Source organism: Azoarcus sp. Soil_N_20 (genome assembly GCF_057656155.1).
Genome location: NZ_JBDGKX010000004.1, coordinates 113318 through 342812 on the forward strand (window position 1 = coordinate 113318; position 229495 = coordinate 342812).

200 protein-coding genes and 1 tRNA gene (2 of these 201 cut by a window edge) are annotated in these 229495 nt (G+C 65.1%); 100 read left to right on the top strand and 101 right to left on the bottom strand.

Annotated features, from left to right (window positions below):
• The 5 genes in view from AC3A35_RS10015 to AC3A35_RS10035 are tightly spaced (each overlapping or abutting the next) and all read right to left on the bottom strand, a layout consistent with a single transcriptional unit that may run on beyond the window.
• A protein-coding gene (locus AC3A35_RS10015) for a type I restriction endonuclease subunit R (RefSeq protein ID WP_487435907.1) crosses the window boundary here: on the bottom strand, positions 1 to 2752 show its 5' portion. 263 nt of this gene lie to the left of the window's left edge; only the first 2752 of its 3015 coding nucleotides appear in the window; its start codon is at positions 2750 to 2752; the stop codon falls past the left edge of the window.
• Positions 2745 to 3965 carry a restriction endonuclease subunit S gene (locus AC3A35_RS10020; protein ID WP_487435908.1) on the bottom strand — a complete coding sequence of 407 codons (1221 nt, stop codon included), beginning with the start codon at positions 3963 to 3965 and terminating at the stop codon, positions 2745 to 2747. The genes AC3A35_RS10015 and AC3A35_RS10020 overlap by 8 nt, the downstream gene beginning before the upstream one ends.
• Positions 3958 to 4521 carry a hypothetical protein gene (locus tag AC3A35_RS10025; protein ID WP_487435909.1) on the bottom strand — a complete coding sequence of 188 codons (564 nt, stop codon included), beginning with the start codon at positions 4519 to 4521 and terminating at the stop codon, positions 3958 to 3960. The genes AC3A35_RS10020 and AC3A35_RS10025 overlap by 8 nt, the downstream gene beginning before the upstream one ends.
• Complete coding sequence (locus AC3A35_RS10030) at positions 4514 to 5638, bottom strand: helix-turn-helix domain-containing protein (protein ID WP_487435910.1); 1125 nt, start codon at positions 5636 to 5638, stop codon at positions 4514 to 4516. Before AC3A35_RS10030 ends, AC3A35_RS10025 begins: the two co-directional genes overlap by 8 nt.
• Positions 5631 to 5960, bottom strand: coding sequence for a type II toxin-antitoxin system RelE/ParE family toxin (locus AC3A35_RS10035; protein WP_487435911.1), 330 nt, complete (start codon positions 5958 to 5960; stop codon positions 5631 to 5633). Before AC3A35_RS10035 ends, AC3A35_RS10030 begins: the two co-directional genes overlap by 8 nt.
• Positions 5961 to 6150: 190 nt before the next feature.
• Between AC3A35_RS10035 and AC3A35_RS10040 the strand changes: the two genes are divergently transcribed.
• Positions 6151 to 6324, top strand: a complete 174-nt coding sequence (locus AC3A35_RS10040; RefSeq protein ID WP_487435912.1) for a hypothetical protein — start codon at positions 6151 to 6153, stop codon at positions 6322 to 6324.
• A 28-nt stretch (positions 6325 to 6352) separates the two neighbouring features.
• On the top strand, positions 6353 to 6502 hold the full coding sequence (locus AC3A35_RS10045) for a hypothetical protein (protein ID WP_487435913.1): 150 nt from the start codon (positions 6353 to 6355) through the stop codon (positions 6500 to 6502).
• Here AC3A35_RS10045 and AC3A35_RS10050 read toward each other — a convergent pair.
• Genes AC3A35_RS10050 through AC3A35_RS10065 form a run of 4 tightly spaced genes read right to left on the bottom strand, consistent with a single transcriptional unit; the run spans position 6499 to position 10860 of the window.
• On the bottom strand, positions 6499 to 7611 hold the full coding sequence (locus tag AC3A35_RS10050; RefSeq protein WP_487435914.1) for a hypothetical protein: 1113 nt from the start codon (positions 7609 to 7611) through the stop codon (positions 6499 to 6501). The genes AC3A35_RS10045 and AC3A35_RS10050 overlap by 4 nt on opposite strands.
• A 10-nt stretch (positions 7612 to 7621) precedes the next feature.
• Positions 7622 to 9181 (bottom strand): type I restriction-modification system subunit M, encoded by a 1560-nt coding sequence (locus tag AC3A35_RS10055; protein ID WP_487435915.1) that lies wholly within the window; start codon positions 9179 to 9181, stop codon positions 7622 to 7624.
• On the bottom strand, positions 9178 to 10674 hold the full coding sequence (locus AC3A35_RS10060; RefSeq protein ID WP_487435916.1) for a type I restriction-modification system subunit M: 1497 nt from the start codon (positions 10672 to 10674) through the stop codon (positions 9178 to 9180). The genes AC3A35_RS10055 and AC3A35_RS10060 overlap by 4 nt, the downstream gene beginning before the upstream one ends.
• 15 nt (positions 10675 to 10689) lie before the next feature.
• The gene (locus tag AC3A35_RS10065) at positions 10690 to 10860 is read right to left on the bottom strand and encodes a PDDEXK nuclease domain-containing protein (protein ID WP_487435917.1); all 171 of its coding nucleotides are present in this window, start codon (positions 10858 to 10860) and stop codon (positions 10690 to 10692) included.
• On the opposite strand from AC3A35_RS10065, the gene AC3A35_RS10070 reads away from it, so the two are divergent.
• Positions 10843 to 11058 (top strand): hypothetical protein, encoded by a 216-nt coding sequence (locus tag AC3A35_RS10070; protein WP_487435918.1) that lies wholly within the window; start codon positions 10843 to 10845, stop codon positions 11056 to 11058. The two genes, AC3A35_RS10065 and AC3A35_RS10070, sit on opposite strands and share 18 nt — an antisense overlap.
• Before the next feature lie 684 nt (positions 11059 to 11742).
• Here the strand turns inward: AC3A35_RS10070 and AC3A35_RS10075 are convergent.
• A complete protein-coding gene (locus tag AC3A35_RS10075; RefSeq protein WP_487435919.1) occupies positions 11743 to 12849 on the bottom strand; it encodes a tyrosine-type recombinase/integrase in 1107 nt (368 codons plus the stop codon).
• Positions 12850 to 13439: 590 nt separating this feature from the next.
• Here AC3A35_RS10075 and AC3A35_RS10080 point away from each other — a divergent pair.
• Positions 13440 to 14945: a M48 family metalloprotease gene (locus AC3A35_RS10080; RefSeq protein WP_487435920.1), complete on the top strand. Its 1506-nt coding sequence runs from the start codon at positions 13440 to 13442 to the stop codon at positions 14943 to 14945.
• On the opposite strand, the gene AC3A35_RS10085 is transcribed toward AC3A35_RS10080, so the two are convergent.
• From AC3A35_RS10085 to AC3A35_RS10125, 9 genes are all read right to left on the bottom strand, one after another.
• Complete coding sequence (locus tag AC3A35_RS10085; RefSeq protein WP_487435921.1) at positions 14891 to 15241, bottom strand: hypothetical protein; 351 nt, start codon at positions 15239 to 15241, stop codon at positions 14891 to 14893. The genes AC3A35_RS10080 and AC3A35_RS10085 overlap by 55 nt on opposite strands.
• 168 nt (positions 15242 to 15409) lie before the next feature.
• Entirely contained in the window at positions 15410 to 15775 is a 366-nt protein-coding gene (locus AC3A35_RS10090) for a DUF302 domain-containing protein (protein WP_487435922.1), read from the bottom strand.
• 37 nt (positions 15776 to 15812) lie between these two features.
• Positions 15813 to 15941 carry a hypothetical protein gene (locus tag AC3A35_RS10095; RefSeq protein ID WP_487435923.1) on the bottom strand — a complete coding sequence of 43 codons (129 nt, stop codon included), beginning with the start codon at positions 15939 to 15941 and terminating at the stop codon, positions 15813 to 15815.
• Between the two features lie 63 nt (positions 15942 to 16004).
• Positions 16005 to 16766 (bottom strand): MauE/DoxX family redox-associated membrane protein, encoded by a 762-nt coding sequence (locus AC3A35_RS10100; RefSeq protein ID WP_487435924.1) that lies wholly within the window; start codon positions 16764 to 16766, stop codon positions 16005 to 16007.
• 494 nt (positions 16767 to 17260) lie between these two features.
• Positions 17261 to 17500: a hypothetical protein gene (locus AC3A35_RS10105; protein WP_487435925.1), complete on the bottom strand. Its 240-nt coding sequence runs from the start codon at positions 17498 to 17500 to the stop codon at positions 17261 to 17263.
• 144 nt (positions 17501 to 17644) lie between these two features.
• Positions 17645 to 19156, bottom strand: coding sequence for a ComEC/Rec2 family competence protein (locus AC3A35_RS10110; protein WP_487435926.1), 1512 nt, complete (start codon positions 19154 to 19156; stop codon positions 17645 to 17647).
• A 127-nt stretch (positions 19157 to 19283) separates the two neighbouring features.
• Complete coding sequence (gene ilvD, locus AC3A35_RS10115; protein ID WP_487435927.1) at positions 19284 to 20963, bottom strand: dihydroxy-acid dehydratase; 1680 nt, start codon at positions 20961 to 20963, stop codon at positions 19284 to 19286.
• Positions 20964 to 21141: 178 nt separating this feature from the next.
• Positions 21142 to 21564, bottom strand: a complete 423-nt coding sequence (locus AC3A35_RS10120; RefSeq protein WP_487435928.1) for a DUF4399 domain-containing protein — start codon at positions 21562 to 21564, stop codon at positions 21142 to 21144.
• Positions 21565 to 21633: 69 nt separating this feature from the next.
• Positions 21634 to 22065 carry a DUF4399 domain-containing protein gene (locus AC3A35_RS10125; protein ID WP_487435929.1) on the bottom strand — a complete coding sequence of 144 codons (432 nt, stop codon included), beginning with the start codon at positions 22063 to 22065 and terminating at the stop codon, positions 21634 to 21636.
• Between the two features lie 310 nt (positions 22066 to 22375).
• On the opposite strand from AC3A35_RS10125, the gene AC3A35_RS10130 reads away from it, so the two are divergent.
• Positions 22376 to 23482 carry a formylglycine-generating enzyme family protein gene (locus AC3A35_RS10130; RefSeq protein ID WP_487436210.1) on the top strand — a complete coding sequence of 369 codons (1107 nt, stop codon included), beginning with the start codon at positions 22376 to 22378 and terminating at the stop codon, positions 23480 to 23482.
• 12 nt (positions 23483 to 23494) lie between these two features.
• Here the strand turns inward: AC3A35_RS10130 and AC3A35_RS10135 are convergent, their stop codons facing one another.
• Entirely contained in the window at positions 23495 to 26080 is a 2586-nt protein-coding gene (locus AC3A35_RS10135; protein WP_487435930.1) for a serine/threonine protein kinase, read from the bottom strand.
• Here AC3A35_RS10135 and AC3A35_RS10140 point away from each other — a divergent pair.
• From AC3A35_RS10140 to AC3A35_RS10185, 10 genes are all read left to right on the top strand, one after another.
• On the top strand, positions 26079 to 26375 hold the full coding sequence (locus AC3A35_RS10140; RefSeq protein WP_487435931.1) for a hypothetical protein: 297 nt from the start codon (positions 26079 to 26081) through the stop codon (positions 26373 to 26375). The genes AC3A35_RS10135 and AC3A35_RS10140 overlap by 2 nt on opposite strands.
• Positions 26376 to 26452: 77 nt before the next feature.
• The gene (locus tag AC3A35_RS10145) at positions 26453 to 26740 is read left to right on the top strand and encodes a hypothetical protein (RefSeq protein ID WP_487435932.1); all 288 of its coding nucleotides are present in this window, start codon (positions 26453 to 26455) and stop codon (positions 26738 to 26740) included.
• Between the two features lie 77 nt (positions 26741 to 26817).
• Positions 26818 to 27111, top strand: coding sequence for a hypothetical protein (locus tag AC3A35_RS10150; RefSeq protein WP_487435933.1), 294 nt, complete (start codon positions 26818 to 26820; stop codon positions 27109 to 27111).
• A gap of 160 nt (positions 27112 to 27271) precedes the next feature.
• Positions 27272 to 29197, top strand: a complete 1926-nt coding sequence (locus AC3A35_RS10155; RefSeq protein WP_487435934.1) for an HD domain-containing phosphohydrolase — start codon at positions 27272 to 27274, stop codon at positions 29195 to 29197.
• 74 nt (positions 29198 to 29271) lie between these two features.
• On the top strand, positions 29272 to 30711 hold the full coding sequence (locus tag AC3A35_RS10160; RefSeq protein ID WP_487435935.1) for an efflux transporter outer membrane subunit: 1440 nt from the start codon (positions 29272 to 29274) through the stop codon (positions 30709 to 30711).
• Between the two features lie 158 nt (positions 30712 to 30869).
• Positions 30870 to 33365, top strand: coding sequence for an FHA domain-containing protein (locus AC3A35_RS10165; protein ID WP_487435936.1), 2496 nt, complete (start codon positions 30870 to 30872; stop codon positions 33363 to 33365).
• The gene (locus tag AC3A35_RS10170; protein ID WP_487435938.1) at positions 33343 to 34716 is read left to right on the top strand and encodes a beta-barrel domain-containing protein; all 1374 of its coding nucleotides are present in this window, start codon (positions 33343 to 33345) and stop codon (positions 34714 to 34716) included. The genes AC3A35_RS10165 and AC3A35_RS10170 overlap by 23 nt, the downstream gene beginning before the upstream one ends.
• Before the next feature lie 33 nt (positions 34717 to 34749).
• The gene (locus AC3A35_RS10175; protein WP_487435939.1) at positions 34750 to 35502 is read left to right on the top strand and encodes a peptidylprolyl isomerase; all 753 of its coding nucleotides are present in this window, start codon (positions 34750 to 34752) and stop codon (positions 35500 to 35502) included.
• Positions 35503 to 35524: 22 nt separating this feature from the next.
• Positions 35525 to 38584 (top strand): ABC transporter transmembrane domain-containing protein, encoded by a 3060-nt coding sequence (locus tag AC3A35_RS10180; RefSeq protein WP_487435940.1) that lies wholly within the window; start codon positions 35525 to 35527, stop codon positions 38582 to 38584.
• Entirely contained in the window at positions 38581 to 39873 is a 1293-nt protein-coding gene (locus AC3A35_RS10185; RefSeq protein ID WP_487435941.1) for a sigma-54 interaction domain-containing protein, read from the top strand. Before AC3A35_RS10180 ends, AC3A35_RS10185 begins: the two co-directional genes overlap by 4 nt.
• A gap of 40 nt (positions 39874 to 39913) precedes the next feature.
• Here the strand turns inward: AC3A35_RS10185 and AC3A35_RS10190 are convergent, their stop codons facing one another.
• The 5 genes from AC3A35_RS10190 to AC3A35_RS10210 form a co-directional block, all read right to left on the bottom strand.
• Complete coding sequence (locus AC3A35_RS10190) at positions 39914 to 40681, bottom strand: PP2C family protein-serine/threonine phosphatase (protein ID WP_487435943.1); 768 nt, start codon at positions 40679 to 40681, stop codon at positions 39914 to 39916.
• Between the two features lie 64 nt (positions 40682 to 40745).
• Complete coding sequence (locus tag AC3A35_RS10195) at positions 40746 to 41033, bottom strand: hypothetical protein (RefSeq protein WP_487435944.1); 288 nt, start codon at positions 41031 to 41033, stop codon at positions 40746 to 40748.
• A gap of 117 nt (positions 41034 to 41150) precedes the next feature.
• On the bottom strand, positions 41151 to 41354 hold the full coding sequence (locus AC3A35_RS10200) for a hypothetical protein (RefSeq protein ID WP_487435945.1): 204 nt from the start codon (positions 41352 to 41354) through the stop codon (positions 41151 to 41153).
• A 118-nt stretch (positions 41355 to 41472) separates the two neighbouring features.
• Positions 41473 to 41745, bottom strand: coding sequence for a hypothetical protein (locus AC3A35_RS10205; RefSeq protein WP_487435946.1), 273 nt, complete (start codon positions 41743 to 41745; stop codon positions 41473 to 41475).
• 66 nt (positions 41746 to 41811) lie between these two features.
• The gene (locus tag AC3A35_RS10210) at positions 41812 to 42099 is read right to left on the bottom strand and encodes a hypothetical protein (RefSeq protein ID WP_487435947.1); all 288 of its coding nucleotides are present in this window, start codon (positions 42097 to 42099) and stop codon (positions 41812 to 41814) included.
• 534 nt (positions 42100 to 42633) lie between these two features.
• Here AC3A35_RS10210 and AC3A35_RS10215 point away from each other — a divergent pair.
• The 3 genes from AC3A35_RS10215 (at position 42634) to AC3A35_RS10225 (ending at position 44403) form a co-directional block, all read left to right on the top strand.
• Positions 42634 to 43149 (top strand): quinol oxidase, encoded by a 516-nt coding sequence (locus AC3A35_RS10215; protein WP_487435948.1) that lies wholly within the window; start codon positions 42634 to 42636, stop codon positions 43147 to 43149.
• Between the two features lie 3 nt (positions 43150 to 43152).
• Positions 43153 to 43785, top strand: a complete 633-nt coding sequence (locus tag AC3A35_RS10220) for a LolA family protein (RefSeq protein ID WP_487435949.1) — start codon at positions 43153 to 43155, stop codon at positions 43783 to 43785.
• Positions 43786 to 43848: 63 nt separating this feature from the next.
• A complete protein-coding gene (locus tag AC3A35_RS10225) occupies positions 43849 to 44403 on the top strand; it encodes a hypothetical protein (protein WP_487435950.1) in 555 nt (184 codons plus the stop codon).
• 9 nt (positions 44404 to 44412) lie between these two features.
• On the opposite strand, the gene AC3A35_RS10230 is transcribed toward AC3A35_RS10225, so the two are convergent.
• The 10 genes from AC3A35_RS10230 to AC3A35_RS10275 form a co-directional block, all read right to left on the bottom strand.
• Positions 44413 to 45021, bottom strand: coding sequence for an SCO family protein (locus AC3A35_RS10230; protein ID WP_487435951.1), 609 nt, complete (start codon positions 45019 to 45021; stop codon positions 44413 to 44415).
• Positions 45018 to 47147 carry a heavy metal translocating P-type ATPase gene (locus tag AC3A35_RS10235; RefSeq protein WP_487435952.1) on the bottom strand — a complete coding sequence of 710 codons (2130 nt, stop codon included), beginning with the start codon at positions 47145 to 47147 and terminating at the stop codon, positions 45018 to 45020. The genes AC3A35_RS10230 and AC3A35_RS10235 overlap by 4 nt, the downstream gene beginning before the upstream one ends.
• Before the next feature lie 2 nt (positions 47148 to 47149).
• On the bottom strand, positions 47150 to 47926 hold the full coding sequence (locus tag AC3A35_RS10240) for a sulfite exporter TauE/SafE family protein (RefSeq protein WP_487435953.1): 777 nt from the start codon (positions 47924 to 47926) through the stop codon (positions 47150 to 47152).
• Between the two features lie 269 nt (positions 47927 to 48195).
• Positions 48196 to 48414, bottom strand: a complete 219-nt coding sequence (locus AC3A35_RS10245; RefSeq protein WP_487435954.1) for a hypothetical protein — start codon at positions 48412 to 48414, stop codon at positions 48196 to 48198.
• The gene (locus AC3A35_RS10250) at positions 48401 to 48556 is read right to left on the bottom strand and encodes a hypothetical protein (RefSeq protein ID WP_487435955.1); all 156 of its coding nucleotides are present in this window, start codon (positions 48554 to 48556) and stop codon (positions 48401 to 48403) included. The genes AC3A35_RS10245 and AC3A35_RS10250 overlap by 14 nt, the downstream gene beginning before the upstream one ends.
• 9 nt (positions 48557 to 48565) lie before the next feature.
• Positions 48566 to 50284 (bottom strand): cbb3-type cytochrome c oxidase subunit II, encoded by a 1719-nt coding sequence (locus tag AC3A35_RS10255; protein ID WP_487435956.1) that lies wholly within the window; start codon positions 50282 to 50284, stop codon positions 48566 to 48568.
• Entirely contained in the window at positions 50281 to 51714 is a 1434-nt protein-coding gene (locus AC3A35_RS10260; protein ID WP_487435958.1) for a cbb3-type cytochrome c oxidase subunit I, read from the bottom strand. Before AC3A35_RS10260 ends, AC3A35_RS10255 begins: the two co-directional genes overlap by 4 nt.
• A gap of 100 nt (positions 51715 to 51814) precedes the next feature.
• Positions 51815 to 52273, bottom strand: coding sequence for a c-type cytochrome (locus AC3A35_RS10265; RefSeq protein ID WP_487435959.1), 459 nt, complete (start codon positions 52271 to 52273; stop codon positions 51815 to 51817).
• 30 nt (positions 52274 to 52303) lie between these two features.
• Positions 52304 to 53431 (bottom strand): metallophosphoesterase family protein, encoded by a 1128-nt coding sequence (locus AC3A35_RS10270; RefSeq protein WP_487435960.1) that lies wholly within the window; start codon positions 53429 to 53431, stop codon positions 52304 to 52306.
• Between the two features lie 51 nt (positions 53432 to 53482).
• Positions 53483 to 54196: a carboxypeptidase regulatory-like domain-containing protein gene (locus tag AC3A35_RS10275; protein ID WP_487435961.1), complete on the bottom strand. Its 714-nt coding sequence runs from the start codon at positions 54194 to 54196 to the stop codon at positions 53483 to 53485.
• 279 nt (positions 54197 to 54475) lie between these two features.
• Between AC3A35_RS10275 and AC3A35_RS10280 the strand changes: the two genes are divergently transcribed.
• Positions 54476 to 55441, top strand: a complete 966-nt coding sequence (locus tag AC3A35_RS10280) for a LysR substrate-binding domain-containing protein (RefSeq protein WP_487435962.1) — start codon at positions 54476 to 54478, stop codon at positions 55439 to 55441.
• 126 nt (positions 55442 to 55567) lie between these two features.
• Here the strand turns inward: AC3A35_RS10280 and AC3A35_RS10285 are convergent, their stop codons facing one another.
• The 5 genes from AC3A35_RS10285 to AC3A35_RS10305 form a co-directional block, all read right to left on the bottom strand.
• Positions 55568 to 55777 carry a dodecin gene (locus AC3A35_RS10285; protein WP_487435963.1) on the bottom strand — a complete coding sequence of 70 codons (210 nt, stop codon included), beginning with the start codon at positions 55775 to 55777 and terminating at the stop codon, positions 55568 to 55570.
• A gap of 147 nt (positions 55778 to 55924) precedes the next feature.
• Positions 55925 to 56968, bottom strand: coding sequence for a VWA domain-containing protein (locus AC3A35_RS10290; protein WP_487435964.1), 1044 nt, complete (start codon positions 56966 to 56968; stop codon positions 55925 to 55927).
• A complete protein-coding gene (locus AC3A35_RS10295) occupies positions 56965 to 57948 on the bottom strand; it encodes a DUF58 domain-containing protein (protein WP_487435965.1) in 984 nt (327 codons plus the stop codon). Before AC3A35_RS10295 ends, AC3A35_RS10290 begins: the two co-directional genes overlap by 4 nt.
• Positions 57923 to 58939, bottom strand: coding sequence for an AAA family ATPase (locus tag AC3A35_RS10300; protein WP_487435966.1), 1017 nt, complete (start codon positions 58937 to 58939; stop codon positions 57923 to 57925). The genes AC3A35_RS10295 and AC3A35_RS10300 overlap by 26 nt, the downstream gene beginning before the upstream one ends.
• Positions 58940 to 58947: 8 nt before the next feature.
• Positions 58948 to 59145, bottom strand: coding sequence for a trypsin-like serine protease (locus AC3A35_RS10305; RefSeq protein WP_487435967.1), 198 nt, complete (start codon positions 59143 to 59145; stop codon positions 58948 to 58950).
• Between the two features lie 694 nt (positions 59146 to 59839).
• Between AC3A35_RS10305 and AC3A35_RS10310 the strand changes: the two genes are divergently transcribed.
• The gene (locus tag AC3A35_RS10310; RefSeq protein ID WP_487435968.1) at positions 59840 to 60058 is read left to right on the top strand and encodes a YMGG-like glycine zipper-containing protein; all 219 of its coding nucleotides are present in this window, start codon (positions 59840 to 59842) and stop codon (positions 60056 to 60058) included.
• A 150-nt stretch (positions 60059 to 60208) separates the two neighbouring features.
• Entirely contained in the window at positions 60209 to 60400 is a 192-nt protein-coding gene (locus AC3A35_RS10315; protein WP_487435969.1) for a hypothetical protein, read from the top strand.
• A 347-nt stretch (positions 60401 to 60747) separates the two neighbouring features.
• Here AC3A35_RS10315 and AC3A35_RS10320 read toward each other — a convergent pair whose 3' ends face one another.
• Positions 60748 to 60906, bottom strand: a complete 159-nt coding sequence (locus AC3A35_RS10320) for a DUF3309 family protein (protein WP_487435970.1) — start codon at positions 60904 to 60906, stop codon at positions 60748 to 60750.
• A 442-nt stretch (positions 60907 to 61348) separates the two neighbouring features.
• Between AC3A35_RS10320 and AC3A35_RS10325 the strand changes: the two genes are divergently transcribed.
• From AC3A35_RS10325 to AC3A35_RS10340, 4 genes are all read left to right on the top strand, one after another.
• Positions 61349 to 63862: an EAL domain-containing protein gene (locus tag AC3A35_RS10325; protein WP_487435971.1), complete on the top strand. Its 2514-nt coding sequence runs from the start codon at positions 61349 to 61351 to the stop codon at positions 63860 to 63862.
• A 251-nt stretch (positions 63863 to 64113) separates the two neighbouring features.
• Positions 64114 to 64428, top strand: a complete 315-nt coding sequence (locus AC3A35_RS10330; protein ID WP_487435972.1) for a BON domain-containing protein — start codon at positions 64114 to 64116, stop codon at positions 64426 to 64428.
• Between the two features lie 87 nt (positions 64429 to 64515).
• A complete protein-coding gene (locus AC3A35_RS10335) occupies positions 64516 to 64803 on the top strand; it encodes a sll1863 family stress response protein (RefSeq protein WP_487435973.1) in 288 nt (95 codons plus the stop codon).
• A 36-nt stretch (positions 64804 to 64839) separates the two neighbouring features.
• Entirely contained in the window at positions 64840 to 73659 is an 8820-nt protein-coding gene (locus AC3A35_RS10340) for a glycoside hydrolase family 94 protein (RefSeq protein ID WP_487435974.1), read from the top strand.
• Between the two features lie 16 nt (positions 73660 to 73675).
• Here AC3A35_RS10340 and AC3A35_RS10345 read toward each other — a convergent pair whose 3' ends face one another.
• Entirely contained in the window at positions 73676 to 74584 is a 909-nt protein-coding gene (locus AC3A35_RS10345; RefSeq protein ID WP_487435975.1) for a S1C family serine protease, read from the bottom strand.
• Between the two features lie 637 nt (positions 74585 to 75221).
• On the opposite strand from AC3A35_RS10345, the gene AC3A35_RS10350 reads away from it, so the two are divergent.
• Complete coding sequence (locus AC3A35_RS10350; protein WP_487435977.1) at positions 75222 to 75506, top strand: hypothetical protein; 285 nt, start codon at positions 75222 to 75224, stop codon at positions 75504 to 75506.
• Between the two features lie 118 nt (positions 75507 to 75624).
• Here AC3A35_RS10350 and AC3A35_RS10355 read toward each other — a convergent pair whose 3' ends face one another.
• Positions 75625 to 76476: a hypothetical protein gene (locus AC3A35_RS10355; RefSeq protein WP_487435979.1), complete on the bottom strand. Its 852-nt coding sequence runs from the start codon at positions 76474 to 76476 to the stop codon at positions 75625 to 75627.
• Between the two features lie 576 nt (positions 76477 to 77052).
• On the opposite strand from AC3A35_RS10355, the gene AC3A35_RS10360 reads away from it, so the two are divergent.
• Entirely contained in the window at positions 77053 to 77559 is a 507-nt protein-coding gene (locus AC3A35_RS10360; protein WP_487435980.1) for a retroviral-like aspartic protease family protein, read from the top strand.
• Between the two features lie 87 nt (positions 77560 to 77646).
• Here the strand turns inward: AC3A35_RS10360 and AC3A35_RS10365 are convergent, their stop codons facing one another.
• The 8 genes from AC3A35_RS10365 to AC3A35_RS10400 all read right to left on the bottom strand — a co-directional run bounded on the left by AC3A35_RS10365 (position 77647) and on the right by AC3A35_RS10400 (position 84896).
• Complete coding sequence (locus AC3A35_RS10365) at positions 77647 to 78282, bottom strand: PRC-barrel domain-containing protein (protein WP_487435981.1); 636 nt, start codon at positions 78280 to 78282, stop codon at positions 77647 to 77649.
• A gap of 195 nt (positions 78283 to 78477) precedes the next feature.
• A complete protein-coding gene (sufT, locus tag AC3A35_RS10370; RefSeq protein WP_487435982.1) occupies positions 78478 to 79047 on the bottom strand; it encodes a putative Fe-S cluster assembly protein SufT in 570 nt (189 codons plus the stop codon).
• A gap of 10 nt (positions 79048 to 79057) precedes the next feature.
• On the bottom strand, positions 79058 to 79522 hold the full coding sequence (sufU, locus tag AC3A35_RS10375) for a Fe-S cluster assembly sulfur transfer protein SufU (protein ID WP_487435983.1): 465 nt from the start codon (positions 79520 to 79522) through the stop codon (positions 79058 to 79060).
• Positions 79519 to 80781 (bottom strand): SufS family cysteine desulfurase, encoded by a 1263-nt coding sequence (locus AC3A35_RS10380; RefSeq protein WP_487435984.1) that lies wholly within the window; start codon positions 80779 to 80781, stop codon positions 79519 to 79521. Before AC3A35_RS10380 ends, sufU begins: the two co-directional genes overlap by 4 nt.
• The gene (gene sufD, locus AC3A35_RS10385; protein ID WP_487435985.1) at positions 80778 to 82139 is read right to left on the bottom strand and encodes a Fe-S cluster assembly protein SufD; all 1362 of its coding nucleotides are present in this window, start codon (positions 82137 to 82139) and stop codon (positions 80778 to 80780) included. The genes AC3A35_RS10380 and sufD overlap by 4 nt, the downstream gene beginning before the upstream one ends.
• Positions 82136 to 82915, bottom strand: a complete 780-nt coding sequence (gene sufC, locus AC3A35_RS10390) for a Fe-S cluster assembly ATPase SufC (RefSeq protein WP_487435986.1) — start codon at positions 82913 to 82915, stop codon at positions 82136 to 82138. Before sufC ends, sufD begins: the two co-directional genes overlap by 4 nt.
• A 12-nt stretch (positions 82916 to 82927) precedes the next feature.
• Positions 82928 to 84382, bottom strand: coding sequence for a Fe-S cluster assembly protein SufB (gene sufB / locus AC3A35_RS10395; protein ID WP_487435987.1), 1455 nt, complete (start codon positions 84380 to 84382; stop codon positions 82928 to 82930).
• Between the two features lie 16 nt (positions 84383 to 84398).
• On the bottom strand, positions 84399 to 84896 hold the full coding sequence (locus tag AC3A35_RS10400; RefSeq protein ID WP_487435988.1) for an SUF system Fe-S cluster assembly regulator: 498 nt from the start codon (positions 84894 to 84896) through the stop codon (positions 84399 to 84401).
• A 390-nt stretch (positions 84897 to 85286) separates the two neighbouring features.
• Between AC3A35_RS10400 and AC3A35_RS10405 the strand changes: the two genes are divergently transcribed.
• Genes AC3A35_RS10405 through AC3A35_RS10415 form a run of 3 tightly spaced genes read left to right on the top strand, consistent with a single transcriptional unit; the run spans position 85287 to position 90068 of the window.
• A complete protein-coding gene (locus AC3A35_RS10405; RefSeq protein WP_487435989.1) occupies positions 85287 to 86771 on the top strand; it encodes a PAS domain-containing sensor histidine kinase in 1485 nt (494 codons plus the stop codon).
• Between the two features lie 3 nt (positions 86772 to 86774).
• Positions 86775 to 87185 carry a response regulator gene (locus tag AC3A35_RS10410; RefSeq protein ID WP_487435990.1) on the top strand — a complete coding sequence of 137 codons (411 nt, stop codon included), beginning with the start codon at positions 86775 to 86777 and terminating at the stop codon, positions 87183 to 87185.
• Between the two features lie 3 nt (positions 87186 to 87188).
• Entirely contained in the window at positions 87189 to 90068 is a 2880-nt protein-coding gene (locus AC3A35_RS10415; RefSeq protein WP_487435991.1) for an EAL domain-containing protein, read from the top strand.
• A 31-nt stretch (positions 90069 to 90099) separates the two neighbouring features.
• On the opposite strand, the gene AC3A35_RS10420 is transcribed toward AC3A35_RS10415, so the two are convergent.
• From AC3A35_RS10420 to AC3A35_RS10430, 3 genes are all read right to left on the bottom strand, one after another.
• The gene (locus AC3A35_RS10420; RefSeq protein WP_487435992.1) at positions 90100 to 92718 is read right to left on the bottom strand and encodes a chemotaxis protein CheB; all 2619 of its coding nucleotides are present in this window, start codon (positions 92716 to 92718) and stop codon (positions 90100 to 90102) included.
• Between the two features lie 199 nt (positions 92719 to 92917).
• Positions 92918 to 93355: a PRC-barrel domain-containing protein gene (locus AC3A35_RS10425; protein WP_487435993.1), complete on the bottom strand. Its 438-nt coding sequence runs from the start codon at positions 93353 to 93355 to the stop codon at positions 92918 to 92920.
• 28 nt (positions 93356 to 93383) lie between these two features.
• On the bottom strand, positions 93384 to 93557 hold the full coding sequence (locus tag AC3A35_RS10430; RefSeq protein ID WP_487435995.1) for a CsbD family protein: 174 nt from the start codon (positions 93555 to 93557) through the stop codon (positions 93384 to 93386).
• A gap of 280 nt (positions 93558 to 93837) precedes the next feature.
• Here AC3A35_RS10430 and AC3A35_RS10435 point away from each other — a divergent pair, with 280 nt between their 5' ends.
• Positions 93838 to 94569 (top strand): alpha/beta fold hydrolase, encoded by a 732-nt coding sequence (locus tag AC3A35_RS10435; RefSeq protein ID WP_487435996.1) that lies wholly within the window; start codon positions 93838 to 93840, stop codon positions 94567 to 94569.
• Positions 94570 to 94662: 93 nt separating this feature from the next.
• Here AC3A35_RS10435 and AC3A35_RS10440 read toward each other — a convergent pair whose 3' ends face one another.
• Complete coding sequence (locus AC3A35_RS10440; RefSeq protein WP_487435997.1) at positions 94663 to 95541, bottom strand: transglutaminase-like domain-containing protein; 879 nt, start codon at positions 95539 to 95541, stop codon at positions 94663 to 94665.
• 268 nt (positions 95542 to 95809) lie between these two features.
• Here AC3A35_RS10440 and AC3A35_RS10445 point away from each other — a divergent pair, with 268 nt between their 5' ends.
• Entirely contained in the window at positions 95810 to 96439 is a 630-nt protein-coding gene (locus tag AC3A35_RS10445; RefSeq protein ID WP_487435998.1) for an alternative oxidase, read from the top strand.
• A gap of 24 nt (positions 96440 to 96463) precedes the next feature.
• Here the strand turns inward: AC3A35_RS10445 and AC3A35_RS10450 are convergent, their stop codons facing one another.
• Together AC3A35_RS10450 and AC3A35_RS10455 are read right to left on the bottom strand one after the other, a co-directional pair.
• A complete protein-coding gene (locus AC3A35_RS10450; protein WP_487435999.1) occupies positions 96464 to 97798 on the bottom strand; it encodes a Crp/Fnr family transcriptional regulator in 1335 nt (444 codons plus the stop codon).
• Between the two features lie 149 nt (positions 97799 to 97947).
• A complete protein-coding gene (locus AC3A35_RS10455) occupies positions 97948 to 99003 on the bottom strand; it encodes a GGDEF domain-containing protein (protein WP_487436000.1) in 1056 nt (351 codons plus the stop codon).
• Positions 99004 to 99202: 199 nt separating this feature from the next.
• Here AC3A35_RS10455 and AC3A35_RS10460 point away from each other — a divergent pair, with 199 nt between their 5' ends.
• On the top strand, positions 99203 to 101527 hold the full coding sequence (locus AC3A35_RS10460; protein WP_487436002.1) for an acetate/propionate family kinase: 2325 nt from the start codon (positions 99203 to 99205) through the stop codon (positions 101525 to 101527).
• An 81-nt stretch (positions 101528 to 101608) separates the two neighbouring features.
• Here the strand turns inward: AC3A35_RS10460 and AC3A35_RS10465 are convergent, their stop codons facing one another.
• A complete protein-coding gene (locus AC3A35_RS10465) occupies positions 101609 to 102220 on the bottom strand; it encodes a hypothetical protein (protein WP_487436003.1) in 612 nt (203 codons plus the stop codon).
• A 31-nt stretch (positions 102221 to 102251) separates the two neighbouring features.
• A complete protein-coding gene (locus tag AC3A35_RS10470; protein ID WP_487436004.1) occupies positions 102252 to 102695 on the bottom strand; it encodes a PRC-barrel domain-containing protein in 444 nt (147 codons plus the stop codon).
• A gap of 327 nt (positions 102696 to 103022) precedes the next feature.
• On the opposite strand from AC3A35_RS10470, the gene AC3A35_RS10475 reads away from it, so the two are divergent.
• On the top strand, positions 103023 to 103514 hold the full coding sequence (locus tag AC3A35_RS10475) for a polyhydroxyalkanoate granule-associated phasin (RefSeq protein ID WP_487436005.1): 492 nt from the start codon (positions 103023 to 103025) through the stop codon (positions 103512 to 103514).
• Positions 103515 to 103593: 79 nt separating this feature from the next.
• Here the strand turns inward: AC3A35_RS10475 and AC3A35_RS10480 are convergent, their stop codons facing one another.
• Entirely contained in the window at positions 103594 to 104673 is a 1080-nt protein-coding gene (locus AC3A35_RS10480) for a flavodoxin family protein (RefSeq protein ID WP_487436006.1), read from the bottom strand.
• A gap of 303 nt (positions 104674 to 104976) precedes the next feature.
• Here AC3A35_RS10480 and cls point away from each other — a divergent pair, with 303 nt between their 5' ends.
• From cls to serA, 3 genes are read left to right on the top strand one after another with little or no spacing between them, the layout of a single operon-like run.
• On the top strand, positions 104977 to 106314 hold the full coding sequence (cls, locus tag AC3A35_RS10485) for a cardiolipin synthase (RefSeq protein ID WP_487436007.1): 1338 nt from the start codon (positions 104977 to 104979) through the stop codon (positions 106312 to 106314).
• 59 nt (positions 106315 to 106373) lie between these two features.
• Positions 106374 to 107294 carry a hypothetical protein gene (locus AC3A35_RS10490; protein WP_487436009.1) on the top strand — a complete coding sequence of 307 codons (921 nt, stop codon included), beginning with the start codon at positions 106374 to 106376 and terminating at the stop codon, positions 107292 to 107294.
• A gap of 22 nt (positions 107295 to 107316) precedes the next feature.
• Complete coding sequence (gene serA, locus AC3A35_RS10495; RefSeq protein ID WP_487436010.1) at positions 107317 to 108549, top strand: phosphoglycerate dehydrogenase; 1233 nt, start codon at positions 107317 to 107319, stop codon at positions 108547 to 108549.
• 1 nt (position 108550) lies between these two features.
• Here the strand turns inward: serA and AC3A35_RS10500 are convergent, their stop codons facing one another.
• Positions 108551 to 109162 (bottom strand): YceI family protein, encoded by a 612-nt coding sequence (locus tag AC3A35_RS10500; protein ID WP_487436012.1) that lies wholly within the window; start codon positions 109160 to 109162, stop codon positions 108551 to 108553.
• Positions 109159 to 109929: a CDP-alcohol phosphatidyltransferase family protein gene (locus tag AC3A35_RS10505; protein WP_487436013.1), complete on the bottom strand. Its 771-nt coding sequence runs from the start codon at positions 109927 to 109929 to the stop codon at positions 109159 to 109161. The genes AC3A35_RS10500 and AC3A35_RS10505 overlap by 4 nt, the downstream gene beginning before the upstream one ends.
• Positions 109930 to 110011: 82 nt before the next feature.
• On the opposite strand from AC3A35_RS10505, the gene AC3A35_RS10510 reads away from it, so the two are divergent.
• The 5 genes from AC3A35_RS10510 (at position 110012) to AC3A35_RS10530 (ending at position 114511) form a co-directional block, all read left to right on the top strand.
• Positions 110012 to 110998: a zinc-dependent alcohol dehydrogenase gene (locus tag AC3A35_RS10510; protein ID WP_487436014.1), complete on the top strand. Its 987-nt coding sequence runs from the start codon at positions 110012 to 110014 to the stop codon at positions 110996 to 110998.
• 65 nt (positions 110999 to 111063) lie between these two features.
• On the top strand, positions 111064 to 111462 hold the full coding sequence (locus AC3A35_RS10515; protein WP_487436015.1) for a 6-pyruvoyl trahydropterin synthase family protein: 399 nt from the start codon (positions 111064 to 111066) through the stop codon (positions 111460 to 111462).
• Entirely contained in the window at positions 111459 to 112532 is a 1074-nt protein-coding gene (locus tag AC3A35_RS10520; protein ID WP_487436016.1) for a glycosyltransferase family 4 protein, read from the top strand. Before AC3A35_RS10515 ends, AC3A35_RS10520 begins: the two co-directional genes overlap by 4 nt.
• A gap of 84 nt (positions 112533 to 112616) precedes the next feature.
• Entirely contained in the window at positions 112617 to 113543 is a 927-nt protein-coding gene (locus tag AC3A35_RS10525; RefSeq protein WP_487436018.1) for a methyltransferase domain-containing protein, read from the top strand.
• Entirely contained in the window at positions 113540 to 114511 is a 972-nt protein-coding gene (locus AC3A35_RS10530; protein WP_487436019.1) for a lysylphosphatidylglycerol synthase transmembrane domain-containing protein, read from the top strand. Before AC3A35_RS10525 ends, AC3A35_RS10530 begins: the two co-directional genes overlap by 4 nt.
• A 20-nt stretch (positions 114512 to 114531) precedes the next feature.
• Here AC3A35_RS10530 and AC3A35_RS10535 read toward each other — a convergent pair whose 3' ends face one another.
• Both AC3A35_RS10535 and AC3A35_RS10540 read right to left on the bottom strand, forming a co-directional pair.
• Positions 114532 to 115359, bottom strand: coding sequence for a RibD family protein (locus tag AC3A35_RS10535; protein ID WP_487436020.1), 828 nt, complete (start codon positions 115357 to 115359; stop codon positions 114532 to 114534).
• A gap of 46 nt (positions 115360 to 115405) precedes the next feature.
• Positions 115406 to 116212: a creatininase family protein gene (locus AC3A35_RS10540; protein ID WP_487436021.1), complete on the bottom strand. Its 807-nt coding sequence runs from the start codon at positions 116210 to 116212 to the stop codon at positions 115406 to 115408.
• Positions 116213 to 116286: 74 nt separating this feature from the next.
• On the opposite strand from AC3A35_RS10540, the gene AC3A35_RS10545 reads away from it, so the two are divergent.
• Positions 116287 to 118032, top strand: a complete 1746-nt coding sequence (locus tag AC3A35_RS10545; RefSeq protein WP_487436023.1) for an alkaline phosphatase family protein — start codon at positions 116287 to 116289, stop codon at positions 118030 to 118032.
• Here AC3A35_RS10545 and nadC read toward each other — a convergent pair.
• Positions 118009 to 118854 carry a carboxylating nicotinate-nucleotide diphosphorylase gene (nadC, locus tag AC3A35_RS10550; RefSeq protein ID WP_487436024.1) on the bottom strand — a complete coding sequence of 282 codons (846 nt, stop codon included), beginning with the start codon at positions 118852 to 118854 and terminating at the stop codon, positions 118009 to 118011. The genes AC3A35_RS10545 and nadC overlap by 24 nt on opposite strands.
• 87 nt (positions 118855 to 118941) lie before the next feature.
• Between nadC and AC3A35_RS10555 the strand changes: the two genes are divergently transcribed.
• Positions 118942 to 119829, top strand: coding sequence for a DMT family transporter (locus AC3A35_RS10555; protein WP_487436025.1), 888 nt, complete (start codon positions 118942 to 118944; stop codon positions 119827 to 119829).
• A 19-nt stretch (positions 119830 to 119848) separates the two neighbouring features.
• Here AC3A35_RS10555 and AC3A35_RS10560 read toward each other — a convergent pair whose 3' ends face one another.
• The 5 genes from AC3A35_RS10560 to AC3A35_RS10580 form a co-directional block, all read right to left on the bottom strand.
• Positions 119849 to 120742, bottom strand: coding sequence for a DMT family transporter (locus tag AC3A35_RS10560; RefSeq protein WP_487436027.1), 894 nt, complete (start codon positions 120740 to 120742; stop codon positions 119849 to 119851).
• A gap of 57 nt (positions 120743 to 120799) precedes the next feature.
• A complete protein-coding gene (locus AC3A35_RS10565; RefSeq protein ID WP_487436028.1) occupies positions 120800 to 122302 on the bottom strand; it encodes an NAD(P)H-hydrate dehydratase in 1503 nt (500 codons plus the stop codon).
• Positions 122303 to 122415: 113 nt separating this feature from the next.
• On the bottom strand, positions 122416 to 123945 hold the full coding sequence (locus AC3A35_RS10570) for a SpoVR family protein (protein ID WP_487436029.1): 1530 nt from the start codon (positions 123943 to 123945) through the stop codon (positions 122416 to 122418).
• On the bottom strand, positions 123942 to 125210 hold the full coding sequence (locus tag AC3A35_RS10575; RefSeq protein ID WP_487436030.1) for a YeaH/YhbH family protein: 1269 nt from the start codon (positions 125208 to 125210) through the stop codon (positions 123942 to 123944). The genes AC3A35_RS10570 and AC3A35_RS10575 overlap by 4 nt, the downstream gene beginning before the upstream one ends.
• A gap of 77 nt (positions 125211 to 125287) precedes the next feature.
• Entirely contained in the window at positions 125288 to 127210 is a 1923-nt protein-coding gene (locus AC3A35_RS10580) for a PrkA family serine protein kinase (RefSeq protein WP_487436031.1), read from the bottom strand.
• Positions 127211 to 127545: 335 nt separating this feature from the next.
• On the opposite strand from AC3A35_RS10580, the gene tig reads away from it, so the two are divergent.
• From tig to AC3A35_RS10610, 6 genes are all read left to right on the top strand, one after another.
• Positions 127546 to 128850, top strand: a complete 1305-nt coding sequence (tig, locus tag AC3A35_RS10585; RefSeq protein WP_487436032.1) for a trigger factor — start codon at positions 127546 to 127548, stop codon at positions 128848 to 128850.
• Between the two features lie 31 nt (positions 128851 to 128881).
• On the top strand, positions 128882 to 129508 hold the full coding sequence (gene clpP / locus AC3A35_RS10590) for an ATP-dependent Clp endopeptidase proteolytic subunit ClpP (RefSeq protein ID WP_487436033.1): 627 nt from the start codon (positions 128882 to 128884) through the stop codon (positions 129506 to 129508).
• Between the two features lie 16 nt (positions 129509 to 129524).
• Positions 129525 to 130793 carry an ATP-dependent Clp protease ATP-binding subunit ClpX gene (gene clpX, locus AC3A35_RS10595; RefSeq protein WP_487436034.1) on the top strand — a complete coding sequence of 423 codons (1269 nt, stop codon included), beginning with the start codon at positions 129525 to 129527 and terminating at the stop codon, positions 130791 to 130793.
• A 75-nt stretch (positions 130794 to 130868) separates the two neighbouring features.
• A complete protein-coding gene (lon, locus tag AC3A35_RS10600) occupies positions 130869 to 133292 on the top strand; it encodes an endopeptidase La (protein WP_487436035.1) in 2424 nt (807 codons plus the stop codon).
• A gap of 202 nt (positions 133293 to 133494) precedes the next feature.
• Positions 133495 to 133767, top strand: a complete 273-nt coding sequence (locus AC3A35_RS10605; protein ID WP_487436037.1) for an HU family DNA-binding protein — start codon at positions 133495 to 133497, stop codon at positions 133765 to 133767.
• Positions 133768 to 133808: 41 nt separating this feature from the next.
• Positions 133809 to 133884 (top strand) — tRNA-Val (locus AC3A35_RS10610).
• An 89-nt stretch (positions 133885 to 133973) separates the two neighbouring features.
• Here the strand turns inward: AC3A35_RS10610 and AC3A35_RS10615 are convergent.
• The gene (locus AC3A35_RS10615; RefSeq protein WP_487436039.1) at positions 133974 to 136676 is read right to left on the bottom strand and encodes a winged helix-turn-helix domain-containing protein; all 2703 of its coding nucleotides are present in this window, start codon (positions 136674 to 136676) and stop codon (positions 133974 to 133976) included.
• A gap of 349 nt (positions 136677 to 137025) precedes the next feature.
• Here AC3A35_RS10615 and AC3A35_RS10620 point away from each other — a divergent pair, with 349 nt between their 5' ends.
• The 20 genes from AC3A35_RS10620 to AC3A35_RS10715 all read left to right on the top strand — a co-directional run bounded on the left by AC3A35_RS10620 (position 137026) and on the right by AC3A35_RS10715 (position 161560).
• Complete coding sequence (locus tag AC3A35_RS10620) at positions 137026 to 138282, top strand: acyl-CoA dehydrogenase family protein (protein ID WP_487436040.1); 1257 nt, start codon at positions 137026 to 137028, stop codon at positions 138280 to 138282.
• Between the two features lie 41 nt (positions 138283 to 138323).
• A complete protein-coding gene (locus tag AC3A35_RS10625) occupies positions 138324 to 139943 on the top strand; it encodes an AMP-binding protein (RefSeq protein ID WP_487436041.1) in 1620 nt (539 codons plus the stop codon).
• A gap of 31 nt (positions 139944 to 139974) precedes the next feature.
• The gene (locus AC3A35_RS10630) at positions 139975 to 141090 is read left to right on the top strand and encodes a saccharopine dehydrogenase family protein (protein ID WP_487436042.1); all 1116 of its coding nucleotides are present in this window, start codon (positions 139975 to 139977) and stop codon (positions 141088 to 141090) included.
• Between the two features lie 46 nt (positions 141091 to 141136).
• The gene (locus AC3A35_RS10635; RefSeq protein WP_487436043.1) at positions 141137 to 142378 is read left to right on the top strand and encodes a thiolase family protein; all 1242 of its coding nucleotides are present in this window, start codon (positions 141137 to 141139) and stop codon (positions 142376 to 142378) included.
• Positions 142379 to 142443: 65 nt separating this feature from the next.
• Positions 142444 to 144873 carry an efflux RND transporter permease subunit gene (locus AC3A35_RS10640; protein ID WP_487436045.1) on the top strand — a complete coding sequence of 810 codons (2430 nt, stop codon included), beginning with the start codon at positions 142444 to 142446 and terminating at the stop codon, positions 144871 to 144873.
• Between the two features lie 40 nt (positions 144874 to 144913).
• The gene (locus tag AC3A35_RS10645) at positions 144914 to 146287 is read left to right on the top strand and encodes a DUF1329 domain-containing protein (RefSeq protein WP_487436046.1); all 1374 of its coding nucleotides are present in this window, start codon (positions 144914 to 144916) and stop codon (positions 146285 to 146287) included.
• A 41-nt stretch (positions 146288 to 146328) separates the two neighbouring features.
• On the top strand, positions 146329 to 147285 hold the full coding sequence (locus AC3A35_RS10650; protein WP_487436047.1) for a WD40/YVTN/BNR-like repeat-containing protein: 957 nt from the start codon (positions 146329 to 146331) through the stop codon (positions 147283 to 147285).
• Between the two features lie 28 nt (positions 147286 to 147313).
• Positions 147314 to 149125 carry a DUF1302 family protein gene (locus AC3A35_RS10655; RefSeq protein WP_487436048.1) on the top strand — a complete coding sequence of 604 codons (1812 nt, stop codon included), beginning with the start codon at positions 147314 to 147316 and terminating at the stop codon, positions 149123 to 149125.
• A gap of 78 nt (positions 149126 to 149203) precedes the next feature.
• Positions 149204 to 149992: an SDR family oxidoreductase gene (locus tag AC3A35_RS10660; RefSeq protein WP_487436049.1), complete on the top strand. Its 789-nt coding sequence runs from the start codon at positions 149204 to 149206 to the stop codon at positions 149990 to 149992.
• A 28-nt stretch (positions 149993 to 150020) separates the two neighbouring features.
• On the top strand, positions 150021 to 150476 hold the full coding sequence (locus AC3A35_RS10665) for a hypothetical protein (RefSeq protein WP_487436050.1): 456 nt from the start codon (positions 150021 to 150023) through the stop codon (positions 150474 to 150476).
• Positions 150473 to 150580: an SDR family oxidoreductase gene (locus tag AC3A35_RS10670; protein WP_487436051.1), complete on the top strand. Its 108-nt coding sequence runs from the start codon at positions 150473 to 150475 to the stop codon at positions 150578 to 150580. The genes AC3A35_RS10665 and AC3A35_RS10670 overlap by 4 nt, the downstream gene beginning before the upstream one ends.
• Before the next feature lie 61 nt (positions 150581 to 150641).
• On the top strand, positions 150642 to 151625 hold the full coding sequence (acuI, locus tag AC3A35_RS10675) for an acrylyl-CoA reductase (NADPH) (RefSeq protein ID WP_487436052.1): 984 nt from the start codon (positions 150642 to 150644) through the stop codon (positions 151623 to 151625).
• Between the two features lie 205 nt (positions 151626 to 151830).
• Positions 151831 to 152778, top strand: a complete 948-nt coding sequence (locus AC3A35_RS10680; RefSeq protein WP_487436053.1) for an NmrA family NAD(P)-binding protein — start codon at positions 151831 to 151833, stop codon at positions 152776 to 152778.
• Positions 152779 to 153130: 352 nt separating this feature from the next.
• Positions 153131 to 154747 (top strand): methyl-accepting chemotaxis protein, encoded by a 1617-nt coding sequence (locus tag AC3A35_RS10685; RefSeq protein ID WP_487436054.1) that lies wholly within the window; start codon positions 153131 to 153133, stop codon positions 154745 to 154747.
• 15 nt (positions 154748 to 154762) lie between these two features.
• On the top strand, positions 154763 to 155305 hold the full coding sequence (locus AC3A35_RS10690; RefSeq protein WP_487436055.1) for a chemotaxis protein CheW: 543 nt from the start codon (positions 154763 to 154765) through the stop codon (positions 155303 to 155305).
• Positions 155295 to 156578 (top strand): CheR family methyltransferase, encoded by a 1284-nt coding sequence (locus AC3A35_RS10695; RefSeq protein WP_487436056.1) that lies wholly within the window; start codon positions 155295 to 155297, stop codon positions 156576 to 156578. Before AC3A35_RS10690 ends, AC3A35_RS10695 begins: the two co-directional genes overlap by 11 nt.
• A complete protein-coding gene (locus AC3A35_RS10700; protein WP_487436057.1) occupies positions 156571 to 157260 on the top strand; it encodes a chemotaxis protein CheW in 690 nt (229 codons plus the stop codon). Before AC3A35_RS10695 ends, AC3A35_RS10700 begins: the two co-directional genes overlap by 8 nt.
• Entirely contained in the window at positions 157257 to 159485 is a 2229-nt protein-coding gene (locus AC3A35_RS10705; protein ID WP_487436058.1) for a response regulator, read from the top strand. Before AC3A35_RS10700 ends, AC3A35_RS10705 begins: the two co-directional genes overlap by 4 nt.
• Positions 159482 to 160492, top strand: a complete 1011-nt coding sequence (gene cheB / locus AC3A35_RS10710; RefSeq protein WP_487436059.1) for a chemotaxis-specific protein-glutamate methyltransferase CheB — start codon at positions 159482 to 159484, stop codon at positions 160490 to 160492. Before AC3A35_RS10705 ends, cheB begins: the two co-directional genes overlap by 4 nt.
• A 93-nt stretch (positions 160493 to 160585) precedes the next feature.
• Complete coding sequence (locus AC3A35_RS10715; protein ID WP_487436211.1) at positions 160586 to 161560, top strand: diguanylate cyclase domain-containing protein; 975 nt, start codon at positions 160586 to 160588, stop codon at positions 161558 to 161560.
• On the opposite strand, the gene AC3A35_RS10720 is transcribed toward AC3A35_RS10715, so the two are convergent.
• Both AC3A35_RS10720 and AC3A35_RS10725 read right to left on the bottom strand, forming a co-directional pair.
• Entirely contained in the window at positions 161526 to 161777 is a 252-nt protein-coding gene (locus AC3A35_RS10720) for a hypothetical protein (protein ID WP_487436060.1), read from the bottom strand. The genes AC3A35_RS10715 and AC3A35_RS10720 overlap by 35 nt on opposite strands.
• The gene (locus tag AC3A35_RS10725) at positions 161774 to 162004 is read right to left on the bottom strand and encodes a hypothetical protein (protein ID WP_487436061.1); all 231 of its coding nucleotides are present in this window, start codon (positions 162002 to 162004) and stop codon (positions 161774 to 161776) included. Before AC3A35_RS10725 ends, AC3A35_RS10720 begins: the two co-directional genes overlap by 4 nt.
• A 304-nt stretch (positions 162005 to 162308) precedes the next feature.
• On the opposite strand from AC3A35_RS10725, the gene AC3A35_RS10730 reads away from it, so the two are divergent.
• Positions 162309 to 164069, top strand: coding sequence for a DEAD/DEAH box helicase family protein (locus AC3A35_RS10730; RefSeq protein WP_487436062.1), 1761 nt, complete (start codon positions 162309 to 162311; stop codon positions 164067 to 164069).
• Between the two features lie 40 nt (positions 164070 to 164109).
• On the opposite strand, the gene AC3A35_RS10735 is transcribed toward AC3A35_RS10730, so the two are convergent.
• From AC3A35_RS10735 to AC3A35_RS10750, 4 genes are all read right to left on the bottom strand, one after another.
• Positions 164110 to 164424 (bottom strand): non-heme iron oxygenase ferredoxin subunit, encoded by a 315-nt coding sequence (locus AC3A35_RS10735; protein WP_487436063.1) that lies wholly within the window; start codon positions 164422 to 164424, stop codon positions 164110 to 164112.
• A 10-nt stretch (positions 164425 to 164434) separates the two neighbouring features.
• Positions 164435 to 164914, bottom strand: a complete 480-nt coding sequence (locus AC3A35_RS10740) for an aromatic-ring-hydroxylating dioxygenase subunit beta (protein ID WP_487436064.1) — start codon at positions 164912 to 164914, stop codon at positions 164435 to 164437.
• 10 nt (positions 164915 to 164924) lie between these two features.
• Entirely contained in the window at positions 164925 to 166187 is a 1263-nt protein-coding gene (locus AC3A35_RS10745; protein ID WP_487436065.1) for an aromatic ring-hydroxylating dioxygenase subunit alpha, read from the bottom strand.
• 73 nt (positions 166188 to 166260) lie between these two features.
• Positions 166261 to 167247: a 2Fe-2S iron-sulfur cluster-binding protein gene (locus AC3A35_RS10750; protein WP_487436066.1), complete on the bottom strand. Its 987-nt coding sequence runs from the start codon at positions 167245 to 167247 to the stop codon at positions 166261 to 166263.
• Positions 167248 to 167367: 120 nt separating this feature from the next.
• Here AC3A35_RS10750 and AC3A35_RS10755 point away from each other — a divergent pair, with 120 nt between their 5' ends.
• Both AC3A35_RS10755 and egtD read left to right on the top strand, forming a co-directional pair.
• The gene (locus tag AC3A35_RS10755) at positions 167368 to 168285 is read left to right on the top strand and encodes a LysR family transcriptional regulator (protein ID WP_487436067.1); all 918 of its coding nucleotides are present in this window, start codon (positions 167368 to 167370) and stop codon (positions 168283 to 168285) included.
• A 434-nt stretch (positions 168286 to 168719) separates the two neighbouring features.
• On the top strand, positions 168720 to 169670 hold the full coding sequence (gene egtD, locus AC3A35_RS10760; RefSeq protein ID WP_487436068.1) for an L-histidine N(alpha)-methyltransferase: 951 nt from the start codon (positions 168720 to 168722) through the stop codon (positions 169668 to 169670).
• Between the two features lie 22 nt (positions 169671 to 169692).
• Here the strand turns inward: egtD and senA are convergent, their stop codons facing one another.
• On the bottom strand, positions 169693 to 170859 hold the full coding sequence (gene senA, locus AC3A35_RS10765) for a selenoneine synthase SenA (RefSeq protein ID WP_487436069.1): 1167 nt from the start codon (positions 170857 to 170859) through the stop codon (positions 169693 to 169695).
• 17 nt (positions 170860 to 170876) lie between these two features.
• On the opposite strand from senA, the gene senB reads away from it, so the two are divergent.
• The 6 genes from senB to phnE all read left to right on the top strand — a co-directional run bounded on the left by senB (position 170877) and on the right by phnE (position 177603).
• Complete coding sequence (gene senB, locus AC3A35_RS10770; protein WP_487436071.1) at positions 170877 to 171887, top strand: selenoneine biosynthesis selenosugar synthase SenB; 1011 nt, start codon at positions 170877 to 170879, stop codon at positions 171885 to 171887.
• Positions 171888 to 174167: a selenide, water dikinase SelD gene (selD, locus tag AC3A35_RS10775; protein ID WP_487436072.1), complete on the top strand. Its 2280-nt coding sequence runs from the start codon at positions 171888 to 171890 to the stop codon at positions 174165 to 174167.
• Positions 174168 to 174229: 62 nt separating this feature from the next.
• On the top strand, positions 174230 to 175093 hold the full coding sequence (locus AC3A35_RS10780; protein WP_487436074.1) for a putative selenate ABC transporter substrate-binding protein: 864 nt from the start codon (positions 174230 to 174232) through the stop codon (positions 175091 to 175093).
• 17 nt (positions 175094 to 175110) lie between these two features.
• Positions 175111 to 175953, top strand: a complete 843-nt coding sequence (locus tag AC3A35_RS10785) for a phosphonate ABC transporter ATP-binding protein (protein WP_487436075.1) — start codon at positions 175111 to 175113, stop codon at positions 175951 to 175953.
• A gap of 1 nt (position 175954) precedes the next feature.
• Positions 175955 to 176797: a PhnE/PtxC family ABC transporter permease gene (locus AC3A35_RS10790; protein WP_487436076.1), complete on the top strand. Its 843-nt coding sequence runs from the start codon at positions 175955 to 175957 to the stop codon at positions 176795 to 176797.
• Positions 176794 to 177603: a phosphonate ABC transporter, permease protein PhnE gene (gene phnE / locus AC3A35_RS10795; RefSeq protein WP_487436077.1), complete on the top strand. Its 810-nt coding sequence runs from the start codon at positions 176794 to 176796 to the stop codon at positions 177601 to 177603. The genes AC3A35_RS10790 and phnE overlap by 4 nt, the downstream gene beginning before the upstream one ends.
• A gap of 52 nt (positions 177604 to 177655) precedes the next feature.
• Here phnE and gnd read toward each other — a convergent pair whose 3' ends face one another.
• Positions 177656 to 178681 carry a phosphogluconate dehydrogenase (NAD(+)-dependent, decarboxylating) gene (gnd, locus tag AC3A35_RS10800; protein WP_487436079.1) on the bottom strand — a complete coding sequence of 342 codons (1026 nt, stop codon included), beginning with the start codon at positions 178679 to 178681 and terminating at the stop codon, positions 177656 to 177658.
• Positions 178682 to 178953: 272 nt separating this feature from the next.
• Here gnd and zwf point away from each other — a divergent pair, with 272 nt between their 5' ends.
• Positions 178954 to 180345 (top strand): glucose-6-phosphate dehydrogenase, encoded by a 1392-nt coding sequence (gene zwf / locus AC3A35_RS10805; RefSeq protein ID WP_487436080.1) that lies wholly within the window; start codon positions 178954 to 178956, stop codon positions 180343 to 180345.
• Positions 180346 to 180485: 140 nt separating this feature from the next.
• Here zwf and AC3A35_RS10810 read toward each other — a convergent pair whose 3' ends face one another.
• Positions 180486 to 181859 (bottom strand): recombinase family protein, encoded by a 1374-nt coding sequence (locus AC3A35_RS10810; RefSeq protein ID WP_487436081.1) that lies wholly within the window; start codon positions 181857 to 181859, stop codon positions 180486 to 180488.
• A 351-nt stretch (positions 181860 to 182210) separates the two neighbouring features.
• Between AC3A35_RS10810 and AC3A35_RS10815 the strand changes: the two genes are divergently transcribed.
• From AC3A35_RS10815 to AC3A35_RS10895, 17 genes are all read left to right on the top strand, one after another.
• Positions 182211 to 183836 (top strand): DUF1302 domain-containing protein, encoded by a 1626-nt coding sequence (locus tag AC3A35_RS10815; RefSeq protein WP_487436082.1) that lies wholly within the window; start codon positions 182211 to 182213, stop codon positions 183834 to 183836.
• 13 nt (positions 183837 to 183849) lie between these two features.
• Positions 183850 to 185199, top strand: a complete 1350-nt coding sequence (locus tag AC3A35_RS10820; protein WP_487436083.1) for a DUF1329 domain-containing protein — start codon at positions 183850 to 183852, stop codon at positions 185197 to 185199.
• A gap of 58 nt (positions 185200 to 185257) precedes the next feature.
• Entirely contained in the window at positions 185258 to 186307 is a 1050-nt protein-coding gene (locus tag AC3A35_RS10825; RefSeq protein ID WP_487436084.1) for a WD40/YVTN/BNR-like repeat-containing protein, read from the top strand.
• A complete protein-coding gene (locus tag AC3A35_RS10830; RefSeq protein ID WP_487436085.1) occupies positions 186304 to 188796 on the top strand; it encodes an efflux RND transporter permease subunit in 2493 nt (830 codons plus the stop codon). The genes AC3A35_RS10825 and AC3A35_RS10830 overlap by 4 nt, the downstream gene beginning before the upstream one ends.
• 139 nt (positions 188797 to 188935) lie before the next feature.
• Positions 188936 to 190093 carry an alpha/beta hydrolase family protein gene (locus tag AC3A35_RS10835; RefSeq protein ID WP_487436086.1) on the top strand — a complete coding sequence of 386 codons (1158 nt, stop codon included), beginning with the start codon at positions 188936 to 188938 and terminating at the stop codon, positions 190091 to 190093.
• A gap of 16 nt (positions 190094 to 190109) precedes the next feature.
• Complete coding sequence (locus AC3A35_RS10840; protein WP_487436087.1) at positions 190110 to 191036, top strand: VOC family protein; 927 nt, start codon at positions 190110 to 190112, stop codon at positions 191034 to 191036.
• Between the two features lie 10 nt (positions 191037 to 191046).
• Positions 191047 to 191406: a Rieske (2Fe-2S) protein gene (locus AC3A35_RS10845; protein ID WP_487436088.1), complete on the top strand. Its 360-nt coding sequence runs from the start codon at positions 191047 to 191049 to the stop codon at positions 191404 to 191406.
• On the top strand, positions 191403 to 192533 hold the full coding sequence (locus AC3A35_RS10850) for an FAD-dependent oxidoreductase (protein WP_487436089.1): 1131 nt from the start codon (positions 191403 to 191405) through the stop codon (positions 192531 to 192533). Before AC3A35_RS10845 ends, AC3A35_RS10850 begins: the two co-directional genes overlap by 4 nt.
• 9 nt (positions 192534 to 192542) lie before the next feature.
• The gene (locus tag AC3A35_RS10855) at positions 192543 to 193700 is read left to right on the top strand and encodes an MFS transporter (protein WP_487436090.1); all 1158 of its coding nucleotides are present in this window, start codon (positions 192543 to 192545) and stop codon (positions 193698 to 193700) included.
• A gap of 11 nt (positions 193701 to 193711) precedes the next feature.
• Entirely contained in the window at positions 193712 to 194512 is an 801-nt protein-coding gene (locus tag AC3A35_RS10860; protein WP_487436091.1) for a cyclase family protein, read from the top strand.
• On the top strand, positions 194512 to 196344 hold the full coding sequence (locus AC3A35_RS10865; RefSeq protein WP_487436092.1) for an arylsulfatase: 1833 nt from the start codon (positions 194512 to 194514) through the stop codon (positions 196342 to 196344). The genes AC3A35_RS10860 and AC3A35_RS10865 overlap by 1 nt, the downstream gene beginning before the upstream one ends.
• Positions 196345 to 196354: 10 nt before the next feature.
• Complete coding sequence (locus AC3A35_RS10870) at positions 196355 to 197350, top strand: formylglycine-generating enzyme family protein (protein ID WP_487436093.1); 996 nt, start codon at positions 196355 to 196357, stop codon at positions 197348 to 197350.
• 46 nt (positions 197351 to 197396) lie between these two features.
• Positions 197397 to 197972, top strand: a complete 576-nt coding sequence (locus AC3A35_RS10875; protein ID WP_487436094.1) for a cupin domain-containing protein — start codon at positions 197397 to 197399, stop codon at positions 197970 to 197972.
• Positions 197969 to 198745, top strand: a complete 777-nt coding sequence (locus AC3A35_RS10880; protein ID WP_487436096.1) for an SDR family NAD(P)-dependent oxidoreductase — start codon at positions 197969 to 197971, stop codon at positions 198743 to 198745. Before AC3A35_RS10875 ends, AC3A35_RS10880 begins: the two co-directional genes overlap by 4 nt.
• Before the next feature lie 18 nt (positions 198746 to 198763).
• Positions 198764 to 199750 (top strand): fumarylacetoacetate hydrolase family protein, encoded by a 987-nt coding sequence (locus AC3A35_RS10885; RefSeq protein WP_487436097.1) that lies wholly within the window; start codon positions 198764 to 198766, stop codon positions 199748 to 199750.
• A complete protein-coding gene (locus tag AC3A35_RS10890) occupies positions 199747 to 200709 on the top strand; it encodes an NAD-dependent epimerase/dehydratase family protein (RefSeq protein ID WP_487436098.1) in 963 nt (320 codons plus the stop codon). The genes AC3A35_RS10885 and AC3A35_RS10890 overlap by 4 nt, the downstream gene beginning before the upstream one ends.
• Positions 200706 to 201893, top strand: a complete 1188-nt coding sequence (locus AC3A35_RS10895) for a 4-hydroxybenzoate 3-monooxygenase (protein WP_487436099.1) — start codon at positions 200706 to 200708, stop codon at positions 201891 to 201893. The genes AC3A35_RS10890 and AC3A35_RS10895 overlap by 4 nt, the downstream gene beginning before the upstream one ends.
• A 34-nt stretch (positions 201894 to 201927) precedes the next feature.
• Here the strand turns inward: AC3A35_RS10895 and AC3A35_RS10900 are convergent, their stop codons facing one another.
• Positions 201928 to 202881 (bottom strand): LysR family transcriptional regulator, encoded by a 954-nt coding sequence (locus AC3A35_RS10900; RefSeq protein ID WP_487436100.1) that lies wholly within the window; start codon positions 202879 to 202881, stop codon positions 201928 to 201930.
• A gap of 239 nt (positions 202882 to 203120) precedes the next feature.
• Here AC3A35_RS10900 and AC3A35_RS10905 point away from each other — a divergent pair, with 239 nt between their 5' ends.
• The 3 genes from AC3A35_RS10905 (at position 203121) to AC3A35_RS10915 (ending at position 206716) form a co-directional block, all read left to right on the top strand.
• A complete protein-coding gene (locus AC3A35_RS10905) occupies positions 203121 to 204776 on the top strand; it encodes a methyl-accepting chemotaxis protein (RefSeq protein ID WP_487436101.1) in 1656 nt (551 codons plus the stop codon).
• Positions 204777 to 204915: 139 nt separating this feature from the next.
• Positions 204916 to 205971: a Rieske 2Fe-2S domain-containing protein gene (locus tag AC3A35_RS10910; protein WP_487436102.1), complete on the top strand. Its 1056-nt coding sequence runs from the start codon at positions 204916 to 204918 to the stop codon at positions 205969 to 205971.
• Between the two features lie 139 nt (positions 205972 to 206110).
• A complete protein-coding gene (locus AC3A35_RS10915) occupies positions 206111 to 206716 on the top strand; it encodes a TetR/AcrR family transcriptional regulator (protein WP_487436103.1) in 606 nt (201 codons plus the stop codon).
• Between the two features lie 165 nt (positions 206717 to 206881).
• Here AC3A35_RS10915 and AC3A35_RS10920 read toward each other — a convergent pair whose 3' ends face one another.
• The 20 genes from AC3A35_RS10920 to AC3A35_RS11015 form a co-directional block, all read right to left on the bottom strand.
• Positions 206882 to 208411, bottom strand: a complete 1530-nt coding sequence (locus AC3A35_RS10920; RefSeq protein ID WP_487436104.1) for a recombinase family protein — start codon at positions 208409 to 208411, stop codon at positions 206882 to 206884.
• A 399-nt stretch (positions 208412 to 208810) separates the two neighbouring features.
• Positions 208811 to 209080 (bottom strand): hypothetical protein, encoded by a 270-nt coding sequence (locus AC3A35_RS10925; protein WP_487436105.1) that lies wholly within the window; start codon positions 209078 to 209080, stop codon positions 208811 to 208813.
• Positions 209077 to 209658, bottom strand: a complete 582-nt coding sequence (locus AC3A35_RS10930; RefSeq protein ID WP_487436106.1) for a hypothetical protein — start codon at positions 209656 to 209658, stop codon at positions 209077 to 209079. Before AC3A35_RS10930 ends, AC3A35_RS10925 begins: the two co-directional genes overlap by 4 nt.
• 391 nt (positions 209659 to 210049) lie before the next feature.
• The gene (locus tag AC3A35_RS10935) at positions 210050 to 210640 is read right to left on the bottom strand and encodes a JAB domain-containing protein (RefSeq protein WP_487436107.1); all 591 of its coding nucleotides are present in this window, start codon (positions 210638 to 210640) and stop codon (positions 210050 to 210052) included.
• A gap of 1158 nt (positions 210641 to 211798) precedes the next feature.
• Complete coding sequence (locus AC3A35_RS10940; protein ID WP_487436108.1) at positions 211799 to 212557, bottom strand: restriction endonuclease; 759 nt, start codon at positions 212555 to 212557, stop codon at positions 211799 to 211801.
• 87 nt (positions 212558 to 212644) lie between these two features.
• Positions 212645 to 213466: a hypothetical protein gene (locus AC3A35_RS10945; protein ID WP_487436109.1), complete on the bottom strand. Its 822-nt coding sequence runs from the start codon at positions 213464 to 213466 to the stop codon at positions 212645 to 212647.
• Between the two features lie 143 nt (positions 213467 to 213609).
• Complete coding sequence (locus AC3A35_RS10950; RefSeq protein WP_487436110.1) at positions 213610 to 215592, bottom strand: ATP-binding protein; 1983 nt, start codon at positions 215590 to 215592, stop codon at positions 213610 to 213612.
• Positions 215593 to 216009: 417 nt separating this feature from the next.
• Positions 216010 to 218520 (bottom strand): hypothetical protein, encoded by a 2511-nt coding sequence (locus tag AC3A35_RS10955; RefSeq protein ID WP_487436111.1) that lies wholly within the window; start codon positions 218518 to 218520, stop codon positions 216010 to 216012.
• A 206-nt stretch (positions 218521 to 218726) separates the two neighbouring features.
• Positions 218727 to 219686, bottom strand: coding sequence for an SIR2 family protein (locus tag AC3A35_RS10960; protein ID WP_487436112.1), 960 nt, complete (start codon positions 219684 to 219686; stop codon positions 218727 to 218729).
• A 1324-nt stretch (positions 219687 to 221010) separates the two neighbouring features.
• Positions 221011 to 221703 (bottom strand): SOS response-associated peptidase, encoded by a 693-nt coding sequence (locus AC3A35_RS10965; RefSeq protein ID WP_487436113.1) that lies wholly within the window; start codon positions 221701 to 221703, stop codon positions 221011 to 221013.
• 35 nt (positions 221704 to 221738) lie between these two features.
• Positions 221739 to 221990: a hypothetical protein gene (locus AC3A35_RS10970; protein WP_487436114.1), complete on the bottom strand. Its 252-nt coding sequence runs from the start codon at positions 221988 to 221990 to the stop codon at positions 221739 to 221741.
• A gap of 79 nt (positions 221991 to 222069) precedes the next feature.
• Positions 222070 to 222336, bottom strand: coding sequence for a helix-turn-helix domain-containing protein (locus tag AC3A35_RS10975; protein ID WP_487436115.1), 267 nt, complete (start codon positions 222334 to 222336; stop codon positions 222070 to 222072).
• Positions 222337 to 222354: 18 nt separating this feature from the next.
• The gene (locus AC3A35_RS10980; protein ID WP_487436116.1) at positions 222355 to 222861 is read right to left on the bottom strand and encodes an H-NS histone family protein; all 507 of its coding nucleotides are present in this window, start codon (positions 222859 to 222861) and stop codon (positions 222355 to 222357) included.
• 1744 nt (positions 222862 to 224605) lie between these two features.
• Complete coding sequence (locus AC3A35_RS10985) at positions 224606 to 225268, bottom strand: hypothetical protein (RefSeq protein WP_487436117.1); 663 nt, start codon at positions 225266 to 225268, stop codon at positions 224606 to 224608.
• Between the two features lie 29 nt (positions 225269 to 225297).
• Positions 225298 to 226203 (bottom strand): DUF3262 family protein, encoded by a 906-nt coding sequence (locus AC3A35_RS10990; protein ID WP_487436118.1) that lies wholly within the window; start codon positions 226201 to 226203, stop codon positions 225298 to 225300.
• Positions 226204 to 226213: 10 nt separating this feature from the next.
• Positions 226214 to 226738 carry a hypothetical protein gene (locus AC3A35_RS10995; RefSeq protein WP_487436119.1) on the bottom strand — a complete coding sequence of 175 codons (525 nt, stop codon included), beginning with the start codon at positions 226736 to 226738 and terminating at the stop codon, positions 226214 to 226216.
• Between the two features lie 43 nt (positions 226739 to 226781).
• Positions 226782 to 227309, bottom strand: coding sequence for a PFL_4695 family integrating conjugative element protein (locus tag AC3A35_RS11000; protein WP_487436120.1), 528 nt, complete (start codon positions 227307 to 227309; stop codon positions 226782 to 226784).
• Positions 227309 to 228298: a TIGR03756 family integrating conjugative element protein gene (locus AC3A35_RS11005; RefSeq protein WP_487436122.1), complete on the bottom strand. Its 990-nt coding sequence runs from the start codon at positions 228296 to 228298 to the stop codon at positions 227309 to 227311. The genes AC3A35_RS11000 and AC3A35_RS11005 overlap by 1 nt, the downstream gene beginning before the upstream one ends.
• Positions 228299 to 228309: 11 nt before the next feature.
• On the bottom strand, positions 228310 to 228729 hold the full coding sequence (locus tag AC3A35_RS11010; protein ID WP_487436123.1) for a TIGR03757 family integrating conjugative element protein: 420 nt from the start codon (positions 228727 to 228729) through the stop codon (positions 228310 to 228312).
• Positions 228726 to 229495, bottom strand: the 3' portion of a protein-coding gene (locus AC3A35_RS11015; RefSeq protein ID WP_487436124.1) for a DsbC family protein. The gene runs 37 nt beyond the window's last position; 770 of the gene's 807 nt are visible here — the last part of the coding sequence; the start codon falls outside the window, past its right edge — the gene reads right to left on this strand; it ends in the stop codon at positions 228726 to 228728. The genes AC3A35_RS11010 and AC3A35_RS11015 overlap by 4 nt, the downstream gene beginning before the upstream one ends.

Consider the following 229495-nt stretch of genomic DNA (forward strand, 5'->3'; position numbering starts at 1 on the left):
CTGGCGGGACCTCCTTCTCGGCTTGCAGGGTTTCCTTGGCGATCTCCAGCAAAGCTTTCAGGAACTCCACGCTGTTGATTTGCCCGGACTCGAAGCGGTCTTTCAGCGCATCGAGCCGTTCAGACAGTTTCTTGAACTTGGGATTGCCGCCGTGGCCGCGCAGTCTGCGTTTGAGCTTGATCTCGATCTCTTTGGCCTTCTTCGGATCAGGGGTCGAGAGCACCGCTTCCAGCAGATCGGCGTCCAGCACCAGGGTGTCGAGGTCATCGCGCACGGCATCCACATGCACGTTCTGGTGGATCAACTCGATGGTCTTGGCGCCGAGCGAATGCCAGATCAGCTTACCGTGGCCGCTCGAGGGCTGCACCGACTGGTACACCTGCGACAGCCACTTGTAGTCCGTTTCGAACGGCCCCAGCACGGTGTCGGGTGACAGCGCCTCCCAGATCTTGTTGAGGACGCTAAACTCGGCGGCATAGTTGTCGCGTACCTCGCTGTTCGGCAGGCAGTCCTGCGCCGCGCTCAGGCCCTCGTAACCTTGCTGGCTGCGGTCAATGCCGGCAAAGAACGCCACGCACTTCTGCATGGCCTCGGGCAGCTTGTCCTTCAGCTCCTGGATGTTGCTGACCACCTGCTTGACACTCTGGTCGTCAAACTCCAGCGCCGCCGCCACGTCATCGAAGATGCCGAGGTAATCCACGATCAGGCCGTGGGTCTTCTGCTCGGAATAGGTGCGGTTCACCCGGCAGATCGCCTGCAGCAGGGTGTGGTCCCGCAGCGGTTTGTCCAGGTACATCGCCTGCAGAATGGGCGCATCGAAGCCGGTCAGCAGCTTGGCGGTGACGATGATCAGCTGCAGTGGGTCGGCGGGGTCGCGAAAGCGGTCGAGCAGCCGTTCTTCCTCATCCCGCGAACGGTCATAGGGCGCGTACTCCGGATGGTCCTTCTTGTCGGCCGCCTGCACCGACATCACGATGTCCGTGGCCTCCGCCGGCAGCAGCTTATCCAGCTCGGCCTTGAACAGCAGGCAGGACTCACGATCGAAGGTGACGATCTGACCTTTGAAGCCGTTGGGCTCCACCTTGGTCTGGAAGTGCTCGACGATGTCCTCACAGATCTTGCGAATGCGCTCGGGCGTTTTCACCAGCACTGCCATCTTGGCGGCGGTCTTGGCGAGGTTGTCCTTGTCCAGGTCCGACAGACCGCCGGTCAGATCCTTGTAGGCAGCGTCGAGCGCAGCCTTGTCGATGTGCAGGTCGATCAGGCGCGGCTCGAAGTGCAACTTCAACGTGGCGCCATCGCGGATCGATTCCTCGAAGCCGTAGCGGCTCAGGTAACCCCGACCGCTGGCCAGGTCCTCATCGGCACCGAAGGCGTAGAAGGTGTTGCGGTCGGCGCGATTGATGGGCGTGCCGGTCAGGCCGAACAGAAACGCGTTGGGCAGCGCCTCGCGCATCTTGCGGCCCAGGTCGCCTTCCTGCGTGCGGTGGGCTTCGTCTACCAGTGCAATGATGTTGCTGCGGTCGTTCAGGCTGCCCGATTTTCCGTTGGGAGCCTCGCCGAACTTGAAGATCGTCGTGATGATGATCTTCCGCACGTCCTGCGCCAGCAGTTGCTGCAGCTTCTCGCGCGTGCCGGCCTTTTCCAGATTTGGGATGTCCGCGCCGGTAAAGGTGCCGGTGATCTGCGTATCGAGGTCGATGCGGTCGACCACGATCAGCACCGTGGGGTTCTTCAGGCCGGCGTGCATGCGCAGCTTCTGCGCCGCGAACACCATCAACAGCGACTTGCCCGAACCCTGGAAGTGCCAGATCAGGCCTTTCTTGGGGTAGCCCGCCAGCACCCGCTCGACAATCTTGTTTGCGGCCTCGTATTGCTGATAGCGGCAGATGATCTTGATGCGCCGCTTCTTCTTGTCCGTGGCGAACAGGGTGAAACTGCCCAGGATGTCGAGCACCACGTTCGGCCGGAGCATGCTCTCGGCCGACAGCTTGAGCGACTTCAGCGGATGGTGCTGCGCGTTTGCCGACTGAGCGCCACTGTCCAGGTGCCACGGCCCCCAGTCCTTGACCGGTAAACCGATGGAGCCGTAATGGTAGGCCTTGCCCTCGGTCGCGACGGAAAACACATTGCAGACGAACAGCTCGGGGACGAACTTTTCGTAGTCGTCATGCACCTGCACGGCGCCGTCCACCCAGCTGATGCACTTCTTGACCGGGGTCTTGGCCTCGATCAGCACCAGCGGCAGGCCATTCACCAGCAACACCAGATCGGCGCGGCGCTCGGTGGGGCCGGCACGGTAGGTGAATTGCTGGGTGACGATGTACCGGTTCTGCGACAGATCGTCGAGGTCGATCAGCCGCACCGGCACATGCTCGTTGTTCGGGCCGAAGGGCATGGAGCGCTCGCCGCGCATCCAGGCGGTCATTTCCTCATTGGCGCGGATCAGCCCATCTGAGCGCACCGACAGCACAATGGCGCGCAGCTTGTAGAGTACTTCGTCGGCAAGGTCGGGCTGGGCTGCGATTGCGGGGTTCAGGCGGATGAGCGCGTCGCGCAGCCAGGGCTCGACCAGCACTTCCTGGATCTGGCGTGGTACCGCCGACGCCGCCGCGTAGCGCCAGCCGATGCCTTTGGGGCTGGGGCCATAACTGGCGAGCGGCTCCTGAGCGGTGTTGGCCGGTGGGGCTTTGCTCGGACCAGCAAGCAAGTCGCGGACGTAGGCTTCGACAGTGTTGGACTCGTTAAACAATGCTTCTCCCAATGCTCTCGCCGAGAACTAAAGAAAGTCCAAGGGACGCGGAACGTTGCCGCTCTTTCAAAGCATCAATCGTCACGTCAATCTGGTTGATCGCATTGGCGATCTCGACTTGCTCGTCCAGCGGCGGAAATGGAAAGAGCATCGCCCTGAAGCGTTCTGCAGACAGATGGGGGATCGTGGTTTCCCCCGTCACAGCTACGAACTTGCCGGTCCAGGAGTAGTACTGAAGGCAGTGAAGTAAGTACCGAGGCTCATCTTTATCGGAAAGACGTCGAAGCCTGTGAAGTGCCTTTTGGTAGCAGGCACCTGGAATCTCGCCTTTCCACATGGCGGACTTGCCGACATGCCGCCCCTCGCATGCAAGAATGTCTCCGTAGCGCAGTCCAAATTTTTCCTTTTCTCTGGGACTGAATGCCATTTCAGCGACATCGTCGAGCTCCAGCTTATTCCACTGAACGTTTGCGTTGCGGAGGTAGGGAGTCTGGCTGGGAGCGGATCTCGCTGTCTCGGACATCATCTTACCCAATTGAACCTGATACCTCTCTCCCAGAGGAATTAGCGCCCATGTCTTAGGCAGCGAGCCAATTTGTGTGATCGTGCGCTCGTCCCCACGGGCCCCTTGTTCAAAGAACTGAGTAAAAGCTGCACGTCGCATTCGCTCCGCATCTGTAATCGCTTGAAAGAGCGAATCCGAGGATTTGTACCAGGCATCCAACAGCAGCAGAATTCGGGCCTGTTCCTCCATTGACGGCAATCCAAACTCAAAGTCCGCCAAGCTAGACCAGCTTGTTCGCGGACTCAGCGAACCGGCCGATGTACCCACCGCGTGATCGAAGAAGGCATCAGTCTGGCAAATGAATGGGAGCAATCCCGGCAGTAGAGCCTGCGCGTCCTTGGTCTCCAGCACATAGATGTCGCCGGAGCACACACCGGCGAATTCCGCCACCGCAACCTTGCGCTGGTAGGCGCGGCGCTTGCCGAACAGCACCTGTCCGGGCTGAAACACGCTGGTAAAGGTCACGCCGTCGGCGACACTGCCCCAGCTGCGGATGCGCAAATCGTTGGGCTCCAGATGTTCGAGGCCGATGTAGCGCTCAAATCCAGCGGCCAGCGGATCCGGACTGCGCGCCTTGGAGAGCCGCACCACATCGCCAAACTTCACTCGACGCCAGCCAGGTTTGAGATTCGCGGTCTGTTCAGGCATCGCCGCCTTGCTCCTTCTCGTTTTCGTCTTCTGCGCCCACGGTGTGGTAGGCCCGGTGGGGGTGCTTTTCACTTTCCGGGTACCGCAAGGTCAACACGCCGGCTTCGCGCATGGGCTTGAGGTGCAGCCGGGCCAGTTCGCGGGCGTCGCTGCGGCCGAGCAGCTGGCGCAGCTCCTGCGCGGTGTAGGCGCGCAGCGCGCACAGATCGCGCATCAGCGCGCGCACTGTGGCTTGACGCGGTTTCTTGCCGGCGGCCTGGATGCGCTGACGCGATGCCTCCGGAATCCCCACAAGTGCTTGTGGGGATTGTTTATCCGGCTTGTGGGGATTACCAGAATCCCCTGCTGCGCCGGCCGGGCTTGTGGGGATTTCAAGCGGCAGTTCCCGCTGGGTCGCGTTACGCGCCTCGGGGCGGTCCGCCCACTTCAGCGTGTAGTCGGTGCGACTGCCGGCGCCCTGTTTTTCCAGCAGGCCCCGGTCGCGCAGGCGGCGCAGCACCAGGCTGGCTGCGAGCGTGTCCAGTCCGCAGAGATCGCGACTGGCGGTGTTACGCATCGCTCGCCACTTTAAAGCGGAAGCTTTGCTTCAGATCATTCATCCATGAAGGATCGATCAGCCCGTCATGCTGCAGGCGCCCGACCACGATGCCGGGATGGACGCCGATCTGCAGGGCAAACTCGATCACCGCTGCCTTGCTGCGCAGGCCGGGCAGCAAATGCGCACATTGCGCTGGAATCAGGCGGTTGCCGGCCCACTGGTTGGCTTCGTGCTCCTGCGGGTCATCCGTATGCGCGGCATTGGGGTCGTCGAGAAAAATGGATTTCTTGTCGGCATGGCTGTTGGCGTGCAACAGGATGTGGGCCGCCTCGTGGAAGAAGGCGAACCAGAACTTGTCGTTGGTCTTGCCGTACAGCGAGAGCTGGATCAGCGGGCGTGTCGGCCCCAGCCAGCGCGCCACGCCGCTGACATGGGCGCGGGGAATGGCCGGCACGAGTACCAGAAGAACGCCGGCTTCGTGCAAGAGCTTGCGCACTTGAGGCTCAAAGACGTCGGGCGCCTCGCAGGTCAGGCCGCGAATGGCGTTCAGGGCATTCTCGAAACGGCCTTTGTCGTATTTCGGGCCGTCCAGCTTTTCGGCTTGCTGCTCACCCAGGCGCAACCAGGCCGAGATGGCGCCCACATCGCATTGCTCGGCGCGGCTGCGGCGAAAAGCCATCTGCATGCTGCCATAGTGGGCGCGCCAGTCGTCGGGGGACGCCACGCCAAAGAAGCGCAGGCAGGCTTCGACCAAGCCGGGCTTGTTCCTGGCATCCACACGCTGTTTGGCAATGGCGCCACTGCTCATGATGTCCTTGAGCGGCAATTCGTCCAGCCATGGCACCCATCCGGCATGGCGCTCGGCCGCTTCCAGGCGCGCCTTGTGTTTCTGGTAGTTGGCCTCGCGCGTGAGCCAGAAGTCCATGGTGCTGCCGAGCACACGTTCCAGACGCTGGGCCGCATCTACCGTCACCGGGACCTTGCCGTTGATGAGCTGGCTGATGTGTTTTTCGCTGTAGCCCAGGCGCTGGGCCAGTTCGGCTTGGGTCCAGCCGCGTTCCTCGGCGATGTCGAGGATGGATTCGCCAGGTGGGGAGACCCAGTCTGGCGCAAAGGGAGCACTCAGTTCAGTCATGGTAATCCCCTATGTATTCGATGCAGACGATGGTGACCCGGGACCAGTCGATCCCGCCGTCCGGACGGGTTGGACATGGATCGTGGGCTGGGGCGAACACCAGACGCCAGCCGCCGGTCAGATCGAGCGCGAACTGCCCCGCACGGTCACCCTTGAGTGGGTGAGGGTTGCCAGCAACCAGCTCGCTCACCCGGCTTGCGGAATCCAGATCGCTCAGGCGGTTGCGCAGTTTGCGCGAGCAGGCCGCTCCGAGTTTCTTCTCGGCGACGGCCTGCTTTTCGCACAGCTCGCGGAGCTTCTTATCCTGGTATCGAATCTCCAACCGCCACTCCGAATGATATTCATCTTTACCTGTTAGGTAAAGATTAAATTGTGGTTTTACGAACGACTATCCGGATGTTCGGTGTCTGAAGTTCCGTTTTTTGGAACAGCCTGACGAGCGCGAGCGGCAACACTAAGCACTCCCGATGCGTCGGGAGTCCACTAACTCTTGCCTCGCCAAGGAGATGAAGATGAGCAAACCGAAACCGAACAACACCAACCGCAAGCCGATCAACAAGACCGACTTGGCCCGCATACAGTCGGCGGTCGCGAAAAAAAACGACGGACGAGTGCCCAAGGGAAGTTACGTGGGTCGCATGCAGAAAGTGGCCGAGCGAAACGCCATCGATTCCAACGACCAATGAATCCCCGACATTCTGCAGGAGAATGACCATGTCACGCAAAGACGATCTCGACAATCATGCGGATCAGTTGAACCCGAACAATGATACATACTGGGAGTCCCGCGGTTGGGACGAACGCCCGGATGACTGGGAGGACAGAGTCGAAACCGACGCTTTACTGCCGGATGGCAACGACTAAGGTTCACTGAGCCAGGCAGGCCATGGGGTGTCACCGCTGGCAACCCCACCGGCCTGCTTCATGCGTTGCAAATGTTCGTTCCACCAGTAAAGGTACTCCGCGTCGTGCAAGAGAACTTGCTTGCCCCTCTTGGCGGTATTGACCTTCACCAGTAACACCTGAAACAGGGCAGTCGCGACGTAAAGTGGCGTGATGGGCGGCGGGCAGCCGTCTTTAGGTGACACGAAAAACGCATGCCGGAGTTGTTCGAAGTTCTTCAACGACAGGTGCTTGGTGCCATCCCGCCAGTTGACGAGGTTGCTTTCGGACTCGTTGCACACGGGCACGAGGTCCCTGAGCCCCGGGCGCGTGTCGGGCCACCTGCAGTACCTATGGCGATGGTGCATCGCGTAGAGCAGGTCTATCAGCCGCGAAACCGGAAAGCGCATGGGTTCACGACCACGCGGATTGGCCTGGACGCGCTCAATATCGGCGAGTGGTAACAGCAGACTGAACACCGGGCGACGCTGCATCTGGGGAAAATGATGCGATTGAAGTTCGATGTCCCATTGGGCAAGCAGCGAGAACAGCAGGTTGGCTGCAACGCCAGAAGCCGGCTTCTCAAGCTCAGACCATACTTTTGCCGACTGTGCGCCTTGCAGCAACTCGGGGCTGGCGTTGGGTGCTTCGTCGTGATTGCTCAAGAAATGCCGGGAGTCGAGCCACTCGGTGTCGAGCAGCGTAATTTTTGCCTTTGCAAAATCACCGCTCTCGCGAGCACTGATCAGCGTGATGCCCAGTTCGTCAATGCGCCTGGCGAGAGCCATTGTCAGCGGATACTCGATCGTTCCTTGCATCTCGGTCTCATAGATCATGCCTGCGGTCAGCGTTCCGGGGTGGCCGGTGATCCAGGCGCTGATCTCGTCCTCACTGAATTGACACTGCCGCAACTGATCCCGGGCGCGCTCTTCGGAGTGGCGTCGGGCGCGTGAAATGGTCGATTCCCGAAGACCTTTCTCCAGGGCCTTGCCCAACCCCCTCGCAGTGATGCCGGTCTGTTCAGCAAGAAACGGAATCCGCTTCCTGCCTGAGGCGTACTCGTAATAGCGTAATACGGCCTCTTCCAGCACGACCGGGGCCTCAGGAAATGGTCGAAGCGCGAGAGAGATTCCCTTCAGGCTCGCTACCCGGTTGTTCGAGCGCGTTCAGCGTCTCGACCAGGGAATCCATCTGCTGCCAGAAGTCTCGCCCATGCTCTTCCCATGCGGCCCATGCTTCGGCAAGGCCACCGGGATGTGCGCCATCGTCAGCTCTTGAGGCGCCGGCTGGCCTTCGTTTCACGTAGAGCGGAATCGAGAGGTTTCCGGCGTTCTTCTGAAGCTCGGCGAGCGTTGTTACCCTGGCGAAGCCCGGTTCATCGGCGAAGGCTTTGAAAGCGCCGAGAATGCGCTGCTGGTGTTCGGGTTTGAGGAAGCTTTGTGCTCGTTCGCGGGCTACTTCGTTCACCGCGTCAATGAAGACCACTTTGTTTTTTCGCGCAGCCGCTTTCTTGCGGTTGCAGATGACGATGCACGACTCCATCGGCGAGTTGTAAAACAGGTTGGGGCCGAGACCGATCACGGCCTCCACCCAGTCCTGCTCGATCATTCTGGCGCGCATGGCTTGTTCTTCATTGCGGAACAGCACGCCATGAGGCCACAGCACAGCACAGCGGCCCTTGGATGTTAGGCTGGTCAAGATGTGTTGCTGGAAGGCGTAGTCGGCGCGGCCCTGTGGCGGCGTGCCCAGATGATTGCGGCCCCATTTGTCCTGAGCCCAGGCTTCGCGGTCCCATTGCTTGATGGAGTACGGCGGGTTGGCCAGGATTACGTCGAACTGGCGCAGGCGGTCGCCCTCGATGTGCCTGGGGTCGGCCAGGGTGTCGCCGCGGATGATTTCGAAGTCCTCCACGCCGTGGAGGAACAGGTTCATGCGGGCGATGGACGAAGTGATGAGATTGCGTTCCTGTCCGTACAGCTTGAGCGTGCGGTACTCACCGCCGGAGCGCTTCACTTCGTCCAGCGCCGAGATCAGCATACCGCCGGTGCCGCAGGTGGGGTCGTAGATCGACTCTCCGGCCTGCGGGGCCAGCAGCTGCGTCATCAGGTGGACGACGGTGCGGTTGGTGTAGAACTCGGCCGCCGTGTGCCCTGAATCGTCCGCGAACTTCTTGATCAGGTATTCGTAGGCGTTGCCCAGCTCATCCTCGGGCACGCTGGCCACCGACAGCGTCTGGGTGGAGAAGTGCTCAATGAGGTTTTTCAGCGTTTCGTCGGGCAGGCGCTCGCGGTTAGTCCACGGGGCGTCGCCGAAGATGCCGTCGAGCAGATCGGGGTTGGCTGTCTCGATCGTGCGCATGGCTTTTTGGATGGCGGCGCCGACGTTTTTTGGAGCCTGGCGCACATCGTTCCAGTGCCCACCGTCGGGGATCTGGAAGCGGTGGTTTTCGGCGAACTGGGCATAGGAGAGATCGCCGTTTGAGTTGGCCAGCGCCGCCTGGTATTCCTCTTCCCATACATCCGATACGCGCTTGTAGAACAGCAACGGGAAGATGAACTGCTTGTAGTCACCGGCGTCGATGAGGCCGCGCAGCAGCACAGCGGCGCCCCAGAGGTAGCTTTCCAGCTCTTGCTGGCTGATGCGTCTGCTTGGGTGCCTCATTGCAGCCATCCCCCTTCAGTCATAACCTGTGCAAGCCGAACTTCGGCCTCGCGACAGCGGGTGAGCGCATCCTTGAATGCTGCGATGGCTTCGGGCAGGGGCGGGATGTCTTCTTGCAGCGGCGGGAGGACGTAGCGCGAGATGTTCAGCGTCCAGTCTTCGGCTTTGATCTCGTCGAGGGTGACCACGCGGACCGCGTCCTGCACACCGGTGAAACCACGATACCAGCCGAGGATGTCGGCGGCGTGCTCGGGCTCCAGATAGTTTTGCGCGCGGCCCCGGCGGAACAGTCGTGAGGCATCGGCGATCAGGACTTTTTTCTTGCGCGTGGCCGGTTTGCGCTTGCGCAGGACCAGGATGCACGCGGCAAGGCCAGTGCCGTAAAACAGATTGGGCGCGAGCCCGATCACGGCCTCGACCAGATCCATCTCCAGCAGTTTCTGGCGGATGCTGCCTTCCACGCCTTTGCGGAACAGTGCCCCTTGGGGTAGCACCACGGCCATCCGGCCGGTTACGTCAGCCATCGACTTGACCATGTGCTGCACCCAGGCAAAGTCGCCGCTCGATGACGGCGGCAGCCCGGCAAAGTTGCGGCCGAAGGGATCATTCAGCCAAAGGTCTTCGCCCCACTTTTCCAGCGAGAACGGCGGGTTGGCGATCACGCAATCGAAAACGGCCAGGCGGTCGACGTCGAAGAAAGCGGGGTTGCGCAGGGTATCCCCCCGCACCACCTGAAAATCCTCGATGCCGTGCAGGAACAGGTTCATCCGCGCGATTGAAGAGGTGGTGAGGTTCTTTTCCTGTCCGTACACCTTGCCCCACAGACGCTTGACGTCGCCGTGCATCTCTTTGACGTGCTGCACGGCGGCCAGCAACATGCCGCCGGTACCGCAGGCCGGGTCGTAAATGGTTTCGGCTTCCTTCGGATCGAGCATGTCGATCATCAGCCGCACCACGCTGCGTGGGGTGTAGAACTCGCCTGCCTTTTTGTTGGTTGCGTCGGCGAACTTCTTGATCAGGTATTCGTAGGCATCACCGACCAGGTCCGAATCGACGTTCTTGTTGCCAAACGGCAACTTGGAGAAGTGCTCGATCAGATCCTTGAGCAGGGCATCCGATAGCCGGTCCTTGTTCGACCACTGCGCGTCACCGAACACGCCATACAGGGTTTCCGGGTTGGCCTTCTCGATCTCGCGCATCGCCCGCTGGAGCGCTGCACCGACATTGCTCGCCTTGGTGCGCACGTCGTTCCAGTGGCAGTCCTCAGGAATCTGGAAGCGATGTGATTCCGGGAACCAGGCCAGTTGCTCGTCGCCGGTCTCGTCGACGATCTCCTGGTATTCCTCGTCCCAGACGTCGCAGATGCGCTTGAAAAACAGCAGCGGGAAGATATAGGTCTTGAAGTCTGCGGCATCCACCGGGCCGCGCAGGATGTTTGCCGATTCCCAAAGATGGGATTCAAGCTGGGCGAGCGTAATCGTTGAATGCTGCAAGACGAAGGTCCGATGTCATGATGTGCGCCGGATTATCGCAGACTGGGCGGCAAAACCTTTTCCCTGCTCGACCAAGAAGGGCTGCAACTTCTTGATGATGGCCGCTTCCAGCTCCGACTCATGCGACTGGGCTGCCTCGCGAAGGTCGAGAAAATCGAGCACATACGGATGCTTGATGACATCCATCGGGCGCTCGACGGTCTGCCCCACACTGGCCCGCTTCAGCATGCCGGCCTTGTCCCGGCTTTTCAGCAGGCGCGCAAGCAGTTGGCTGTGAATCGGTCGTGCCAATACCTGCTGGCTCTAGTTGCAGCGCTCGGCCTCGATCTCGTAGAACAATCGCTCGGCACGGTGCTCGATCATGCTCAGGCTGCGGTAGTGTGACCAACTCAGATTCGGCGAGGAGCCCTTGAGCGCTTCTACGGCCTCCAGCGCGGCAGAGATGTCTGCCAGCTCGCTGGCCTAGTCAAGCTCGCTCAATTCGTCACAAGCCTTGTGACGAATCTCGGGGTACGGTTCGCGTAGGCCTTTACATCGGCCCAGATCGGCGCCGCAGCCACCATTTCATCAGTGATGCCGTGGATCTCGATCACCGCGAGCTCGACGATCTCCGCGTGCTCGTCGAGTCCGGTGGTTTCGGTGTCGAGGGTCAGCGCATTGGCCCCCAGCCAGGCACGGACCTGCCGGCTGATCGCCGCGTACCTGGGTGAGCTCGTCGCGCAGCTTCTGGAGTTTGGTTTCGGCGATCGCCGCCGTTTCGCCGCCTTGCTTTCGAGCGCTTCGTTGCGTGACTTGGGTCAATCACATAATAATCATAATAAAATTATTATGATTATTACTTGGTCATTATTCCGACCCCACCTGATTTGCGCAGCTGCGCTGTGTAACTTGCAGGAAACCCGTTTTGGACAGCCACCGCGCTCGATTACACGCTGCGGGCGCCGAAAACTCGCCGCAAGACAGGCAAGGAGGTCGGCGCCGGCACAGTCTCGGCTCAGACGGGTCGTATCAGCCCAGGACGATCGGATATCGCGGTCGACCCCGCCACTGCTTTGGTGGAGATCACCATCACGCTAAACGCTTGGCGAGGTCCTCTGCGCGGGGATGGTAGTACCGCATTAGCATTCGTGGGTCTTTGTGTCCTGTGATCTTCGTCAGATCGTGCATCGGGAATATCGCCGCCAGACGCGATGTTGCCTCGTGCCGCAAGTCATGGAAACGGAGGTCGATGAGGAATCGCTCGTCCGGTCGCTGCTTCGTTTCTTCGCATTCATCCAGGTAGAGTTTTCTGGCGCGGGCGACCGCACGCTCGAATGCCCTCGTGACAGCGTCGCTACGGATACTGAAAACTCGTCCGCCATGGACTGCGGACTCACCGCCTCTGGCGTCTCTCAGACCTTGGAGGACCGCGACTGCCTTGGAGGATAGCGGCACATTCCGGGCTGTGCCGTTCTTCGTGGAGGGAAGGTGCGCTACGCGCCTTGTGAGGTCGACATGCTCCCAGCGGAGGCCGACGATTTCGCCACGACGCATCGCAGTCTCGACTGCCAGCCAGATTATTGAGGGGAGGAGGGTAGAACCGCTCGCCGCGACGACTCGTTCCAGTTCGCCTTGCTCGGCCCGCCGGTTCGACTCACTGTATTCGGGGCCAACGGCCTCTGTGGACTCGGAGGAGGCAATGCGTCGGGAACGTGCGTTGTTAGGTTGAGGCTTGCGGACCAGCTCCACGGGATTGGATAGGCTCTCCATGCCCCATTCCTTGCGACCGACGCTGAAAACGTGCGACAGCACGGAGAGACGACGTAGCACCGTCGCTGGCTGATAGAGCTTCAACCATTCATCGCGGAGCTTTGCGAGGTCGGTGCTGCGGATCGAGGCGAGGGGGCGCCGGGCGAGTTCGAGCGCCTTGCAGATGCGGATAACGGAGGATTCCTGCGCCGCACCCTTCTTAGTCCGCGAGATCTCTTCCTCGTACCGCGTCAGTGCCTCATACAGCGTCGTTGTCTCGGCTTCGCCCCGGCTTACCCAGATCCCACGAGCCATTTCGGACTCGATCATGTTGGCCCAGGCGTCAGCTTCGGCCTTCGTGTTGAAGGTCTTGCTCTGTGCCGGGTAGCCTCGCCTGCGAATCTGCGCTTCCCATTGGTAGGGGCCGCGCTTGCGGAACGTTGCCATACTTCAATGCCTGCTTATGCTGAGTGTGGCAGGATTGTGGCAAATAACCCAATATGACGCTAGATAGCCTTTGTAGCTTGGCTCTGTTTTTACCTTCGCAATGCGGAGGTCGTGAGTTCGATCCTCATTCGGTCCACCAACACCCTCGAAGCCCGGACTCGCTCCGGGCTTTGTCTTTTCTGCGCGAAACGCCAGTACTGGCGAGGGTTACAGCGATTCGTGCGAGAGGCGAGGGGCACCTGAAACCCAGATTCGTCGTAAGCTGCACAAAAACGAGGCAGAGAGGGCTCTCAACGCTCTGTTTGTGCGAAAAGGCGGTTTCGCACGCGCTCTATAGCAATCCACATCTGCCTTGACGTCTGCCGTCAAGCACGATGGATCGCTACCCGACAGGTAATGAACACGCCAGATTCCTTGCCGGGGCGACCGCCTGCCGATGTGCACTGGCGCACAGACACCCGCCACGATGGCGACCAGAGTTGGCACTCGACGTACTTGTGACCGGTGCCTCGACCAACGACATTCCGGCACGGGTGCGGAGCAGCCGCACCGGGGTCTTTTCCGACATTCGACGCCAGGGAGCATGCTTCATGCACACCCACAGTTGGTCCCGTGCCCTGTCCTCGGCTTTGCTGAGCGCCTTGCTGCTGGTCGGCTGCGGCACGACAGTCGTCAACCCGGTGACGGGGCGCGCAGAGCGCACGGTCATGGACGAAGCCACCGAGATCGCCGAAGGCAGGAAAGCGCACCAGCAGGTCCTGGCCGAGTACGGCGCCTACGCGGATCCTCGGTTACAGGCGTATGTCGACAGGGTCGGGCAGAATCTCGCGCGACTGTCTCACCGCGGCGGATTGCCCTGGACCTTCACCGTTGTCGACAGCCCGGAGATCAATGCCTTCGCGCTGCCTGGCGGTTATGTCTACATCACGCGCGGACTCATGGCCTACCTCGACAACGAGGCCGAACTGGCCGCTGTCGTTGGCCACGAGATCGGCCACGTCACTGCGCGCCATGGTGCACAGCGGGCCACCCGCCAGCAGGACGCCGGGCTCGGAGTGCTGGCGGCTACGGTGCTCGGTGCGGTGCTCGAGAGCCAGGGCGTCGGGGGCGCCGCCAGCGCGGCCGGCCAGATGTCGCAGGGCGTCGCCGCGGGCTGGCTGGCAAGCTACAGCCGCGAACAGGAACTGCAGGCCGACCAGCTGGGCGCGGAGTACCTGATGCGCAACCGCTACGACCCGGACAACATGGTCGCCGTCATCGGCGCGCTGAAGGACCAGGAACGCTTCGCCGCGGATGTGGCCCGGGCCGAGGGGCGTGCGCCGCCCGCAGGCGCCACCTGGCTGTCGTCGCACCCCAGCAACGACCAGCGCCTGGCCGACATCCGACGCTTCGCCGCCGGTTACCAGGGCGACTACGGCGACGATGGCCGCACCCGCTACCTGCAGGCGATCGACGGCATGAGCTTCGGCGAAGGCCGCACGCAGGGCGTGACGCGCGGGCGAAACTTCTTCCACGAAGAGCTGGGCATCGCGCTCACCGCGCCGCCGGGCTGGCGGATCCGGAACACATCCGAAGCGATCGCCGTCGTGAATGGGGCCGGCGACGCAGGCCTGATCGTGCGGCTGGTGCCACCCCAAGCGGGCAACACCCACGATGAGATCATACGCAAGCTCATCAGGCCGACAGAGGGGCGCGTCGAGCGGGGTACGCTACAAGGCCTGGCGACGACGCAGTTCAGTGGCGCGCGGCGCAACGACCGGGGCCAGACCGAGGCCGTGCGCGTACTGCTGGTGAGCGGGCCAGGCAATCGGAACTACCTGCTGAACTACGGCGCCCGCGACACTGCTGCGCTGCAGCGCGCAGCAGTCGGTCTTGCCGAGGCCCAGGGATCCTTCCGGCCGCTCAATGCATCCGAGCGCGCCGCTGCGCGACCGTGGGTGCTGAAGACGAAGCCCTACCCGCACGGCGGCTTCGCCGAGTTGGCGCGTTCGTCACCACTGGGACCGCAGGCCGAAGCGCAGTTGCGGCTTCTCAACAGCAGCTACGCCGGCGGTACTGAGCCGCGGCCGGGGCAACCGGTCAAGGTCGTGCGGTAGCCAACGAGCCTTGCCAGACCCGCGCTTGCGACATGGAAGCTCAAGCTATCCTCAATGGTGGTCGTCAGCGCCTTCCCTGACCGGATTGCGCGCGAGGAAAACCCGCACGAACAGGAGGTATAGGCGCTGAACGCGGTCACGACAGCGCCCACGATGAACGAGAGCGGAAAGAGCGGTCCTGCGAGTTCGGCGATCTGGCCGGTCAGCGCGAAAATGCCCGCACCGATCATCACGCCGGTGCCCATCGCCACCGCGCCCGGCAGTGTGATGCTGTTCTTCACGTAATCGTTCGGCATCGATTTTCCTTCTCAGGCTTACGGCGTATCGCCACCAGAGCAGCGGCAATCCCGTCACGCGCCCGAGTCCGAGCATCGCCCATAGGGTCCGGCCGAGGTCTCCGCTGACCGCCTCGCCACCGAAATGGGCGAGCAGGAAGCTCGCCAGAACGATGCCGGTCAGTGTCCTCAGATCGCCTTGACAGCCTCCGCCAGAAGGTCGCGGACATCGCCCGCCAGGGCAGTCAATTCGGCGTTTTCGATCGCCTGCATCGATGCCACCGGGTCGATGGCGCTGACCTCCACACCGGCCTCGACTTCGCGCAGGATGACGTTGCAGGGCAGCATCGCGCCAACGCGAGGCTCGATGCCGATCGCCTGATGCGCCATCTTCGGATTGCAAGCGCCAAGAATGCGGTAGGCCGGCATCTCGACATCAAGCTTCTTTTTCATCGTCGCCTTGACGTCGATCTCGGTCAGCACGCCGAAGCCATGGTCAGCCAGCGCCGTACGGGTGCGGGCGTCGACGTCATCGATACCCGCGCCGGAAATCACTCGATTGATTGTGTAAGTCATTGAGAACTCCTTTCACTCATTTCCGAAGATATTTGATCAGTGCGGCTATCGCCAAAACCAGCAGCACAAGGATCAGCAGGCCGATCAGCCAGCCAAAGCCCATTCCAAAACCCATTCCAGTGCCCATTTCGTTCCAGTTCATCATCTAAGCCTTCCGGTTTTCTGCCGTACGGAGCGGCTGCCAATCGTAGACCTGCCGGTGCCGCAGTCAGGACGACCCCAGCCAAAGCATTCGGATCGGCATCCAGATTGCCATGGCGATCATCATCATGTTCTCGGTCAGGGAGACGAAGCCGAGCGGTACGTTGCTCGATCCGCCGACGCAGGCGCACTTGAGCTCGCGCTTGTCGATGTAGACTGCCTTGAAGACCGAGGCCGCGCCGACGGTTCCGATGAACAGCGCGACGGGAGCCGCGATCCAGATCAGCTCGCCTGCGATCATCAGGACACCGGCCAGTGCCTCGCCGAAGGGATACACGTACCCGTAGCGGACCCAGCGTTGCGCCAGCAGATCGTAATTCAGGAACATCGTCGAGAAGCTCTCGATATCCTGGAGCTTCTGGATGGCGAGGATGCACATGCTAATCGCGATGAACCATTCCACGGCCCTGATGCTGAACACGGTGCCGAACGTGTACCAGCTGACCGACAGGGCCATCAGGAAGGCGACCGAGAAGATCGCGATGACCGGCTTGTAGCTGGTCTCGTCCGCGCCCTTGACCTCCTTGCCGAAATGGGCGCGAAGATCGTCATAGCCGCCGATCCGATCTCCATCAATGAAGGTCTGCGGGGTCGTCTCGACGGCATGCTCCTTCTTGAACGCTTCGGTCTCGTCCCGCGTCGTAAGCGGGTGATCCTCGACGGCGAAGCCCTGCCGCTCGAGCAGATCCTTCGACTTGAGCCCAAATGGGCAAAGATGGTCGGGCATGACCATCCGGTAGAGGGTCGCGGTCTTGCCGCGCTGATTCATAACCATGGGGCCTCCGTTCAGGGATTTCTGCCCGCTCGTTCGATTGTCCCCCGATGCCGCACTTGTAGAAGCCGCGGTAGCCGACGCGCAGGCCCTGATCTAGCTCGAACACGAGTTCGGCGTTCTCTCGCCAGCTGGCCTCCTCGCCGAGCGTTTGAAGCACCAGGGCATCAGGCTCACACTGGCACGAATTGCTGCACCGATACCCTGCGAAGGTCTATGTCTTTAAACAGGTTATTTATTGCAGCGCCCAGCGGGAGCACCATCAAATGGCCTTTACTATGTCGGCGCGCCCTTCGACCTGATGATGTACTCCTGGTGGAAACGGTGACCGGCGATGGCCCGACATGCCTCGTGCGGCACACCTGCACATCGGTGGCCATTCTAAATAGTGGCCGCCAAAGTTTCCGTTCGCTGGACCACATTGATGGCCGTCGCAACGAACATCTCGCCGCGATCACGACTACCCTATGGGGTTCAGGGCTGCAGCGACGTCAGGAAACGGAATAGCCCAGCTGCCGCTGGTGCTTGAGTGCCAGTAGCACCACCTCGTTTGCTGAATGGGCATAGAGCACGACGTAGCGCTCGAACACATACTCGCGCACGAAAGGCAGCCCGGCTTGAGCAGCCAGGGCCTGAACGCGCTCGGCGCGGACACGGGCTTGGACCGAGCGCCCAGCTAGGAAGCGGGCCGGCCGACCACCGCCCGGCGCCCAGGCGCGCACTGAAACCATCTCGCGGAGCTCGCCGCGACGTTGGCGAAACCGCGTGCGGGTCGAAGCTCGTGGACGGCGACAAGAGCATCCTCTTCGGCCAACGGTCGGTCTGCGAATAGATAGCCATTCATGTCCCACGCTGCCACCGTCGCTCCGGGGCGTTCAATCGGTCCTGATCAGCTCGCCCGCTTCGTTGAAGGCGTAGCGGAAACAGAACCACTTCTTCGTCTCCGACCCGGACTCGATCCGGAAGGCCGTAATCAGCCGCTCCCCGTCGGTTTTCAGGTAGATCGCCCCGTAGACCTCGACATTGTTGCGCGCCAGCTTGATGACGTCCGCCTTGAGCCCTTCGCGCTTTGCCGGTGAGGCATCGGTAGCCAGCGTGTCGATTTCCGCCAGCAGTTTGTTGACCAGCTTCTTGTCCTCGATCGCACGGGACGAGCGCTGGAGCTCCGTGGACAGGATCACCGGCGCCCCGCCGCGGCCGAATCCGCCCAACCGCCCCAGCAAGTCCGGGCGCGGATGGACGTGGCCCTCCTGGTCTCCGGAGGAGATGATGAAGGCCGCCGGATTCACTGCGGCCAGGAAGGCGTCGGTCACCTTTTCAGAGCCGTGGTGGCAGGACTTCATGACGTCCGAGCGGAAGGTTTTCTGCGCGGCGGCCACCATGTCTTCATAGGCCCGCGTTCCCTGCTTGGGAAATGTCCTCAGGCCCGTGTAGTGTTGCAGCAGGAACTTTTCCGCCGGCGCATTGAGATCACCGCCAAACAGGACACTGAAATGACCATACTTCAACCGAAGGAGCACGGAGTGTCCATTCTTCGTCTCGCCGTAGGTGTTCAGTTTCCGCAGGCGCGGCTTTTCTCCAGGCCCCATTTCGACGACCGGTCCCAGCACCTGGATGGTATAGCCGCGCCGGTCGGAGGGCCCGAAGCCCGGCATCCAGGCGGAAGCCTCCTCCTGCTGGGCATGCACCATGGATAGCATGCGGATATCTTTGATCCTGGGGTTCCCGAGTGCGGCCCGCATCACGCTGGGGAACAGGAAACGCTGATCGCCCGGGCCGTTTCCGAGGAGCTGCTCCACCGTCGCGCGGTCCGTCGCCAGCCCGGTGAGGTAGGACACGCCGGTTTCGGGGTCCGCTTCCAACTCCCCGAGCTTGGCCCAGGTGCCAGCCACCGGCCGTTCCACGATGCCATTGTGGTAGACGGTCTTGAACCCTATCTTGGGGTCCGCGAAGAGGTCCCGGAAACCGAGATAGTGGTCGCTGTCCGGATGAGTCATCACCGCAGCCGAGAAATTGAAGCCACGGTACGTCTGGAATCTGGCAGCCAGGAAGGCGCGCATGTTACCGCTCTCGCCGGCGTCGATGACGATGATGCGCTCTTCGGCGCCGGTCTCGGGAGAGAGCAGCACGGCGCCATCCCCCTGGCCCACGTCGACGAAGATGATCTCGAGCGGCCGCCGTACGATCGTGTTCTCCTTCGGGATGTACAGCGTCCTGCGCTTGGTCGGCGAGCGTGCCGCCCAGTCGATCTCCAGCCAGCCGTCATCGAGTTCGCGCTTGACCTTCAGGTAGTCGCCCCAGATCACCTCGCGAACCTTCTTGCGCGCGGCGTCGTACAGGAACGTCTTCTTGCCGTCTTTCCGCAGCGCAACGAACCGATGTCCCATGAGTCTCGCCTCGGGGTTTGGTGGGTAGCATGCGTATAGCACGTAGCGGCAAGCACATGCGTGTGCAACGGGTCGCTGGAACGGGATTGTCACGAAGAAACAGCTTCCGTTTCGTGAGCACCCCTGCTTATTTGTCGGTGACGGCGCCTTCCGACGCGCTGGAGACCAGCTTTGCGTACTTGGCCAGCACGCCTCGCGTGTACAGCGGCTTCGGTTGCGTCCAGCGCGCGCGGCGCTCGGCGAGCACGGTGTCCGACACACCCAGGCTGATCTCGCGGGTTTCCGCATCGATGGTGATGACATCGCCGTTCTCGACCAGTGCAATCGGGCCGCCATCGAAGGCTTCCGGCGTAATGTGACCGACCACGAAGCCGTGCGAGCCGCCGGAGAAGCGGCCATCGGTGATGAGGGCGACGTCCTTGCCGAGGCCCTTTCCCATCACGGCCGAGGTCGGCGACAGCATTTCGCGCATGCCCGGACCGCCCTTCGGCCCCTCGTAGCGGATCACGATGACATCGCCGGCGACCACTTCGCCGTTGAGGATGCCGGCCAGCGCCGCTTCCTCGCCATGATAGACGCGCGCACGGCCGGCGAAGCGCAGGCCTTCCTTGCCGGTGATCTTGGCGACCGCGCCGGTTGGCGACAGGTTGCCGTGCAGGATGACCAGGTGCGAGTCCTTCTTGATCGGGTTGTCGAAGGGACGAATGATGTCCTGGCCGGCCGGATAGTCGGCGACATCGGCGAGGTTCTCCGCGAGCGTCTTGCCGGTGACCGTGAGCACGTCGCCGTGCAGCAGACCGGCATCGAGCATGCGCTTCATCAGCGGCTGGATGCCGCCGATGGCGACCAGTTCGGACATCATGTACTTGCCGCTCGGACGCAGGTCGGCGAGCACCGGCGTGGTCTTGCCGAGTTCGATGAAGTCGTCCAGCGTCAGCTTCACCCCCACGGCGTGGGCCATGGCGAGCAGATGCAGCACGCCATTGGTCGAGCCGGCGAGCACGATGATCACCCGGATCGCGTTCTCGAAGGCCTTGCGGGTCATGATGTCACGTGGCTTGATGTCGCGTGCCAGCAGGTCCAGCACCTGCTGACCGGCGCGGAAGCAGTCCGAGGTCTTGGCGGTCGAGATCGCGTCCTGCGCCGAGGAACCCGGCAGCGACATGCCCAGGGCTTCGATGGCCGAGGCCATGGTGTTGGCGGTGTACATGCCGCCGCACGAGCCCGGGCCCGGGATGGCGGTGTCCTCGATTTGCTTGACCTGGCGCAGGCTGAGCTCGCCTGCGGCGTGGCGGCCGACGGCCTCGAACACCGAGATGATGTCGGTGTGGCCGGCACCGGGCCTGATGGTGCCGCCGTAGACGAAGATCGCGGGGCGGTTCAGGCGTGCGATGCCGATGAGGCAACCGGGCATGTTCTTGTCGCAACCGCCAATGGCGATGAGGCCATCGAAGCCTTCGCAGCCGGCCACGGTCTCGATGGAGTCGGCGATGACTTCGCGCGACACCAGTGAATACTTCATGCCCTCGGTGCCGTTGGCGATGCCGTCGGAGATGGTAATGGTGTTGAAGATAACCGCCTTGCCACCCGCCGCGTTGGCACCCTTCTCGGCCTCTTCCGCGAGCTTGTCGATATGCATGTTGCACGGCGTGACATTGGCCCAGGTCGAGGCGATGCCGATCTGCGGCTTGTTGAAATCGTCGTCGGTGAAGCCGACGGCACGCAGCATGGCACGCGCCGGGGCGGCCTCGATACCGTCCACCACCTGGGAGGAATACCTGCGCATATTGTCGGTGATGGCGGTCATCTCGATAATCCCTGGAGTCACTTGCGCAAGCGCGCCGCCAGGTCATGACGGCGCAACGGATGGGCCAAGGCTTGTCCAGTCATGGGTCACGGAACGTGCGCAACAGCGGTAGCCGGGGACGCAGCTCCGAAGGGGGGCTGGGCCGCGCGGCGATCGTCGCCGATGCCGCGGGCGCGCCTCACCTGACCGTGATCGTGATCTTCTTCGACTTGATCGGCGGGTTATGGGGGATGTGGTTGTGGTCGCCCATCAGCAACTGCAGCGTGTGCCTGCCCGGCGCCAGATCCACCATCGCCTCCGATTCACCCGCGCCGAAATGCAGGTGGTTCCTGTCCGAAGGGATTGCCACGTCGGCCGGCGGCAGTTCCGTATCGATCAGGAGGTGATGGTGGCCCGTATTCGCGAGATCGACCCCCTTCGGCGCGACCCCCATGTTGCGTAGTCCGAACCAGACCCGGAACGGCCTTCCGGCCGGCATGACCTGGCCGTCCTGGGGCCAGCCGATGTAGAGATAGGCGTTCGCCGGGGCCGGGGTGGGGCCGGCGAAGGTGAAATCCGCGAGCACCAGGGCCACGATGGCGGCAACGAATGGCTTGTACATGGATCCGCTCCCAGTTTTTTCCCGACATCAAGATGAAATTGAAACCGCGGACGCCCGCGACCCGGTCGCTCAGGGCACGGTGATCGTGATCTTCTTCGAATGCACGGGTGGATCGTGTGGTACGTGGTTGTGATCTCCCAGCAGCAGCTGCAAGGTGTGCTTGCCCGGCGGCAACTCGATGCGCGCCTCGGTCTCGCCGGCGCCGAAATGGAGGTGGTTCCGGTCGGACGGAATCTCGCCGCCGGTCGGCAATTCGGTGTCGATGAGGAGGTGATGGTGACCGACGTTGGGAATTTCGACGCCTTTCGGGGCAACGCCCATGTTGCGCAAGCCCATCCTTACCCATAGCTTGCCGCCGGAAATGACGGCACCATCCGGCGGCCAGAGGATATAGGCTTCGGCATTCGCCGGTGCTGGCGTTCCCGCCGCAAACGCGGGCGCAATTGCCAAGGCTGCAGTCGTCAGTGCGGCAAGAGTGATTTCCCTCAACATTTTGCGCATCCTCCGCGAGAAATGTCTGACGCAAGCACCGGGCGGCGTCACCCGGCCGGTCCGCTCATGCTGATCACGAATTCAGATTAGGACGGAACTTCACAGAAAGATACATATAATGAACTGAGATATGGCGCGACTTCGACAGCCAGAACAGCAAGCGAATCCCGCCGGATTCGGCCATGTCTTGCTCCGCGCGGCTTCCCGAAGGGGTGAATGGCCCCATGACGCCGGAGAGTTGCGTTTCAGACGGAGGCTGCAAGCTCAACTGCCTAGCAAACGGGGTACGGACATGTGGCGAAAACTGCTCATCATGGGAATGTTGGGGGCGTGCGCTGGCGCGTCGGTTCAAGCCGGGGTCCTTCCGAAGGACAGCGCCGAGCAGTACGAACTCACGTTCTGGGACTCCATCAAGGACAGTGAGTACGCCAGCGATTACGAGGCTTACCTGAAGACCTACCCGAATGGCCGCTTTGCGGCCCTCGCGCGGGCGCGCGTCGAGCGCCTGCGCGCGGCGGCCCCCAAGACCGTGACGCCACCGCCAAGCGCGCAGCCGGTACCCGAGCGGCCGCGTCCGGCACCCGCTCCCGAGCGGGCGCGGCCGGCGCCGGCGACTCCCGCGCCGGCGACTCCCGCGCCGGAGCGGGCGCGCCCTGCGCCGGCGGCTCCGGCGCCACCGGCAGCCGCCGCGCGCGCTGCCGTAACCGCGCCCACCGAGGTCCAGGATTGTCCCGCCTGTCCGGTCGTGATCGAGCTGCCGCGGGGTGAGTTCGTCATGGGCAGCAACACCGACGATCCGAGCGAACGGCCGGCGCACCGCGTAGCGATCGGCCAGCCGTTCGCGATCGGCAAGTACGAAGTGACCAACGAGCAGTGGGCCGCCTGTGTCGATGCCGGCGGCTGCCCACGTTTGAGCGCTGACCCGAATGCCGCGAAGAATGCGCCGGTGCGCGATCTGAGTTGGAACGACGCGCACAAGTATCTGCAGTGGTTGAGCAAGGTCAGCGGCAAATCCTATCGGCTGCCGACGGAGGCGGAGTGGGAATATGCGGCGCGCGGCGGCACTTCGACGCGCCATTGGTGGGGCGCCCAGATGCGCACCGGCATGGCGAACTGCAAGGTCTGCGGTGACCCCTGGCAGCAGGATGCCCCGGCCAATGCCGGCTCCTTTGCCGCCAACCCGTACGGGCTGTACGACGTGAACGGCAGCGTGTGGGAGTGGGTCAGCGATTGCTGGCACAACTCCTTCAAGGGGGCGCCGGACGACGGCCGTTCGTGGGACGAGCCCAACTGCCGGACGCGGGTGATACGCGGCGGGTCATGGCGCGATGGCGCGGACTACATGCTGTCTTCGACCCGCTTCAAGTACGACGCGAGCGTGCGCCATTTCCAGAACGGATTCCGTGTTGCCCGCGACCTGAAGTAGCGCCCGGATGCCTTAGCGTTCGCGCGCGCGGGTCGTGATCTGGACGAAATCCGCGGCGACCCGCTCCTGTCCGTATTTCGCCGTGATCTCGCGCAATCGCTGATCCACCGCGCGCAGATAGTCCGCCCGGGATTCGGCTTCCGGACGCAGTTTGTCGAACAGGGGTACCGGGGTGGTGAGCAGCACGATCAGCTCGGTGCCGAACGGCTTCGAAATCGTCCACCCGGTCAGCGTTCCGATCGTGGCGCTGTAGTTGGGCGGTGCCTGGTGGGCCCTGGATCGCCGGCTCGGCACGAGATGGACGACGCTGCCATCGAGCACGTGATAATCGACGTGGACGTAGGATTCGTGCCCCGGCGTCGTGATGTCGGCAATCAACGCGTCGCCCTCGACCAGCTCCGCGTTGGCCGCGCGCATCCGGATCGATGCCGCCCGTCCGCTCTCGTGGTTCCTGCTCCAGTGGGGTGCGAACGACTCGATCACAATGCATTTGTCATCGCTCACCTGCTGCACGTCGGTGGTCAGGCTCGTCACGCCGGGGATTGCTGTCAGCTCGTCCTTCAGCCGCGCGACGCCGTAGCGCTCCGGCAGGTAACCCTGCACCCGGAGCGACTGCTCGCTGACCGCGGCGGTGAACACGGCGCACGGCACCTGCGCCAGCACGGGCGTGACCGCTGCCAGTGACAACGCGGGAATGGAGGGTGGTGCGGGAAGCGGTGGCGGCGCTGGTTCCACGACAGGGGCGGGAGGGTCGTCAGGCGGCGCATCGACGACGGGGGCCGTCGCCGTTTGCTGCGGCGTCACCGAAGACCCGGAATTCTGCCACGGTTCCCAAAAATAGCTGAGCACGGCAGCCAGCAACGCTGCGGTCGCGACGCTCGCGAGGCCGACCGCGATCGGTATCGTGATCTGGCGTTCGCCTCTCATCGCGACCAGGAATTGGGCGACGCTGCCGGTTCGTGTTTCGCGATCCAGCGACAGTGCGGCACGCAGGGCGCGCCACTGCGTGGCCGGCAGCTTTTTGGGACGTTGCGGCCGCAGGCCGGCACTGCGCGCCTGGTTCGCCGGCACCCGTCCGAACGGATGGGTGCCGGTCAGCAATTCGTAGGAGATGCAGGCGAGGGCGTAGATGTCGTCGCGCGGATCGGGTTCGCGGTGCTCGAGAATTTCCGGGCTCGCATACGCCGGGGTCAGGCCGCCCAGACTTCCCGCATCGAACACCGTAGCTTCCGCTTCCTCCTCCGAGCGGCGGAAGACGCGTGCGATGCCGAAATCGATGATCTTGACCTGTCCGTTGTCGGTCAGAAAAACATTGGCCGGTTTGAAGTCGCAGTGCACGAAGCCGCGCTCGTGGGCATAGGACAGTGCGTTCGACATGCCGGTGATGATGCGCAGCGCTTCCGGATAGGGCAAGCCGTGGAAATCCGGCGTACGCAGCAGGCGACTCAGCGGTCTTCCCGACAGATACTCCATGGTCAGGTACACCATCTGCCCGTCGCGATCGAAGTCATACACCGTGACGATGTTCGGATGGGCCAGCGTCTGCGCCTTCTTGGCTTCGCGCTGCAACGCGATCAGCGATTTCGGGTGGCCGCGGAACTGGACGTTCAGCACCTTGATGGCGATGTACGGATTGCGGTCCGATGCCTCGAGCTTGCGCAGGTCGAGCGCCTTGTACACCGTGCCCATGCCGCCGAAACCAAGGCACTCCTCCAGCCGGAAGCGACCATTCACCGTATCGCCGAGCCCTTTGATGCGGTCCGGTTCGACACCGGCCGGGGCGGGCTGCGATGCGCCACCCGCCGGCGGCGCACCGGCCCCGGGCGTGATCAGCATGCGGGTGTGATCGACCCCCGCGTCCGGTTCCGGCTCCGCGAGGTGTTCGATCCGACGATGCACCTCGTCGTACACCTCCGGCGGCAGCGGGAACTTGGTGTTCTCTTCGCTGAGCACTTCGAGGAGTTGCGTGTAGTCGGTTTTTTCCGTCTCCAGTACACGGTCGATCTGCGCGAAGAACTCGTTAGGAGACAGGCCTCCGTCCCGAAAGGCGTGAATCGCGTGCGAAAGACTAGCCATGCGGCTCCCCTCGGTTTGCCACGAGTCTTCGGTGCCCACGTTCTGTTCCGATCGCGCATGCGAGGGTGAACCGGGCGATGGTACGGGTTGATCGATGAATGCGCATCGGGCGCTCCGGTCGGTCAGGAGCCGCGCCGACGGCGTCCCCTGCGCCAATTCCTCAATCTGAGTCTCCAACGAAAATATAGCCCATATCCATGGCCTTGGCCCGCCGCGCAGCGTGGGATTGCGGTCGTTTCCGGATGGCGCGAAATGCGCGGGCGCCAAGGTGTTGCCATCCGGCAAACAGTGTGCCGGCGATCTGTTTGCTGGCACCAACCAGTTGGCGCCGGCCGGCCGCGAGCAGGTGTGACAGATTGCCTGATGTTTAATAAAAAGTTTAATAATTTCAATGTATTGAAGAATATTTTCACGCTGCGAGTGGTTCTGGCACGGTCCCTGCGATAGGTTCGTCGAGCCCGAGAAAAGTGCTCGAAGCAAGACCCAACCAAGCTGTAATCGACCCTTTAGGAGAACGACCATGAAAACCCTCACCATCAACGACCTCCCCCTTACCGAAGAACTGGACCGCAAGGCGATGGGCGAAGTGCGCGGCGGCATCAAGTACGGTGCCCCGTTTGCGCCCTACCACTGGGGGGGCTACGTCGATGCCTCCAGCGAAGACTTCTCGTTCAATGCCGTGCAGCAGATCAACCAGGGCCAGAGCGTGGTGACCAACGTCGGCAACAACGTCGCCGTGCTGGGCGGCTTCGCCTCGCCGTCGGTGCCGGTCACCGCCACGCAGAACGCCAACATCAGCAACCACGTGAATTTCTGAACATTCCGTGCCGGCGCGGAGGGATGTCCTCCGCGCCACCAACCCCGAGCTGTAATCGAGACCTTAGGAGAACGACCATGAAAACCCTCACCATCAACGACCTCCCCCTGACCGAAGAACTGGACCGCAGCGCGATGGCCGAAGTGCGCGGCGGCATGATGTACGCTGCCCCCTACTACTGGGGTGGCTACGTCGATGCCTCCAGCAAGGACTTCTCGTTCAATGCCGTGCAGCAGATCAACCAGGGCCAGAGCGTGGTGACCAACGTCGGTAACAACGTCGCCGTGCTGGGCGGCTTCGCCTCGCCGTCGGTGCCGGTCACCGCCACGCAGAACGCCAACATCAGCAACCACGTGAATTTCTGAACATTCCGTGCCGGCGCGGAGGGATGTCCTCCGCGCCACCAACCCCGAGCTGTAATCGAGATCTTAGGAGAACGACCATGAAAACCCTCACCATCAACGACCTCCCCCTGACCGAAGAACTGGACCGCAAGTCGATGGCCGAAGTGCGCGGCGGCATGAAGTACGGGATGCCCTTCGCCCCCTACTACTGGGGCGGCTACGACGCCTCCAGCAAGGACGCTTCGTTCAGCGCCCTGCAGCAGATCAACCAGGGCCAGAGCGTGGTGACCAATGTCGGCAACAACGTCGCGGTGCTGGGCGGTTTCGCCTCGCCGTCGGTGCCGGTCACGGCCACGCAGCACGCCAACATCAGCAACGACGTCAGTTTCTGATGTGCCCTCGCCTGCACGGAGGCCGACGGCCTCCGTGCAGCGCCCGAGTCAGGCCGCTCGCAGCGTCAGCACGCAAGCCACATCCGGGCTGGAACCGGTCTTCTGATGAAATGTCGAATATCGACAGAATCATGCGTCCGGCGCATGGGGAGGAGGGGGAATGCAAAACATAACGATTGTTCCCGAGTCCGCCAGTCCGGTGACCGCCTATCTGGAAGTGAGCACCACGGGGGCGGTGTTTCCCCTGCACGGCGAGGTTGTCATCGGGCGGGATCCCCAGGACTCGCTGGCCTCCGACCGTTTCCTGTGTATCCCCCAACACACCGTCAGTCGGCGTCATGCACGCATCCGGCTGCGCGGCGGAACCTATTTCGTCGAGGATCTGCACTCGTTCAACGGCACCTTCCTGAGCGGGCAGCGCCTGCTGGCAGGCGCCTGGCACCCGCTACACGATGGCGACGAGTTGTCGGTCGCGTCCGCGCTCATCGTGTTCCACTCGCTGCTCGTGCCGGATCGCGAGAGCCGGCCGACCGTGATCAAGCAAATGGTCGATGCGACCCAGTACGCCAGCGTGCTCGGACTTGCGCCCGACGCAGCGCACGGCGACGTGCAGCTCACCATCCGCAAGCTCCATGCGATGGCGCAGGTGGGAATTGCGGTGGGCGCGGTGACCAACAGCGAGACCTTGATCGAGAAGATCATGAACCTGATCTTCGACTTGTTTCCGCTCGCCGAGCGCGCCTTCATCCTGTTGACCAAGAACCGCGGCGAGGCGCCGGTGCCGGTGGCGGCGCGGCGTCGTGACGGCACCATCGAGGACGCGGAACAGCTGCGAATTTCTCGCACTATCGTCGATGAGGTGCTAAAGAAGAAGCTGTCGATTCTTTCGGTCGACACCTTGGCGGATCGCCACTTCGGGTCGCAGGAATCGATTATCGGCCAGGCCATCCGGAGCGTCATGTGTGTTCCGCTGTTGCTGGAAGGCGAGGTGTTGGGATTGATTCAGGTCGACACGTCTTCGGATCCCTACGCGTTCAAGGCGCAGGACCTCGAAATGCTCACCGGCGTGTGCGCGGAAATGGCGGTCGCGCTGAAGAACTTCCAGTTGTATTCGGATATCGAGCGTCTGCTGGAAGGCTTCGTCTGCGCTTCGGTGCAGGCGATCGAGGAGCGCGATCCGGCGACCGCCGGACACTCCTTCCGCGTCGCACATTACGCGGAAAACCTCGCCCGGGCGGTTGACCGTGCGGATGGACACGAACTGCGCAGCATCGCGTTCACCAAGGCTCAGCTGCGCGAGATTCGCTATGCCGCCTTGCTGCACGACTTCGGCAAGGTCGGTGTGCGCGAGCACGTCCTGCGCAAGGAAAAGAAACTCCACCATGCCGACATGCGCCTGCTCGAGCAGCGCTTCAAATATGCCTGCACCTGCCTGGAGCAACACGCCTATCGGCAACTGGTCGAGCGCCAGTGCGAGCGCGAACTGGGCATCACCGCATTCCGCGACGAGAAGCGGCGGCTGGAGCAGGAGCTGCATGAGGAGTTCGCGCGTCTGGACGAATTCCTCTCGGCCATCCGCCGCGCCAACGAGCCCGCGATCTCGTACACCGAAGCCCCGCGCGAGCTCGACGCAATTCTCGACTATACCTACATGGAGCGGGACGGCGTTGCGGTGCCCTTGCTGCAGCATCACGAGCACCTGGCGCTCGGGATCGCGAAAGGGTGCCTGACCGCCGAAGAGCGCAAGCAGATCGAATCGCATGTCGCGGATACGTATTCGTTCCTGATCCTGATTCCGTGGACGCATGACCTGGCCGGAGTGCCCGCCATCGCCCACGGACACCACGAAAAGCTGGATGGCTCGGGCTATCCGATGGGGCTGAGCGGCGGCCAGATCAGCGTTCAGACCCGCATCCTGACGATCTGCGACATCTACGATGCGCTGACCGCCGGTGACCGCCCGTACAAGAAGGCCGTGCCGGTGGTCGATGCACTGGATCTGCTGGATGCGGAGTGTCGGGCGGGACACCTCGATACGCGGTTGTTCAGGGTGTTTGTCGATGCAAAGGTGTGGGCCACGGCCTAGGCCGTGTGCCTGCGAACATGGACGATCCGTCGTCATTGACCAGATTGGCTTTGCGGGCGGCGGGAGGAGGCGTAATGAAACCGATGAACTTGGGCGCACCATCTTTCGAGCCCGAGTCCCATTCCGTACTCGTGCAGGCGCTGTTTGTCTGCATTTGCGTGCTGCTTGTGGGCGGGTGTGCCGATGTGCGCCTCACCGAATTCCAGCGTCCGGAAACACCGCTCAAGGCCGAGTGGTCACAGCCGACGGTCTCGGCCGCCGATACGATCGCCCCCGACTGGTGGCGCGAGTTTCGCGACCCCTACCTGGACGAGCTGGTCAATACGGCGATCGCCGGAAACTTCGACGTCAAGATCCTTGCCGCGCGCATTCAGGTCGCCAATGCCCAGATCGGCGAGGCGCGTGCCGGGGCGCTGCCGACGCTCGACATCGGTGCAGGTGCGAGCGTCGAGAAGAGCACCGGCCAGCGATCGGTCACCCAGTACAACCTCGGAAGCCAGCTCAACTGGGAGATCGACATCTGGGGCAAGGTCGAGAAGGGCGTTCAGGCGCAGACGGCCGGGTATCGCGCGTCCGAGGCCGACTGGCGGGCCGGATATCTGACCCTCGTGTCCGATGTTTCGACCACCTATTTCCAGATTCTGCAGCTCGACGAGCAGATCGAGCAGCAGCAACGCGCGCTGGACAAGAACCGGCAGATCCTCGTCACCTTCGAGGGCATGCACACCCTTGGCCTGGTGCCCAACACCCAGGTGCTGCGCCAGCGCGCCGAGATCAACCGGCTGACCCGCGACCTGCTCGAACTGCGCCGCTCGCGCGATCTGGCCGGCAATGCGCTCGCCACCTTGCTGGGCGTGCCTGCCGGTGAGTTCACCGTACCGGTCGGGCGCCTGCAGGAACGGGTCCAGTTGCCGACGGTGCCGGGCGGCCTGCCTTCGCTACTGCTCGCGCGCCGACCCGACATCGTCGCCGCCGAGTTTCGCGTGCTCGAAGCCCACAATCTGGTCGGTCAGGCCAAGCTCGCGCAGCTGCCCTCGATCAGCCTGACCGCACGCGGCGGCAGTTCCAGCTTCGCCCTCGGCGATCTGCTGAAATCCTTCACCTTCGGCTTTCTGCCCAGCATCAACATCCCCGCGTTCGACCCGAGCGTCAAGGCGCGGGTGAAGACCAGCGAGGCCCAGATCAAGGTGGTCGAGCACGACTACCAGCGCATCGTCATCGGCGCCTTCGAGGAAGTGGAGAACGCGCTGGTGAATCTCGACGCGCACAAGCGGCAGAGAACGGAGCTGCAGCAGCAGATCGAGCAGTTGGAGATCGTTTCGGCGCAGACCGAAGCCCAGCTCAGGGAGGGCCTCGTGTCCCAGCTGGAAGTGTTCGAGACCGAACGCTCGCTGCTGGAGGCTCAACTTGCCCTGCTCGCCAATCACCAGCAGATCCTGTCCGACACCGTGATCCTGTACAAGGCGCTCGGCGGCGGCTGGCCGACGGTGGAGGTCGTCAATGCACGCAACTGAGGCGCATCACCGGGCGACGTAACCGAGGCAGGTAACCGAGGCAGGTAACCGAGGCAGGTAACCGAGGCAGGTAACCGAGGCAGGTAACCGAGGCATGCAACCGGGACGCGTAAGCGCGGCTCGCAAACGAGGCGTCACAATGAGCGTGGTGTCGGAACATGAACGCTGACGAAGCCCTTTCCGCCGAGGTGCAGCCCCTGGCGGAACAGGAGTTCGTCGTTCGTCTCAAGCCCAAGTCCCATCCGGAACTGGGCGAGATCCTCATCGACGAGAGCCTGTTCCCGATCGGGCGCAATGAGCCGCCATTCGGGACCTATGACCGCGAGATCGTCGCCGAACTGTCGCGTCGGCACGCGCGCGTGTTCTGGGAGGGCGGCGCCCTTTACGTCGCGGATCTGGGCAGCACCAACGGCACCATGGTCAACGGGGTCGCCGTGCACGACAAGCCGTGCAGGCTGTACGACCGTGACGAGCTGTGCCTGGGCGGCACCCTGGCCTATGGCGTGCAGATTGCGGTGCGCCCCGCGAAGCCGCGGCGTGGCGGGGCGCTGTTGAGCCTGACCCTGACCCCGGAGCGCGATGACCTCGGACTGCAGCCGATCGTCATCGCCCGGTTTCCGTTCCTGGTCAGCAAGGCCGACGACGTGTTTGCGCGCTACAAGGAGCAGTGTCCGCACCAGGTGAACTACGTGTCGCGGCGCCATGCCCATATCTTTCTGAAAGGCGGCGCACCCTTCGTCGAGGATCTGGGCAGCACCAACGGCACCTTCGTCGGCGGGGTGCGGCTCGACGAGCACGCCGTCGAGCTGCGCGACGGCGACGTGCTCGCGTTCGCCGGAACCCATTTCGTGTACACGGTCAGCGTGCAGCGTGAAGCCGAGGTCGACCCCACGCTGACCAAGTTGAGCGCACACGGCGAGCGCGCGCAGGAGGATACGGGAAGTGCGGACCGGACGACCTTCGTTGCCGCGGCCGATTCCTTCCTCGACATCTTCTGCATCGACCCCGCGCCGGTGCAGGACGAGCTCAACCACGAGGCCGCACCAGGCGGCGAGGATGAGCCGCGAGCGGCGGGTTCGCGCGAGCCGCGCCGGCGGGTGCTCTTCCTCCGCGAACTGGGCAAGGCCTTTGCGGGAAGCGATCGCCGCGCGGCACGACACATGCTGCGCTGGGGCCTGCCGCTCGTCGCGCTGCTGGTGGCGATCGCCGCCGGCGTCTATTTCGCAGGCTCCGCCGAGCGCGAACTGGAGCAGCTGGTTGCCGACGGTGACTACGCGCGGGCGACGACGGTGGCGGACGAATACCTCGCGCGCGACCCGGACGAAGCGAGCGTGAAGGCCCTCGGTACCGAGGCCTTGCTCAAGGCGAGGCTCCCCGAGTGGCTGGAGAGCCTGAAAGCGGGCGATTTCGAGCGCGCCGCGGCGGTCCTCGCCGAAATGAAAACGCAGGGCAGCCACAACGCCGACGCCCAGGCGCTGCTGAGCGAACTCGAATGGGTCGGCGAGCTCGAGCAGTTCATGCACGCCCGCACAGGCGCTGTTGCGCCCATCCGTATCTACGCCGACGAGGACCGGATCAAAGCGCTGTTGCGGCGCTGGAACGACGACGCCAAGGGACACCAGCGCGCGCTCGCGCTGGTCGCGGCCCAGGTGCCCGAGTTCAGGGACGTGTACGCCGAGGCGCTCAGCGACCTGCGCAAACTGGAGAGCGACGAGTCGGTCTATCTGGCGGCGATCGAGCGCCTGAATGCAAACATCGCGACCGAGCTGGACAAGGACCAGCCCGAAACGCTGGATGCGGTGCTGAACGACTATGCCGGAAAGTACCCGCGGCTCGCCGGTCTGGAGCGCGTGCGCGAGGACCTGCGCCAGTACCTTGCGCTCGACCAGGCCCTGCGTGCGCGCGAACTGGGCCCGCTGATCGCGGCACTGGACGAGGTCCGCCTGACCACGCCACCCTTTCAGCAACAGTTCGACGAGCTCGGCGCAACGCGGCTGCCATCCGCGGAGATCGTCGACCGCTATCGGAGCGCCGCGCGGGCCTGGCGCGAAGGCAATGCGGAGCAGGCGTTCGCGGGTCTGCAGGGGATCGCCACCGCACCGTGGGCGGAGGTGGCCGCGGGCGAACTCGAGCGCAAGCAGGCCGTGCTGCAGCAGTTCAAGGCGCTGCAGCAGGCGCGCGGCGGCAAGGGCTACGAGGAGCGCCTGCTCGCGTTCTACGCCGGGCTCGATGCGGACGAGGATGTGTGGTTCGTCCGCGCCACCGAGAGCGATGTCCGCGCCTCGCGCGAAAAGGCGCTGGCGCGCGCGCACGAGCTGGTGAACCGGGCCCAGGCGATGTGGCGCCAGTATCGGGACCGCGGCGGGATCGGCGGCGAGCATCGGCTCGAATCTGGGATCTCGGGTGCGTTCCGCGCGCAGGCGCGTCTGCTCTCCGACGCCGAGGCCGAGGTCGAGCAGGGCATGCGGATCTACCGGCTGCTCAATGCGGACGTGGCCGCACAATGGACCACGGTCGAGGACGAGATCACGGCTGAAGCCGAGCTGCAACGACGCTCGCTGCAGGAACTGCACTTGGTGCTGGAACCCGGCCTGCTCAAGGCCAAGCTGGCGCTGATCGGAGGGCGGAGCAATGAAGAACGAAAGTCACCTTAGACCGCTGACCGAGGCCCTCGAGGATCACAGTGCCGAAGGCATCGACATCCTCACCGCCGAACCCGGGCGCTTCAGCCTGGCGCTGGTCGTCGCCATGCTGGGCCTGGTGGTGGCGGCCCTGATCTGGTCCTTTGTCGGGCGCGCCGACGTGATCGTCACGGCGCATGGCGTGCTTGCCCCCGAATCGGAAGTCCGGCGCGTCTATGCGCCGATCGATGGCGAGCTGGCGAATATCTACATGGAGGCCGGGCAACCGGTGTCGAAGGGCGACGTGATCGCCCGGCTCAACGCGCGCGGAGCGGTCGAGGCCGCGACCCATGCGCTCGAGGCACAGCTCAAACTCGAGGATGCCGAGCGCGAATGGAAGCAGTTCCCCGAACGCAAGGCGCTGCTCGAACGCAAGGTGGCGGCATTGAAACAGCAGATCGAGGCCGCCCTGAGCGTGCATGAGAAGCGCGTGGCGGAAGGCACGACCAAGCTCGCCGAGGGCCAGCGCGCCCAGTTGCAGCAGGCCCGCAGCGATCTCGATAACACGCGCCGGGCGCGCGATGCGGCCAGATCGGAGCTGGACCGGTACCAGCGCCTGCTTGCGCTGCCGGGCGGCGGGGGGGTAGCCGAGCTGCAGGTCGAGGCGAAGAAGACCGCCTATCTGGCGGCGGAAAATGCCTTTCGCGTGGCGCAGGCCAAACTCGGCGAGCTCGATTTTCGGCTGAGCCAGGAGACCGCACGGGCGAGCGCCGAGCTCGAGACCGGCGACCAGGAACTGACCCGGCTCCGGATCGAGTACGACGCCGCCACCCGCGACGTGACCAACGAAGAGGACAAGCTGCGCCTGCAACTGCAGACCGCGCGCCTCGCGGCCAACGCCGCCGAAAGGATCCGCTTCGAGAATATCGACAAGGACAACTTCCTGCTGATCCTCGCCCCGGTCTCGGGAGTCATCACCGACGTCAGTGCCACCCAGGCCGGCGACAAGATTCAGGCCAACACGCCGCTCGGCGGCATCGCGCCGAAGGACGCGCGCGCGGTGATCAAGATGGAGATCGCCGAGCGCGATCGCGCCTTCCTACGCGAAGGGCTGGCGGTCAAGCTGAAGTTCAACGCCTTTCCGTACCAGCGCTACGGCCTGATCAACGGCACGCTCGAGTTCATCTCACCGGCGACCGAGCCCGGGGCGCAAAGCAAGGAGCCGGTCTACGAGGGCCACGTGACCCTCGAACGCGACCACTACCTGGTGGAGGACACCCGGTACCCGGTGCGCTACGGAATGACGGCAACCGCGGAGATCGTCGTGCGCGAGCGCCGCGTGATCGACCTCGCGCTGGATCCGTTCCGCCAGATCAGCGGCTGAGTCAACAGGCGTATACACCAAGGAGCATATGACATGACGGCGATAGTGCGAATCGACGATGAGACCATCGGCACCGAGGAGTTCGTCCGCATCCTCAAGCTAACGGGACGCTTCGAGAGCCTCGTCGACGAGATCGTCCGCGACCGGCTCACCGTCCATGCGGCGAAGAAGCAGGGGATTCCGCTGGCGGCCGGGGATATCCAGGAACGCGCCGACCAGTTTCGCCGCGTCCTGGGGCTGCACCGGGCGGCCGACATGAATCACTACCTCGACTCGCTGGGCGTGAGCCTGGACGAGTTCGAGGCCTTCATCATCGACGGCTTGTACCAGGAGAAGATGATGGAGCGGGTATGCAGCGAGCGCGCGGTGGAAGAGTACTTTCAGCTCAACTCGCCGCGCTTCGACAGCATCGAGGTGAGCCATATCGTGCTCGACACCGAGGGCCAGGCGAAGGAGATGATGTCCCTGCTGGGCGACGAGCCCGACAGCTTCGCCGACCTGGCGCGCGAGCATTCGATTGCCGACACCCGCGAGCAGGGGGGCTTCATCGGCAAGGTGCTGCGCGGGTCGCTGAAGACCGAGGTCGAGGCCAAGGTCTTCAACGCCGCGGTCGGCGACCTGCTCGGGCCGTTTGCCGCCGGCGACCGCTCGTTCTATGAGATCTTTCAGGTGAATGCGAAGAACCCGGCGCGGCTCGACGAGGACACCGCGGCCGAGGTGCGGCGCCTGCTGCGGGAGAGCTGGCTGGCCGCGCGGGCGCACGAACACATCATCGAAGTGCGTTAGCACGGCCAAAGGATCGCCCGCCATGGATGCGCCGCCGAAACTGGACTCCCTCGCCGACTTCCTGTCCTCCGTCGAGCTGCTGTCGCCGTTCACGCGCGACGAGCTCGAACGGCTGGCCGAGCAGTGTCAGTCGCGCTTCCTCGCCTTCGGCGAAACGGTGTGCACCGCGGGGGAGGCGGCTGAGGGCGTGTTCGTGATCCGCTCCGGCTCGGTGCGCGTCTTTGCCGACGAACAGGGCAAGGAAATCAGCCTCGGGGTGCGCAAGACGGGCGAAGTGGTGGCCGAGATGGCGATGCTGCGCGACTACCGCCACGAGTTCTCGGCGCGCGCCTCGGCCAAGACCGAGGTGCTGCTCATCCCGCGCAAGGTGGTCGAACCGATCATCGCGCGCAATCCCGCCGCGCTCGCCTTCGTCACCAGCTATGTCGCGATCGGCTCCGCGGGTGGCGTGGTCGCCCGCCTGTTCGATCTGCGCGGCAAGGTCGACAAGGGCGAACTCGAGGAACTCGTGCGCAGCGTCGGCGTCAAGCGCGTCGCGGCGGGCAGGGAGATCCTGAAGCAGGACGGGCGCGAAGACCGCCGGCTGTATGTGGTGCGCCAGGGCGAAGTGCGCTTGGTGCGCAGCGAGCAGGGCAGCGAGTACGTGATCGCGACCCTGCGCCAGGGCGAGATCTTCGGCGAAAAGGCCTGCCTGATGCGGCAGGAACAGATGGCATCGGTGATCGCCACCGTCGACACCACGCTGCTGGTCATTCCCGAGAAGTCCGTTCACCAGATCCTGGAGCGCAACCCGAAGCTGCGCGAAGTGCTCGAGGACCGGATCCGCTTCGTCGAGAAGGAGTTCGAGCGCCAGAAGAAGCTCGCGCAGCGGCGCAAGCTGCGGGTCACGCTCGACCTGAAATCGAAGCCGGAGATGGGCGAGCGCGTCGTGCGGCGCTTCCCGCTGGTCGAGCAGGCCGAAGAGATGGATTGCGGCGCCGCCTGTCTGGCGATGATCTGCCGCCACTACGACATCCCGATGACGCTCGGCAAGCTGCGCGAACTCGCCAACGTCACCACCCAGGGCGCGACCCTCGACAGCCTTGCCCGTGCGGGCGAATCGCTCGGGTTCACGACGCGCGGCGTGCAATGCACCTTCGACGCGCTGCTCGGCTTCGAGCTGCCCTTCATCGTGCACTGGGAGGGCTACCACTATGTCGTGGTGTACGGGGTGTCGAAGCGGCAGGTATGGGTCGCGGACCCGGCGCTGGGCTTCCGCCAGATCGGCATCGAAGAGTTCGAGCGCGGCTGGAGCGGCACCTGCCTGCTGTTCACCCCGGGGCAGAATCTCGCGCAGATGTCGGCGTCGCGTTCGCCATGGGTGCGCTTCGTCAGCTACCTGCAGCCCTACCGCAAGATCCTGCTCCACCTCGTGATGGCGACCTTCGTGATCCAGGTGCTGGGGGTGGTGCCGCCGCTGATCATTCAGAACATTCTGGACGGCGTGATCGTGCACGAGAACGTGAGCCTGCTGCATCTGCTGATCACCGGGCTGATCATCACCAGCGTGTCGACGCACGTGATGTCGACGATCCGCGCCTTCCTCGCGAACTTCATGGTGCGCAACATGGACTTCGCGATGATGTCGCATTTCTTCAAGCACACGCTGTCGCTGCCGTTCTCGTTCTTTGCCAAACGCAAGACCGGTGACATCTTCGCGCGCTTTCAGGAAAACCAGACGATCCGCGCCTTCCTCACCGAATCCACCGTCACCACCGTGCTCAACCTGCTGATGGTATTCATCTACTTCACCATCCTGTTCCTGTACAACGTGCAGATGACGCTGCTGCTGATCGCCTTCGTCATCCCGATCATGGTGCTGACCGTGGTGGTGACGCCGAAGATCAAGAATTACGCGCGCGAGGTGTTCACCACCTCGACCGACGCCAAGGCCTTTCTGATGGAGGCCCTGGGCGGGGTGGAGACGATCAAGGGTATGGGGATCGAACGCCCGGTGCGGCTGAAGTGGGAGAAGAAATACGCCAAGGCGCTCGCGGTGCAGTACCGGGCGCAGATGTTCAACGTCGGCGTCGGCTTCGTCAGTCAGCTGCTCAATGCGGCGACCACGATCGCCATCCTGTGGGTCGGCGCCAGCCAGGTGCTGGCGCACCAGCTCACCATCGGCCAGCTGATGGCGTTCAACGCGCTGATGGGCAGCGTGCTGGCGCCGCTGATGGGACTGGTCGCGCTGTGGAGCCAGGTTCACGACGCCGGGGTGGCGATGGAGCGCCTCGGCGACGTGCTCGACATGGAGCCCGAGCAACGCCCCGAGGAAGTCGCCTCGCGCGTCGTGCTGCCCGACCTGCAGGGCGCGATCAGCCTCGATGGGGTGTATTTCCGCTACGACGGTGGCGAGACGCCGTATGTGCTCGAGAACATCAGCTTCGAGATCAAGCCCGGGGAACTGGTCGCGATCGTCGGCCGCAGCGGCTCGGGCAAGACGACGCTGGCGAAACTGCTGGTCGGCTTCTACCCGCCGACCGAGGGCCGCCTGATGGTGGACGGCTATGACATGAGCGTGATCGACAAGGAATACTACCGTGCCCAGGTCGGTTACGTGATGCAGAGCAATCTGCTGTTCTCGGGGACCATCGCCGAGAACATCGCCAGCGGCGACGAGACCCCGGACCGGCGGCGGATCGAGGAAGTGGCGAAGATGGCCGATGCCCACGCCTTCATCCGCAAGATGCCGCTGGGCTACGAGCAGATCGTCGGCGAGCGCGGCGTGGGCCTGTCCGGTGGCCAGATCCAGCGCCTGTGCATCGCCCGCGCGCTGTACCACGACCCGCGCCTGCTGGTGTTCGACGAGGCGACTTCGGCGCTGGACACCCAGTCCGAGAGCAACATCATCGGCAACATGCACGACATCCTCGAGGGGCGCACTGCGGTCATCATCGCCCACCGGCTGTCCACGATCATGCGCGCCGACAAGATCCTGGTGCTGTACGAGGGCGCGATCGTCGAGCAGGGGCGCCACGACGAGCTCGTCGAGCGGCGCGGCATGTATTACCAACTGGTGCAGAAACAGCTGGCGGCGGCATGAAGATCCTTCCTCCGGGTGCGCGCGGCAGTTCGGCGATCTCCTATGCCGCACTGCTGGAAAAGATCGAGATCCTGCGCTCGACGCTGCGCTGGGCGTCGACCCTCGCCCGGCCCGAGATCGAGAAGCTGCTGCGCCAGGCCAACACGCTGCGCGACGAGGTGATGCAGCTGTCGCACAAGGAGCGCTTCGTCCAGGCCGCCGCCGCGGAAGCGGCGCCGGTCGATCAGGCCCCCGGGGCACGGCGCCGCGCGCTGCTCGATCGCAGCTTCGTGTTCGAGGGCGCGTTCGGCGACAACCCGCAGTTGCTGGAAGCGCTGGAGATCGCGGAGAAGGCGGCGCCGACCGACCTGCCCGTTCTCATCGACGGCGAGAGCGGAACCGGCAAGGAGCTGATGGCCAAAGTCATCCACGCCAACGGCGCGCGTCCCGACAAGCCCTACATCTCGGTCAACTGCGGGGCGATCCCGGACAACCTGCTCGAATCCGAGCTGTTCGGGCACCGCAAGGGCGCGTTCACCGGCGCCGTCAGCGACCGCAAGGGCAAGTTCGAGAGTGCGCACACCGGTACCATCTTCCTCGACGAGATCGGCGAGCTGCCGCTGTCCGGACAGGTGAAGCTGCTGCGGGTGCTCGAATCGCACGAGATCCAGCGCGTCGGCTCGGACGAACCGATCGCGGTGGACACCCGCATCGTCGCCGCGACCAACCGCAACCTGCGCCGCCTCAGCGAGGAGGGGACGTTCCGCGAGGATCTGTTCTACCGCCTCAGCGTCATTCATCTGACCCTGCCACCGCTGCGCGAGCGCCGCGACGAGATCCCGCTGCTGTTCGCCTACTTCGGCGACGAGGCCGCGGAAGCGCTCAAACGGCGTCCGATCAGGATGAGCCCGGGGCTGCGCGAATTCCTGTTGCGCTATCGCTATCCGGGCAACATCCGGGAACTGCGCAACCTCATCTACCGTATCTCCTGCCTGGCGGGCGATACCGCCGACCTGGAGCATCTGCCGCCCGACATCCGGCCTGCGTCGGCAGTGCCGGCCGCCAACCCGGCGACCGCCGGGGAGGGCGCAGCGGCCGCCTCGCTCGGCGACGCGAAACGCGCCGCCAGCGACGAGGCCGAGAAAATGTTCCTCGAGCGCGGGCTGGAGGAGGTGGGTGGAACCGTGGCCGAGCTTGCCCGCCGCTGCGACATGAACCGCTCGCATCTGCAGACGCTGCTCAAGAAGCACGGCATCCGGTCGAAGGACTTTCGCAAGCAGAATGGCTCACCTGGCGAGCATCGCGGCTGATCGACAACGTGCGCGGTGCAAGCGCGTCAAGGTGAGGGCGTCAGAGTGCCGGATTGAGCAAGGTCATGTCGGAGGTGTCGGGATCGTCGGCGCGGATGACCACCGCGGTGATGTTGTCGCGCCCGCCGCCCTTGAGCGCCAGATCGACCAGCGTGTCCGACGCGTGACGGCAGTCGCCGGCCACGAGCGTAGCCGCGATGTCGTCCTCGCTCACGTAATTGGTCAGCCCGTCGCTGCACAGCAGGAAGATGTCGCCATCGCCGACCGGGATGGCGCCCTGATCGAGTTCGAGCGTATCGAGGCCGCCGACTGCGCGCGTGATCAGATTATGACCCGGCGCACGCGCCTCCTGGCCGACCGGATAGCCGCGCGCCCTGAGTTCCTCGAGCGGGCTGTGATCGCGACTGAGCTGTTCGAGCTTGCCGTTGCGGTAGAGGTAGATCCGGCTGTCGCCCGCCCACAGGTAGACGCAGTAACGTTCGCAGGCGAGCAGCGCGACGATCGTGCTGCCGATGAGCCCGACATCGCGCATGGCCGCCTCCGCCCGAAGCCGTCGGTTCACGGTCTGCAGTTGGTCTCGCGCCTCGGTGACGAAGTTCGCGAGGCCCGTGCATGGCGCCAGTCCATCCAGCGCCGCGACCACCATGCCGCTCGCCAGGTCGCCCGCGTCGTGCCCGCCCATGCCGTCCGCCACCGCCCACAACGCGCGCTCCGGCCGGTTCAGGAAGGCGTCCTCATTGACCTTGCGCACCAGCCCGACATGGCAGCGTGCGGCCGAGGTCCAGTGGATTTGGCTTTCACAGGTCACAGGCGTGTCGCCTTCGCGATTGCTCGGTTGCCGTCGGCACAGCGTTGATACGTTGCGCCGCGGCCTACTGCTGCTTCAGGACCTCGGCGCCTGCGCCCACCCCGACGCTGACCGTCGAGTTGGCTGCGGAATTCGAGACGTCGATGATCTGGAACTGATTGACCATCTGCTCGGCCTGGAAGGTGTTGTTGACCTGGTAGAAATTGATCGTCTGGCCGAAGCTGGGCTGCGCCGCCACATGGGGGCGTATCCAGCCGAATACCCACGGCGCCCCGCCACCCTTGATGGAGGCGAGGGCCTTGTTGTCCAGAATGCGATTCATGCTGAGGTCGTGGATGGCGATCGCGGGCATGATGTATCTCCCTGATTCAGTGGCGGAACGGTGCGGGTCTGCATGAAACCGTGGTCTGCGTGCGCCACCGTGATGTCGTGGACGACATGGTTGCGGTGTTGGCGCGACGCCCGATGTCTAAATGAACAGCGTGCTCTTCAGTGGGCGCCGTCTGGCGTCCTGCGCTCCGGTGCGCGGCGGGTCGATGATCCGGGGGCTGCGCGCCAGTGGACGCATCGCCGCAGCCCGCCCGCGCAAGCGCGCGCCGCCGGTTATCGCCAGCATTGCCTGGCGATCGAGGTCCATGTTCTCCGGCAAGTCCTTGATAACGATGGTGGCCATGGCTAGCTCCTCTGGATGCATACGACGGACTGCTCTATCGCTCAGTATAGGTCACCGGGACTGCATGTCCCGGTTGGCGTTTCCGCCATCACAACGGAGGCCGCGGGCCTCCGTTGCCCTAGACCGAGATTCCGGCGGTTACCGATTGGGTCGGCTTCAGGTCGAGCTTGAATCCGAAATCGGCCCCGATCACGCCCACATTGTTGAGGGCATTGACCTGGATGCTTTGAAACTGGGCGATCGTCTGGTTGACGCCGACACCGACGTTGACTTCGACGTTTGCGAACGGAAGGTTTGCGACGGGGCCCAGTGCGCCTCCTCGGACGGCCGACATTGCGCCGCTGTCGAGTTCCTTGCTCAGGGCCAGATCGCGAATCATGATCGACGACATGGTGCTACTCCTCATTTTGGTTGGAATCGGCGGAGGCCCGGAGGCCTCCACCCGATCGGGTCACGCTCAGAAATGGACGTGGTTGTTGATGTCGGCGTTTTGCGTGGCAGTGACCGGCACCGACGGCGAGGCGAAGCCGCCCAGCACGGCGACGTTGTTGCCGACGTTGGTCGCTACGCTCTGGCCCTGATTGATCTGCTGCACGGCGTTGAACGAGAAGTCCTTGCTGGAGGCATCGACGTAGCCACCCCAGTAGTAGGGGGCAGCGTACATCATGCCGCCGCGCACTTCGGCCATTGCGCTGCGGTCCAGTACTTCGGTCAGGGGAAGGTCGTTGATGGTGAGGGTTTTCATGGTAGTTCTCCTAAAGGGTCGATTACAGCCTGGTTGGGTTTTGCTTCGAGCACTGTCGGGGCTCGCCAGACCTATTGCAGAGACCGTGCCAGAACCTCGATGTCGCCCCGTTGATTTTTTATCTTATTGAAAATAAACATATTTATAAATTTGTTCGAAGAATGGTGCATGCCCGGGCAGGGCGCGACGGCGCCAGCTGGTGGGCGCCGGCAAACACATTTCCTGCCCCTGTCCGCGCGCACACAACACATGGAATCGAGTGCGCGCGGATTCACCGCGCCCTCCCCGGGACTCGAAGACAAGTTCACCCTCCGGGATATTTTCCCTGCCGCCGGAGTCAACGAGACAGCCGGAGCCGTGGGCCGCAGGGCACCGTGTTGCGTGATTCGCCTGCAGCAGTGGCAGCCTGGAACAGACCGGAGTGGCATGGTCGGCCTGCCGAAGCTGTTTCGCTCACGACGCCGGCGACACGATCAGGCGCCCGACCGCGGCGGTCGGCGTTGCGCGAACAACCGTCACGGGACGACTCTTGCGATGACCCATGCACTGCCTGATTCTGCGCGCGATCACGAGCTTCCCGGCGGGGTTCGCCATGAACGGCCGCGCAAGGCCGCAGGGGTCGGCGCGTGGACAATGGCGTTGGCGCGATCGGCGCTCATCCATTGCTGCACCGTGGCGGCAATGGCCTTCGTGTCGCCCGCCGTCGCACAGGACGCCCAGCCCTACCAGGTACCCATCGACGCCGACGGCGTGCAGCGCGTCACCATCGTCGGTGGCAGCTACTTTTTCAAACCCGAACGCATCGTGGCGAAAGCCGGTCGGCCGCTGGAGTTGCTGGTCAGCATGGAGCAGGGCATCGTCCCGCACCGTTTCCTGCTCGAGGGCGCCGACGGCAAGCCCCTGGCCGACGTCGAGCTCACCGAGGAGCCTAAGGCCGTTCGCGTCGAGCTGGCCGCCGGCGACTACGTCTTCCAGTGCCCGAACCGCCTGCTGATGTTCAAGAGCCATCGTCAGCGCGGCATGTCCGGCGTGCTCGAAGTGCGGGAGTAGCGCGTGCCATGGTGGCTCCTCGTCTTCGTCCTGATCACGGGTGAGCTCATGGCGGCCGATCCACTCGACGACGCCGAAAACCGATTCCGCACGCTGGAGAGCTACCGCGTCACGCTGCGCACTGTCGCCGCCGATGGCGAACGGCAGGTGATCCGCTACGCATGGCGCAGGCCGGGGTGGATCCGCATGGATTTCGTCGACCCGCACGGCGGCACGGTGATGATCTACGATCCCGACGCCCGCCGCGTGCGGCTGTTTCCCTTCGGTCCCGAGCATTTGCCGACGCTCAGGCTCGCGCCCGACAACCGGCTGATCCGCAGCCCGCGCGGCCATACCGTTGACCACTCCGATGTCGGTACACTGCTCGCCAACGTCGCCGAACTGCGTGCCCGCGGCAACATGGGCACGCCGGCAGACGCCGAGCTCGGCGGACGCCCTGCAACCGTCATCGAGGTCGGTGGTGGCGCCGACGTCAGCGTCGCCGGCGTGCATCGCTATCGGGTGTGGCTCGCGCAGGACACGCGGTTTCCACTCAAGGTGCAGAGTTTCGACACGGACGGCGAGCTGATCGAGACCGTCGACATGAGCGATGCCGAACTCGACGTCGCGTTCCCGGACCGCTTCTTCACCCCCTGAAAAGGGAGGCGCCATGCGCAGCACAGCCGCAACCGTGGTGGCTCCCCGCCCATGCCGGGACCGATGATGCGCTCCGCGCGCGCGCTGTTCCGCCGCCTCCGGTCGGCGCAGGGGCGCGCCGCACTTGCCGTTGGTGTCGCCGGTGTTTTTGCCGGCACGGTCGCGACCGCCGCCCAGATGCTGCTGTGGTGGGCGGACGCGACGCCGGTGTTCGACACCCTGCTGCGCGACGCCCGCCTCACCGCTGCCATCGTCATGGGCAGCGCCGTCCTCGCGGCCGCGCCCGCATGGCACTGGGACGTGCTGCTTGCCGCCACGCTGATTCACTTCGCGCTGTCGCTGATCTATGCCGCCATCGCGCTGCCCCTGCTCCGATCCCTGGGCGCAAGCGCCGCCCTTGTCGCCGGCGCGGTCTACGGTCTGGCGATCTATGGCGTCAATTTGCACGGCTTCACTGCGCTCTTCCCGTGGTTCACGGTGGCGCGCGGCTGGGTGACCATTGTCACCCACGTCGTGTTCGGCATCTCGCTGGCGTGGGCGTGCCGTTCCTTCGACCCGTTCGTCGACGCAACTGGCAGCCGGGCGGTGCCTCCCCACCAAGCCCGGCGACGCCGCTGAAGGTAGGGCTCAGCCGCGCAGTCTCAGCTTGAGATAGGTCGCGGTGAACCGCGGCACGTCGAACGGCGGGTGGAACTCTCCGCGCAATGCGCCGTCGGGCCCCACCAGGAAGAGCGAGCCGCGGTAGCCTGGCGTGTCGGGGCGGACGCCGGTCGCGTGCGCGGAGGCAAGTTCGGGATGCAGGTCTTCGAGCAGCGGGGCAAGGGTCGCGGGCGCGCCGCTGGTGCCGATGAAGTGCGGATCGTAAGGCCTCAGATGGGCGGCGAGCACGGGTGGGGTGTCGCGCTCGGGGGCGAGCGAGATGAACAGCACCTGCGGAATCTTGGCGGTACCGGCGATGCGCGCGCTGAGCCCGGCGAGCGCCTCCAGTGCCGTCGTGCAAGGTGTGCCACACTGGGTATCGCCGATCAGCACGAAGGTCCACTTGCCCTGCAGGCGCTCGTTGGTGAATGGCGCGCCGTGCTGGTCGAGGAGCGTCAGGGCCGCCAGCGGCCAGCCGGCGAGGCTGTCGTCGATATGCTGCGGCGGCACTTCATCGGCGGCCGCGATCGGCACCGTGCCGACGAACGCGGCGAAGATCAGGCACAGGAACAGATCCGGATACCGCGCCGATTTCATCGCACCACCTCCGTTGTCGGGAAAGTCGCCGGACGTGGTCCGGGCGCTTGCACGGCGCTTGCGGCAGGGTCCGCGATGCCGTACTGCGCCCGCAGCGTGCGTGCAACCACCAGGACGCTGGAGCCGGCCATGAGCGCAGCGGCCAGCACCGGTTGCAGCATGCCGGCCGCGGCCAGTGTCAGCGCGACCGCGTTGTAGCCGAACGCCCATAGCAGGTTGGCGCGCACCGAGCGGCGCACCGCGTGTGCAAGCGCAAGCGTCCACGGTAGCTGCGCGAGGCCGTTGCGGGGCAGGATGAGGTCGGCGCTTTCGCGGGCGAGGTCGGTGGCGCCGCCGACCGCAATGCCGACATCCGCAGCGGCGAGTACCGGGCCGTCGTTGAGGCCGTCGCCGACCATCGCGATCATTCCGTAGTGCCGCCTCCACTCGCGCAGTGCGGCGACCTTGGCCGCGGGCAGCAGTGCGCCGCGCGCCTCGTCCGTGCCGAGCGTGGCGCCGAAACGCGCGACACTCGCTGCGCCGTCACCGGACAGCAGCATGCAGCGCAGACCCCGGCGGCGCAGCGCTGCCACCACCGTGGCGGCCTCGGCGAGCGGGGGATCGGCGAAGGAGGCCAGGCCATGAACGCGGCCGTTCCAGCCGATATAGACGCGGGTGTACGTCTGCGGCGATGCGGACGGCGCCAGCGCGGCGGGGATGTGCCAGCCGAGTGCGGTCATGAACGCGTGCGATCCCATCGCGCACGGTGTGCCGGCGATCTCGCCCGCGACCCCCGCGCCCGGATCCGCCTGCACCTTGCGCGCGGGGACGATGCGGGCGGGGCGGCGTGCCCGCGCCAGCAGGGCACGTGCCGTCGGGTGATCGGACGTGGCCGCGAGTGCGCGCGCGTGGCGCAGGACCTGACGGGCGGAGGCGCCATCGAGCGCAAGGGTCAGCGCCTGCAGTTCGCCGCGGGTCAGGGTGCCGGTCTTGTCGAAGGCCACTGCGCGCAACCGGGAGAGCTTCTCCAGCACCGCGCCGCCGCGGATCAGGATGCCGCGTTGTGCCGCCTGGCCGATGCCGAGCGTCATCGCCAGGGGTGCGGCCAGCCCGAGCGAACAGGGACAGGCCACCACCAGTACCGACAGTGCGGCAAGCAGCGCGGCGTCGACGCCGGCGCGGCTTCCCCAGTACCAGGCGGTTCCCGCGGCGAGCAGCAGCACCAGCGGAATGAAAGCGGCCGCCACCCGGTCGATGGTGTCGCCCAGCATCGACTTGCGTGCCAGCGCCTCACGTACCAGGCGCCCGCTGTGGGCCCATGCGGTGGCAGTGCCGGCGACACTCGCGCGCACCAGGAGCTGACCGCGGCCGTTGACGCTGCCCGCATGCACCGTGTCGCCCGCCGCCTTTGGGCGGGGGTCGGGCTGACCGGTCAGAATCGATTCGTCGCAGCGCGAAAGCCCTTCGGTGACGGTGCCATCGATCGCCAGCCGCTCGCCCGGCAGTACGCGCACGATGTCGCCCGGCTGCACCGCAGCCGCGGGCAGCACGGTCTCATGCCCGCTGTCGAGGACGCGGACCGGCGTCCGTTCGGCGGCAAGCATCGGCGCCAGGCTGCGTGCCGCGCGCACCCGGCCCTGCGCCTCGAGGTAGCGTCCCAGGGTGAACAACATCAGCACCATCGCCACGGTGTCGAAATAGACCAACCCACTGCCGCGCACCACCTGCCATGCAGAGAACCCGTAAGCGGCGAGCGTGCCGATGCTCACCAGCGCGTCGGCGTTGAGACGGCCGCTGCGTGCCGCCGTCCATGCGCCGGCGAAGAAGGGCTGGCCGAGGATCGCGAGCAGCGGCGTCGCCAGCAGCCACAGTACGAGGTCGACGAGGCGCGCGATCCAGGCGTCGGTCGCGGCGAAGGTGCCCGAATACTGCAGCAGGCTGAACAGCATGATGAACATCGCCAGGAACGCGCCGACCCCCAGCCGGATCAGGAAGGCCGCCGCTTCCGGTTCCTCGCGCTCGCCATGGTGCACCTGCCAGGCCAGGCAGCAGCCGTAGCAGCAGAAGTGGCGCAACTCGCCCGCCACCTCGCGCTGCATGCCGAGGCTGCGCACTGGCAGATCGCAATGGCTACAGGTGGTCGCCATGGTCATGGACCGTGAAGATGAGCCGCCATCGGCAACAGGCCGCGCGCGCAGGTGACGAGGCCGAGGATCAGCAGGAAGGCACCGGCGAGCCGGACCCCGAGCGCGCGACGATCGAGGCCGATCGCCGCGCCCGGCCCGGGCATGGCGTGAAAGTGCACGGTGTGGCCGGCGGTCGCCACCGGCAGTGCGCCGGTACGCGCCGACCACAGGCGCAGGCCGACGCCGCCGGCCAGCAGCATCATCGGGAAAGTGCCGAGGCCGAACGCGGCCATGGTCGACAGGCCGGGCAGGGCGCCGCCGCTTGCGGCGGCCTGGGCGGCAAACGCATAGACCAGCGGGCACGGGAGCAGGCCGTTGACCACCCCGAGCGCGAGCGGCGCAGCGTTGCCGGACGCGCCCAGCAGGGTGCGCAGCGCGCCGACGAGCCGCTGCGCCAGTGCCTCCAGCGGCGGCAGCGACAGCCGTCCGAGCTGGCCGAGAAACTGCAGGCCGACGATCACCATGAAAACGCCGGAGACCAGCGCGAGGCTGCGCTGGGCGAGGCCCACTCCGCTCGCTTCGTCGCCGTGGCCGACCAGCAGCACGCCGAGGTGGCCCGCCAGTGCGCCGAAGAAGCAGTAGGTGGTGACCCGCCCGAGGTTGTACAACAGGTGGCGGCGCAGGGTGGCGCCGGCGCCGCTCGGATCGGCGCCGAGCGCACAGGCGAAGCCGCCGCACATGCCCAGACAGTGCATGCTGCCGGCCATGCCGGCGAGAAAGATCAGCGCAATCTCGACCATGGCGCGCCTGCCGGCCGGGGGCCTACTTCTTCAGCGCGAGCCAGGCGACCCACGCGAAGAAGCCGACGGTCATGACGACGAAAATCCAGAATGCGATGCTTTCGGCCACGGTCATCGTTCCACCTCCACTCCATCCGCTCGCCACCGGTCGCCGCGCACGGCCCTACAGCAGACCGACGCCGAGCACGTTCAGCGCGAGCTTGCCGAACAGAAAGATCAGGTTGAGGATGGCCACGCCCAGCAGAATTCTCGGTGCCATGGCGACGTCCTCAAAGGGTGAGATCCAGCCCGGGGCCGAGCCCGCCCCAGTAGGTGTAGCCGTAGTACAGCGCCCACGCGAACAGCACCAGGTACACCACGAGCAGCCAGCGGTTGATGCGGCCGTGGCGCGCCTCGATGTGGCCGCCGCCATACTTCTCGGTCTGCCGGTGGTGGGGTTCCGCGGCGCGGGCTCCTCCGGCTGTCTTGTCCGATTCATTCGTCATCATCGACCTCCGCGCGGTAGGCCCGGTACTTGACCGCTTCGACATCGTTGAACAGCCCCGACAGCACCGCCCACACGAAGATGAACACCGCCCCCAGGCTCATGCACAGGGCGACGAGGAACTGGATCAGGGTCAGCTCGAGCATGTCGATACCTCACTGTCTGCCGCCGGCCTCGGCGCGCGCTCCGCGCACCGCATTGAAATCGAAGCCGTGCTTGGTCGCCCAGGCCTCGCCGGCGTAGCGGGTGGGCTCGATATCGGTGATCGACTTGTAGGCAAGGCGCGATTCGTCCGCCCGCAGGGCGGGGTCGTTGAGCGCGGCGCGGTCGGCCTCCGGAATGTCCAGCGGCGCGCCGGTGAGCGGATCCTTGAACGCCGACAGGGCCAGCACGTAGTAGGCGAGTGCCCAGCGGTCGTCGTCGGAGACGGTGTCGCCGAAGGACGGCATCGGCGTGCCGTTGAGCCCGGTGGTGATGGTGCGGAAGATGTCCTTCACGTCGGGGCCGGACTTGAACTGGCCGGTGGTGAGATTGGCCGGCGGAATCGGAAAGCCGAAGTCGTCCTCCAGCCCCTCGGCCTTCTCGCCGTCGCCGATGCCGCTCTCGCCGTGGCATTCCCAGCACTTCGCCGCCTGCCACACCTCCTTGCCGCGGGCCACGAGCGCAGCCGACGGGGTCGGTGGTTCGGGGATGAACAGCGGTGCCTTGGCCGGCTCCTCGATGAAGTAGAAGTAGGGCTTGGACGGATCCTCGCGGTCGGCGGCGAGCACGTACTTGATGTACTGGATCACCGCGAGCCGGTCCTTCATCTGCAATTCGTGCCACGACGGCATCGCGGTGCCGCGCACGCCGCGGGTGATGGTGCGCAGCAGGTCGCCGTCGTCGGGCATCGAGCCCGACGGGGTCAGGCGGAACTTGAACACGCCCAGGGTGAAGTCGCGCGGCCGGTCGATCTGCATGAAGGCGGCCGCCGGGCCGTTGCCGTTGCCGCTTTCGCCGTGGCAGCCGAGGCAGCGGCGCTCGTACACGTTCTTGCCGTAGGCGATCCATTCTTCCGAGCGTGGTACGGTGACCTGCGATGCATCCATACGCTGCGGTTCGAAACGGTCGCGCCACTTGCCGCGGTTGGTGCCGAGCTTTTGCAGGTAGGCGACCAGCCCCTGCAGGTCCTCGCTCGCGGCAAGCAGCTCTACCTCCTCGCCGGTGTATTCGTCGTTGGGAGTGAAGATCAGCGGATGTTTGCCGCGCTCGGGCACATACACCAGGCCTTCGGCATTGGGCGTGAGGACGATCGTCTCCTTGCTGTCGAAGTCGAACAGACGCTCGGTCTCGGGCGTGCGCTCCAGACTGCGTTCGCCCTCGGCATCACTGACGATCTTCGCCCGGTACGGACCCTCGAACAGCGCGGTGAAGCGCGGCATGATCGAGTCCGGCGACAGCATGCGCGGGTTCCAGAAGTGGGCGAGGTGCCAGGCGTCGCTGAACTTGAGCCCGACCCGCGACAGGTCGGGGCCGATGCGTCGGGTGGAGAAGAGATGGGGCAGGTCGTGGGCGTATTCGCCGGCCTGGGTGATCGGTCCCCAGCGCCGGGTTTCGCCGGCGACCGGGCGCACATACTGCGAATGGCAGTACCAGCAGCCCTCGCGGGTATAGACCTGGCGTCCGCGCTGTTCGAGCGGGGTGTAGGCGCTGGCGCGGTATTCCATCCACTTGAGTTCGCCGAGGTCGGTGCGGACCACGGTGGTGACCTTGTCGGTGCGTGACTGCGGCTCGACCATCGGCAGCACACCCTGCACGAAAGCGGCCAGCGACAGGCAACCGAAGCCGCCCGCGAGGGCGTAGAAGCGCAGTCCGTAGCGGCCGTCGCGGCTCACGGCGACACCCCCTGGGCGGCGGGGGCTCCCGGCGTGGCGCGTGTGGCCGGCGCCACCGCACGTGCCGCGAGCACGGTGCGCATCAGGTTATAGACCAGCAACGACATGCCGATGTCCATCGAGATTCCGGCCGCGGTGCGCACCAGCCAGTAGGGCCGGATCGCCACCAGCGAATCGAGCCACTCGACTCCGGCCATCAACATGTAGCCCTGTTGCAGCCCGGCCAGGGTCAGGTCGAGGCCCATCAGGCCGATGCCGAAGGTGATCAGCCAGAACGACCAGTTGCCGAGCGTGAACGACCACAGCGGACGGCCGACCAGCTTGGGCAGGGTATACACGGTGCCGGCGATCGCCCACACCACGAAGGTGCCGAACACGGTGAGGTGGGAGTGGGAGATGACGAAGTCGCTGAAATGGGTCGGCTCCTGGATCGAACGCAGCGCTTCGGTCGAGCCCTGGAAACAGCCCACCAGGTACATCAGCGAGCCCATGATCAGGAACTTGGCGGTGAGGTTCTCGCCGAAGCTGTGCCAACGCCCGATCATGGTGCCGAAGAAGTTCTGCAGCACGGTCCACACCGGCACGATCAGCAGCATCGAGGTGATGATGGCCAGGGTTTCGGCCCAGTCCGCGATCGGGCTGTACAGGTAATGGTGGATGCCGACGAAGGGGTAGAACAGCGCCAGTGACCAGAACCCCACCAGCGAGAGCTTGTGGCTGTAGATCGGGTTCTTCACGCTCGCCGGCAGGAAGTAGTAGATCAGCACGTAGCCGGCCGGGGTGATCCACAGACCGACGATGTAGTGGATGAACAACCCATGGAAGGCGGCGCTGTTGATGCCGGTGATGTAGTACGGCAGGATGAAACTGCCCAGGATCAGATTCATCACCGTCCACACGAAGGCGCCGATGAGGTACCACACCGCGACGTACAACTGTGGCTCGCGCCGCTGGGCGATGGTGACCAGAAACTGTACGGTGGTGATGGTGATCACGACGAAGATCACCGCATCGACCGGCAGCGGAAATTCACCCGCCTCCAGCCCCTGGTTGTAGCCCAGCGCGAGCGAGGCCATGCCGGCGACGAGCCCGAGGTTCCACACCCAAACCAGCCAGTGCCCCCAATGTCCTTTCCAGATCCGTACCCCGCACAGGCGCGGAAGCACGTAGTAGCACAGGCCGATGAACAGGGTCGAGAACGCGCCGAAGATCACGCCGTTCACGTGCATCGGGCGTAGCCGTCCGAAGGTGAGGTATTCGGAGGTGCCGAGATAGTCCGGATAGTTGAACAGGCTCGAGATCGTGACCCCGATGCTGGGTGTGAACATCAGCCAGAACAGGCCCCAGTACAGCCACTTGAGCACGAGCTCGCGGTCGACCAGGGCATCGAGATCCGGGAATTCAGCCTGGGCTGTGCTCGCCTCTGTCATGTCGCTCCCCCGCACTCGGCGGCCGCGCGGTCGAGACCGTGCGCCCGCTCACGAACGCGGCGGTGGCCGGCCCGGCGTGGCGCCACCGCCCAATGTGTTTTCAGTGCCTGCCGGGATCCAGCTTGGAATTCTTGTTCGACCAGTAGATGTAGGTCTCCAGCGCCTTCATCGCCGGGCTGTCGGGGTCGATCTTCTGACCCTCGTTGGGTTTCTCGATGCACCAGTTGATCATGTCGCGCAAGGTGGCGAACTCGTTCATCTGTTCCTGGAACTTCGGAAACTCGTGCGGGTGGGTGTCGGACGTGTACGGATGGCACATCGCACAGGCCATGCCGGTCTCCGACAGTTTCACCCCGAGGCGTTTCTCCGTTTCCGCGTCACCGTGAAAGAGCTGGTCGCCGACCTTCACCTGCTCGATGAAGGCATCCTGAAAGGCCTGCAGTTGCGCCGCCGTGTGCTTCTCCTTGTGGGCGAAAGCCCACTCCGCACCCGTACCGATCACCGCCACGGTCAGCAAGGCAGCCGCGACCATCGGGTAGCGTGATTTCCTGTCTGTCATGGTCGTCCCTCCTTCGATGGGTTGTGGGACTCAGAGCCGGTCGGCAATGCGCGGCGTCAGCACCTGGTTGCGGTTGTCGTCGATGCCGGAGTCGTCCGGCGCGACCGCGTACACATCCTTGCGCCACATCTTGTATTCGTGCTCGATCCGCCCGGCGGCGCTCATGTCGAGCGCACCCCAGCCGACGCCGTCGAAGTGGTCGCCGGGATCGGCGCGGATCATCGGCTGGGTCAGCACCGGCACGCCTTCAGGCGCATAGGGCCACGGCCACGAGGTTGCCAGCATGCCGATCGAGCGCATCGTGCCGATCTCGTTGTACAGCACCTGGTGGGTGTGGCCGTGAATGTTGGTGACGTTGCCGAAGGGCTTGAGGATTTCCTGCACCGGCAACCAGTCGCGTACCCAGAAGTTCCACGGCGGGTAGTACTCGTACAGCGGGTTGTGGGTGAAGATCACCACCGGTTTGTCCTTGGCCCAGTTGGCAAGCGTGCTGTCGAGCCACTTCAGCTGCTCGTCGCCGACCGCCGCCCACGCTCCGCCCAGGGTGCCGTCGAGCGTGGCCATGTGGCCCATGCGTTCCTTGGCGCTCATCTTGCGCGGGGTCCAGAAGTCGGGGGCGCGGCTGACCGTGTCCAGCCCGACGAAGCGCACGCCCTTGTGATCGAAGGTCCATGGCGACTTGCCGAACATCTTGTTCCAGGTCGCGCCCATGTCGAGATACCAGTCGTGCTCGCCGGGGATAAATACCGTGCGGATCTTGACCTCCTTGAGCAGTTCGGCGCCAAGCTGCAATTCCACCGGATCGCCGAGCTGGGCGAGGTCGCCGCCGAAGACCATGAAATCGGCCGGGGGACTCATCGCCTGCACTTCCTGGAAGGCACGCACCGCCTTCTCGACGAAGCGGGTGTTGACGTCGCGCGGATAGAGGTGGGTATCCGATACCCAAGCGAACTTGAAGGCCTGGCCGGTCTGGGCGAAGGCCATGTCGATCGTGTTGAGGATAGGGAACAGCCCGTAACTCGCCGCCCCCGCCGCACCGTAGAGCAGGGACTTGTGCAGGAAGGTGCGCCGCGTGATGTGGGTGTCGGGATCGGGGTGCGCCCGCTCTGGCCGCGGTGTGCCCGTCGGGCTCGGGTGCCATCCTTGTCTCTGGCTCATGTCATTACCCTCCTTGCGGACGATGCTTCCGGCGTCCTGGCAGGATCGACGCTATTTCTTCTTCAACTCGATCGGCAGAGTGAGCGTCTCTCCACTCTTGACCGTCACCGGCATCTCCGTTGCGCCGGTATGGTTTTGCGTGACCACCAGGGTGTAGTCCCCGGGCGGGATGTCGGTGATGCTGAAGCTGCCGTTCTCGCCGGTGAGCGCGTAATAGGGACTGTCGGCGACGTAGATGTGCGCGAGCATCCAGCCGTGGGCGTCGCACTCGACCCGGACCAGCCCCGCGCGCGGCAGGTCCACGCGGACCTTTGCACCCTTGTCGGGCAAAGCCAGGTTGAATGCGGTGCGCCGGCCATAGAAGCCGTGGGTGTTGTGCAATACCGGATCGGAGTTGAGGACATCGAGATTGCCCGCACGCACGACCTGCACGGCCGGTCTGAAGATGCACTTTTCCTGATCGAGCACGGGTACCTGGTCGCTCGCGCCCCAGGCCTTGCCCCGCGGCACCTCCTTCAGGTAGACGACCGCGTCCTGTACGCCCTTGCCAGGGCCGACGCGCACCTGGGGCTCATCGCGTGGTTTGCCGCAGATCTCGCTGTCCTTGGTGGGGATGATCTTCCGCATTGGAACGCTGCCGTTGAAGACGACCGTGCCCTCAAGCTTGCCACCGCCACTGACATCGACGACGTCATAGGCCCGTACGGGCTGGCTCGACAGGGTGATCAGCAGTACACCCGCGATCGCAATGGCCGGCTTGATCATGCCTCGCTCCTCCTGACCTTCTCGCTTCGGCAAGGTTCGGCTCCTCTGGCGTCGCAGATTCCGGGGCGCCACGAACAGCCGAACGCGCTGTCTTTCGTTTCGATTTAAGCAGGCTCCGGGCGGCGGGCAAAATTGATTGTGTCGATCTTTCATATCGATATCGGCGTGAGCGCGGCGTGTCGGCGATCGATACAGACGATGCCCGGTGGCATCGTCCGCGATTCTTTCACCGCGGCATCTTGTTTACTAGACTCCAGCAACACGGGGAGGAGACAGACCATGACGCTGCAGGAATTGCGCTACATCGTGGCGCTTGCCGATATGGGCCAGGTCGTGCGCGCGGCGGAAGCCTGCCACGTCGGGCAACCGACCCTGAGCACGCAGCTGAAGAAGCTCGAGGACTATCTCGGGGTCACGCTTTTCGAGCGCAACAAGCACCATCTCGTGCCGACCGCGATCGGCGAAAAGATCATCGAGCGCGCGCGCATTGCGCTCGATGTGGTGGAACAGATCCGGATGTTGGCGCGCGAAGAGCAGGGCCCGATGAACGGCCCCTTGCGCCTGGGCGTGATCCCGACCCTCGGCCCTTACCTGATTCCGCACCTGCTGCCTCCGCTGCGCGAGCGCTTCCCCGAGTTGCACCTGTTCCTGCGTGAGGACCTCACCGCGAATCTGCTGGAGCGGCTGCACCAGTGCCGTCTCGATGCCCTGCTGCTGGCACTGCCGCTGCGCGGGGAGGACCTCGAAACGCTGGAGCTGTTTCGCGAGCCCTTCGTGGTGGCGCTGCCGGCAGGGCATGCGCTCACGCGCAAGAAAAGCATCGCGCTGGCCGACCTTGAGGGCGAGACCGTGATGCTGCTCGAGGAAGGCCATTGCCTGCGTGACCACGCGCTGGCGATCTGCGGCTCGAAGCCATCACCCGAACGGGAAGAATTGAAGGCGACCAGTCTCGAGACGCTCCGTCAGATGGTTGCTGCCGGGGAGGGCTGTACCCTGTTGCCGGCGCTGGCGGCGGCGGCCGGTGTCGGTTCGGTGACGCCGGGCATGGTTGAGATCCGCCCTTTCGCCGCACCGGACGCCTTCCGCAGCGTCGGCATGGTGTGGCGGCGGCGCTACCCGCGCGAGCAAACACTGCACGCGTTGGCCGAACTCATCGTCGACAATCTGCCCCCGGCCGTGCAGCCGCTGTCGCCGTATGGGGTGCTACACCGGGTCGCGCATGGTGACGTCCTGACCACTTCGTGAACAGAGGCGCTTGTCATCGGCGATCACGGTAAGGGCGCGGGCGGGACCGAAAGTCGCAGTCTGGAGCGCCCGGCGTTGCTGCCGGCCGCGCTTTGCCGCACTGTCCTCATCGACGTTCCATGCGGATCATGTTTCCAGCCGGAACCCCACCTTCACGCTGACCTGGAAGTGGGCGATCTTGCCATCGGCAAGATGGCCGCGGATCTCGGCCGCTTCGAACCAGTCCATGTGGCGGATGGTCTTGCTCGCCAGCGCGATCGCATTGCGGATGGCGTCATCGGAACTCACGGTTGACGAGCCGACGAGTTCGACGATCTTGTAAACATGATCTGACATAACGCTTGCCTCCAGTGATTTTCTTGGGTTTTTGCTTGCAGTATAGGAGGCGTTCGCGTGCCCGACAGGCGAAATTGAGGCCGACGTCCCGGCGCGTCCGCTCCGCGGCGATCGACGATCGGGGCTGCTCGTTGGGGACGGGTCCGGTCAGGCCACCCGACCGAACCACAGCACCGACAGACTGGCGGCGATGATCACCAGCACGACGCCCAGCGCGGCGAGCAGCGCGCTGATCTCGGTTTCCTTTTTCTCCACCGCGATGCGCGTGGACAGGCTCTGGTATACCGTTTTCAGGTCTTCGGCGGTTCCGGCATAGAAGTAGTCGGCGCGGGTGATGCTGGCGACTGCCTCCAGCGCTTCCTCGTCGAGCTGCACCCGCATCGACCAGCCCTCGAAGCCGATGGTGTCGCCCTCGCGGGTACCGATGCCCACGGTATACACACGGATGCCACGGTCGGCGGCCATTTTGGCCGCCTCCAGCGGGTCCGGGCCGGTGGTCTGCTGGCCGTCGGTGAGCATGATGATCGCGGCCGAAGAGTATGAACCCGGCTCCACCGGGGTGAACTCCGGTTTGGGAGGGTCGTTCGGTCCTGGCGGCATCGCGCGCTGGCCGGTGATCTGCGACAGATCGATGCCGGCGTCGGGAAACAGCGTGGCCAGCGACAGCACGATACCGCTCCCGGTGGCCGTGCCGCGCTGCAACTGGAAACGGTCGATCGCGGCAACGACGTCTTCGCGACTATGGGTGGGCGGTTGCACCACCGCGGCCGTGCCGGCGAACTGCACCACGCCCACCCGCACGTGGCGCGGCAACTCGGCAATGAAGGCCTTGGCCGCTTCCTGCGCCGCCACCAGGCGATTGGGCTCCACATCGCTCGCGCGCATGCTGCCCGACACGTCCATCGCCAGCATGATGGTTTCCTGCTGCGACGGCAGGCTGACGATAGCGGTCGGGCGCGCCGTGGCCAGCAGCAGGGCGGCGATCGCCAGCAGCATCAGCGTCGGCGGCAGGTGACGGCGCCATGTTGCGCTGCGCCCGAGCGCCTGTCTGACCAGCGCCAGATCGGCATAGCGCAGGGAGGTCTTCTTGCGCCGATGCAGCAGCCACAGGTACAGGACGATCAGCACTGGCAGCAGGAGCAGCAACCACAGCATCTCCGGCCAGATGACGTTGAGCGGGAGCGAGTTCATCGTTCGGCCACCTTCGGTTCGCCCAGATGGGTGGGCATGCCGCGGCCGTGCCCACCCCGTCTGCTCATGGTCGCAAGCGAGCGGCGCAGGTCGGCGAAGCGCAGGATGGCGTCGAGCAGGTCGTCGTCGGTGGCCAGTTCGAGCGTATCCACGCCCGCCGTTGCCAGAGCAGCACGCAAGGCCGTCTCGCGGCTCGTCGCAGCGGCGGCGAAGCGCGCGCGAAAGCCGGCGTCGCGCGTGTCGACAACGAGTTGCTCACCGCTTTCGGCGTCGTGCAGCGTCACCAGACCGAGGTCGGGGAGGTCCATTTCGAGCGGATCGTACAGGCGCACCGCAGTCACCTCGTGACGGCGCGACAACTGTGCCAGCACCACTTCCCAGTCGGTGGTGCAGATGAAGTCGGAGACCACGAATACGGTGCAGCGCCGCTTGATGATGCGTTGTGCCGCCGTCAGCAACTCGTCCAGCCGGGTGACACCGGGGGCGGCTTCGGCGGGGCGCCGGGCCATGCGCTGCATCAGGTGCAGCACTTGCAGACGGCCGGCGCGCGGGGGGATCACGGTGTCCACCTCGGTGCCGTAGAACAGCGCGCCGACGCGGTTGCCGTGGCGCGTCAGCAGGCGCGCCAGTACGCCGACGAATTCGCGCGCGACGCTGCGTTTGGTGCGCGTATCGGAGCCGAAATCGACACTGGCGCTCAGGTCGACCAGGAACCAGGCCGACAACTCGCGTTCCTCGGCGAACTGGCGCACATAGGGTTGCTGCAGCCGCGCGGTGACGTTCCAGTCGATATGGCGCACGTCGTCGTGGTGCTGGTACTCGCGCAGGTCCGCGAGATCGAGCCCGGCGCCGCGCCACAGCGTGCGATAGTCGCCCTGCAGCAGGCCGTCGAGCCGACGTATGACCGTCCACTCCAGCTTGAGCAGGAGCGCGTGGGTGCCGGCGATGCTGGCTTCAGATTTTGGCGGCGGCGTGTTCATGGGGGGCAAGCGGTTTGTCGGGTTCCGGAATCTTGTGCATGACCTGGCGGATCACCTGGTCGGCGTCCAGGCCCTCAGCCAGCGCCTCGTAGCTGAGGACCAGGCGGTGGCGCATCACGTCGCCGACCAGACCGGTCATGTCCTCGGGCAGTGCGTAGCTGCGCCCACGCATGTAGGCCAGCGCGCGGGCGCCTTCGATCAGGCCGATGGTGGCGCGCGGGCTGGCGCCGTAGGTGAGGTAGCGGGCGACGTCGGGGAGCTCGTACTGTGCGGGGCGACGGGTTGCACTGACCAGTTTCACCGCGTACTGCATCAGCGACGGGTCGACATAGACCTTGCGGCATGCCTGCTGCAGTTCGGCAAGCTGAGCCATGCTCGCCACCGCGGCAACCGTGACGGTGACGCCGGTGACGCGCTCGGCGATCACGAACTCCTCTTCCTCGCTCGGGTAATCGACCAGCACCTTCATCATGAAGCGGTCGACCTGAGCCTCGGGCAGCGGATAGGTGCCCTCGGTTTCGATCGGGTTCTGCGTGGCCATCACCAGAAAGGGCTCGGGCACCCGGTGCGAGGTGCCGGCAATGGTGACCTGGCGCTCCTGCATCACTTCGAGCAGTGCGCTCTGAACCTTGGCCGGCGCACGGTTGATCTCGTCGGCCAGCAGCAGATTGGTGAATACGGGACCGAGCGCGGTATCGAATTCACCGGTCTTGGGGCTGTAGATTCGCGTGCCGACGAGGTCTGCAGGCACCAGATCGGGGGTGAACTGGATACGCTTGAAGCTGCCGCGCAAGGTCTGCGCAAGTGTCCTCACGGTGAGCGTCTTGGCCAGCCCCGGTACGCCCTCGACCAGCAGATGTCCATTGGACAGGATCGCCACCATCACCCGCTCGAGGAAGTGGTCCTGGCCCACCACCACGCGCTTGACCTCGTACAGGATGCGCTCCATGAGGGGCGCGGCACCGTTGGCTGAAGTGTAGGTCGGGTCCATGGGATTCCTCAGGAGGGGGACAGGCCGGGGCCGGCCGGCGCGTTTTCGATTGGTACCGCAAAGCCGATGCCCACGAATACGCGCTGCTCGGTCGGATTGAGAATGGCGGTGACGATGCCCGCCACCTCGCCGTCCATGGCGGCGAGCGGTCCGTCGGAGTTGCCCGGATTGGTCGCGGTATCGAACGGGATCAGATCGGTTGGCACGTGCCCGCCGACCAGCGCCGCGGTGTGCCACCGGAATGCCGCGGCGCCGGGCACCGGCACGAGTCGCCACAGACGCCTGTCGTGACAATGGGCCCGGTGCCGGAGCATCGGGTAAGAACCCGGCGCTGAATCCGCTGCCGGGTGCGCCCCGAGTGCCGACGCGGCCGCCCGGTCGGTGAGCGCAGTCGACGACGCCCCTCCGGCCCCCGCGCGGGGCGAGTGGCTGTACAACGGTGGCCTTTTCATCGGCTGCATCCGGATCGGTGCATCGCATTCGCCCCCTTCGATCCGGGCAAGGCACCCGGCCCGAAACGCGTTCCGAAAGCAGCACGCCGATCCGCTTCTCCACTTGCGTCGGGCGCCAGCAGAGCAGGGCCATGATGTGCTGCCGTTTGCGTACCGTAAGCGTACTGCAGCGGCGGCGTACTGCAACAGCGTACCGCCAACAAGTTTGAAGACACCGAGCCCGGGCGTGAGTTCCTGTCCGGAGGCTCTGCTCCCTAAGTGCGCCAGCCCACCGACAGCGTGCGTGCCTTTCCATACGATGGATCTGTCGGAGTCCGCTTGGGTTCGCTGGTCGCTGTTCGTTGCGCGGCAATGCGCACCAGGGTGCCGCTCCTGATGGTGCACCGCATGCACGATCCGGTGTGTCCGTGCATCACTGCAAGCTCAAACACGATGAAGAGGCAATTCAATGAAAACGATACAGCGATTTGCACTTGGTGCAAGCACCGTGGCGATCCTGTTCGCACTGGGCGCGTGTGCCGGGATGTCGTCACAGGACAAGAGTACCGTGATCGGTGCGGGTGCGGGGGCGGTTGGCGGTGCCATTCTGACCGGCGGCAGCGCGGTCGGGACGGTGGGCGGCGCAGCCGTGGGCGGCGTCATCGGGCACGAAGTCAGCAAACCCTGAGCGCCGGTCCGAATATGATGTGCGCGAGTTCGATGCGCCCGAGCCCGTCGTCGAAAGATCGGGCGGGGTGCATCGGGCCGGGGTAGGGTTCGTAGGCCGGTGACGGACATGTCAGAGCCGGCGTCTTTTTGACTTCAGGAGAAAGCAAGCATGAAATTCGGCAAAGGCTTCAGTGCAGTGATGGTGATGAGCGCGTTGCTGGTGGCAGTCGCGGGTTGCCAGAAGGAAGGGCCCGCGGAAAAAGCGGGAAAATCGGTCGACGAGACGATCGAGAAGGCGGGTGACAGCGTCGAGAAGGCGGGTGAGAGCATCAAGGATTCGGTGGACGGCGACAAAAAGTAAGGTCGCGGCAACTGGAAACGGCAAGCTCCATCCGGAAAGCGGACGAGGCCGCCGCAGGAATGGCCCGGCCCGATGCGGGCGGTCATTCCTGCGGCGGCCTCGTTTGCGGCCGTGCGCCCGTCATCCGCGCCGGACCCCGGTCGGGGCATGGAGTGAAGAAACGCCGGTCCTCCGACCGCCGCCTGGGAGGCGGCCGGACTTGAGCGATCGTTGCGAGCCGAGTGGGAAAGTGAGGACAGATTCGGCCGGTTTTGAGGCGCATAGTCATTCTATGCAACGAAAGAACGGGCGGATATGGACCGCTTCTCCCACTGGCGCAGTAGATCAGCCTCGAGTCCGACCGCCTCCTAGAGCCGGCCGGTCAGCAGCAGGATGACGACCACGATCAGAATCAGCCCGAAAAGCCCGCTGGGACCGTAACCCCAGTTCCGGCTGTGGGGCCAGCTTGGAATCGCACCGAGCAGCATCAGTACCAGCACGATCAACAGAATTGTGCCCAGGCTCATCTCGTTTCTCCTTTTTGTTGAATGGTCGCAGCGCCGGGACCGTACAGGCCTTCGCCGCGCGGCCCCTGTTTGCAGCGGCCTGACGGGGACGGCCGATCCCGATGCTGGACGGCGTGAACCTGCAGTTAATGCTACTCGGGTGCGCCCGGCTGTCTGTACGCCAGCGTACACGACGCGTCTGTTTCGTTTTCCGCGGCCGCCGGTCTGTGTTCGATGGCGTACAGACGGGCGCTCACGGCGATGACATATTGCGTTGCAATAGAAGCTGCGCTGTGATCCGGCCTGTGTCGACGCGCGCGCTCCAGCAAGGATCATCTTCTACCCAGTCAAACAGAGATCATGGAATGGCCTGTGCCCGCAAGGAGACGCGGATAACCGAACTCCTCACCGGAGCCTTGTCCGGCACCGTCGCGGCCTTCGGCATGATCGGAAGGAGCAGACCATGAACGACGTCCCGATCGCCGTACTTCTTGTCGAGGATGCGCCCGAAGACGCCAGAGTGATCCTCGAGGCCCTCACCGGTTCGGGGACGCGGCCGTTCGTGGTCGAGTGGGTGAGGCATCTCGCCGATGCGCTCGATCGCCTGGGCAAGGGCGAATTCGAGGTCGTCCTGCTCGACCTCACGCTGCCCGACGGCAAGGGACTCGACGCTTTCAACCGGATCCTCAAGGCGGCGCCGAATGCGCTGATCCTGGTCCTGAGTGCCGCCAGCGATGATGAAGCGGTGCGCGAGGCCATGCTCAACGGGGCGAGTGACTATCTGGCCAAAGGCCACATCGATGCGCACTGGCTGCCGCGTGCCCTATTGTACGTGATCGAGCGCAAGACCACCCGCGACGCCCTGCAAGGCAGCGAAATTCGTTTTCGCGCGATGAGCGATGCGTCGCCGCTGGGCATCTTCGTGTCCGATGCGGCCGGCGCCTGCGTCTATACCAACCGGGCGTACCAGGAGATCTCCGGGCTGAGCCTCGAACAGACCCTGGGCACGAAGTGGAGCATGGCAGTCCACCCCGAGGACCGTGACCGGGTGTTGGCCGAATGGCACGACGCCGTGCAGGACGATGAGCCGTTTCAGTCCGAGGCCCGCTTCGTGCGCGAGGACGGAAGCCTGGTATGGACCCGGCTGAATGCGGGGGCAATCCACGAGGGTGGAAAACGGTCGCCCGGACGGGTGCAGATCGTCGAGGACATTACCGGGCGCAAGGCCGCGGAGGAAGTGCTGCGCGTTGCCGAGCAGGCACTGTTCGAGGAAAAGGAGCGTGCCCAGGTCACGCTGAAGTCCATCGGCGATGGCGTCGTGACCACCGACCTGCAGAGCAGGGTGACCTACATGAATCCGGTAGCGGAAGTCATGACCGGCTGGTCGCGGGAGGATGCACACGGTCTGCCGCTTGCCCAGGTGTTCACCATCATCAACGGCAGAACGCGACAACCGGCCGCGAATCCCGCGGAACAGGCGATCACGGAAGACCGGACGGTGGAGCTCGCAGCCAACGCCATACTGGTCCGTCGCGACGGGTCCGAGTCCGCGATCGAGGATTCGGCCGCGCCCATCCACGACCGTGACGGCCGTGTTTCCGGGGCGGTGATCGTGTTTCACGACGTGAGCAAGTCACAGGCCATGGCACACAAGATGGCCCACCTGGCCCAGCACGATTTCCTGACCGGTCTGCCAAATCGCGTGTTGCTGACCGAGCGCCTGACCCGTGCGATCGGCCAGGCCGAGCGCCACCGCAAGCAGGTCGCACTGCTGTTCCTCGATCTGGATTTCTTCAAGCACATCAACGACTCCCTAGGGCATGCGGTCGGCGACCGCCTTTTGCAGTCGGTGGCCAGGCGGCTGGAGGGGGGCGTGCGGACCACCGATACCGTGTGCCGTCAGGGCGGCGACGAATTCGTGATCCTGCTGGCCGAAATCGAGGATGCCCAGGACGCCGCGCATGTCGCCGACAAACTGCTGCGCGCATTCGTCGAACCCCATCGGATCGACGCGCACGACCTGCATGTCACCCTGAGCATCGGCATCAGCGTGTATCCGGACGACGGGGCCGACGCCGATGCGGTGATGCAGAACGCGGACACCGCGATGTATCACGCCAAGGAGAATGGGCGCGACAACTACCTGTTCTTCCATGCCGACATGAACACCCGCGCCGTGCACCGCCTGTCGGTCGAAGGCAGCCTGCGGCGCGCACTGAAGCAGGGCGAGTTCCTGCTGCACTACCAGCCCCAGATCGATCTGGCCACCGGTGCGATGACCGGTGTCGAGGCCCTGCTGCGCTGGCGGGATCCGGAGCTCGGGATGGTCTATCCGCGCCACTTCATAGGCATCGCGGAACATTGCGGCCTGATCGTGCCGATCGGGCGCTGGGTGCTGCGCGAGGCCTGTCGTCAGGTGCGGGGGTGGCAGTCGGCGGGTTTGCGCGCGGTGCCGGTTGCGGTCAATGTCTCGGCGGTGGAGTTCCGGCACAAGGATTTCCTCGCCAGCGTTGCACTCATCCTGGCGGAGACCGGGCTCGAGCCGGGCTATCTGGAACTCGAACTGACCGAGGGCATCCTGATGCATGACGCCGAATCGTCGGTGTCGGTGCTGAAGGCGCTGAAGGCCATGGGGGTGCAGCTTGCGATCGACGATTTCGGTACCGGCTATTCGAGCCTGAGCTACCTGAAGCGCTTCCCGATCGATACCCTGAAGATCGACCAGACCTTCGTGCACGACATCGGTGCCGAGTCCGACGATGCGACCATCGTCAGCGCGGTCATCGCCATGGGGATCAACCTCAAGCAGCGGGTCATTGCCGAGGGGGTCGAAACGCACGAGCAGCTCGCCTTTCTGCGTACCCGGCTATGTGACGAGGGGCAGGGCTTCCTGTTCAGTCACCCGCTGCCTCCGGAAGAACTCGTGCACCGGTTCGATCGCGGGCGCCAGGAGGCGGTCGGCCTTGAGCGATCGTAGCGAGCCGAGCGGGTCTTGCTCCTTGTCTTGCAGCCTGCTTCGGCCCGGGGCTATGTGTGCCAGCGTACCGACCCCCGGGCGCCGGACAATCATGATGTCAATGAGGTTTCGATACGGCGCTCGCTGAGGCTGATCGCAACCCCGCCTCCTCGTGCCGGATGAGGGCAGGTGGATGACCCGGCTCCGGTCAACGATGCGTTGACCGGAGCCGGGTCGGGAGTCCGGTTCTATTGCATCTGGAGATAACAATCATGAACAAACTCGGAAAGTATTTTTCTGCGCTGATGCTGGCCTTTGCGCTGACCGCCATGGTGGGCTGTGCCGCCACCTCGAAGCAGGAAGGGACGGGCCAGTATGTGGACGACAGCGTCATCACCGCCAAGGTCAAGGCGCTGATCTTTGACGATCCCGCGCTGAAGGTGGCCGAGATCAACGTCGAGACCTTCAAGGGCGTGGTTCAGCTCAGTGGCTTCGTCAGCTCGCAGGCCGCTGCGAACAAGGCGGTTGAAGTGGCGCGCAGCGTTGCCGGGGTGAAGTCGGTCAAGAACGACATGCGGATCAAGTAAGCCGCATCCGTGCCGGAGTCGTTGTGCGAATCCCTGTTCGCGCAATGACTCCGGCTCATCCCCGAATCGAACATTCAAGGAGCAATCATGGCCAGCAAAGCGGCATATCAGCAAAAGCTCGAAGCGCAACTCAAGGAGTGGGACGCAAACCTCGCCCTGGTGCGGGCGAAGGCCAGCAAGGCGACCGCTGACGCCCGGGTCAGCTTCGAGAACGAGCTCGAGAAGATGAAGGTCAAGCGCGAAGAGGCCCACAGGTCGCTCGAGGAGCTGGGCAAGCGCAGCGAGAGCGCGTGGGAAGACATGAAGGACAGCACGGAAAAAGTCTGGGCCGAAATGGGCAAGGCGATGGAAAAGATGACGGCTCGCTTCAAGTGAGTCGGGTGATGTGCTGAATTGACCAGGAATACGGGTTTGAGCGGCCTCCTGCACGCATTGAGGTCGCGCTTCGGTCGGGGCGGGAGCCCGCGGCCGGGTCGAGCCGATGACGCGCCGCTGCGAGCCGAGCTGTTCAATGCCGATCAGATGGCGCTGCACGGCAAGGCGCTTGCGGCGGCACATCGACTGAGCCCCGCAGGCGCGCCGGATCGGCTCCTCGCCCGCTTGTCCGAGAATGAGAACACCCTGGTCGGCGTGTGCCGGCTGCTTACCGTTGCGGTCGCCGAAGGGCGACGCATCACGCCGGCGGGCGAGTGGCTGCTCGACAATTTCTACCTCATCGACGAACAGATCCGTACCGCCAAGCGACACCTGCCCAGTGGCTACAGTCGCGAACTTCCGGGCCTGGAGCGTGGGCCTTCGGCAGGACGCCCGCGGGTGTACGACATCGCGCTCGAGACCATCGCCCATGGCGATGGCCGCGTGGATACCGAAAGTCTCAGCCGCTTCGTCGCGGCCTACCAGAGTGTTTCCAGCCTGAAACTGGGCGAGCTGTGGGCGATTCCGATCATGCTCCGGCTGGCGGTGATCGAGAACCTTCGCCGGGTCAGCGTGCGCATCTCGGACGGCTGGGTCGAGCATACGCTGGCCGGTCAGTGGGCGGACCAGATGACCGCGGTCGCCGAAACCGATCCGAAGAGTCTGATCCTGGTCGTCGCCGACATGGCGCGATCCGGCCCGCCGATGAGCAGTGCCTTCGTGGCTGAACTCGCCCGCAGGCTGCAGGGGCGGGGCTCGGCGTTGGCCTTGCCGCTGACCTGGATCGAGCAGCGCTTGTCCGAATCGGGGCAGACCATAGAGCAGCTGGTATTGCTGGAGAACCAGCAGCAGGCGGCCGACCAGGTTTCGATCAGCAACAGCATCGGCAGCCTTCGGGTGCTCGGTGCGATGGACTGGCGCGAGTTCGTCGAAACCATGAGCGAAGTCGAGCAGACGCTGCGCGGCGACCCGGGTGGCGTCTATGGACGGATGGATTTTGCGACCCGCGACCGTTATCGCCATGCAACCGAAGCAATTGCGCGCCGCAGCCGTCTCAGTGAAGGCGAGGTGGCGCGCCACGTGGTGGCATTGGCACAGGCCGGCGCCGCGGCCGCAGCCGGCAGTGATGCCGACACGCGCGCGGGCCACGTCGGCTATTACCTGATCGACAAGGGCCAGTCCCAACTCGAGCGCGTCGCCCATCCCCATCGATCCGCGCTGGATTCAGTGCGCAGTGCGGCGGCGCGTTACGCCTTGCCCGTGTACCTGGGCGCGATTGCACTGATCATGTCCATCATCGGCGTCAGCCTGCTGGCCTGGAGCGAACCGGTCAGCTGGCCGGCCGCCACGCCCGGCTGGGTCATGCTGCCGGCGGGCATTCTGATCTCGGGCATCGCGCTGCTGGCGGCGAGCGAGCTCGCGGTGGCGCTGGTGAACTGGCTGGCGACCGTGCTGGTGAGGCCGCATCCCTTGCCCCGGATGGATTTCTCCATGGGCATCCCCACCCAGCTGCGCACCCTGGTGGTGGTGCCGACCATGTTCACCGGGGCGGATGACATCGAGCGTCTGGTCGAGGCGCTCGAGGTCCGGTTCCTGGCCAACCGGGACCAGAGCCTGCACTTCGGTCTGCTCACCGATTTTCTCGATGCCGCGCAGGCTACGCTGCCGGAGGACGCAGCACTCGAACATCTTGCCCGGACGCGGATCGAGGCGCTGAACCGCAAATACGCGAATGGCGATGGCGATATTTTCTTCCTGTTTCACCGTGCCCGCAGCTGGAGCCCGCAGGAACGGGTGTGGATGGGCTACGAGCGCAAGCGCGGCAAGCTGGCGGCTCTGAACGCACTGCTGCGCGGCAGGGCGCCGGAGAACGGTGGCAGGGGCTTCGCGCTGGTGGTCGGCGACACCTCGATTCTGTCCAACGTGAAGTATGTGATCACGCTCGATACCGACACCCAACTGCCGCGCGACGTGGCGCGCCAGTTCGTCGGTGCGATGGCGCACCCCTTGAATCGTCCGCGCTACGACGAGGCCAGGCTGTGCGTGGTGGAGGGTTACGGCATCCTGCAACCGCGGGTGGCGGTGAGCCTGCCGGGGAGCAATCGCTCGCGCTATGCCCGCCTGTACGGCGGCGACGCGGGCATCGATCCGTACACGCGCACGGTCTCGGATGTCTACCAGGATGTGTTCGGCGAGGGCTCCTTCATCGGCAAGGGCATCTACGACGTGGACGCCTTCGAGATGGCGCTGGGCGAGCGTTTCCCCGAGAACCGGATTCTCAGCCACGACCTGATCGAGGGCTGCTTCGCCCGCTCGGGCCTGCTCAGCGACGTGCAGCTGTTCGAGGACTATCCGGCGCGCTACAGCGCCGACGTCAGCCGACGCCAGCGCTGGATGCGAGGCGACTGGCAGCTCGCCGGCTGGATCCTGCCGCGGGTACCGTGCGGTTGCGGCCCGACGACAGGCGCCAAGCGCGAGCACCGGCTGTTGAATCCGCTGTCGGCGCTGTCGCAATGGAAGCTGATCGACAATCTGCGGCGCAGCCTCGTGCCCGCGGCGCTGACGCTGTTGCTGGTGCTCGGATGGACCGTACTGGGGCAGCCGTGGTTGTGGACGCTGATGATAATCGCCATCCTGCTGTTGCCCGCGCTGTGCGCAGCGATGCTCGAGCTCGTTCGCAAGCCCGACGAGGTCTCGCCGATGCAACACCTTGTCGCCGTCGGGCGCTCGGTGTTACGCCGCCTGGCACGGCTCGCATTCGAACTTGGGTGCCTGCCCCATGAGGCCTTTGTCAGTCTGGACGCGATCGCGCGCACCGTGTGGCGAATGGGGATCAGTCACCGGCGCCTGCTCGAATGGAGCCCATCGTCCGAAATCGAGCGTGACCTGGCCCGGCGCAGCGACCTGGCCGCCGCGCTGCGGTCGATGTGGGTGGGGCCGGCCACCGCCATCGTGGTCGCCGTCCATCTGGTGCTGGCGAGCCCCTCGACCCTGACGGTGGCGGCGCCGATCCTGCTGTTGTGGCTGGGCTCGCCGCTGATCGCATGGTGGATCAGCCGTCCGCTGCCCCGCCGCGCGGCGCATCTGACGCCGGTGCAGACGCGCTTCCTGCGCCGCCTTGCACGGCGTACCTGGGGCTTTTTCGAGACCTATGTCGGCGCCGCGGATCACTGGCTGCCGCCCGACAACTGCCAGGCCTATCGGGTTGTCTCGGTCGCCCACCGCACCTCGCCGACCAACATCGGCATGGCGTTGCTGGCCAACCTGGCCGCCTATGACTTTGGCTACATCGGCGGCGGCGTGTTGCTCGCCCGCACCGCGAATACGCTGGGCACGATGGAAGCGCTGGAGCGCCACCACGGGCACTTCTACAACTGGTACGACACCGAGACCCTCGATGCGCTGCCGCCGCTGTATGTGTCGACGGTGGACAGCGGCAACCTTGCCGGCCACCTGCTGACGCTCGGCGCGGGTCTGCTCGCGCTGGCCGACGACGCGGTCGTGTCGCCGCGGCTGTTCCAGGGTTTTGCCGACACCCTCGACGTGGTGGACGACGCGCTGGCGTCCGATGGCGTGGCGGCCGATGTGCTGCCGGTATTCCGCAGCGAGCTCGAGGCGGCATTGGTGATGCCGCCGGCAACGCTCGCGGCAGTGCATTCGACCCTGCAGCGCCTCGCGGCCGGTGCGGCGGCGATGCCCAGGGTCGCGGAGAGACACCTGACCCGGGACGAGACGGCGCCCGAGAGCGACGCAAGCTTCTGGGCCGAGGCACTGACGCGCCAGTGCCACGACATGCTGGCCGAGCTCGAACTTCTGGCGCCCTGGCTCGTGTCCTCGGCGCTGCCGGTCGAACTGGAGGCGCTCGTCGGCTGTCCGTCGCTGCGCACGCTGGCGACGCTGGATGTGGCGCTGGCACCGGAGATCGGGCGTCGGCTCGACGCGGCGGCAAGCGATGCGCAGCGCGACGGGCTCGCCGGCTTTCGCGTTCAGCTCGCCGTCGGGAGCGCGCGCGCGCGGGCGCGGATCGCGGAAATCGAGGCATTGGCGCTGCGCGCGTGCGAGCTGTCCCGCATGGAGTATGACTTCCTGTACGACCAGGCCCGTCATCTGCTGGTCATCGGCTACAACGTGTCCGAGGGGCGCGCCGATGCGAGCTATTACGACCTGCTCGCGTCCGAAGCGCGTATGAGCAGCTTCGTCGCCATCGCCCAGGGGCAGGTGCCGCAGGAGAACTGGTTCGCGCTCGGGCGTCTGTTGACCCGCGTCGGTGGCGAGCCCGCCCTGCTGTCGTGGAGCGGCTCGATGTTCGAGTACCTGATGCCCCTGCTGGTGATGCCGACCTACGACAATACCCTGCTCGACCAGACCTGCAGGGCGGCGGTCGCGCGGCAGATCGAGTACGGCAGGCAGCGCGGCGTGCCATGGGGGATCTCCGAGTCCGGCTACAACACCGTGGACGTGCATCTCAACTACCAGTATCGGGCCTTCGGGGTGCCGGGCCTGGGGCTCAAGCGCGGCCTCGCCGACGATCTGGTGATCGCCCCCTATGCCTCGGTGATGGCGCTGATGGTGGCCCCGGAAGAGGCCTGCCGCAACCTTCAGCGCCTTGCTGGCGAAGGCTTCGTGGGCCGCTTCGGCTTCTACGAGGCCATCGACTACACCCCGGCGCGCCAGCGCCGCGACCAGACGCGGGTGGTGGTGCGCTCCTTCATGGCCCACCACCAGGGCATGAGCCTGCTTGCGCTCGCCTATCTGATCCTCGATCGTCCGATGCAGGCGCGGTTCGAGGCGGACCGGCGCTTCCAGGCGGTCATGCTGCTGCTGCAGGAGCGCATTCCCAAGGCCAGTGCCTTGTTCTCGCAGACCGTCCAGCGCTTCGCCGAGCACTCGACCGGCGAAACCGCGGAAACGCTGATCCGGGTCTTCGACAGCCCCGACACCGCAACCCCGGAGGTGCAGCTGCTGTCCAACGGCCGCTATAACGTGATGCTCACCAATGCCGGCGGGGGCTACAGCCGCTGGCGCGATCTCGCGCTCACGCGCTGGCGAGAGGACGGCACCTGCGACAACCGCGGTACCTTCTGCTACGTGCGTGACCTGCACAGCGGGGCGTACTGGTCGACCGCGCATCAGCCGACCCTGCGGCGCGCGCAGGTCTATGAAGCGATCTTCTCCGAGGGCCGCGCCGAGTTTCGCCGCCGCGACGCGATCGGCTCCGGTGGGGGCGCCGGCCTGATCGAGACCTACACCGAGATCGTCGTGTCGCCCGAGGACGACATCGAGTTGCGCCGGGTCCGCATCACCAATCGCTCGGGGCAACGCCGGGAGATCGAGCTCACCAGCTACGCCGAAGTCGTGATCGCACCGGCGGATGCGGATGCGCTGCACCCGGCATTCAGCAACCTGTTCGTGCAGACCGAGATCCTGCCCGCGCGGCGTGCCATCCTGTGCATGCGCAGGCCGCGCTCGGCCGGTGAGCGTTCGCCGTGGATGCTGCACCTTATGGCGGTGCATGGTGTCGAGGCGGGCTCGATGTCGTACGAGACCGATCGCGCGCGTTTCGTCGGCCGTACCCGCAGCGTGGCCGCACCCGCGGCCATGGATCAGGCCGGGGCGCTGTCGGGCAGCGCGGGGCCGGTGCTCGATCCGATCGTCGCGATCCGCTGTCCGGTCAGCCTCGACCCGGAGCAGTCGGTCACCATCGACATCGTGTCGGGCATCGCCGAGAGCCGCGACGTGGCGCTGTGCCTGATCGACAAGTACCAGGACCGCCATCTGGCCGATCGCGTGTTCGATCTCGCCTGGACTCACGGCCAGGTGATGCTGCGCCAGCTCAACGCGACCGAGACCGACGCCCGGCTCTACGCGCGGCTGGCCAGCTCGGTGATCCATGCCAATGCCTCGCTGCGCCCGGATCCCGCGCTGTTGCTCCGCAATCGCCGCAGCCAGTCCGGCCTGTGGGGCTACGCGATCTCGGGCGACCTGCCGATTGTGCTGGTGCAGATCGCCAATGCCGCCAACATCGACCTCGTGCGCCAACTGGTGCAGGCCCATGCCTACTGGCGCCTGAAGGGGCTGGCCGTGGACCTGGTGATCTGGAACGAGGATCACGCCGGCTATCGCCAGCGCCTGCAGGACCAGATCATGGGCATGATCACCTCGGGCATCGAAGCCGGTGTGATCGACCGCCCGGGCGGAATCTTCGTGCGCCCGGCCGAGCAGATCCCGAGCGAGGACCGCATCCTGTTGCAGTCGGTCGCACGGATCGTGATCACCGATGGGCGCGGCACCCTGGAGGAGCAACTCGATCACCGCCGGCTTGCGGAACCCCGCCCGGCGCAATTCGTGGCGAGCCGCCCGACGCCGGGCGAGCCGGCCGCAGACCCCGGGCCCGACCCGCAGACCCTGATCCTGGCCAACGGCCTCGGCGGATTCACCCCCGACGGGCGCGAATACGTGATTGGACTCGCGCCCGGTGCGGTGACGCCCGCGCCGTGGTCCAACGTGCTGGCCAATCCGTCCTTCGGCACGGTGATCTCCGAGAGTGGCGTCGCCTATTCCTGGAGCGAGAACGCGCACGAGTTCCGCCTGACCCCGTGGCACAACGACCCGGTGAGCGACGCCGGTGGTGAGGCGATCTACCTGCGCGACGAAGAAAGCGGCCTGGTATGGACGCCCACGCCACTGCCGGTGCGCAGCGTGCGGCGCCATCGGGTTCGCCACGGCTTCGGCTACAGCGTGTTCGAAACCCGTTGCGACGGCATCCATAGCGAACTTTGGATCTATGTCGCGATCGACGCCGCGATCAAGTTCTCGGTACTGAAGGTGCGCAACGAATCCGGCCGTCCGCGCCGGCTCTCGGCCACCGGCTACGTCGAGTGGGTGCTGGGCGATCTGCCGGCGAAAACGGCCATGCACCTGAACACCGAGATCGACCCCCGCAGCGGCGCGCTGTTCGCCCGCAACCCGTACAGCACCGAGTTCTCCGACCGGGTGGCGTTCTTCGACGTCGATGGTCCGACCCGCAACGTGAGCGGCGACCGTAACGAGTTTCTCGGGCGCAACGGGACCCTCGCCAACCCGGCGGCCCTGCGGCGCATGCGCCTGTCGGGCAAGGTGGGGGCCGCGCTCGATCCGTGTGCCGCCATCCAGGTGGTCTTTGATCTGGCCGACGGCGATGGGCACGAACTCGTGTTCCGCCTCGGCGTCGGGCGTGACAGCGACGATGCGACCGCACTGGTGCAGCGCTTCCGCGGCAGTCTGGCGGCGCGCGGTGCACTCGATGCGGTGCATGCGCACTGGAACCGGACCCTCGCTGCGGTGCAGGTGGAGACGCCCGATCCGGCCTTCGACGTGCTCGCCAACGGCTGGCTGGTGTATCAGACCCTGGCCTGCCGGGTGTGGGCACGCAGTGGCTATTACCAGTCCGGCGGAGCGTTCGGTTTCCGCGACCAGTTGCAGGACGTCATGGCCCTGATCCACGCCGAGCCGGTGCGGGTGCGCGCGCACCTGCTGTTGTGCGCCGGGCGCCAGTTCCGGGAGGGCGACGTGCAGCACTGGTGGCATCCACCCTCGGGGCGCGGCGTGCGTACCCACTGCTCGGACGACTACCTGTGGTTGCCGTTGGCGGTGTGCCGCTACGTGAGTGCGACCGGGGACACCGGGGTGCTCGACGAGGCGGCGCACTTTCTCGAGGGCCGGCCGGTCGCCGCGGAGGACGACTCCTACTATGACCTGCCCGGCCGCTCCGACGACACCGCCAGCCTGTATCAGCACTGCGTGCGTGCCATCGGCCACTGCATGCGCTTCGGCGAGCACGGACTGCCCCTGATGGGTTCCGGCGACTGGAATGACGGCATGAACCTGGTCGGCATCGAGGGCAGAGGCGAGAGCATCTGGCTCGGCTTCTTCCTGTGCGAGGTGTTGCGCCAGTTCGGAGGCGTGGCGCGGGCGCACGGCGACGCCAGCTTCGCCGACACCTGCGTGGAGGAGGCGGACCGTCTCGGCACGAACCTCGAACAGCACGGTTGGGACGGCGACTGGTACCGGCGTGCCTACTTCGACGACGGCACCCCGCTGGGTACGGCTGCGGGTGAGGAGTGCCGCATCGATTCCATCTCGCAGAGCTGGGCGGTGCTATCCGGGGTGGGCGATGCAGGGCGTGTGCGGCGGGCGATGAATGCGGTCGCCGAACGCCTGGTGCGTCCGGACGATGGCCTGATGCAATTGCTCGACCCGCCCTTCGACAGGTCGAGCCTCGATCCCGGCTACATCCGCGGCTATGTACCGGGCGTGCGCGAAAACGGCGGCCAATACACCCATGCCGCGGTCTGGGCGGCAATGGCCTTTGCCGCGCTCGGCGAGCGCGAGCGCGCATGGATGTTGATGACCATGATCAACCCGGCCAACCATGCCTTGTCCGCCGGGGGCGTCGCGACCTACAAGGCCGAACCCTATGTGGTCGCGGCCGACGTCTATGCAGTCGCGCCCCATATCGGTCGTGGCGGCTGGAGCTGGTACACCGGCTCGGCCGGCTGGATGTACCGCCTGATGACGGAGTCGCTGCTGGGTCTGCGGCTCGCCGGGCAGACCCTGCATGTCACTCCCTGCCTGCCGGCGAACTGGCCGGGGTTCCGGATGCACTACCGTTATCGGGGCACGATGTACCACATCACGGTCGTGCAGACGCCAGGGGGGGAGGGTGGGCAGGCAGGCGTGCAGCGGGTGAGCGTCGATGGGGCGGTTCGCGCCGACCGTGCGATTGCACTGGTCGACGACGGGGTGGATCATCACGTCGAGATCGGCGTGCAGGGATAGCGAGCGGATCTTTTCGTCAGAATGGGGAGAGGCCGGCACCGGCGGCGGCATTTTCGATCGGTACCGCAAAGCCGATGCCCACGAATACGCGCTGCTCGGTCGGATTGAGAATGGCGGTGACGATCCCCACCACCTCGCCTTCCATGGTGACCAGCGGTCCGCCGGAGTTGCCCGGATTGGCCGCGGCATCGAACTGGATCAGATTGGTCAGCACACGCCCGCCGTCGGGCGAGCGGAATTCGCGCTGCAGGCCGGATACCACGCCGGCGGAGGCCGAGGGACCGATGCCGAAAGGGAAACCGATCGCCAGCACCGGATCGCCCGGGGCCAGGCTGCCGATGCTGCGCATGGTGGCGGCGGGCAGATCGTCGGGTATCGTCCTGGCGCGCAGCACCGCAAGGTCGTGCTCGAACATCACATTGACGATCTCGGCGTCGGACTCCAGTCCGTCGGCAAAGGTCACCTTGATCCTGCGCGCCCCCATCACCACGTGCAGATTGGTCAGGATGGTCCCGTTATCGACGATCACGACACCCGTGCCCACGCCATGCTCGACCGGCTCCGGAGGGGCGGCTTGCTCGGCGGCCGCGGCCGGTGCAGGCTTCGCGCCGGGTTTCGCGGCCGCGGCCGGAGGCTCCGTCGCAACAGGGTCGCCCAAGCCGACCACCCGGACGATCGACGGAAGCATCCTCTCGTACGCGCGGGTTGCGGGTGCGGTCAGCGGCTTTTCTTCGATCGATTTGCGCATCAGGTGATCGATCTGTACGAAGCTCAGCGGTGTACTGGCTGGTGGCGAGCCACGCCACCAGAATGCCGAAACGGCAAGCAGCAATGCCAGTGCCCACAGGCGGCGCTCGTGGCGCCGTGCAAAGCGCCGAATGCGTCGGCGGAGATCCCCTTCTGCCGCGCCCGCCGGAGCGTCCATGGGTATCACATGATCCACGTCCGGGGACGACAGCATCCCCCTTGCCCTCGTGCGCTCAGAGCGGCTGTACAAAGGTGGCCGCTTCATTGCCTGTGTCCGGATTGGTGCATCGGCTTCGCCCCCTTCGATCCGGGCACGGCTACGGGCCCGAAACGCGCTCCGAAAGCAACACGCAGTGCCTCGCTTTACCCGCGTCGGCGTCGGTAAGGCGGGGGCATGATGTGCTGCCACTGAGCCAAGAGACACTGAGCCTCGACGCGAGTTCCTGGATCCGGATCACGGTCATTTCGCCACTGCGCCGGACTGCGCGGCGGCCGGAATCCGGACGATGCGAACGGGATGGCGGAACGCTGCGCTTCGAGCCTGAGCGGGCGTCGGTCGCGGCGCGGGACAGGAATTCCGATCCACAGGAGAGGGCGGGGAAAATCCGGGCTCTGTAACCGGACGTTTCATATCTGCAAGGCCTGGATCACCGGCGGCAGCCAGCTGGCTTGAACCGATAACCCGGTGCGACTTGCACAGATGAAACAGGCTGTAACATGCCGAATGAAACCGGAGTCGGACGCACCGAGCCTAAGTTTATCCGCAGGTCACGACCTGCGGATCGCACTCAAACGAACAAGCAAGGAGAAATGTCATGAAAACGCCTACGCGAAGCTTGGTCATTGGTGTGCTGTTGGGAGTAGCGGGCGGTGCCGGTGCAGCGGTAACGGAAACGCAATATAGCGCCTACGATCTGACGGAGCAGTTGGCCATGAGTCCCGGCATGATGGGGTCCATGCACGAGTCCGGGCAGGCGGGTCGCAGCGGGCCGGAAAGCCTGCCGCTGACGAGGGCGGAACAGGAAGCACTTGCGATCCCGACCGAAGTGCGTCACAGCGCGGCCGACATCGCGCGCGAGCACCAGGCCGAGAGGCCCTGATTGACTCCCTCGGGGCGTGGCCCCGCGAAAAGCGGGTAAGGCTCCGCGCGGTGACGATCGACCGGGGTGCTGGCGGAAGGCCATGCTCCGGTGGATCGTCGGCTGCGGCCGGCTGGCCTCAGCGGGAAGCGGCGAGCACGGTTTGCTCCGACGCCGCAAGGCGCGTTCCGAGCGGGACGCTGCCGAACATGGTCATGATTTCCCCGACCACCTTGTGATACGACTCCGGGCAGGCGGTGTACCACGCCTCCAGAAACTCGGGGAAGCTCTTGTCGCCGAGGTCCCGGCGGTGATTCAGAAAGCCGATGGCACCCCAGTCGTCCGGATTCTGCTCGAACAAGGGCAGCAACAGGTTCGACACCAGTTCATTCTTGTCACGGAAGTAGGGATTGGCGTGCAGGTCGGGCTGATTGGCCCGAAACCAGGTCGCAAATGATTTCGTCGCGGGCAGGCGGCGATGCGGTTCATGCAGAAAATACTCGGCATAGGCCTGCAGATCGGCCGCGTGCTCGCGCCATTCCTCCGCCGGCGGGTGGAGCGCCCACTGCGCCGCGAGTTGGCGCAGGGTGAACAGGGCCGCGGCCTCGCAGATGCTTTCCTCGAACCACTGATTGCCGCGTGCGGCGTCGGGCGAATCCTTGTTGTCGAAGTTCGAGTAAATGTGGCAAAGCTCATGCGAGAACTGGTACACGAACTGGTACCAACGGCCATTGCGGGCACTGAGCTGGACGACGTACGCGCCGTCGGCATTGCGTTCGTAGAGGACCAGGGGGCCGTTCGTGCCGGGTACGACGTCGATGGTGCCGATCGAGCGATCGCCAAAATGCGCCCCGAGCCTGCTGGCGACCGCATCGAGCACCATCTGGAGATCGTTGATCGGCGTGTTGCCCCAGTCGCCGGGAGGGATGCGTATCGTGACCGGGCTGGTACGATCGATACTGCGGGTGTGTGCCCCGGCCGGATGGGTCATCAGCAGGACGGACGCCACCGCCGTGAATAAGCGGACACGCTGCCAACAGCCTTGTTGATACCGGACTGCGCGCCAGATGAGTGCACCGAAAAGGAGTCCGGTTCTTGCCATTTTTCCCTTGCCTTATGGGCGTTGATGTGAGTCGGCTGGTGGCCAGCTGCAACTATAGCAAACACTTGTGCTCCGCTGTGCACGCATCGGACGCGCGATTTGTGACTGCATATTCCTTGCCAGGACCGCCGGCATCGAGGAATCAGGTGCAGACGCCAGCGTGTTGGAGAGGTGACTGAGCGCGGAGAATGCGTCGGCTCCGGACCGTTACGGGCTTCTGGTTTCGGTGATGGGCGCTCGGCCGCGGTCTCGACGCGAATGAGCCGGCGATGTGTTGGCGGTGCTTGACCAGTGGTCGTCGGCCTACGATACTCGCACGCGGTGAGTTGCATTCGGTGTGCTCACCGTCGCCGTCTGTTCCGGATTGAATGGCTTCTTGGCCCGGATCACGCTGCAGTGTCTTTGCCGGCATTCGCCTTGCCGGGTCTGTTCAGCCGTCTCATGTCGCACCGGGTAAAGTCGTCCATGCACAGAATCGCCTGCCTGCTGTTGATGCTCCTTGTGGGCACGAGTCCGAACGCCATCGGGGCCGAGTTCGATACGTCCGTTGAAATGCGGGCGAAGGTCGGCGCGACGCTATATGTTTCCGGTCGTATCGCGGGGTTCGGGACCGTCCAGTGGATGGTCGATACCGGGTCCGGTTACATGACGATCAATGAAGACATGCTCGCGGCGCTGCAGGAGAACGGTCGGGTACGTTTCGTCAAGCGTATGCGTGGCCGCCTTGCCAATGGCAGCGAACTCGACGTGCCGGTCTATTCGCTCGACGCACTCAGTATTGGCGATGCATGCTGGTTGCGTAACGTCGAAGTCGCCGTGTTTCCCGGGAGTACGCGTCCGATTCTAGGCCTCAATGCGCTGCAACGGGCCGCACCGTTCATTTTCTCGTTCGAGCCGCCCCGTCTGGTGCTGAGCCACTGCGACCGGGGGGCCGACAATCTGGCGCTCGCACCCGCCGTGGGGCACGAATAGGGCGCAATCCCGACCTTGGAACGCGGTCGGGACTGCGCTGACCGGGTCATCGCCCGTATGTGTCGTATGCCCGCCAACCGGCACGCCTTATTGAGGTGTGCTCGGCTTTTGGGGCGTCACAGCCGGATGGTCGGCGTTCGGTGCCATGGGTGCTGGCGCTGCCTTTCCGGTGTCGCCCTCCGGCTCGAACGCCGAGAATTCGACGATGGAACCACTGATCGGGGCGTCGCCTTCGAGGGCGACGTATTGCTCGGAAGGTGCTGTCGTGAGCGTTTCGAACTGTTTCTTGTCGGTGCTCACCTGCAATTTGTCATCGCCCATCGGCGTGAGCTGATCGAGCGACACCATGACTTCGCGCGCACCGATGCCGACGACACCGCCCTCGGCGATGATCGCATGGGCGCTCTTGCGGTCGGGGGCGAGCACGATCTGCTTGACCTTGCCGATCTTGTCGCCCGTGCGATCGACGACTTCCATCCCGTCCAGATCGTCGGCGCTGCGGGAGTAGATCGCCTTGGCGCCTGACGGTGTTGTCGTGGTCGCGGCCTGCGATTTGTCACCCGCACGCTGCGAATCGGTCGATTTTTCGATGGCCGGATGTTCCGCGGCGGGTTGCCCGCTCTGGGTCTTCAGCTCGTCGGTGTCGGTGGCAGCCCATGCAGGTGCGGCAATCAGCACCGCGATTGCGCCGCTCATCAACGTCCTGCGTAGTGTGGTGGTCATATCGGTCTCCTCGTGTGTCAGCTTTGAATGACAGGTTCGCCTGAGGCGGAAATCCGCTTTCGGCCGGACCTTGCTGCGAGTCCAATTTGGCCCACTTCGGGACGCCGATCTGTGCGCTTGCCAACAAAACGCTTCAAACCGGGGCCGCAGGATGAAAGAGATTGTTTCGGCGGCGGGGCGGCGCAACAACGCGGGCTAGAACATGCCCATTTCCAGCCGTGCCGCCTCGCTCATCATCTCGCGGCTCCACGGCGGATCCCATACCAGATCGACGATGGCGTCGCTGACCCCGGGGATCGTGCTCAGCTTCTCCTGCGCCTCGTCGGCGATCAGGGTGCCCATGCCGCAGCCGGGCGCGGTCAGCGTCATCTTGACCGCGAGGCGAAAACTGCCGTCGGCCAGCGGCTCGGCGGTGCAGGCATAGACCAGGCCGAGATTGACGATATCGATCGGCAGTTCCGGGTCGTAGCAGGTGCCCAGGTGGGTCCATGCCATGCGTTCGATCGACTCGGCGTCGACCGCGCCATCGGCAGCGGGCTGGGCGATGTCGGGCAGTTGCGGTTCGAGGCCGAGCGCGTCGGCGTTGCGTTCGTCGATGCGGTACAGGTTGCCGCCGCTCATCACCGTGATCGAACCGCCCAGGCGCTGGGTGATCAGCGCGTAGCTGCCTTCTTCGAGGGTGTCCGGCTTGCCCCAGGGTACGCTGACCACTGCGCAGTCGCGGCTGAGGATGCGGGAATCGGTTTCGCCGTAGCGGTCGCCCATGGAAGTCTCCTTATTCGGTGCGGGCCGGGGCTTGTGCCCCGATGATGGCGTTGTGCAGCGTGTGCCAGGCGAGGGTGGCGCATTTCACCCGCGCGGGGAATTCGCGCACGCCGGCGAACACCGCGAGCTTGCCCAGGTCGGGTTCGTCGTCGGTGGCGTCCGGCGCTTCGGTGAGCATGGCGTGAAAGTCGCGGAACAGCGCTTCGACCTCGGCCACCGGCTTGCCCTTGATCGCCTCGGTCATCAGTGAGGCCGACGCGGTGGAGATCGCACAGCCGTGGCCGACGAAGCTGGCGTCGGCGACCACGTCGTTCTCGAGGCGCAGATACACCGTGAGCTGGTCGCCGCACAGCGGGTTGTGGCCGTCGGCGTGGTGGTCGGCGTCGGGCATGGGATGGAAGTTACGCGGCTTGCGGTTGTGATCGAAGATCACTTCCTGATACAGCTCGCGGAGGTTGCTGTCGATCTTGCTCATGGCGCCGGTCTCCGCGTGCCGAACAGGTCCTGGGCCTTGTGGATGGCCGCCACCAGCGCGGCGATATCGGCGTCGGTGTTGTACATCGCCAGCGACGCACGCGCGGTGCCGGGGATGCCGAAGCGGGTCATCAGCGGCATCGCGCAATGGTGGCCGGCGCGGATCGCCACCCCTTCGGCATCGAGGATGGTGCCGAGGTCGTGCGGGTGGATGCCCTCGACCATGAACGACAGGATGCCGGCCTTGTGCGCGGCGGTGCCGATCAGGCGCACGCCGGGAATGTCGGTCAGCGCCGCGGTGCCATGGACGAGCAGGGCGTGTTCGTGGGCGGCGATGCGCTCGATGCCGATCGCGCTCACATAGTCGATCGCGGCTGCCAGGCCGATGGTGCCGGCGATATTGGGGGTGCCGGCCTCGAAGCGCTGCGGCGCGTCGGCGTAGGTGGTGCGCTCGAAGCTCACGGTGCGGATCATGTCGCCGCCGCCCTGCCACGGCGGCATCGCCGCGAGCAGCTCGGCGCGGCCCCACAGCACACCGATGCCGGTGGGGCCGTAGAGCTTGTGTCCGGAAAACGCATAGAAATCGCAGCCCAGTGCCTGCACGTCGACCTTCTGGTGGGCCACCGCCTGGGCGCCGTCGACCAGCACGATCGCACCCACCGCATGGGCGCTGGCGGTCAGCGCCGCGACCGGATTGACGGTGCCGAGCGCGTTCGAGATGTGGGTGATCGCCAGCAGCCGGGTACGTTCGTTGAGCAGCGCGTCGAAAGCATCGAGATCGAGCTCGCCGGCGTCGCTGATCGGAACCACCTTGAGCACCGCGCCGGTCTGCGCACACAGCATCTGCCACGGTACGATGTTGGAGTGGTGTTCCATGGTGGTGATCAGGATCTCGTCGCCGGCCCGCAGTTCGGCGCGCCCCCAGCTGTTGGCCATGAGGTTGATGGCCTCGGTGGTGCCGCGGGTGAACACGATCTCGTCGACCCGCGGGGCATTGATGAAGCGCTGCACCGTGCTCCGCGCCGCCTCGTACAGGTCGGTGGCGTGCTGCGAAAGCCAGTACACGCCGCGATGGATGTTGGCATTGGATTCGCGGTAGAAGCGCGCTTCGGCGTCGATCACCGCGTCGGGCTTTTGGGTGGTGGCGCCGTTGTCCAGATACGCCAGGCGGCGACCGTGCGTCGGGCGCGCGAGAATCGGAAAGTCTGCAGCGACCTGCAGGGCTTCCGGAACAAGGACGGCATGAGCGATCGCGTTCACAGGACTTCCTCCAGCAATTCGCCCAGCGCGGCGGCACCCGGCAGGCGGGCGAGCAGGGCGGCGCGGGCGCGACGGCGCAGCGGCGGCAGCTCGATGCGTGCCAGCGCCTCGGCGGCAAAGGCGTAGGTCAGCAGGTGGCGCGCATGAATTTCGTCGAGCCCGCGCGAACGCAGGTAGAACAGGCTGTCGTCGTCGATCTGGCCCACGGTGGCGCCGTGCGCGCACTTTACGTCGTCGGCGTAGATCTCCAGTTCCGGGCGCGCGTCGGCTTCCGCCTGCTTCGACAGCAGCAGGTTGTCGCAACGCTGCATGGCGTCGCTGCGCTGCGCGTCCTGCGCCACCACGATGCGCCCGGCGAACACGCCGCGGGCACTGCCGTCGACCAGGCCGCGATAGTATTCGCGGCTGCTGCAGCGCGGCTGCGCATGGTCGATCAGGGTGTGATGGTCGACATGGCGACGACCATCGACGTGATACAGGCCGTTGAGCAGCACCTCGCCGCCTTCGCCGTCGAAACGGGTGCGAATGTCGTTGCGTGTCAGACGCGCGCCGAACGACAGCGAATGCGAGGCGAACACCGAACCGCGGGCCTGACGCACGGCGATGGTGGCGAGGTGGATCGCCTGTTCGGCCTCCTGCTGGAGCTTGAGATGGGTGATGCGGGCGTCGGCGCCGGCCTCGATCCGGGTCACCGCGGTGGTCAGTGTGGCACCCGCGGTCGCGCCGCCATCCGGGTAGTGTTCGACCACGGTGGCCTGGGCGCCGGCCTCGGCGATCACCAGGTTACGCAGGTGGCGGGTGGCCTCGCTGCCGTCGGCGATGAACACGAGGTGAATCGGCTCCTCCACCGCGACCCCGCGGGCAAGGCGCAGATAGGCGCCGTCGGTCGCAAAGGCGGTATTGAGTGCGGTCGGGCTGTCGCCGTCGGCGCTGCTGCCGAAGGCTTGTTCGACCACGCTGGCAGTGCCTTCGGCCTTTTGCGCGAGCGCATCGGCCAGGCTGGTCAGTGTGGCGCCGGCGGGCAGCGCGCCGATGGCCGACAGCGTCGGGGCGTGACGGCCGCCGACGAACACCAGCCAGTGGCCGGGTTCGGCATTGTCGTCGCGCAGGCGGGCCAGGATGGCGGCCGGGTGCTCGCTCATGGTGTCGGCGCTCGCGCTCGCAGCCGCGAACGTTTCCCCTTCCATGAACGCGAGCGAGGTGTGATGCCAGTTCTCGCGCCGCCGCGTGGGCCAGCCTTCGTCGGCAAAACGCTCGATGGCGCGCTGGCGAAGTCCGGTGAGCCAGGGCAGTTGCGCCCCCGGCAGCTGCGCGGCACGGGCGTGGAAATCCCGCACCCAGGTGTCGATCGCACTCATGACGCGGCTCCCGCCGGTGCCCTTGGCACTTCGCCCGTATCGCCGATCCAGCCGTAGCCGTGCTCTTCGAGTTCCAGTGCCAGTTCGCGCCCGCCCGAGCGCACGATGCGGCCCTTGGACAGCACATGCACCTGGTCCGGCACGATGTAGTCGAGCAGGCGCTGGTAGTGGGTGATCACGATCAGCGAGCGCTCGGGCGAGCGCAGCCGGTTGACCCCCTCGGCGACGATCTTCAGTGCGTCGATGTCGAGCCCCGAATCGGTCTCGTCGAGGATCGCCAGCTTCGGTTCGAGCAGCGACATCTGCAGCATCTCGTTGCGCTTCTTCTCGCCGCCGGAGAAGCCTTCATTCACCGAGCGGTAGAGGAATTCCTCGCTCATCCCCACCGCCTTCATCTCGGCCTTGACCCGGACCAGGAAGTCCATCGCGTCGAACTCGGGCAGCTGGCGATGGCGGCGAATGGCGTTGACCGCGGCCTTGAGGAAATAGGCGTTGGACACGCCGGGGATTTCCACCGGGTACTGGAAGGCGAGGAAGAGGCCGGCGCGCGCGCGCTCCTCGGCCGGCATCGCGAGCAGGTCCTGGCCGTCCCAGCTCACGCTGCCGCCCTCGACCTGGAACGCATCGCGCCCCGCCAGCACCTGGGCGAGCGTGCTCTTGCCCGAGCCGTTCGGGCCCATGATCGCGTGCACCTCGCCGTCCTTCACCTTGAGGTCGAGCCCCTTGAGGATGGACTTGCCTTCGACCGAAGCCTGCAGATTACTGATTTCGAGCATATGTGATTCTCCTTAGCCGATGCTGCCTTCGAGACTGACGCCGAGCAGCTTCTGCGCCTCGACGGCAAATTCCATGGGTAATTCCTTGAACACTTCGCGACAGAAACCATTGACGATCATCGATACCGCGTCCTCGGCACTGATCCCGCGCTGCATCGCGTAGAACAACTGGTCCTCGCCGATGCGCGAAGTCGTGGCCTCGTGTTCGACCCGCGCCGAGGGGTTGCGCACCTCGACGGTGGGGAAGGTGTGGGCGGCGCAGCGGTCGCCGATCAGCAGCGAGTCGCACTGGGTGTAGTTGCGTGCGCCCTCGGCCTTGGGGCCGACCCGAACCAGACCGCGGAAGGTGTTGCTGCCGCGCCCGGCGGAGATGCCCTTGGAAAGGATGGTGCTGCGCGTGTTGCGCCCCATGTGGATCATCTTGGTGCCGGTGTCGGCCTGCTGGCGATGGTTGGAGAGCGCCACCGAGTGGAAGTCGCCCACCGAATCGTCGCCGCGCAGGATCACGCTCGGGTACTTCCAGGTGATCGCCGAGCCGGTCTCGACCTGGGTCCAGGAGATGTGCGAGCGCGCGCCGCGACAGTCGCCGCGTTTGGTGACGAAGTTGTAGATGCCGCCCTTGCCGTCCTTGTCGCCGGGGTACCAGTTCTGCACCGTGGAGTACTTGATCTTGGCGTCGTCGAGCGCGATCAGTTCCACCACTGCGGCATGCAACTGGTTCTCGTCGCGCATCGGCGCGGTACAGCCTTCGAGGTAGCTCACCGAGGCGCCTTCCTCGGCGATGATCAGGGTGCGTTCGAACTGGCCGGTGTCGCGCGCGTTGATGCGGAAATAGGTGGACAGCTCCATCGGGCACTTCACCCCCTTGGGGATGAACACGAAGGAGCCGTCGGAGAACACCGCGGAGTTGAGCGCGGCATAGAAGTTGTCGCCCGGCGGGACTACGGTGCCGAGATATTGCTTGACCAGTTCGGGATGGTCCTTCACCGCCTCCGAGAACGAACAGAAGATGATGCCGTGCTCGCCGAGTTCCTTCTTGAAGGTGGTGCCGACCGAGACCGAGTCGAATACCGCATCCACCGCCACCCCGGCAAGGCGGGCGCGCTCGTGCAGCGGCACGCCGAGCTTCTCGAAGGTACGCAGCAGTTCGGGGTCGACATCGTCCAGGCTCTGCGGCCCGTCCTTCTTCGACTTCGGTGCGGAGTAATAGACGATGTCCTGGTAGTCGATCTCCGGGAAGCTCACCTGCGCCCACTGCGGGGACGTCATCGTCAGCCAGTTGCGATAGGCCGCGAGGCGCCATTCGAGCAGGAAGGCGGGCTCGCCCTTGCGCGCCGAGATCAGACGAATCACGTCTTCCGACAGGCCCTTGGGCACGGTGTCGGTTTCCAGCGTGGTGATGAAGCCGGCGGGGTAGTCCTGCTCGAGGAAGTTGCCGATCGGGTCGGGACGGGTGATGGCGTTCATGGTGTGGGTCTCCAGGTCATGAGATAGGGTGCTTGGCCCGGCTGTCCGGTCCGTGAACGGGGTGCACCTTGGCCGCGAACGTTGCCGACCCGCTGCTGACGGCAACCGGTGCGGGCTCGACCATGTCGGCGAGGCTGACGTCCTCCAGCGCACGGCGCACCACGGTGTTGATGTGCATCCAGTTCACCCGGATGCGGCAGCCGCTCTCCAGTCCACACACCCCGGAAGTGGCGCTGCATTCGGTGAGCCCGAACGGCTGCTCTTCCAGTGCGTCGATGATGTCGGCCACGGTGATCGCCTGCGCCGCCCGTGCCAGGTTGTAGCCGCCATGCGCGCCGCGCAGGCTGGTGACCAGTCGGTGCCGACCGAGCGCCTTGAGCACCTTGCTCACCGTGGGCAGTGCCAGCCCGAGCTTGTCGGCCAGCTCGGCGGCGCTGTACAGGTGTTCTGGCTGCCCGGCCATGTGGGTCATGATCAGGGTGCCGTAGTCGGTGATTTTGCTGATGCGCAGCATGATGATCCTGCTCTCCGCGTTGTCTTGGTTAAATAGTACCTAATCGGTACTGTATAGGCAAGCCGACCGCTACCGGTTCGATCGGAAGGGATACCGGAGTGCGGCCAGCGCTGCGGACCGGGTACGGATCGTGGTCCCATGCCGCTCCTGCCGATGGCGCCGGGAGCGCGATGGCATGCGGCCGGTATGGTGGCAGCGGTGCCTGCGGGGTGTGCTGTCGAACCCGTTTTCCACTACCCGGGTTGGATTTGCCGTCTAGCCTCCATGCATGTGAGGAGGATCACGGTCGGGGCTAGAAACCAAGTGAACTACTCGGGTAATAGACGGTAGAATGGCATGCCCGAATCATCGGCCGGCGCTTCGCGACCGATGTAGCAAGGAGACCGTCCGATGTTTGAAGACCATGCCGATCTGTGGAATACCAATCTCCCCGATGCACTGATGTTGCTCGACCAGCAAGGCCGGGTGCGGCGCTGGAGTGCCGGCGCGGAGCAGATGTTCGGCTACCCGCGCGACGAAGCCGTGGGTGCGCCGATCGATGCGCTGGTGGTGATCCCGGATCGTGGCGACGAACAGCGCTATCTCATGGCCGAGACCCTGCGCCATGGGCAAGGCACCTTCGAGACCTTGCGCCGCAGGAAGGACGGGACCCTGATCTACGTCGATATTTCCGGACATGTGCTGTACTGCGGGGCCGACGATGCGGAGCCGGCGCTGCTGTTCTCCGAAAAGGACGTGACCTCGCTCAAGGTTCAGCGCGACAGCAAGACGCTGGAATCGCGCTATCGCGAACTGCTCGAGTCGACTCCCGACGGCATCGTGATCGTCAATCCGACCGGCCACATCCTGATCGCCAACTCGCAGGCCGAGCGTCTGTTCGGCTACGGGCCGGGCGAGATGCGCTCGTCGCTGGTGGAACGGCTGCTCCCGGAGCGCTTCCGGCCTTTGCACAAGGGACACCGCTCGCACTATTTCGCCCAGCCGCGGACACGGGCGATGGGGGCGGGGCTCGAACTGTACGGCTTGCGCAAGGATGGCTCGGAGTTTCCGGTCGAGATCAGCCTGAGTCCGCTGAAAACCGAGGACACCCCGCTGGTCATGAGCGCCATTCGCGACGTCAGCGAGCGCAAGCGCTTCGAGAAGGCACTGCAGGAAAAGAACCTCGAGCTCGAACAGGCAAACCGGGCCAAGGACCGTTTCCTGGCCAGCATGAGCCACGAGCTTCGCACCCCGCTCAATGCCGTCATCGGGTTTACCGGCACCTTGTTGATGGGGCTGCCGGGCGAATTGAATGCCGAACAGAAACACCAGCTCGACATCGTGCGCAGCAACGCCAGGCATCTGCTGGCCCTGATCAACGACTTGCTGAACCTGGCCAAGATCGAGGCCGGCAAGGTCGAGCTGGACCCCGAACCCACCGAGTGCGGCACCCTGGTGCGCGAGACCGCGGCCTCGCTGCAGCCGATGGCGCTCGCCAAGGGCCTGCAGCTGCAGATAGACATTCCGGAACAGGCCGTGGTGTTCAGGACGGATCGGCGCGCCCTGAACCAGATCATGCTCAATCTGGCGACCAATGCGATCAAGTTTACCGATGTCGGTCGGGTATGCCTGAAGCTGAGGGCGCTCGATTCCGAAGCGCGCCGGAGAATCGAGTTCGTGGTCGAGGACACCGGTCCGGGGATCAGCGTGGAGGAGCAGTCCGCGCTGTTCGGCGCCTTCGTGCAGGGGCAGGCGGCACGCGCCAAGGGGCGCGAGGGCACCGGCCTGGGCCTCCATCTGAGTCGCAAGCTGGCCGAGTTGCTCGGTGGAGACCTGTTCTGTCAGAGCACCGTGGGCGAGGGCAGCCGCTTCGTGCTGGTCCTCGAGGAGGTGTAGGTCATGGTTGCGCGCATATTGATTGCCGAAGATCACGTCGACAGCCTGGAGCTGATGCGCTATCTGCTGAGCGCCCATGGTTACGCCGTGGTGACGGCAGCCGACGGCGAGGCCGCCCTCGCAGTGAGCGCGCAGACGCTGCCCGACCTGATCATCTGCGACCTGCAGATGCCGAAGCTCAATGGTTATGAGGTCGTTCGCCGGCTCAGACTGGACGACCGTCTGCAGCACATTCCGGTTATTGCGGTCACCGCGTTTTCGATGCTGGGCGACCGCGAGAATGTGCTCGCCGCGGGTTTCAACGGCTATTTCTCGAAGCCGATCGAGCCCGAGCGCTTCGTCTCCGAACTCGAACAACACCTTCCTCCCCCGATGCGCGCCCGACCGCGCAGCGCGGGGCACACAGGAGCGTAGTGCATGGCCCGAATTACCGTGATCGACGATGTTGCAGTCAATCGGGAGCTGTTGGCGACCATACTCAAGCCGCTCGGGCATCGCGTCACCGAGGCCGGCGACGGGGTTGGCGCGCTCGCACTGGTGCACAGGGAACGGCCCGACCTGATCATCTGCGACATCCTGATGCCGGAGATGGATGGCTACGAGTTCGTGCGCTGCCTGCGTGCCGATCCGGACATCGCTGCCATCCCGGTGGTCTTCTGTTCCGCCCACTTCATGGAACTGGAGGCGCAGCAGCTGGCCGAAGTCTGCGGGGTGAGCAGGGTGCTGACCAAGCCGGTCGACCCGCAGCAGATCATCGACGTCGTGCAATCCATCCTCGAGCAGGGGCGGACAGCCCGGATCCCGGAGCCATTGCCCGGCACCGAGTTCGATCGCCAGCATCTTCACCTGCTCAGCGGCAAGCTGTCGGAGAAGGTGGCGGAGCTGCAGGGGGCCAACGACAAGCTCGCGGCGCTGATCGAGCTCAACCTGCAACTGGCGTCCGAGCGCGACAAGGAACGCCTCCTCGCCCATGTGTGCCAGGGGGCGCGCGCATTGCTCGGGGCCGAGTGTGGCACCGTGGCGGTGCGCCGGACCGACGGCGAGGTACTCGCGCATGTCGGTCACTGCGGGCTCGATCCGGTCACGATGGCCCGCATCGCCGCGGTGCGGATCGATGGTGGCGAGCTTGGTCGCGTGTATCGCGAAGCGGCGGTATTGAACCGCGACGTGCCGATGGACGGCACCATGGATACCGGGCTCCCGGCCGGCTATCCCGCAGTGAGGAATCTGCTGGCCGCACCGGTCAAATCCTTGTCGACGACCTATGGCTGGATCTGCCTCGCCAACAAGCAGGGCGGTGACGGATTCACCGCCGAGGATGCCGAGGTGCTCAGGATCGTTGCCGCCCAGGCCGGACGAATCTACGAGAACGGCAGCCTGTACGCGAAGCTGCAGCAATACGCGCACGAACTCGAAGCCGAGATCGGCGAGCGCGAACGCACCCAGCACCATCTGGCGTCGCAGTACAGCGTCGCGCGGCGACTGACCCGGGTGTACGCGGTACTGAGCGGCATCAACTCGGCGATCGTGCGCATTCATGACCGCCTCCAGCTGTTTCGTGAGGCCTGCCGGGTGGCGGTGGACGAGGGCGGGTTCGGCATTGCGTGGATCGGCGAGATCGATCCCGAAACCGACGAAGTCGTGCCGCTGGCGTGGGAGGGGGTCGAGGACGATATCGGTGCCGAGCGGCTGTCGCTGCACGGCGATCTGGGGGGCGGCCCGGGGGCGGTGGCGCGGGCGGTGCGCAGCGGGACGCTGTGCGTGGTCAACGATCTGGGCGGTGTCGACGCGGTCGGGCGGAGACGGATGGAGGCCCGGCGCCGCGGCTATCGATCGCTGATCGCGCTGCCGCTGATTGTGGATACGCGGGTGGTCGGCGTCCTGGTGCTGCACGCGCTCGAGGCCGATTTCTTTACCACCGAAGAGCAGGCCTTGCTGAAGGAACTGGCAAACGACCTTTCCTTCGCGCTCGAATACATCGCCAGACAGGACATGCTGGCCTACTTGGCCTATCACGACGTGCTCACCGGCCTGCCCAATCGCGCCCATCTGCTCGATCGCCTGGGCGCGGCGCTGCAGACCGTCCGCCATCATGCGGGCGAGCGGGTGGCGGTGGTGCTGTGGGACGTGAATCGCTTTCGCAACATCAACGATACGTTCGGGCGCCAGGTCGGCGACAACGTGTTGCGCGAGCTGGCGCGTCGGTTCAAGGAGGTCTGGCCGGACGAAGGCACGGTGGCGCGGATCACCGTGGATCAGTTTGCGGGCGTCATCAGCGGCGCGTACGAGCTGACCGATATCGCCCATCTGATCGAGAACGCCGCCGTCAGTGCGCTCGACAAGCCCGTGGTGGCAAACGAGCATGAACTGCGAATCACCGTTTCGGCCGGCATCGCGGTCAGCGCCAGCCCGGACGACGATGCCGACGCCCTGCTCGGGAACGCCGAGGCCGCGCTGCGCAAGGCCAAGGGCTCGGGCGTCGGCTACCTGTTCTACGGGCCGGAAATGAATGCCCTGATCGCCGACACCCTGCTGCGCGAGAACAGGCTGCGCCAGGCGCTCGAGCGCGACGAGTTCGTGCTTTATTACCAACCGAAGATCTGCGGGGCCAGCGGCGCGGTGACCGGACTCGAGGCGCTGCTGCGCTGGAACGATCCCGCGAACGGCCTGATCCAGCCCGTCGACTTCATTCCGATCCTCGAGGAAACCGGGATGATCGTTCAGGTCGGCCTGTGGGCGATCCGTAAGGCGCTTGCCGACATGCGCGCCTGGCGGGAAGCCGGGCTCGCCCCGCTGCGGGTCGCGGTCAACGTGTCGCCGCTGCAGCTGCAGCAGCCCGACTTCGTCGACTCGCTGCGGCAGGTGGTGGAGGGGTTTGGAGACCACCCGGTCGAGCTCGATCTGGAGATCACCGAGAGCATGATCATGACCAATGTCGACGCCAACGTCGCACGGCTGGCCGAGATCCGGACCATGGGCATCGAGATCGCCATCGACGATTTCGGCACCGGCTATTCGTCGCTCGGCTACCTGGCCAGACTGCCGGTCAATGCGCTGAAGATCGACCGTTCCTTCGTCGCCACCATGGCGGCGGCCAGGGAGAGCCTGACCATCGTGTCGACCATCATTTCGCTGGCCCACTCGCTGGACCTCAAGGTCATCGCCGAAGGGGTGGAGGAGGAGGGTCAGGCAAGCGCCCTGCGTGGCTTCAGGTGCAACGAGCTGCAGGGCTATCTGATCAGCCGTCCGCTGCCGCCGGAGCAGATCATCGATTTCGTGCGCGCGCGCATGGCCTGATGGCCGGTCGTAAGCGCGGCTTCCCGTCCGCTCACGTGGCCCCGCGCTGCTTGCCGGCGCGGGTTCCACCGTGGCGTGCCACCGTCGCGCGCAGCTGCGCCTCGAGTCGCTTGGCCACGCTGATGTCGATGAAGGTGATGACGACGCCATCGATCACGTCGTCACTGATGCGGTAGGGCATGATGCGCACGGTAAACCAGCGACCGCCGCCTGCCGAGGTTTCCTTCTCCGAGAACCGCAGGGTGCGCAGCACCTCGCGGGCATCGTCTTCCAGTCCCGGATAGTCCAGGTCGCTTGCGAGATCGGACAGCGGCCGTCCGGTATCGGTGGGGATGAGCTTGATGATGCGCGCCGCGGGCGGGGTGAAACGCCGGACATGCAGTTGGCGGTCGAGGAACACGGTGGCGATTTCGGTGCTGTTGAGCAGGTTCTGCATGTCGTTGTTGAGCTGCGACAGGTCGTCCACCCTGGATTCGAGTTCGACGTTGACGGTCTGCAATTCCTCGTTCAGCGACTGCATCTCTTCCTTCGACGTGGTGAGTTCCTCGTTGGTCGACTGCAACTCTTCGTTGGTCGATTGAAGCTCTTCGTTGGCCGACTTGAGCGCTTCCCGGGAGGTCTGCATTTCCTCGCGCAGCGTGTCGATTTCGTCGTGCGCCTGCTGCAGCCGGAGCGTCAGTTCGTCAGGCTTCGCGCCGCGCGTTGTCGTGTCGTGGCGAGTGGGATCGGGATGCGGCCGGGGTTCGGAAAACACGATCATCACCATGCCGCGCAAGGGCTCGGGTTCCTCGATCATGTGCACGGCGAGGTCGACCAGGCGCGGTTTTCCGGCGTCTCCAGTACCGATGTTCGAGCGTTCGATCCGTCCGCGATTGCGCGTGACCTGATGGAGTGCGCTGCCGAGCTCGCGGCGCAGGCCTTCGCGCGCCATCGCGTGGATATTCCAGTTGGCCTTGCCGGCGGCGGGCTCCAGGTAGCGCCCGGTGCGGCCGTGGATGTAGAGGATGTCGCCGCGGTCGTTGACCAGCACGGCGGCGGGTGCGAACTGCTGCAGCAGCAACTGGTCGGCCAGGGTCTGCAGGTTGGCAGCCGGCGGGGCGGAGCCGGTCCCGCCCGTGGAGTTCGCGCTTGCGCTCGAATGGACCGGAAAGTCGATGTCGGTGGCCGGCGTTGCAATGCCGACGCGGCGGAAGATGCGCGCCCTGGCGTCGACCGGCGCGAACAGGTCGGCCTCGGCACCGATGGTTTCGGACGTGCCCAGCACCAACATGCCACCCGGGGCCAGGCTGTAGTGGAACAGGGACAGCAGCTTGCGCTGCAGTTCGAGGCCGAAATAGATCAACACGTTGCGGCACATCAGCAGGTCGAGTTTGGTGAAGGGCGGATCCTGAATCATGTTCTGCCGTGCGAAGATGACCATCTCGCGGATCTCCTTGCATACCTGGTAGCCGTCCTCGGAGGCGATGAAGAAGCGCGCCAGGCGCTCGGCCGACACATCGGCGGCGATGCTGGCCGGATAGCGGCCCAGCCGTGCGCGATCGATGGCATCGTCGTCGAGATCGGTGGCGAAGATCTGCAATGAGAAGCGGCCGGCGGCCGGATTCCGCTCCTGTGCCTCGCGGAACGCAATCGCCAGCGAATAGGCTTCTTCACCGGTCGAGCAGCCCGCGACCCAGGCGCGCAGCGGGCGGCCCGCCGGGCTGCGCGCGAAGAGCGGCGGCAGCGCGCTGTCGCGCAGCGTGTCCCACACCGGCGGGTCGCGGAAGAAGCTGGTCACGCCGATCAGGAATTCACGGAACAGGAGATCGAGTTCCTGCGGGTTTTGCCGCAGGAAGTGCACATAGCTCGCGATCCGGTCGATCCGGTGCACTTCCATGCGGCGCTCGATGCGGCGGTAGAGCGTGCTCTTCTTGTAGTGCGAAAAATCCTGGCGGTTGTGAGCGCGCAGCAGCATCAGGACTTTCTCCAGCCCGCTTTGCTGTTGGCTGTCGATCACGGCGTCGGGCGCGGCGGCAGTGGGGCCGTGGCGCAGATAGTCGATGATGCGGGCAGGCAGGTCGCTGGCCGCGGCGACGATGTCCACCTGGCCGGTGTTGAGTGCGCTCTGCGGCATCGAGGGGAAGGCGCTCGACGAAGGGTCCTGGGCCGCTGCGATACCGCCATCTTCCTTGATCGCGTGTACGCCCTTGGTGCCGTCGGCACCCATGCCGGACAGGATCACCGCGATCGCCTGTTGGCGACGGTCTTTGGCCAGCGACGTGAGGAAAAAGTCGATCGGCAGGCGCTGGCCGCGCGGCGCGGCAGGCTCGAACAGATAGAGCATGCCGTGTTCGATCGCCATGTCGCGGTTGGGCGGGATCATGTAGATGTGGTTCGGCGCGACCGCGAGACGATTCTTTACCTGCACGACCGGCAGGCTGGTGGCGCGCTGCAGCAACTCGGGCATCATGCCCTTGCGGGTCGGATCGAGGTGCTGAACGATGACATAGGCCATGCCGCTGCCCGACGGCACCCTGGACAGGAATTGCTCCAGTGCGTCCAGACCGCCGGCCGACGCACCGATGCCGACGATCGGAAAGGCCGGTCCGTCGGGAGAAGGCGCTTGCGCTGATGCGGATGGCGCCGGAGGCGCGCATACCTGCTTGTCCATGGCCGTTTCCATTCAGGCACGGAACTCCCCGGCAACCGACCTGCAAGGCACGGCACTGGTGGGTCTCGTGCGCAAGTTCCGAAGCGGAGAACCCTCACGCCAACGACATTCGATGCGGGGTTCGCAGGCTTCGGATCGATGCGAGCCCGCTCCGGTGGTCGAGCCGGCCACCTGAAGCGGGGCGAATCAATGCGGGCGCTCAGACCCGGGGATCTTCCACATACGGCTTGGTCCCGTAGTAGGAATGGATGGATTGGACCCAGGACGGGTCGGCCATGTCGGGCCAATGGTCCTTGTCGAAGCCCGGCGCATCCTCGAGGCGCTCCTGCTCGACCTTGAGCAGGAATTGCTTGTTGACGGTGTCGAGGGTCAGCGCGTCCCATGGCACCGCGAACAGTTTTTCACCCATGCCGAGGAAACCGCCGAATGACAGCACCGCGTAGGCAACCCGGCCACTGCGCATGTCCAGCATGATCTCCTTGATGTTGCCGAGCTTGTCGCCATTTTCGTTGCACACGTCGTTGCCGTTGAGGGTGTCGGCCCCCATCAGGTGCGGGCCGGGGCCATGCCGGGTGTCGGGTCCGGGGCCGGGGACCGCCTTGTACATACCGTAGGTATCGCGATCTTCGTAGTTCATGTTCATCTCCTGAGGATTGAAAGGCGCTTCAGTCTTTCTGGATGTCGTTTTTCAGGTCACCGTAACCGGACTGAACCTTGCCGACGGCCTGCTCGACCTTGCCCTTCTGTTCCAGCCGCTCATTGCCGACGAGCTTTCCGGTCACTTCCTTGACCTTGCCCGCAGCTTCCTTGACCCGGCCCTTCGCTTGATCTTTATTCATGATGGGTCTCCTCGAAATTCGTTGCGACGATCGACCGGAGCGCCGTACCGCAATACGTCCGGCAAGTCCCTGCATCTCAAGTGCACGGTCAATCAAGCATGAACGTGCGCCCGGGTGTGGTCTGTACGAAAGCGCACTTATCCGGGGACCTGATACCGCCGGCTTCGGGCGTATGTGCGACAGCGTACCGACCGGGTATGCGCTCGGGATCAGGCTGGCACATGGTTTGCAGACATGGGTGTGCAAACGCGCCGTCGATGGCTTCAGGAGGTGAATCGTCATGAAAGATATCAATCTGGTGCTGCTCCCCGGGCTGCTGTGCGATGCGAGCGTCTTTCAGCAGCAGGCAGACGCACTGACCGACGTCGGCGGCATCACGGTGGTGGATCTGACCGGGTCGGACTCGATGGCGGCGCTCGCGACCGATGCGCTGGCGCAAGCCCCCGAGGGGCCGGTGGTGGTGGTCGGCATGTCGATGGGCGGCTATGTGGCATTCGAGATCATGCGCCGGGCGCCCGGACGGGTGCGGGCGCTGGTGCTCATGAGTACCAGTGCGCGGCCGGATACGCGCGAGGCGATCGCGACCCGCGAAAAGCTCATCGCGCAGTCGGCAACCGATTTTCCCGCGGTCATCGAGACCCTGTTGGCACGGATGGCGCATCCCGATCATGCGAATACGCCCGAGGTGGGCAGTGTGTTCCAGTCCATGGCGACCGGTCTGGGCAACGAGATATTCGAGCGCCAGCAACGGGCAATCATGGGCCGTGTGGACAGTCGCCCCACCCTGGCGGGGATCAAATGCCCGACGCTGGTGATGTGCGGGCGGCAGGATGCACTCATCCCGCTCGAAGTGCAGCATGAACTGGCTGCCGCGATCCCCGGTGCGCGGCTGGAGATCATCGACGAGTGCGGTCATCTGCTGCCGCTGGAACAGCCCGAGCATGTCACCGGGATCCTGCGCGACTGGTTGATCGAACTGGCGGGCCGCAAGCCAAAGGCGGCCGCCTCGTAGGCCGAGGGTCAGTCCGCTCTCTGTTGAGGCCGCCGTCGGCCACACCACCGTTCGCGCCGGTGCGCCGCCGCGGCCCGTGGCACGCCCGGTGGCTCAGCCGGGGCGCGGGCCGCTATCGGTCGACAGCGCGTCCCGGCAGTGATGCGGAAGCACGATGCCGCGCGATGCATCTTCCACCGCCACCGCACGAATCACCGGCGCGGCCGACATGACGTTGCCGAAGATCGATGCGAAGGCCACGTCCGCCGCGTCGCGCCCGGTGCCGAAGCGGACCAGGCCCATCGGCATCGCGGTGCCGGACGGATCGAAGATGTACCAGCGGTCGCCGAGGTACACCTCGACATAGGCGTGGAAGTCGGGCGGGCCGAGCACCGGGTCGGCACCATAGTCGGTACCGGTGGTAAACCGTGCAGGGATATTGACCGCGCGGCACAGCGCAATCATCAGGTGGGCGAAGTCGCGGCAGACCCCGACCTGCTCGATCAGCGTATCGACTGCCGAGGTGGTCGAGTTCGAGGTGTTCGAGGTGAATGCGACGTGCTTGAGCACCCAGTCCCTGATTGCCTGTACCCGGCAGTATCCCTGCCACAGCTGTCCGAATTCGTTGTTCGCGAGTTTGAGGAGCCGGTCCGATTGACAGTAGCGGCTGGGATAGATGTAGCCCATCACCTCGGGCGGAAGATTGCGCACCGGCACCTCGGGGATCTGTGCGGGATCGGCGAAGTGATGGGTGAGTTCGACCGAGGCGATGTAGGACAGGACCAGTTCGCCGGGCATCGCGCGAACGCGCAGGTAGCGATTGCCGGTAACCGGGTCGACATGCATCTGCTGTTCGATCGGCTGGCTCAGCACCAGGCTTTCGGCGGCCACGACCTGACTCGCCGTGTGCGCGGCGTGGATGTTGAACACAAAGTCGGCGCCCTGGGAGTCAATCTCGTATTTCAGTTCGACGTTCAGTTCGATGCGGATCATGGTGTGGGGATTGCTGCGAAGCAGCAAGCCTCTCCTCGGGCAGGGTTGGTGTTCCGGACAGTATGCACCCACGGTGCAGGGACAGCCCGTGGCAGCGGATCTTTTGTGGGATCGGAAGCGTTTCAAGGCGGGGTAATCCGCATGAGCGGGGGAACCGGTTCGCTCGATGGAGGTTCTGTGTGCTGTCGAACAGACATGACCGCCATCTTTCTGCAAGGCTTTGTTGTCGTTCAACTTAGGGCCACGGCCGACGAGGCGGGAATCAAGCATGAATCGATCTGTCGATATCGAGCGAACGCATGTGGCAAGCGGGTTTTCCGATCGCTTCGCCCGCATTTTCACCAAGTTCATGCGCCTGTTCGCCGATGCGTTTTTCGCCCGGCGCTACGGCCACCGCGCGGTCGTCCTGGAAACCGTTGCCGCCGTGCCCGGCATGGTGGGTTCCGCGCTGCAGCATCTGCGCTCGCTGCGCCGCATGTCCGACGATCACGGCTGGATCAGGGTGTTGATGGACGAGGCCGAGAACGAGCGCATGCATCTGCTGACCTTCATCGAGATCGCGAAGCCGAGCGTCGTCGAACGCTGGGTGATCATTCTGGCGCAGGGCGTTTTCTTCAATGCCTATTTCCTGCTGTACCTGATCTCGGCGCGTACGGCCCACCGGGTGGTGGGCTACTTCGAAGAGGAGGCAGTGGTCAGCTACACCGAGTATCTGGCCGAGGTCGAGGCCGGACGCCACGAAAACCTGCCGGCGCCGGCGCGCGCGATCGACTACTGGAAGCTGCCGCCCGATGCGCGGCTGTCGGACGTGATCGTCGCCGTGCGCGCCGACGAAGCCGGGCACCGCGACGTCAATCACGCTTTTGCCGATCAGCTCGACGAGGCCGCCCGAAACTGATCGACGCCCGGCGCGACGCCACGCTCAGGGCGGGCTTGTGGGGAAAGGCGCGGCGGGCTGATCGTGCGGCTGCGGAGTCTCCGTTGTCCGGCTCATTCTGTCGGCGCCGATGTCGATCGCCACCATGCGGCATTCACGACCGTCTTCATCGCGCACCGCCTCGAGTCTGACCATCGTCTCCGGACGATGGGGGGATGCCTCCAGCGCGATCTCGAGGTGTTCTCTGCCCTCGCCTTCCAGCACTGCGGCGAGGAATTCGTTGAACGGGGCCCGGAACGCTTCCTTGACCGATGCGGCAAACCGGTAGCGGCTCTTTTGCGAACGCTTGATGCCGAGCAGGATTGCCGCGGCAAGGTTGAGCTGCAGCACCACGCCCTGGGCGTCCAGGGTGATATAGGCCACCGGCGCGAAGTCGTAGATGTCGGCATATCTGGCGCGAAGGGCATCGGCCTCGTCGTAGGCGTGGCGGAGTTCGTCGTTGTGCATCTCGAGTTCGATCTGGTGCACCTGAAGTTCGTGCATCAGACGCGCGGTATCCCATGAGGTGTTCGGCTCGACGGGCTGAGCCTGCTTCAAGCGCGTCTCCGCACGCCGGCGCAAGGTGGCCGGATTGGGTCGTACCCGATGGCGCGACTCGTTCGTCGGCGCCAGTTGAAACAGCCGGTCATACTCCGACCTGACGACGCTGTAGCACTCACATACCCGACGTTCCAGGCCCGGCCGGTCAGTGACCGTGATATGGCCGCGGCTGTAATGGATCAGGCCCGCAGCCTGCAGTTTTCCAGCCGCCTCGGTGACGCCTTCGCGGCGCACGCCCAGCATGTTGGCGATCAGTTCCTGCGTCATGTTGAGCTGGTTGCCGGGCAACTGGTCGAGGCTGAGCAGGAGCCAGCGACAGAGTTGCTGGTCTACCGTGTGGTGGCGATTGCACACCACGCTCTGGGCCATCTGCGTCATCAGCGCCTGCGCGTAACGCAGGGCAAGGTGGAGCAGGCTGCCGTGCTGATCGAGTTCCCAGATTACGATCTCGGCGCGCAGACGGTAGGCGCCGCCCTCGCTCTGCACCACCACCTTGTGGGTCGTGGTTTCGCCACCGAGCACCAGCGGAATCCCCACCAGACCGTCATTGCCTGTCATCGCCAGTTCGGCCGACGAGCCGTTCTCGGTGGTGTAAACCAGCGAGACGATGCAGGTCGTCGGGAAATACAGGTAGTCCAGGGGGTCGCCCGACTCATACAGCACCTGACCCAGATGGAGTGCGACCAACTCGAGATCGTCCACCAGCCGCATGTACTCCGCGTCGGGCAGGGCGGCCAGGATTCGGTTCTGTCGCGGGGTATGCTGCGGTTCGGGGGGCATTGCACTTTCCTTGCGAGATGCGGACTTCACCCGTCGAGTGCCGACGGCAGAATGCCATCCGCGTTAAAAGTCTAGCTCATGAGCCCTGTTCTGTATGTACGGCAGCGCACCCAACCCCGCTGCGGCCGGGCCTCGGGGCGGGGCGTGCCTCAGTCCGGGAACGGATCGGTTGCCGAGTGTACGCAATCGCGCCCCGCCTGCTTGGCGAGGTAGAGCGCGCGGTCGGCCTGTTCCACCAGGTACTCGGGCAGGTAGTGCCGGGACGGCACCAGGCTGACCACGCCGAGGCTGACGGTGACGATGCCGGCGGGCGCGCCTGCGTGGGGCAGTGCCAGCGCGCGGATGTCGTCCCGCAGCCCGGACGCGATCCTGGCCGCATCTTCCGCGCCGATATCGGGTAGCAGCATGATGAACTTCTCTCCGCCGTAGCGTGCCACCAGTTCGCCTGCACGCCGCCCCGACTGCGCGAGGACGCGGGCGAGCGCCTGCAGGCAGTTGTCACCGGCCAGGTGTCCGTATCGATCGTTGAAGTGTTTGAACAGGTCGACGTCGAGCAAGATCAGCGCCAGCAGCGATCCGGCGCGCTGCCCCCGATCCCATTCCCGGACGAGGGCCCGATCGAAGCTGCGGCGGTTGGCGATGCCGGTCAGGCCGTCGATGTCGCTCAGCGCCTCGAGCTTTCGGGTGGCGTCTTCCAGTGCCCGGGTGCGCTGCTCGAGCAGGACCTCCAACTCGCGGTTGCGCTCGCTCAAACTCGCCATCGGGTAGATCTCGCCGTCCCCGGCCAGACCGAAGGGGACCGAAATGCCGCTATGGGCGATCTTCCACTCCGCGCCCTCGAGCCGGAAAATCAGTGTCAGCCGGGCGGTCTCCCGGGCCAGGATGTGCTCGGGAATTGGGAGTTGGATGTGAACGAAGGCAGTCACGGCGACCACGTCGTCGGCGAGATCCTGCAGCGCCAGGTCCTGCATCTCGATATTGATGCGGCCGGGCACCTGTGAGAAATCCTGGCGCGTGATCGCGATCCACTGTTCGCGGTCGGTGACCAGTACATCGCTGCTGCCGGCATAGCCGCTGAAATTCGCGCTGAAGCGCGTGGTCAGGCGTGGGTCGCGCGAGGCATACATCTCGATGTAGTCCTCGAACAGGGACCGGATCAACTGCTCGCGTTCCGGTCGCAATGGTCGGGCCGAACTAGAGCGCATCGCAATACATCCTGGGAATGGGAGCCGCCATGCGGTGGCTGTTTGCCGCCGGCGCGTCCGTGCCGGGGCGCCTGAATAATCTTACACCCGACGGCGCTTGACCGCCGCAGGCCGACGGACAGCAAAGAATGCTTTGGTGCGATGCAGCACAATGATAGTCTCTCCCCTTACGGAATACGGCATTCGAGCGTGAGACGATATGAGTGAAACAGATCTGAAACGGTTCTTTCTTGAGCAAGTGCGCCTGTTCGAACATTTCCCGGCCGACAAGGTCGAGGAGATCGTTGCCAGGTCCCGCCTGGCGACCTACGAGGGCAACGAGGCCATCCTGGAAACCGGCGACGAAGGGCACTTCATCGGGGTGGTGATCAGCGGCCACGCCGAGATCTCGGTCTCCGACAACACCGGCACCCGTTCGGTGATCAGCCAGCTCGGCGCGGGCGATGTGTTCGGGGTGATGTCGCTGCTCACCGGTGACCGCATCATTGCCGATGTCATTGCCGGCAACCGCTGCTACGTGCTGATGATCCCGCAGGAGGTCTTCCAGGCCTTTATCCTGAGCAATCCGAAAGCGGTCGCCTACCTTTCGCGACTGCTCGCCGAACGTACCCGGGCGATGTCGGTGGATCTCGCCACCGCCCAGAGTCGCGCGATGGCGCGGTCCAACGATCCCTACGCGCTGTCGCTCGGCACCAACGCCGCGGGCAAGGTCGTGGTGCTCAACGTCGGCATCAGCCAGATCCATTTCGGCATCTACGACACCCACGATCTCGGCTCCGACATCCACGGCATCATCGACAACGCCGACGACAGCGTTGCCCGTATCAGCGTGGCCGTCGGTCCGCAGGTCCGGACCATGGAGCGTCCGCCGTTTCCGCTCTCCGAGCTGTTGGCGGTGATGCAGGAATCGACCCGCCTGCTCGGCGAAGCGTTCATCTTCCACCTGCACGAGGTCACCGCGGTCGGCCATCGCGTGGTGCATGGCGGCAACAAGTTCTCCAGTTCGGTGGTCATCACCCCGACGGTCATCGCCGACATCGAGGCGCTGTCGATCTTCGCCCCGCTGCACAACCCGGTAAACGTCGAAGGGATCCGCGAGGCAATGAAGCAGCTGCCTGCGGTGCCGCATGTCGCCGTGTTCGACACTGCCTTCCACCAGACCCTGCCGCCCTACGCCTATCTGTACGGGCTGCCCTACTATCTGTACAAGCAGGACGGTATCCGCCGCTATGGCTTTCACGGCACCTCGCACCGCTACGTGTCGCTGAAGGCCGCCGAGGTGCTCAAGCGTCCGCTCGGCGAACTGGAGATCGTGTCCTGCCACCTCGGCATCGGCGCCTCGCTGTGCGCGATCGACCATGGGCGCTCGGTCGATACGACAATGGGCATGACCCCTACCGACGGCCTGATCATGCCCAGCCGCTCGGGGAGCATCGATCCGGCCGTGATGATTCATCTGCTGCAGAACCACGGCATGTCGCCGGAGCAGTTCTCGAACCTGATCAACACCGAGAGCGGCATGAAGGGCATCTCCGGAATCTCCAGCGATATACACGAGATCGAGGCCGCCGCCAGCGAGGGCCATCATCGCGCCCTGCTGGCGCACAAGGCGTTCTGCTATCAAGTGCGCAAGAATATCGGCGCCTACGTTGCGGCGATGGGCGGGATCGACGTGCTGACCTTCACCGGCGACATCGGCGAAACCAGCGCCGCCGTACGCAGCCTGGCCTGTCAGGGACTGGGCTACATGGGCATCAAGCTCGACGAGGAAAAGAACCGCAATCTCGGCACGGTGAGTTCGTGCAAGATCATCTCGGCCGACGATTCCCCGGTCACCATCCTCGTGATCGCCAATGACGACGAGCGTCTGGTGGCCTGGGAAACGCTGCGCGCGATCGAGCGCAACGACCTGATCGTGGCGATGAAGGAAGATCAGACGGACGCGCCGATTCCGATCGAGATTTCGGCCCACCACGTGCATCTGGCGCAAGCCGATGTGGAAAAGCTGTTCGGCCCCGGACACCAGCTGACGCCGGAGCACGAGCTTTCCCAGCCCGGGCAGTTTGCGTGCGCCGAAAAGGTGCACCTGGTCGGCCCCAAGGGGCGGATTGCCAACGTCCGCGTGCTCGGGCCGGCACGCAAGGAGACCCAGGTCGAGATCGCGATGACCGAACAGTTCAAGGTCGGCATTCAGCCCCCGATCCGCCAGTCCGGTGACCTCGCCAACACCCCGGGGATCACCCTCGAGGGCCCCTACGGCAGCACCACCATCGAGCGCGGAGTGATCTGCGCCCAGCGCCACATCCACATGGCGCCGGAAGACGCCCTGCGTTTCCGCGTGCGCGACAACTACGTGGTGCGGGTGCGCGTCCAGGGCGATCGCGAACTGATCTTCGGCGATGTGGTGGTGCGGGTGAATCCGGCCTATCGGCTGGCGATGCACATCGACACCGACGAAGGCAATGCGGCGAACATCCGCACCGGCATGCTCGGCTACATCGAGGAAATCCAGAGCAGGCACTAGCCGCCCGCCGGGTCCGCGATCGGACCGCTCACCGCAACGGTGTGCGGTGGCGGCCGTGCGGGGGCGACGACGGACGGGTGTTCAGGTGGATTCCACCGGGGATTCGTCACGACCCTTGAGCGATTCGGTGATGACTCTCCTGGCCAGGTCGCGCTCGGCTTCGTTATCGGTCCGGACGACCAGCACCGTATGTCCGGCCTTGATCGCATCCGCAACCAGATCGGAGAACTTGCCTTCCTTGCGGGCGGCACCGGCGGTCGCGCCGACCGCGGCACCGACGACGCCGCCGAGGCCGGCGAACCAGCCCAGCATCGCCAGCGGCGCGAGCACCGGGCTGGCGACAAAAAGGGTCACGTTGGCCGCGACCAGTGCCACGGTGCCGATGGCACCCACACCGGTACCCACGGCGGTGCCCACCGCGCCGTCCACCAGCACCGCCTTGAGCACCTCGTCGCTGTCGGCGTCGGCAGTCGTCGGTTCGGGTGCATGCCTGACTTCGATCGCGCTGTCGGCAAAGCCGAGCTCGATCAGCTCCCGACGCAGTCCTTCGGCCTCGGTCAGGCTTGGATAGACCGCGGACACCCGGTGGGGCCAGGTCTCGAGCTCGGGCCCGCTAACTGCCGGATTGGGTGCCGGGGTAGGGCGGCTGGCTGCCGCTGTTTTGTTCGCGCCCTGGTTTGACTGACTGTTCATGATGACCTCCGTGTCGCCTTGCGGACGACCTTCATGGCCGCAGTTCGTCCGCATACGGCTTGGTTCCGTAGAAGGCGTGGAGCTCGTCGCTCCAGGCCTGACTGGCCATATCCGGCCACGCGTCCTTGTCGAATCCGGGTGCGTCCTTGAGGCGGGCCGGGTCGATGTTGAGCAGAAAACGCTTGTTCATCGTGTCGAGCATCAATGCGTTCCACGGCACGGCAAACAGTTTTTCGCCCATGCCCAGGACGCCGCCGTAGGACAGCACCGCGTACGCGACGCGGCCGCGGCTCACGTCCAGCATGATCTCCTTGACCTTCCCCAGATCGTCGCCATTGGTGTTGTACACATCATCGCCGATGAGGGTGCCTGCACTCATCAGCCGGGGGCCGGGGCCCGGCGTCAGGTCGGGTTCGACGCGTTCGGCGGTGGCATTGCGGTCGTTGTAAGTGGTGTCGCGATCGTCGTCGTTCATTTTCATCTCCGGTTGAAACAGCTTCCTACCCGGGGGCGATCGATCCCGAAGGATGCTGCATTGCCCCGTGTCGAAAGCGTGCATGGACAACGACGCGTGGTCTGTTCGGCAACGCACGCTGGGCGACAAGTCGGTCGCCCCCTGCCGACGTCTGTACGACATCGCACGGACGATGCGTCGCGCTGGCCCCATACTGAATGCCGTTACCTCCGCTTCGAACCAGCAGTTCGCGCTGCAGGCCCGATCGAGCGACCGGATAGCGGTCGCCGTGACGAGTGAGTCGGAACACGGATCCCCACCCCTTCAACCCGAATGGAGCAAACCTGTATGAGATCAAACCAGCCCTTTGGGGTGTTCGCCAATCCAGTCCAGGAGTGGACCGACTTGGTGATGAGAACGGGCGAGATGATGATGGCGTCGGCACAGGTGATCGGCCACCGCACGACTCGCATGGCGGCGGTCGGTCCCAACCCGAGCTCGCAGGACTGCAGCGAGTTCGCCCTGATGGGACAGGAAAAATTCGACGCAGCCATCGAGTCGGCCGAGGCCATGGCTGCGCAGATGATGACGATCAACCTGCACCTGTGGACGCGGGCATTCGGGCTGATGCTCGCCGGCGCGACCGGCATGGTGTCCCTGGCTGCGAGCCGCAGCGTCAGCGAGTCGGTCGAAAGGCAGGCGACGCTGGCCCACACCATGACCCAGTCCGCCGACACGGCCTCGCACTTCTCCAGCTCCGTCGCCCGCCTTGCCCACAGCGGGCTCAGGCCGATCCATCTGCGGGCGGTGGAAAATGGCCGGCGGCTCGCCAACGGATAACACCGCCATGCGTCGCCGATGCGGCGTCCTACGAAGTTCGAGCGTCGCTGCAGGCGCCTGAACGGACCGGGTGGCGCGGCTACTTCGGGCGCGGTTGACGCAGATTCGCATCGGCCCCGGTCAGCTCGCCTGCGCGCAGCATCACCACCGCTTTCGCCACCGCCCTGGCGACATTGCGGACCTCTTCCTGTACCGCGTCGTCGCGATCGAGCGCCTCGTGGCTTTCGGCATAGGGCTGGTAATAGCCGATATAACGATCCAGGTGCGACAGCGGGCCTGCATCGATCAGGCCCATCCAGTCGAGCCAGTCACACAGACCTCTGCGCACGCCCTCGATGCCGGCCACGTCGCCGTGCACCACCACGCCGTAGGCGCGTCCGGCCAGATGCTTGGGATAGTCCCAGCCGGCGAGTTCGAGCGCCTTCGCCTCCTCGGCCTTCTTGCCGTGGGTAGTGGTGGGGTCGGGGTTGCCGCCATCGGCGCAGACCAGCCGGTCCATCATCAGTTTGAGCACGCTCGGGGTCTGATACCAGTACACCGGGGTGAAGATGATGACCGCGTGGGCCGCGACCCATTTTTCGTAGATCTCCGCCATCCAGTCGTTGGTCTGCCGCGCGCCGTGATTCGGGTAGCAGCTGCATGGCCAGTGGCACAGCGGCATCGCCGTCGATACGCAGCCCTTGCACGGATGGATGTGCAGGCCGTAGCTCGAGGTCAGCAGGCTGAGGTCGAGCAGGTCGACCTCGACCCCCTCGGCATCGAGTATCTCGCGCGCCCATTGGGTCATGCGGAAGGTCTTGGAGATCTCGCTCGGGCAGCTGCCGTCGTTGCGTGCCGAGCCGCAGACGAGCAGCACCCGCGACCGGGTGGCGCGATCCTTCTGCGTCCTTTCCGCCGCCAGCAGGCGATCGCGGGTGGCAATCCAGTCCACCGACAACGCGTAGTCGGGGTCTGCGAATCCGGGCCCGGCCTTGCGCGTTACCGGCGCCTTGTTGCCCTTGTTGTAGTTGTCCCACGCCACTTCCTCGACTTTGGCGAGTGCATCGCGGACTTCATCGAAAGCGGGGCCAACATAAGAGCCTGAGAACTGCTCATGGAACTCGGTCCGTCCGAGCTTTGCAGGCGCCTGACCTGCACGCAGTCGCGGTGCTTGCGGCATGCTGCCTCCGAAACGGTGGAAACGTCGATGGCCGGACACGATGCCCCGCCAGTGCTCAAATTTGCACAAGCGGCAAGGATGGTCTGTACGCTGACGAACAGAAGGTCCGGGCGTGTTGCGACATCATTCGTGCACGACTCCTTCATCGCTTCACTGTCCCGTGAGCCACAAGCGCAGCATCAATCGATCGTGTCAGACCCGCCACAGGCCGGCGCTCCGGGTCGGGGCAGCGCGTCCACGGGAGGCGTCGTGACGATACGACCGTTGCGGTGGGCGAAGTGGGTCGTGCCTCTGAGTCTGGTGATGGTTCTGAGCGTCTGCAGCACCTTGCCGATCATCGTGCCCGACATGGCGCCCGCAGCCTCGCCGGTGCAGATCGACGGGGCCCACGGACCGCTGTCGGCCGCGCGTAGCCGCGAAATCCTTGCGCGGCTGCAGCAAGACAGTGCAGCCAGCAATATCTTCGATCGCCATCTCGCACTCGAACAGGTCGTCTCCGACAGTCCGCTGCTGGGTGGCAATCGGGTGCGCCTGCTTGAGGACGGCCCGGACACCTACCGCGCAATGTTCGCCGCGATAGAGACGGCGCGCGACCACATCAACATGGAAACCTACATCCTCGAGGACGACGAAGTCGGCCGACGCTTCGCCGATGCGCTGATCGGGAAGCAGCGCCAGGGGGTGGCGGTGAACCTGATCTACGACAGCGTGGGCACGCTCGGCACGCCGGTAGAGTTTCTCCAGGGTCTGCGCGATAGCGGCATCCGCACGCTCGAGTTCAATCCGGTCAATCCACTGACGGCAAAGACCGGATGGACGGTCAACCAGCGCGACCACCGCAAGCTGCTGATTGTCGACGGGCGTTCGGCCTTCCTTGGCGGTGTCAACATCAGCAGTGTGTACTCGGGCGGCTCGTTCAGCCGCCACTCGAAGGTACGTCCGGGCGGGGCATTGCCGTGGCGGGACACCCATCTGCAGATCGATGGTCCGGTGGTCGCGGAGTTTCAGAAGCTGTTCCTCGATACGTGGCAGAGGCAGAAAGGCGAGCCGCTGGCGCCGCGGGAGTTCTTTCCGCAGTTGCAGCCACAGGGCAGGGAGGTCGTGCGTGCCATCGGCAGTTCGCCCGATGATGCGTTCAGCGTGATCTACGTGACCCTGCTGTCCGCGATCAACAGCGCGGAAACCGAGATCATGCTGACCAACGCCTACTTTGTTCCCGATCCGCAACTGCTGGACGCACTCAAGGCGGCGGTGGCCCGCGGCGTCGATGTTCGCCTGATGCTGCCGGGCACGACCGATTCGGCGCTGGTGTTCCACGCCGGGCGGTCTTACTACGACGAGTTGCTGCGTGCCGGGATCAAGATTTTCGAGCGGCGCCATGCGCTGATGCATTCGAAGACTGCACTCATCGACGGCGTGTGGTCGACAGTGGGCTCGACCAATCTCGACTGGCGCAGCTTCCTGCACAACGAGGAGGTGAACGCGGTCGTACTCGGTATGGAGGTCGGCGAGCAAATGCGTGCTGCATTCGAGCGCGATGTGAGCCAATCCGAACAGATCACACTTGAACAATGGAAACGACGTTCGATCGACCTGCGGGTAATGGAGATCTTCAGTCGGCTGTGGCAGTACTGGTTGTAGGTATGGCACGACGCTTCGGACCTGTAATCGGCCCCGCAGCCGCACGCCGGAGGCTCTGGGTGAATCCGGGCGCAGCGTGCATCGGCTGCTGTCTGACCGCAGGCAGGCTGCTGATGCTGGGCTTGGCGCTGCACTTGTCCGCTGCCCACGCGCAGGATGCGGCAAGCTTGCGCGAGCGCCATGCCGCGCTTCACGACCAGTTCGCCAGCAGCCCGTTCGGGCGCCCCCTGGTGCTCGAATCGATGCAGACCGAGGGCGCGCTCGAGGGCAGCATCCATGCCATCGTCGACCACCCCTACCGCGTCGTGGGCAGCGCCCTGTCGGCAATCGGGCACTGGTGCGACATTCTGATCGTGCACCTCAACGTCAAGGGCTGCCGCACGCAGCGCTCGGGTGCAGCGGACGTCCTGAGCGTCTTTGTCGGGCGCAAGTTCGATCAGCCGCTGGCGGACGCCTACCAGGTGGACTTCGGCTACCGTGTCGCCGCCCGTGGCCCGGACTACCTGCAGGTGCTGCTCGACGCCGACACCGGGCCGCTGGGCACGACCAACTATCGTATCGTGCTCGAAGCCGCGCCGCTCGATGCGCGGCGCAGTCTCGTTCACATGGCCTACTCCTATGGCTACGGCGGCGCGGCGCAGCTTGCGATGAAGGCCTACCTCGGGACCATCGGGCGGAACAAGGTAGGCTTCACCATCGTTTCGCGAACGCCCGAGGGTACACCGGTCTACATTGACGGGGAACGCGGCGTGGTCGAGCGCAACACGATGCGCTACTACCTCGCGATCGAGGCCTACCTCGCTGCCCAGGCCGTGGCGCCGGCGGAGCGGCCGGAGCGACGTCTGCGCGAGTGGTTTGCCGCGATCGAACGCCACCCGCAGCAATTGCACGAACTCGAACGCGACGACTACCTGCAGATGAAGCGCAGGGAGCTTGCGCGGATGGCACCGAAACCGCGGCCGGTTGTTCCGGTCAGATGATGGAATCACGGAGGGTTGATCAATGCAGGCAAGGCTTTCGTTACAGAAGGACAAACTCAAGTTCGTCCTGCTCGAGGGCATTCACCGCTCCGCGGTCGATGTGCTGGTGGCGGACGGGTATACGCAGATCGTGACCTTTCCGCGCGCGCTGGCCGGGGACGAGTTGATCGCGGCGATCGGCGATGCCCATTTCGTCGGCATCCGCTCGACCACCCGGCTCACCGGCGAAGTGCTGGGGCAAACGTCCCGGCTCGCGGCGATCGGCTGCTTCTGCATCGGCTCCAACCAGGTCGATCTGGATAACGCGGCCCGGCTCGGCATTCCGGTGTTCAATGCGCCGTTCTCGAACACGCGCAGCGTGGCCGAACTGGTGCTGGCCGAGATCATCATGCTGATGCGCGGGATTCCGCAGAAGAACGCGCTGCAGCACCGTGGCGGCTGGATGAAGAGCGCGGCCAGTTCGTGGGAGGTGCGCGGCAAGACGCTCGGCGTGGTCGGCTATGGTCACATCGGCACCCAGATCGGCGTGCTCGCCGAACAGCTCGGCATGGCGGTGGTATTTCACGACATCGAGCCGCGTCTGCCGCTGGGCAACGCCCGCCAGGCGGCATCGCTCGAGGCCCTGCTGGGGGCGGCCGATGTGGTCACCCTGCACGTACCGGAAACCCCGGCGACGAAGAACATGATCGACACCGCGGCCCTCGCGGCGATGAAGGCAGGAAGCTTCCTGATCAACGCCTCGCGCGGCACGGTGGTCGATATCGACGCGCTGGTCGCCGCACTCGACGCCAAACACCTGCTCGGGGCGGCGATCGACGTCTTTCCGGCCGAGCCCCGCGGCAACGACGATCCTTTCGTGTCGCCGCTGGCCCGCTTCGACAACGTGATCCTGACCCCGCACATCGGCGGCTCGACCGCCGAGGCGCAGGCCAACATCGGGCGCGAGGTTGCGGCCAAGCTGGTGCGCTACAGCAACAACGGATCGACGATCTCGGCGGTGAATTTTCCCGAGGTGTCGCTGCCCGAGCATGCCGGCATGTGCCGCGTGCTGCATATCCACCACAACATTCCCGGCATGCTGGCGCGCATCAACGAGCGCTTCTCCGCGGCCGGAATCAATATCGCCGGGCAGTATCTGCAGACCAACCAGCACGTCGGCTATGTCGTGATCGACGTCGATGCCGCGGCGAGCCAGGTCGCCTTCGACCAGCTGTGCACGATCGAGGGCACGATACGCTGCCGCATGCTGTACTGAGCTATTGGAGGAGCGCCTCGAATTCCAGCATCAGCTCGACATCGTCGCCCACCAGGTTGTCCTGGACCGCATAGGTCATGCCCCACTTGCTGCGCTGCAGGGTCGTGGTCGCCGACGCGCCGAGCGTGTGCTTGCGATGGCCGAAGGGGTAGGGCGCAGCCTTGTTCAGGGTGATGTCGAGCGTCACCGGATGAGTCTGACCGAGGATCGTGAGCATGCCGTCGAGCTTGCCGGAGTTGTCGGCGCCCGGGGTGTAGCGGGTGGCTTCGAAGACGATCTCCGGATGGCGCCTGACCTGCAGGAAATCGCGGTCGCGCAGGTGGCCGTCGCGTTTCTGGTGGTTGGTGAACACGCTGTCGGCGGCAACCACCACGCGGCCGGAGGAGAGCTGGCGGGTCTCCTCGTCGTACACGAACTGTCCGCTACCCTTCAGGAACAGCCCGATGGTCTTGGCATAGCCCACGTGCGCGACCTGGAAGCCGATCGAGAAATGCTCGGGGTCGATCTGGTAAGTCTGGGGCGCGGCGAGCGCCTGCTGGCCGAAGCCGGAAGACATCCACAGGGCGACGAGCAGTGCCGGGGCGGCCGATGGCTTGAGGCGGACGGGGTTCATGGTCGGACTCCTTGGGTGCATGGGGGCCGGGCGGGCTGTCCGGCGGCGTGAAGGAAGAGCCAGCGCACATCCTGTGCGAACGAAAGCGTCAGCAGCGCCAGCGCCAGCGCCAGCATCGAGGTGCTGAGCGGCGTGGTGACGAAGGGCAGCAGACACAGCAGCAGACTGGCGACCTGTACCACGCACACCAGCTTGCGCCGGAAGCTGGCGGGCAAGCTGGCGGCCAGCCAGGGCAGGAAGCGCATCGCCAGCACGAACAGGTAGCGCATGGCGCCGATCGCCAGCACCCACGGACCGGCCTTGTCGAGCATCACCACCATTACACACAGCACGAGGATGAAGAAGGCGTCGAGCTCCATGTCGAAACGTGCGCCGAATGCGCTCGCGTTGCCAGTACGGCGCGCAACCCAGCCATCCACCCCGTCGAGCAGCAGCGCGATGGCGCACAGTACCGCGATCGACAGGGCATCGTGCCGGAGGACGGCGGGGAACGGCAGGGTGGCGGCCACGACCGAAACCAGGGCGCCGCGCACCACGGTGACCCGATTGGCTGCGCCGAGCGACTGGCGCAGCGAGGGCCAGTGCCACGCAACGAGCATCGCCATCCCGACATAGACCAGCACCGCGGCAAGGGGCAGTGCGTGCGGCAAGGGCAGCAGTGCCGCCGCGGTCGCACTGAGCGCACCCGCAATCGCAAGCCCGGCCGCCAACTCCAGGATCGCGACCGGAACCTGGCGTCGGCATGACGACTCCGAGCCTCGCTGCATGCGCCTCCTCCCATCCGTTTCGGCATACTGTACGGTCAATGCAGTTCTTGGTCCCGATTTTCGATATGGAGTTCAGCGCCTGATGCTTACTCATGCATTCTGGACGGCGGCGCCCGGCCGTGGCGAGATTCGCGCGCTCGAGCTGGCCCCGCCGCGGGCGGGTGAAGTGAAGGTCCGGGCCCTGTTCAGCGCCATCAGCCGGGGTACCGAAAGCCTGGTGTTCAGCGGCAACGTTCCCGAGAGCGAGTTCGGCCGCATGCGCGCACCGTTCCAGGAGGGCGACTTCCCCGCACCGGTCAAATATGGCTATGCCAATGTGGGCGTGGTCGAAGCGGCGCACGACGATGCCGATCGGATGCTGATCGGCCGCCCGGTGTTCTGCCTTTTTCCGCATCAGTGCCACTACGTGGTGCCGGTCGCGGCGGTCGTGCCGCTGCCCGACGGCGTGCCTGCGGCACGCGCGGTGCTGGCCGCCAACCTGGAGACGGCGGTCAATGCCTTGTGGGATGCCGGCCCTGCGGTGGGAGACCGGATCGCGGTGATCGGCGGCGGCGTGGTCGGCAGTCTGGTGGCCTGGCTGTGCAGTCGGATGCCGGGCACGCGGGTCGAGCTGATCGACATCAATCCGGCACGCGCGGCGCTCGCGAATGCGCTCGGCGTGGACTTTCGTCTGCCCGCCGCGGCCACGCCCGACTGCGACCTCGTCTTTCACGCCAGCGGTAACCCGGCCGGACTGCGCCAGGCGCTGGACCTCGCCGGCCAGGAGGCGACGGTGATCGAGATGAGCTGGTTCGGGCGTCAGGAGGTAAGCCTGCCGCTCGGCGCCGCCTTTCACGCCCGTCGGCTCACGCTGCGTTCGAGCCAGGTCGGCCACGTTCCACCAATCCGGGCGCCGCGCTGGACGTACCGGCAGCGCATGGCGCTGGCCCTGTCCCTGCTCGCCGATGGGCGCCTCGATGCGCTGATCAACGGCGAGAGCGACTTCTTCGAATTGCCCGCACTCATGCCGCACCTGCTGGGCGAGCCGGGCGCAACCCTGTGCCACCGCGTCCGTTATCCGTCAGCCTGAAAATCCGTTTGCCTTCCCCCAGTTGTGCAGTGTCCACCACCTGCGTCCCACCTTGAGGAACCCCTATGTACAGCCTGACCGTCCGCGACCACATCATGATTGCCCACAGTTTTCGGGGCGAGATCTTCGGCCCCGCGCAGCGCACCCACGGCGCGACCTATGTGATCGACGTGTGCTTTCAGCGCGTCGAACTCGACGATGACGGCCTGGTGGTCGACATCGGCCTCGCCAGTACCGTCCTGCATGCGCTGCTGGCCGAGCTGAACTTCCGCAACCTCGATGACGAGGCCGCATTCAAGGGGCGCAACACCACCACCGAGTTCATGGCGCGGGTGATCTTCGAGCGCATTGCGCAGGCGGCGCGTGCCGGCCAGCTGGGTGAGGGCGGACGCGGGCTCGCCGCGCTCAAGGTCACGCTGCACGAGTCGCATATCGCCTGGGCCGCCTACGAGGGAAGCCTGTGAGCGGGGCGCCGGCAAGCCGGCACTGCACCTTCATCGTGGCCGGCGATCCGGCACAACTGACGGGCGGTTATGTCTACGATGCACGCATCGTCGACGGATTGCGCACGCGCGGATGGACGGTCGCGGTGATCGGCCTGAACGGGCGGTTTCCGGCGCCCGACGCGATCGCGCGCGCGGCGTTTGCCGCGGCGCTGGCGGCGCTGCCCGCGGGCGCGCTGGTAGTGGTCGACGGATTGGTGACCGGGGGGCTGCCGGAGGTGGTTGCGGCGCACCGCGGCCGCCTGCGCATGATCGCGCTGGTGCATCATCCGCTGGCCGACGAAAGCGGTCTGGATACGGAGCAGCGTGCGGCGTTTCTGCGCAGCGAGGCGGCGGCGCTCGCACAGGTCGACCGCATCGTCGCGACCAGCGCCTTCACCGCCCGCCGGCTTGCCGACTTCGGCCTGCCTGCGATCCCGATCGACGTGGTGGAGCCCGGTGTCGATGGCGCAGCGCTCGCACCGGCCGAGGGTCAGCCCCCGCGCCTGCTGTGCGTGGCCAGCGTGATTCCGCGCAAGGGTCATGACGTGCTGGTGGAGGCGCTCGCCGGGCTGGGCGATCTGCGCTGGAGCTGCGATTGCGTGGGTAGCCTGAGCCGCGATCCCGACCATGTGGCACGGGTGAGGGCGCTGATACACAGCCATCGCCTCGACGCACGTATCCGGCTGTGCGGCGAACAGGGCACGGACGTCCTGCCGCGTTCCTATGCCGATGCGGACCTGTTCGTGCTGGCGTCGCATTACGAGGGCTATGGCATGGTGATCAGCGAGGCGATCGCTCGCGGCCTGCCGGTGGTCACCACCACCGGTGGTGCGCTGGCCGCGACGCTTCCCCCCGGGGCCGGCCTGCAGGTGCCGCCGGGCGATGCCGCCGCGCTGGGTGCCGCCTTGCGTCGCGTGTGCGAACAACCCGGCCTGCGCCAGGCGTTGCGCGACGGGGCGAGAAGGGCTAGAACCCTGCTGCGGGGCTGGCCGGCGGCGGCTTCATCTTTCGAACGCGTGGTGGACGGCGCCGCGCAGGGCGGATCGTAGGCGGACCGTGATGGCACGCTCTCTTCGCGCAAGGCGCCCCTCGAACAATGCGTGGTCCGGATGACACGGTCGGGAGAAGGCTCGATGGCAGATTCGATTTCCGCTCAGGGCGCGCCATCCGACGGCCTTCACCCCGAGGCCGGATTCAGTGCCGACTGGCTCGCCTTGCGCGCCGGCGCCGATGCACGGGCCCGCGATGCCGGCCTGACCGTGCGTGCGCAGCAGTGGCTCGAGGTGCGCCGGCAGCAGCGCGACGACGGGCTGCTGCGGCTGCTCGATCTCGGCGCCGGTTGCGGCGCCAATCCCCGCTTTCTTGCCGGACGGCTGCCGGGACCGCAGGCGTGGACGCTGTTCGATCATGATCCCGCACTGCTCGCGCGTGCGGCGGCGCAGGGTGCGGCCTGGCGCGACATGGAGGGGACGCCGGTCCGGGTGGAGACGGTCTGCGACGATCTAGCCCGGTGGCAGGCCGAGGAGTTGTCCGGATTCGATCTGGTCACGGCCTCGGCCCTGATCGATCTGGTCGGCGCAGACTGGATCGAGCGGCTTGCGCGTGGATGCGGGCGGGCGGCTTGCGCGGTGCTGATCACCCTCAGCGTGGATGGAGGCTGGGGTCTGACCGGAGTGGAGGAGGACGCCGACGATGTCTTCGTGCGCGCCGCTTTCAATGCTCATCAACGGCGGGCAAAGGGCGTGGGCGCGGCGCTCGGGCCGGACGCGGCGCGGCATCTGGCCGACGCGCTGACGACGCACGGGTATCAGGTATGGCTTGCACCCAGTCCGTGGCGCTTGCGCATGTCCGTCGCAGCCGACCAGGGGCTGGCGATGGCACTGCTCGCGGGCTGGCGCGACGCGGCGCAAGCCCAGTGTCCCGCGGCCGCGGCGCGGGTCGCGGCCTGGTACCGGCGGCGGCGCGAGTCCCTGCTCGGGCCCGATACGGTGGTGGAAGTCGGTCATGTCGACCTCCTTGCCCTTCCGGGCGGCGGGTTCGACCCGTCCCGGGGGCAATGATGCAACCCCCTTTTCCGGAAGCCGGGGTGCGCCGCTTGCGCCGGCGGCTGCGCGTGCTGCTTCAGTTTGCGCTCAGCGCCGGGATGCTGGCACTGCTGTGGTGGTGGCTGGAGCCCAATGAGGCGCTTGCCGCACCGGGCCCGCTGTCGCCGGGCTGGCTGTTGCCGGCGCTGGCGCTCGGGGTGCCGCAGGTGTGGCTGTCGGCGTGGCGCTGGCGGCTGACCGCGGCGCGTCTAGGCCTTGCGCTGCCGCCGCGGCTGGCGTTTCGGGAGTACTACCTGGCGAGCTTCCTCAATCAGGTATTGCCCGGCGGGATCGCGGGCGACCTCACCCGGGCCTGGCGCCATGCGGGTGCGGGCGGCCGCGGACGGGCGCCGTGGCATGCGGTGCTGATCGAGCGCGCATCGGGACAACTCGCCCTGGCACTGGTTGCCGGGTCGGCGCTGACGCTGTCGCCTGCGCTGCGAACCGCGGCGACCGATGGCCTGGCCGCGCTCGCGCTGCCGTCGGGGGTGTGGCTGATCGGCAGCTTGGCGATCGGCATGCTGGTCACCCCCCGTTTGCGTCCGGCGTTGGCGGTGCTGGGACGGGATGCACGCCAGGCCTTGTTCGCACGTGGCGTCCTGCCCTTGCAACTGCTCGGATCACTGATCCTGGTTGCGAGCTACGTCACGGTCTATTTTTGCTGTGCGCGAGCGCTCGGGGTGTTGCTGCCGGCGGCGGACTTGCTGCCGCTCATCCCGCCCGTCCTGCTGGCGATGGCGTTGCCGCTGTCGGTGGCAGGGTGGGCCGTGCGTGAGGGGGCGGCGGCGCTGGTGTGGCTGCTCGCGGGCTGGCCACCGGCCCAGGGCGTGGCGATCTCGATGCTCTATGGGCTGGTGGTGTTCGTCTCCAGCCTGCCGGGGGCGGTGGTGCTGATCGGCAGCGCCCGCGGTCATTCCCGCAGCGGCCGAGGCGCGGCGCCCTGAGTGCGCCACCCGCCGCGCGCTCAGCGCAGGGTCAGCTCGAACAGGGTGTCCTCGCCGCAGGCGAAACGACGGCTGCGAGGGCGCAGCGCGCTGTCCAGTGTGTCGATCGGGGGCAGGCTCAGGCCCTGGCGGCCCGAGCCGATCACCATCGGCGCGACCAGCAGGTGCAACTGGTGGAGCTGACCCGCCTGCAGAAAGCGCGAGACGGTGAATCCGCCGCCCTCGATCAGGATCCGGTGTAGCCCGCGGCTGGCTAGCAGGGCGAGGACGGCGGCCGGATCCACGCCGTCGGCGCCGTTCGCGATCGCGAAGGTGGGAACATCACGGGCCACCGGTGCAGCGTTCGACAAGTGAAGGGTGGGCGCCTGGCGGTCGAGGAACAGGCGTGCGTCCATGCGCGCCCGGCCCCGCGGGTCGAGCACCACGCGGACCGGATTGGGGCCGGCGGCATGACGGACGGTGAGCTGCGGGTCATCGGCATTGACCGTGCCGACGCCGACCACCACCGCATCCACCAGGGCCCGCAAGCGGTGCAGATGGGTGCGTGCCGACGCGCCGTTGATGTAGAACGAGCCGCCCGATTCGGTGGCGATGCGCCCATCCAGGCTCTGCCCGAGCTGACCGACGACGAAGGCGCCGGGACGTGCCGCCAGGGGCAGGAAGATCGACAGCAACTCCTCGGCTTCGCGCCCGGGAGGGCAGTCGGACGACCACCGGCCGCCGCTTTCGATGTCGAGCCGGAACGCCCCGTCGGTCAGTGTCGCCACCCGCGTGCCCGCCCAGTCGTGCCGGCGGGCGGCAAGAATCAGGCGCCACGCCCCGTCGACGTCCAGTTCCGCTGGCGCCATCAGAGAACCTCCGGACATGGTTGGTGGTCTGTAATGCGGTGGCGGGTCAAGCGCCGTCCGCCAGGCGGCCGAGATCGAAGCCGTGCGCATCGGCAATGATGCGGGAAAGTGCGTCGGCGAAATGCTCGACCAGTCTCGCGCCCAGTTCGGCGCTCGCGAGGCAGGCATTGCCGGTGACGCCGGCCGGATTGAGGTCGGCGGCCATCCAGGCAAACCCGGCCTCGCCTTCGGGGCCGAGCAGGCTGCCTGCCGCGGCCATCTCGAGGCCGAGCGAGGGCCAATTGGCGATGGCATGGTGACGGACCTTGTGCGGTGCCAGATGCATCATCATCGCGGTTTCCATCGCGCCCCCATGAAGGCCGTGGCGCAGTTCGGCCGCGGGCAGGGCCTCGGGCGGCGGGGCGAAGCGGAAGTAGTTTGCGCGCACCACCAGCATGCGATGGGTGGCGCGCAGGCGGAGCGCCGCCAGATCGAGCACCGCCTTGTTGCCGCCATGACTGTTGAACAGCACCAGACGGCGGAATCCGGCCCGTGCCACACTGGCGCCGATCTCGGTCAGTGCGGCCAGCGCGGTCTCCGGCGACAGGCTCAGGGTGCCGGCATGGTCGCGGTGTTCCAGACTGAGTCCGATCGCCAGTGGGGGCAACAGACAGGCGGGCGTGGTGGCGGGAAGGCGGGCGAATGCTGCGCCGGCAAGTCCCAGGCCGATATCGAGGTCGGTGGACAGTGGAAGGTGCGGCCCGTGCTGTTCGATCGCCGCCAGCGGCAGCACGGCGACCGCGTCCTGCTCGGCCAGCGCGCCGATCTCGGCGGGAGTCAGGTCCTGCCACAGCGGATGAAGGGAGAAAGGCATGTCGATGTCTTGGGGGCGGGAGCGGTTGATGGGCGTTGGAAGCAGGTTTGATCCGCGAGTTCCGGCGGGTGCCGATGAATAGCGTACAGCTGTTCGACCGGCCGGCGTGGGGCGAAGCGAAACGCGGCGCGCTGCTGCGTGTACTGGTGGCGCTGCTGGCGCTCAATACGCTGCTGAGCTTCGGCAATGCCTGGCCGGGCGTGGGTATCCGCTTCGATCTGCAGCTGTCGGTGGAACTCTGCCTCGGCGCCAGCGTGTTGTGCGCCTGGGTGAGCTGCCGTGGCCAACCGTCGGCGCGGGCGCTGGCGGCACTTGCCTCCGTCCTTGTCCTGCTGATGCTCGCACGCTACATCGAGGTGACGGTGCCGGCCGTTCTCGGGCGTCCGGTCAATCTGTACTGGGACGGACGTCATGCGTGGCAGGTGTTGCGGATGGCGACGACCGAGCTTGGTCCATGGCGAATCGGCGGCGCCGGCCTGGTGCTGGTGGCGGGGTGCGCACTGCTTTTCGGCTTCGTACGGTGGATGCTCGGCATGCTGGTGCAGGGCCTTGATGTCTGTGCCGGGCGCAGGTGGTTGCTGGCGGCGGGCTTCGGCGCGGTGCTGATCCACCTCGCGCCGCCGTGGCCGGAGCTGCGGTCGGTGTTCGCGACCCCGGTCAGTGCCGCCATCGTGCGCGCCGGCGTTCAACTGCACGATGCGCTTTCGCCCCGTGAAGTCGAGCGGCTGTCGCCGGGTCCCGAGTTTTCCGGGGCGATCGCGGCCTTGCGCGGCGCCGATGTGTTGCTGATCTTTGCCGAGGCCTATGGCGCGGTGAGCATCGACGATGTGGCGATCGCGGCCGGCCTCGCCGAGTCGCGCGCGCAGTTGCAGCGTGCGGCACGGGGCAGCGGGCGGGGCGTGATGTCGGCACGGGTGCGCTCGCCAACCTTCGGCGGCGGCTCCTGGCTCGCACATGCAGCCTTGCTGTCCGGCGTCGATACCCGCGATCCGGGCGATTACGAGCTGCTTCTCACCACCGACCGGCCGACGCTGGTCAGCCACTTTTCCCGCCACGGCTATCGCACGGTGGCGTGGATGCCGGGTTTGCAGCGACCGTGGCCAGAGGGGCGTTTCTACGCTTTCGATCGCTACGCGGACGCCGACGATATCGGCTATTCCGGGCCGGGGTTCGGTTTCTGGCGCATCCCCGATCAGGCATCGCTCGCATTGCTCCACGCCCAGGAGCTCGCGCCGGGATACACGGCCGACCTGCCGGCGCGCGGGCGGGCGGGGGGCCGGGCGCCCCGTTTCGTCGTGTTCCCCACGGTGAGTTCCCATGCGCCGTTCGCGCCGGTCGCGCCCTATCTGAGCGACTGGAGCCGCCTGCTGCGAGACAATGCCTATAGCTCCGGACAAGTCGCCGCCGCACTGGAAGCGCCGGTTTCGTGGACCGACCCGCGACCGGCCTATCTGCACTCGATGCGCCATACCTTCGCGTGGCTGGCCGGCTACCTCGCCGAGCTTGCCGCGCCGGATCTGCTGCTGATCGTGATCGGCGATCATCAGCCGGTCGGCGGCGTAAGCGGGCGCGACGCTTCGTGGGAGGTGCCGGTGCATGTGTTCAGCGCCGATCCGGCCCTGCTCGCGCGCTTCCAGGCCGCGGGGTTTCAGCCCGGGATGGGAATGGATGCGCCGACGCTCGGCGACATGCACGAGCTGACCGCGCTGCTGGTGGATATCCTTGCTCACCCGACCACGGGCGCAAACATCGTCCGTGCCGGTGATGCGCGCGCGGCGGAACCAGGCGTGGGGCGTTCAGGCCTCGATGTGACGCAGTGACAGGTCGAGCGCGCGCACGTCCTTGGTGAGGCTGCCGATCGAGATCCGGTCGACGCCGGTTTCGGCGATCGCCCGCACCCGTTCGAGGTTCACCCCACCCGAAGCTTCGAGCTCGGCGCGGCCATTGTTGATCCGCACCGCTTCGCGCATCTCGTCGAGGCTCATGTTGTCGAGCAGGATCATGCCGACACCGGCGTCGAGCGCTTCGTGCAGCTCCTCGAGGCTTTCCACCTCGACTTCGATGAAGACGTTGGACGGAGCGATGGTACGGGCCTGTTCGACCACCTCGCGGATGCCGCCGGCGGCGATGATGTGGTTCTCCTTCACCAGGATGCCGTCGTACAGACCGATGCGATGGTTTACCCCGCCCCCCACCGCAACTGCATACTTCTGCGCAAGGCGCAGGCCGGGCAGGGTCTTGCGGGTATCGACGATCTTTGCGCCGGTGCCGGCCACCGCATCGACGAAACTGCGGGTCACGGTCGCGGTGCCTGACAGCAACTGCAGGAAGTTCAGTGCGGTTCGTTCGGCGGTGAGCAGCACGCGGGCGCGGGCGAGTACCTCGCACAACTCCTGTCCGGCCTCGACCCGGTCGCCGTCCTTGACGTGCCACACCACCCTGGCTGCCGGACTGAGCGCGGCGAAGGCCGCATCGAACCAGGCGGTACCGCAGATGACGGCGGCCTCGCGGGTGATGACCCGGCCGCGCGCTTCGGATTGCTCGGGAACAAGGCGTGCGGTGAGATCGCCGGTACCGATGTCTTCCGCCAGCGAAGCGGCGACGTTACGCTGGATTTCGACGCGGATCTGTTCGGAGAGCATGATAAGAAACCGGTTTGAGTAAGCTGGATCGAGATTCTATCATTGCGCTCCGACGGCCTCGCGCCGCCTTTTCCCGACAGGCCTCACTTGAAATCCCGCGATCTGGCTGAACTCCTGTTGCTTGCCGCCCTGTGGGGTGGTTCCTTTCTGTTGATGCGGATCGCCGCGCCGGCGTTCGGTCCGATTGCGCTGATCGAACTGCGGGTCGGCCTGGCGGCGCTGGTATTGCTTCCCATCCTCGGCATGCAAGGCGGGCTGCACCAGCTGTGGCGTCGATGGGCGGCACTGACCGCAGTCGGATTGACGGCCTCGGCGCTGCCCTTCGTGCTCTACGCGTGGGCGACGCTGTCGGTTACCGCCGGGTTCGCCTCGATCGTGAATGCGACCACACCCATGTTCACCGCCCTCGTGGCGTGGGCCTGGCTGAAGGACAAACTCACGCCGGCCGCGATGGCGGGCATGCTGGTCGGCATCCTCGGGGTGGTGATCCTGGTGTGGGGCACGGTCTCGTTCCGTGCCGGAGGTTCGGGCTGGGCAGTGGCCGCCTGCCTCGGCGCGACCCTGTCCTACGGCGTCGCCGGCAGCATGACCAAGCGCTATTTGAGCGGAGTTCCGCCGATGGTGACCGCGACCGGCAGTCAGCTGTATGCCGCGATCGTGTTGATGCCGCTGGCGGTTGCATACTGGCCGCAGCAGTCGCCGTCGGGGTCGGTATGGGCCGCAGCGGCACTGCTCGCGGTGGCGTGCAGCGGTCTGGCCTATGTGCTGTTCTTCCGCCTGCTGGCGCGCGTGGGGCCGACCCGGGCGGTGACGGTGACGTTTCTGATCCCGCTGTTCGGCATGCTGTGGGGTGCGCTGTTCCTCGACGAAACCATCAGCGCGCGAATGATCGCCGGCTGCGCGGTGATCCTGCTCGGCACCGGGCTCGCGACCGGCGTGGTGGACAGCCTGCGCCTCAAGCCGCGCCGGACCTGACGGCGGGCCGAGCGGCGGGTCAGGCCTTGTGCCGGCTGCTGATGTGGCTGCGCCGGCTGTCGACCGCAATCATCGCCCCGGCGCCGGCAATGGTCAGGATGCCGGCGAGCGCGAAGCCGTCGGGCAGGTGGCCGAATGCAATCCAGCCCATCAGCGTGGCCCAGATCAGCTGGACGTAGAGGATGGGCGACAGCACCGAGGCCGGCGCCTCACGGAAGGCGCGGATCAGCAGGAAGTGGCCGAGCCCGCCATACACGCCCAGCGAGACGATCATCAGCGCATCGACCACCCCGGGGACCGGCCCGCCCCAGATCCAGGGCAGGATCAGGGTCATCGCCACGGTGCCGATCAAGGCCGTGTAGAACAGCATGGTCACCGGATTCTCGGTCGGTGACAGCTGACGGGTGAGGATCTGGTAGATCGCATAGGACAGCGCGCCTGCGAGCGCGAGCGCGATGCCCTCGGTCACCAGGCCGCTGCCCGGGCGCGCGATCAGCAGGACGCCGACGAAGCCGACGATGACCGCGGCCCAGCGCAGGGCGCCGATCTGTTCGCCGAGCACCGGCCGGGCGAGCAGGGTGACGATGAGCGGGGCGGCGAACACGATGGCGGTGGTTTCGGCCAGCGGCATGCGTGCCAGTGCCGCCATGCCGAAAAAGGTGGTGCCGAGCAGGCAGATCGCACGCACGATCTGGCGTGCGGGCCGGGTGGTGGTGACCAGGCGCAGCCGCATCGTCGGGGCGAGAAAGATCATCATCAGCAGGAAATGCCCGGCGTATCGCGCCCACACCAGCATGGGTACCGGATAGGTCTGGCCGAGGCGCTTCGCGGTCGCATCGAGCAGCACGAAGAGGAAAAGCGCGCCCAGCAGCAGCACGATGCTGCGGCCGAGAGCAGGGCGGGGATCGGGCATCGGGGGGCAGCTATGGCGGTGAAATGGGCGCGGGTGAGCGGATCATGTCGATCGCGCTCAGGGGCGCACGGCTTCGATCATCCAGCCATTGAATACGCCTCGTGCGGCATCGATGACTTCGCCCGCGGTCAGGCCGATCGGGCCGATGCCTTCACGTGCGAGGCGATCGGCCGCGGCGCCGTGCAGGTTGACCGCGGCGATCAGCGCGGACTCGGCTTTCCAGCCCTGGGCGAGCAGGCTCAGGATCAGCCCGCTGAGGACGTCGCCCATGCCCGCAGTGGCCATGCCCGGATGGCCGCTGTTGTTGATGAACCAGCGTCCGTCCGGGGTCGCGATCAGACTGCCGCAGCCTTTGAGCACCACCAGCGCATTGAACGATTTTGCGAGCTTGAGGCTGGCCGCAAGGCGGTCGTTCTGGACCTCGCCGGTGCTGATGCGCAACAGCCGTCCGGCCTCGGCCGGGTGGGGGGTGAGCAGGGTCGGGGCGGTGCGGGCGGCCAGGGCCTGCTGCAGGGTACCGTCGCCGGCCAGGATGTTGAGCGCGTCGGCATCGAGCAGCAGGGGGATGTCGCGCGCGCAGGCAGCGGCCAGCAGCTGTGCTGCCGCGCTGCTGATGCCCAGGCCGGGGCCGACTGCCAGGGCGGTCAGCTTCTCGGGCAGTCGGGCGGCGCGGCGCAACATGAGTTCGGGATGGCGGTTGTCGACCGAAGGTGCAGCGGGGTCGAGCAGACCCACGAACACCCGTCCGGCGCCGAGCCACAGCGCAGCCCGCCCGGCGAGCAGCGCGGCGCCCGCCATTCCGCTGTCGCCGCCGAGTACGCCGGCGTCGCCATGCAGGCCCTTGTGGGTGTTGCGTGGACGAGGCGTGAGCCACTCGCGAAACAGGCTGGGGCGAATCCCGTAACCCATCGCCGGAACCCAGGCGGGGGCGTCGATCTCGATCCGCTGCACCGAGATCTCGCCGCAGTGGTCGGGGCCGTCGAGCGTCAGCAGGCCGGGCTTGAGGGCAATGAAGGTGGTGGTATGGGTGGCGCAGAAGCAGGGGCCGAGCGGACGGCCGGTATCGGCATCGAGCCCGCTCGGGACGTCGAGTGCCATGCGTGGCACGCGCTGGGCATTGAGGGTGTTGATCCAGGTGGCGTAGCGACCCTCGATCGGACGTTTCAGGCCGATGCCGAAAATCGCATCCACCACCAGGGCCCAGCCCTTGGCCGGCGCCGCGGGGAGGTCGGACACGGTCCCGCCACCCGCCTGCAAGAAATCGGCGTGGGCCTTGGCGGCCTCGGCCGGCAGCACGTCGGGATGGTCGCCAAAGGCAACGATGACTTCGCGTCCGGCTTGCCGCAACTGGCGCGCCATGACGAATCCGTCGCCGCCGTTGTTGCCCGGCCCGCACACGACCAGAATCGGACCGGGGCGGTCCATGATCAGGCGCACCGCGTCCTCCGCCGCCGCGCGACCGGCACGTTCCATCAGTGGCGGGCGAGCGCTGGGGATCAGCTTGCGTTCGATCTCGCGGATGCCGGAAACAGGATAGATGGGTTGGGCAGGTGCGAACATGGGCGCCTTTGAGCGTGGGAAGCCCCGATTCTACGAGCACACGCGCAAATGCGCGCTGAATTTGTCCGCGCGTGTTGCCGACGTGGGTGACGATACCGGCGTCCGGCCAAGCGCTAATTGCGCGCCTTGCGCTTCTCGAGCCGGGTTTCGTAGACCAGTTCGACCGCCCCGTCGTCATCGACCGACTCCAGGCGCACGGCGAAGCCCCACAGACGGGCAATATGCTTGACCACCTCTTCGCTACTGCCGGCGAGCGGGCGGTGACGCCAGCTCTGGTGGCGCAGGGTGAGCGAGCGGTCGCCGCGCAGGTCCACGTTCCACACCTGGATGTTGGGTTCCCGACTGCCCAGGTTGTAGTGCTCGGACAGGATCTCGCGCACCCGGCGGAATCCGCTGTCGTCGTGAATTGCCGAGACTTTGAGATTGCTTTCGCGTTCGTCGTCGAGAATGGCAAACAGGCGGAAATCGCGCATCACCTTGGGGGACAGATACTGGGCGACGAAACTCTCGTCCTTGAAATTGCGCATCGCGAAGTCGAAGGTCTCGAGCCAGTTGCTGCCCGCAATTTCCGGGAACCACCGGCGGTCTTCTTCCGTCGGGTGCTCGCACATGCGGCGGATGTCAGTCCACATCGCGAAACCCAGCGCATAGGGGTTGATGCCGTTGTACCAGCGCACGTTGTAGGGCGGCTGGTAGACCACATTGGTGTGCGACTGCAGGAATTCGAGCATGAAGCTGTCGCTGAGCAGACCTTCATCGTAGAGCGTGTTGAGCAGGGTGTAGTGCCAGAACGTGGCCCAGCCTTCGTTCATCACCTGGGTCTGGCGCTGGGGGAAGAAATACTGCGCGATCTTGCGCACGATACGCACAATCTCGCGCTGCCAGGGCTCGAGCAGGGGCGCGTTCTTCTCGATGAAGTAGAGCAGGTTCTCTTCCGGCTCCTCGGGAAAGCGCCGCTCCCGCCTGCCGTCGGCGCGCGACTCGTGTACCGGCAGGGTGCGCCATATGTCGTTTACCTGGGTCTGCAGATAGTCCTCGCGCTCCTCCTGGCGCAGTTTTTCCTTGGCCATCGACAGCTTGGGCGGACGCTTGTAACGGTCCACGCCGAGGTTCATCAGCGCGTGGCACGAATCGAGCAGCAGTTCGATCTCCTCCACGCCATAGCGCTCTTCGCAATGCGCAATGTAGTTCCGGGCGAAGACCAGGTAGTCGATGATCGCGTCCGCATTGGTCCAGGTGCGGAACATGTAGTTGCCCTTGAAGAAACTGTTGTGTCCGTAGGCAGCGTGGGCAATCACCAGGCCCTGCATGGGCAGCGTGTTTTCCTCCATCAGATAGGCGATGCAGGGATTGGAGTTGATCACGATCTCGTAGGCCAGCCCCATCTGCCCACGGCGATAGCCCTTCTCGGTCGACAGGAACTGCTTGCCGAACGACCAGTGGTGGTAGTTCACCGGCATCCCCACCGAGGCGTAGGCGTCCATCATCTGTTCGGCGGTGATGATCTCGATCTGCACCGGGTAGGTGTCGAGGCCATAGGCGGCGGCGACTCGGGCGATCTCGGTGTGATAGCGGTCGATGCTCTCGAACGACCACTCCGACCCGCCCGGCAGGGGCTGCTGCTTCTTCAGGGCACGCTTCATGCGAGGCTCTTTTTGAACAGTTCGCGGAAAACCGGGTAGATATCAGCCGGCGATTCGATGCGCTGCATCGCAAAGTTGCTGCTGCCGCCACGGATCTTTTCGTACTCGCGCCACAGATTCTGCGGTTCGCCGGGAGTGATTTCGATGTAGGCGAAATACTGGCACCACGGCAGGATTTCCTTGGACAGCAGCTCGCGGCAGATGGGCGAATCGTTGTCCCAGTTGTCGCCGTCGGAAGCCTGGGCGCCATACACGTTCCACTGGCCCCCGGCATAACGTTCGCGAATGATGTCGCGCATCAGTTCGAGTGCGCTCGATACCACGGTGCCACCCGACTCGCGCGAATGGAAGAATTCGTCCTCGTCGGTTTCCTTGGCCACGGTATGGTGGCGGATGAAAACCACCTCGATGTGCTCATAGGTCCGGTTCAGGAACAGGTAGAGCAGCATGAAGAAGCGCTTGGCAGTGGCTTTTTTTTCTTCGTCCATCGATCCGGACACGTCCATCACGCAAAACATGACCGCTTGCGTCGTGGGCTGCGGGATCTTGACCCGGTTGTTGTAGCGCAGGTCGAAACTGTCGATGAAGGGGATGGCCTCGATCTTCGCCCGCAGCCGGCCGATCTCGTCGCGCAGCGCGCACGCTTCGTCGCTGTCGACACCGTATTGCGCGACGGCCTCTTCGAGCTCCTCCTTCAGTTCGTGCAGGCGGACACTGTAGGGCGATCCCAGCGCCAGCCGGCGACCCAGCGCGCCGCGCATCGAACGGATGATGTTGATGTTGGCAGGGACGCCGGACGAGGTGAACCCGGCGCGGTGGGTCTTGTAGTCGGTGACACGGGCGAGCTGGGTGCGGATCAGGTTGGGCAACGCGAGGTCGTCGAAGAAGATGTCGAGGAACTCTTCGCGCGAAAGTTGAAAGACGAAATCGTCCTCGCTCTCGCCATCCTTGCCCACCTTGCCCGAACCCGGACCGCCGGCCCCTCCGCCTTGCGGACGCTTGATCTGGTCCCCGCTCGAGAACTGGTCGTTGCCGGGAAAGACCTGTTCCCAGATCCCGCCCTTGCCATGCTGGAAATGAGGTTCGGACAGGTCCTTGGCGGGAATCGAGATGTGCTCGCCATTGTCAAGATCGCGGATCGAACGGCCCTGGATGGCATCCGATACCGCACGGCGGATCTGATGCTTGAACCGGCGCACGAAGCGCTGCCGGTTAACCGCACTCTTGTTCTTGCTGTCGAAGCGCCGATCGATGATGCGGATCATGCCTTCCTCCATGGTGATCTGCGGCGGCGCGGACGGTCGAAACCGGCTGCGCACCCCGCCGCAGAGCGTTCAGGCGTTCAGGACGACTTGCGTACGCGCAGATACCACTCGCAAAGCAGGCGCACCTGCTTCTCGGTGTAGCCCTTCTCGATCATGCGATTGACGAAGTTCTGATGCTTCTTCTGCTCGTCGCCGCTGGCCTTCGCATTGAAGCTGATCACCGGCAGCAGGTCTTCGGTGTTGGAGAACATCTTCTTCTCGATGACGGCGCGCAATTTCTCGTAGGAAGTCCAGCTCGGGTTCCGGCCCTCGTTCTTCGCCCGGGCGCGCAGCACGAAATTCACCACCTCGTTGCGGAAGTCCTTCGGGTTGCTGATGCCGGCCGGCTTCTCGATCTTCTCCAGCTCTTCGTTGAGCGCCGAGCGGTCGAGGATTTCGCCGGTGTTGGGGTCACGGAACTCCTGATCCTGAATCCAGAAGTCGGCGTAGATCACGTAACGGTCGAAGATGTTCTGGCCATATTCCGAGTAGCTCTCGAGGTAGGCGGTCTGGATCTCCTTGCCGATGAACTCGGCGTAGCGTGGAGCGAGGTACTCCTTGATGAAACCGAGGTATCGCGCTTCGGCCTCGGGCGGGTACTGCTCCTGCGCAATCTGCTGCTCGAGCACGTACATCAGGTGCACCGGGTTGGCCGCGACTTCGCGGTGATCGAAGTTGAATACCCTCGACAACACCTTGAACGCGAAGCGGGTTGACAGGCCGACCATGCCCTCATCGACACCCGCATAGTCGCGATACTCCTGATAACTCTTGGCCTTGGGGTCGGTGTCCTTCAGGTTCTCGCCGTCATAGACCCGCATCTTGGAAAAGATGCTGGAGTTCTCCGGCTCCTTCAGGCGCGACAGCACCGTGAACTGGGCCAGCATCTTCAGCGTGTCCGGCGCGCACGGCGCTTCCGAGAGAGAGCTGTTGGTCAGCAGCTTCTCGTAGATCCGGATCTCGTCGGACATGCGCAGACAGTAGGGCACCTTGACCGTGTAGATGCGGTCGAGGAAGGCCTCATTGTTCTTGTTGTTCTTGAACGCCACCCACTCGGATTCATTCGAGTGGGCCATCACGATGCCGTCGAACGGGATCGCGCCGAAGCCTTCGGTGCCCTTGTAGTTCCCTTCCTGGGTTGCGGTCAGCAGGGGGTGGAGGACCTTGATCGGCGCCTTGAACATCTCGACGAACTCGAGCAGGCCGCGGTTCGCGAGGCACAGACCGCCCGAATAGCTGTAGGCATCGGGGTCGTTCTGCGAGTACTGCTCGAGCTTGCGAATGTCGATCTTGCCGACCAGGGACGAAATGTCCTGGTTGTTCTCGTCGCCGGGTTCGGTCTTGGCCACTGCCACCTGACGCAGCACCGAAGGGTTGAGCTTGACCACCCGGAATTTGGTGATGTCGCCACCGAACTCGTGCAGGCGCTTGACCGCCCACGGGCTCATGATGCCGCCGAGATAGCGGCGCGCGATGCCGTAGTCGTCCTCGAGAATGTGACCATCCTCGAGGGCGTTGAAGAGTCCGAGCGGCGACTCGTTCACCGGCGAGCCCTTGATCGCATAGAACGGTACGTGCTCGATCAGGCTCTTGAGCATCTCGGCCAGCGAGGACTTTCCGCCACCGACCGGGCCCAGCAGGTAGAGGATCTGCTTCTTTTCCTCCAGCCCCTGGGCAGCGTGGCGAAAGTAGGAAACGATATGCTCGATGACCTCTTCCATGCCGTAGAAATCGCGGAAAGCAGGGTAGAGCTTGACCACCTTGTTTGAGAAGATGCGCGACAGGCGCGGGTCGAGCCGGGTGTCGACCAGTTCGGGGTCGCCGATCGCCATCAACATGCGCTCTGCTGCGGTCGCGTAAGCGGCCCGTTCGCGGCCGCACAGTGCCAGGTAATCCTGGATCGACATTTCGTCTTCACGGGCCGCTTCATACCGGGCCTGGTAAGCGTTGAATATGCTCATCTCGACGTCTCCTGGTCACTTGAGCCACTGAGGGCCCGGTTCAGCTTCGTCTGTCGCTTTGGCGCACCACCTGTTCCCCGGGCGGGGGGCGGCGGCGTGCTTCATTCTCTCCCTGAGAGGCGCCCGCAGTCCGCGAGTTCCACCCGGAGATGTGCATTTTTTCACCCTTCGCGTCGCATTTTCCTCCCACAGTGGCGCTGGAGGGAAGGCCCTGTCCCTGTGCTAGAATCAAGGTTTAATTCGCACAGGCTGGCTGGCTCCGTGGCTTTCCGCGTGGAAGGCTCGTGAGTAATAATCCCTGCCGGCGGTATTTTTGACTTCTCAGGATCGATTGAATGCAGACCAACCAGGAAAACCCGAGCGCACTGGAGCGCCGCATCGACATGTCCGTCGCGATGGCGGAGATCAACAAGGAAGTTGATGCCCGTCTCAAGAAGATGGCCCGCACGGTCAAGATGCCGGGTTTCCGCCCGGGTAAGGTGCCGATGAAGATCGTCGCCCAGACCTATGCGCCGCAAGCTCGCTCCGAGGCAATCGGCGCCGCGGTCGAGAAGGCATTCGGCAATGCGGTGCGCGAGCAGAATCTGCGCGTGGCCGGCTATCCCCGTATCGAGCCCAAGGAAGCCTCCAACGCAGAAGTGCTGGAGTTCAGCGCAGTGTTCGAGGTTTATCCGGAAGTCGTTTCGGGCGATCTGTCGGATCAGGCGATCGAGCGTCCGGCGCTGGAAGTGGGTGAAGCCGAGGTCGACAAGACGCTCGAAGTGCTGCGCAAGCAGCGCACCTCGTTCGAGCCCGCAGACCGAGCAGCGGCCGAGGGCGATCGCGTGTCGATCGACTTCGCCGGGCGTAAGGATGGCGAGCTGTTCGAAGGTGGTCAGGCCGAGGATTTTCCGTTCGTCATCGGTGCGGGCTCCATGCTCAAGGACTTCGAGGCCGCGGTGACCGGTCTGAAGGCGGGCGAGGCGAAGACCTTCGACATGACTTTTCCGGCCGATTACCACGCCCAGCATCTGGCCGGGCAGACGGTTCAGTTCGAAGTGACGGTGAAAAAGGTCGAAGGGCCGGTGCTGCCGGCGGTGGATGGCGATTTCGCCAAGGCGCTGGGTGTGGCCGATGGCGACGTCGACAAGCTGCGCGAGGAGGTCAAGGCCAATCTGACGCGCGAAGTGAAGCGCCGCATCCAGGCCAAGATCAAGGAGCAGGTCATGGAGGCGCTGCTCGCCGTGACCCCGATCGAGGTGCCCAAGGCGCTGGTCGAGGCGGAATCGCGCCAGCTCGCCGAGAATGCAAAGCGCGATCTTGAAACGCGCGGCATGCAGACCAAGGACATTCCGGTCGAGCCGGCCTGGTTTGCCGACCAGGCCGTGCGCCGGGTCAAACTGGGGCTGATCATGGCCGAACTGGTCAAGGCGAAGGAGCTCCATGCCAAGCCGGAGCAGATCCGCACCCTGGTCGAGGAGATGGCCCAGAGTTACGAAGATCCTTCCGAACTGGTACGCTGGTATTACGCGCAGCCCGAGCGGCTGGCGCAAGCCGAAGCCGTGGTGATCGAGGACAACGTAGTGGAATGGGTGGTTTCCCAGGCCCGTATCACCGACAAAACGGTCGCTTTTGACGAACTGATGGGTAACGCGGCCTGAGGTCGCTAGAGAACGGACAATGATGAACGGAATGCCCCCGCAAGGCGGAGAATGGAACCCGGTCGGCCTCGGTCTGGTTCCGATGGTAGTCGAGCAGAGTGGACGCGGCGAACGCGCCTATGACATCTATTCGCGCCTCCTGAAGGAGCGGGTGGTGTTCCTCGTCGGCCCGGTCAATGACATCACCGCCAATCTGATTGTGGCGCAGATGCTGTTCCTCGAGTCGGAAAATCCGGACAAGGATATTTACTTCTATATCAATTCTCCGGGTGGGTCGGTGACGGCCGGCATGGCGATTTACGACACCATGCAGTTCGTCAAACCGAACATCAGCACCCTGTGCATCGGCCAGGCGGCGAGCATGGGCGCATTCCTGCTGGCCGCGGGCGAAAAGGGCAAGCGCTTCACGCTACCCAATTCGCGGGTGATGATTCACCAGCCGCTCGGCGGCTTCCAGGGGCAGGCATCGGATATCGAAATCCATGCGCGCGAGATTCTTTTCCTGCGCGCCCGTCTCAACGAAATGTTGGCCAAGCACACCGGTCAAACGATCGAGCGGATCGAGAAGGACACCGATCGCGACAACTTCCTGTCCGCAACCGCGGCCGTGGAGTACGGCATCGTTGACAAGGTGCTGACCAGCCGCGCCGACACCTGAACCAGGAGAACCAAACATGCCGGAAAAGAAGACGGGCGGCGACAAGCTGCTTTACTGCTCGTTTTGTGGCAAGAGTCAGCATGAAGTGCGCAAGCTCATTGCCGGTCCGTCCGTCTTCATTTGCGACGAATGCATCGAGCTGTGCAACGACATCATCCGTGAGGAGATCGCGGGTGACGCCGGTTCGGAAAGCGTCAAGGGCCAGCTGCCGACGCCGCAGGAAATCTGTGACATCCTCGATCAATACGTGATCGGGCAGTCCAAGGCCAAACGCAACCTGTCGGTCGCGGTGTACAACCACTACAAGCGCCTGCGCCATCTGAGCGACACCAAGGACGAGGTCGAGCTTTCCAAGAGCAATATCCTGCTGATTGGCCCGACCGGTTCGGGCAAGACGCTGCTTGCCCAGACCCTGGCGCGTTTGCTCAACGTGCCCTTCGTGATGGCCGACGCAACGACGCTGACCGAAGCCGGTTACGTCGGTGAGGACGTCGAGAACATCATCCAGAAGCTGCTGCAAAAATGCGACTATGACGTCGAGAAGGCTCAGCACGGCATCGTCTACATCGACGAGATCGACAAGATCTCGCGCAAGGCCGACAACCCCTCGATCACCCGTGACGTGTCGGGCGAGGGCGTGCAGCAGGCGCTGCTGAAGCTGGTGGAAGGCACGATCGCGTCGATTCCGCCGCAAGGCGGGCGCAAGCACCCCAACCAGGATTTCATCCAGGTCGACACCACCAATGTGCTGTTCATCTGCGGCGGGGCCTTCGACGGCCTCGACAAGGTGATCCGCAATCGTACCGAGAAAGTCGGGATCGGCTTTGGTGCCGAGGTCAAGAGTCGCGAAAGCAAGAGCCTGACCGAAACCTTCCGCCAGGTTGAACCGGAAGATCTGATCAAGTTCGGTCTGATTCCCGAATTGATCGGTCGACTGCCGGTGGTCGCCACCCTGCAGGAACTGGACGAAGAGGCGCTGATCCAGATCCTTGTCGAGCCCAAGAACGCACTGGTCAAGCAATACCAGAAACTCTTCTCGATGGAAGGCGTCGAACTCGAAATTCGTGCGGCCGCCTTGCGTTCGGTCGCGCGCAAGGCGATCAAACGCAAGACGGGGGCGCGCGGTCTGCGCTCGATACTCGAGGCGGCATTGCTCGACATCATGTACGACTTGCCGACGATGGAAGGCGTCTCCAAGGTTGTGATCGATGAGAATACCATCGAGGAGGGCGCCAGACCCTTGCTGATCTATGCAGATCAGCAGAAGGTTTCCGGCTCCAACTGAGCCGCTTCACCCGCCACTTGAATTCCTGGGTCATGCCCGCATATGGGTGTGACCCTTATTGGAAGGAAAAAGAACATGTCGGGCCCTGTTGACCTCCCCAACGAGCAAATGGAACTGCCACTACTGCCACTGCGCGATGTAGTGGTTTTTCCGCATATGGTCATCCCGCTCTTCGTGGGTCGGCCCAAGTCGATCAAGGCGCTTGAAAACGCGATGGAAGCCGGCAAGAGCATCCTGCTTGTCGCGCAGAAGTCGGCCGCCAAGGATGAGCCTTCGATCGAAGATCTGTACGACATCGGGTGCGTCGCCAACATCCTGCAGATGCTGAAGCTGCCCGACGGGACGATCAAGGTCCTGGTCGAAGGCGTGCAGCGTGCGCGCATCGACTCCGTCGACGATCTGCGTCATCTGTTCGTGGCCAAGGCCACGCCGGTACCCTTGGCGGATGTCGACAACACCGAGGTCGAGGCCATGCGCCGGGCGATCATCGCCCAGTTCGACCAGTACGTGAAACTGAACAAGAAGATTCCGCCCGAGATTCTCACCTCGCTGGCCGGCATCGAGGAGCCGGGTCGCCTGGCCGACACCATTGCCGCCCACCTGCCGCTCAAACTCGAACAGAAGCAGGAAGTGCTGGAGATGTTCGACGTGAACGAACGTCTGGACAAGCTGCTCTCCCAGCTCGAGACCGAACTCGACATCCTGCAGGTTGAAAAGCGCATCCGTGGCCGCGTCAAGCGCCAGATGGAGAAGAGCCAGCGCGAGTACTACCTGAACGAGCAGGTCAAGGCGATCCAGAAAGAGCTCGGGGAAGGCGAGGAAGGTGCCGATCTCGAGGAGATGGACAAAAAGATCAAGTCCGCCGGCATGCCCAAGGAGGCGCTGGCGAAGGCCCAGGCGGAGTTCAAGAAGCTGCGCCTGATGTCGCCGATGTCGGCCGAAGCCACCGTGGTGCGCAACTACATCGACATCCTGCTCGGTCTGCCGTGGAAGAAGAAATCCCGTGTCAGCAAGGACCTCGCGGAAGCCGAGGTGGTGCTGGACAAGGACCACTATGGCCTGGAACGGGTCAAGGAACGCATCCTCGAGTATCTTGCCGTGCAACAGCGCGTGGACAAGGTGAAGGCGCCTATTCTGTGCCTGGTCGGCCCTCCGGGTGTGGGCAAGACCTCGCTCGGGCAGTCGATCGCCAAGGCAACTAACCGCAAGTTCGTGCGCATGGCGCTCGGTGGCGTCCGGGACGAGGCCGAGATTCGCGGTCACCGTCGCACTTACATCGGATCGATGCCGGGCAAGATCCTGCAGAACATGAGCAAGGTCGGGGTCAAGAACCCGCTCTTCCTGCTCGACGAGGTCGACAAACTGGGCATGGATTTCCGTGGTGACCCGTCGTCGGCGCTGCTCGAAGTGCTCGATCCCGAGCAGAACCACACCTTCCAGGATCATTACGTCGAGGTCGATTTCGACCTGTCCGACGTCATGTTTGTCGCCACCGCGAACACGCTCAACATCCCTGCTGCGTTGCTCGACCGCATGGAAGTGATTCGTCTGTCGGGTTATACCGAAGACGAGAAGGTGAACATCGCGCTGCGCTACCTGCTGCCCAAGCAGATGAAAAACAATGGCCTCAAGCCGGAAGAACTCTCCGTTACCGAAGACGCACTGCGCGATGTATGCCGCTACTTTACCCGTGAAGCCGGCGTGCGCAGCATGGAACGCGAGATCTCCAAGATCTGCCGCAAGGTGGTCAAGTCACTGGTGCTCAAGGCGCGCAACAGCAAGATCGTGGTCAATGCCAAGAATCTCGACAAATACCTCGGCGTGCGCAAGTACAGCTTCGGTATTGCCGAGAAGCAGAATCAGGTCGGTCAGGTGACCGGGCTGGCATGGACCGAGGTCGGAGGGGAGTTGCTGACCGTCGAAGCGGTCGTGTTGCCCGGCAAGGGCAAGATCATGACGACCGGAAAGCTCGGCGAGGTGATGCAGGAGTCCATCCAGGCAGCCCTGTCGGTGGTGCGCAAGCGTGCCCGCTCCCTGGGTATCGAGGACGATTTCTACCAGAAGAGCGACATCCACATTCACCTGCCCGAGGGGGCGATTCCCAAAGACGGCCCTTCGGCGGGTGGCGCGATCACGACTGCATTGGTATCGGTGTTGACCGGTATCCCGGTGTGTTGCGACGTGGCGATGACCGGGGAAATCACCCTGCGCGGTGAGATTCTGCCGATCGGCGGCCTGAAGGAAAAACTCCTTGCGGCGGTTCGGGGCGGTATCGCGCGCGCGCTGATCCCCGAGGAGAACGTCAAGGATCTGGCCGAGATTCCCGATAACATCAAGAATGCGATCGAGATCATTCCGGTGAAGTGGATCGACCAGGTCCTTGATCTTGCACTGGAACGTAAGCCGGCTCCGCTTCCCGACGCGGTCCAGACGGTCGCTGCCGCTGCTGCTCCTGCCGAAGAAGGTGCGCCCTCGCCCAAGAGCCTGCGCGCGCACTGAACCCCCGCTTTACATTGGTAAGGTGTACAAAAGCCACTGCAAGTGTGCGAAAGCACGCTGCAGTGCGCCTTGACACCCAGGATTTCCGCGAGCTATAAAGACCACGGTTTATGCAGGACGACAGAGATAGCCCGGAAGACCGCGCTGTTTCTGGGTTTGGCCGGGTTATTTCTATTGCGATCCATACCAGAAGGGGATAGAAGTGAACAAATCCGAACTGATCGATGCCATTGCGAAGCAGGCCGATATCTCCAAGGCCGCTGCCGGAAAGGCGCTCGATGCAACCGTCGAATCCGTCAAGCTCGCGCTCAAACAAGAGGACACTGTAACCCTCGTCGGGTTTGGAACCTTCTATGTCGGAGATCGCGCCGCGCGGACGGGTCGCAATCCGCGTACCGGAAAGAACATCAAGATCAAGGCGGCCAAGGTGCCCAAATTCAGGGCTGGAAAAGGCCTGAAAGATGCAGTAAACTGACCGACTTTCTTGCACAGATAGCACCTTCACTGTTCAAGTACGGGTGCTTAGCTCAGTTGGTAGAGCGTCGCCCTTACAAGGCGAATGTCGGCGGTTCGACCCCGTCAGCACCCACCAAAACCAGATTGGACATCCATGGAAGTTCCAGGATGTCTTGAAACCTCGCTCCGGCGGGGTTTTTTATTTGGTGCGCACCTACATACAGTCTAGATCAGGCCGATCTCCATTGCGCGCGCCACGGCCTGCGTACGGCTGCGAATGCCGAGTTTTCCGTAGATTCGGCGGAGATGCGTCTCGACGGTGTTCTCGGTCACGAAAAGCTTGCGCGCGAGTTCCTTGTTCGAGTGCCCCTCGGCCAGCAGCCGCAAGATCTGGCCTTCGCGCTGGCTTAGACGCTGGTCGCCTTCGGCCGGTGCGGGCCTGGACGGCAAGGGGCCGGTCTTCGTTGCCGCCTTGAGGATGCGCTGGAGATAGGCCGGCGAGACGCCGGTCTTGCGCGTCGCGAGCGCGTTGAGCAGCTCGTGGAGATGCCAGGGCTCGTCCGCGAACACCCGGATCATTCCGCCGGCCTGTGCGTTCAGGAGTGACCTTTCCAGCGTTTCGAGCGCTTGCGGGCGGCGGCGTGACACTTCGAAGGCCTGGGCCAGCAGGCACTGCAGCCGGGCGACCCGGCGCTGGCGGTTGCGGGCGTTGGCGTCGCAGATCGCGTCCTGCAGGCTGGGAATGATGGCGCGCAGGGAGCCTTCGGCGATGGCGAGCCGGGCTTCGGCGACGAGGAGGTCGTCGAGATCCTCCGAGTAGGTCGACAAGCCCGGGAAGCGTGCCCAGATCGCTTCGTCCCGGACCAGGGGCATCAGGCGGTGCGCCGCGGCGGTATCGCCGGCGAGCAGTGCTAGCCTGTGCTTGTCGAGACGGGAAGCGGCCGCGATCCGCGGGATGGAGCGGACATCGCCGAGGTCGAGGAGCGAATCCAGGGTGCCGAGGGCCTTGCTGTACTGCCCCCGTTGTGCCTGGATGCGGGCGAGCACCCGGTAGGCGACGATGATGTGGTCGGGCAGGCAGCCTTCGCGGATCACCGGCAGGTAGTCGATCAGCAGGGTTTCGGCGGCGTCGATCTCGTCGATTTCGTAGAGGGCTTCGGCAAGGTGAGCGACCACGATCGCGGTGGACGTAGTGTAGCGATGACCGCCCGAGATCATGCTCTCGAGCGCGTCGTCGAAGCGGATGCGCGCGGCATTGGCCTGGCCTTGCAACAGCGCGATCGCGCCTTCGAAACTGAGGCTGTAGTGGAGCGCGTGGATCGCGCCGATTGGCTCCAGGTAGTGTTTCGCCGAGGCGATTTCCTGCTGGGCGAGGACGTCGTGCCCCTGGGTCATGTGCCGGTACGCCAAAGTATTGTGGGTCAGGCCGGCGACGTAGGGGGGTCTGCTGGCGAGGTTCGTTCGCGCCGACTCGGCGATGGCGAAGGCCTGGGCCAGCTGGTCCGACCAAGCGCACAACATGATTCTGAGGGCCACCAGTTCGGCGGAAATCGCCTCGTCGGTCAGGGCCGCATCGGGCAGGAGGTCGACCAGCCGGTTCGCATCGCTGTAGCGGTGCAGGAAGGTGGTCGCGTAGGCGCCGGCAATGAGCAGGCCGGCCTGGTCGACGAGGATTTCGTCCGGAATCGCGGTAACCCATTTCGCAACCGTGTCGAACTGGCCGATCCACACCAGGTCCGTCGCCCGGGTCGCCATGATCCGCGCCGCGAGGCGATGGTCGCCGGCAGCCAGGGCATAGGGGATGGCGGGGAAGGGTTTGTCATGATCGGCAAGCCAGCGCGCCGCATTCAGTTGAAGCGCCCCAATGCGTTCCGGTGCGACGCCGGACAGCCGGTGCTGGCCCTGCAAAAAGTCGCGAAAGATCGGATGGTAGCGATACCAGGGACCGTCGTTGTCGATGCGTTGCAGGAACAGATTGTCGCGTTCGGTCTGCAGCAGGAGTTCGCGGCTGTCTGCGACGCCAAGGGCTGAATCGCACATCGGCGGAGAAAACGCTTCGAACAGGCTGGTCTCGAGCAAGAAGCCGCATTGCCGGGCCGGCAGGCGGGCGAGCACGTCTTCGGCGAGGTAGTCGGAGATGCTGCGCGACGAATCGGCCAGGCGTTCGAGCAGAGCCGCGGTATCCGCCCGCCCGGTAAGCGCCGCGGCGGCGAGCTGGAGAGCCGCCGGCCAGCCGTCGGTGCGCTGCTGGAGCGTCTCCAGATCCTGGTCGTTGAGCGAACATGACAGCCGTTCGGAGATGTAACGCCGCGATTCCTCTTTGTTGAACTTGAGGTGATCCGCATCGATCTCGAGCAGTCGCCCGCTCACGCGCAGGCGACCGAGCGGCAACTCGGGCTTCTGGCGTGATCCGAGGACAAGGCGCTGCCCCGGTGAGAGCGAGCTGACGATTTCGTTGATCACCTCCATCACCTTGCCCGACGCAATCTCCTCGAATTCGTCGACGAACAGCACGAACGGGGCGTCGGAGAGATTGATCAGTTCGAGCAGCTGATGCACGCGCGCGCTCGACGAGGCCGCCACGCTATCGAGCCCGCCGCTCGGCATCGGTGGCGCCCCCAGATCGGCAAGGACGCTGCCGAGTGCCGCCCACAGGTAGAAGGTGAAGCGTCCGAGATCGTTGTCCGAGGCATCGACGGTGAGCCAGCCGGTCGTCATGCCCGCCTCCTCCATCTGGCAGTAGAGCTGACCCAGCGTGGTCGTCTTGCCGTATCCGGCAGGTGCGGTCACGAGCACCAGGTTGGCCGTCGACCGCGCCACGAGGCTCGAGATTCCGCTTCGCTCCACCTTCCCCGACGCATCGTACGAGGGTTGCAACTTGCGCGCATTGATGCGAACGCCTGTGAGCTTGATCGTTTGCTTGAGCATGTAGCGGACGTGAAAGGGCCTGGAGGAGAGATGCGGATTTTTTCAGTATGAAGACAAAAACTCGCAAAGGAAACAGCGGCGCGGGCTCCACGCCGGACTTCCCTCGTCGGCCCGTAAGCCGCACCACTACTCGCTTCTAGCGCGGCGGCATTGTGCAGTGCCGCGAACATTTCCGGCTTCATCGGAGGTGGGAGAAATCGTGCGGTGCAGCACTTGTCACGGATTCCCGGTACGGCGTTCCGCGACAAGGCTCGCGGGTTTACGCGATTGAGCCAGTTTATGGGGTCATCGAGAATTTCTCCATGCCGAAGCCGTTTCGGCCTTAGGTCCCACCTACGGAGAAATGCACATGAACGACCGGAGTCAGATGCCCCTCACGGCGAAACTGGGGTCGCTGGGCGCCGAGCCGCCGCTGTCGGAGACGGCTGCGATGATACTCGAGAGCCTCGCGCGCTACGCCACCGAAGTGATGCGACCCGTCGGCGCGGCGCTCGACCGGATGACGCCCGACGAGGTGATCGCGCCCGGTTCACCCTACTGGGAGGCGCGGCGCAAGTTCGTCGAACTGGGTTTCGGGGTCGAGGCCCTGCTCGGTTTCGAACCCGAGGAGCGCGGCAAGATGATGTGCCTGCTGTTCGAGACCCTCGGCTGGGGCGATTCCGGTCTGGCCATCTCCTTCGGCGCCGGCATGTTGCCGCAATACATGTGCGCGCTGCTCGGACGCGAGGATCTGTTCAGGCTGTATCCGGATGCGGTGCTCGGCTGCTGGGGCATTACCGAGCCCGATCATGGCTCCGATACGCTCGATCCAAGCCGCGCGATCTTCCATCCGCAGGGTCAGTACGGCCGCCCCAACTGCGTCGCGCGTATCGCCGGCGACGAGGTGATCATCAGCGGCCAGAAGTCGGCCTGGGTGTCCAACGGCACCATCGCCGAGGTCTGCATCCTGTATTGCGCCACCGATACCGGCTCCGGCTTCGACGCGCAGCACGGCTGCGTGGTGATCGTGCCGATGGATGCGCCCGGCGTCTCGCGCGGCAAGGCGCTGGACAAGCTCGGCCAGCGCGCGCTGAACCAGGGCGAAATCTATTTCGACAACGTGCGGGTACCGCGCGGTCATCTGCTGGCGGGCCCGGACGACTTCCAGACCGCGGTGCGCATCATCCACACCGCCGCCAACGGTCTGATGGGCGCCACCTTCACCGGGGTGGCGCGGGCAGCCTACGAACATGCGCTGGACTACGCCCATGAGCGCAAGCAGGGCGGGGTGCCGATCATCCGTCACCAGTCGGTGGCACAGCGTCTGTTCCACATGTTCCGCAAGGTCGAGGCCGCGCGGGCGCTGACCAACCGTGTCGTTCATTACAACTTCATCTCGCCCAACCCCTCGCTGCACGCGGCGATGACCGCCAAGGTCACCGGCACGCAAACCTCGTTCGAGGTGGCGAGCGATGCGCTGCAGATCTTCGGTGGCAACGGGCTGACCCGCGAATACCCGGTGGAAAAGCTGCTGCGCGATGCGCGGGCGTCGCTGATCGAGGACGGCTGCAACGAGGTCCTGGCGATCAAGGGCGGCTATGCCCTGATCGACCCGGATCGCCTGTAACGGCCTTTGGTCCCGCCAAGAGACAAGGAGAGGTCGGCCCCATGACCGCAAGAGACGAACAGATTCTCGCGAATCTCATCGCCAACCGTGCCGAGAGCCAGCCCGATCTCGACGTGCTGACCTTCGAGCATCCCGGTTGTGCGGACGAGGTCCGCACCTACCGCCAGCTGTGGGACAACGGGCGCCGAATCGCGGCGGCGCTGAACAAGGGCCGGGTCGGGCAGGGCGGGCATTTCGCGCTGCTGATGCAGAACCATCCCGAGTTCGTGGATGCGATGGTCGGCGCGTCGATCAGCGGAGCGGTCTTCGTTCCGATCGATCCCCGCACGCGGGGCGAAAAGCTCGTCTATATGTTGCGTCACTCGGGGTGTCGCGGGGTGATCTGCGCAGACTATGTGCTCGACCAGGTCGAGGCCATCCGCGACCGCCTGCCCGAACTCGAATGGATCTGGGTGCTCGACAGCGGCGCCGCCACCGCGCGTCCGCTCGACCAGTACGCCGGAGTTCAGCGACTGGACGGGATCCTTGCCGGCCCGGTGCCCGAGGTCGAGATTGTGTCGAACGATCCGGCGGGCGCAATGGAGATCATGTATACCTCGGGTACCACCGGTGACCCCAAGGGGGTCGTGATTCGCCACGCGCGTTTCGCCGCGGTGGGGAACTGGTACGGCCTGCTCAGCTATGCGCAGGACGATCGTCCGTACACAGGATTGTCGCTGACCCATGGCAACGCCCAGCTGGTCACGCTGTCCTGCACCCTGAAGCTGGGGATGCGGGCGGTCATCAGCCGCAGGTTCTCGAAGTCGCGCCTGTGGGATGTGGCACGCAAGCACGGCTGCACCACCTTCACCCTGCTCGGCGGCATGACCACCGCCATCTACAGCGAGCCCGAGCGGCCGAACGACCGCGACAACCCGGTGCGCTTCGTCATCAGCGCGGGGATGCCGGCGGCGATCTGGAAGGCATTCGAGCGCCGTTTCGGGGTCGAGATCCTCGAGTTCTACGCCGCGGTGGAGGGCGGGTTGACGCTCAAGCCGGTTGGCGAAGGCCCGATCGGCAGCGTCGGCAAGCCACCGGCCACGCTGAACATGCGCATCGTCGACGAGTACGGCCAGGACGTCGAGACCGGGCAGCGCGGCGAGATCATCTTCCGCCCCGCCGACGGCGCCGCACCGGTGGTCGACTATCTGCACAACCCCGAAGCTTCGACCGCCAAGACTCGCGCTGGCTGGCTGCGCATGGGCGACATCGGGCATGTGGACGAGGACGGCTGGCTGTTCTTCGACTTCCGCATGGGTGGCGCGATCCGTCACAACGGCGATTTCGTGAATCCGGCCGCGATCGAGAAGGTGCTTGCCGAGAGCCCGATGGTGTCCGACGTCTTCATCTACGGCATCGACGCCGCCTCCGGCGCTCCCGGCGAGAAGGACGTGGTGGCGGCGATCGTGCCCGAGCCCGGTGTCGAGTTCGATCCGCAGGCCTTGTTCCGGCTGTGCCGCGAGCAGCTCGAGAGCAGCAGCGTGCCGAGCTACCTGCAGGTGGTGGACGAGATCCCGAAGACCGTTTCGGAAAAACCCCAGGAGCGCTTCCTGAAAGAGGCCTTCAAGGCCCCCGGCGCCGGGATCCACGAAGAGCGCCGCAGCAACGCGGTGGCCGGCTAGGCACCGAACCCGAACAGCAAAGGAGAATGCAATGGAAACGAACTACGAAGTGGTGGTGTACGGCGCCAGCGGCTACACCGGCAAGCTGATCGCCTGGAAGCTGGCGGAGCGCCGCATCCCCTTCATCGCCGCGGGCCGCAACCTGCAACGGCTGGAAGAGGAGATGGCGCGGGTGCCCGAACTGGCGGGGCACGACTATCGCTGCGTGGCGGTGACCCACGGTGTCGCGTCGATGACCGAACTGTTCCGCGGCAAGAAGGTGGTCATCAACGTCACCGGCCCCTTCATGCAACTGGGCGAGCCGGTGGTGCAGGCCTGCCTCGCGGCCGGCTGCCACTACTTCGACACCACCGGCGAGGCCGACTGGATGTCGCTGCTCAAGAACGAATACGGCAGGCGTTTCGCCGACGCCGGCCTCGCCCTGTGTCCGGCCAACTCCTACATGTGGGCCGAAGGGGTGCTCGCCGCCGAGATCGCGCTCGAGACCCCGGGCATCGACTCGGTCGACCTGGTCTATCTCGCGGACTCGCAGACCAGCGTCGCCTCGACCAAGTCCTTCCTGCGGATGTGCACGAAGCCGCAGTACTACATCAAGGACCGGATGCCGGTCGTCTGGCCCTATGCCGCCGACTATACCGTGACCGTTCCGGGCGAACACGAGCTGTTCAGCGCACTGCCCTGGAGCGGCGGCGGCGAGCCGGTGTGGTACCAGGGCGACGCGCGCGTGCGCAACTGCCGCGTACTGGTGTCCTTCCGCAACCAGGCCATGTTCAAGGTGGTGCTGGGCATTCTCGAGCGCTTCGAGAAGGAGTGTCGCGACCTGCCGCTCGACGAGCAGGAGCGCATCACCAACCAGTGGGGGAGCGAAGTCACTTCGGTCGAGCCCCCGCGCGAGGACCCGGAGGTCAATCGCTGCGTGCTGTCGTGCTACGGCCGCGGCAAGACCGCCTCGGTGAATGTCGTGCTGCGCGGCAACTCGCCCTACGTCCAGACCGGCGTGCTCGGTGCCGAAGCGGCGCGGCGCGTGCTGCGCGGCCAGCTCCAGGCGGTCGGCTTCGTGTCGCCGGCAAAGGCCTTCGGCGCGCGCAACCTGCTCGGCGCCCTGGCCGAGGAAGGCTGCCTCGCCTGGCAGGTGCACAGCGCCTGAGCGCCGGCAGTCCGGCCCCAACCCTGAATTCCACCGAGAGAGCGAAATGAACCAGCGAGTCTATGTAGTGGGCGTCGGCATGACGCCCTTCGGCAAGCACCTCGATACCAGCATCAAGCAACTCACCTGCAGCGCGGTCGAGCAAGCCATGGCCGACGCAGGGTGCTCCCGGGGCGATATCCAGATGGCCTTTTTCGCCAACGCGGCGCAGGGCCATATGGAAGGACAGGACATGGTCCGTGGCCAGATCGCGCTCAGGTCCATGGGCTTCGAAGGCCTGCCGGTGGTCAATGTGGAGAACGCCTGCGCGAGCGCCAGCACCGCCTTCCAGCTGGCGGCCGGCATGGTCGGCGGTGGCGGGGCCGACGTGGTGCTCGCGGTTGGCGCGGAGAAGATGTTCTCGGCAGACAAGGCGCGCACTTTCGGCGTCTTCGACGGTGCCTGGGACGTGCATGAGGTGGCCGGCGGACGCGAGCGCCTGCTGCGCATGGGCTTAGGGGTCGAGCCGCCGCCGGGTACGGTGTCGGCCAAGCCCTACAGCGTGTTCATGGACATCTACGCCGCGTTCGGCCGCATGCACATGCGCGAGTACGGCAGCACCCAGCGCCAGTTCGCCGCGGTATCGGCCAAGAATCACCAGCACTCGGCGCACAACGCGCTCGCCCAGTACCGCCAGGCCTACACGGTGGAGGAGATCCTCGCCGCGCCGCCGATCACCTATCCGCTGACCCTGCCAATGTGCTCGCCGGTGAGCGACGGCGCGGCCGCCGCGATCGTGTGCAGCGAGGCGGGGCTGGCACGGCTTGCGGGCAATCGCGCGCGGGCCATCCGCGTGCTCGGCTGGGCGCTGCAGGGTGGGTCGGACCGCCCGGCAGAGTCCCTGGACCGGCACCTGGTACGGCTGGCGGCGCGGCGTGCCTACGAGCAGGCCGGCGTCGGACCGGAGGATATCTCGGTGGCCGAGGTCCATGACGCGACCGCGATCGGCGAAATCATCCAGTCCGAAGTGCTCGGCCTGTGCGCACCGGGCAGCGGCGGCTTCAGCGCCGAGCGCGGCGAGACGCGGATCGGCGGACGGATCCCGATCAATCCCTCGGGCGGACTGGAATCGAAGGGGCACCCGATCGGCGCCACCGGCCTGGGCCAGATCTTCGAGCTGGTCACCCAATTGCGCGGCGAAGCCGGCCAGCGCCAGGTCGAGGGCGCCCGCCTGGCCCTGGCCGAGAACGGCGGCGGCCTGTACGGCGTTGAAGAGGCGGTTGCGTGCGTGACCATCCTCGGACGTTGAGGCCGAAAAGGACGGACCCGCGGCATCGCGGGCAGTGCCGGTAAACAACGAGAAGTGAGGCAGAAATGGAGACACGGGCTTTGCGCCATCGGCTGGCGGGGTTTGCACTGCGCCACCGGTTCATGGTGCTGCTGGCACTGGCATTGCTGACGGCGTTTTTTGCCGCCGGCCTGTCGCGCATCGAGGTGCGCACGATCTTCTCGGACCTGTTCCCGAAGAATCATCCCTTCGTCGAGGCCTACCGGGACCACCCCAATTTCGGCAACCCGCTGACGGTCACCCTGATGGTCAAGCGCAAGGACGGCCAGGATATCTACCAGGCCAACACCCTGCGCAAGATCTGGGACTTGTCGCGCGAGATCGACCTCGCCCCCGGCGTGGACCACGACCAGATCCTGTCGATCGCGACCGAGAAGGCGCGGTTCACGGTCGTCACGGCCGACGGCATCTACTCCAGCCCGATCATGGACGACCAGCCGCCGGAAACGGTGGCGGAGCTCGCGGAGGTGCGCCGCCGGGTAAACGAGTCGCCCGGTGCGCGCACCTTCCTGGTCGCGGACGACGGCAGCGCAGCGGTGATCAACGCCACCTTCATCGAGCATCTGGTCGACTACGGCGAGTTGTTCGGCTACGTCAGCGCGCTCGCCGAAAAAGCGGGCGATGCGGAGCACGGAATCTACGTGGCCGGCTTCCCGATGCTGACCGGCTGGGTCTATTACTTCGGATCGGACACGGCCAAGATCTTCGGCGTGACTCTGGCGCTGATGTTCGTGTTGCTGGCACTGCACATGCGCAACATGGCCGGGATCGTCCCCCCGCTGGTCGTGAGTGCGGTTTCGGCGGTTTGGGGTTTCGGCCTGGTCGGCTGGATCGGCCACCCGGTGGAGCCATTGCTGATGGTCGTGCCCCTGCTGCTGGTCGCACGCTGCTTCAGCCACTGCGTGCAGGCGACCGAGCGCTACTACGAGTTGCTCAGTCTGTCGGGCGACAAGCACCGGGCCGCCGAGCAGTCGCTGGTATCGCTGATGTGGCCGGGCACCCTGGGCATCTTCACCGACGTGGTCGGGTTGCTGCTGATCGCGATCGCGCCGATTCCCGCCCTCGAGCGCTTCGCATTGTTCACCGGGCTGTGGGCGCTCAACCTGATTCCGACCGCAGTGTTCCTGACCCCGGTGATGCTGAGCCTGCTGCCGCGCCCGCGTAATCTGGACCACCTGCTTGCCCAGTCGGGCAAGGGCGGCATGCTGCAGCACGGGATGCAGCGCCTGCTGCTGGCCCTGGGCGCGCTGGCCACCGGCCGCCGCGCGCGCTATACCGCCGCTGCTTTCGTCGTGCTCGGCGCGCTCGCGCTGGTCGAGATGTTCCGGATCCAGGTCGGCAATCCGGTGGAAGGCAGCAACCTGCTGCGTGAGGACTCGCAGTTCAACACCGCGGTGCGCGAGATCAACCGCAACTTTCCCGGCCTGATGACGCTGGAGGTGATCTTCGAGGGCACGCAGGGGCGCATCGTCCGCCAGGCCGACACCCTGGCCACGATGCAGGCGCTGCAGCACTGCCTGGAGAGCGGGCCCAATGCGCCCACCGCCACGCTGTCGTTCGCCGACTACACGCTCGAAGCCAACCGCGTGTTCAACGGCGGCAACCCGAAGTGGGCGCCGCTCGACCATGACGACGCATCGGCCGCCGCGGCGGCCGGCGCCCTGATGGTGGGCACCAATGCCAAGGCCTACCTGCATGTGACCGACTTCGAGCAGAAGAACGGCACGGTCTCGCTGTGGTACCCGAACAACCGGCAGGAGACCGTGGATGCGGCCCTGAAGCAGGCGCGCCAGTGCGTCGACGAGGTCGGGCCGGAGCATGCCAATTTCCGTATCCGCCTCGGGGCCGGTTCGATCGCGCTGCAGCAGTCGATCAACGACACCGTCGATCTGTACCAGTGGTACATCCTCGGCGCGCTGAACCTGGTGATCCTGGTCGGTTGCGCGGTGGCCTACCGCTCCATCGGGGCCGGCTTGCTGCTGCTGGTGCCGGTGAATCTGGCCAACGTGTTCCTGACCGCGGCGATGTCCTTGGGCGGGCTCGGGCTCGATGTCAATTCGCTGCCCATCCTGTCGATCGGGATCGGGGTCGGGATCGACTACGGCATCTACCTGCTGACCCGCATCTGCGAGGAATACCAGTTCGCCGGCCGCGATCTGCCGCGCGCAATCAACACCGCGCTGACTACCTGCGGCAAGGCGATTTTCTTCACCGCAAGCCTGATGACCCTGGGCATCGCGCCCTGGTACTTCCTGTCCGAACTCAAGTTCCTGTCCGACATGGGGCTGATGCTGGTGGCGGTGATGCTGATCAACATGGTGTTGGCGCTGCTGCTCGTCCCACTGCTGGTCTACCTGTTCCGGCCGCGCTGCCTCGAGACCGATATCTCCGTGCTTTCCGAGTCGATCGTGGAACCGGGCATGCCCGGGGTCAGGGTGTCGGCGGCCACGCTGTGATCACGCCGGGCGGACGCCCGGTCCAACAAAGGAGTGAGACATGCATATCCGTAAATTCGACTTCGATTTCAGCCGGCGCCATTTCCTCGAGAAGACGGCCAAGGGCATCCTGACCGCCGGGGTGCTGACGCCGATGTGGCCGCTGGTGGCGCAGGCCGCTGATATCACCAAGGCCTATCCGGACGAGCTGCTGTCGATCGAGGGCTACACGAAGGGCAAGATCAAGACCGGCGACATGATCACCGCGGACAATGTCGAGTTGGTCAAGGAGTTGCTCGATCCGGTGGCCAACAAGCAGGTCAGGGAGATGGGACGGCGGATCCGGGTCGTCGCCTCGACGCGCGACGTGTCGCGCATGTACCCGGCCGAATACCTCGAAGCCACCCTGCGCAACAAGGGCAAGGCGCGCCTGGATGCGGACGGCAACGTGGTCACGGCGGACGGCAAGCGCTGGCTTGGGGGCAACCCCTTCCCCGAGGCCACCACCGCGCAGGAGGCCTTCGCCAACCTGACCCTGTCCTGGGGACGGCACGACAACTCGGTGTATGCGGTGCGCGACTGGGAGATCGGGCCCGACGGGGATGTCTCCTACCAGTACGACTTCGTCTGGGTCGAGGAGAACGTGGCCGCCCGGGTGGGGGCGGGCGGGCCCTACCTTGCGGGGATGGAGGACAAGCTGAGGCTGCAGTCGGTGTTCTTTACCGCACCATCCGACGTCAAGGGCACGTCCTACCTCAACACCTGGTACTACGACCAGCGCAAGTTTCCCGACCTCGTCGGCTACCTGCCGGCATTCAAACGGGTGCGCAAGTTCCCGACCAACCAGCGTTTCGAGCCGCTGGTGGCGGGCATGGCGCTCTACCTGTCGGACGCCTGGGCCGCGGGCGACCCGATGCTGACCTGGGGCAACTACAAGGTCGTCGGCCGCGGCCCCTTCCTCGGCGCGGTGTCGGGCGGCTGGCACGGCGATCATCCGAACTGGGAGCGGCCGGTGCATGGCGGGCCGAAGGGGCAGACCTTCTTCGATACCGACATGGAACTGTGCCCCGAAGTGCTGATCGTCGAGGCCGAACCGGTGGGTTATTCGCGTGCGCCGGTGTCGAAGAAGCGGGTGTGGATCGACGTGCGCAACATGATGTACGTCGGCTATGTGACCTACGACCGCCGCGGCGACATCTGGAAGAGCTTCGAGCCCCAGTACGCGCTGTACGAGAAGGGCAATGCGCGCTTCATGGATGGCAAGCACACGGCCTGGTCGTGGACCGCGGTGCACTGCCACGACATCCAGTCCAATCGGATGACCCGCTTCGTCCAGGCCAAGTCGGTCGCCGGCGGTATGTCCTCGGGCTACAACCAGGACAGTTTGTACGAGCGGTATCTGACCGAGCAGGCCATCCAGCGCCTGGGGGCGTGATCGTGGCGCGCGCAAGAACCCGCTCGACGGCGTTGCGGTCGGTGGCCACGGCGGTCCTGTCGCTCGGTGCGATGAGCGCCGTCGCGGTGGCCTCGGGCACCCCTGCCGCGGACGGCGTGCGCGTGATCCGTCACGGCTCGGCCCACGAGTTTCTGTTCGACCTGGCATTCGACGGTGCGCGCGGGGTCGCGGCGGGCGGCTTCGGCACCCTGCTCGCGAGCGCCGACGGCGGGGCGACGTGGCAGGGGCAGGCGTCGCCGCCTGCGACCCCCGCGCTGCTCGGCGTCGCGGTCCGGGCCGGGCGTTGCCTGGCGGTGGGGCAAATGGGGGCGATCCTGGTGGCCGACGACTGCGCACGGTGGCAGCCGGTGGCGCCGCTCACCGATGCCCGGCTGATGGCGGTGAGCCTGAACGCGCGGGGCCGGGCCGTCGCCGTCGGGGCCTTCGGCACCGTGCTGCATTCGGCCGATGGCGGACACAACTGGCAGCCGGTGCCGATCGACTGGGCACGCTTCGATGCGGAAGGGGCCGAGCCGCACCTCTACGACGTACATGTGAGCGAAGCGGGGCAGGTCACGGTGGTCGGGGAGTTCGGGATGGTGCTGCACTCGGAGGACGGGCGCGAGTGGCGTCTGGCCCGCCGGGGCGAGCAGGCGCTGTTCGGGCTGCACATGAACGCCGACGGCAAGGGCTATGCCGTGGGCCAGGCGGGAACCGTGCTGGCGACCGCGAACGGCGGTCGCGACTGGCGCGAGCAGCGCAGCGGCGGCAGCGCGATGCTGACCGGGGTGTGGAGCGACGGCAAGGGGAGGGTGGTCGCGTCGGGGATCAACACGATCCTGCGCAGCGAGGACGACGGCGCGAACTGGAAGCCGATGCGCGCCCGCGCGGTCACCCGCGCATCGCACCCGGCGGTGGCGGCGGGTCAGCCGGAGGGAGGTCCGCAGCGGCTGATCGCGGCCGGTACGGCGGCGACGTTGCTCGAATTGACGCAGTAGGCAGACAGGACAAAACAGGGAAGGAGACATGATGAAAAGCAGATCGTTTGGCGTCTCGCGGGGAGCATTCTGGGCGTTTGCGCTCGTGGTGCCGGTCGCCGGCCACGGCGCGGACTGGGATGTATCCGGCTTCGTGCGCGAGGAGATTGCGGTGCGCGTCGGCGGCGAGGACAACCCCTTCAACCAGCAGGGCAATGTCTTCAATGGCAAGAGCGTGCCCAACACCGGCCTGGGGCCGCTGCTGGCGCCCGGGGTCGCCCCCGACACCCTGACCCGGCCCGCGAGCTGGAAGGACTCCAACACCTTCAACATGTTCGCGACCCGGCTCGAACTCGCACTCGACGGCAAGGTGAACGAGAACCTCGCGGCGCACGTGAAACTGCGCGGTTTCTACGACGGGGTGGGGCAGGTCGACAGTGCGTTCAGGGGCGAGAACATCTTCGAGCAGGAGTTCCGCGGCAGCCGCGGGGGGACGCCGTTCGAAGTGGCGCGCAAGGACTGGATGCTCGATCTGCCCGCGGCCTACATCGACTACAACAAGGGGCCGTTGTGGCTGCGCTTCGGCAACCAGCAGATTGCCTGGGGCGAGTCGATCTTCTTCCGCGTGCTGGACGTGACCAACGGCCTGGACCTGCGGCGCCATTCCATCCTCGACGTGGCGGCCGAGGAGTACTCCGACAAGCGCGTGCCGTCCCTTGCGTTGCGCGCGAGTTTCCGGGTCAACAACGACTGGGAGGTGGAAGGTTTCGGCCAGCGTTTCCAGCCGACCGTGCTGGCCGGCGACAACTCGCCCTACAACACGATTCCGTCGCAGTTCAACGTGCAGGAGAAGGAGGGCTACGACAGGGTGAAGGACGACTGGACCTTCGGCGGGCGGGTGCGCGGAAAACTGGGCGAGTTCGGCGTGCAGTTGATGGCGGTCAATCGACGCAATCCCGACGGCGTGGTGCGGTGGACCGACTCCAGGGCGGGGGGGCTCGCCGGTACCTCCTTCGAGGCGGGTAGCGGGCGCGGTGTCCATAGCGCCGCCGAGTGGTTCCACTATGCCAGTTCGGTCGGACTGGACGGCATTGGCGGTCTGGAGAGCGCGCTCAACGAGTTCCCCGCCACCCTCGGGCTGGGTTCGGCCGCGGTGGCGGCGGGCTGCGGCGGCACAGTCAGCGGCAGTTCCATCAGCCTGTCGGGCGCGGCAGCCTCCTGCGTCCTCGACACTTTCTTCGATCCGGTCGTCGGCCTGGGCAACCTGCGCGGCCACCTGACGCGCGAGTATCCGCGCGAGTCGGTGTTCGGCTTCAGCGTCAATCACATCTTCGAAGGGGAACCGGACTCGGTGCTGGACCAATTGGTGGCCCGGTTCGAGCTCACCCATACACCGAACAAGAAATTCACCAACCCGACCCTGTCGCGCCGCTATCTGGAACAGGACGAGACTCAGTTCGCCCTGATCCTGGAGAAATATCACAAGTTCAGTGCCGAGATACCGGCAACCTACATCGTGGCGCAGTGGCTGCACAAGACCGAGAGCGACCTGTTCGGTCGTCACCTGTCGGGGCTCAACAACAAGCCCGGCGAGCGGCCGAAGGGGCTCGACAGCTTCAATGCCCTGGCGCTGGCTGTGCAGCAACCGTCGAAGACGCTGGAGTGGCGCACCGACCTGACCCTGCTGACCGACCTGCGCGGTGGCTGGCTCTTCCAGCCTGGCGTGAAGTGGAAGCCGAACAAGTCCTTCCAGCTCGACGTGTATGGAAACCTGATCCGCACCGACGGCGGCAACGACGACTTCGGCTCGGCGATCGAGTCGGCCAATGAGGTGTTCCTGCGCGGCACCTTCTATTTCTGACCGGCTTGCGGGGCGATGCCGCGGCAGGCGCTGCGCCATCGTTCGGGTGGCGTGTGCGGCATTCGTGGGGGATCGAGGGTGAATTCAAGTGGACTGGAAAACAAGGTCGCGCTGGTGACCGGTGGCGCGCGCGGGCTCGGCGCCGCGATCGCAGGGAACCTCGCCGAGGCCGGCGCGCGGGTGGTCGTGACCGACATCGACGAAGCCGCCGGGCGGGCGACTGCCGAAACGCTGGGTTGCCGGTTCTACAGGCAGGACGCCACGTGCGAGGCGGACTGGGCGCGCGTGGTGGAAGGCACGGCGACCGAGCTGGGCGGGCTCGACGTGGTGGTGAACAACGCCGGCATCGAGACCGCTGCGCTGCTCGTCGATTGCGAGCTGGCCGATTTCCGGCGGGTGATGGCGGTGAATGCGGACGGCTGCTTCCTCGGCACCAAGTGGGCCTTGCGCGCGATGCGGCCGAACGGCATCGCGGGACGGGGTGGCGCGGTGATCAACCTCTCCTCGGTGGCCGGGCTGGTCGGAGTGATCGGTCTCGGCGCCTACTGCGCGGCCAAGGGGGCGGTGCGCCTGCTGACCAAGTCGGCGGCCCTGGAAAGCGCACGACTGGGCTATGGGGTGCGGGTGAATTCGATCCATCCCGCGATCGTCAAGACCGACATGGGCGAGGCGGTGGTGCAGTCGCTGGTGAGCCTGGGCCTCGCTCAGGACCTCGACGGGGCCGAGGCGATCATGCAGCAGATGCATCCGATGGGCTACGGGCGCGCCGCCGACGTGGCCGCCGCGGTGCGCTATCTCGCCGCCGACAGCGGGCGCTGGATCAATGGCACGGAGTTGGTACTCGACGGCGGACTCACCGCCGGATGAGGGCGCGGAAATTTCAGCGGAGGAAGACATGATGCAGGAAGCAGGAAAGCTGGGAGTTGAGGGAGTCGCTGCGGCGCCGGATGCGCTTGCGGGCTGGCGCCTGATGTTTCGCGTGGCGGCGGTGTTCAACTGGAGCGTGGCGATTCCCCTGTGGTTCGCCCCGGTCGAGCTGTCGCGGCTGTTCGGTTTCACCCCGGTGCCGACCGACATTCTCTATACCGATCTCTTCGCTGTGCTGGTGCTGACCTTCGGTGTCGGCTACTGGCTGATCGGCATGAATCCGGCGCGCAACCGGGTGATGGTGGAGATGGGCATCTGCGGCAAGCTGCTGGTGGTCGCGGTCGCGTACCAGCATTTCCTTTCCGGCACCACGAGCCTGCCCTTTGCTGCGCTGGCGACCGGTGACCTGGTGTGGGCGATGCTGTTCCTGCGTTTTCTGGTGCGCCATCCGGAGCGGCGCGCATCGGCCGGAGGCCGGGCATGAGCCGGCCGGAAGAGATCGCGCGTCCGATCCTGTTTCTCGTCTCGGACGATGCTTCTTTCGTTACCGGCTCAGAACTGGTCGTCGATGGCGGCCATCTGGCCTGAGTGCCCTGCATGCGTCGCGTGCGCTGCCGGGTGTCATTTTCTTTTTGAAGGAGTTCGAGGCATGTTCAACGCAATCATGGTGGATCGGGACAAGGACGGCTACGCCGCCACGCTGGCCGAGCTGGACGAGGCATGTCTGCCCGAAGGCGACGTTACCGTCCGCGTCGAGTACTCCACGGTCAATTACAAGGACGGCCTGCTGATGACGGGGCGGATCCCGCTGATCAGCCAGTTTCCGATGGTGCCCGGCATCGATCTCGCCGGAACGGTCGAGCACAGCGATCACCCGGATTGGCGGCCGGGCGACAAGGTGCTGGTCAACGGCTACGGACTGGGTGAGCGCCACTGGGGCGGACTCGCCCAGCGCGCCCGGGTGAAAGGTGAGTGGCTGGTGCCGCTGCCGTCGGCGTTCAGCTCGCGCCAGGCGATGGCGATCGGCACTGCCGGCTATGCGGCGATGCTGTGCGTGCTCGCGCTCGAGCGCCACGGCATCCAGCCGACCGATGGCGATATCCTGGTCACCGGCGCCAGTGGGGGCGTCGGCAGCGTGTCGATCGCCATCCTCTCCCGCCTGGGCTACCGCGTAGTGGCCTCGACCGGCCGGCTGGCGGAGTCGGACTACCTCAAGGCGCTGGGGGCCGCCGAAGTCATCGACCGATCCACGCTTGCCACGCCGGCCGAGCCGATGCAGGCGGAGCGCTGGGCGGGCGCGATCGACACCGCCGGCAGCCACACCCTGGTCAACGTCTGCGCCTCGGTCCGCTACGGCGGCGCAATCGCGGCGACCGGCCTCGCCCAGGGGCTGGACTTCCCGGCCACGGTATTGCCCTTCGTGCTGCGCAACCTGGCGCTTTACGGGGTGGATAGCGTTTATGCGCCGGCTGCCCGGCGGCGCGAGGCATGGTCGCGTCTGGCGCGCGACCTGCCTGCGGCCAAGCTGGAGGCGATCACGCAGGAGGTAGGACTGAGCGAGGTCATCGCGCTCGCACCGCAGATCCTCGATGGTCGGGTCCGCGGCCGGCTTGTGGTCGATGTGAATCGCTAACGCACGGCACTGACGGTTCTCCCTGCTCGACCGGCGTCATCCTCTCCTCATCCGGATGCTGGTCGTTGTTTTCCCCTTCACGGCGAGGGTTCGTGATGGGGAGTCTTTTGGCGAGACCCGTGCAGTGCGCCCGACCCGGTCCGACGCCGATCGGCGTCGTCATCGACGAATTCAGCGCAATCATGAAGCACGAGGGAGGTTTCCGATGAGTAGAAGGACCGTCACCGTATTTGCCGCAACGGGCGTCGCAGGATCGGCGTGCGTGGAGGAACTGCTGCGCCAGGACGTATTCGACGTACAGGTGCTGGTGCGTGCCGCCGGGCAGCAGGAGAAATCGTCCTCCGGCCTGCTCAATGCCGAAGTCAGCAAGAGGACGCGATGGGACGACTGGCGGCGCCGCGGTGTCGTCATCCGCGATGCCGACGTCACCGATCATGCATCCCTGATTCCCGCCCTGGAAGGCACCGATTACCTCGTGTCGTGCGTTCCCCTGTTCGCCACCGAATCACAGTATCCGCTGATCTGGGCAGCGAAGGAGGCGGGGGTCGAGCGCTTCGTGCCGTCCGAGTTCGGCTTCATCTACGACTGGGAGCAGTTCTGGCCGACCGACAACGCGCACAAGACCGCCGCGCGCCAGAAGGTCTTCATTCGGCGCGTGATCGAACTGGCCGGGCTGGACTTCACCATCATTCCGGCGGGTTTGTGGATCGAGTATTTCATGGCCGAACCGGTCAGCGTCATGGGCGACGGTACGGAGAAGTTCTCGTGGTCTACCGGGTGCGATGTCGGTCGCATCATTCCGCATGTACTGGCGCATCCGGCGTCGCGCAATGCGGTGTGCCCGGTCGCCGCCACCGCCTACTGTTCGTGGAACGACCTGCTCGACGTGCGCGAGCGCCTGCTCGGTCGCAAGGTCGCACGTGACTACCTCGCCAGCGCACAGTGGAAGGAAGTCTATGCAGCCGCTCCCGAGGGTCCGATGAAAGCCATCATGGGCATCGGCATTGCCGCCACCGAGTGCCCGGAGGGCATGCCGCTGTGGGCCAACTGGAATGCCATGCACCTGCCCGAATTCAAGGGCACGCCGCTGGAGCGGCTGTTCCCGGAATACATCGAGCCCCGCATTGCCGAGTTGCTGGCGGCGCTGGGCTGAGACGACCCGACGCCGCACGCCGGCGTGGGGCGGATTCAATCAGGAGAAAGATGCATGAACTTGAAGGACGTTGTGCTTGTGGACGGCGCACGGACCGCAACGCAGAGAGGCGGATCGTCAGGCCAATACCGATGGGCGGCGTGCCGAGCAATCGTTCCCGGCTGACAAAGCCTTGGTTGGCGCATGGGCTATGCACAGTGCCTGCACGCCTGCCGGCACAATTCGGCGTGCATGCTAGACTATGACAGCGAGAGTGACCCGGATCCTCACATGGGCCGACCGACGCAGCCAACCGCTACTGCCTTAACTGACCATGCCTTCCGAAATGGTCAGCCTCGGGAGGAAGAGCTTGATGAACTGGACTCTTCGCCGGCGCCTCTTTGCCAGCTTCGCACTGATCATAGGCATCATGGTCGCAATGGTAGGGATGACCTACGAGGATCTGCGCGAAATCGAGCAGGGCGAACGGGAAATGCAGACCGACTCGCTACCGGGCCTGTATTACAGCGGGCTGCTTCGCAGCACCGCATTGCAGGACTTCGTGGTGGTCCAGCGACTGGTGCTTGACCAGGATCGGATCGTCAGCCCGGAAGAATTCGTGCAACTGCGCACGCAGGATGAGCAGATCGGCGAGCTGATGGGGCAATACGAAAAAACCATTTTCACCGAGCGCGACCGGGCCGCCTTCGCTGCGTTCCAGGAGCATCGCCGGGAGTACAAGCGGCTGCAGAGCGAAGTGCTGGAACTCTACCAGCAGGAACAACCGCAACAGGCGACTTTGCTGCTGCAGGAGAAGCTGTATCCGAGCTGGGTGCACAGTGATGCCTTGTTGCACAAGATCGTGGAGCTGAACAACCAGGCGGTGACCGAGGGCTCCACCGAGATCGCCGCTGCGGTGGGCGAGGCTGAAATCGATCTGATCGTGGCCGTGTTGCTGGCGGTGATCGCCGCGAGCGTATGCGGATACCTTGTGCTGCGAACGATCCTGGGTCCAGTGCAAAGCATCGTCGAGGCGCTCGAGTCGATGCGCGGCGGCAATCTCAAGGCGCGTCTGGCACTGCAACGTCGGGACGAGTTCGCCGTGATCGAGACCGGGTTCAACGCGATGGCCGCGGCGTTGCTTGAGCTGGTGTCGCAGTCGCAGCGTTCGTCGATCGCGGTCACCACGTCGGTCACCGAAATCGCCGCCACATCCAGACAGCAGCAGGCCACCGCCACCGAGACCGCGGCCACCACCACCGAGATCGGAGCCACCTCGCGGGAGATCGTCGCCACCTCGCGCGATCTGCTGCGAACCATGGACGAGGTGTCTTCCGCCGCGGAGCAGGCCGCGGTCCTGGCGGACGCAGGGCAACTGGGACTCACCCGCATGGAAGACTCCATGCACAAGGTGATCGGTGCCGCCGAGCAGATCAACGCCAAGCTGGCGATTCTCAACGAGAAGGCCAGCAATATCACCCAGGTGGTCACCACCATTGTGAAGGTGGCCGATCAGACCAATCTGCTCTCGCTGAATGCCGCCATCGAGGCCGAGAAGGCCGGGGAATACGGCCGCGGCTTCGCGGTGGTGGCCTCCGAAGTGCGCCGACTGGCCGACCAGACCGCGGTGGCGACCTACGACATCGAGCAGATGGTGCGCGAGATCCAGTCTGCGGTGTCGGCCGGGGTCATGGGCATGGACAGGTTTTCCGAAGAGGTGCGCCGCGGTATGACCGAGGTGCAGCAGGTCGGTGAGCAACTGACCCAGATCATCCAGCAGACGCAAGCCTTGGCACCGCGACTGTCGATGGTCAACGAGGGCATGCAGGCGCAGGCCAGCGGCGCCGAGCAGATCAACCAGGCGCTGGTGCAATTGGCCGAGGCCACCGGGCAGACGGTGGAGTCGCTGCGCCAGACCAGCAGTGCCATCGACGAACTGAGCCAGGTGGCCAACGGTCTGCGTGGCGGAGTTTCCCGCTTCCAGGCCTGAACGGGGGGCTGCGCATTGCTTGCAGCACAGAGCCGACGCATTGGCGCCACATCCGAGGCGAACAGGCTGTTTCTGCTGTTCAGCAGCGGGGGCGCGCGCTATGGTCTGGACGCCGGTGAGGTGGCCGAGGTGCTGCCGCTGCGGCGCCTACGGCCGATCGCCCAGGCCCCGTCCTGGGTGGCCGGGATTTTCAGTCATCGCGGGAGTCCGGTACCGGTGCTCGATCTGGGCGCACTGATCGCCGGCCGGCCCGCGGTGACACGCACGAGCACGCGCATCGTGCTGGTTCACTACCGCCGCGACGCTGAGGGGCCGGACCATCTGCTCGGGCTGATCGTCGAACAGGCCAGCGAAACCCTGCGCTGCGCCCCGATCGAGTTCCGCGACTATGGTCTGGACAACCCCGGCGCACCTTATCTCGGCCCGGTCTACCAAGGGCCGCAAGGCCTGATGCAGTGGGTGCGGGTGCAGGATCTGTTGCCTGCCGAGGCCCGAGCGCTGCTGTTCCCGGTCGCGCCGGACGGGAGTCGGGCGAAGGGCGGCCGGCATGAACTTTGACCCGCGCTTCGTCGATTTCCTCAAGGCGCGTATCGGCCTGGAGGTCGGCTCGGTCGGCATCTCGGTGGTCGACCGTGCCGTGCGCCAGCGCATCGCCAGCGCGAACGCTGCCGATGCCAACGCCTACTGGGAACTGCTGCAACACTCGAGCGACGAGCGGCAGGCGCTGATCGAGGCGGTGTTGGTGCCGGAAACCTGGTTCTTCCGCTATCCGGAGTCCTTCGCCCTCCTCACCCAACTGGCCGTCCAGCGTGTGGGAGGCCTGGCCAAGTGCCGTCCGCTGCGCATCCTCAGCCTGGCCTGTGCAACCGGCGAGGAGCCCTATTCGGTCGCCATGGCCTTGCTGGATGCCGGCCTTGCCGCGTCGCTGTTCCGGGTCGATGCGCTGGATGTCGGCCTGCGCCTGATCGAACGCGCACAGCGCGCAGTGTATGGCCGGAACGCTTTTCGCGGAGCGCAGCTGGATTTTCGCGACCGCCATTTCTCCGTGGTCGAGGACGGATACGTGGTCGACGCGGCGGTCCGCGGACAGGTGCGTTTCCAATGTGGCAACCTGCTCGACCCGGCCCTGCTCGCCGACGAGGCGCCCTATGACCTGGTCCTGTGTCGCAACCTGCTGATCTATTTCGATCAGACCACCCAGGAAAGCGTACTCGGCGGGCTCAAGCGCCTGACTTGCCCGGACGGCGTGATCTTTGTCGGGCCGGCGGAGGCCAGTCTGGCGGCTCGGCTGGGCCTGCGGACGCTCGGCATCCCGCAGTCGTTCGCCTTTCGCTACCCCGCTGCGTCCGCGCCGCCAGACCGGCAGGCGCCGCGTCTGCAGGTATCGGCGCCGCGCAACGCGCCGCGTCAGCCGCCCGCGACGCGTGTGCGCAGTGCCGAAAGCCGTACCAGGCCGGGCGTGAAACACGGCCACCGGCCGACCGCGGCCCACTCTCCGACGACGCAGCCTGGCGATAGCGCCGCGGCACAACTGCAGACCATCGCCAACCTGGCCAATCAGGGGCGCCTCGTCGAGGCGCGGCAATGCTGCGAACGCTTGCTCGCCGTGCACGAACAGGATGCCGAGGCCTTCTATTGGCTGGGTCTGCTGAGCGATGCCAGCGGCAAACCGGGCGAGGCCCAGGGCTTCTACCGCAAGGCGCTGTACTTGCAGCCGCAGCACACCGATGCCCTGAGCCATCTGGCCGCTTTGCTGGCCGCGCAGGGCGATCTGGCGGCGGCCCGTCGGCTGCAGGCGCGCGCCGCTCGAGGAGCGGACGGAAATGGCTGAGTCGATTCCGATGGCCTCGCCGGCAGATGATGCGCAACCGCTCGACGACTGCTGGAACCGGATCGGGGTGCGCGGCGACAAGTCGTGCCCGAGATTGATCGAACATGTTCATTGCCGCAACTGTCCGGTTCATGCGGCGGCGGCGATCCGCCTGCTCGACCGCTACGCGCTGCAGCAGGACGAACCGGACGCGGCATGCGCGCAACCCGCTGTGACGGGAGGGGCGACGCGCTCGTTGATGGTGTTCCGTCTGGGAGACGAGTGGCTGGCCCTGCCGACCCACATCCTGGTGGAGGTTGCACCCCCTGCGCCGATCCACCGCTTGCCGCACCCGCGCACGCGTGCAGTGCTCGGTGTGGCCAATGTGCGCGGTGCGCTGCTCGCCTGCCTGTCGCTGGTCGAGCTGCTCGGTCTGGAGGCTGGCGGCGAGCCGCCCGTGGTGGCGGGTCGGCGCTCGCCACGCATGCTGGTCCTTGCGGCGGCGGGCGGCAGCTTTCTGGCACCGGTGGATGAGGTGGATGGCATCCATGCGTTCGATCTCGGGCAGCTTGCCGCGGCCGAACGGGACAATCCCCTGGACGCCGCCAGGTGCAGCAGCGGCGTGCTGCAGTGGTGCGGGCGCAGCCTGCGCCTCTTGGACCCGGAGCAGCTGCTGCAGACCATGATCCGGAGCCTCGCATGACGCCCGAGGAGATGCGCGACGCCCCGCTGCTGGAGCTGTTCCGCGTGGAGGCGGAGTCGCAGACCCAGGTGCTCGGCGCCGGGCTGCTGCTGCTCGAACGCAATCCGACCCAGGCCGATCAATTGGAGGCGTGCATGCGCGCCGCCCACTCGCTCAAGGGCGCGGCGCGGATTGTCGGGGTCGAGGCCGGCGTGCGGGTGGCCCATGTGATGGAGGACTGCCTGGTCGGCGCCCAGGAGGGGCGGCTGCACTTGAGTCCCGAGCACATCGACGCGCTGTTGCTCGGCAGCGACCTGTTGCTGCGGGTTGCGACCGCGGAGGGCGCGGTTGCTCCGGCCGAGGTCGATGCCTTGGTCGCGCGGCTGGAGGGACTGGCGGGTGCGGCGCCCGTGTTCGGCGCCGCGTCGCCGGCGCCGCCCTTGCCCGAGGAGGAGCCCGCTGAGGCTGGGCGGCCGAGTACGGCGGGCCGCTCATTGGAGGCGGACGAGCGGGTCCTGCGCGTCACTGCCGAGCGCCTGGACCAGCTGATCGATCTGTCCAGCAAGGCACTGGTCGAGGCACAGCGCCTGCAGCCTCAATTGACCGCCCTGCAGCGCTGCAAGCGTGTGCAGATGCACCTCGGACGGACGTTCGAGGGGCTCCAGGAAGCCTTGTCCGACGCCGCCCTCGAGCCGCCGGTGCAACTCCCTCTGGCCGACGCCCGGCGCCTGCTGGACGAGTGCCGACAGTTGATCGAGCAGCAGGCCGGCGAACTGGACGAATTCGCCTGGCAAGCAGCGAAACGTGCCCAACAGCTCTACGACACTGCCCTGGCGTGCCGAATGCGGCCGCTAGCCGATGTGCTGGTGGGGCAGTCGCGCATGGTCCGTGACCTCGCTCGCGCGCTGGACAAGCAGGTGCGCTTGCAGATCGTGGGGGACAGAACGCAGGTGGATCGTGATGTACTGGAACGGCTCGAAGCGCCCCTCATCCATCTGCTGCGCAATGCGCTCGATCATGGCATCGAGGCGCCCGCTGCGCGCCTGGCGGCGGGCAAGCCGGCTGAAGGCGTGATCACCATCACGGCGCGCCACCAGGCCGGATCCCTGCTGCTGGAGATCGCCGACGATGGCGCCGGAGTGGACCTGTCACAGTTGCGCGCGGTGATCGTCCAGCGCCAGCTGGCCAGCGCGGCGACCGCCGCGCAGATGAGCGAGGCGGAGTTGCTGAGCTTCCTGTTCCTGCCCGGCTTCAGCATGAGCGCGCAGCTCACCGAGCTGTCCGGGCGCGGAGTCGGGCTCGACGCGGTCCAGCATATGCTGCGTCAGCTGCGCGGGGGCATTCAGCTGCAGCAGGTGTGCGGGCGCGGCATGCGCTTCCTGCTCGACGTTCCGCTGACGCTGTCGGTGGTACGCAGCCTGGTGGTCGAAATCGGTGGCGAGGCCTACGCCTTCCCGCTGGCCCACATCGAGCGGATGTGCACGCTGGAACCGGCCGCCATCGTGCAGCTGGAAGGGCGCCAGCATTTTACCCACGAGGGACGAGCGGTCGGCCTGGTGGCTGCCAGCCAGCTGCTTCAGTGCCCTGCGGGGCGGACGCCGGCGGCTGCCATCCCGGTGGTGCTGATCGGTGTGGGGGAGACGGTTTACGGAATTGCCGTCGAGCGCATCATCGGCGAGCGCACCCTGGCGGTACTACCGCTCGACCCGCGTCTGGGGCATGTGCAGAATGTCGCCGCCGGTGCGGTGCTCGACGACGGTGCGCCGGTGCTGATCCTGGAGATCGAGGACCTGCAGCGCTCGCTCGAGAGGGTGCTCGGCAGCGGTCGCGTCGATCGCATCGACCGCAGCGGGAAGGAGCCCGAGGCAGTGCGCAAACGCGTGCTGGTGGTAGACGATTCGCTTACCGTGCGCGAACTGCAGCGCAAGCTGTTGCTCAGTCGCGGCTACGAGGTGGCGGTCGCGGTCGATGGCCTGGATGGCTGGAACGCGCTGCGTGCCGAGCGTTTCGACCTGCTGATCACCGATATCGACATGCCGCGCTTGGACGGTATCGAACTGGTGACTCTGTTGCGCCGCGACCACCGGATGCAGTCCCTGCCGGTGATGGTGGTGTCCTACAAGGACCGCGAGGAGGATCGCCGCCGCGGGCTGGAGGCCGGTGCCGATTACTACCTGGCCAAAACGAGTTTCCATGACGAAGAGCTGGTGGACGCGGTGGCGATGCTGATCGGGAGATCGTCATGAAGATCGGCATCGTCAACGACATGCCGCTGGCGGTCGAGGCGCTGCGCCGGGCGCTCGCCTTCGTGCCGAACCATGAGATCGTCTGGGTCGCGTGCGATGGCGCCGAGGCGGTCCGCTGTTGCGCGGCACAGAGACCGGACCTGGTGCTGATGGACCTGGTCATGCCGGTAATGGACGGTGTCGAGGCGACGCGGCGGATCATGGCGCAGACGCCTTGCGCGATACTGCTGGTGACCGTCGACCGCGAGCGGAACATGCGCCGCGTGTTCGAGGCCATGGGCCATGGTGCGCTGGATGTGGTCAATACACCGGCCCTGGGTTCGGGCAGCGCCGCCGAGGCTGCCGCGCCGCTGCTGCGCAAGATTCAGAATATCGGCTGGCTGATTGGGCACCGCGACAAGCCGCCAACTCCGGATACACCGGCACGGCCCGCCACGGCAGCGTCGCAGTGGCTGGTCGCGATTGGCGCCTCGGCCGGTGGGCCGGGAGCCCTGGCCGAGCTGCTGCGAGGCATGCCGGCTGGGTTTCCGGCGGCGATCGTGCTGGTCCAGCACGTCGATCAGGTGTTTGCCGCCGGCATGGCCGATTGGCTCGCCCGGGAGTCCCGACTTCCGGTACGCCTGGCCCGCGATGGCGAACCCCCGCAGTCGGGGACCGTCCTGCTGGCGGGAACCGACCAGCACCTCCGCCTGCTTGAAAATGGCCACCTGGCATACACGGCCGAGCCCGGCGAATATGCTGTGTATCGTCCATCCATCGACGTGTTCTTTGAGAGCGTGGCCCGGAACTGGAACGGTCAGGCAGTGGGCGTGCTGCTGACCGGCATGGGCCGTGACGGCGCCAAGGGGCTCAAACAGATGCGCGAGCGGGGCTTTCTGACCATCGCGCAGGACCGGCAAAGCAGCGCAGTCTACGGCATGCCCAAGGCGGCGGCGGCGCTCGATGCCGCGGTCGAGATTCACCCATTGCGGGAGATCGCGCCGCGGCTGCTGGCAGTTCTTGCGTGATTGAAAGAGGGCGTCGATGCGACAGCAACCAGGGAGCATACTGTGAATAATCGACACGATAGATCGGCTCTGACGGTCGATGAAAACGCCGTGATGGTCCTCCTGGTCGACGACCAGGCGATGATAGGCGAGGCAGTGCGGCGTCATCTGGCCGGTCAGCACAATATCGATTTCCACTTCTGTGCCGACCCACACCAGGCGCTCAACCATGCGGTACAGATCCGCCCTACGGTGATCCTCCAGGACTTGGTCATGCCCGCGGTGGATGGCCTGACGCTGGTGAGCGAATACCGTGCCAACGCGGTGACCCGCGATATTCCGATCATCGTCCTGTCCACCAAGGACGACCCCAGGGTGAAGAGCGCCGCGTTTGCCGCCGGGGCCAACGATTACCTGGTCAAACTGCCGGATGCGATCGAACTGGTCGCGCGGGTCCGCTACCACTCGCGCTCCTACCAGACCCTGTTGCAGCGGGACGAAGCCTACCGCGCCCTGCGCGAGAGTCAGCAGCGCCTGATGGACACGAATCTGGTCCTGCAGCGCCTGATGAACTCCGATGGTCTGACCGGCCTGTCGAATCGCCGCCACTTCGACGAGTTTCTCGCCATGGAGTGGCTCCGCGCCCAACGCGAACAAACGCAGATATCGTTGTTGTTCATCGATGTCGACTACTTCAAGAGCTACAACGACGGCCGGGGGCATGTGGCTGGCGACGAGGCCTTGCGCCAGGTCGCCGACTCCATGCGCGAGAGCTGCGCCCGGCCTTCCGACATGGCTGCCCGCTACGGGGGCGACGAGTTCGTCATGCTGCTCCCGAGTACTCCGGGTGCCGGGGCACGAGTGGTGGCGGAGAAGGTCGTCGAGGGCATGCGGGTTCGGCGGATTGCGCACAATTTCCCAACCCAGAGCTCCTTCATGACCGTGACCGTCGGGGGCGCGACCCTGAGGCCGATGCAGGGAGAATCCCCCCAAAGCCTGATTCAACTGGCCGACGAGGGGCTCTACTACGCAAAGAATCAAGGACGAAACCAGGTCAGAATGCTCGAGCGGCCTCCTTTGATAGGCTGAGCGAACCATCGTCCAGGGTGTATATCGCATCGCCGGGCTCGAGCCATTGTCCGACATCCGCCGCGCGCACACTGACGATGGCGTCGAAGGGGGCATGCAGGGCTTGGCGACACAGCTGTGCGGCCTGCAGGCGCTCGGCCGCGCGTGTCCGCCCCAGGGCGGCTTCGGCAATGCCGACCTCGCTCGTGTGGCGCGCCTGCTCGGTCGCCGGGATCACCCGTCCACCACGCTGCGTGCCTGATCCAGCAGGCGCTGCGCTTCGGCCAGGCGCTTCTCGGCCTCGCGCACCTCGGCCGCGGCGCGGTCGTGCGCCAAACGCGCAAGCTCGTCGTCCAGACGCAGCAAGAGGTCGCCGCGGGAAACCTGTGTACCGATGTCCACCACCCGCTCGCGCACCAAGCCGCCGATCGACACGGAGATCTCGACGCCGGCTCCACCGGGCACCCGATAACATCGTCATGCAGATTTCCCCAGGCAGCCTGCTTCAGGCGATGTCGAGAATCATTATTTACGCCCAGAAGGAGAGTCGGTCAAACGCGAAAAGGTTCCGGCCCGGGAGGTCGTGGGGACCGACGGGAAAACTCGATGAGTCAACCCGGGGGCAATCTACGGTGGTCACCTGACGCGGATTTCCGCGTCCGCTCGCGGTCCGGGTTCTGACCTATCATGTGTGTAGCCCCGACACGTCGGGTTTCACCCCGCGCGGCAGAGTCGGGCAAGGCATACGACTTGAAAGGGAGGATCTTCTTTGGCGGCGACAGGCACAGCTGGAGCGGAATCGGATCGTTTCGATGGGGACGGTGGCGAAAATGCCACCACCGTCCATGACGCCTGGAGTCCGGGGGTTTCGAGCAGGGTTCCGCGCGAGTTTCAGCACCTCGAAACCATCTATCGGCCGGAGCACACCTTTCCCGGGCCCGAACTGGTCGACGACTTCGCGCACATGACCGGGCTGCCGCATGAAGAGCTGGTGATGTTCCGGCCGGCGCGCCTGGTGCTTCATGAAATCATCGTGCGGGTCACCGCAGACATCGTGGTGTCCGAAGGCGCGACCGAGGAAGTGTTCGGCCTGAACTTCCGCCGCATCGCGGAAACGATACTCGCGGGCTACGTCGCCCCGCAGAGGCTCATGCTCGAGCGCATGCATGAGGATCTGCGCCAGCGCACCGCCGAGCGCGTGCGCGCCATTCTCGATGCCCGTCTCGGCACCGTGTCCGAACCGGCACGTCCGCGCGCGTCCGTTTTCAAGCTGTTCAGGCGGCCGGGGCCGCAGCCGGCGTCCGCAGATTCGCCCGCCGAGCGCGAGCACCGCATGGTCGCCGCGTGCAGGAGCGACGGCTTGTCCGAATTCGATCCGTTCGAGCGTGCCGTGTTCAGGAGCCTTTATCGAGTCCTGGGCGCCGTCCTTGCCACCCGCGGCCAGCTCGGCCCGGATCACCCGCTGCTCGCGGACCTCGTCACCCGCCACGTGTGCAACACCTTCGGCAGCCGCATGATCGGTGGCGCGATCGGGCCGCTGATCGATGCAGCAATCGCGCAGGAGGGCTACGTCCGCGTGTCCAACCGCGCGGCGCCTGTCCTCATCAGCCTGAAGGGGGCATCGGCCGCCGGCAAGAGTTCGATACGTCCGATGGTCAAGCGCCTGATGCTCGACAGCGGAATCGAGCCCGACGGCTACGCCACCATCAGCCCGGATGTCTGGCGCCGCCTGCTGCTCGATTACGACTCGCTCGGTGACGCCATCAAGTATGCGGGGCATCTGACCAGCCGCGAGCTGATGGTGATCGACGCCAAGCTCGACCGCTACATCCGCGACAAGGCGAACAAGGCGCAGGCCATTTCCCACCTGCTCGTCGACCGCTTTCGCTTCGACAGTTTTTCCACCCAGGAGATCGGACGCGTTCTCCAGGGCACCTACACCCGCTACGTGTCCACCATCCACATGTACTTCATTGTCACCCCGCCCGAGGAAACCGTCGAACGTGGATGGCAGCGGGCACTCGAGCGCGGACGCTACAAGGCCGTGGACGACTTCCTTGGCCACTGTGTCGAAGCCTATTGCGGCATGCCGAGGATGCTGTTCCGATGGCTGGGCTATCAGCACGTCGACTATCGCTACTATTTCCTCGACAACCGCGTACCCAAGGGCGCCTTTCCGATGCCGATCGCACGCGGCGACCGTGCGCGGATGGAAGTCTACGACCCCGAGGGGCTGATCAACATCGATCGTTACCAGAAGATCAACATCGGCGCCCGCTCCCGCGAAGAAGTCTATCCGTCCGGTCCCGAGATGGAGACGCGAAACAATGTCTCGTTCCTGCGCCAGTGCATTCGGCGCATTCCCGTGGTGCGCTTTTTTGACGGCCCTGAAGGCAAGGCCTGGCTCGAGGCGCGCGATGGCAGATTCGCGGTCGTCGACTCGGCGACCTTCGCGAAGTTCGCCGGAGACGAACGCATGGGCGCCATCCTCCGCGAGATCGCGCCCGACCTGATTGCACCGGGCCGATGACGGGAGTGAGGCCGGTAAAGCGGGGCCGGATAGCGCTCTATCAGTCGAGCGCGACGAAAATGCGGCCGTTCTCGATGCGCACCGGATAGGTCGGAATGTCCTCGGTGAGCGGCGCGCACAGCGCCTTGCCGGAGCACACATCGAACTTGCCCTGATGCAGCGGGCATTCGATCTCCCGACCCTCGAGGAAGCCGTCACTCATCCGCGCGTGGCCGTGAGTGCAGATATTCGACGTAGCGAAGATCTCGCCCTCCACTTCGTAGAGCGCGATGTCCTTGCCACCCACTGCGATTCCGATCACATCGCCGCTGGGCATGGCCGCCACCGCAATCGCGTCGATCCATTTGGTTGACATTTCCTTCTCCTCAGATCGGGTAGATGATCGAGTTCGGGATCATCTCGGTGTCATAGACGCACAGGCGCGACTTGAGCCTGAGTCCCTCGGGGGTGCGCACGATGAGGTCCCGGTAATGGCCACAGTTGAATACGGTCGACTCGCCGTCGTATTTGGTCCGGATGACCGCGTAGTTGGCCTCGGAGTGGATGGTGTCGCCGTCCACCGAGATCACCCGTGGCGTGCCGACGATGTGACGCTGGTAGTAGGGGTCGTAATACAGCGTCTCCTTCACGCCGAACACCCGATCCTCGATCATCGCGCGGCTCTCCAGTGCCAACAGGCACAGGGGCAGGCCCTGCTCGAAGTTCTCGCGCGGTTGCAGCCGGTAGATGCCGTCCTCGACGAAGAAATCGGGCCACTTTTCCCAGTTGGCCGAATCGACCGCCTGGGCGTAGTCGCTGTACAGGTTCAACAGCTCGAAATAGGTCTGAAAGTCGATCATCTTCATTGCTCCATCCTCATTGACCCATGACCTCGCGCCAGTAGGCGTACATGCCCCGAATCAGGGTCTCGGTGACCATGTGGTCGGAATCGGCCACGTCGTAGCCGCCCATCTCGACCACGGTGCGGTGCGCCGGCTTCTGCTCGAATCCTTCCTGCGACCATTCGATGACTTCGCCATCGTCGGCCGAGACGAAGCCGGCCGGGCCGAACAGGTTGGCCTGGATCAGGCGGCGCTCGGTCATTTCCGCGGCGTCGTCCTCGAACCCGAAGTGAGTCCACACGAAGTCGAAGGAGCCGTGGCCGTTGGGCTGGATGTGGCGGGTGGACACGCTATTGACCTGCTGCTGGATGATCACGCTGGGGAAGATCGTGGTCATCACGGCAGTGGGGCCGTTCCACCACGGCTCGGGCACGATGTCGAGCAGGCGCGGATCGTTCACCTTCATCTGGTCCTTGAAGCTGTCCACGCCGCTCACCACTTCGTCGTTCCTGCCGCCGGTGCCGCGGGTGGAGATCATCGCGGCATGGCGGTGACGGGCGTCCATCTTCAGTTCCGACTTGTTGTCGGCACGCCACAGGCCGAAGGTGGAGAACCAGGTATGCAACAGGCCCGGGTGATAGGGGTCCTTGATGTTCTCCTGCATCAGCTTCCAGTTCCCCGGGATGCGCTGGCGGCGATAGCCGAGCACCTTCAGCTTGCGACCGCTGAAGACCCGGTCGAAATAGTGGAGGATCGTGGGGCCGAGGAACTCCTCCAGGGGCTCGACCTCGTGGTCGAAGGAGGCGAACACCACCCCGCCGCGGGTGGCTACCTTGAGCTTGGTGAGGCCGTGCTCCTCGAGCTTGAATTCCTTCGGCATGCCGCCGTTCACCTTGCCGTCCTGCTTGACCCCGCGACGGAAGGGCACGCCCTGCAGGTCGCCCTGAAGGCTGTAGTTCCACTGGTGGTACGGGCAGAAGAAGTCCTTGCGGTTGCCGTGGCGCTCACGGCAGAAGCGCAGGCCGCGGTGGGCGCAGACGTTCTCGACCACGTTGATCGTGCCGTCGATGTCGCGGACCATGATCACCGAGCGCTCGCCGACGGCGGTGCGGCGGAAATCGCCCGGATTGGGAGTTTCCGCCTCGAGCCCGACGTAGCACCAGTGGCCCGAGTAGAAGAAGCGGTCGAGCTCCTGCTTGTACAGGTCTTCGCGGGTGTAGGCCCAGAACGGAATGCGGCTCGTGCCGTCTCCCGGCCAGGGGGGATGCTCGGGAAATACCGTGGAATGTCCGGTCATGGTGCTGTCTCCTTGATGTTTTCGGAATGCATGGATGGCCCCTGCGGCTGCGCCGCCGTAGCAGCGGCAAAGACTAGGTTCCGCTGGGGTAGAAGGCGTCGGCGTGCACATGGGCCGGATTCATGCCCATGCGCGTGGCCAGCAGGCTGAGGGCCTCGACCATCGGCGGGGCGCCGCAAAAATAGCCGCGCCAGTCGGCGAGGGTGGGCAGGTCGTGCTCGATCGCGTCGGTCACCAGGCCGCCGCGCTGCCCGGGTCCGGGCTTTCCGGTGGCGACGACGACATGCACCGTGAGGTTCGGATGGCGGGCGGCCAGGGCCTCCAGGCGCCCGGCGTCGTAGACATCGTCCGGGCTGCGAACGCCGAAGTAGAGATGGATCGGGTTGGGCATCCCGGATTCGAGGGCGCCGCGCACGATCGACAGCACCGGCGCCAGGCCCGTGCCGCCGCCCACGCACAGCATCGGCCCGGTATGGGAGCTGCGCAGGTAGGCGGTGCCCAGCGGCCCGCTCAGCTTGACGGTCGAGCCTTCCTTGACCTGGTCGAAGATGTACTCGGTGACGCGCCCGTCGGGCACCTTGCGAATATGGAACTCCAGCTCGCCGTCATCGTGAAGCCCGGCCATGGAGTAGGGCCGGGAATGATCGGGACTGAACTGCAGCGTCGCGTACTGTCCCGGCGAAAACTCCAGCGGTTTGGCGAGGCGGATGCGCAGGCGACGGATGTCGTGCGTAGGGAGCTCGACCGCGGTCACGGTTCCCTTGATGATGCGCGCCGGGTGGATGACGATCTCGTCGGCCTCGAGGATCTCGATCGCACAATTGCCGGTGAGGACCGATTGACAGGCGAGCACATGACGCTCGCCGATCAGGTTGGGGCGGCCGGCTTCCGGTCCCTCGTCGATGATGTCGCCTTCGATGACCCGGCAACGGCAGGTGCCGCAGCGCCCGGACATGCAGCTGTAGGAGACCGGGACAGCATGTTCGCGCAGCACTTCAAGCAGGTTGGCACCACTGGTGAAGGCCACCCGGCGGTTCGAGGGTTGTACGAGAAGTTCCATGATTTGCGGTCATCCCAAGGCGTGTCCAAGCGTTGGGTGCATCATGGATAGGGATGTAATATAAGTCGATAAACTAAACTTAAATTACTCCATCACTGTGGTGAATAGAATGGAATGGTAATGCAGCTACGCGACCTGGATCTCAACCTGCTGGTGATCTTCAATCAGCTGCTGACCGACAAGCGCGTGTCCACGGTCGCCGATACGCTGGGCCTGACCCAGCCGGCGGTCAGCAACGCGCTGAAGCGCCTGCGCCTGTTGCTCAAGGACGACCTTTTTGTGCGCACCTCGCGCGGCATGGAGCCGACGCCTTTTGCGCTGCAGCTGGCCGAGCCGGTCAGCTATGCGCTCAGCGCGATTCATAGCGCGTTGAACCAGCAGGCCACCTTCGATCCAGGCTCAAGCACCCGCACCTTCACCCTTGCAGTGACCGACATCGGCGAGATCTACTTTCTGCCACCGATGATGGAGGTCGTCGCGCGGACCGCACCCAACACCCGCATCAGCACGGTCCGGAACACGGCAGTCAGTCTGAAGGAGGACCTGGAGGCCGGGCGGGTGGATCTTGCGGTGGGTCTGCTTCCCCAGTTGCAGGCGGGCTTCTTCCAACAGCGGCTGTTCAAGCAGCGTTACGTCTGCATGTTCCGGCGTGGGCATCCTGCTGCCGGGCAGCCGATGACGCTGGACCTGTTTCAGTCCCTCGAACACGTAATCGTGGTCTCGGCCGGCACCGGGCACGGGGAGGTCGACACCATACTGGAGCGCGCCGGCATCCGCCGCCGCGTACGCATGGTGGTTCCCCACTTCGTCGCCGTGGGACACCTCCTGCAGACGACCGATTTGATCGCCACGGTTCCCGAACGCTTCGCGATGTGCTGCACCGGACCTTTCGACCTGGTCTATACGCCGCATCCGGCGCAGTTGCCCGAAATCCCGATCAATCTCTTCTGGCACGCCAAGTACCACCGTGACCCGGCCAACAGGTGGTTGAGACAGATGCTGTTCGATCGTTTCAGCGAAACCGTGGAACGAGGCTGAGTGGTGAAAGAGGCAACTGGACCGATCGTCGCGAGCCGGGCGGGAAACCGCGGCCCGCTCCGGCGGAGTCTTCATCGCCGGGCGGGACTTCGCGATGACAATCGGCGCAGATAGCCTGCGCGGAACGACCGAACAGCCAGTACCATGCGAGCATCAAGTTCGTGCCCACCCGATCCGATACCGACCGTGAACGCCTCGTCCCGTATTCTGGCTAGCCCGCGCCCACGCGCCTCCTGGTACGTGCGTATTGTTCTCGCCAATCAGCGCCGACGCGACGGCAAGGAACTCGAGCCTGCGCGCCTGTGGGCGCGTACGCCCACGGTGGTCGCCGCCCCGGGATTCGCTGATGGATCGCTGCGCGTCCGACGAGCGGACCGGTCCCGTCGGTTCGCGACCATGTCCACGGGTGGCCGGGTCGTGGCGGGAGCGCTGGGATGAGTTCGCCACGCTTCCTGCAGATCACCCACGACGACCCGGCGGCGATTCGGGTCGAGCTGCTCGCCGGCCTGACGGCGCCGGTCGCGACGATCGCGCCGAAGTACCTGTACGACGCGCTCGGCGCGCGCCTCTTCGCGGCGATCACCGAGCTGCCCGAGTACTATCCGACGCGCACCGAGGCGGCGATCTTCGCAGAATACCAGCACGAAATGGCCGAGGTGCTCGGCCCGGTCGCGACCCTGGTCGACCTCGGCGCCGGCAATTGCGAGAAGGCGGAACGCCTGTTTGCGGCCCTGCGCGTGTGTCGCTACGTGGCCGTCGATATCTCGGTGGACTACCTGCTTGAGTCGCTGGAGAGGCTTCAGCGGCATCATCCTGCGATCGAGATGCTGGGCGTCGGCCTCGACTTCTCGCACTCGCTGCACCTGCCGTCGGAGATCGGTGAGGCGCCGTGCACGCTGTTCTACCCGGGTTCGAGCATCGGCAACTTCACCCCAGACGAGGCCTTGGCCTTGCTGCGCCAGGCGCACGCCGAATGCCGTGGCGGTGCATTGCTGATCGGCGTCGATCTGGTCAAGCCGTTCGACGTCCTCGAAGCGGCCTACGACGACCCCCTCGGTGTCACCGCGGCCTTCAACCGCAACATGCTGCTGCATCTCAACCGGCGGGTCGGCACCGACTTCGACATCGTCGACTGGCGTCATGTCGCCTTCTTCAACGTGCAGTGCTCGCGCATCGAAATGCATCTGGAAGCGCTGCGCGACACGAGGGTGCGCTGGCCGGGTGGCGAACGGCGCTTTGCCGCGTCCGAGCGCATGCACACCGAGAATTCGTACAAATGGCGCGTCGACGACTTCGCCGCGCTGCTCGCAGCGGCCGGTTTTTCCGCGTCGCGTCACTGGTGCGATGCGCGCGGCTGGTTCGCGGTGTTCGCCGCCCGTGCCTGAACCCGTGGCGCAAGCTCCGGCGCTAGCGCGCGCAACTGCGAAAGCCGCTGTGCAGATCGTTGCGCTCGGGGGGGAAGAAATTGCGGTAGCGCGGATGCGCCATGCGCGGGCTTGTCGCCCGGCTCGCGCCGCGCAGCACGTAGCGGTCGCCGAACCATGGCGCCGAGTAATCGCGGTACGGGTGGGCCACGAAACCGGGGTAGGGCGCGAAGCGGCTGGCGGTCCATTCCCAAACCTGGCCCCAGCGGAAGGCCGGATGCGTCAGCGCGGCGATTTCCCATTCGGCCTCGCGGGGAAGGCGACGCCCTGCCCAGCGGCACCAGGCGTCGGCCTCGTCCCAGCGCAGATGCACCGCCGGGGCATCCAGCGGCAGCGCCTCCCAGCGGCCGAAAACGCAGCGCTGCCAGCGGCCGTCCTGCCGGCGCAGATAGCGCGGGGGGGCGGCGCCGGTCTGCTCGACGAAAGGCAGGTAGCGGCGCCAGTTCACCACCTCGGAATCGATCTCGAAGGCGGGCACCGTGACCTCGTGGGCGGCGAGTTCGTTGTCGAAGGCGAAGCCGTCCCCGCGCCAGCCGAGCGTCCAGCTCTGCGCCGGGACGCTCAGTGTGCGGGTCTCCGGCACGAGGCCCGCCGGCCCGAGCAGGCGATCGGCGAAACGCGCGGGCAGCGGGATGTCGAGCGCCTGGGCCATGTAGATCCAGGCCTCGCCGTGCATGTCCTCGTGGAACAGCGCGAGGCGGAAGAAATACAGGTCTGCGTCGGTCTCCGGCGTTGCGGCGAGCAGCGCCAGCGCCTCCGCCAGCCCCTCGGCCAGATAGGTGCGGGTCGCGGCGAGATCGGGCAGGTCGAGCTGCCAACGGGTCTCGTGCGCGACCCGGCTCGAGTTGTACAGCGCGTCGGCCTGTGCCAGGCGCCCGGCGGGGCGCTCGTGATCGGGGTCGCAGGCGATGCCTTGCGCGCGCTGCCGGTTGCGGGCGATCCAGTAGTCCTGGAACCAGCCGATATGCCCGGCTTCCCAGCGCGGCGGGTTGAGCTGCGGCGAACAGGGAATCGTCAACGACTCGCCGAGCGCGGCGGCGTAGGCGTCGAGCAGCGCCAGCGTGCGAGCGCGGCTGTCGGCGAGGGCGGCGGCGAGGAGCTGGCGGCCGCCACGGCGGGCGGCTTCGGAGCGGGCAGTGTCGATGTTCATGGGTGGGGCGACGTGTAATGACCGGTGCCTCGAGTATGCCGCAACTGGTGATCGTCAGTCCGGCCCTGCGCGACGCCAACAACGGCAACTGGCAGACGGCGCGGCGCTGGCAGCGCCACCTCGCGGGGGTGGTGCGCGCCCGCATCGTCAAGGCCTGGCCCGATGCGCGCGCCGCCGGCGACGCCGCGATGATCGCGCTGCACGCGCGCCGCTCCGCGGATTCGATCGCGGCCTGGGCCGGCGCGCATCCGGGCGCGGGCCTCGCGGTGGTGCTCACCGGCACCGACCTGTATCGCGACGTCGTCACTGACGCCGCGGCGCGCCGTTCGCTGGAACTCGCGCAGGCGCTCGTCGTACTGCAGGAGTGCGCTCCGCGTTCGCTGCCCACGGCGGTGCGTGCCAAGGCGCGGGTGATCTTCCAGTCCACGCCGGCACGGCCGCTGCTGGCCAAGTCGACGCACCGCCTGCGGGCGGTGATGGTGGGCCACCTGCGCGAAGAGAAGTCGCCGCAGACGCTGTTCGCCGCGGCGCGCTTGCTCGCCGGCCGCGACGACATCCGCATCGACCACATCGGCGATGCGCTCGACCCCGCGCTCGGCGAGGCCGCGCGGGCGACGATGGCTGTGGTGCCGAACTACCGCTGGCTCGGCGGACTCGGCCACGAGGCAGTGCGCCGCCGCATCCAGCGTGCGCATCTGCTGATCCACGCCAGCCGCATGGAAGGCGGCGCGCACGTCGTGATGGAGGCGGCCGCGAGCGGCACGCCGGTGCTGGCGTCGCGCATCGACGGCAACGTCGGCATGCTCGGCGCCGATTACGCCGGATATTTTCCGTGGGGCGACGCCGAGGCGCTGGCGGCGCTGCTGCGGCGCTGCCGCGAAGCGCTCGAGGAACCGGGCGATGACTTCATGCGGCGGCTGGCCGCGCAGTGCCGCCAGCGCGCGCCGCTGTTCGCGCCGGAGCGCGAGCGCGCTGCGCTGCACCGCCTGGTCGGCGATCTGCAGAGGCAACCCGGGGGAGAGATCTGAATGCAGGCAGCGACGACGGCGATCGTGCGCGACATCGTCCTGGTCGGCGGTGGCCACAGCCACGTCGGGGTGCTGCGCATGTTCGCAATGAACCCCGTGCCCGGCCTGCGGCTGACCGTGATCTGCACCGACACCGACACGCCCTACTCGGGCATGCTGCCGGGCTACATCGCCGGGCACTACGCTTTCGACGAGGTGCACATCGACCTGCGGCGGCTTGCCGAATTCGCCGGCGCGCGCTACTTCCGCGACGAGGTGACCGGCATCGACCGCGGTGCGCGCAAGGTGCTGTGCCGCACGCGCCCGCCGGTGCCCTACGACGTGCTGTCGATCAACATCGGTTCGACGCCGCAGCTCGCGCGCGTCGCCGGGGCCGCCGAGCACGCGGTGCCGGTCAAGCCGATCCGCCGCTTCAACGAACGCTGGCTGGCCTTGCTCGAACGCGTGCGCGGTCACGCCGGACCGACCACGATCGCGGTGGTCGGCGCCGGCGCCGGGGGGGTCGAGCTGACGCTGGCGATGCAGTACCGCCTGCGCGGCGAGCTGGCGGCGCTCGGGCGCGACCCGGACGAGCTGCGCTTTCACCTGTTCTCGGCCGACCCGACCATCCTGCCGACCCACAACGCCGCGGTGCGGGGCGCCTTCATGCGGGTGCTGGCCGAACGCGGCATCGTGCTGCACCGCGACGCGGAAGTGACCGCGGTCGCGGCGGGGCGGCTGCAGGTGCGCGACGGCAAAGCACTCGACGCCGACGAGATCGTCTGGGTGACCCAGGCAGGCGGCGCGCCGTGGCTGCGCGACACCGGGCTGGCGCTCGACGCCGACGGCTTCATCCGCGTGCGCGACACGCTGCAAACCGAAACCGATCCACTGATCTTCGCCGCCGGCGACTGCGCGGCGATGGACGGCTGGCCGCTGGAGAAGGCCGGCGTGTTCGCCGTGCGCATGGCCAAGCCGCTGGCCGACAACCTGCGCCGCACCGTGCTGCGCCAGCCCCTGCGGCCTTACCGGCCGCAACGCCGCTGGCTCGCATTGATCAGCACCGGCGACCGTCACGCGGTCGCCTCGCGCGGCTGGATCTTCGCGCGCGGCGACTGGGTGTGGCGCTGGAAGGACTGGATCGACCGCCGCTTCATGCGCCGCTTCGGCGAGTTCCCGGAGATGGACGAGGCCGCCCGGGCGTCGGCCGGTAGCCCGATTCCGCTCGAGGCGGCAGAGCAGGCGCAGGCGATCTCGGCGATCGCGATGCGTTGTGGCGGGTGCGGTGCCAAGGTCGGCGCGACCGTGCTCTCGCGTGCGCTGGCCGGAGTCCATCCGATCGAGCGCGACGACGTGCTGATCGGCCTGCATGCGCCCGACGACGCGGCGGTGCTGCGCGTGCCGCCGGGCCATGCGCTGGTGCACAGCGTCGATTTCTTCCGCGCCTTCATCGACGACCCCTGGGTGTTCGGCCGCATCGCCGCGAATCACGCGCTCGGCGACATCTTCGCGATGGGCGGCGAAGCGCAGTCGGCGACCGCAATCGCGACAGTGCCGCCTGGGCTGGAAAGCAAGGTCGAGGACACGGTGTTCCAGATGATGGCCGGTGCCGTCGAGGTGCTCAACGAGGCCGGCTGCGCGCTGGTCGGAGGCCACACCGGCGAGGGCCGCGAGCTCGCGCTGGGGTTCGCGATCAACGGCCTGATCGACGAGCGCCTCGAGGGCGTCATGCGCAAGGGTGGCATGCGTGCCGGCGACGCGCTGATCCTCACCAAGCCGATCGGCACCGGCACGCTGTTCGCGGCGCACGCGCGGCTGGCGGCGCGCGGGCGCTGGATCGACGCGGCGCTCGCGTCGATGCAGGTTTCCAACCGCGCTGCGGTGCCCTGCCTCACCGCGCACGGCGCGACCGCGTGCACCGACCTCACCGGCTTCGGCCTGCTCGGCCACCTGGTCGAGATGGCCCGGCCCTCGGGGGTCGATGCCGAGATCGACCTGAACGCCTTGCCGCTGCTCGACGGCGCCGCCGAAACCGCCGCCGCCGGCATCCTGAGTTCGCTGCAGCCGGCCAATGTGCGGCTGCGCCGGGCGCTGCGCAACCAGCCCGAGGCGCTGCGGCACCCGGTCTATCCGCTGTTGTTCGACCCGCAGACCGCCGGCGGCCTGCTCGCCAGCGTGCCGGCCGAACACGCCGAGGCCTGCGTTGCCGCGCTGCGGGCGCTGGGCTATGGGCGAACTGTCCGGATCGGCCGCGTGCTCGCCCGGGGTGAGGCGCCCGAACCGATCCGGCTGCTGCTATAACGTGGTCCGCGGCGGATTCCCGCCGTGCCATGTGATCCGTGAAACTACGATTGGAGAACCCGATGATTCCGATGTCCCGCCTGATTTCGCTCTGCGCGCTTGCGCTTTCGCTGATGCTCGGCGCCGCCACCGCCGATGCCCAGGTATTACGTGTGTCGGCGATTCCCGACGAGGCGCCAACCGAGCTGCAGCGCAAGTTCAAGCCGCTCGGGGACTATCTCGAGAAGGAAACCGGCCTCGAGGTGGTGTTCACGCCGGTCAGCGACTATGCCGCTGTCGTCGAGGGGCTGGCGGCGAAGAAGATTGATCTCGCCTGGCTCGGCGGATTCACCTACGTGCAGGCCAAACTGCGCACCAACGGCGAGGCGCTGCCGATCGTCCAGCGCGCCGAAGACGAAGTGTTCACCAGCAAGTTCATCGTGCCGGCCGACAGCCCGGTCAAATCGCTCTCCGAGCTGAAGGGCAAGACCTTCGCCTTCGGTTCGCCCTCGTCGACCTCGGGACACCTGATGCCGCGCTTCTTCCTGCTCCAGGACGGCATCGATCCCGACCGCGACTTCGCCCGCATCGCGTTCTCCGGCGCGCATGACGCGACCGTTGCCTTCGTCGCGTCGGGGCGTGCCGAGGCTGGCGTGCTAAACGCCTCGGTGATGGACAAGCTGCTCGAGAAGGGCGACGCCAATGCCGGCCGGGTCCGGGTCATCGCCACCACGCCGCCGTATTTCGACTACAACTGGACGGTACGCCCCGGCCTCGACGCGGCGCTGCGCGAGAAGATCGCCAACGCCTTCCTCAAGCTCGATCCGGCCGATCCGGCGCACCGGGAGTTGATGGCGCTGCAGCGCGCCTCGAAGTTCGTGCCCACCCGCAGCGAGAACTACGACGGCATCGAGCGCGCGGCGCGCAGTGCCGGACTGATCAAGTAAGCGGCTACGGAGCGCGCATGGGATTCGAACTCGAAAGCGTCGGGCTGACCCACGGCAACGGCTTCCGCGCGCTGCAGCGGATATCGCTGCGCCTGGACAGCGGCGAGCGGATCGCGGTGATCGGGCCCTCGGGCGCCGGCAAGACCAGCCTGATCCGTCTCGTCGGCACCGCGCTGCGCCCGTCGGAAGGGCGGCTCGAGATCCTTGGTGCCAATCCCTGGAGGCTGTCGTCCGGCGGGCTGCGGCGCTTGCGCGCGCGCATCGGCACGATCCACCAGAGCCCGCCGATCCCTCCGCGGCTGCGCGTGGTCACCGCGATCCACGCCGGCCGGCTCGGCCGCTGGCCGGCATGGAAGGGCCTGCTGTCGCTGCTCTATCCGGTCGACATTGCCGGCACGCAGGCGGCACTCGCGCGCGTCGATCTCGCCGACCGCCTGTTCGAGCGCTGCGACCGGCTCTCGGGCGGGCAGTTGCAGCGTGTCGGCATCGCCCGCGTGCTCTATCAGCAGCCGGACATGATCCTCGCCGACGAGCCGGTTTCCGCGCTCGACCCCACGCTCGCCGACGCGGCGCTCGGCGAGCTGGTCGCCGAATCGGGGCGCCGTGGCGCCAGCCTGTTCGCGTCGCTGCACGCGGTCGACCTGGCACTCAAGTGGTTTCCCCGCATCATCGGCCTGCGAGGTGGCGAGATGGCGTTCGACCTGCCGACTGCGCGCGTCACCGATGCGATGCTGCACGAACTCTATGCCGCCGAAGGTGATGCGCTGCCGGTGCAGGCGAGGGATGCGGCGGCCGGCGTAGCCGCCGCGCACGAGGCGGACGCGAAGGTCGTGCGCCTCGACACCTGCCGCGGACGCTGACATGGCCTCGACAATCGAAGTGCTCCCGCCGCCCGATCGCGACCCCGATGCACGGGCACGGCTGGGCTGGACGCTGGTGGCGCTGGTGTTGCTGTGGCCGCTGCTGGTGCTCGCCGAGTTCCGCCCGTGGGCTCTGTTCGAGGCCGGCAACCTGCGGGTCATGGGCAGCTTTCTCGGCGGCTTCCTGCCGCCGGCAAGCTCGCCCGAGTTTCTCGGCTACCTGCTCAAGGCGACGCTCGAGACGATCGCGATCGCCACCGCCGGCATCGCGCTCGCGCTGCTGCTGGCGGTGCCGCTTTCGATCCTGTGCACCCGCGCGCTGGCGGTGTCGCGGATCGGGCCGGGGCCGGGGCGCCTCGGTGGCACTGTGCTGCGCGCGGCGGGGCGGGTGGTGCTGACTTTCCTGCGGGCGATTCCCGAGATCGTGTGGGCGCTGATGTTCGTGCGCGTGCTCGGCCTCGGGCCGGCGGCCGGGGTGCTGGCGCTGGCGATCACCTATGGCGGGATGCTCGGCAAGGTGTACACCGAGATTCTCGAGTCGACCGACACGCGCCCGGCGCGCGCGATCCTCGAAGCCGGCGGCGGACGCTTCGCCGCGCTCGCCTACGGGCTGCTGCCCAATGCCGCACTGGAGCTGACTTCGTACACGATGTATCGCTGGGAATGCGCGGTGCGCGCCTCGGTGATCATGGGCTTCGTCGGCGCCGGCGGGCTCGGACAACTGATGGACCAGTCGATGAAGATGCTCAACGGCGGCGAAGCGGCGACGATCCTCCTGGTCTTCCTGGTGCTGGTGCTGTTCGCCGATGCGCTGAGCGCGACCCTGCGCAGGGCGCTCGCATGAACGGGACGCGCGAGCCCTGCAGCGCACGCGGCGCAGCCGATTTCTGCCTGAGCTGTGTGCTCACCGCCGCGCTGGTGGTCGCCGCGGTGGTGGCGAGCTTCGCCTATCTCGGGATCGACTTTCCCGCGCTGTTCTCGCTAGACGCGGCGGACGACATGGGGCGCTTCGCGGCCTCGTTCTTTCCGCCAGATCTCGACCCCGGCTTCCTGCGCAAGACCGCCTGGGGTGCTTTGCAGACCTTCGCGGTGGCGATGGTCGGCACGCTGCTCGCCGCCGCCGCCGGCCTGCTGCTCGCGCTGCCAGCGGCGGGACGCCACGGCGCGGCCGCCAGCCGGCTGTCGCGCTTCGTGCTCAATCTGCTGCGCAGCGTCCCCGAGCTGGTGTGGGCGACGCTGATGGTGCTGGCCGCCGGGCTCGGCCCGTTTGCCGGGGTGCTGGCACTGGCGCTGCACACCACCGGCGTGCTCGGCCGGCTGTTCGCCGAGGCGATCGAGAACGCGCCGTCGCCGCCCGAACAGAGCCTGCTGGAAGCCGGCAGCGGGGGGGTGCAGGCCTTCGTCTACGGCACGCTGCCGCTGGTGTGGCCGCAATGTGTGGCCTACGGGCTCTACCGGCTGGAGATGAATATCCGCATGGCCGCGGTGCTGGGCTTCGTCGGCGCCGGGGGGCTCGGGCAGATGCTGTACTTCCACCTGTCGATCTTCCAGCAGGCGCAGGCCGCCACCGTGCTGATCGCGATGTTCGTGCTGGTGCTCGCCGTCGACGCGCTGAGCGATCGCCTGCGTGCGCGGATGGCGCGCACTTGATTTCGCGGCGCTCGCATCGGTGCAGGGGAACGGCCGCGTCGTTCGTCCTTCGTTATTTTCGGTCCGGTTTCTCGATGTGCCCGCCGAACTCGAAGCGCATCGCGGACAGCAGCTTGTCGGCAAACTGTGCCTCGCCGCGCGAGCTGAATCGCGAATAGATCGCGGCGCTGAGCACGGGTGCCGGCACGGCCTCGTCGATGGCGGCCTTGATCGTCCACCGTCCCTCGCCGGAATCCGATACCCGGCCGTCGAACTTCGCGAGCGTCGGATCCCTGGTCAGGGCGACCGCGGTCAAGTCCAGCAGCCAAGACGAGATCACGCTGCCGCGACGCCAGAGTTCGGCGATATCGCGCAGATCGAGATCGAACTGGAATTCTTCCGGGTTGCGCAGCGGCGTCGTCTCGGCGTCGTGGAACTGTTCGCGCTTGCCCACGTTCGCGTGGGCCATGATGTTAATGCCTTCCGCATAAGCGGCCATCAGGCCGTACTCGATGCCGTTGTGCACCATCTTGACGAAGTGGCCGGCGCCGCTCGGCCCGCAGTGCAGATAGCCCAGCTCGGCGGTGCCGCTGTGTTTCTGGCGCCCCGGGGTGAGCGGAATGTCACCCACGCCGGGCGCCAGCGTCGCGAACACCGGCTCCAGGCGCTGCACCGCCCGCTCCGGGCCGCCGATCATCAGACAATATCCACGCTCCAGGCCCATCACGCCGCCGCTGGTCCCGCAATCGATGTAGTCGATCTTCCGCGCCGCGAGTTCCCTGGCAATCCGGATGTCGTCCACGTAATAAGAGTTGCCGCCGTCGATGAGGATGTCGCCGGGCCCGAGATGCGGCACGAGATCGGCGATGAGCGGTTCCACGGACGCGCCTGGAATCATCATCCAGATCGCCCGCGGCCGCTCCAGCTTCTGTACCAGGTCCGCGAGCGAGGATGCACCAACGGCACCTTCGCCGGCGAGGTCCTTCACCGCTTCGGGCGACCTGTTGAAGACCACGCACTGATGGCCGCCGTGGAGCAGCCGCCGCACCATGTTGGCACCCATTCTTCCGAGACCGATCATTCCGAGTTGCATGGCCATCTCCTCTTCCGAACCGATTGCCTGACGCTTGTGTTGCGTCTGCGAGCCGGTGGATGGCGGTTCGGCGCCGTTTCATCGTCCAAGCCATCCGGGCCATGGACAAAAGGTACAGCGACAGCGTTCTGCCGTATGTGCGGCGACGAACAGACCGTCCCGGCCCCGCCGCGGAGAATCGATGCCGATCTTGTGCGGGATCGGGTGCGAAGCCGCCGGGGGCGCGCGGTCTGCGTTCTCCGCGCATCGGATGCTGCCCGTGACTATCGCGATCACTCATGACCACAACCGCATCCGACGCCTTCGTTTTCTTCGGTGCCACCGGCGATCTGGCGTACAAGAAGATCTTCCCGGCACTGCAGGCATTAATCCGCGCCGGCGAGCTCGACATGCCGATCATCGGCATGGCTCGCGCCGCCGGAACGCTGGACAAGCTGCGTGAACGTGCGCGCGACAGTCTGGAGCACTATGGCGGCATCGATGCCGATGCGTTCGCCAAACTGTCGGCGCAACTGCAGTACGTCGAGGGCGACTACGCCGATCCGGCGACCTACCGGCGCCTGAAGCGGGCCCTGGGCACCGCCACCCGGCCGCTGCACTACATGGCGATTCCGCCCGGCATGTTCGGCACCGTGGTGCACGGCCTGGCGCAGGCGGGCTGCGCCGACGGCGCCCGCATCATCGTCGAGAAGCCGTTCGGTCGCGACCTCGCGTCCGCGCAGGCGCTCAACCGCACGCTGCACGAAGTCTTCCCCGAAGCGGCGGTGTTCCGGATCGATCATTACCTCGGCAAGGAGGCGGTGCAGAACCTGCTGTATTTCCGCTTCGCCAACGCCTTCCTCGAGCCGGTCTGGAACCGCAACTACGTCGATAGCGTGCAGATCACCATGGCCGAGGACTTCGGCGTGCAGGGTCGCGGCGCGTTCTTCGAGGAGGTCGGCACGCTCCGCGACGTGGTGCAGAACCACATGCTGCAGGTCATCGCGCTGCTGGCGATGGATGCACCGGCCGGGCGCGATCCAGTGTCCGTGCGCGCGGAGAAGCTGCGGCTGTTCCGCGCGATGCGGCCGCTGAACCCGGCTTGCGTGGTGCGTGGCCAGTTCCGCGGCTATCGCGACGAGCAAGGCGTAGCGGCGGATTCCCAGGTCGAGACCTTTGCCGCGCTGTGTCTGCACATCGACACCTGGCGCTGGAGCGGCGTGCCGTTCTACATCCGCGCCGGCAAGTGCCTGCCGATCACCACCACCGAAGTCAGGGTGAACCTGAAGTGTCCGCCGCTGGCGATCTTCGACGAGATCAGCCCGGCCACCTCGAACTATTTCCGCTTCCGCCTGAGTCCGGAGGTGACGATCTCGGCGGGCGCGCGCGTCAAGCAGCACGGCGACGAAATGCGCGGCTATCCGGTGGAACTGATCGCCCGTCACGAGCCACGCAGCGAGATTTTGCCTTACGAGCGTCTGTTGCGCGATGCGCTGCGCGGCGAGCCGGCGCTGTTCACGCATGGCGACAGCGTCGAAGCGGCGTGGCGGGTGATCGAACCGGCGCTCGCCGATGCCGTGCCAGTGCTGGAGTACGAGCCCGGTAGCTGGGGTCCATCGGCGGCCGCGGACATCGTGGTCAGCGACGAGGGCTGGCACGATCCAAAGCCCGAGGAGACGGCGCCGTGCTGACGCCGTTCGATCCATGACGATCAGTCCAGTGGCCGGTAGCGGCCCCGACGGGGTTGCTGGTTGGCGTGCCGACGCTGCAGCAGGGCACCGCCTGAAAGGCAATGAGATGTGCCAAAGGTGAGTATCTGGCTTGGGGAAGATCAGGTGCCGAGCGGGTGTCGGCATGATGGGGGGAATGGGCACGACGTGAGCACGAGTGCGATGCCGGTCCGAGCGCCAAAACAAAAAAACCAACCACCGTGTAGTGATTGGTTCTCTTGATGAATCTTGGTTGCGGGGCCCGATTCGATCGTTATTTCACCGAGCAAAAAAATCGGCTGCGCTAGTTCGGCGGTCAGCGCACCGTCTTCCGGGATAAGGCGGTCTTCGCTGCCCACGATCTTGCGGATCGCCTCGCGTGCGCTGGCGATGTCATCGACCGCTTCCAGTCTGGCCACCAGGTCGCGGTAGATCTCTCGGACCCTGGGTAGGATCTGCGTCGGATCGAAGCGCTCGATCGCGGTAAGCTCGGCCTGCGCGTCGACTACCTGGCGCTCGGCCTCCATCAATGCCGCCTTGGTGGTGGGGGTGATGATGCCAGCGCGGATCGCCGCCATCAGGTTGTCGAGCTCCTTGCGCGCGTGCGCGAGCTTCCGCTTTGAGACGCCCGGGTCAAGCTTGGCCTGCTTCAACAGCGCACATGCCTCCGTTTCGAAGGCCCGGTAGGCCGCGTCCGAAAGGAGCGAGTCTTTGATGCCGGCCAGCAGTACCTTTTCGATGGTCGCGCGCCGCACCTTCAACCGGTTCCCACACACCGACGGACCGCGGATCTTGTGCGTTGCGCATCCGTAATCCGTGCGCCCCTGGATCACGAACGCTCCACCACACTCACCGCACTTCAGGAGCCCGGAGAAAAGGTACTTCGGCGCACGTCCGCCAGAGCCCTTGCCGGCTTTCCGTTTCGCGGCGGTGTTACGCTTCACCTCCCGGGCGCGCGCCTCGCATGCTCTCCACAGCTCGTCGTCGACGATCTTGACCTGGGGCGAGTCGATAATCACCCACTCCGACATCGGGCGCAGCGTGCGCCGGCGCCGACCGGTTGCCGGATCCTTGATCCAGGCGGTGCGGTTCCACACCTGGCGGCCGTTGTAGATGGGATTCCCGAGCATGCCCACGCCCTTGCTGTCGGGGTAGAGCGCAGAGTGCGCACAGGTGCCGCCGCGGGGGCTCGCAACGCCCCGACGGTTGAGCTCGTCGGCGAGCTGTCGTGGACTCGCGCCAGCGGCATAGCGCTCGAAGACGAAGTGGCCCCAGCGCGCCTGCTCCTCGTCGATGAGACGGCGGTTGCCATTGCCGTCGAATTCGCTTCGGTACCCATATGGCAGACCTCCCGTGCTGTAGCCCTCCAGCGCCTGGCCCATGAGGCCGCGGTGCGTCTTCTTCGCCAGATCGTCGAGGTACCACTCGCTCATCAACCCGCGAAGGCCCGTCTCGAGCTTGTAGCCGTCGCGACTGGTGTCCGTTCCATCCGACACGCCAATGATGCATAGCTTCCGGCCGGCGAGGGGGGCGGTCTCCGCCGGGAGCGAGGGTCGGTCTGATCAGGCGCGAATCCGGGTGAGGCGCGGAGCGCATCCAGTTCGTGAAAGTCTCCGGTCCGGGCGTTACCGACCTGGTGATGGGAGCGCTGTACAGACGCGAGGCGTCGAGCAATCAGGTGAATGAATGGAGGGATAAGTATTCACACGATTTGTGGGTCCTATGGATAAGAAGCGTTTCCCCTGATCAACCCAGCTTACTAATCTGCTTCCCACGGACAGCAAGACCTTCGGTCAATCGGGGTGATCTTGCTGAAGATAAAAACTTCTGGAGGAGATACCAGAGCCATGGGAACAAGAATCCCGCGTTTGTCGTCCATCGCGATCGCATCGATGATGGTCACTGGCGCCCACGCCTTCGAGATCGATGCCGGAGATTCCGGGATCAAGGTGCAGTGGGACACGACGGTCAAGTACAGTGCCGCGGCGCGGCTGCATGGACAGCAGTCCGAGCTTTCCACCCGGGCCCCGGCTGCGCCGAACCAGAACGACGGCAACAACAACTTCGGGCGCGGGCTGGTTTCGAACCGTATCGATCTGCTGACCGAACTCGACGTCACCACCGAGCGCTACGGTGCTCGCATCAGCGGCGCTGCCTGGTATGACACGGTCTACAACCGGTCCAACGACAACAACACGCTCACCGCGAACCATGTGCAGGGAGACCGCTTCTCCAGCGAGACGCGCCGGATCATGGGGCGGGATGCGGAGCTGCTCGACGCCTTCGTGTTCGGCCGCTTCGACATGGGCGAGCGACTGGCCACGGTGCGGCTCGGTCGTCACTCCCTGCTGTGGGGCGAAAGCCTGTTCTTCGGTGCCAACGGCATTGCGGGCGGTCAGGCGCCGGTTGACGTGGTCAAGGCGCAGTCGGTACCGAACTCCCAGTTCAAGGAGATCATCCGCCCCACCGGCAAGCTCTCCGGCAACTTCCCGCTCTCGGACACGGTTTCCGTGGGCGCCTATGTCGGATATGAATGGGAAGCGAGCAGGCTGCAGCCCGTCGGTGCGTATCTGAGCAGTTCGGATACGCTGGGTCCCGAGGGCGGGGAGCGGATTCTCGCCGGTCCGTTCCAGTTCCTCCGGCAGTCCGAGCTGGAAGCGAGCGACAGTGGGCAGTATGGCCTGCAACTGCGCTGGCTCGCGGAAAGCATCGACACCGATTTCGGCTTCTATGCCATCCGCTATCACGCGATGTCGCCCAGCAACATCTGGACGACGGTGGTCGGGGTGCCGCCGGCCACGACGCCGAGCAGCTATCGCTGGGTGTATCACGAGGGCATTCGCGCCTACGGTGTCAGCGCGGCCAGGACAATCGGCAGCTGGAGCCTGGGTGCCGAGGTATCGGTCCGCGAGAACGCGCCACTCTCCAGCGCCGGTCAGACCATCCTGCCGAGCATCGGCGTCAATACCGGATTCGACAACAACAGGAATCCGGGCTATGCGGTGGGGCGCACGGGGCATGCGCAGTTGTCCTGGATTGCCTCCCTGGGGCCGTCGCCGCTGTACCAGGAGGCGTCCTTTACCGGCGAGGTGGCGTGGAACCGCGTGCTGTCGGTGTCGGAGAACCGGCACATGCTCAATCCGGTCGCCGACCGCGATGCGGCTTCGATCCGCATGGTGTTCGCGCCGACCTACCGCCAGGTGCTGCCGGGCCTGGATCTGAGCGTGCCGGTCGGGATCAGCTACACCGAAGGGCGCTCCGCCGCGGTGGGGCCGGCCTTCGGCGTGCATCGCGGCGGCGACTTCAATATCGGTCTGCAGGGCACCTATCTCAACCGCTACGTGATCTCGCTCTCCTATGTGAACTTCTACGGGCCGACCGGACCTTCGACCAACGCCCAGAACCTCACCCAATTCAAGCAGGCGCTCCAGGACCGCGACTACGTGTCCGTGTCGCTGCGCACGACCTTCTGACGGAGGCACCCAGATGACTCTCACACCCCGAATCCGCACCCTGGCGCTTGCCTGCGCCGCCGCTATCACCTTCGCCGCGCAAGCGGCCTCGCCCCAGGACGCTGCCCGTCTGAAGGGTGACCTGACACCGCTGGGCGCCGAGCGTGCCGGCAACAAGGATGGCTCCATTCCCGCATGGACGGGTGGCTTCAAGGGCGCCATCGCGGGCGAGTCTGCCAAGGGCAAGCGCGGCGACCCCTTCCCCGGCGAGAAGCCCCTGTATTCGGTGACCGCCGCGAACATGGATCAGTACGCCGAGAAGCTCAGCGACGGGGTCAAGGCGATGCTGAAGAAGTATCCGGACAGCTATCGTCTGGACGTTTACCCCACGCACCGCACCGCCTATGCACCGCAATGGGTCTACGACAACACCGCGCAGAACCTGGCGCGCGGCAAGCTCGAGAACTCCATTCCGACCGGCGTCTATGGCGGCATTCCGTTTCCGATCCCGCAGAACGGCGAGGAGGCGATCTGGAATCACAAGCTGTCGTGGCGCGGCACCTCGTGGGAGGCAGCGTTGAATCAGTACCAGATCACTGCCGACGGCAAGGTGGTGCTGACGACCGACGGCAAGATCCGCCAGCGCATGCCTTATTACTACGAGGAAGGCAAGGCGGACACCTTCGATGGCTACTTCTGGGAGGTCAACCTGGTCAATGACGGTCCGCCGATTCGCGCCGGGGAGATGATTGTCGGCCGCCAGAGCGTCGACGAGACGAAGTCCGCCACCTATGTGTACCTCACCGGCCAGCGCCGCGTGCGCAAGCTGCCCAATGCCTGCTGCGACACGCCGACGCCGGCCACCGCCGGCATGATGTCCTTCGACGAGCTCAGCGTGTTCTCGGGAAAGACGACCTTGTTCGACTGGAAGCTGGTGGGCAAGAAGGAACTGCTGGTGCCCTACAACCAGAACCGCTTCCTCCAGGCCAGGGATGCCGAGGTCATCAAGGGCAACCATCTGAATCCGGATCACGTGCGCTGGGAGCTGCATCGCGTCTGGGTGGTCGAGGCGACGCTCAAGGATGGTCAGCGCCATCAGGCGCCGCGCAGCGTCTATTACCTCGATGAGGACACCTGGCAAGCGGTGCTCGGCGACCGCTGGGACGCCAAGGGCCAGCTGTGGAAGTCACTGTGGATGTTCAATTACGTCATGCCCGACATCGGCGGACTGGTGCAGCAGACCTTCGGCTTCTACGACCTGCTGTCCGGCCAGGGCTATGTCGCCAACGTGCTGAACGACAAGTCCTTCCATCACCGGTCCACCGAGCGTTGGCCGACCTCCACCTTCACCGGTGACGGTCTTGCTGCCCAAGGCGTGCGCTGAGACCGATGCGCCCAGCGCGAGGGGGCAGTTCGTCCGCTCCCTCGTGGCGCCCAAGACCATGAACAACAGAATACTTCTTGCACTGCTGGTGTGCGCGTCCTTGCTCAGCCCGGCGGCCGCAGCGGCGCCGGTGGCCGACGCGCTGCAACGCCCTGCCTTGCAGGTGCGCCAGCCGGAGCGCGCCGTCCTGCTGTCTGCGGCCAGGGCGGGCGAGCGCATTGTCGCGGTTGGAGAGCGCGGGATCATCACCGTGTCCGACGACGCCGGCACAAGCTGGCGCCAGGTGCCGAGTCCGGTTGCGGTGACGCTGACCACCGTGCGTTTCGCCGACTCCAGCAATGGCGTCGTGGTTGGCCACGGCGGTACGGTGCTGACGACGGCGGACGGGGGCGAGCGCTGGGTGCGTCGTCTCGACGGGGTCAAGGCGGCCGAGCTGGCGCTCGCTGCCGCTCGGGCGTCCGGCGACGAAGCGCGCATCCGCAACGCCGGTTTCCTGGTTTCCGATGGACCGGACAAGCCCTTCTTCGACGCCCTCGTGTTCGATGCACGACGCATGCTGGTCGTGGGCGCCTACGGACTCGCCTTCCATACCGAGGACGGCGGCGAGAGCTGGACGTCGTGGATGGACCGCCTCGACAACCCGAGGGGCATGCATCTTTACGCCGTGCGCCAGCGCGACGACACGCTGCTGCTGGCCGGCGAGCAAGGGCTGCTGCTGCGCTCGGTGGATGGGGGCGATCGCTTCGAGCGGCTCGAATCGCCGTATGAGGGCAGCTTCTTCACCGCCGAACTGCCGGGCGGATCCGGGATGCTGGTCGCGGGCCTGCGCGGCAACATCTGGCGATCGCCGGACGGGGGTGCCAGCTGGACCCAGCTGGAATCACCGATGCCCGCGTCGATCACCGCGTCGACGGTCGGTGCCGACGGGACGGTCCTGCTCGCCAATCAGGCCGGTTTCGTGCTGCGCCTGTCGGGCGAGACCCTGGCCCCGATCAATCGCAAACCCCTGCCCATGCCGAGCGCGCTGCTCGAAGGTCGCGACGGCCAGCTCTTGCTGCTGGGCATCGCGGGTGTGACGCGCCTGCCGCCCACCAAGGTGGCGCAATGAGGAATCCGGACGTGACCCCCTCCAGAGAAATCCCGCCGCCCCCGGCTGGCGGGATGTCGGACTTCGATCCGCGCTCCGGCTCGTGGCTCGAGCGCCTGCTGTTCAACAACCGCCTGCTCGTCATCCTGTTGTGCGCGCTGGTGACGCTCGTGCTCGGCTGGCAGGCGACCAGGCTGGCGCTCAACGCCAGCTTCGAGAAGACCATCCCCACCCATCACGCCTACATCCAGAACTATCTCGCCTACCAGTCCCAGCTGACCGGGCTGGGCAATGCGGTGCGCGTTGCGGTGGTCAATCCGCGCGGCAGCATCTACGACGCAGCCTACCTGGAGACCCTGCGCCGGCTCAGCGACGAGATCTTCCTGATGCCCGGGGTCGACCGTACCGGCATGAAGTCGCTGTGGACCCCGAGCACGCGCTGGGTGGGTGTCACCGAGGACGGGCTGGAAGGCGGTCCGGTGATTCCCGATGGCTACGACGGGTCGCCCGAAAGGCTCGAGCAGCTCGCCACCAATGTCGCCCGCTCGGGCGAGATCGGTCAGCTGGTCGCGCGCGATGCGCAGTCATCCGTGATCTACGTACCCCTGCTCGCACGCGATGCCGAGGGCCGCGCGCTCGACTATGCGCAACTGGCGGAGAAACTCGAGGCGCTGCGTGCCCGCTATGAACTCGAAGGCGTCGAGGTCCGCATCACCGGGTTTGCCAAGATCATCGGCGACCTGATCGAGGGTGTGCGCGCGGTGTTGCTGTTCTTCGCCCTCGCGGTGGCGATCGCGGCGGCCATGGTGTTCGCCTTCACCCGCTGCCTGCGCTCGAGTGCGCTGGTCGTGCTGACCTCGCTCATCGCCGTGGTCTGGCAGCTCGGACTGTTGCCGGTGCTGGGCCAGGCGCTCGACCCCTACTCGATCCTGGTGCCGTTCCTGGTCTTCGCCATCGGCATGAGCCACGGTGCGCAGAAGATGAACGGCATCATGCAGGACGTGGGGCGTGGCGCGTACAAGCTGGTCGCCGCGCGCTTCACTTTCCGCCGCCTGTTCCGCACCGGGATGGCGGCGCTGGTCACCGACGCGTTCGGTTTCGCGGTGCTGCTGGTGATCGACATCCCGGTGATCCGCGAGCTGGCAATCGCCGCCTCGATCGGCGTGGCGGTGCTGATCTTCACCAACCTGGTGTTGCTGCCCATCCTGCTGTCCTACGCCGGGGTCAGCGCCACGGCCGCGGCACGCAGCCTGCAGGCGGAGCAGGGCGATGGCGCCAGGCATCCGCTGTGGCGCACGCTGGACCGCTTCACCCAGCGCCGGTGGGCCACGGCCACCGTGCTCGCGGCGATCGCGCTGGCGGTCGGTGGCCAGACCGTCTCCAGCCGGCTGCAGATCGGCGACCTCGATCCCGGTGCCCCCGAGCTGCGCGCCGATAGCCGCTACAACCGCGATGTCGCCTTCCTCAACAGTGCCTATGGCGCCTCCAGCGACGTGCTCGCGGTGATGGTCCGTACCCCGGAAGGGCAGTGTTCCGAGTACGAGACGCTGAACAAGGTCGACGCGCTCGAATGGCAGCTGCGCCAGCTCGACGGTGTGGAGTCGACCAACACCCTGGCGCTGCTCAACCGTCGTGTGCTGGTCGGCCTCAATGAGGGCAACCCGAAGTGGTACGAGTTCCTGCCCAACCAGGACATGCTCAACACGGTGACGGCCGGGGCGCCGCGCGGCCTGTACAACGATGCCTGCGGTCTGCTGACGATCTACGTCTATCTGCAGGACCACAAGGCCGACACCCTGACGCGGACGGTCGAGCATATCGAGGCCTTCGCCCGCGACAACGACACCGACGAGGTCAAGTTCCTGCTCGCTGCGGGGCCGGCCGGGATCGAGGCGGCGACCAACATGGTGGTCAAGGATGCGTGGCGCGACATGCAGCTGTGGATCTACTCGATCGTGATCGTGCTGGTGCTGATCACCTTCCGCTCGTGGCGCGCGGTGCTGGTCGCCGTTCTGCCGCTGGCACTCACTTCGATCCTCGCCGAGGCGCTCATGGTCCTGCTCGGCATGGGGGTCAAGGTGGCGACGCTGCCGGTGATCGCCATCGGTGTCGGCATCGGGGTGGACTACGCGCTGTACATCCTGTCGGTCACGCTCGCGCAACTGCGCGCGGGCAAGAGCCTGTCCGAGGCGTATTACAGCGCGCTGATCTTCACCGGCAAGGTGGTGATGCTGACCGGGGTCACGCTCGCGATCGGCGTGATCACCTGGGTGGCCAGCCCGATCAAGTTCCAGGCCGACATGGGGCTGCTGCTGGCCTTCATGTTCCTGTGGAACATGCTCGGCGCGCTGATCCTGCTGCCGGCGCTGGCGCACTTCCTGCTGAAACCGGCACGGCGTGCCGAGCTGCCGGTGCAGGCCTTCGCCCGTCCGCCAGCCGACCCGGCCCACCCGGTTGATCCGGTCCACGCGGCCGGTCCGATCCTCGTGGCCGTCCCCGCCCGATCCTGAGCGCGGAGCGCATCCATGTACCGACATCTGCGCGTTCCGATCGACGTCTCGTTCGAGCAGCTTTTTACGCGCCTGCCGAACCTCGCTACGGGTCTGCCGCAGCCGGGTCCTGTGCGCTGAATCACAACCAGGAGTTCAAATGTTCCGTTACTTCCCCACCAACTACGTCTGGAACCTGTCGGTCAACCTGGCCATCGAGATGGGCGCCCGTATCGGCGAGATCGAGGAAATGTGTGCACCGCTGCAAGAGGCTGCGAGGCAGCCCGACGCCGCCGGCACGCAGGCCTTCCGCGAAACCTGGTCGAAGATGGCCGACAAGCTGTGCGAGCTGGCGCAGGAGGACGAGGCCCGCGGGCGCCTGCTGTCGGCCGGCGAAAAATACAACCGCGCGGCGACCTATTACCTGACTTGCGAGCGCCTGCAGGCCCATGGTGCGCCGGGGCGGATGGCGCTTTATCAGCGCTTCCTCGAGGTCTTCGCGCGCGGTTTTGCGCTGTCGCGCGAGAACTGCGAGCGCGTCGAGATCCCGTATGAGGGCAAGGTCATTTCCGGCCTGTACGTGCGCGCCGAGGGCGTGACCGGGCGGGCGCCCGTTCTCGTTCAGCTCAACGGTCTGGATTCGACCAAGGAGATGAAGTACCGCGTCGGTCTGCCCGCGTGGCTGGCCCGCCGCGGGGTGTCGTCGCTGATCATCGACCAGCCCGGCACCGGAGAAGCCTTGCGTCTGCATGGCATGACTGCCCGTTTTGATACCGAGCACTGGGCCAGTCGCGTCGTCGACTGGCTCGAGACACGCGACGATGTCGATGCCACTCGCATCGGCCTCGAGGGCGTCTCGCTGGGCGGCTACTACTGCCCGCGCGCGGTTGCCTTCGAGCCGCGCTTCGCCTGCGGCGTGGTGTGGGGTGCCAACCACGACTGGCGCGACGTGCAGAAGCGTAGGCTGGAGAAGGAGGGCAGTTTCCCGGTACCGCACTACTGGGCGCACGTGTGCTGGGTCTGGGGGGCGAAGGACGTCGACGACTTCATGCGCATTGCCGAGGACGTGCATCTGGACGGGGTCGTCGAACAGATCCGTGTGCCCTTCCTGGTGACGCATGGTGAGCAGGATTCACAGATTCCGTTGAAGTGGGCGCATCGCACCTATGAGCAGCTCGTCAACAGCCCCAGACGTGAGCTGAAGATCTTTACCGAGCGCGAGGGGGGGGTACAGCACTCGAGCTTCGACAACAGCATCAATGCCGGTCAGTACATCGCCGACTGGGTCGCTGAAACACTGGGCGGTCGCACCGCTTGAACCAAGGAGAGCACGGATGAACATCATTGGACCGGATGCGCTGGTCTTCGGCGTCGATGACGTCGCTGCCTGCGCGCAATACCTGACCGACTACGGCCTGTCGCCGGCAGGCGAGGGGCGCTTCGAGGCGCTGGATGGCACCGCCATCGTCATCGCGCATCAGGACGACCCGGCGCTGCCGCCGACGCTGGGAACCGCGAGCATGTTGCGCAAGACGATCTACGGGGTCGCCGACGCCGCGGTGCTCGACGCCATTGCCGACGAACTGGGGCGCGACCGCGAGGTCCGCCGGCTGGCGGATGGTTCGATCGAGACCATCGACGACATGGGCTTCGTGCTCGGCTTCCAGGTCACCACGCGCAAGCCGCTCGACCTGCCTGCGGAGACGGTGAATGCACCGGGGGCGAAGGCCCGGCGCGGGGTCAATGTCGCGGGGGCGGACGAAGGCGCGCCGGCGCTGCCGCGGAGCCTCTCCCATGTGGTGTATTTCGTGCCCGATGTGGCCAGGGCCGAGGCCTTCTACACCCGCATCGGCTTCGTCTGCACCGACCGCTTCACCGGGGTCGGCCCTTTCCTGCGGCCGGCGGGCACGCTCGATCACCACACCCTGTTCCTGATCCAGACCCCGCCACACATGAAGGGGGTGGAGCACTTCACCTTCCACATGGGCGGGCCGACCGAAGTCATGCTCGCCGGGCACCGCCTGCTGAAGAAGGGCTACCAAACCTTCTGGGGGCCGGGCCGCCATATCTTCGGGTCGAACTGGTTCTGGTATTTCAACAGCCCGCTCGGCTGCCACGTCGAATACGACGCCGACATGGATCTGCACGACGAGCGCTGGGTTGCGCGCGAGGCGCCGATGGGCGCGGACGGGTCGCAGATCTTCCTGTTCCAGCCGCGCGACAAGTGGGCCCCGGGCGGACCGCCGCCTGCCGCCCGCTGAGCGTGCGACGATGCGTGCATCCATCCGCCTGTGCCACATCGACGAACTGCCCGAGGGCGGTGCGCGCGGCTTCGACCCTCTGGGCGAGGGCCGCGACACCCTCTTCGTGGTGCGCCGGCAGGGGTTGCACGCGTATCGCGACGCCTGCCCGCACTGGCAGAACGCGCCGATGGCATGGCGCAAGGATGCCTATCTCAGCGGAGATGGGCAGTACATCGTGTGCCACGCACACGGTGCCCGTTTCGAGATCGCGACCGGTCGCTGCGTGCTCGGCCCCTGTGTGGGGCAGTTGCTGGCCCCGGTCGCCCTGGTGCAGACAACAAGCGGCGAGATCCATCTCGCCCACGATAAGGAGGAGACACCCTCATGACTTCACCCGCGAAGAACATCCTGATCATCGGTGGCGGCTTTTCCGGCATGGCCGCCGCCATCCAGCTGCGCAAGCAGGGCCTGAACGTTGACCTGGTCGAGATCGATCCGGGCTGGCGTTCCTATGGCGCCGGCATCAGCCTCGGTGGTGCCACGCTGCGCGCGTTCCGCACGCTCGGCATCCTGGAGGCGTTCATGCGCGAGGGCAATGCCGCCGATGGCGTCGAGCTGTATCGACCGGATGGCGTGACCCTGGCGACCCTGCCGACCCCACGTATTGCGGGCCCGGACGTGCCCGGCGGTGGGGCGATCATGCGCCCGGTGCTCGCCCGCATCCTCGCCGAGGCGACCCGCGCTTCGGGTGCGGAGGTCCGTCTGGGCTGCACCTTCACCCGCCTCAAGCAGGACGCCGACGGCGTCGACGTCACGTTCACCGACGGCCAGCGTCGGCGCTACGACCTGGTGATCGGTGCCGATGGCCTGTATTCGAAGACACGGCAGGCCTTGCTTGCGGATGCCCCGGGTCCGCGCTACAGCGGCCAGGCGGTGTGGCGCGCGGTGCTGCCGCGGCCCGCGGAAGTCAAGACTGCGATGATGTGGGTGGGCGGCAAGGTGAAGCCCGGGGTCAACCCGGTGTCTGCGACCGAGATGTACATGTTCATCACCGAGAACCGCCCCGGCAACGAACGGGTGGATCCGGCAGACTTTCCCCGCCTGATGGCCGGGCTGCTCGACGAATTCCCCGCGCCGCTCTTGCGCAGCATCCGCGACAGCCTGAATGCGGATTCGCAGATCGTGTTCCGCCCGCTCGAAGGCTTGCTGGTGCCGCAGCCGTGGCATCGTGGCCGCGTCGTGCTGATCGGCGACACCGTGCATGCGACCACCCCGCACCTTGCCTCGGGTGCCTGCATCGGCATCGAGGATGCGATCGTGCTGGCCGAGGAGCTGGAGCGCGCGCCGGCGGTGGAGCAGGCCCTGCAGGCGTTCGGCGAACGGCGCTGGGAGCGGTGCCGCATGGTGGTGCACAACTCCGGGCGACTCGGCGAGATCGAGATCGCCGGCGGGGACAAGGAAGAGCACGGGCGAATCATGCGCGAGTCGCTGATGGCGCTTGCCGCGCCGATCTGAGCCGGAGACATGACGATGACGAACACCGAGCGCTGGCCCGGGCGTATCGCGCTGATGGTGGCGCACTGTGCCGGCATGGTGGACCTGGTGGCCCTGCCGGTGTGGGTGGGAACCCTGATCGCGCACTACGGCTTCGACCCCCAGCAGGCCGGCGGCCTGGCGACCCTGTTCCTGATCGGTGCCGTCGCCAGCAGCCTGTCCTTCGCACCGCGCTTTCATCGCATGCGCGGACGCATTGCCGCGCCGCTCGGGTTCGGAGTCGCTGCGCTGGCCTTTGCCGGCAACGCGCTGACCGACAGCTATGCGGTAATGGCGGCGCTGCATCTGGTGGCGGGGGTGGCGACCGCCTGCGGCTTGAGCTTCACCCACGGCACCATTGGCCGCAGCGCGCAGCCGCACCGGCTGTTCGCGGTGGTCGGCATCGCGCTCGGGGTGTTCGCGATCGTCTTTCTCGGCGCCACGCCGCAGCTGGTGGCCGCGCTTGGCGGCCCCGCCTTGTTCGTGGTGTTCGGAGCGGTGATGGCGGTTGCCGCGGTGGTGTGCGCGCTGGCATTCCCGGATCCGGAAAGAGCGTTCGAACACAAGGCGGAAGCACCCCTCGCCGGTCCGATCGAGCCCTCGGTGTGGTTCGCCGCCGTCGGCATCGCGTGCATGGGGCTGGTGCAGGCGATGATGTTCAGCTTTCTCGAGCGCATCGGCGCCGATCGTGGCTTCGGGCTCGAGGCCGTCACCGGCGTGCTCATCGCGCTGGGGGTGGTGAACCTCTTTCCTGCGGCACTGGCCGCGGTGTTCGAGCGGCGCCTGCCGCTGCGCAGCGTGGTGCTGATCGGCCCGCTGCTGCAGGGGATGCTGGCGATGACGATGGCGCAAAGCGAGAGCTTCGCCCCTTACGCCGGGGCGGCGATGTTCTACGCCGCGGTGATGATCTTCACCCACACCTTCGCCTTCGGGCTCATCGCCCGCCTGGACCGCAGCGGTCGGGTGCTCGCAGCCACGCCGGCGATGCTCATGCTCGGTGCTGCGATCGGGCCGATCTTCGGCGGCACGCTGGTCAAGCTGTCGGGCTACGCCAGCCTCGGCGTCGCGGCGGTGGTGATCGATGCGATTGCGATCTTCTGCTTCGCCCGTGCCTGCCGCCGTGCTGCGCCGAACGAACGCACTGCCTGAGGAGACCCTGGATGACATCCAAACGACAACGCCAGTTCATCGACCTGTCGATCTACCTGGAGAACGACGTGCTGTCCGATCCGCCGCCGCTGGCGCCGAAGATCACCTACCAGACGCACGCCGATACCCTGCCCGAGTTCATGGCCATGCTGCCCGGCACGAAGCCCGAGGACTACCCGGACGGCGAGGCGGCTGCCGCCGAATGGGTGACGCTGACGACCCATAACGGCACCCACCTCGACGCGCCTTACCATTTTCACTCGACCATGGATGCCAGGCTGGGCGGGAAGCGGCCGTCGATGACGATCGACGAGGTGCCGCTGGAGTGGTGCTTCCAGCCCGGCGTGAAGCTGGATTTTCGCCACCTTCCGGATGGCTACGTGGCCACCGCGGCCGACGTCGAGGCCGAGCTGCAACGCATCGGCTACACCCTGCAGCCACTGGACATCGTCGTCGTCAATACCCGTGCCGGCTCGCGCTACGGCCACGCCGACTTTCTCAAGGCCGGCTGCGGAATGGGCTATGAGGCGACCATGTACCTGCTCGAGCGTGGCGTGCGCCTGACCGGCACCGACGCCTGGAGCTGGGACGCACCCTTCTCCTACACCGCGCAGAGGGTGGCCGAGACCGGCAACAAGGCGCTGATCTGGGAAGGCCACAAGGCCGGGCGCGACATCGGCTACTGCCACCTCGAGAAACTGCACAACCTCGAGGCGCTGCCGTCGCACGGCTTCATCGTGAGCTGCTTCCCGCACAAGATCCGCGGCGCGTCCGCCGGATGGACGCGGGCGGTTGCGATTCTGGAGGGGTGATGCGCATGCGCATGGATTTCCGTCTGTCCAAGGTGATGGTACTGGTGTCGGCCGCCGCGGCGCTGGGTGCGTGCACGACGAGCGACACGGTCTCGTCTGAGGCCCCGGCGCGTCGGCCGAACATTCTCGTCATCGTTGCCGACGATCTCGGCTACTCGGACATCGGCGCCTTCGGGGGCGAGATCGCCACGCCACACCTCGATGCGCTCGCCGGCGCGGGGAGCCTGCTCACCAACTTCCACACTCAGGCGATCTGCTCGCCGACACGGGCCAGCCTGCTGTCGGGTGCCGATCATCATCTGGCCGGACTGGGCAACATGGCTGAGGTCGTCGGCATGGCGATCACGCGCGATACGCCGCTCGACGCGCCGTGGGGGCCATCGAACACCTATGACTTCGACAACATCCCCGCGGGCTACCACGGCCACCTGAGCCCGAATGCCTTGTCGATGGCCGAGTTGTTGCGCGATGGTGGCTACCATGCCTACATGGTGGGCAAGTGGCACCTCGGGTACGAAGTCGTCCGCCCCGATGACAAGGTGCGCACCTGGTACCGGATCAAACCGGACGCGACACCGCAGGCGCGCGGCTTCGAGCGCTCGTTCGCGCTGATGAACGGTGGCGCATCGCACTTTGCGCCGACGGTACCGCCGACGCCGCTCGACATCGTGACCTATGCCGAGGATGCGCGGCTGTTCCCGGCAAGCGAGCTGCCGCGGGATTTCTTCTCGACTGCAGCCTTTACCGACAAGCTGATCGGGTATATCGAAGCGGGCCGTCAGGATGGCAGGCCGTTCTTTGCCTATGCGGCCTACACGGCGCCGCATTGGCCGCTGCAGGCTCCGGCAGCCGATATCGCTGCGCAGAAGGGGCGCTACGACGACGGCTATGAAGCCATCCGCGAGCGTCGCCTGGCGCGCATGAAGGAGCTGGGGCTGATCCCTGCGTCCATGCAGCCGCATCCGGGCGTGCCCGGTCCGTCCGAAGGTAACCCCGGGGGGCCGAGGCGTTGGCACGAACTGACCGTTGAGGAGCGTGTGCGGGAGGCGCGCCTGATGGAGGTGTATGCCGCGATGGTGGCCAACCTCGACGCGCACATCGGACGTCTGGTCCAGTATCTCAAGGACATCGGTGAGTACGACAACACGCTGATCGTGTTCATGTCCGACAACGGTGCCGACGGTGCCCCACCGTATGCGCCACCGATCCCCGGTACGCAGATGAACAACGCGCTGGACAACATCGGCCGTCCCGCATCCGTGGTGGCCTATGGGCCGCGCTGGGCCGAGGTCAGCTCCACGCCGTTTCGCCTGTTCAAGGGGTTTGCCGGTGCGGAGGGTGGTACGGCGGCGCCACTGATCGTCAAGCTGCCGCACCAGGCAGGTGTTCGTCAGATCAGTGATACACGGGTACATGTCGTGGACATCCTGCCGACCGTGCTGGAAGCCACCGGAGTCATGAACCCGGGAGAGCGGTACCAAGGACGTACTGTGCATCCGATCGAAGGCGTGTCCCTGTTGGGCTCCCTGGGCGGGCGTGTCCCGGTAGCGTCTGCGCGCACGGACGACCGTGTGTTGGCGAGCGAGCTGATGGGCAACAGCTATGTCGTGAAGGGCAATTGGAAGCTGAGTCGGCAGGCTCCGCTCGTTTCTGCGCCTGTCATGCGGGGTGATCTGCCCTGGCAGTTGTTCAACCTGGCGACCGATCGGGGCGAGACGACCGACATGGCTGCCAGCCATCCCGCGCTTGCGGATGAGTTGCGTGCGGCCTACGACGCTTACGCCGCGCGCGCACGTCTGGTCGAGCACGCCCGTGCCTACAGCGGGCGTTGAGGGCAGGCTGATGCGTCGTGTGGCGTACGGTGTCCTCATCTCTGCGCTTGGCGGTATTTTCGTCTGGCATGAGCTGTCGCAGGCGGGGGACGAAAGGGGGCACCAGGCGCCGTTGGGCAACGAGCACACCTGTCATGCTTACGATGGACTGCCGGCGGGGTTTGGCGAGGATCAGCTTGCCGGAATGGTGAGGGTCCCGGCTGGCGAGTTCGAACCAGGCAGCCGCAAGGGCTATGCCGACGAGCGGCCTGCTGGCCGTGTACGTGTCTCCGCGTTCTGGATGGATCGTACCGAGGTGACCAATGCCCAGTTTGCGGCCTTCGTGGCGGCGACCGGATACGTCACCGAAGCCGAGCGCCAGGGGCGGGCGGCGGTATTTGTGGCACCTCCTGCTGGCAAAGCGATTGCGCCGGGCGGATGGTGGCTCCACGTGAATGGCGCCGACTGGCGTCATCCCGAGGGGCGGGGTCGCGCTGTCGCCGACCGTGCAAATGAACCGGTAGTCAATGTGACTTACGCCGACGCGATGGCCTATGCCCGTTGGCTGGGGCGGACGCTGCCGACCGAAGCGCAATGGGAGTGGGCGGCCCGTGCGGACGGGAGCATGGAGTTGCTCGAGCGTGAGCCGAGAGCGGACGACGGCCGCCCGGCAGCCAACTATTGGCAGGGCGTATTCCCGGATGTGAACACGCGGGAGGACGGATATGCGGGGCGCGCGCCCGTCGGGTGCTTTCCTGCCAATGGCTATGGCCTGCACGATTTGATCGGCAACGTCTGGGAATGGACCCGCGACCCCTACCGCGGCCCGCATCAGCCGCACGGCAACGGCGACCCGTCCGCTGTCCGCACCCCGGTGCCGGCCGCGGCGATGCATGTCATCAAGGGTGGCTCCTTTCTATGTGCCGCCGACTATTGCGTGCGCTATCGCGCGGCCGCGCGCCATCCCCACGACGTGACGCTCGGAACGACTCACGTGGGATTCCGGACCGTTGCACCTGCGTACTGATCGTGCGGGGGCGGCGCGGACCGAACTGACTTGCAAGGAGAAGGATATGGGCTTTTCGCAGATTCACCGCGTGGTCACCGGCCACGACGACAAGGGCAAGGCGATCATCGTCGCCGACGGTCCGCTGCCGACCGTGATCGAGATCGCCGCCATTCCCGGCACGGTCTTTCATGAAGTGTGGAGTACCGAAGGGACACCCGCGCCGGTCAACAACGGGCCGGACCCGACGCTCGGCGCCTTGACGCTGCCGCCGCCACGCTCGGGCACGCGCATCCGCTTTGTGGATATTCCGCCCGACACGGCCGATTACCTGGCACACGGAGCGGGCCGGATGAAGGAGGCGTTCTCGCAGATTGGCGACGCGGCGGCGTCCACGGTGAAGGCGGATTCACCGCATCCGCTGATGCACCGTACCGAGTCTGTTGATTATGGCGTGGTCATCGAAGGCGAGATGACGCTGGTGCTCGATGACAGCGAAGTGTTGCTCAAGCCCGGCAGCGTGGTCGTGCAGCGCGGTACCAACCACGCCTGGGCCAATCGCTCGGGCAAGCCATGTCGGATGCTGTTCGTGCTGGTGGATGGTTGCTACGACCCGGCCATTGCCGAGGCGCTCAAGGCATGAGCGGGGCGCTTTTCGATCTGAGTGGGAAGGTCGCGCTGGTGACCGGTGCCACCGGCGGTCTGGGGCAGTCGATCGTCGACGCGATGGCGGCACACGGCGCTACCGTGATCGTCTCCGATCGCGACGCAGCGCGCTGCCACGACGCGGTCGTGCGCCTGCGGATTGCAGGCCACGATGGCCATGCGATGGCCTGCGACATGGCAAGCCCCGCTTCGATCGATACCCTGGTCGATCTTGCCCTGGAGCAGTTTGGCCGCATTGATGTGCTGGTCTGCAACGCGGGCGTTCAGGGGCCCGCCGGCGCGATCGGCAATGCCACTGGTGAAGACTGGGAGCAGGTCATGGGCATCAACCTGCGTGCGCCGCTGCAGCTGAGTGCGCGCGTGCTGCCGGGGATGGCCGCGCGCGGTGGCGGTAGCGTGATCCTGATGTCGAGCATTGCCGGCTTGCGCGGCAACAAGGCGATCGGCCTGTATGGGCTGTCGAAGGCGGCGCTTGCCCAGCTGGCGCGCAACCTGGCGGTGGAGTGGGGGCCACAGGGGGTGCGGGTGAACGCGATCGCGCCGGGCCTGATCCGCACGCCGCTGGCCGAGACCTTGCTGGGCGATGCGACGTTCATGACGCGCAGGCTGGCGCTGACGCCACTGCGGCGGGTCGGCGAGCCCGAGGAGATTGCCGGGGTGGCGGTGATGCTCGCCAGCCGGGCAGGCGGCTTTATCACCGGACAGACCCTGGTCGTCGATGGCGGCACCGTCATCAGCGACGGTAACTGAAAACATGAGGAGACCCAGATGAAATTCGCCACTCTGCGTGATGGCACTGTCGACGGCCGCCTGCTGATCGTCTCGCGCGATCTGCAGCGTGCCGTCGATGCCAGCCGCATCGCCCCCGACCTGCTGAGCGCGCTGCAGCGCTGGGACGCGGTCGCTCCGGCGCTGCAGGACCTGTCCGCTTCCCTGAATGAAGGACGTGCGTCGGGCGCCATGCCCTTCGAGGCACAGCGCTGTGCCGCCCCCTTGCCGCGCAGTCCGCAGTGGTGCGACGCCTCGGCCTTCCTCAACCATGGCCGCTTGATGGAGCGCGCCTTCAACACCCAGCCGATTCCGGACTTCGACAGCGTGCCGGTGATGTACCAGGGCGCGAGCGACGACTTTCTCGGTCCATGCGACGACGTGGCGCTGCTGAGCGAAGCCGATGGCATCGACTTCGAGGGCGAGTTCGGCGTGGTGGTCGGCGCGGTGCCGATGGCCGCCGCCCCGCAGGAGGCGCTGGCATGCGTGCGCCTGATCGTGCAGATCAACGACTGGAGTCTGCGCGCGCTGGGGCCGCGCGAGATGAAGACCGGCTTCGGCTTCCTGCAGGCCAAGCCGTCGACCGCATTCGCCCCGGTGGCGGTAACACCGGACGAACTCGGTGTGGCCTGGCGCGATGGCCGGGTGCACATGCGCCTGCATGTGGCGTGGAACGGCCAGCGTTTCGGCGAGCCGCACGGTGGCGAGATGAACTTCGATTTCGGCAATCTGGTGGCCCACGCGGCGCGTACCCGCAAGCTGACTGCCGGCACCATCATCGGCTCGGGGACGGTGTCCAACACTGCCCGCAGCGCGGGCTCGGCCTGCATTGCCGAGCGGCGGGTCATCGAGATCATCGATGAAGGCGCCGCCAGAACGTCCTTCATGCGCTTCGGCGACCGGGTCAGGATGCAGGCACGCTTCGAGGATGGTCGCGAGGGTCCCTTCGGTGTCATCGAGCAGGGCGTGGTGAGGTATCCGCGGTGACGCGGGTGCTCGTGACCGGTGCAGACGGCTTCATCGGCCGGGTGCTGATGGAGCGTCTGCTGACCCGGGGCCTGGGCGGGCAGCCGGTCGACCAGCTGGTGGCGGTCGACCTGCACTTCGAGCGCGACGCAACGGACCCCCGGATTGAACAGTTGCGGGGCAGCCTGTGCGATGCCGCCTGCCTGGACCAGGCGTGCGCAGCGCCGCTCGATGCCGTGTTTCACCTCGCCAGCCTGCCAGGTGGCGCGGCCGAGGCAGACTACGAGCTGGGCCGGAGGGTGAATCTCGATGCCACCGTCGCCCTGCTCGAGGGGCTGCGCGGCCAGCCCGATCCGGCGCGCTTCGTCTATGCGAGCAGTATCGCCGTGTATGGCGATCCCTTGCCCGACCGGATCGACGAGGCGACCTTGCCCGCACCCGCGCTGAGCTACGGCGCGCACAAGCTCGCCTGCGAGGTATTGGTGGCCGATGCCAGTCGCCGGCGCTGGATCGAGGGCTGCGCCCTGCGCCTGCCCGGCGTGGTTGCGCGTCCGGGCGACGGTGCCGGGCTGATGTCGGCGTTCATGAGCCAGGTGTTCTGGTGCCTGGCGGCGCGCCAGCCGATCACGCTGCCGGTCTCGCCCGCTGGCGTCGCCTGGTGGATCTCGGTGCAGGCGTGTGTCGATAACCTGGTGCGGGCTGCGTGCATCGACCCGCAGCGGCTGCACCCGCGCCGCAGCTATCAGATGCCGGTGCTGCGGCTGACGATGGCCGAGGTGGTGGCCGCGTTGGCGGCGCGCTTCGGGGCCGACCCCGCGGCGCTGGTGCGTTATGTGCCGGAGCCGCTGGTCGAGCGCCTGTTCGCGCGCTACCCGCCGCTGGAGACGACGCAGGCCGAGGCCCTCGGGTTTCGACACGACGGCAGCGTCGACGCACTGATCTCGAATGCGCTGGCGGCTCATCCCGCGATGGACGCATGAAGCCCATCCGCACTCAGGTCGCGATTGTCGGCGCGGGGCCGGCGGGTTTGCTGCTGTCGCAACTCCTGCATCTCGAAGGCATCGAGTCGATCGTGCTCGAGCGCCAGTCGCGTAACGAGACCGAGTCGGCGTTGAAGGCCGGCGTGCTCGAGCAGGGCACGGTGGACCTGCTCAACGCGATCGGTGCCGGCGAGCGGATGATGAAGGAAGGGCTGCGCCAGGACAGCATCGTGCTGCGGGTGGACGGCGACGATGTGCGCATCGATCTCGCCGGCTACACCGGAGGCGGCGCGGTGCTGAGTTACGCCCAGCGTGATGTCATCAAGGATCTGCTCAGGTTGAGGCGGGCCAACGGCGGCGATATTCGTTTCAACGCCAATGTGGTGAATATTTCTGATCTCGATACCCGATTGCCCAAGATCCGTTATCGCGATCGTCAGGGGGAGGCCCACGAGATACATTGTGACTTCATCGCCGGCAGCGACGGTACCCGCGGAGTGTGCAGGCGCTCGGTTCCCGCAGGCGTGATGAAGGGCCAGGAGCAGCTCTACCCGCATGCCTGGTTCGGCGTCCTCTACAAGGCGCCGCACGCCTCGCGTGATCTGATCTATGCCGCGCACGCACGCGGCTTTGCGCTGGTGAGCACGCAGTCGCGCAACCTGCAGCGCCTGTTCTTCCAGTGCTCGCCGACCGAGCGCATCGAGGATTGGCCCGATGACCGCATCTGGGCCGAGCTCCAGCTCCGGCTGGCGACTGTCGACGGCTGGGAGCCGGAGCGGGCACCGATCGTGGACCGGACGGTGGTAGGCATGCGCAGCCTGGTGGTCGAGCCGATGCGGCATGGCCGACTGTTTCTCGCCGGTGACGCGGCACACGTGGTGCCACCAACCGGTGCCAAAGGCCTCAACCTCGCCGCTGCCGATGCCCGCCGGCTGGCGCAGGCGCTGACGCGCCACTACCGCGACGGTCGCGACGATCTGCTCGATACCTACTCGACGACCGCGCTCCAGCGGGTGCGCAGGATGGCCGGCTTTGCCGGATGGCTGACCTCGCTGCTGCACAAGCCAGCGGAGATCGACGAGCATGACTATCGATGCCAGCTTGCGGGCTTGAGAGCCAGGCTCGACGAGCCGGATCTGGCTGCGATGCTCGCGGAGCACTACGTCGGCCGGGCGGAGCCCTGAACGGCGCTCGCGGCGCCCGAGCGTGCCTGCGGACTTACTGCCGGGTGGCCTCGCCGGCGGGAAGGTGCGCGGCTTCGGCCTGATCCATGCGGATGACCGCGGCGTGGAACACGTTGCGCAGCCAGCTGAGCGCGGGGTCCAGGGTGCGGTACTTGTGCCATTGCATCGCCTGTTCCATCTGCGGGATGGGCAGCGGCGGTGCAAAGCACTTCAGTGGCAGTATGCGCTGAGCCTGACGCGCCAGTCGGCCATGAACGGTGGCGACGCGGTCGGTGCCGACGACGAGGAAAGGCACCGAGGTGAAATTGAATGAGGTCACCTCGACGTGGCGTGAGAGTCCGTAACGGTCCATGAACCAGGTTTCGAAAGAGGGCTGGCCCTCGGCCGGCAGCATCACCACGTGGCCCGCGTTGGCGTAGTCGTCCAGGCTCATCGTATCGCCGGTCCAGCGTCGGCTGTACTGCCACACCACACACTGGAAGGCCTCGGTGAACAGGGTTTCGAGCGGGTGCTCCTGCGAACAGTAGTTGCTTGGAATGACGAGCAGGTCGATCTCACCCCGCTCCAGCGCACGGTGCGGTTCCGCGCGCTGATGCAGCAACTGGAAACGGACCCCGGGTGCCTCCTGCTGGGCGAGTTCGAGCACGTGCGGAATGAGGGTCTGCAGCGAATAGTCCGACACAAACAGGCGGAATTCGCGGTCGGCTTGGGATGGGATGAAGTCCGGATGTGCCGCGATCGTCGTGTCGACGCGGACGAGCACGTCGCGCACCGCGTCCTTCAGGTGCTCGGCGCGCGGGGTCAGCTCCATCTTGCGCCCGACCTGGACCAGCAACTGATCGTCGAAGTAATCGCGCAGGCGGGCCAGCGCATTGCTCATCGCCGACTGGGTGAGGTGTACCCGCTCGGCGGCACGGCTGATGCTGCGCTCGGCCAGCATCGCGTCCAGCGCGACCAGCAGGTTCAGGTCGAGTTTCTTGAAGCGCATGTCAGGGCGATTTCCGGCATGCGGTGTGAGCGATGTGCGCACCGTGCCGCAAGGCAATTGGCGAATCGCAGCTTAGCCTTGATTGTATTTACCGCGCAAATAGAAAGAATTGTTCGAATCGGTTTCATGAAGTCATCAGATCGCCCTTACGCTGCTCGCGGCGGTCGCGTGGCCAGGTCCGACTCGTCCGGCTGAACCGGAACACCCACGACAGACAGCAACAGGAAGGAGACACATCCATGCGATTTCTCGCCAGATACTCGATCGGGGTCAAGCTGCTCGTGACGCCGGCCCTGGTGACCGGCCTGCTGGTTCTTCTCGCCGGGGCGGCCCATTACGGGCTGCGACTCCAGCATGCGGCATTGGAGCGCATCTACGAGACGCGCATCCAGCGCTTGCTTGCGACCAACTCGGGGCTCAACGACGTTCGCTCGGTGAATGAAGAGGTGTATGTCGTGCTCGCCGACTACCGCGACATGCTCGAGGCTGGAGGGAGCGACTTCGAGGACCTGAAGAGACAGGCCGACGCGATCCGCACCGGCCTGGAGCAGTCTCGCCAGAGCTTCGAGGCAGCCTCGGGACAGGCGGGACTGACCGCGGACGAGCGTGCTGCCTATCTGGACGTCCTGACCACCCTGACCGGCTTCCGCGATGCGCTCGAGCCTGCGTTGGAGATGGTCGCTGGTGCAGGGAGCGCGCAGCAGAATGTGCGCTCATCCATGACGGAAGCCTGGTTTGGCAACTTCCTCAATGCCGCGCGCAGACTGAATGACATCCAGCATCGCCTGAGCGGGGAGGATTACGAAGCGGCGAGGCAGATCGCCGCGTTCGGCAGCCGGTTTCTGGCCGGTGCCGCAGTGCTCGCGATCATCGTGGCGGTCGCCAGTGCGCTGGCGATCCGGGCCCAGATCGTGGGCTCGGTTCAAGGCATTCGGGATGCGGCGCAACGCCTGCAGGAAGGGGATTTCACCCAGCGGGTGGCGGTTGTCGGGCGCGACGAGGTGGCGCAAAGCGCCCAGGCCTTCAATCGGCTGGTGGACGGGATTCAGCAGCTCGTGCGGCAGGTGCTCGACGGGGCCGGCCAGCTCACCACCGCTGCGCGCAGTCTGGCCGCGGACGCACAAGCCGTCGAGCGCGGGGCCGACCGGCAGTCGCATGCAACCGAGGCGGTGCGGGCAACCGTCGAGGAGATGGCGGTGAGCATCACTGCCGTCGCCGACGGCACCGAGCAGGTGCGGGCGAACTCCCAGCGCAGCCTGCATGGCACCCAGGCGGGTCGCGTCGCGCTGACGCGGATGCGCGACGAGGCCGATCGGGTACAGGCCGCGTTCGTGGAGATCCAGTCATCGATCGAGGATTTCATCGAACGTACCGCCGCGATCTCCGAACTCACGAGCAAGGTGAAAGCGCTCGCCGGCCAGACCAATCTGCTGGCGCTCAACGCCGCCATCGAGGCGGCACGCGCGGGCGAGCAGGGGCGCGGCTTTGCGGTCGTGGCGGACGAGGTGCGCAAGCTTGCGGAGCACTCGACCGGGGCGGCCAGTCACATCGAGGAGGTCGCGGCAGGCCTGGGCGCACGCTCGGAAACGGTCGGGCAGTCGCTCCAGTCCGGCCACCGCTCCCTCGCCTCGACGCTGGAGCAGCTTGCCACCCTGCAGCAGGTGATCGCCGTAGCCGATGACGCGGTCGCGACGACAACGCAGGAGATCGACGATATTGCCGCCGCGGTCAATGCGCAAAGCCGGGGCAGTACCGAGGTGGCGAGCAATGTCGATGAGATTGCCCGCATGTGCGGGCAGAACGCGCGCGTGGTCATCGAGGCCGCCCGGGCTGCGGCACGACTGGAGCACCTTGCGACCGGGCTGGAGGCCTCGGTCGCGAAGTTCCGGGTTTGATCGAGGGCGGTCAAGTCTTTGATTCGTTGCGGATGTTGCAGGGTCGGCGGGGGTGCTGCCGTGGCGCGATCGTGATTGACAAGCGTGAAACCCGGTCATAAAGTAAACGTCGTTCACATTACAACGAAAGGAGACCCGAATGGCGTATCTGATGAACACCTGGTATGTGGCCGCGTGGGCAAACGAGATCGAACAGGGCGTGCCCTTCGCGCGGACCCTGCTGGACCTGCCGGTCGTGATGTTCCGGGACGGCGATGGCGTCGCTCATGCGCTGCTGGATCGCTGCCCGCACCGGTTTGTCCCGCTCTCGATGGGCAAGGTGTGTGACAACGGGCGCAGCCTGGAATGTGCCTATCATGGGCTCAGGTTCGATGGCAGCGGTGCCTGCGTGCACAATCCGCACGGCGATGGGCGGGTGCCGGCGGTGGCCCGGACGCGCAGCTTTCCGCTGCTTGAGCGTCACAGTTGTCTGTGGATCTGGTTCGGCGACCCCGCGCGCGCCGACCCTGCCTTGATCCCCGACTTCTCGTGCATGGATCCGGAACGCTGGCATGTCGGCAAGCGCTACCTGCATGTCAGGGCGAACTATGTGCTGGAGTCCGACAACATCCTCGACCTCTCCCATATCGAGTTCCTGCATCCGGGCACGCTTGGCAGCGATGCGGTCAAGCGGGCCGCCATCGACGTCAAGCAGACGGGCAACACCGTGTGGTCGTTGCGACAGACCTGCAACGAGTTGATGCCGGCCTTTCTCTATGACGCCTTTGGAATGCCCCAGGGCCTGCCAGTCGATCGGTGGATCGATGTCCGCTGGGATGCCCCTGCGTGCATGCTCCTGCATTCGGGCGCAACGCCCACCGGACGACCCCGCTCCGAGGGCCATGACGCGATGTTGCCCCACCTGTTCACGCCCGAGACCGCGCAGTCCACGCATTACTGGTTCGCGATCTCGATCCCGAAGGCCATGGGGGATGCGGGTGCCGCGATGGCCGAGGCGCATATCGATGCGCTGAAGGTTCCGTTCTCGACCGAGGATCTTCCCGTGCTCGAAGCGCAGCAGCGTGCCATCGGCAACGCAGAGTTCTGGTCGCTGAAGCCGGCTCTGATGGCGGGCGATGCACCCGCGGTGCGTGCTCGCAGGGTGCTGGACAAACTGATCGCTGCCGAGCAGGCGGAGCGCGAAGCACGCGCCTGAGCCGACCCCCGGTCGACACGCCCGCATGCCGTCCTGCTGTAGACTCGTGAGCGGTCGGCACGGCAGCGTGGCGGTCACCGGTCCGGACGATCCGCGACCGGATGCGAGCAGGGGTTCGGAGACGAGGAGCGGTGGTGGCGTGAGCAGCAAGGATCAGTATCATCATGGGAGTCTGCGGCAGGCGGCGCTCGAGGCTGCACGCGCCATCGTCTGCACGCGAGGGCACGATGCCGTCGCGATGCGCGACCTGGCGCAGCATCTCGGAGTGACGCCCGCCGCGCTCTATCGCCATTTTTCGAATCGCGGCGATCTGCTGATGGCGCTGGCGGAGGAGGGGCATCGGATCCTGTTCAGGAACCTTGAACGGATCTTTGCCGGGACGCCAGCTCCGCATGCGGGGCTGGAGGCCGCCATGTACGCGTTTCTCGCATTCTGCGAAGAGAGCCCGGGGCTGTTCCGGATGATGTATGACGACGAGGTGATCAAGGCGCCGGATGCCGAGCGGCGATTGCCCGCATTGGCAAAGACGTATCGCTTGCTGTTCCGCCAGTTTCGGCGTGCGCTGCCGGATGCGACACCGCGGCTTGTGCGACTTCGGATGATCTCGATGTGGTCGACGCTCTACGGGTTCGCGACCGTGCGTGCCCAGGGAAGCCTGATGTCCTACATGCGCGGGGGACTGACCTCGGCTGCCATCGAGCAGGCCGTCGTCGCGGCAGCGCTGGGGTTTCCAGCCGGAAGCTGAAATTGCGTTGCGCGCTGGCAAGCGGTCCTTGCTTGTCCGGATGTTTCACGGCGGTGACCACAACTTGGGCGCAGTGAGAATCCGGGCTCCCAAACAAAAAGGCCAACCACGGTCAAGTGATTGGCCCTTCTGATGAATGTTGGTTGCGGGGGCCCGATTCGATCGTTATTTCACCGAGCAAAAAAAAACCGGCTGCGCTAGTTCGGCAGTCAGCGCACCGTTTTCCGGGATAAGGCGGACTTCGCCGCCCACGATCTTGCCGATCGCCTCGCGTGCGCTGGTGATGTCCTCGACCCCTTCCAGTCTGGCCACCAGGTCGCGGTAGATCTCGCGGGCCCTGGGTAGGATCTGCGTCGGCTCGAAGCGCTCGATCGCGGTAAGCTCGGCCTGCGCGTCGGCGACCTGGCGCTCGGCCTCCATCAGTGCGGCCTTGGTGGTGGGGGTGATGATGCCAGCGCGGATCGCCGCCATCAGGTTGTCGAGCTCCTTGCGCGCGTGCGCGAGTTTCCGCTTTGCGACGCCCGGGTCAGGCTTGGCCTGCTTCAATAGCGCACCTGCCTCCGTTTCGAAGGCCCGGTAGGCCTCTTCCGAAAGTAGCGAGTCTTTGATGCCGGCCAGCAGTACCTTTTCGATGGTCGCGCGCCGCACCTTCAACCGGTTACCACACACCGACGGACCCCGGTTCTTGTGCGTTGCGCATCCGTAGTCCGTGCGCCCCTGGATCACGAACGCTCCACCACACTCACCGCACTTCAGGAGTCCGGAGAAAAGGTACTTCGGCGCACGTCCGCCAGAGCCCTTGCCGGCTTTCCGTTTCGCCGCGGTGTTACGCTTCATCTCCCGGGCGCGCGCCTCGCATGCTCTCCACAGCTCGTCGTCGACGATCTTAAGCTGGGGCGAGTCGATAATCACCCACTCCGACATCGGGCGCAGCGTGCGCCGGCGCCGACCGGTTGCCGGATCTTTGATCCAGGCGGTGCGGTTCCACACCTGGCGGCCGTTGTAGATGGGATTCCCGAGCATGCCCACGCCCTTGCTGTCGGGGTAGAGCGCAGAGTGCGCACAGGTGCCGCCGCGGGGGCTCGCAACGCCCCGACGGTTGAGCTCGTCGGCGAGCTGTCGTGGACTCGCGCCAGCGGCATAGCGCTCGAAGACGAAGTGGCCCCAGCGCGCCTGCTCCTCGTCGATGAGACGGCGGTTGCCATTGCCGTCGAATTCGCTTCGGTACCCATATGGCAGACCTCCCGTGCTGTAGCCCTCCAGCGCCTGGCCCATGAGGCCGCGGTGCGTCTTCTTCGCCAGATCGTCGAGGTACCACTCGCTCATCAACCCGCGAAGGCCCGTCTCGAGCTTGTAGCCGTCACGACTGGTGTCCGTTCCATCCGACACGCCAATGATGCGGATCCCGGAGAACTTGAGCCGGCGCACCGCTTGCGCGCTCTCAATGTGGTCCCGCGATAGGCGCGAGAGGTCATCGACCAGCAGCACATCGAAGGCACCAAGCTCGGCCGCCTCGAGCATGGCCTGGTACCCGGGACGATCACTGCGCGAACCTGAGATTGCCTGGTCCTGATAGAGGGCCGGGGCAAGCCAACCCACGCGCAGGCAATAGGCCTCGATGTTTCGGAGCTGGTCGCGGATCGAGGTCTCGCGCTGAGCGTCGGACGAGAATCGGCAGTAAGCGGCGGTTCGCATCTGAAATAGTCTATCGGGTTACCCGCTGGCTTTGAACGGCACGATTTGAACGCTCTGGCTCCATGCCGAGCGGCTTCTTGCGATGGGGTGTCAAATGGTCTCGAACAGCCTGCCGTGCGAGGAGGCGAATCAGGGCGAGGTGGGCAGGATTGAGCGCGCTCATCCGATTCACTCCTTCCGCGCCGGCAGCGATTTCGCCTCCGTCGCGTGCTCGAGGACGTTCTTTCCGCTCGGCGGCAGGCGCTGCTCCAGGAACGCTCTTCGGTGCGTGAGTGGGTGCGCGCCGACCCTCTGGAGCGGTGGAGCTCGTTTCAACGCCTCGATGTGACGGGTTTTTGCATTTTTCGGGGCGAGTGGCAGCGTTTTGTTCGCCGGGTGAGGTAGCGCTTTGTTGCAGACTCATTCGTCGACCCTCCCAGCAGCGTTGGCGCGGCGGCGCGTTCGGTGGCAACCGGCTTGACCCGACGTTCTCAACTCGGAGCTTCCATTGCCACGGAAGCTGCCGCTCGGCGTAGGTTGAATCACCTCATTGCTTGCGCAGCCGGGCTCTTGTCGGGTCGATGCAGCCAGGTTGAAGTGGTTGACGCGGCCGGAGGTCGCCCAACCAAAGTGGAATCGGTAGATCCGTCGAGCCCCGCCGGAACCGGTCGGGTTGTCGTCGCGCTTCATGTCACGCCCTCCTCGGTTCGACGTCGCCTCGGGTCGGCCTGGGGCCGAAGCTCGTAGTAGCGATCGATGAAGAGGTGCTTCGCCACGATAGGCGGAAGCGGCTGGAGCTTGAGCGACAACGGCCGCACCTGGCGGAGGGTGGGGCACATGCTGTCTTGCGGTCGCTCGAGGTCACGTTGTTCGGTGGCCCGAAGGATGAGGTCGGCGTCCTGGACCGAGGTAGGCAGGGTGCCCGAGACCCCGAACTTCGCCAGAATCGAAGCGGTGGTACGGCCGTTCATCTCGCTGCTCGCCACCAACTGCCTAAGCGCCTCCTCGATATCTAGCAGTAGGGCTGGCAGGGCGTCTTGAGGGGGCACCATCACGCTCGCGAGGTAATCGTGCTGCGCGACCGAGTAGAAGGTCTTCGTCTGGCCCGCAAAGCACCACGTGGTGGCCAAGACGTGGGCGACGTCTTCGATGCGCACACGATCGGCCGTCATGGTGGCCTGACCAAAGTCGGTCTGGGGGTGGGTACTGCGGTTGGCACGGGCGGCAATATGGCGCGCTGCCCGTAATCCAGGGTAATCGTGCTTCATGTCCTTCTCCTTGCTGATGTTCGTGGGTCCGGGCGCCGGCCTTCGATCCGATGAGAGACTCATGGATCGGCGACGCGTGAGGATTCGGGACGATGTTCGAGCGGCGCAGGGCGCGGCTCGACGAGCAAGGAAAGGAAGCGAGAGCGTGCGAGAAGAGAGAGCTAGGGATCCCCGCGTCTCTGGATGCGGCAGTATGCCGATCGGCCAGCGTGTTCAATTTAGTGCCTCGGCTGCGCCTTGGCAAGGATGTTCGACGACCGATGTGCGGCGACGGTCATGGCGGGGAGGTGGGCGGCGTAGCCGCTTTTCTCAGGCGTGAGCGGCCTGGGAAAAGCGGCCACGGGCGTATGCAGTGGCCGCGGGGCGCGAGCGGCTAAGTCTCCGTGCGCGTTCAGATAAGTCCACGTTCGGCGAACGAGACCGTCGAATCCCCGGCAATGAGAAAGTGGTCCAGCACCCGCACATCGACCGTGGCCAGCGCGGACGTCAGCGTTCGCGTGAGCAGTTCGTCGGCGCACGACGGCTCACAGGCGCCGGACGGATGCTGGTGCGAAAAAATCACGGCTGCCGCGCGAAGTTCGAGCGACCGGCGCACGATCTCACGGGGATAGACGCTCGTTTGCGTCAGCGTGCCGCGGAAGGCCTCCTCGGCGCGGATAAGCTGATTCTGGGCGTTGAGATAGAGGGCCACGAAGACCTCGTAGGGCCGCCCCGCGAAGAAGGTGCGAAGGAACTGCTTGACGACATGGGGGGCGTCGAGGACGTCCCGCGCGGCCAAGTGCTCGGCGAAACTGCGATGCAGGATTTCGAGCGCGCTGGACAATGCGTCCCAGGCTGGCGTTTGGGGCTCGCGGGCGACCTCGACAACCCGGCTCCACGATCCGCCGCAGCCTTCCCAGACGTCCTCGGCCTCAGGGCCGAAGAAGCGCTCGAGCAGTGCGGCATCCGCGAGGATAGTAGGCGAAGAGTAGAAGGGCAACAACGGCGTCTCCTTGAGAAATGCGGAGAGCCGTCTCCCTGTGGGGGAGGAACTCCCCACAGGGTTGAACATGAACCTGCGACGTTACCCCGAGCCCGAAGGCCGTTCCGGTTTCAGGGGCTGACCGGATGCTGTGCAGTCTTTCGACCAGACAAATTATTCATAGGCGCGATATTCGGGCTAGTCAAGGGGTTCGGCTCCACCGTGGCGCGTCAGCGCAGAGGACAGGATGCGCTCGCCGCCCATCAGCACCATATGTCAGTCACCGACCAGCACACAGACCCAGAGGATGAGAGTTTTCGTTTTTCGCCGCAGAAGCGAAACGGACGGCTGGTTGGGGTAAGGTCTGCGGCGGTCACGCTAATTGTCGCTGGCCACACGCCCAAGACCGGGAAGTGGATCTTCCCAGTCGAGTGATGTAGAGGTAAGAGAGTCCCAAGGCCCGAAGGGCCGTCGCTGTTTCAGGGACTGACAGCGCTCAAACGTTGCCCGGAAGGGCACCGCAGTGCTTGAAGGTTAGTGCCATAGGCGAATGATGGCAAGATGCCGATCGACTACAGACTCAGCGTGCTGAACGTGGGGCGCCCGGAGTATTCGGCGCCGGCGGTGCGGAGCCTGGTGCAGGTGTTTTTCACTTTCTGGGTCAAGGAAAGTCAACACGCTGGTTTCGAACGTAGGGTTGATGTGCAGCGGGGAGGGGCCGGGCGTCCCTAGGGCCGGGCTCCTGGCAGCTTCTGCGCGGTGTAGGCGTGCAGCGCTCAACAATCGCGCAGCCGCGAGAGTGCGGCCGATGAATGTTAGTCCGCTTCAGGTCGCACTGGGGAATCCTCTGCAGGAGAAGCGAGATGGCTGGGGCGGCCTAAAGCCCGGCTCAAACCGCCACGTCGCTGCCGGTCTGTCGATCAAGAGTTCATTGGCAGGTCTCGGGGTGGAGCAGTCACCTGCTACGGCTGCCCATTGACAGCAAGTCGGCCGGAGCCGCCATTCAAGCTTCTCGGAACGGACGGCTGCAATGTGCCCTGTCCAAGCCGCTCACTCATCGCCCTTCATGCATGAACGGCTGCTTTCCCGCACGGTCGAGCGGCAAAACCCGAGCGAAAGCAAACGCTCAGGAACGTCTGAATCCGCGGGCCTGCTGGGCTCTTCGCGCTTTTTTTTGAGTTACCCTTCTTGGTAGTCGTTCAACCATCCTACGATGTCATCGTAATCTGCGAGCGTTATGTCCCATTTGCTAGCTGCCTCGATTTCCACAAACCCCTTAGCTCCTGAAGTGAAGGTTGACGTGGTGGCCAGAATTGTCTTATTCGGCCCGTCCTTTGTATTCATCACCCCATGCAGTGCTCGGACGATATCAACACCCACCTTGTTGCTCTCTGCATAGTGTTTGCACTCGATAAAATACTTGCATTGAATTCCGAGCCCATCGGTGTGAGTGGCGATGATGTCTTTCCCCCCATCGCGGGTTCTCTTCGTTAAATCAACTACGAATCCTTTTGCCCTAAATACTTCCGCGACCACCTCTTCAAACTCTCTTGAAGAAAGATCATGCAGAAGAGATGGGCTGCTCTTTAGAGCAGAGAGTAGCTCTGGGATCGATTCGTAAAACTGAAGTACATCCTGAGCGCTATAGATTTCGCGCAAGTATTCGATTACTGGCTCGCCGCACGTTTCCGCACCTGATGAGTTGTTTAATACAAAATTTAAACACTCAACGGGATATTCAGAGGCTTCAAATGCTAATGAAATCGGTTGGTCGCACTCAGGGCACTCGAACTGATAGGTAATTCCGTAAATGCTTTCAGATCCCATCGAACGCTCAGATCCTCCGGTGCATTCAATATCGAAATCATCAACAGAAATTTCTGAACCGTCCCCACAACTGTTGCATGTGTATTGGATGACTCCGGAAAATTTCCACACGCTGGGTATCTCCGTGAAAACATCTGAATTCATCAGTCTGCACGGAATTTCGCGCAAATCCGACGGAGTGATGGGCTGGGCCTAAATTTAATCATCCTTGTCTGCGAGATATCGACCAGAGCAGTAGTAACACCGGTACTCATATCCGCCCTCATCCAATTCCCAAACGTCAAGCTCGCCTCGCGTGGCAGATTGCCCGCAGATATCGCAACTAGCAGGAATGTTGTCGCCCTCCTCGTTGTCGCAAACCAGGCAACGATATCCTGTACTGGATTCTTCGTTCCGTATGAGCGTCGGATTCCCACAGTTCTCACAGTCTAGTCGTGCAGGAAGCGCATCGGGATCGTGCTGGTCGGGCGGATTTTCGGCTTCAAACTCCTCGGCTTCCTTCAAGGCGGTCCGAAGATTAAACTCATATTCGTCCGACAAGACTAGGAACGTCTCCATCGTCGGCTTCGGGATCAAAGACTCCAGTTCGATGTCCGTGTGCCTTTCAAGGAACTCGACGACAGAACGAAAGAGCCGACCAATGGTGGCACGAACTTCCGGCACCTCCATCTTAAATTTGTGGTGCTCGATTTCGTTTCGGAGGCGCTTCAGCCACTCAAGGTCTTTCTTGAGAGCGGGGGAGACCGTGTCGGCAGCCTCGTTGTTAATGAAGTTGATTGCGTCCCAGAGGGTAATAGTCTTGTTCTTGTCTACCTTAGCCGAGAACGGATCCTTGTAGATGAGAAGCGGATGCTTGCTCGCAATGTGATGTTTGAAGACAAGCTCAACAAAGTGCGCCATGTGCAGCACGGCGAACTTAAATGCCTTCGGCTGCCCTTCATCGCCCTCCTCGAACTTGGCGAGAGCTTCTGCCAAGCTGTCGACGGCGTTCTCAAGTAGGTCGAGTTCGTGCGTTGTCATTCTGCGCCCCGGCTGTGTTTATACGGACACAGGGATCCTGTATACCATTTAGTTTATTGCGGACATTGAAAATGCTGCTCTAAGGCCATCTCGTTAAATCACGTGGCTTTTTCGTCAGTGTAGTTTCATGTGTCACGACTGAATTAGATCGAAGTTGCTTCCTGAAGGTCTGCCACCAGTTCGTCTTTTGACACCCCCTCCAGGGCAAGTCGCTGAAGCCTTAATTTTTCGAGCATGAATGTATTTGAAAGCTCAAAGCTGTCCAATAGCGTGTACCAGTTCAGGACATAACGCTTCATTCGTGGGTCCTCGCTCACCAGTCCAAGCTCGCCACGTCCGAGTTGATTTCTCAACCTGCTCCTAATTTCGACATCAGCGGAGGAAATCTTCCGGCCAACGAGGACTAGCTCGAAGTGCATATGCTCGCTGTTGAATTCTGGATGACGCATCAGAATCCCAGCGTAGTCATCGAGCTGACGCAAGTGCTTCACGTTCAGCGCAATGCTTGGCCGCTTGATCTCGATAATCAAGCACCTGTAGAACAGCCTACCATCCGAGTCTAAGGCCGGGATCTTCCGAGCAAGAAACAGGTCGGTCTGTCTCTTCGCCCCCTCAATTTCACGCGTATCCGCCTCTTCTAGGTCTGATTCGTCTACCTCGTTTGAAATCTTCTCTCGAAGCTGCTTCGCAATTCTTGTGAAGGTATCTTCCTCTGCGCCTATGGTCTCGTAGCGGTGTCCGAATAGCCAGGTGTTCGCCTCGATGATCTTCTGCAGATCCGGTGTTTCACGTACCGACATGTAGTGGACGTTCATTAGCTCGCGCATTTTGTGAACAGCGTCTTGTCGTCGCTGAAGGATTTCGATCGTCGAAACGATGTTCTCAAGAGTTGTGCGCTTTAATTGATTGGCCAGAAGGGCAATCGATGAGTCGTCCATGTCCAGCACGCCGTTCAGAATCTCAAAAAGCGAGTCGTTTTCGTTCGAAACGGACAGCTTATCAAGGAGCCGGATGATTACCTTCTTCTGCTTCTTGCCCGATGAGTTGAAGATCGTTGGATCTGCGACGTAGACGGTTTTGATCAGCTCTTTGGCGTTCCTCAGGCGCCATTCCTTGTATTCAACATCGAGCCCAGAGTATGTGGGGAACAATCCGTCCTCTACATACTTTTCGACTTCTGAATCTGCTTGCTTTCTCAGGAAGTTCTCATAAATGCTGTGCGTAACTAAATTAAGTATCCGCAGCACTTTCTTCCACTCCGGGGAAGAAGGTGCGTGCGCGTCAGGTGTTGCGAGATCTTGAACCAGCCCGAATTTATCAGCCCACGCTGAAGTAACGTAAATGCTCGTGAAGAATGCGAATTTGTTGTTGAACGTGCTCAACTGCTTGTGGACTGTCTTGCCAGAGCTGTCCAACAGATAGGTGTAGGACTTCTCAGAGCTCGGTTTGTCATCCCATCGAATGATCTGCGCTTTGAACGAGTACGGTGCTACCGAAATCTCTTCTTCGTGCAGCTCGTGCGAGGGCACGATAACAGGCAAGGTATTAACAGTAATGGACTTACCAGAATGAAGGGCCAGATACCAACCGAACTCGACCGAGAATTTCTCGCGGAGTTCGTTTCCTTTCGGGATTTGCTCAGTGAATTGATCTAGTTCGACAATGGTGCCGCTGAGCTGCTTCCTTAGGACTTGATGTTGTTGTTCGGGTTCGAGTAGGTTCCCGGAAAACCGCTTGATATTCCCCGCTTCAACCTGAATCCGAGCCTGCCCCTTGGCAGACTTTGTGTACCAGGTGGCACGGTTACAGATTCGGTGAAACGCCAATCGTCCACGGCCGTGCGCACCATGGAGCGCTGCGTCTTCTTTTTTGTTGGAGTCATTGAATTTGCCGAAAGTTTCCTTCAGCGCTGTAGGATCAATGCCATCACCATCGTCAAATACTGAAACGTGCGCGACGCCTCCGAGCGCATTCTCTTCAATGGTGACGTGAACGATGTTGGCCCTTGCATCCAGACCATTCCAAACTAACTCAAATATTGGCTGCCATGGCTCAATATTCTTGAAGTGCTTCTTGATTCCATCGCCACTGATTTCGGTGGTTCCGGAAATATCCGTCAGTTCCATAGCGTCTCGCCCCGCGCTCTCCTGATCGCCGAAGTCTCTATGCTACTCCAGTATTCGTATGTGCCACAGGTAAGGGCCGCAATGGATCGATTTTTCCTGTCGGCTGGGTGAGCATCTGGTCGGTGGGGAAGGAGGTCTAAGGCTGCCGCACCCGCTGTTTCCGTTGGCTACGTATCACCTACCGATGACCTGTCGACGGCCAATCTCGCGAGTTCGGCCATTGCTGTCGGCCAGCCTGCGCCAAATGAAGGGCGACAACGCTGCCCACACCTGCCGCCTAGCGATCACGCGGGTCGAACGGAAGGTGCCGATGCGCGTTTCCCATCATGCGGTCGCCTCAGTCTCTTGCTCACGCTGAAGCAGACCTACGCGCTTAGGCCGAACTGCGGACGATGAGGGCACAACCCGAGGCAACGCTCAGCGCCTTGCAAGTGCTGCGAGTCGGCGAAACGCCTGCGTTTCGACTAAGCGGGATGCTACTTCCTGAATTCGATCAAGAGCGGACCCTAGATCTGTAGGAACGACAGCCCCTTCCGCGGTAGAAATCGTTGCGTCTAGCAATCGTAAGAGGGCAGCAGCTTTTTCAGCATTATTTATCCGCGACAGCTTCGGCTCATTGTCCTCCTTGCCGTACAGACCATAGTCAATAAGAGACCAGCATTCGAAGGGCACTAAGAATCGCTCAATTGCGTCCACCGCATGGGCGAATGCCTCCCCGCATGTCGCCGGCAAATCGGCAAATGCCCTCGCAACGCCAGGAGTTGCAAGAGTCCGTTCTTGTGGCCAAACGCCTTCGAGAAATGGTAGCGCGGCGTTTCGGAACAAGATCTCGGCCTTAGACGACCTTGCCATATCCCGAACGAATTGTTGTACCACGTTCGCGGCATGCGCTCGAACTTCATCGTCCAGAGACCTGAGCATTTGTTGCACTCTTGAGAGAGGAACTGCTGGCTCTCTCTGTTCATTGAACGCATGTAATGTTTCGACAACAAGACTAAAGGTCAATGACCGTCGGGTCTCGCGCCCGAGGCGTTCATCGATGGCTCGCCGAGCCATCACATCACCGATGATCTTAAGAACATCAGTGAAGCGAGTCTTGCGCGCCACGGCGCGCCATAGCAGTGCCGATTGCCGCCCGTCTGTAAAAAGCGGTTGGATCAGCGATCCTGTGGTCCATTCCTTGTCTGCCTTGAGAAAATAGGCAAGTTGCTCAATGAATCTGTGACGCACGATTAGAGATGCGCGACCAGTCGCCGACATAGCGGTGTCGCGCATATCCTTGAGACTTGTCTCCCGAAAAGGCTGATCCCCCGGACGGATACTTGGACACATCGCGAGAAAAGCCCCCACAAGCTTTCCGGCAGCGGTATTCAGAGTGTCAAGGTCGTTGGGTTCGTCTTGTCCAATTGCGAGAACAACCATGCTATGAGACGGATCTGCATCAGATGCTTCTTGACCATTTGTAGCTTCGACGGCAAGGGGCCACAGCCGAAGCCACACCGTTACGGCTAGGGGGTCTGACGCAACGTGAGAAGCCCATGCATCGAACCAATGGGCTACCCCCTCAATAGCCTGCCGCGCGGTGTCATCAGGCAGGCGCGCTAGGAGCTCAAGAACAGGGCGAGCATCAATACTTGCAGTGGTTTCGGGAATATTAGCAGTTCGCGGCTCTGCTGACTCCGATGGTGCGTGAGTCCAGCCAAATCGATCCCAAACGTGTGGGAAGTCTGCACCTGCATTTTGTAAAGATCCAAAGTCGCCAAGCAATGCGCTGGTATTGCCAGGCGCGCGTATCCAATCAGATGCCCGTCTAGCGGGGTCGTCATCCCAACCACCTCGTTGTGCCGAAAGAGCAGCTTCCAGGGCTTGGAGACGTTCAGGCCCCTGTACGAACTCGTAGCGCACATCTGGGTTCGGCGCAACGGATTTCACTTTTGGCGTGCCAAGGAATCCTTCATCGAGGCGAGACATGTGGCGCAAATCGTCGAATCGCTCGGCCTCCCGCGCAACCCACCCCGCCTCAGATCGAGGAAGGACGCCCCCGTTCAGTTCAATCCTACGCAATTCCCTTAGAGCCCAGTACTCTCGTGCATCGGAGACAAGCTTTCGGTCGGCCTTAGAAGGCCATTGATTCGCAGGGGGTCCCTTCCGAAGTCGTCGCACAATGATCTGCTGCTCTCTGAAGGGTAACGAGCCAAACCGAAGCGCGCGTAGTTCGGCGACTTCTGGGAAGCTATGCAGGTCCCAAAACTCCCGGTCATTCGCGTCAGTGAGATATCCGGCGACATCTGCGGCTGACGCAAGTTGAGTGTCGCGAGCGAAAGAGGACCAAAGGCGGATATGTATTGGCGTCCCGGATTCGTACCAACGCCGAACTAATCTTAGTCCAGCCTCAACATTGAGTATGCAGAGCCGCTCGACAACAGCGTGAAGCAACTTTACTGACGGAGCTATGCCAAGGTGAAATTGGTCCGGTTCGTGTTCATCATCGCGCCGGTTCCCTTCCGAAACAAAGTAGACGCGACGAAGCTCGCCAAGTCGCCATAGGGCGTCGTGAGAAGCTCCAAAGATCCGCTCAGCAATGGCAAGGCCTTTCAAGACCGAAGCGTCGAGCGCATATGCTAGTTCGACAAGAAAGCTCTCTTCCTCCATCGAATTCACATTGAGTTCGGATGGACTGACAAGCTCTCCGCTCGTTAGCGATAGAGACATCAGATCTTGGATAGTCTTCGGTCGCCGGTGCAGTCGGCGCATCGAACGATCAAATCTGGTGAATGCAGCCACTCTTACCCGAGGCTTCACAAGTGCGACAATTGCTTCTACCAGCGCCCCGGACCGTTCGCCGTTTTTGATCCGATCGGCGACGTCTAGGATCGCCATAGACATGGCGCCGTCACCGATGCTGCTGTCCCAGCTTTCTTCGATCACGCGCCATCCGGACCTCCAAGGCTCTCCGAGATCTTTGGTACACCGACTGAGGACTTCAAGTACGGCCAAGCGCTTCGAGTCTTCCGAGGGGCCCAAACCAAGTCCCCATTCTATCGTTCCGCGTTCGGCTAACCTGCCCTCAAGAAAGGTAACCGTCGTCCTGAAGATTTGCATGTCGGTTGGGGACAATAACGCCCAATGTCTGCTCATGGGATCATCTCGTGATCCAGTTCTGCGGCGATTTGATTCATGGCTTCGAGCCAACCAATATCAGCACCGGTGAGTGAAATCATCCTTGAGAGCCGTAATCTTTCAGTCAAGTTGCCACGCCTAAAGAGGTGGTCGAACAGATCACGTTCTGCCTCAGGCGTACTAGCGCGGGTCCCCTTGACGAGACGCTTAACAAGAGCTTCAAACTTTCGTCGATTGCCATTCACCGCCGAAAGGTCGGACCAGTGTGTCAACGTTGAAACCAGTTCCTTGTGCTCAGCGCTCGAGTCATACGGTATGGGCGTTATTCCGCGTCCCCGCCAGTCCTCGAGATCGACAGGGTTGGTTGGGCTCGTTGATGGGATAAATGCGAATCGCTCCTTCAGGTCGCGGAAACGCGAACCGTCTGCCGCAACGGCGTTCAGAAGATATCGCATGGGAGCATCATTTGCGCTGTAGCCAACCAGCACCAAATGGAAGAGGCGTGCCGCGTCGTAGACGAAGTCAGGAACAATGCGACGTCGCAGATAGTACTCGCCAAAGTCGCGATCCGTGACGACTATTTCGGAGGACTGGCGTGGGTCATTACTTAGCGCACCGTGGATATGCAGCACGCCGGAAAAATCCTCACGGACACTTGGCCTTGGAATAGAGCCAAGAGCATGCGTCGACACTCGCTCCCGGCTTGCGGCCTGCAACAGCCGATCGAAATTCGTGGTAGCAATTGTGGTTGCCGAGCCACGATTTGCGAGCCTAATTAGGGCTCGGTGGATCGGGGCTGGCCTAGGGGGAGCACGGTTTCCCGCGCTGCATATGGTCGTAACGAGTTCGGCGAGCTTCTGGCGAACCTTTCCCCGCGAGGTGGTGGTGCCATCGATACGGCGCTCGAGCATTCCCAACACTACATCGAAGTCGCCGCTGTCGAACCGATTCACCTCGGCAGCTTGGTTGTCCATCAATCCCGTAGAGCTCGGCCGTGAAGCCCGCGGCAGACTGAGGATCCCGTGGACCGCTGCATCCAGGTCTTCATAGGCGTCCAGGACGAGCTGTCTAAAATCAGGTAGCCCTGACGGTCTGGAAGTACCGGCACCCGTGATAAAAAGGACTTCGCCCCGTGCGTGCGCAAGTAGAAGCCGTTCTGGCAGCTTTGCCGTACCGGTGCCAAGAGAGACCCACCGCTCCCGGGACGGGGAGGCCATCGTAACGCGCTTGGTTCGTAGAGTTGCCATCAGGGTTCTAGCTGTCGCGCAGTATTCGAGCTGTCTATGCGGGTTGCCAAAATCACTATTTTGGGCGCAATCCTGGGGTACGCGCCACTACAAAAACTGTCACCGCTATCGTCATAACCGCCGCCAAGCCCCTCAGAATGCCGAAGGTCCGCTTCGCCAGACGGGCGAAGCGGTCGTCGAGGCCAACCTCCAGCCCGCGGCTGCTGACTGGTACGTTGCAGTCATTGGGGACGCGGAGCCCCAATGACCGTTGAGGCCGACTCGCACGCGTACGCTGTTCGGCGGCTTTCTGAGGGAAGCGGCAGCTCCGCCCAAACGACGAGCGGTGGCACTAGCTGCCAGGTCACCGTGTTCGATGCCGGCGGGGGCATCACGGATGACCGCACTTACGCCGCCTCCGGCAGGACCCGGCGTAAGTGCGGTCATTTGGGCGTCAGCCTGAGGCACCGCACCGTCCGAGCCCAAACAGAGCCTTGCTCATTGCTTTATACTGTACGAAAATACAGTAAAGTAGGAGCCGCCATCATGGACTCACCTCGACTGAACTGCCCTAGCTGCCATACATCGATTGCGCTCGACCGTTTTGACATGGCCTTTGCCGGAACAAGCGACTACTGGGTATGTCCCGAGTGCGATTACACATTTCTGAACCCGACTGTGGTTACCACTGGCGCGATTGAACCGGTGGTGTTGGCCGACATCGGAAGCGCCGCGCCCGAGGTCGAAGCGTCATGTACGACATCCGCCCCGGGGCGCCGTGACGGCATCCGTCTAACTCTGCTGACGCAAGGGGACATTCCACGCACTCGGGGGAAGGTCGTTTTGGACCAGGGGAATGACGAGAGGCAGCTGTGACTGACAAAGCCTTGGCCGGACAAGTTACGTGCCGGTCCATCGTGCCTGCATTGGGTCACTCAAGGGACTCTGCAAGGAGGACCATACCTCGGCATCCTGCGACGTCGGGACGGTTTCATCGAGTCAGTGGATTGGTTCAGTTCTTCCCAAGTTCGTACCCAGCGTTTCCCGCCGCTAGGGAGGCGACCAAGCAACTCTATCCACGGGGCGGCGGAGGGCCGGCCGGTACTATCAGGCCGGGCCCTTCATTTCCAACGTTACCCACCGCCTTGGATACCGCGGTGATGCGAATCAGCTCGACGGGGAAAGGGGCAATCAGCTGTTGAACACGCTCAAGGGCCGTCTCTTTGTCCAACCACAAACCATAATCTTCCGGTCTCAAGATAACCGGCATCCGCGCGTGCAGGTTTCGTATGGCGTCGTTGGCCTCGGTCGTCACGACTGTGAACGTATCCAGGCGCTCGCCCTCCGGTGTCGTCCAGCGCTCCCAAAGCCCTGCCAGGCCGAACTGTCCGCCACGGGACGGCTGAATGTAGTAAGGCTGTTTGCCACCGGCGGCCTGCTTCCATTCGTAGAAGCCTGAAACGGGAACGATGCAGCGCCTGGACTTGAATGCAGCCCGGAAAGAGGGCTTCTCGGCCAAGGTCTCGCCCCTGGCGTTGATGAGTTTGGTCGCGATGGATTCGTCCTTGCTCCAGGACGGAATGAGACCCCACCGAAGCAGATGCACGACCCGTTCGCCGGTGGGACGCTGCCGGATGACGGGGACGAACTGCATGGGCGCGACGTTGTAGCGCGGGCCCCAATCAGGCGGAACGTCGTCGATGTCGGCATCGAACAGGTCTCGAATCCGCGAGACAGGTCCGTAGAGTGCGTAACGGCCACACACGGGTGTGGCCCTCTCACCTGGCCATCAGCCGCGGTTTAGTTGCCGCCGACGCGGTCTTTGACGCATTTCTTGGTGAAGCTGGTCTTGGCCGCACCGGATAATTTCTTCTCGACGGCAGCGACATCGCACGCAGCGTTTGCATCTCGCTCGCACTTCGTCAAGAAGCTCGTTCTTGCGGCGCCAGCGAGTTTTTTCTCGAGGGCCGTTGCAGCACAGGTGGTGTCCGCTGCCATGGCCGACGATGACATGACAACAGCGAGCAGTGCTCCGAGGACAATCGTTCTCATGTGATAACTCCGGTGTGTGAGCGTGGAGGTGCTGAAGATGCCATGGCGCTTGTGGCAGGGCACGCGGATTGTGGCATATCTACTTTTTGCGTAGCCACGCCAGCAAGTCATCAGCCTGCTTGTCAGTTCCGTATGCGAGCTGCAACAGGAGTTGAACAGGCCGGGGAATGTTTCGACCCGACTCGTAACGCGACCCTCCCGATTGCGTGACATTGATGCGGCTCCAGAACTCGTCTTGTCTGAGTCTACGCTTGAGCCGTATCGCGCGGACATCTTCACCAGTCTTGAGTCTGACTGGAGGTTTCCTGGTCGGTTTTGCGCCCTTCGTTTCGTTTTCAGCAGTCATCCCTTCGAGCTCCAAGGCCTATTCGGGTACTGACATAGAGGTCTGGTCGTCGGCAACTTCTACACTGGGCTGCGGTGCCTGAGCAGAAGGCGCGGGTTGAACATTCATGCTGGCAAGGGCTGCTGCGCGACGTTGCCCCTTCTTGCTAAACGTCGCTGCCGCATTCTCAAGAGCATCAAGGGTTCCACCATTTTTCAGGCAAGCATCGAACCAGGCCGGTCGACGACCACGCCCGGACCAGCTCTGGTTCAGGTCGTTGGGATTGCGGTACTTCGCCGGGAGCGGCTCCTTCCCGAGGGGCAGGCCCGCCGCTCTGCGAGCGGCCGGCTTGGGACCCTTTGCCGTCGTCGTAGAAGGGGTTGAAGCGAGGATTTCTTCGAGAGAAAGACCTTCGTCCCGCGCAAGCTTCCGCAAGCGTTTGATGAGGCCGGCTTTCGAGTCAGATGTTCGCTTGTCGATTTCCTTCGTTATGCGCACGCTCAGTTGCTTGAGCTGAGAGAGGCTGTAGCCGCCAAGTTTTGCCATCGGTTAGGTGTCCCCGCATGTCGATCGTGACTGGAATAATGCCATAGCGTGGCGGTGATGGCAGGTGGGCAACACCTGGTAGATCACGCACTGATCATCCGCAGGAAGGCTGCGTAACATCGAGGCGCCCTGGGCGGAGTCGCCCGCTCTCTGACCCTGAGGAGTAGTGCCACGCTCACCGTGGATAGCCTTCAAACCGACGAGGAGGGTAGCGGTGGACCGTTCAAGGTTGGGACGTGTCAGAGGAAATTTGGTCCCATTACGCCGACTCGACATTGGCTTCCATGTACTGATTATGAAGCGGCTACAAAGTGCCGGTCGGTGACAAGCTGCGAATGTCCAAGCTCAAGCACCACCGAAGAACCCCCGGGGCCGGCGTTTGCCCGCGACTGCGGGCGCTACCGTCATGTATGTTGAGAAGTCAATTTCCACTGGAAACGGCACGGAGCCTGGACCAATGACCCGAAACTCATCAGCCGCAAGGCCCCACACCTTCTACACGTCCAGGGTGGCTCCTCCGTCAGAGCCAAGGAGACGGGATAGCTCGCGCCTGAATTTCTCACGGCCGGCGCCCTGGCCCAGCTGAAAGCTACTCTCGAGCAGTGGAAGAGCCACCTGAAGCGATCTGAGCTCGATCGACTTCGGTACGCGGGCGAAGCACTCATTTTGCCGCCGGTACAGGCCGACGGTCTCCCCTTCGTCGTCTGCAATGACGTGGTAGAAGTTCAGGAGTGCTTGGAAGTCCTTTGTCCATTCCTGTGGCCATCGACAGCGCATCAGCTTCACACCTCTCTAGTTTCAAGATCGGACATGCCCAAGTCGCGCTCGGTGGCCTGTACCGTACGAAGTCGCCTGCCAAAAGTCTGCCTTCTGTCAGCCCTACTCGCGATGCGGCTGTTGCTCCTCGGACGGTTCATTCTCCTTCGACGATGACCGGCAGCTGCCGAAGCAGAGTGGTCCCGATCGAGAGGAACCTGCCTTCGAGCCGAGGTGCCCGCGTCGTGATCCACTCGTCGGCCTTGTCCGACTTGAGTGTGGTCGCTCACGATCGAAAGGTTGTGATTGATGGGCAGAACGCCCGTCGGGCAGGGCACTGCGGTCAGTCGTCGGGCAACACGCGGAACGATAAACGCGGCCTGATCGATATCCCGAGGGTGCCAAGTCTCGGACGGGATCCAGATCGCAGTTCTCAGGCCATGCTTGGCCATTTGCCCGATGTTCTGTTAAAGATGCGGCATGACCCGACGATCCGGGAGATCGTTCGAATTCGATGTGCCTTCTTACGTTCTAACTGCCCGCCCGCCCAACTCTGACAGGACTGTTGATCGAAAACCCCCATTCCTTCAAGGAAGCGGTAGCCTCTGGGTGCGCAGGGAAAGTTCCAATCATGGCAGAGATCACGAGCGGCCCGATTTATCCACAGACAACCGGGGATAGACCTGTGGATAAGGTGTGCGCAACCGTGGCGTGCGGCGCGGCTGCAGGCCGCGGGGGTGCTGCCTAAGTGTGGGGCGAAGCACGCTTTACAGGTAGCCGCGGCCGTGGCACGCGGAGCAGGGTTGGTCCTCCCACGCCGACTCCATCCCCCGGCCGTTGCAGGCCCGGCAAACATCGTCGTGTGAGCCCCGCTCACGCCCGGAGCCGCCGCAAGCCCGGCAAGGCCGCTCGACGTTCGTCTTGATCTCGCGGGCGCCGCGACAGGACGGGCAGGGACGTTCATCCTCAAACATCGGGTGTCTCCGGGTCAGAATGCGCTGTTGAGACTCGAAAGGACCTGGGGTGGTAGATCCTGCCACCCTGATTCGTCGGTGGTGACGCAGTACTGCCCCGACACGCGCGTGCCTGAGCCGTCGCGGGAGAGGTCGAGAATAAGCTTGTACTGGCGCTTCCCGCCGGAAACGTCGGTCGAATGGACGACTTGCGCGAGTCGGTAGAGCGCTCCAGGCGTTACCTCGTGCAGGTACCCGGCCGCATAAAGTCCGGCGCCAATCGGTCCCTTCTGGAGTTCCACCTCTCGAGGCGTCATGAGGTTGTAGCGGGTGACGGCCCGCGCGTAATTGGTATCGATGTCGCGCCCCGATCGCTTTGCAAAGTCGTAGCAGACAACATTTTGGTTCCAAGTACGGTGCGCGCGCTTTCCTACGGACTCTCCGCCCGTATTCGCCGTTCGAAAGGCCACTGCTGAGCCGGCGGATGGCTGCTGCTGCCTCAACCGCTCTCGCATCTCCTCCGACTCGCGCTTGGATTGGTCCTCGCAAGCCTGCCGATCGGCCGCTCCGAGGCATTTGACGCCGAACACGATCCCGCCCAACACATCGGCGCGGGCCGACGTGGTGCCGAGTGCCACGGGAAGTGACAATGCCAAGCCGAAGTCGCGCAGTTTCCTCATCATCCAGCCGATCTTCATTTTCCTCACCCTCTTGATCCATAGCACTCTCAGGCCATCAACAACAGCATGATCGATGTGACCACCATAGCCCGCAGAATATCGAACGTCATGTCACGAGTTGTTTCGCGACCCGCGCCGTAGGCGCGCCATCTGCTGATGACCACGTATGCAATCCAGGTCAGCAGCACCATGGCGGCGATCTCGGTCAGCAGATCGCGGACCTCGGCCATTTGATACCCGGTCGCCGCCCTGAAGCCTTCGCCCGCGCTCCCGAATCCGTGGCTCATTACCCCGGACAGAAGCTCGGACGATGCCGAACTCATTGGGGGCGGGCTATGGACGTAGCCTCCGCCTCCCGACTGGGGTGGGTTGCCGGCCAGCACATCCGCCCAGGAGGGGGCCGAGTCGCCGACCGTGTAGCCGGCGAAGCCCGAGAGATAGGAGACCATCCTGGTACCGTTGCCGTCCTTGGGGTTCGTGGCACCGCCGGAGCGCAGCCAGTCGCCCACCTTTCCCGCACCTACGAGATGCGCAGCGGCAACCAGGCCGGATTTGGTAATCGTGATGCCGTCCACGGTTGAGCCGATGTAGGTCTCGGCACCATAGACCCGCGTCAGCGTACGCCACACCTGCGCGTGGTAAGCGGTGACCGCATGCGTTTGGGCGTCCGGGTTTGCCAGGAAGTCGTCCAAGGACGTGACGCCGAACTTGCCAGTCCAGTTTCCAGTCCAGTCGTTCCTGGAAGTCCCGTCGCCTGCGTAGAGGCCGACGTCCTGGAGGGCGGCCTCACCAAACTGGAACAGGCCCACATAACCCCGCCGGTTGGTCGTGGCCGGGTTGAGGCTGCTTTCGCGCTGGGCCAGCGCCTTCAGGAAGTCCGTGTAGGTTACGCCGGCCCAAGCGAGGGTGGCCACCAGGAGCAGCAGGCAGGAGAGGCGGCGGGGTACGCTCATCGTGCTCTTCCTATCGCTTGGGACACGGCGTGCCCTCGGCCTGGATGGACCGGGCAAACTCGTACTCGCCCTGAGGGCCCATTCGCCAGAGTCCGTCGCAGGAGCCGCGCCCGCTCAGGACGATGTCGCGCCAGCCGGAGCTTGCGGTCGGCAGGATCCCGTAGCCGGCGGCGCTGGCATCGAGCAACTGGACCCAACGACCATCGCGGCGTTTGGCGAAGAGCCAGACGCTCTTGCCCGTCATGCCGGACGTGCAAGTGTTGCCGGCCAGGATGAACACCTCGGGCACACTGCCGCCGTTCAGGTCCTCGAGCGCGACCCGTGGGTGCATCGCGGTTTCGCAGCCACGGACGGTGCTGACGACTACGCCGTCGCGCAGGGCGAGGGGGGTGAGGGCGACGATTGCGGCGCGATCGGGGCCGGAAAGGCTGCCGGACGGCACCGATGCGAACAGCGCGCCGGCAAGCATGTGAGGCTCAACGAGCGATTCGGCGGCATGGCCAGCGGCGACATGAAGCAGCGCGAGGGTGGCCACGACGGACGCTCGGAACGAAGGGAGACGCTTCATAGGAGGCACCTCATTGCGAAATCGAGCCGTCGGCGGCGATCAGGACGGGCCAGACCAGGATGCCGGCTGCCGGCAGGAGGTCGTCGGCGGGCATCGGCACCAACGGCAGGCCCGTGACGGTACGCAGCCGAGTCAGATCCGCCGGCGAACGCACAGCCGCCACGACGCCCCGCGCCCCCATGTCGCGGAGCGCCTGCAGGTTGTGCTGCAGCCACTCGTGAGACGGCGCGTCGTCACCGACGATAAAGATGGGCTGTCCAGGGCCGCCTGTCAGCCTTGCGGGCATGGGGTTCTGCAGCAATCGCCCGGGCCCGGCCCGGGTGGATACCACCGGGAAGGAAACCGCGGCTCGCGTCACGGCGGCGGGCCCCGGCGAAACCGGACGCGGCGCCGGGGAAGCCTCGCCGCGCGGGTCCGATGCGATCGAGACACCGCCGGCGTCGTGAATGACGGTAAGCGGCATGGTGGGGAGATCCGCGGGCCAGGCGGGTAACGCCAGCGCACCGGCGATCGCAAACACGAGCACACGCATCATCATCACCACATGCCCCACTGGATATACCCGATGAACTCGCCCCTCACCCGGCAGCAGGCGTACGGCCGCCACAAGGTGTAGGCGTAGCTCCCGGATCGCGTCGTCTTGGCATCCCCATAGGAGACGGGGCTCAGCGTGTCATTCAACCCGAAGACGTGGCAGCTGGTGGGGACCGCCACATTCATCTGCCACAGTCCGCCCAGGAGGTTCGTCTCCATGGCGGGCGGGGGATCCCAGACGAGTTGACCGTCGCGCACCAGCAGCCGCCCGGAAGACACGGGCACATATACGTGCGGCTGACCCGAGCGGGTGACGAAGTCGGCGATCCGCTGGGAGAGCACGGCCGCACCCTTCACCTCGTGCTGTTGCACGACCTCGCCGGTGCGCGGATAGACGTTGCCCCAGGTGTTGGTCGGCCAGGATCCCACCTCCCGCATGCCGGGGATCCATGAGGCCGGATAGAGCAGCTCGGCCGGCAGGTAGGACCGCCACACCATGGCGTCCAAGGTGGACTGGTAGTAGGGAACGAACGGATCGACGGCCGTGGGGCAGGTGCCGATGCTGGTGGCGGGGTGGCCGATGGCGTCGGCGTCGCGGAAACGCCGGTTCTTGTCGGTGCGGTCGCCCCGGGAGTGGGTGCCCGCGCTGTCGGAGAGTGGCGTGCTGAGCAGCGAGCTGAGCGTCGCCTTGGTCGCGGCCGCCAAGGGAATGCCGATCTCGGGCCACGGATGCGTGGCGACATCGTGGTAGGTGCTCACCACAAGGTCCGGCGCAAAGTGAGAGAACCGCGTCGAGGTCTTCACGCTGCACCCGAACGGCGAGCACACCAGCCAGAAGCAGATCCCGGAGGCGTGCCACGCGCTGCAGGTCGGGTAGCTCGCAACGGCCTGGGCGACGAGTGCCGCGGTCGTGGTGACCTCAGCCGCCATGCCTTGCGACGTCAGCGCCCCGACACACAGGTGCGCAGCAAAGTGCCGAACGAAGCGGCTCATAGGCTTGGCCGTCATCCGCCCCGCGCCCGCCACGCACGGTAAAGCGCCCGGGCCTCCTCGACATTAAGCACGCCGTAGACCACGGCCCGTCGATCGAAGACGATCGCGGGCACCTTCGTCAGCCCGTACCGGGTGGCGAGCGCCAGGGCTTCCGCGCCCGCACCGGCGGCTTGCCGGTCGGCTTGACTCAAGGCATCGAAACGTCGGCGCGCAAGGGCTGCGGCCAGGGCCGGGTCGGGTGGCAGGCCGGTCGACAGCGACGCGGCAAGGCGCTCGACTCCGTCCACATAAAATACCTTCGTCCCCTGGGCGCCCCGGACCTCGTGGGCGGCGAGCAGGAAGATCTCCACCTGTTCCTGCGCGCCGACGGGCGCAGCCGCCCAGATGGAGGCCAGGAGGGAGGTCAGGATCCGCGTGTGCAGGCCACTCATCGCGCAGCCGCCCGCGTCAGCGCCGCGTCGAGCTCTTCGCGCGGCATGGCGCCCACGATTCGCCTGCCGTCACCCAAAACGAGAGTCGGCGTGCTGCGGATGTCCCGGGTACGGCCGAACTCAACGATGCGGCCGACCTGCTGCATTGCCGGCTTGCATTGAGGCGCGATCGCCTGGGGAGGCGGAGCGCCGTCCATATAGGCCTGCCAATGCCGCTCCCGCTGGTCGCTCGGCTCGCACCAGGCCGAAACCGCGGCCGGGATCGATTCGGGCGAGACCACCGGATAGGCGAAGGTGTAGATCGTGACGTCGTCGAGCGCGGCAAGACTGTCCTGCATGGAGCGGCATACCGGGCAGGCGGGATCCTCGAACACCGCCAGCTTGCGGGCGCCGTTCCCACGGACTGTCTTGATTGCCAGGTCGAGGGGTAGCTCGGCAAAGGGAATCGCGGCGAGCTGCTCACGGCGTGCCTGGGTGAGGTCCCGCTTCTCGGCGATGTCGACGAGCCGACCGTCTACGAAGGCGTAGCGACCGGTCGAGTCGGCGTAGAAGACCTCCCGGCCGTTGGTGACTTCGAAGATGCCCGGGACCGGCGTCGCGGCGACGGTGTCTGCCTCTACGTTGCCGCCCGAGTGGCGGGAAATCGCCGCCTTGATCGCTTCGAGGTGCGCGTCTGCTCGCGACTCGGCGCCGAAGGCGACACAGGCGCCGATCGCCAGCGCCAGGGCGCTTACAGCGCGGCACAGATTGGCGGTGGCTGCCCGGG

Bases quoted from the DNA above. Each gene is read 5' to 3' on its own strand.
- AC3A35_RS10020 (WP_487435908.1), bottom strand. From the start codon at position 3,965: ATGCCTGAACAGACCGCGAATCTCAAACCTGGCTGGCGTCGAGTGAAG.
- AC3A35_RS10025 (WP_487435909.1), bottom strand. From the start codon at position 4,521: ATGCGTAACACCGCCAGTCGCGATCTCTGCGGACTGGACACGCTCGCA.
- AC3A35_RS10030 (WP_487435910.1), bottom strand. From the start codon at position 5,638: ATGACTGAACTGAGTGCTCCCTTTGCGCCAGACTGGGTCTCCCCACCT.
- AC3A35_RS10040 (WP_487435912.1), top strand. From the start codon at position 6,151: ATGAGCAAACCGAAACCGAACAACACCAACCGCAAGCCGATCAACAAG.
- AC3A35_RS10045 (WP_487435913.1), top strand. From the start codon at position 6,353: ATGTCACGCAAAGACGATCTCGACAATCATGCGGATCAGTTGAACCCG.
- AC3A35_RS10055 (WP_487435915.1), bottom strand. From the start codon at position 9,181: ATGAGGCACCCAAGCAGACGCATCAGCCAGCAAGAGCTGGAAAGCTAC.
- AC3A35_RS10070 (WP_487435918.1), top strand. From the start codon at position 10,843: ATGCTTGATGACATCCATCGGGCGCTCGACGGTCTGCCCCACACTGGC.
- AC3A35_RS10065 (WP_487435917.1), bottom strand. From the start codon at position 10,860: ATGGATGTCATCAAGCATCCGTATGTGCTCGATTTTCTCGACCTTCGC.
- AC3A35_RS10075 (WP_487435919.1), bottom strand. From the start codon at position 12,849: ATGGCAACGTTCCGCAAGCGCGGCCCCTACCAATGGGAAGCGCAGATT.
- AC3A35_RS10080 (WP_487435920.1), top strand. From the start codon at position 13,440: ATGCACACCCACAGTTGGTCCCGTGCCCTGTCCTCGGCTTTGCTGAGC.
- AC3A35_RS10085 (WP_487435921.1), bottom strand. From the start codon at position 15,241: ATGCCGAACGATTACGTGAAGAACAGCATCACACTGCCGGGCGCGGTG.
- AC3A35_RS10095 (WP_487435923.1), bottom strand. From the start codon at position 15,941: ATGATGAACTGGAACGAAATGGGCACTGGAATGGGTTTTGGAATGGGC.
- AC3A35_RS10100 (WP_487435924.1), bottom strand. From the start codon at position 16,766: ATGAATCAGCGCGGCAAGACCGCGACCCTCTACCGGATGGTCATGCCC.
- AC3A35_RS10105 (WP_487435925.1), bottom strand. From the start codon at position 17,500: ATGGTTTCAGTGCGCGCCTGGGCGCCGGGCGGTGGTCGGCCGGCCCGC.
- AC3A35_RS10110 (WP_487435926.1), bottom strand. From the start codon at position 19,156: ATGGGACATCGGTTCGTTGCGCTGCGGAAAGACGGCAAGAAGACGTTC.
- ilvD (WP_487435927.1), bottom strand. From the start codon at position 20,963: ATGACCGCCATCACCGACAATATGCGCAGGTATTCCTCCCAGGTGGTG.
- AC3A35_RS10120 (WP_487435928.1), bottom strand. From the start codon at position 21,564: ATGTACAAGCCATTCGTTGCCGCCATCGTGGCCCTGGTGCTCGCGGAT.
- AC3A35_RS10125 (WP_487435929.1), bottom strand. From the start codon at position 22,065: ATGCGCAAAATGTTGAGGGAAATCACTCTTGCCGCACTGACGACTGCA.
- AC3A35_RS10130 (WP_487436210.1), top strand. From the start codon at position 22,376: ATGTTGGGGGCGTGCGCTGGCGCGTCGGTTCAAGCCGGGGTCCTTCCG.
- AC3A35_RS10140 (WP_487435931.1), top strand. From the start codon at position 26,079: ATGAAAACCCTCACCATCAACGACCTCCCCCTTACCGAAGAACTGGAC.
- AC3A35_RS10135 (WP_487435930.1), bottom strand. From the start codon at position 26,080: ATGGTCGTTCTCCTAAAGGGTCGATTACAGCTTGGTTGGGTCTTGCTT.
- AC3A35_RS10145 (WP_487435932.1), top strand. From the start codon at position 26,453: ATGAAAACCCTCACCATCAACGACCTCCCCCTGACCGAAGAACTGGAC.
- AC3A35_RS10150 (WP_487435933.1), top strand. From the start codon at position 26,818: ATGAAAACCCTCACCATCAACGACCTCCCCCTGACCGAAGAACTGGAC.
- AC3A35_RS10155 (WP_487435934.1), top strand. From the start codon at position 27,272: ATGCAAAACATAACGATTGTTCCCGAGTCCGCCAGTCCGGTGACCGCC.
- AC3A35_RS10160 (WP_487435935.1), top strand. From the start codon at position 29,272: ATGAAACCGATGAACTTGGGCGCACCATCTTTCGAGCCCGAGTCCCAT.
- AC3A35_RS10165 (WP_487435936.1), top strand. From the start codon at position 30,870: ATGAACGCTGACGAAGCCCTTTCCGCCGAGGTGCAGCCCCTGGCGGAA.
- AC3A35_RS10170 (WP_487435938.1), top strand. From the start codon at position 33,343: ATGAAGAACGAAAGTCACCTTAGACCGCTGACCGAGGCCCTCGAGGAT.
- AC3A35_RS10175 (WP_487435939.1), top strand. From the start codon at position 34,750: ATGACGGCGATAGTGCGAATCGACGATGAGACCATCGGCACCGAGGAG.
- AC3A35_RS10180 (WP_487435940.1), top strand. From the start codon at position 35,525: ATGGATGCGCCGCCGAAACTGGACTCCCTCGCCGACTTCCTGTCCTCC.
- AC3A35_RS10185 (WP_487435941.1), top strand. From the start codon at position 38,581: ATGAAGATCCTTCCTCCGGGTGCGCGCGGCAGTTCGGCGATCTCCTAT.
- AC3A35_RS10195 (WP_487435944.1), bottom strand. From the start codon at position 41,033: ATGCCCGCGATCGCCATCCACGACCTCAGCATGAATCGCATTCTGGAC.
- AC3A35_RS10200 (WP_487435945.1), bottom strand. From the start codon at position 41,354: ATGGCCACCATCGTTATCAAGGACTTGCCGGAGAACATGGACCTCGAT.
- AC3A35_RS10205 (WP_487435946.1), bottom strand. From the start codon at position 41,745: ATGTCGTCGATCATGATTCGCGATCTGGCCCTGAGCAAGGAACTCGAC.
- AC3A35_RS10210 (WP_487435947.1), bottom strand. From the start codon at position 42,099: ATGAAAACCCTCACCATCAACGACCTTCCCCTGACCGAAGTACTGGAC.
- AC3A35_RS10215 (WP_487435948.1), top strand. From the start codon at position 42,634: ATGACCCATGCACTGCCTGATTCTGCGCGCGATCACGAGCTTCCCGGC.
- AC3A35_RS10225 (WP_487435950.1), top strand. From the start codon at position 43,849: ATGATGCGCTCCGCGCGCGCGCTGTTCCGCCGCCTCCGGTCGGCGCAG.
- AC3A35_RS10230 (WP_487435951.1), bottom strand. From the start codon at position 45,021: ATGAAATCGGCGCGGTATCCGGATCTGTTCCTGTGCCTGATCTTCGCC.
- AC3A35_RS10235 (WP_487435952.1), bottom strand. From the start codon at position 47,147: ATGGCGACCACCTGTAGCCATTGCGATCTGCCAGTGCGCAGCCTCGGC.
- AC3A35_RS10240 (WP_487435953.1), bottom strand. From the start codon at position 47,926: ATGGTCGAGATTGCGCTGATCTTTCTCGCCGGCATGGCCGGCAGCATG.
- AC3A35_RS10245 (WP_487435954.1), bottom strand. From the start codon at position 48,414: ATGATGACGAATGAATCGGACAAGACAGCCGGAGGAGCCCGCGCCGCG.
- AC3A35_RS10250 (WP_487435955.1), bottom strand. From the start codon at position 48,556: ATGCTCGAGCTGACCCTGATCCAGTTCCTCGTCGCCCTGTGCATGAGC.
- AC3A35_RS10260 (WP_487435958.1), bottom strand. From the start codon at position 51,714: ATGACAGAGGCGAGCACAGCCCAGGCTGAATTCCCGGATCTCGATGCC.
- AC3A35_RS10265 (WP_487435959.1), bottom strand. From the start codon at position 52,273: ATGACAGACAGGAAATCACGCTACCCGATGGTCGCGGCTGCCTTGCTG.
- AC3A35_RS10270 (WP_487435960.1), bottom strand. From the start codon at position 53,431: ATGAGCCAGAGACAAGGATGGCACCCGAGCCCGACGGGCACACCGCGG.
- AC3A35_RS10275 (WP_487435961.1), bottom strand. From the start codon at position 54,196: ATGATCAAGCCGGCCATTGCGATCGCGGGTGTACTGCTGATCACCCTG.
- AC3A35_RS10280 (WP_487435962.1), top strand. From the start codon at position 54,476: ATGACGCTGCAGGAATTGCGCTACATCGTGGCGCTTGCCGATATGGGC.
- AC3A35_RS10285 (WP_487435963.1), bottom strand. From the start codon at position 55,777: ATGTCAGATCATGTTTACAAGATCGTCGAACTCGTCGGCTCGTCAACC.
- AC3A35_RS10290 (WP_487435964.1), bottom strand. From the start codon at position 56,968: ATGAACTCGCTCCCGCTCAACGTCATCTGGCCGGAGATGCTGTGGTTG.
- AC3A35_RS10295 (WP_487435965.1), bottom strand. From the start codon at position 57,948: ATGAACACGCCGCCGCCAAAATCTGAAGCCAGCATCGCCGGCACCCAC.
- AC3A35_RS10300 (WP_487435966.1), bottom strand. From the start codon at position 58,939: ATGGACCCGACCTACACTTCAGCCAACGGTGCCGCGCCCCTCATGGAG.
- AC3A35_RS10310 (WP_487435968.1), top strand. From the start codon at position 59,840: ATGAAAACGATACAGCGATTTGCACTTGGTGCAAGCACCGTGGCGATC.
- AC3A35_RS10315 (WP_487435969.1), top strand. From the start codon at position 60,209: ATGAAATTCGGCAAAGGCTTCAGTGCAGTGATGGTGATGAGCGCGTTG.
- AC3A35_RS10320 (WP_487435970.1), bottom strand. From the start codon at position 60,906: ATGAGCCTGGGCACAATTCTGTTGATCGTGCTGGTACTGATGCTGCTC.
- AC3A35_RS10325 (WP_487435971.1), top strand. From the start codon at position 61,349: ATGAACGACGTCCCGATCGCCGTACTTCTTGTCGAGGATGCGCCCGAA.
- AC3A35_RS10330 (WP_487435972.1), top strand. From the start codon at position 64,114: ATGAACAAACTCGGAAAGTATTTTTCTGCGCTGATGCTGGCCTTTGCG.
- AC3A35_RS10335 (WP_487435973.1), top strand. From the start codon at position 64,516: ATGGCCAGCAAAGCGGCATATCAGCAAAAGCTCGAAGCGCAACTCAAG.
- AC3A35_RS10345 (WP_487435975.1), bottom strand. From the start codon at position 74,584: ATGGACGCTCCGGCGGGCGCGGCAGAAGGGGATCTCCGCCGACGCATT.
- AC3A35_RS10350 (WP_487435977.1), top strand. From the start codon at position 75,222: ATGAAAACGCCTACGCGAAGCTTGGTCATTGGTGTGCTGTTGGGAGTA.
- AC3A35_RS10355 (WP_487435979.1), bottom strand. From the start codon at position 76,476: ATGACCCATCCGGCCGGGGCACACACCCGCAGTATCGATCGTACCAGC.
- AC3A35_RS10360 (WP_487435980.1), top strand. From the start codon at position 77,053: ATGCACAGAATCGCCTGCCTGCTGTTGATGCTCCTTGTGGGCACGAGT.
- AC3A35_RS10365 (WP_487435981.1), bottom strand. From the start codon at position 78,282: ATGACCACCACACTACGCAGGACGTTGATGAGCGGCGCAATCGCGGTG.
- sufT (WP_487435982.1), bottom strand. From the start codon at position 79,047: ATGGGCGACCGCTACGGCGAAACCGATTCCCGCATCCTCAGCCGCGAC.
- sufU (WP_487435983.1), bottom strand. From the start codon at position 79,522: ATGAGCAAGATCGACAGCAACCTCCGCGAGCTGTATCAGGAAGTGATC.
- sufD (WP_487435985.1), bottom strand. From the start codon at position 82,139: ATGAGTGCGATCGACACCTGGGTGCGGGATTTCCACGCCCGTGCCGCG.
- sufC (WP_487435986.1), bottom strand. From the start codon at position 82,915: ATGCTCGAAATCAGTAATCTGCAGGCTTCGGTCGAAGGCAAGTCCATC.
- sufB (WP_487435987.1), bottom strand. From the start codon at position 84,382: ATGAACGCCATCACCCGTCCCGACCCGATCGGCAACTTCCTCGAGCAG.
- AC3A35_RS10400 (WP_487435988.1), bottom strand. From the start codon at position 84,896: ATGCTGCGCATCAGCAAAATCACCGACTACGGCACCCTGATCATGACC.
- AC3A35_RS10405 (WP_487435989.1), top strand. From the start codon at position 85,287: ATGTTTGAAGACCATGCCGATCTGTGGAATACCAATCTCCCCGATGCA.
- AC3A35_RS10410 (WP_487435990.1), top strand. From the start codon at position 86,775: ATGGTTGCGCGCATATTGATTGCCGAAGATCACGTCGACAGCCTGGAG.
- AC3A35_RS10415 (WP_487435991.1), top strand. From the start codon at position 87,189: ATGGCCCGAATTACCGTGATCGACGATGTTGCAGTCAATCGGGAGCTG.
- AC3A35_RS10420 (WP_487435992.1), bottom strand. From the start codon at position 92,718: ATGGACAAGCAGGTATGCGCGCCTCCGGCGCCATCCGCATCAGCGCAA.
- AC3A35_RS10425 (WP_487435993.1), bottom strand. From the start codon at position 93,355: ATGAACTACGAAGATCGCGATACCTACGGTATGTACAAGGCGGTCCCC.
- AC3A35_RS10430 (WP_487435995.1), bottom strand. From the start codon at position 93,557: ATGAATAAAGATCAAGCGAAGGGCCGGGTCAAGGAAGCTGCGGGCAAG.
- AC3A35_RS10435 (WP_487435996.1), top strand. From the start codon at position 93,838: ATGAAAGATATCAATCTGGTGCTGCTCCCCGGGCTGCTGTGCGATGCG.
- AC3A35_RS10440 (WP_487435997.1), bottom strand. From the start codon at position 95,541: ATGATCCGCATCGAACTGAACGTCGAACTGAAATACGAGATTGACTCC.
- AC3A35_RS10445 (WP_487435998.1), top strand. From the start codon at position 95,810: ATGAATCGATCTGTCGATATCGAGCGAACGCATGTGGCAAGCGGGTTT.
- AC3A35_RS10450 (WP_487435999.1), bottom strand. From the start codon at position 97,798: ATGCCCCCCGAACCGCAGCATACCCCGCGACAGAACCGAATCCTGGCC.
- AC3A35_RS10455 (WP_487436000.1), bottom strand. From the start codon at position 99,003: ATGCGCTCTAGTTCGGCCCGACCATTGCGACCGGAACGCGAGCAGTTG.
- AC3A35_RS10460 (WP_487436002.1), top strand. From the start codon at position 99,203: ATGAGTGAAACAGATCTGAAACGGTTCTTTCTTGAGCAAGTGCGCCTG.
- AC3A35_RS10465 (WP_487436003.1), bottom strand. From the start codon at position 102,220: ATGAACAGTCAGTCAAACCAGGGCGCGAACAAAACAGCGGCAGCCAGC.
- AC3A35_RS10470 (WP_487436004.1), bottom strand. From the start codon at position 102,695: ATGAACGACGACGATCGCGACACCACTTACAACGACCGCAATGCCACC.
- AC3A35_RS10475 (WP_487436005.1), top strand. From the start codon at position 103,023: ATGAGATCAAACCAGCCCTTTGGGGTGTTCGCCAATCCAGTCCAGGAG.
- AC3A35_RS10480 (WP_487436006.1), bottom strand. From the start codon at position 104,673: ATGCCGCAAGCACCGCGACTGCGTGCAGGTCAGGCGCCTGCAAAGCTC.
- cls (WP_487436007.1), top strand. From the start codon at position 104,977: ATGGTTCTGAGCGTCTGCAGCACCTTGCCGATCATCGTGCCCGACATG.
- serA (WP_487436010.1), top strand. From the start codon at position 107,317: ATGCAGGCAAGGCTTTCGTTACAGAAGGACAAACTCAAGTTCGTCCTG.
- AC3A35_RS10500 (WP_487436012.1), bottom strand. From the start codon at position 109,162: ATGAACCCCGTCCGCCTCAAGCCATCGGCCGCCCCGGCACTGCTCGTC.
- AC3A35_RS10505 (WP_487436013.1), bottom strand. From the start codon at position 109,929: ATGCAGCGAGGCTCGGAGTCGTCATGCCGACGCCAGGTTCCGGTCGCG.
- AC3A35_RS10510 (WP_487436014.1), top strand. From the start codon at position 110,012: ATGCTTACTCATGCATTCTGGACGGCGGCGCCCGGCCGTGGCGAGATT.
- AC3A35_RS10515 (WP_487436015.1), top strand. From the start codon at position 111,064: ATGTACAGCCTGACCGTCCGCGACCACATCATGATTGCCCACAGTTTT.
- AC3A35_RS10525 (WP_487436018.1), top strand. From the start codon at position 112,617: ATGGCAGATTCGATTTCCGCTCAGGGCGCGCCATCCGACGGCCTTCAC.
- AC3A35_RS10530 (WP_487436019.1), top strand. From the start codon at position 113,540: ATGATGCAACCCCCTTTTCCGGAAGCCGGGGTGCGCCGCTTGCGCCGG.
- AC3A35_RS10535 (WP_487436020.1), bottom strand. From the start codon at position 115,359: ATGGCGCCAGCGGAACTGGACGTCGACGGGGCGTGGCGCCTGATTCTT.
- AC3A35_RS10540 (WP_487436021.1), bottom strand. From the start codon at position 116,212: ATGCCTTTCTCCCTTCATCCGCTGTGGCAGGACCTGACTCCCGCCGAG.
- AC3A35_RS10545 (WP_487436023.1), top strand. From the start codon at position 116,287: ATGAATAGCGTACAGCTGTTCGACCGGCCGGCGTGGGGCGAAGCGAAA.
- nadC (WP_487436024.1), bottom strand. From the start codon at position 118,854: ATGCTCTCCGAACAGATCCGCGTCGAAATCCAGCGTAACGTCGCCGCT.
- AC3A35_RS10560 (WP_487436027.1), bottom strand. From the start codon at position 120,742: ATGCCCGATCCCCGCCCTGCTCTCGGCCGCAGCATCGTGCTGCTGCTG.
- AC3A35_RS10565 (WP_487436028.1), bottom strand. From the start codon at position 122,302: ATGTTCGCACCTGCCCAACCCATCTATCCTGTTTCCGGCATCCGCGAG.
- AC3A35_RS10570 (WP_487436029.1), bottom strand. From the start codon at position 123,945: ATGAAGCGTGCCCTGAAGAAGCAGCAGCCCCTGCCGGGCGGGTCGGAG.
- AC3A35_RS10575 (WP_487436030.1), bottom strand. From the start codon at position 125,210: ATGATCCGCATCATCGATCGGCGCTTCGACAGCAAGAACAAGAGTGCG.
- AC3A35_RS10580 (WP_487436031.1), bottom strand. From the start codon at position 127,210: ATGAGCATATTCAACGCTTACCAGGCCCGGTATGAAGCGGCCCGTGAA.
- tig (WP_487436032.1), top strand. From the start codon at position 127,546: ATGCAGACCAACCAGGAAAACCCGAGCGCACTGGAGCGCCGCATCGAC.
- clpP (WP_487436033.1), top strand. From the start codon at position 128,882: ATGCCCCCGCAAGGCGGAGAATGGAACCCGGTCGGCCTCGGTCTGGTT.
- clpX (WP_487436034.1), top strand. From the start codon at position 129,525: ATGCCGGAAAAGAAGACGGGCGGCGACAAGCTGCTTTACTGCTCGTTT.
- lon (WP_487436035.1), top strand. From the start codon at position 130,869: ATGTCGGGCCCTGTTGACCTCCCCAACGAGCAAATGGAACTGCCACTA.
- AC3A35_RS10615 (WP_487436039.1), bottom strand. From the start codon at position 136,676: ATGCTCAAGCAAACGATCAAGCTCACAGGCGTTCGCATCAATGCGCGC.
- AC3A35_RS10620 (WP_487436040.1), top strand. From the start codon at position 137,026: ATGAACGACCGGAGTCAGATGCCCCTCACGGCGAAACTGGGGTCGCTG.
- AC3A35_RS10625 (WP_487436041.1), top strand. From the start codon at position 138,324: ATGACCGCAAGAGACGAACAGATTCTCGCGAATCTCATCGCCAACCGT.
- AC3A35_RS10630 (WP_487436042.1), top strand. From the start codon at position 139,975: ATGGAAACGAACTACGAAGTGGTGGTGTACGGCGCCAGCGGCTACACC.
- AC3A35_RS10635 (WP_487436043.1), top strand. From the start codon at position 141,137: ATGAACCAGCGAGTCTATGTAGTGGGCGTCGGCATGACGCCCTTCGGC.
- AC3A35_RS10640 (WP_487436045.1), top strand. From the start codon at position 142,444: ATGGAGACACGGGCTTTGCGCCATCGGCTGGCGGGGTTTGCACTGCGC.
- AC3A35_RS10645 (WP_487436046.1), top strand. From the start codon at position 144,914: ATGCATATCCGTAAATTCGACTTCGATTTCAGCCGGCGCCATTTCCTC.
- AC3A35_RS10655 (WP_487436048.1), top strand. From the start codon at position 147,314: ATGATGAAAAGCAGATCGTTTGGCGTCTCGCGGGGAGCATTCTGGGCG.
- AC3A35_RS10665 (WP_487436050.1), top strand. From the start codon at position 150,021: ATGATGCAGGAAGCAGGAAAGCTGGGAGTTGAGGGAGTCGCTGCGGCG.
- AC3A35_RS10670 (WP_487436051.1), top strand. From the start codon at position 150,473: ATGAGCCGGCCGGAAGAGATCGCGCGTCCGATCCTGTTTCTCGTCTCG.
- acuI (WP_487436052.1), top strand. From the start codon at position 150,642: ATGTTCAACGCAATCATGGTGGATCGGGACAAGGACGGCTACGCCGCC.
- AC3A35_RS10680 (WP_487436053.1), top strand. From the start codon at position 151,831: ATGAGTAGAAGGACCGTCACCGTATTTGCCGCAACGGGCGTCGCAGGA.
- AC3A35_RS10685 (WP_487436054.1), top strand. From the start codon at position 153,131: ATGAACTGGACTCTTCGCCGGCGCCTCTTTGCCAGCTTCGCACTGATC.
- AC3A35_RS10695 (WP_487436056.1), top strand. From the start codon at position 155,295: ATGAACTTTGACCCGCGCTTCGTCGATTTCCTCAAGGCGCGTATCGGC.
- AC3A35_RS10700 (WP_487436057.1), top strand. From the start codon at position 156,571: ATGGCTGAGTCGATTCCGATGGCCTCGCCGGCAGATGATGCGCAACCG.
- AC3A35_RS10705 (WP_487436058.1), top strand. From the start codon at position 157,257: ATGACGCCCGAGGAGATGCGCGACGCCCCGCTGCTGGAGCTGTTCCGC.
- cheB (WP_487436059.1), top strand. From the start codon at position 159,482: ATGAAGATCGGCATCGTCAACGACATGCCGCTGGCGGTCGAGGCGCTG.
- AC3A35_RS10715 (WP_487436211.1), top strand. From the start codon at position 160,586: ATGGTCCTCCTGGTCGACGACCAGGCGATGATAGGCGAGGCAGTGCGG.
- AC3A35_RS10735 (WP_487436063.1), bottom strand. From the start codon at position 164,424: ATGTCAACCAAATGGATCGACGCGATTGCGGTGGCGGCCATGCCCAGC.
- AC3A35_RS10740 (WP_487436064.1), bottom strand. From the start codon at position 164,914: ATGAAGATGATCGACTTTCAGACCTATTTCGAGCTGTTGAACCTGTAC.
- AC3A35_RS10745 (WP_487436065.1), bottom strand. From the start codon at position 166,187: ATGACCGGACATTCCACGGTATTTCCCGAGCATCCCCCCTGGCCGGGA.
- AC3A35_RS10750 (WP_487436066.1), bottom strand. From the start codon at position 167,247: ATGGAACTTCTCGTACAACCCTCGAACCGCCGGGTGGCCTTCACCAGT.
- AC3A35_RS10755 (WP_487436067.1), top strand. From the start codon at position 167,368: ATGCAGCTACGCGACCTGGATCTCAACCTGCTGGTGATCTTCAATCAG.
- egtD (WP_487436068.1), top strand. From the start codon at position 168,720: ATGAGTTCGCCACGCTTCCTGCAGATCACCCACGACGACCCGGCGGCG.
- senA (WP_487436069.1), bottom strand. From the start codon at position 170,859: ATGAACATCGACACTGCCCGCTCCGAAGCCGCCCGCCGTGGCGGCCGC.
- senB (WP_487436071.1), top strand. From the start codon at position 170,877: ATGACCGGTGCCTCGAGTATGCCGCAACTGGTGATCGTCAGTCCGGCC.
- selD (WP_487436072.1), top strand. From the start codon at position 171,888: ATGCAGGCAGCGACGACGGCGATCGTGCGCGACATCGTCCTGGTCGGC.
- AC3A35_RS10780 (WP_487436074.1), top strand. From the start codon at position 174,230: ATGATTCCGATGTCCCGCCTGATTTCGCTCTGCGCGCTTGCGCTTTCG.
- AC3A35_RS10785 (WP_487436075.1), top strand. From the start codon at position 175,111: ATGGGATTCGAACTCGAAAGCGTCGGGCTGACCCACGGCAACGGCTTC.
- AC3A35_RS10790 (WP_487436076.1), top strand. From the start codon at position 175,955: ATGGCCTCGACAATCGAAGTGCTCCCGCCGCCCGATCGCGACCCCGAT.
- phnE (WP_487436077.1), top strand. From the start codon at position 176,794: ATGAACGGGACGCGCGAGCCCTGCAGCGCACGCGGCGCAGCCGATTTC.
- gnd (WP_487436079.1), bottom strand. From the start codon at position 178,681: ATGGCCATGCAACTCGGAATGATCGGTCTCGGAAGAATGGGTGCCAAC.
- zwf (WP_487436080.1), top strand. From the start codon at position 178,954: ATGACCACAACCGCATCCGACGCCTTCGTTTTCTTCGGTGCCACCGGC.
- AC3A35_RS10815 (WP_487436082.1), top strand. From the start codon at position 182,211: ATGGGAACAAGAATCCCGCGTTTGTCGTCCATCGCGATCGCATCGATG.
- AC3A35_RS10820 (WP_487436083.1), top strand. From the start codon at position 183,850: ATGACTCTCACACCCCGAATCCGCACCCTGGCGCTTGCCTGCGCCGCC.
- AC3A35_RS10825 (WP_487436084.1), top strand. From the start codon at position 185,258: ATGAACAACAGAATACTTCTTGCACTGCTGGTGTGCGCGTCCTTGCTC.
- AC3A35_RS10830 (WP_487436085.1), top strand. From the start codon at position 186,304: ATGAGGAATCCGGACGTGACCCCCTCCAGAGAAATCCCGCCGCCCCCG.
- AC3A35_RS10835 (WP_487436086.1), top strand. From the start codon at position 188,936: ATGTTCCGTTACTTCCCCACCAACTACGTCTGGAACCTGTCGGTCAAC.
- AC3A35_RS10840 (WP_487436087.1), top strand. From the start codon at position 190,110: ATGAACATCATTGGACCGGATGCGCTGGTCTTCGGCGTCGATGACGTC.
- AC3A35_RS10845 (WP_487436088.1), top strand. From the start codon at position 191,047: ATGCGTGCATCCATCCGCCTGTGCCACATCGACGAACTGCCCGAGGGC.
- AC3A35_RS10850 (WP_487436089.1), top strand. From the start codon at position 191,403: ATGACTTCACCCGCGAAGAACATCCTGATCATCGGTGGCGGCTTTTCC.
- AC3A35_RS10855 (WP_487436090.1), top strand. From the start codon at position 192,543: ATGACGATGACGAACACCGAGCGCTGGCCCGGGCGTATCGCGCTGATG.
- AC3A35_RS10860 (WP_487436091.1), top strand. From the start codon at position 193,712: ATGACATCCAAACGACAACGCCAGTTCATCGACCTGTCGATCTACCTG.
- AC3A35_RS10865 (WP_487436092.1), top strand. From the start codon at position 194,512: ATGCGCATGCGCATGGATTTCCGTCTGTCCAAGGTGATGGTACTGGTG.
- AC3A35_RS10870 (WP_487436093.1), top strand. From the start codon at position 196,355: ATGCGTCGTGTGGCGTACGGTGTCCTCATCTCTGCGCTTGGCGGTATT.
- AC3A35_RS10875 (WP_487436094.1), top strand. From the start codon at position 197,397: ATGGGCTTTTCGCAGATTCACCGCGTGGTCACCGGCCACGACGACAAG.
- AC3A35_RS10880 (WP_487436096.1), top strand. From the start codon at position 197,969: ATGAGCGGGGCGCTTTTCGATCTGAGTGGGAAGGTCGCGCTGGTGACC.
- AC3A35_RS10885 (WP_487436097.1), top strand. From the start codon at position 198,764: ATGAAATTCGCCACTCTGCGTGATGGCACTGTCGACGGCCGCCTGCTG.
- AC3A35_RS10895 (WP_487436099.1), top strand. From the start codon at position 200,706: ATGAAGCCCATCCGCACTCAGGTCGCGATTGTCGGCGCGGGGCCGGCG.
- AC3A35_RS10900 (WP_487436100.1), bottom strand. From the start codon at position 202,881: ATGCGCTTCAAGAAACTCGACCTGAACCTGCTGGTCGCGCTGGACGCG.
- AC3A35_RS10905 (WP_487436101.1), top strand. From the start codon at position 203,121: ATGCGATTTCTCGCCAGATACTCGATCGGGGTCAAGCTGCTCGTGACG.
- AC3A35_RS10910 (WP_487436102.1), top strand. From the start codon at position 204,916: ATGGCGTATCTGATGAACACCTGGTATGTGGCCGCGTGGGCAAACGAG.
- AC3A35_RS10920 (WP_487436104.1), bottom strand. From the start codon at position 208,411: ATGCGAACCGCCGCTTACTGCCGATTCTCGTCCGACGCTCAGCGCGAG.
- AC3A35_RS10925 (WP_487436105.1), bottom strand. From the start codon at position 209,080: ATGAAGCGCGACGACAACCCGACCGGTTCCGGCGGGGCTCGACGGATC.
- AC3A35_RS10930 (WP_487436106.1), bottom strand. From the start codon at position 209,658: ATGAAGCACGATTACCCTGGATTACGGGCAGCGCGCCATATTGCCGCC.
- AC3A35_RS10945 (WP_487436109.1), bottom strand. From the start codon at position 213,466: ATGACAACGCACGAACTCGACCTACTTGAGAACGCCGTCGACAGCTTG.
- AC3A35_RS10950 (WP_487436110.1), bottom strand. From the start codon at position 215,592: ATGGAACTGACGGATATTTCCGGAACCACCGAAATCAGTGGCGATGGA.
- AC3A35_RS10960 (WP_487436112.1), bottom strand. From the start codon at position 219,686: ATGGACAACCAAGCTGCCGAGGTGAATCGGTTCGACAGCGGCGACTTC.
- AC3A35_RS10970 (WP_487436114.1), bottom strand. From the start codon at position 221,990: ATGAGAACGATTGTCCTCGGAGCACTGCTCGCTGTTGTCATGTCATCG.
- AC3A35_RS10975 (WP_487436115.1), bottom strand. From the start codon at position 222,336: ATGACTGCTGAAAACGAAACGAAGGGCGCAAAACCGACCAGGAAACCT.
- AC3A35_RS10980 (WP_487436116.1), bottom strand. From the start codon at position 222,861: ATGGCAAAACTTGGCGGCTACAGCCTCTCTCAGCTCAAGCAACTGAGC.
- AC3A35_RS10985 (WP_487436117.1), bottom strand. From the start codon at position 225,268: ATGAAGATCGGCTGGATGATGAGGAAACTGCGCGACTTCGGCTTGGCA.
- AC3A35_RS10990 (WP_487436118.1), bottom strand. From the start codon at position 226,203: ATGAGCGTACCCCGCCGCCTCTCCTGCCTGCTGCTCCTGGTGGCCACC.
- AC3A35_RS11000 (WP_487436120.1), bottom strand. From the start codon at position 227,309: ATGATGATGCGTGTGCTCGTGTTTGCGATCGCCGGTGCGCTGGCGTTA.
- AC3A35_RS11005 (WP_487436122.1), bottom strand. From the start codon at position 228,298: ATGAGCCGCTTCGTTCGGCACTTTGCTGCGCACCTGTGTGTCGGGGCG.
- AC3A35_RS11010 (WP_487436123.1), bottom strand. From the start codon at position 228,729: ATGAGTGGCCTGCACACGCGGATCCTGACCTCCCTCCTGGCCTCCATC.